Source organism: Serratia sp. JSRIV002, from assembly GCF_019968725.1.
Classification (GTDB): domain Bacteria; phylum Pseudomonadota; class Gammaproteobacteria; order Enterobacterales; family Enterobacteriaceae; genus Chania; species Chania fonticola_B.
The window spans coordinates 749,730-979,587 of sequence record NZ_CP074143.1 but is presented as its reverse complement, the minus strand read 5'-3'; the positions used below and the strand labels follow the sequence as shown (position 1 = coordinate 979,587).

The 229,858-nt window shown below is 54.5% G+C and carries 225 protein-coding genes, 3 tRNA genes, 1 pseudogene, 1 riboswitch and 1 other annotated feature (1 of these 231 running past the window's edge); of the genes and pseudogenes, 68 read left to right on the top strand and 161 right to left on the bottom strand.

Annotated elements, in window-relative coordinates; all coding sequences use genetic code 11:
* Positions 1-6: 6 nt before the first annotated feature.
* The 18 genes from KGP26_RS04505 to KGP26_RS04420 all read right to left on the bottom strand — a co-directional run bounded on the left by KGP26_RS04505 (position 7) and on the right by KGP26_RS04420 (position 19,823).
* Entirely contained in the window at positions 7-534 is a 528-nt protein-coding gene (locus KGP26_RS04505; RefSeq protein WP_209523349.1) for a fimbrial protein, read from the bottom strand.
* Positions 535-606: 72 nt separating this feature from the next.
* Complete coding sequence (locus tag KGP26_RS04500) at positions 607-1,638, bottom strand: fimbrial protein (RefSeq protein WP_209523348.1); 1,032 nt, start codon at positions 1,636-1,638, stop codon at positions 607-609.
* A gap of 6 nt (positions 1,639-1,644) precedes the next feature.
* Entirely contained in the window at positions 1,645-4,212 is a 2,568-nt protein-coding gene (locus tag KGP26_RS04495) for a fimbria/pilus outer membrane usher protein (RefSeq protein ID WP_209523347.1), read from the bottom strand.
* A gap of 83 nt (positions 4,213-4,295) precedes the next feature.
* Complete coding sequence (locus KGP26_RS04490; RefSeq protein ID WP_021179357.1) at positions 4,296-4,973, bottom strand: molecular chaperone; 678 nt, start codon at positions 4,971-4,973, stop codon at positions 4,296-4,298.
* 93 nt (positions 4,974-5,066) lie between these two features.
* Positions 5,067-5,600: a fimbrial protein gene (locus KGP26_RS04485; protein WP_059199759.1), complete on the bottom strand. Its 534-nt coding sequence runs from the start codon at positions 5,598-5,600 to the stop codon at positions 5,067-5,069.
* A 498-nt stretch (positions 5,601-6,098) separates the two neighbouring features.
* A complete protein-coding gene (locus tag KGP26_RS04480) occupies positions 6,099-6,647 on the bottom strand; it encodes a tyrosine-type DNA invertase (protein ID WP_039995509.1) in 549 nt (182 codons plus the stop codon).
* Between the two features lie 464 nt (positions 6,648-7,111).
* Entirely contained in the window at positions 7,112-7,672 is a 561-nt protein-coding gene (locus KGP26_RS04475) for a tyrosine-type DNA invertase (RefSeq protein WP_094982140.1), read from the bottom strand.
* A gap of 352 nt (positions 7,673-8,024) precedes the next feature.
* Positions 8,025-8,759, bottom strand: a complete 735-nt coding sequence (locus tag KGP26_RS04470; protein WP_094982141.1) for an SDR family NAD(P)-dependent oxidoreductase — start codon at positions 8,757-8,759, stop codon at positions 8,025-8,027.
* A 4-nt stretch (positions 8,760-8,763) separates the two neighbouring features.
* Positions 8,764-9,012, bottom strand: coding sequence for an acyl carrier protein (locus KGP26_RS04465; RefSeq protein ID WP_021179352.1), 249 nt, complete (start codon positions 9,010-9,012; stop codon positions 8,764-8,766).
* A gap of 16 nt (positions 9,013-9,028) precedes the next feature.
* Positions 9,029-9,838, bottom strand: a complete 810-nt coding sequence (locus KGP26_RS04460) for a MaoC/PaaZ C-terminal domain-containing protein (protein ID WP_071926038.1) — start codon at positions 9,836-9,838, stop codon at positions 9,029-9,031.
* On the bottom strand, positions 9,835-11,085 hold the full coding sequence (locus KGP26_RS04455; RefSeq protein WP_059199756.1) for a beta-ketoacyl-[acyl-carrier-protein] synthase family protein: 1,251 nt from the start codon (positions 11,083-11,085) through the stop codon (positions 9,835-9,837). The genes KGP26_RS04460 and KGP26_RS04455 overlap by 4 nt, the downstream gene beginning before the upstream one ends.
* A gap of 12 nt (positions 11,086-11,097) precedes the next feature.
* A complete protein-coding gene (locus tag KGP26_RS04450; RefSeq protein ID WP_371822175.1) occupies positions 11,098-12,393 on the bottom strand; it encodes an efflux transporter outer membrane subunit in 1,296 nt (431 codons plus the stop codon).
* Between the two features lie 86 nt (positions 12,394-12,479).
* Positions 12,480-14,435, bottom strand: a complete 1,956-nt coding sequence (locus KGP26_RS04445) for an ABC transporter permease (RefSeq protein WP_059199754.1) — start codon at positions 14,433-14,435, stop codon at positions 12,480-12,482.
* The gene (locus KGP26_RS04440) at positions 14,428-15,588 is read right to left on the bottom strand and encodes an efflux RND transporter periplasmic adaptor subunit (protein WP_223665080.1); all 1,161 of its coding nucleotides are present in this window, start codon (positions 15,586-15,588) and stop codon (positions 14,428-14,430) included. The genes KGP26_RS04445 and KGP26_RS04440 overlap by 8 nt, the downstream gene beginning before the upstream one ends.
* Positions 15,588-17,723, bottom strand: coding sequence for a peptidase domain-containing ABC transporter (locus KGP26_RS04435; protein ID WP_115159075.1), 2,136 nt, complete (start codon positions 17,721-17,723; stop codon positions 15,588-15,590). Before KGP26_RS04435 ends, KGP26_RS04440 begins: the two co-directional genes overlap by 1 nt.
* Before the next feature lie 24 nt (positions 17,724-17,747).
* Positions 17,748-18,695 carry a hypothetical protein gene (locus KGP26_RS04430; protein ID WP_059199751.1) on the bottom strand — a complete coding sequence of 316 codons (948 nt, stop codon included), beginning with the start codon at positions 18,693-18,695 and terminating at the stop codon, positions 17,748-17,750.
* Positions 18,695-19,369 carry a DsbA family protein gene (locus KGP26_RS04425; RefSeq protein ID WP_059199750.1) on the bottom strand — a complete coding sequence of 225 codons (675 nt, stop codon included), beginning with the start codon at positions 19,367-19,369 and terminating at the stop codon, positions 18,695-18,697. Before KGP26_RS04425 ends, KGP26_RS04430 begins: the two co-directional genes overlap by 1 nt.
* A gap of 265 nt (positions 19,370-19,634) precedes the next feature.
* Positions 19,635-19,823, bottom strand: a complete 189-nt coding sequence (locus KGP26_RS04420) for a DUF4762 family protein (RefSeq protein ID WP_071926037.1) — start codon at positions 19,821-19,823, stop codon at positions 19,635-19,637.
* 610 nt (positions 19,824-20,433) lie between these two features.
* On the opposite strand from KGP26_RS04420, the gene ppdD reads away from it, so the two are divergent.
* The 3 genes from ppdD to hofC are packed head-to-tail and all read left to right on the top strand — an operon-like array spanning position 20,434 to position 23,519.
* Positions 20,434-20,871, top strand: coding sequence for a prepilin peptidase-dependent pilin (ppdD, locus tag KGP26_RS04415; protein WP_059199749.1), 438 nt, complete (start codon positions 20,434-20,436; stop codon positions 20,869-20,871).
* A gap of 15 nt (positions 20,872-20,886) precedes the next feature.
* Positions 20,887-22,323, top strand: a complete 1,437-nt coding sequence (gene gspE, locus KGP26_RS04410; protein ID WP_059199748.1) for a type II secretion system protein GspE — start codon at positions 20,887-20,889, stop codon at positions 22,321-22,323.
* Positions 22,320-23,519 carry a protein transport protein HofC gene (hofC, locus tag KGP26_RS04405; protein WP_223665079.1) on the top strand — a complete coding sequence of 400 codons (1,200 nt, stop codon included), beginning with the start codon at positions 22,320-22,322 and terminating at the stop codon, positions 23,517-23,519. Before gspE ends, hofC begins: the two co-directional genes overlap by 4 nt.
* 65 nt (positions 23,520-23,584) lie before the next feature.
* Here hofC and KGP26_RS04400 read toward each other — a convergent pair whose 3' ends face one another.
* Positions 23,585-24,628, bottom strand: coding sequence for a GMP reductase (locus KGP26_RS04400; protein ID WP_021179338.1), 1,044 nt, complete (start codon positions 24,626-24,628; stop codon positions 23,585-23,587).
* Between the two features lie 318 nt (positions 24,629-24,946).
* Here KGP26_RS04400 and coaE point away from each other — a divergent pair, with 318 nt between their 5' ends.
* The 3 genes from coaE to yacG are packed head-to-tail and all read left to right on the top strand — an operon-like array spanning position 24,947 to position 26,553.
* Entirely contained in the window at positions 24,947-25,570 is a 624-nt protein-coding gene (gene coaE, locus KGP26_RS04395) for a dephospho-CoA kinase (protein WP_223665078.1), read from the top strand.
* Positions 25,567-26,319, top strand: a complete 753-nt coding sequence (zapD, locus tag KGP26_RS04390) for a cell division protein ZapD (RefSeq protein WP_059199745.1) — start codon at positions 25,567-25,569, stop codon at positions 26,317-26,319. The genes coaE and zapD overlap by 4 nt, the downstream gene beginning before the upstream one ends.
* A gap of 30 nt (positions 26,320-26,349) precedes the next feature.
* Positions 26,350-26,553 (top strand): DNA gyrase inhibitor YacG, encoded by a 204-nt coding sequence (gene yacG / locus KGP26_RS04385; RefSeq protein WP_223498881.1) that lies wholly within the window; start codon positions 26,350-26,352, stop codon positions 26,551-26,553.
* Positions 26,554-26,593: 40 nt separating this feature from the next.
* On the opposite strand, the gene mutT is transcribed toward yacG, so the two are convergent.
* The 3 genes from mutT to secM all read right to left on the bottom strand — a co-directional run bounded on the left by mutT (position 26,594) and on the right by secM (position 30,409).
* Positions 26,594-26,995 (bottom strand): 8-oxo-dGTP diphosphatase MutT, encoded by a 402-nt coding sequence (mutT, locus tag KGP26_RS04380; RefSeq protein WP_059199744.1) that lies wholly within the window; start codon positions 26,993-26,995, stop codon positions 26,594-26,596.
* Positions 26,996-27,074: 79 nt separating this feature from the next.
* On the bottom strand, positions 27,075-29,786 hold the full coding sequence (gene secA / locus KGP26_RS04375; RefSeq protein ID WP_021179333.1) for a preprotein translocase subunit SecA: 2,712 nt from the start codon (positions 29,784-29,786) through the stop codon (positions 27,075-27,077).
* Positions 29,787-29,875: 89 nt separating this feature from the next.
* Positions 29,876-30,409: a secA translation cis-regulator SecM gene (gene secM, locus KGP26_RS04370; protein ID WP_059199743.1), complete on the bottom strand. Its 534-nt coding sequence runs from the start codon at positions 30,407-30,409 to the stop codon at positions 29,876-29,878.
* Positions 30,410-30,435: 26 nt separating this feature from the next.
* Between secM and KGP26_RS04365 the strand changes: the two genes are divergently transcribed.
* Complete coding sequence (locus KGP26_RS04365; RefSeq protein WP_059199742.1) at positions 30,436-30,963, top strand: DUF721 domain-containing protein; 528 nt, start codon at positions 30,436-30,438, stop codon at positions 30,961-30,963.
* Between the two features lie 16 nt (positions 30,964-30,979).
* On the opposite strand, the gene lpxC is transcribed toward KGP26_RS04365, so the two are convergent.
* From lpxC to mraZ, 16 genes are all read right to left on the bottom strand, one after another.
* On the bottom strand, positions 30,980-31,897 hold the full coding sequence (lpxC, locus tag KGP26_RS04360; protein WP_021179330.1) for a UDP-3-O-acyl-N-acetylglucosamine deacetylase: 918 nt from the start codon (positions 31,895-31,897) through the stop codon (positions 30,980-30,982).
* A gap of 103 nt (positions 31,898-32,000) precedes the next feature.
* Positions 32,001-33,155 carry a cell division protein FtsZ gene (gene ftsZ / locus KGP26_RS04355; protein ID WP_024483522.1) on the bottom strand — a complete coding sequence of 385 codons (1,155 nt, stop codon included), beginning with the start codon at positions 33,153-33,155 and terminating at the stop codon, positions 32,001-32,003.
* 74 nt (positions 33,156-33,229) lie between these two features.
* Positions 33,230-34,486: a cell division protein FtsA gene (gene ftsA / locus KGP26_RS04350; protein ID WP_004950148.1), complete on the bottom strand. Its 1,257-nt coding sequence runs from the start codon at positions 34,484-34,486 to the stop codon at positions 33,230-33,232.
* Positions 34,483-35,337 (bottom strand): cell division protein FtsQ, encoded by an 855-nt coding sequence (ftsQ, locus tag KGP26_RS04345; RefSeq protein WP_059199741.1) that lies wholly within the window; start codon positions 35,335-35,337, stop codon positions 34,483-34,485. Before ftsQ ends, ftsA begins: the two co-directional genes overlap by 4 nt.
* A 1-nt stretch (position 35,338) precedes the next feature.
* The gene (locus KGP26_RS04340; protein ID WP_094982150.1) at positions 35,339-36,259 is read right to left on the bottom strand and encodes a D-alanine--D-alanine ligase; all 921 of its coding nucleotides are present in this window, start codon (positions 36,257-36,259) and stop codon (positions 35,339-35,341) included.
* The gene (gene murC, locus KGP26_RS04335; protein WP_024527168.1) at positions 36,252-37,727 is read right to left on the bottom strand and encodes a UDP-N-acetylmuramate--L-alanine ligase; all 1,476 of its coding nucleotides are present in this window, start codon (positions 37,725-37,727) and stop codon (positions 36,252-36,254) included. Before murC ends, KGP26_RS04340 begins: the two co-directional genes overlap by 8 nt.
* Before the next feature lie 54 nt (positions 37,728-37,781).
* Positions 37,782-38,846, bottom strand: a complete 1,065-nt coding sequence (murG, locus tag KGP26_RS04330; protein WP_059199739.1) for an undecaprenyldiphospho-muramoylpentapeptide beta-N-acetylglucosaminyltransferase — start codon at positions 38,844-38,846, stop codon at positions 37,782-37,784.
* Between the two features lie 3 nt (positions 38,847-38,849).
* Positions 38,850-40,052 carry a cell division protein FtsW gene (ftsW, locus tag KGP26_RS04325; protein ID WP_209523344.1) on the bottom strand — a complete coding sequence of 401 codons (1,203 nt, stop codon included), beginning with the start codon at positions 40,050-40,052 and terminating at the stop codon, positions 38,850-38,852.
* A complete protein-coding gene (gene murD, locus KGP26_RS04320) occupies positions 40,049-41,368 on the bottom strand; it encodes a UDP-N-acetylmuramoyl-L-alanine--D-glutamate ligase (protein WP_223665077.1) in 1,320 nt (439 codons plus the stop codon). The genes ftsW and murD overlap by 4 nt, the downstream gene beginning before the upstream one ends.
* A 2-nt stretch (positions 41,369-41,370) precedes the next feature.
* Positions 41,371-42,453 carry a phospho-N-acetylmuramoyl-pentapeptide-transferase gene (mraY, locus tag KGP26_RS04315; RefSeq protein WP_021179322.1) on the bottom strand — a complete coding sequence of 361 codons (1,083 nt, stop codon included), beginning with the start codon at positions 42,451-42,453 and terminating at the stop codon, positions 41,371-41,373.
* Positions 42,447-43,808, bottom strand: a complete 1,362-nt coding sequence (murF, locus tag KGP26_RS04310) for a UDP-N-acetylmuramoyl-tripeptide--D-alanyl-D-alanine ligase (protein WP_059199737.1) — start codon at positions 43,806-43,808, stop codon at positions 42,447-42,449. Before murF ends, mraY begins: the two co-directional genes overlap by 7 nt.
* The gene (murE, locus tag KGP26_RS04305) at positions 43,805-45,292 is read right to left on the bottom strand and encodes a UDP-N-acetylmuramoyl-L-alanyl-D-glutamate--2,6-diaminopimelate ligase (protein ID WP_059199736.1); all 1,488 of its coding nucleotides are present in this window, start codon (positions 45,290-45,292) and stop codon (positions 43,805-43,807) included. Before murE ends, murF begins: the two co-directional genes overlap by 4 nt.
* Positions 45,279-47,045: a peptidoglycan glycosyltransferase FtsI gene (locus KGP26_RS04300; protein ID WP_059199735.1), complete on the bottom strand. Its 1,767-nt coding sequence runs from the start codon at positions 47,043-47,045 to the stop codon at positions 45,279-45,281. The genes murE and KGP26_RS04300 overlap by 14 nt, the downstream gene beginning before the upstream one ends.
* Positions 47,046-47,087: 42 nt before the next feature.
* On the bottom strand, positions 47,088-47,408 hold the full coding sequence (gene ftsL / locus KGP26_RS04295; RefSeq protein ID WP_021179318.1) for a cell division protein FtsL: 321 nt from the start codon (positions 47,406-47,408) through the stop codon (positions 47,088-47,090).
* Positions 47,405-48,346, bottom strand: coding sequence for a 16S rRNA (cytosine(1402)-N(4))-methyltransferase RsmH (gene rsmH / locus KGP26_RS04290; RefSeq protein ID WP_021179317.1), 942 nt, complete (start codon positions 48,344-48,346; stop codon positions 47,405-47,407). The genes ftsL and rsmH overlap by 4 nt, the downstream gene beginning before the upstream one ends.
* Positions 48,347-48,348: 2 nt before the next feature.
* Positions 48,349-48,807, bottom strand: a complete 459-nt coding sequence (gene mraZ, locus KGP26_RS04285) for a division/cell wall cluster transcriptional repressor MraZ (protein ID WP_025120486.1) — start codon at positions 48,805-48,807, stop codon at positions 48,349-48,351.
* An 895-nt stretch (positions 48,808-49,702) separates the two neighbouring features.
* Here mraZ and KGP26_RS04280 point away from each other — a divergent pair.
* The gene (locus KGP26_RS04280; protein ID WP_021179315.1) at positions 49,703-50,143 is read left to right on the top strand and encodes an L-alanine exporter AlaE; all 441 of its coding nucleotides are present in this window, start codon (positions 49,703-49,705) and stop codon (positions 50,141-50,143) included.
* Positions 50,144-50,168: 25 nt separating this feature from the next.
* Here KGP26_RS04280 and cra read toward each other — a convergent pair whose 3' ends face one another.
* The 5 genes from cra to leuO form a co-directional block, all read right to left on the bottom strand.
* Complete coding sequence (gene cra / locus KGP26_RS04275; protein ID WP_021179314.1) at positions 50,169-51,173, bottom strand: catabolite repressor/activator; 1,005 nt, start codon at positions 51,171-51,173, stop codon at positions 50,169-50,171.
* 281 nt (positions 51,174-51,454) lie between these two features.
* Positions 51,455-51,949: an acetolactate synthase small subunit gene (ilvN, locus tag KGP26_RS04270; protein ID WP_021179312.1), complete on the bottom strand. Its 495-nt coding sequence runs from the start codon at positions 51,947-51,949 to the stop codon at positions 51,455-51,457.
* Positions 51,949-53,667 (bottom strand): acetolactate synthase 3 large subunit, encoded by a 1,719-nt coding sequence (gene ilvI, locus KGP26_RS04265; protein WP_039995484.1) that lies wholly within the window; start codon positions 53,665-53,667, stop codon positions 51,949-51,951. The genes ilvN (KGP26_RS04270) and ilvI overlap by 1 nt, the downstream gene beginning before the upstream one ends.
* Before the next feature lie 318 nt (positions 53,668-53,985).
* Complete coding sequence (locus tag KGP26_RS04260; protein WP_209528862.1) at positions 53,986-55,791, bottom strand: long-chain fatty acid--CoA ligase; 1,806 nt, start codon at positions 55,789-55,791, stop codon at positions 53,986-53,988.
* Between the two features lie 455 nt (positions 55,792-56,246).
* A complete protein-coding gene (gene leuO / locus KGP26_RS04255; RefSeq protein WP_223665076.1) occupies positions 56,247-57,194 on the bottom strand; it encodes a transcriptional regulator LeuO in 948 nt (315 codons plus the stop codon).
* 918 nt (positions 57,195-58,112) lie between these two features.
* Between leuO and leuA the strand changes: the two genes are divergently transcribed.
* The 4 genes from leuA to leuD are packed head-to-tail and all read left to right on the top strand — an operon-like array spanning position 58,113 to position 62,799.
* A complete protein-coding gene (gene leuA / locus KGP26_RS04250) occupies positions 58,113-59,687 on the top strand; it encodes a 2-isopropylmalate synthase (protein ID WP_021179308.1) in 1,575 nt (524 codons plus the stop codon).
* Positions 59,688-59,689: 2 nt separating this feature from the next.
* Positions 59,690-60,781 carry a 3-isopropylmalate dehydrogenase gene (gene leuB, locus KGP26_RS04245; protein WP_024483539.1) on the top strand — a complete coding sequence of 364 codons (1,092 nt, stop codon included), beginning with the start codon at positions 59,690-59,692 and terminating at the stop codon, positions 60,779-60,781.
* A 3-nt stretch (positions 60,782-60,784) separates the two neighbouring features.
* Positions 60,785-62,185 (top strand): 3-isopropylmalate dehydratase large subunit, encoded by a 1,401-nt coding sequence (leuC, locus tag KGP26_RS04240; RefSeq protein WP_021179306.1) that lies wholly within the window; start codon positions 60,785-60,787, stop codon positions 62,183-62,185.
* A gap of 11 nt (positions 62,186-62,196) precedes the next feature.
* Entirely contained in the window at positions 62,197-62,799 is a 603-nt protein-coding gene (leuD, locus tag KGP26_RS04235) for a 3-isopropylmalate dehydratase small subunit (RefSeq protein WP_024483541.1), read from the top strand.
* A 45-nt stretch (positions 62,800-62,844) separates the two neighbouring features.
* Here the strand turns inward: leuD and KGP26_RS04230 are convergent, their stop codons facing one another.
* The 3 genes from KGP26_RS04230 to sgrT form a co-directional block, all read right to left on the bottom strand.
* On the bottom strand, positions 62,845-64,317 hold the full coding sequence (locus tag KGP26_RS04230; RefSeq protein ID WP_094982153.1) for a DASS family sodium-coupled anion symporter: 1,473 nt from the start codon (positions 64,315-64,317) through the stop codon (positions 62,845-62,847).
* A gap of 143 nt (positions 64,318-64,460) precedes the next feature.
* Complete coding sequence (locus KGP26_RS04225) at positions 64,461-65,648, bottom strand: sugar efflux transporter (protein ID WP_059199730.1); 1,188 nt, start codon at positions 65,646-65,648, stop codon at positions 64,461-64,463.
* Between the two features lie 147 nt (positions 65,649-65,795).
* Positions 65,796-65,969 (bottom strand): glucose uptake inhibitor SgrT, encoded by a 174-nt coding sequence (sgrT, locus tag KGP26_RS04220; protein ID WP_071682170.1) that lies wholly within the window; start codon positions 65,967-65,969, stop codon positions 65,796-65,798.
* Between the two features lie 92 nt (positions 65,970-66,061).
* Here sgrT and sgrR point away from each other — a divergent pair, with 92 nt between their 5' ends.
* From sgrR to ilvN (KGP26_RS04185), 7 genes are all read left to right on the top strand, one after another.
* Positions 66,062-67,723, top strand: a complete 1,662-nt coding sequence (sgrR, locus tag KGP26_RS04215) for an HTH-type transcriptional regulator SgrR (RefSeq protein WP_094982155.1) — start codon at positions 66,062-66,064, stop codon at positions 67,721-67,723.
* A gap of 37 nt (positions 67,724-67,760) precedes the next feature.
* Positions 67,761-67,879: riboswitch (TPP riboswitch) on the top strand.
* A gap of 56 nt (positions 67,880-67,935) precedes the next feature.
* Positions 67,936-68,922, top strand: coding sequence for a thiamine ABC transporter substrate binding subunit (gene thiB / locus KGP26_RS04210; protein ID WP_223665075.1), 987 nt, complete (start codon positions 67,936-67,938; stop codon positions 68,920-68,922).
* Positions 68,898-70,505 (top strand): thiamine/thiamine pyrophosphate ABC transporter permease ThiP, encoded by a 1,608-nt coding sequence (gene thiP, locus KGP26_RS04205; RefSeq protein ID WP_115159062.1) that lies wholly within the window; start codon positions 68,898-68,900, stop codon positions 70,503-70,505. The genes thiB and thiP overlap by 25 nt, the downstream gene beginning before the upstream one ends.
* Entirely contained in the window at positions 70,492-71,196 is a 705-nt protein-coding gene (gene thiQ / locus KGP26_RS04200) for a thiamine ABC transporter ATP-binding protein ThiQ (protein ID WP_059199726.1), read from the top strand. The genes thiP and thiQ overlap by 14 nt, the downstream gene beginning before the upstream one ends.
* Before the next feature lie 88 nt (positions 71,197-71,284).
* On the top strand, positions 71,285-71,398 hold the full coding sequence (gene ivbL, locus KGP26_RS04195; RefSeq protein ID WP_193569011.1) for an ilvB operon leader peptide IvbL: 114 nt from the start codon (positions 71,285-71,287) through the stop codon (positions 71,396-71,398).
* A 113-nt stretch (positions 71,399-71,511) separates the two neighbouring features.
* Positions 71,512-73,206, top strand: a complete 1,695-nt coding sequence (gene ilvB, locus KGP26_RS04190; RefSeq protein WP_059199725.1) for an acetolactate synthase large subunit — start codon at positions 71,512-71,514, stop codon at positions 73,204-73,206.
* Between the two features lie 3 nt (positions 73,207-73,209).
* A complete protein-coding gene (ilvN, locus tag KGP26_RS04185; protein WP_021179286.1) occupies positions 73,210-73,503 on the top strand; it encodes an acetolactate synthase small subunit in 294 nt (97 codons plus the stop codon).
* Between the two features lie 66 nt (positions 73,504-73,569).
* Here ilvN (KGP26_RS04185) and dinQ (KGP26_RS04180) read toward each other — a convergent pair whose 3' ends face one another.
* From dinQ (KGP26_RS04180) to KGP26_RS04170, 3 genes are all read right to left on the bottom strand, one after another.
* On the bottom strand, positions 73,570-73,677 hold the full coding sequence (dinQ, locus tag KGP26_RS04180) for a damage-inducible type I toxin DinQ (protein WP_102026040.1): 108 nt from the start codon (positions 73,675-73,677) through the stop codon (positions 73,570-73,572).
* Between the two features lie 443 nt (positions 73,678-74,120).
* Positions 74,121-74,228 (bottom strand): damage-inducible type I toxin DinQ, encoded by a 108-nt coding sequence (gene dinQ, locus KGP26_RS04175; RefSeq protein WP_102026040.1) that lies wholly within the window; start codon positions 74,226-74,228, stop codon positions 74,121-74,123.
* Between the two features lie 367 nt (positions 74,229-74,595).
* Positions 74,596-75,363 carry a DedA family protein gene (locus KGP26_RS04170; protein WP_223665074.1) on the bottom strand — a complete coding sequence of 256 codons (768 nt, stop codon included), beginning with the start codon at positions 75,361-75,363 and terminating at the stop codon, positions 74,596-74,598.
* Between the two features lie 170 nt (positions 75,364-75,533).
* Between KGP26_RS04170 and KGP26_RS04165 the strand changes: the two genes are divergently transcribed.
* From KGP26_RS04165 to rluA, 3 genes are all read left to right on the top strand, one after another.
* A complete protein-coding gene (locus tag KGP26_RS04165) occupies positions 75,534-77,900 on the top strand; it encodes a DNA polymerase II (protein ID WP_094982157.1) in 2,367 nt (788 codons plus the stop codon).
* 356 nt (positions 77,901-78,256) lie between these two features.
* Positions 78,257-81,163, top strand: coding sequence for an RNA polymerase-associated protein RapA (gene rapA, locus KGP26_RS04160; protein WP_071682163.1), 2,907 nt, complete (start codon positions 78,257-78,259; stop codon positions 81,161-81,163).
* A gap of 54 nt (positions 81,164-81,217) precedes the next feature.
* A complete protein-coding gene (rluA, locus tag KGP26_RS04155) occupies positions 81,218-81,868 on the top strand; it encodes a bifunctional tRNA pseudouridine(32) synthase/23S rRNA pseudouridine(746) synthase RluA (RefSeq protein WP_059199722.1) in 651 nt (216 codons plus the stop codon).
* A gap of 38 nt (positions 81,869-81,906) precedes the next feature.
* Here the strand turns inward: rluA and djlA are convergent, their stop codons facing one another.
* A complete protein-coding gene (gene djlA, locus KGP26_RS04150; protein WP_021179279.1) occupies positions 81,907-82,740 on the bottom strand; it encodes a co-chaperone DjlA in 834 nt (277 codons plus the stop codon).
* Between the two features lie 230 nt (positions 82,741-82,970).
* Between djlA and lptD the strand changes: the two genes are divergently transcribed.
* The 6 genes from lptD to apaH all read left to right on the top strand — a co-directional run bounded on the left by lptD (position 82,971) and on the right by apaH (position 89,740).
* A complete protein-coding gene (gene lptD, locus KGP26_RS04145) occupies positions 82,971-85,337 on the top strand; it encodes an LPS assembly protein LptD (protein WP_059199721.1) in 2,367 nt (788 codons plus the stop codon).
* A gap of 67 nt (positions 85,338-85,404) precedes the next feature.
* A complete protein-coding gene (surA, locus tag KGP26_RS04140; protein ID WP_094982160.1) occupies positions 85,405-86,706 on the top strand; it encodes a peptidylprolyl isomerase SurA in 1,302 nt (433 codons plus the stop codon).
* Positions 86,693-87,685 carry a 4-hydroxythreonine-4-phosphate dehydrogenase PdxA gene (gene pdxA, locus KGP26_RS04135; RefSeq protein ID WP_115159102.1) on the top strand — a complete coding sequence of 331 codons (993 nt, stop codon included), beginning with the start codon at positions 86,693-86,695 and terminating at the stop codon, positions 87,683-87,685. Before surA ends, pdxA begins: the two co-directional genes overlap by 14 nt.
* Positions 87,678-88,496 (top strand): 16S rRNA (adenine(1518)-N(6)/adenine(1519)-N(6))-dimethyltransferase RsmA, encoded by an 819-nt coding sequence (rsmA, locus tag KGP26_RS04130; protein WP_021179275.1) that lies wholly within the window; start codon positions 87,678-87,680, stop codon positions 88,494-88,496. The genes pdxA and rsmA overlap by 8 nt, the downstream gene beginning before the upstream one ends.
* Positions 88,497-88,509: 13 nt before the next feature.
* Entirely contained in the window at positions 88,510-88,887 is a 378-nt protein-coding gene (apaG, locus tag KGP26_RS04125; protein ID WP_039995481.1) for a Co2+/Mg2+ efflux protein ApaG, read from the top strand.
* A 1-nt stretch (position 88,888) separates the two neighbouring features.
* On the top strand, positions 88,889-89,740 hold the full coding sequence (apaH, locus tag KGP26_RS04120; RefSeq protein WP_094982161.1) for a bis(5'-nucleosyl)-tetraphosphatase (symmetrical) ApaH: 852 nt from the start codon (positions 88,889-88,891) through the stop codon (positions 89,738-89,740).
* Positions 89,741-89,786: 46 nt separating this feature from the next.
* Here apaH and folA read toward each other — a convergent pair whose 3' ends face one another.
* From folA to KGP26_RS04105, 3 genes are all read right to left on the bottom strand, one after another.
* Positions 89,787-90,269 carry a type 3 dihydrofolate reductase gene (gene folA / locus KGP26_RS04115; protein ID WP_024483559.1) on the bottom strand — a complete coding sequence of 161 codons (483 nt, stop codon included), beginning with the start codon at positions 90,267-90,269 and terminating at the stop codon, positions 89,787-89,789.
* Positions 90,270-90,410: 141 nt separating this feature from the next.
* On the bottom strand, positions 90,411-90,875 hold the full coding sequence (locus tag KGP26_RS04110; protein WP_021179271.1) for a threonine/serine exporter: 465 nt from the start codon (positions 90,873-90,875) through the stop codon (positions 90,411-90,413).
* On the bottom strand, positions 90,872-91,672 hold the full coding sequence (locus tag KGP26_RS04105) for a threonine/serine exporter ThrE family protein (protein WP_071682156.1): 801 nt from the start codon (positions 91,670-91,672) through the stop codon (positions 90,872-90,874). The genes KGP26_RS04110 and KGP26_RS04105 overlap by 4 nt, the downstream gene beginning before the upstream one ends.
* 126 nt (positions 91,673-91,798) lie before the next feature.
* Between KGP26_RS04105 and KGP26_RS04100 the strand changes: the two genes are divergently transcribed.
* Complete coding sequence (locus tag KGP26_RS04100; protein ID WP_021179269.1) at positions 91,799-92,413, top strand: LysE family translocator; 615 nt, start codon at positions 91,799-91,801, stop codon at positions 92,411-92,413.
* Between the two features lie 33 nt (positions 92,414-92,446).
* Here KGP26_RS04100 and kefC read toward each other — a convergent pair whose 3' ends face one another.
* The 12 genes from kefC to ribF all read right to left on the bottom strand — a co-directional run bounded on the left by kefC (position 92,447) and on the right by ribF (position 108,847).
* On the bottom strand, positions 92,447-94,300 hold the full coding sequence (gene kefC, locus KGP26_RS04095) for a glutathione-regulated potassium-efflux system protein KefC (RefSeq protein WP_021179268.1): 1,854 nt from the start codon (positions 94,298-94,300) through the stop codon (positions 92,447-92,449).
* Positions 94,293-94,853: a glutathione-regulated potassium-efflux system oxidoreductase KefF gene (gene kefF, locus KGP26_RS04090; RefSeq protein WP_059201950.1), complete on the bottom strand. Its 561-nt coding sequence runs from the start codon at positions 94,851-94,853 to the stop codon at positions 94,293-94,295. Before kefF ends, kefC begins: the two co-directional genes overlap by 8 nt.
* Before the next feature lie 137 nt (positions 94,854-94,990).
* The gene (locus tag KGP26_RS04085; RefSeq protein ID WP_094982162.1) at positions 94,991-96,232 is read right to left on the bottom strand and encodes a cysteine desulfurase-like protein; all 1,242 of its coding nucleotides are present in this window, start codon (positions 96,230-96,232) and stop codon (positions 94,991-94,993) included.
* Positions 96,229-96,867 (bottom strand): 2OG-Fe dioxygenase family protein, encoded by a 639-nt coding sequence (locus tag KGP26_RS04080; RefSeq protein ID WP_059199714.1) that lies wholly within the window; start codon positions 96,865-96,867, stop codon positions 96,229-96,231. Before KGP26_RS04080 ends, KGP26_RS04085 begins: the two co-directional genes overlap by 4 nt.
* Before the next feature lie 216 nt (positions 96,868-97,083).
* Positions 97,084-100,305: a carbamoyl-phosphate synthase large subunit gene (carB, locus tag KGP26_RS04075; RefSeq protein ID WP_024527203.1), complete on the bottom strand. Its 3,222-nt coding sequence runs from the start codon at positions 100,303-100,305 to the stop codon at positions 97,084-97,086.
* 18 nt (positions 100,306-100,323) lie between these two features.
* Positions 100,324-101,472, bottom strand: a complete 1,149-nt coding sequence (gene carA / locus KGP26_RS04070; RefSeq protein WP_179249558.1) for a glutamine-hydrolyzing carbamoyl-phosphate synthase small subunit — start codon at positions 101,470-101,472, stop codon at positions 100,324-100,326.
* Positions 101,473-101,941: 469 nt separating this feature from the next.
* Positions 101,942-102,763 carry a 4-hydroxy-tetrahydrodipicolinate reductase gene (gene dapB / locus KGP26_RS04065; RefSeq protein WP_094982164.1) on the bottom strand — a complete coding sequence of 274 codons (822 nt, stop codon included), beginning with the start codon at positions 102,761-102,763 and terminating at the stop codon, positions 101,942-101,944.
* 372 nt (positions 102,764-103,135) lie between these two features.
* Positions 103,136-104,089 (bottom strand): 4-hydroxy-3-methylbut-2-enyl diphosphate reductase, encoded by a 954-nt coding sequence (ispH, locus tag KGP26_RS04060; RefSeq protein WP_021179261.1) that lies wholly within the window; start codon positions 104,087-104,089, stop codon positions 103,136-103,138.
* Entirely contained in the window at positions 104,070-104,540 is a 471-nt protein-coding gene (gene fkpB, locus KGP26_RS04055) for an FKBP-type peptidyl-prolyl cis-trans isomerase (RefSeq protein WP_094982165.1), read from the bottom strand. The genes ispH and fkpB overlap by 20 nt, the downstream gene beginning before the upstream one ends.
* A 1-nt stretch (position 104,541) precedes the next feature.
* Positions 104,542-105,048 carry a signal peptidase II gene (lspA, locus tag KGP26_RS04050; RefSeq protein WP_024527207.1) on the bottom strand — a complete coding sequence of 169 codons (507 nt, stop codon included), beginning with the start codon at positions 105,046-105,048 and terminating at the stop codon, positions 104,542-104,544.
* Between the two features lie 13 nt (positions 105,049-105,061).
* On the bottom strand, positions 105,062-107,878 hold the full coding sequence (gene ileS, locus KGP26_RS04045) for an isoleucine--tRNA ligase (protein WP_094982166.1): 2,817 nt from the start codon (positions 107,876-107,878) through the stop codon (positions 105,062-105,064).
* A gap of 30 nt (positions 107,879-107,908) precedes the next feature.
* Positions 107,909-108,847, bottom strand: coding sequence for a bifunctional riboflavin kinase/FAD synthetase (ribF, locus tag KGP26_RS04040; protein ID WP_223665073.1), 939 nt, complete (start codon positions 108,845-108,847; stop codon positions 107,909-107,911).
* Positions 108,848-109,282: 435 nt separating this feature from the next.
* Between ribF and rpsT the strand changes: the two genes are divergently transcribed.
* On the top strand, positions 109,283-109,546 hold the full coding sequence (gene rpsT / locus KGP26_RS04035) for a 30S ribosomal protein S20 (RefSeq protein ID WP_024527210.1): 264 nt from the start codon (positions 109,283-109,285) through the stop codon (positions 109,544-109,546).
* Between the two features lie 66 nt (positions 109,547-109,612).
* Here the strand turns inward: rpsT and nhaR are convergent, their stop codons facing one another.
* The 5 genes from nhaR to KGP26_RS04010 form a co-directional block, all read right to left on the bottom strand.
* Positions 109,613-110,512, bottom strand: coding sequence for a transcriptional activator NhaR (gene nhaR, locus KGP26_RS04030; protein ID WP_021179255.1), 900 nt, complete (start codon positions 110,510-110,512; stop codon positions 109,613-109,615).
* A gap of 179 nt (positions 110,513-110,691) precedes the next feature.
* Positions 110,692-111,858, bottom strand: coding sequence for a Na+/H+ antiporter NhaA (gene nhaA / locus KGP26_RS04025; protein WP_059199710.1), 1,167 nt, complete (start codon positions 111,856-111,858; stop codon positions 110,692-110,694).
* A gap of 280 nt (positions 111,859-112,138) precedes the next feature.
* Entirely contained in the window at positions 112,139-113,269 is a 1,131-nt protein-coding gene (dnaJ, locus tag KGP26_RS04020; protein WP_021179253.1) for a molecular chaperone DnaJ, read from the bottom strand.
* 105 nt (positions 113,270-113,374) lie between these two features.
* Positions 113,375-115,291, bottom strand: a complete 1,917-nt coding sequence (dnaK, locus tag KGP26_RS04015) for a molecular chaperone DnaK (RefSeq protein ID WP_021179252.1) — start codon at positions 115,289-115,291, stop codon at positions 113,375-113,377.
* A 91-nt stretch (positions 115,292-115,382) separates the two neighbouring features.
* Positions 115,383-115,553 (bottom strand): hypothetical protein, encoded by a 171-nt coding sequence (locus KGP26_RS04010; protein WP_166734064.1) that lies wholly within the window; start codon positions 115,551-115,553, stop codon positions 115,383-115,385.
* 61 nt (positions 115,554-115,614) lie between these two features.
* On the opposite strand from KGP26_RS04010, the gene satP reads away from it, so the two are divergent.
* Positions 115,615-116,214, top strand: coding sequence for an acetate uptake transporter (satP, locus tag KGP26_RS04005; RefSeq protein ID WP_039995478.1), 600 nt, complete (start codon positions 115,615-115,617; stop codon positions 116,212-116,214).
* A 71-nt stretch (positions 116,215-116,285) separates the two neighbouring features.
* Here satP and KGP26_RS04000 read toward each other — a convergent pair whose 3' ends face one another.
* From KGP26_RS04000 to tal, 3 genes are all read right to left on the bottom strand, one after another.
* Positions 116,286-117,578, bottom strand: coding sequence for an MFS transporter (locus tag KGP26_RS04000; RefSeq protein WP_179248457.1), 1,293 nt, complete (start codon positions 117,576-117,578; stop codon positions 116,286-116,288).
* Between the two features lie 128 nt (positions 117,579-117,706).
* Positions 117,707-118,294 carry a molybdopterin adenylyltransferase gene (mog, locus tag KGP26_RS03995; RefSeq protein ID WP_223665072.1) on the bottom strand — a complete coding sequence of 196 codons (588 nt, stop codon included), beginning with the start codon at positions 118,292-118,294 and terminating at the stop codon, positions 117,707-117,709.
* A gap of 137 nt (positions 118,295-118,431) precedes the next feature.
* Positions 118,432-119,385, bottom strand: a complete 954-nt coding sequence (gene tal / locus KGP26_RS03990) for a transaldolase (protein ID WP_024483582.1) — start codon at positions 119,383-119,385, stop codon at positions 118,432-118,434.
* Between the two features lie 377 nt (positions 119,386-119,762).
* Here tal and KGP26_RS03985 point away from each other — a divergent pair, with 377 nt between their 5' ends.
* Both KGP26_RS03985 and yaaA read left to right on the top strand, forming a co-directional pair.
* On the top strand, positions 119,763-121,196 hold the full coding sequence (locus KGP26_RS03985) for a sodium:alanine symporter family protein (RefSeq protein ID WP_223537405.1): 1,434 nt from the start codon (positions 119,763-119,765) through the stop codon (positions 121,194-121,196).
* Positions 121,197-121,297: 101 nt separating this feature from the next.
* The gene (yaaA, locus tag KGP26_RS03980; RefSeq protein ID WP_223665071.1) at positions 121,298-122,071 is read left to right on the top strand and encodes a peroxide stress protein YaaA; all 774 of its coding nucleotides are present in this window, start codon (positions 121,298-121,300) and stop codon (positions 122,069-122,071) included.
* Positions 122,072-122,114: 43 nt separating this feature from the next.
* Here the strand turns inward: yaaA and thrC are convergent, their stop codons facing one another.
* From thrC to KGP26_RS30380, 6 genes and pseudogenes are all read right to left on the bottom strand, one after another.
* Positions 122,115-123,404, bottom strand: coding sequence for a threonine synthase (gene thrC / locus KGP26_RS03975; RefSeq protein WP_094982169.1), 1,290 nt, complete (start codon positions 123,402-123,404; stop codon positions 122,115-122,117).
* Positions 123,405-123,407: 3 nt separating this feature from the next.
* Positions 123,408-124,337 (bottom strand): homoserine kinase, encoded by a 930-nt coding sequence (gene thrB / locus KGP26_RS03970; RefSeq protein ID WP_059199705.1) that lies wholly within the window; start codon positions 124,335-124,337, stop codon positions 123,408-123,410.
* Between the two features lies 1 nt (position 124,338).
* Positions 124,339-126,798 (bottom strand): bifunctional aspartate kinase/homoserine dehydrogenase I, encoded by a 2,460-nt coding sequence (thrA, locus tag KGP26_RS03965; protein ID WP_059199704.1) that lies wholly within the window; start codon positions 126,796-126,798, stop codon positions 124,339-124,341.
* Positions 126,799-126,823: 25 nt separating this feature from the next.
* Positions 126,824-126,942 (bottom strand) — a sequence feature (Thr leader region).
* Positions 126,881-126,949 (bottom strand): thr operon leader peptide, encoded by a 69-nt coding sequence (gene thrL, locus KGP26_RS03960; protein WP_071998276.1) that lies wholly within the window; start codon positions 126,947-126,949, stop codon positions 126,881-126,883. It overlaps the preceding feature by 62 nt.
* A 213-nt stretch (positions 126,950-127,162) precedes the next feature.
* Positions 127,163-127,849 (bottom strand): tRNA/rRNA methyltransferase, encoded by a 687-nt coding sequence (locus KGP26_RS03955; protein ID WP_115159048.1) that lies wholly within the window; start codon positions 127,847-127,849, stop codon positions 127,163-127,165.
* Positions 127,850-128,238: 389 nt separating this feature from the next.
* Positions 128,239-128,376, bottom strand: a pseudogene (locus KGP26_RS30380) (hypothetical protein); the annotation flags it as partial.
* A 108-nt stretch (positions 128,377-128,484) separates the two neighbouring features.
* Between KGP26_RS30380 and arcA the strand changes: the two are divergent.
* A complete protein-coding gene (gene arcA, locus KGP26_RS03950) occupies positions 128,485-129,201 on the top strand; it encodes a two-component system response regulator ArcA (protein WP_024483588.1) in 717 nt (238 codons plus the stop codon).
* Positions 129,202-129,324: 123 nt separating this feature from the next.
* Here arcA and creA read toward each other — a convergent pair whose 3' ends face one another.
* On the bottom strand, positions 129,325-129,804 hold the full coding sequence (gene creA / locus KGP26_RS03945) for a protein CreA (protein WP_094982171.1): 480 nt from the start codon (positions 129,802-129,804) through the stop codon (positions 129,325-129,327).
* A 342-nt stretch (positions 129,805-130,146) separates the two neighbouring features.
* On the opposite strand from creA, the gene robA reads away from it, so the two are divergent.
* Positions 130,147-131,016 (top strand): MDR efflux pump AcrAB transcriptional activator RobA, encoded by an 870-nt coding sequence (gene robA, locus KGP26_RS03940; protein WP_223665070.1) that lies wholly within the window; start codon positions 130,147-130,149, stop codon positions 131,014-131,016.
* Here the strand turns inward: robA and gpmB are convergent.
* Positions 131,013-131,660 carry a 2,3-diphosphoglycerate-dependent phosphoglycerate mutase GpmB gene (gene gpmB, locus KGP26_RS03935; protein WP_021179239.1) on the bottom strand — a complete coding sequence of 216 codons (648 nt, stop codon included), beginning with the start codon at positions 131,658-131,660 and terminating at the stop codon, positions 131,013-131,015. The genes robA and gpmB overlap by 4 nt on opposite strands.
* A 127-nt stretch (positions 131,661-131,787) precedes the next feature.
* Here gpmB and yjjX point away from each other — a divergent pair, with 127 nt between their 5' ends.
* Positions 131,788-132,333 (top strand): inosine/xanthosine triphosphatase, encoded by a 546-nt coding sequence (gene yjjX, locus KGP26_RS03930; RefSeq protein ID WP_021179238.1) that lies wholly within the window; start codon positions 131,788-131,790, stop codon positions 132,331-132,333.
* A gap of 18 nt (positions 132,334-132,351) precedes the next feature.
* On the opposite strand, the gene trpR is transcribed toward yjjX, so the two are convergent.
* Positions 132,352-132,672 carry a trp operon repressor gene (gene trpR / locus KGP26_RS03925; RefSeq protein ID WP_021179237.1) on the bottom strand — a complete coding sequence of 107 codons (321 nt, stop codon included), beginning with the start codon at positions 132,670-132,672 and terminating at the stop codon, positions 132,352-132,354.
* A 101-nt stretch (positions 132,673-132,773) separates the two neighbouring features.
* Positions 132,774-134,693 carry a murein transglycosylase gene (gene sltY / locus KGP26_RS03920; RefSeq protein ID WP_094982241.1) on the bottom strand — a complete coding sequence of 640 codons (1,920 nt, stop codon included), beginning with the start codon at positions 134,691-134,693 and terminating at the stop codon, positions 132,774-132,776.
* 650 nt (positions 134,694-135,343) lie between these two features.
* Between sltY and KGP26_RS03915 the strand changes: the two genes are divergently transcribed.
* From KGP26_RS03915 to KGP26_RS03900, 4 genes are all read left to right on the top strand, one after another.
* A complete protein-coding gene (locus tag KGP26_RS03915; protein ID WP_223665069.1) occupies positions 135,344-138,073 on the top strand; it encodes a cation-transporting P-type ATPase in 2,730 nt (909 codons plus the stop codon).
* 274 nt (positions 138,074-138,347) lie between these two features.
* Positions 138,348-138,950 (top strand): YfiR family protein, encoded by a 603-nt coding sequence (locus KGP26_RS03910; protein ID WP_059199699.1) that lies wholly within the window; start codon positions 138,348-138,350, stop codon positions 138,948-138,950.
* A complete protein-coding gene (locus KGP26_RS03905) occupies positions 138,947-140,194 on the top strand; it encodes a diguanylate cyclase domain-containing protein (protein ID WP_059199698.1) in 1,248 nt (415 codons plus the stop codon). The genes KGP26_RS03910 and KGP26_RS03905 overlap by 4 nt, the downstream gene beginning before the upstream one ends.
* A gap of 41 nt (positions 140,195-140,235) precedes the next feature.
* On the top strand, positions 140,236-140,733 hold the full coding sequence (locus KGP26_RS03900; protein ID WP_059199697.1) for an OmpA family protein: 498 nt from the start codon (positions 140,236-140,238) through the stop codon (positions 140,731-140,733).
* A gap of 338 nt (positions 140,734-141,071) precedes the next feature.
* Here the strand turns inward: KGP26_RS03900 and KGP26_RS03895 are convergent, their stop codons facing one another.
* The 44 genes from KGP26_RS03895 to KGP26_RS03680 all read right to left on the bottom strand — a co-directional run bounded on the left by KGP26_RS03895 (position 141,072) and on the right by KGP26_RS03680 (position 174,425).
* Positions 141,072-141,467 (bottom strand): hypothetical protein, encoded by a 396-nt coding sequence (locus KGP26_RS03895; RefSeq protein ID WP_223665068.1) that lies wholly within the window; start codon positions 141,465-141,467, stop codon positions 141,072-141,074.
* Positions 141,468-141,483: 16 nt separating this feature from the next.
* Positions 141,484-143,733 (bottom strand): hypothetical protein, encoded by a 2,250-nt coding sequence (locus tag KGP26_RS03890; RefSeq protein WP_223665067.1) that lies wholly within the window; start codon positions 143,731-143,733, stop codon positions 141,484-141,486.
* Between the two features lie 60 nt (positions 143,734-143,793).
* Positions 143,794-144,849 carry an acyltransferase gene (locus KGP26_RS03885; RefSeq protein WP_223665066.1) on the bottom strand — a complete coding sequence of 352 codons (1,056 nt, stop codon included), beginning with the start codon at positions 144,847-144,849 and terminating at the stop codon, positions 143,794-143,796.
* Between the two features lie 52 nt (positions 144,850-144,901).
* Positions 144,902-145,414, bottom strand: a complete 513-nt coding sequence (locus KGP26_RS03880) for a hypothetical protein (protein ID WP_223665065.1) — start codon at positions 145,412-145,414, stop codon at positions 144,902-144,904.
* A 43-nt stretch (positions 145,415-145,457) separates the two neighbouring features.
* Positions 145,458-146,132, bottom strand: a complete 675-nt coding sequence (locus KGP26_RS03875; protein WP_223665064.1) for a YmfQ family protein — start codon at positions 146,130-146,132, stop codon at positions 145,458-145,460.
* Complete coding sequence (locus KGP26_RS03870; RefSeq protein ID WP_223665063.1) at positions 146,129-147,277, bottom strand: baseplate J/gp47 family protein; 1,149 nt, start codon at positions 147,275-147,277, stop codon at positions 146,129-146,131. The genes KGP26_RS03875 and KGP26_RS03870 overlap by 4 nt, the downstream gene beginning before the upstream one ends.
* A 3-nt stretch (positions 147,278-147,280) precedes the next feature.
* Positions 147,281-147,718 (bottom strand): phage GP46 family protein, encoded by a 438-nt coding sequence (locus tag KGP26_RS03865; protein ID WP_223665062.1) that lies wholly within the window; start codon positions 147,716-147,718, stop codon positions 147,281-147,283.
* Entirely contained in the window at positions 147,718-148,311 is a 594-nt protein-coding gene (locus KGP26_RS03860) for a phage baseplate assembly protein (protein ID WP_209527042.1), read from the bottom strand. Before KGP26_RS03860 ends, KGP26_RS03865 begins: the two co-directional genes overlap by 1 nt.
* On the bottom strand, positions 148,311-149,378 hold the full coding sequence (locus tag KGP26_RS03855) for a phage baseplate assembly protein (RefSeq protein WP_209527040.1): 1,068 nt from the start codon (positions 149,376-149,378) through the stop codon (positions 148,311-148,313). The genes KGP26_RS03860 and KGP26_RS03855 overlap by 1 nt, the downstream gene beginning before the upstream one ends.
* Positions 149,375-150,778 carry a DNA circularization protein gene (locus tag KGP26_RS03850; RefSeq protein ID WP_223665061.1) on the bottom strand — a complete coding sequence of 468 codons (1,404 nt, stop codon included), beginning with the start codon at positions 150,776-150,778 and terminating at the stop codon, positions 149,375-149,377. Before KGP26_RS03850 ends, KGP26_RS03855 begins: the two co-directional genes overlap by 4 nt.
* A 33-nt stretch (positions 150,779-150,811) precedes the next feature.
* On the bottom strand, positions 150,812-152,731 hold the full coding sequence (locus KGP26_RS03845) for a hypothetical protein (protein WP_223665060.1): 1,920 nt from the start codon (positions 152,729-152,731) through the stop codon (positions 150,812-150,814).
* 120 nt (positions 152,732-152,851) lie between these two features.
* Positions 152,852-153,142, bottom strand: a complete 291-nt coding sequence (locus KGP26_RS03840; protein WP_223665059.1) for a phage tail assembly protein — start codon at positions 153,140-153,142, stop codon at positions 152,852-152,854.
* Between the two features lie 2 nt (positions 153,143-153,144).
* Complete coding sequence (locus KGP26_RS03835) at positions 153,145-153,513, bottom strand: phage tail tube protein (RefSeq protein WP_223665058.1); 369 nt, start codon at positions 153,511-153,513, stop codon at positions 153,145-153,147.
* Between the two features lie 9 nt (positions 153,514-153,522).
* Entirely contained in the window at positions 153,523-155,028 is a 1,506-nt protein-coding gene (locus KGP26_RS03830) for a phage tail sheath subtilisin-like domain-containing protein (RefSeq protein WP_223665057.1), read from the bottom strand.
* Positions 155,025-155,219 (bottom strand): DUF2635 domain-containing protein, encoded by a 195-nt coding sequence (locus KGP26_RS03825; protein ID WP_209527027.1) that lies wholly within the window; start codon positions 155,217-155,219, stop codon positions 155,025-155,027. The genes KGP26_RS03830 and KGP26_RS03825 overlap by 4 nt, the downstream gene beginning before the upstream one ends.
* A 4-nt stretch (positions 155,220-155,223) precedes the next feature.
* Positions 155,224-155,766 (bottom strand): ATP-binding protein, encoded by a 543-nt coding sequence (locus tag KGP26_RS03820; RefSeq protein ID WP_223665056.1) that lies wholly within the window; start codon positions 155,764-155,766, stop codon positions 155,224-155,226.
* Positions 155,763-156,110: a hypothetical protein gene (locus KGP26_RS03815; protein ID WP_223665623.1), complete on the bottom strand. Its 348-nt coding sequence runs from the start codon at positions 156,108-156,110 to the stop codon at positions 155,763-155,765. Before KGP26_RS03815 ends, KGP26_RS03820 begins: the two co-directional genes overlap by 4 nt.
* Positions 156,110-156,526: a hypothetical protein gene (locus KGP26_RS03810; protein WP_223665055.1), complete on the bottom strand. Its 417-nt coding sequence runs from the start codon at positions 156,524-156,526 to the stop codon at positions 156,110-156,112. The genes KGP26_RS03815 and KGP26_RS03810 overlap by 1 nt, the downstream gene beginning before the upstream one ends.
* A gap of 1 nt (position 156,527) precedes the next feature.
* Positions 156,528-157,577, bottom strand: coding sequence for a major capsid protein (locus KGP26_RS03805; RefSeq protein WP_223665054.1), 1,050 nt, complete (start codon positions 157,575-157,577; stop codon positions 156,528-156,530).
* 102 nt (positions 157,578-157,679) lie between these two features.
* The gene (locus KGP26_RS03800; RefSeq protein ID WP_209527019.1) at positions 157,680-158,081 is read right to left on the bottom strand and encodes a head decoration protein; all 402 of its coding nucleotides are present in this window, start codon (positions 158,079-158,081) and stop codon (positions 157,680-157,682) included.
* Positions 158,081-158,623, bottom strand: a complete 543-nt coding sequence (locus KGP26_RS03795) for a hypothetical protein (protein ID WP_223665053.1) — start codon at positions 158,621-158,623, stop codon at positions 158,081-158,083. The genes KGP26_RS03800 and KGP26_RS03795 overlap by 1 nt, the downstream gene beginning before the upstream one ends.
* A 3-nt stretch (positions 158,624-158,626) precedes the next feature.
* Entirely contained in the window at positions 158,627-159,487 is an 861-nt protein-coding gene (locus KGP26_RS03790; protein WP_223665052.1) for a S49 family peptidase, read from the bottom strand.
* Positions 159,484-161,130 carry a phage portal protein gene (locus KGP26_RS03785; RefSeq protein WP_127031117.1) on the bottom strand — a complete coding sequence of 549 codons (1,647 nt, stop codon included), beginning with the start codon at positions 161,128-161,130 and terminating at the stop codon, positions 159,484-159,486. The genes KGP26_RS03790 and KGP26_RS03785 overlap by 4 nt, the downstream gene beginning before the upstream one ends.
* Entirely contained in the window at positions 161,130-161,393 is a 264-nt protein-coding gene (gpW, locus tag KGP26_RS03780; protein ID WP_223665051.1) for a gpW family head-tail joining protein, read from the bottom strand. The genes KGP26_RS03785 and gpW overlap by 1 nt, the downstream gene beginning before the upstream one ends.
* A gap of 8 nt (positions 161,394-161,401) precedes the next feature.
* On the bottom strand, positions 161,402-163,381 hold the full coding sequence (locus KGP26_RS03775; protein WP_223665050.1) for a phage terminase large subunit family protein: 1,980 nt from the start codon (positions 163,379-163,381) through the stop codon (positions 161,402-161,404).
* Positions 163,353-163,952, bottom strand: coding sequence for an RNA polymerase subunit sigma-70 (locus KGP26_RS03770; protein WP_223665049.1), 600 nt, complete (start codon positions 163,950-163,952; stop codon positions 163,353-163,355). Before KGP26_RS03770 ends, KGP26_RS03775 begins: the two co-directional genes overlap by 29 nt.
* Positions 163,953-164,072: 120 nt before the next feature.
* Positions 164,073-164,387 carry a hypothetical protein gene (locus KGP26_RS03765; RefSeq protein WP_223665048.1) on the bottom strand — a complete coding sequence of 105 codons (315 nt, stop codon included), beginning with the start codon at positions 164,385-164,387 and terminating at the stop codon, positions 164,073-164,075.
* Between the two features lie 15 nt (positions 164,388-164,402).
* A complete protein-coding gene (locus KGP26_RS03760) occupies positions 164,403-165,047 on the bottom strand; it encodes a hypothetical protein (protein ID WP_223665047.1) in 645 nt (214 codons plus the stop codon).
* Between the two features lie 17 nt (positions 165,048-165,064).
* Positions 165,065-165,292 (bottom strand): hypothetical protein, encoded by a 228-nt coding sequence (locus KGP26_RS30375; RefSeq protein WP_371824946.1) that lies wholly within the window; start codon positions 165,290-165,292, stop codon positions 165,065-165,067.
* Positions 165,261-165,599 (bottom strand): DUF2570 family protein, encoded by a 339-nt coding sequence (locus tag KGP26_RS03750; protein ID WP_223665045.1) that lies wholly within the window; start codon positions 165,597-165,599, stop codon positions 165,261-165,263. The genes KGP26_RS30375 and KGP26_RS03750 overlap by 32 nt, the downstream gene beginning before the upstream one ends.
* Positions 165,596-166,126 (bottom strand): lysozyme, encoded by a 531-nt coding sequence (locus tag KGP26_RS03745; protein WP_059199676.1) that lies wholly within the window; start codon positions 166,124-166,126, stop codon positions 165,596-165,598. The genes KGP26_RS03750 and KGP26_RS03745 overlap by 4 nt, the downstream gene beginning before the upstream one ends.
* Positions 166,126-166,380 carry a phage holin gene (locus tag KGP26_RS03740; RefSeq protein ID WP_059199675.1) on the bottom strand — a complete coding sequence of 85 codons (255 nt, stop codon included), beginning with the start codon at positions 166,378-166,380 and terminating at the stop codon, positions 166,126-166,128. The genes KGP26_RS03745 and KGP26_RS03740 overlap by 1 nt, the downstream gene beginning before the upstream one ends.
* A 197-nt stretch (positions 166,381-166,577) precedes the next feature.
* Positions 166,578-167,096 carry a Rha family transcriptional regulator gene (locus KGP26_RS03735; protein WP_223665044.1) on the bottom strand — a complete coding sequence of 173 codons (519 nt, stop codon included), beginning with the start codon at positions 167,094-167,096 and terminating at the stop codon, positions 166,578-166,580.
* A gap of 626 nt (positions 167,097-167,722) precedes the next feature.
* A complete protein-coding gene (locus KGP26_RS03730) occupies positions 167,723-168,391 on the bottom strand; it encodes a bacteriophage antitermination protein Q (protein ID WP_223665043.1) in 669 nt (222 codons plus the stop codon).
* Positions 168,388-169,422 carry a DUF968 domain-containing protein gene (locus KGP26_RS03725; RefSeq protein WP_223665042.1) on the bottom strand — a complete coding sequence of 345 codons (1,035 nt, stop codon included), beginning with the start codon at positions 169,420-169,422 and terminating at the stop codon, positions 168,388-168,390. Before KGP26_RS03725 ends, KGP26_RS03730 begins: the two co-directional genes overlap by 4 nt.
* Positions 169,419-170,144: a phage antirepressor KilAC domain-containing protein gene (locus KGP26_RS03720; protein ID WP_371824933.1), complete on the bottom strand. Its 726-nt coding sequence runs from the start codon at positions 170,142-170,144 to the stop codon at positions 169,419-169,421. The genes KGP26_RS03725 and KGP26_RS03720 overlap by 4 nt, the downstream gene beginning before the upstream one ends.
* Before the next feature lie 142 nt (positions 170,145-170,286).
* On the bottom strand, positions 170,287-170,658 hold the full coding sequence (locus KGP26_RS03715; RefSeq protein ID WP_223665041.1) for a RusA family crossover junction endodeoxyribonuclease: 372 nt from the start codon (positions 170,656-170,658) through the stop codon (positions 170,287-170,289).
* Positions 170,655-171,878, bottom strand: coding sequence for a site-specific DNA-methyltransferase (locus KGP26_RS03710; RefSeq protein ID WP_223665040.1), 1,224 nt, complete (start codon positions 171,876-171,878; stop codon positions 170,655-170,657). The genes KGP26_RS03715 and KGP26_RS03710 overlap by 4 nt, the downstream gene beginning before the upstream one ends.
* Positions 171,875-172,117 carry a hypothetical protein gene (locus KGP26_RS03705; RefSeq protein ID WP_209526991.1) on the bottom strand — a complete coding sequence of 81 codons (243 nt, stop codon included), beginning with the start codon at positions 172,115-172,117 and terminating at the stop codon, positions 171,875-171,877. The genes KGP26_RS03710 and KGP26_RS03705 overlap by 4 nt, the downstream gene beginning before the upstream one ends.
* Positions 172,114-173,241 carry a conserved phage C-terminal domain-containing protein gene (locus KGP26_RS03700; protein WP_223665039.1) on the bottom strand — a complete coding sequence of 376 codons (1,128 nt, stop codon included), beginning with the start codon at positions 173,239-173,241 and terminating at the stop codon, positions 172,114-172,116. The genes KGP26_RS03705 and KGP26_RS03700 overlap by 4 nt, the downstream gene beginning before the upstream one ends.
* Positions 173,238-173,417 (bottom strand): DUF4222 domain-containing protein, encoded by a 180-nt coding sequence (locus tag KGP26_RS03695; protein ID WP_223665038.1) that lies wholly within the window; start codon positions 173,415-173,417, stop codon positions 173,238-173,240. The genes KGP26_RS03700 and KGP26_RS03695 overlap by 4 nt, the downstream gene beginning before the upstream one ends.
* Positions 173,417-173,605, bottom strand: coding sequence for a hypothetical protein (locus tag KGP26_RS03690; protein ID WP_059199667.1), 189 nt, complete (start codon positions 173,603-173,605; stop codon positions 173,417-173,419). The genes KGP26_RS03695 and KGP26_RS03690 overlap by 1 nt, the downstream gene beginning before the upstream one ends.
* A gap of 63 nt (positions 173,606-173,668) precedes the next feature.
* Positions 173,669-174,142 carry a YmfL family putative regulatory protein gene (locus tag KGP26_RS03685; RefSeq protein ID WP_223665037.1) on the bottom strand — a complete coding sequence of 158 codons (474 nt, stop codon included), beginning with the start codon at positions 174,140-174,142 and terminating at the stop codon, positions 173,669-173,671.
* A gap of 37 nt (positions 174,143-174,179) precedes the next feature.
* Entirely contained in the window at positions 174,180-174,425 is a 246-nt protein-coding gene (locus KGP26_RS03680) for a YdaS family helix-turn-helix protein (RefSeq protein WP_223665036.1), read from the bottom strand.
* 108 nt (positions 174,426-174,533) lie between these two features.
* Here KGP26_RS03680 and KGP26_RS03675 point away from each other — a divergent pair, with 108 nt between their 5' ends.
* The 15 genes from KGP26_RS03675 (at position 174,534) to ettA (ending at position 186,225) form a co-directional block, all read left to right on the top strand.
* Positions 174,534-175,217, top strand: coding sequence for a S24 family peptidase (locus KGP26_RS03675; protein ID WP_223665035.1), 684 nt, complete (start codon positions 174,534-174,536; stop codon positions 175,215-175,217).
* A gap of 241 nt (positions 175,218-175,458) precedes the next feature.
* On the top strand, positions 175,459-175,854 hold the full coding sequence (locus KGP26_RS03670) for a hypothetical protein (RefSeq protein WP_209526976.1): 396 nt from the start codon (positions 175,459-175,461) through the stop codon (positions 175,852-175,854).
* 952 nt (positions 175,855-176,806) lie between these two features.
* Positions 176,807-177,178 carry a hypothetical protein gene (locus KGP26_RS03665; RefSeq protein WP_223537310.1) on the top strand — a complete coding sequence of 124 codons (372 nt, stop codon included), beginning with the start codon at positions 176,807-176,809 and terminating at the stop codon, positions 177,176-177,178.
* A 43-nt stretch (positions 177,179-177,221) separates the two neighbouring features.
* Complete coding sequence (locus tag KGP26_RS03660) at positions 177,222-178,049, top strand: YfdQ family protein (RefSeq protein ID WP_223665034.1); 828 nt, start codon at positions 177,222-177,224, stop codon at positions 178,047-178,049.
* Between the two features lie 84 nt (positions 178,050-178,133).
* Positions 178,134-178,667: an HD family hydrolase gene (locus KGP26_RS03655; RefSeq protein WP_223665033.1), complete on the top strand. Its 534-nt coding sequence runs from the start codon at positions 178,134-178,136 to the stop codon at positions 178,665-178,667.
* Positions 178,667-178,858 carry a DUF1482 family protein gene (locus KGP26_RS03650; protein WP_223665032.1) on the top strand — a complete coding sequence of 64 codons (192 nt, stop codon included), beginning with the start codon at positions 178,667-178,669 and terminating at the stop codon, positions 178,856-178,858. The genes KGP26_RS03655 and KGP26_RS03650 overlap by 1 nt, the downstream gene beginning before the upstream one ends.
* Positions 178,855-179,538, top strand: a complete 684-nt coding sequence (locus tag KGP26_RS03645; RefSeq protein ID WP_223665031.1) for a hypothetical protein — start codon at positions 178,855-178,857, stop codon at positions 179,536-179,538. The genes KGP26_RS03650 and KGP26_RS03645 overlap by 4 nt, the downstream gene beginning before the upstream one ends.
* Positions 179,535-180,623: a DGQHR domain-containing protein gene (locus tag KGP26_RS03640; RefSeq protein ID WP_223665030.1), complete on the top strand. Its 1,089-nt coding sequence runs from the start codon at positions 179,535-179,537 to the stop codon at positions 180,621-180,623. The genes KGP26_RS03645 and KGP26_RS03640 overlap by 4 nt, the downstream gene beginning before the upstream one ends.
* The gene (locus tag KGP26_RS03635) at positions 180,620-181,138 is read left to right on the top strand and encodes a hypothetical protein (RefSeq protein ID WP_223665029.1); all 519 of its coding nucleotides are present in this window, start codon (positions 180,620-180,622) and stop codon (positions 181,136-181,138) included. Before KGP26_RS03640 ends, KGP26_RS03635 begins: the two co-directional genes overlap by 4 nt.
* On the top strand, positions 181,138-181,467 hold the full coding sequence (locus KGP26_RS03630) for a hypothetical protein (protein WP_223665028.1): 330 nt from the start codon (positions 181,138-181,140) through the stop codon (positions 181,465-181,467). Before KGP26_RS03635 ends, KGP26_RS03630 begins: the two co-directional genes overlap by 1 nt.
* Complete coding sequence (locus tag KGP26_RS03625; RefSeq protein WP_223665027.1) at positions 181,467-181,916, top strand: hypothetical protein; 450 nt, start codon at positions 181,467-181,469, stop codon at positions 181,914-181,916. The genes KGP26_RS03630 and KGP26_RS03625 overlap by 1 nt, the downstream gene beginning before the upstream one ends.
* Position 181,917: 1 nt before the next feature.
* On the top strand, positions 181,918-182,898 hold the full coding sequence (locus KGP26_RS03620; protein ID WP_223665026.1) for a hypothetical protein: 981 nt from the start codon (positions 181,918-181,920) through the stop codon (positions 182,896-182,898).
* A gap of 51 nt (positions 182,899-182,949) precedes the next feature.
* Entirely contained in the window at positions 182,950-183,222 is a 273-nt protein-coding gene (gene xisR, locus KGP26_RS03615; RefSeq protein ID WP_223665025.1) for an excisionase family protein, read from the top strand.
* A gap of 13 nt (positions 183,223-183,235) precedes the next feature.
* The gene (locus KGP26_RS03610; RefSeq protein ID WP_223665024.1) at positions 183,236-184,528 is read left to right on the top strand and encodes a site-specific integrase; all 1,293 of its coding nucleotides are present in this window, start codon (positions 183,236-183,238) and stop codon (positions 184,526-184,528) included.
* Positions 184,529-184,557: 29 nt separating this feature from the next.
* Positions 184,558-186,225, top strand: a complete 1,668-nt coding sequence (gene ettA, locus KGP26_RS03605; protein WP_021179229.1) for an energy-dependent translational throttle protein EttA — start codon at positions 184,558-184,560, stop codon at positions 186,223-186,225.
* Positions 186,226-186,275: 50 nt separating this feature from the next.
* Here ettA and KGP26_RS03600 read toward each other — a convergent pair whose 3' ends face one another.
* A complete protein-coding gene (locus tag KGP26_RS03600) occupies positions 186,276-187,184 on the bottom strand; it encodes a LysR family transcriptional regulator (RefSeq protein ID WP_059199652.1) in 909 nt (302 codons plus the stop codon).
* A gap of 100 nt (positions 187,185-187,284) precedes the next feature.
* On the opposite strand from KGP26_RS03600, the gene KGP26_RS03595 reads away from it, so the two are divergent.
* Positions 187,285-188,286, top strand: coding sequence for a zinc-binding alcohol dehydrogenase family protein (locus KGP26_RS03595; RefSeq protein WP_223498865.1), 1,002 nt, complete (start codon positions 187,285-187,287; stop codon positions 188,284-188,286).
* Between the two features lie 284 nt (positions 188,287-188,570).
* On the opposite strand, the gene nadR is transcribed toward KGP26_RS03595, so the two are convergent.
* From nadR to serB, 3 genes are read right to left on the bottom strand one after another with little or no spacing between them, the layout of a single operon-like run.
* Complete coding sequence (gene nadR, locus KGP26_RS03590; protein WP_037376678.1) at positions 188,571-189,821, bottom strand: multifunctional transcriptional regulator/nicotinamide-nucleotide adenylyltransferase/ribosylnicotinamide kinase NadR; 1,251 nt, start codon at positions 189,819-189,821, stop codon at positions 188,571-188,573.
* A 57-nt stretch (positions 189,822-189,878) separates the two neighbouring features.
* A complete protein-coding gene (radA, locus tag KGP26_RS03585; RefSeq protein ID WP_021808023.1) occupies positions 189,879-191,267 on the bottom strand; it encodes a DNA repair protein RadA in 1,389 nt (462 codons plus the stop codon).
* Positions 191,268-191,270: 3 nt separating this feature from the next.
* Positions 191,271-192,248: a phosphoserine phosphatase gene (gene serB, locus KGP26_RS03580; protein ID WP_179248451.1), complete on the bottom strand. Its 978-nt coding sequence runs from the start codon at positions 192,246-192,248 to the stop codon at positions 191,271-191,273.
* Between the two features lie 200 nt (positions 192,249-192,448).
* Between serB and KGP26_RS03575 the strand changes: the two genes are divergently transcribed.
* Positions 192,449-193,135 carry a YtjB family periplasmic protein gene (locus KGP26_RS03575; protein WP_021179224.1) on the top strand — a complete coding sequence of 229 codons (687 nt, stop codon included), beginning with the start codon at positions 192,449-192,451 and terminating at the stop codon, positions 193,133-193,135.
* Here the strand turns inward: KGP26_RS03575 and yjjJ are convergent.
* The 14 genes from yjjJ to KGP26_RS03505 all read right to left on the bottom strand — a co-directional run bounded on the left by yjjJ (position 193,132) and on the right by KGP26_RS03505 (position 206,920).
* The gene (gene yjjJ, locus KGP26_RS03570; RefSeq protein WP_094982176.1) at positions 193,132-194,475 is read right to left on the bottom strand and encodes a type II toxin-antitoxin system HipA family toxin YjjJ; all 1,344 of its coding nucleotides are present in this window, start codon (positions 194,473-194,475) and stop codon (positions 193,132-193,134) included. The genes KGP26_RS03575 and yjjJ overlap by 4 nt on opposite strands.
* Positions 194,476-194,611: 136 nt before the next feature.
* The gene (deoD, locus tag KGP26_RS03565) at positions 194,612-195,343 is read right to left on the bottom strand and encodes a purine-nucleoside phosphorylase (protein WP_021179222.1); all 732 of its coding nucleotides are present in this window, start codon (positions 195,341-195,343) and stop codon (positions 194,612-194,614) included.
* Between the two features lie 65 nt (positions 195,344-195,408).
* Positions 195,409-196,632, bottom strand: a complete 1,224-nt coding sequence (gene deoB / locus KGP26_RS03560) for a phosphopentomutase (protein WP_021179221.1) — start codon at positions 196,630-196,632, stop codon at positions 195,409-195,411.
* Positions 196,633-196,706: 74 nt separating this feature from the next.
* The gene (gene deoA / locus KGP26_RS03555) at positions 196,707-198,029 is read right to left on the bottom strand and encodes a thymidine phosphorylase (protein ID WP_094982177.1); all 1,323 of its coding nucleotides are present in this window, start codon (positions 198,027-198,029) and stop codon (positions 196,707-196,709) included.
* 101 nt (positions 198,030-198,130) lie between these two features.
* A complete protein-coding gene (gene deoC / locus KGP26_RS03550; RefSeq protein WP_037376682.1) occupies positions 198,131-198,910 on the bottom strand; it encodes a deoxyribose-phosphate aldolase in 780 nt (259 codons plus the stop codon).
* Between the two features lie 353 nt (positions 198,911-199,263).
* Entirely contained in the window at positions 199,264-200,541 is a 1,278-nt protein-coding gene (locus tag KGP26_RS03545; protein WP_059199644.1) for a NupC/NupG family nucleoside CNT transporter, read from the bottom strand.
* Between the two features lie 176 nt (positions 200,542-200,717).
* Positions 200,718-201,512 (bottom strand): TatD family hydrolase, encoded by a 795-nt coding sequence (locus KGP26_RS03540; protein WP_059199643.1) that lies wholly within the window; start codon positions 201,510-201,512, stop codon positions 200,718-200,720.
* Positions 201,509-202,606, bottom strand: a complete 1,098-nt coding sequence (locus tag KGP26_RS03535) for a patatin family protein (protein ID WP_223498863.1) — start codon at positions 202,604-202,606, stop codon at positions 201,509-201,511. The genes KGP26_RS03540 and KGP26_RS03535 overlap by 4 nt, the downstream gene beginning before the upstream one ends.
* Before the next feature lie 10 nt (positions 202,607-202,616).
* Complete coding sequence (locus tag KGP26_RS03530; RefSeq protein ID WP_024485503.1) at positions 202,617-202,802, bottom strand: CsbD family protein; 186 nt, start codon at positions 202,800-202,802, stop codon at positions 202,617-202,619.
* A gap of 57 nt (positions 202,803-202,859) precedes the next feature.
* Positions 202,860-203,021: a DUF1328 domain-containing protein gene (locus tag KGP26_RS03525; RefSeq protein WP_004933089.1), complete on the bottom strand. Its 162-nt coding sequence runs from the start codon at positions 203,019-203,021 to the stop codon at positions 202,860-202,862.
* Between the two features lie 140 nt (positions 203,022-203,161).
* Positions 203,162-203,776: a molecular chaperone OsmY gene (gene osmY, locus KGP26_RS03520; RefSeq protein ID WP_223665023.1), complete on the bottom strand. Its 615-nt coding sequence runs from the start codon at positions 203,774-203,776 to the stop codon at positions 203,162-203,164.
* Positions 203,777-204,312: 536 nt separating this feature from the next.
* Positions 204,313-205,902 carry a peptide chain release factor 3 gene (gene prfC, locus KGP26_RS03515; RefSeq protein ID WP_223665022.1) on the bottom strand — a complete coding sequence of 530 codons (1,590 nt, stop codon included), beginning with the start codon at positions 205,900-205,902 and terminating at the stop codon, positions 204,313-204,315.
* Positions 205,903-206,094: 192 nt separating this feature from the next.
* Positions 206,095-206,538, bottom strand: coding sequence for a ribosomal protein S18-alanine N-acetyltransferase (gene rimI / locus KGP26_RS03510; RefSeq protein WP_037376676.1), 444 nt, complete (start codon positions 206,536-206,538; stop codon positions 206,095-206,097).
* On the bottom strand, positions 206,483-206,920 hold the full coding sequence (locus KGP26_RS03505; RefSeq protein ID WP_115159041.1) for a DNA polymerase III subunit psi: 438 nt from the start codon (positions 206,918-206,920) through the stop codon (positions 206,483-206,485). Before KGP26_RS03505 ends, rimI begins: the two co-directional genes overlap by 56 nt.
* Before the next feature lie 143 nt (positions 206,921-207,063).
* Here KGP26_RS03505 and rsmC point away from each other — a divergent pair, with 143 nt between their 5' ends.
* Positions 207,064-208,107 (top strand): 16S rRNA (guanine(1207)-N(2))-methyltransferase RsmC, encoded by a 1,044-nt coding sequence (gene rsmC / locus KGP26_RS03500; protein WP_024527242.1) that lies wholly within the window; start codon positions 207,064-207,066, stop codon positions 208,105-208,107.
* A 64-nt stretch (positions 208,108-208,171) separates the two neighbouring features.
* Here rsmC and KGP26_RS03495 read toward each other — a convergent pair whose 3' ends face one another.
* On the bottom strand, positions 208,172-209,164 hold the full coding sequence (locus tag KGP26_RS03495) for an aldo/keto reductase (protein ID WP_218519898.1): 993 nt from the start codon (positions 209,162-209,164) through the stop codon (positions 208,172-208,174).
* Positions 209,165-209,281: 117 nt separating this feature from the next.
* On the opposite strand from KGP26_RS03495, the gene KGP26_RS03490 reads away from it, so the two are divergent.
* The 4 genes from KGP26_RS03490 (at position 209,282) to KGP26_RS03475 (ending at position 210,636) form a co-directional block, all read left to right on the top strand.
* Positions 209,282-210,232, top strand: coding sequence for a LysR family transcriptional regulator (locus tag KGP26_RS03490; RefSeq protein ID WP_223500836.1), 951 nt, complete (start codon positions 209,282-209,284; stop codon positions 210,230-210,232).
* Positions 210,233-210,297: 65 nt separating this feature from the next.
* A tRNA-Leu gene (locus KGP26_RS03485) sits at positions 210,298-210,384 on the top strand.
* 35 nt (positions 210,385-210,419) lie between these two features.
* Positions 210,420-210,506, top strand: a tRNA-Leu gene (locus KGP26_RS03480).
* Between the two features lie 43 nt (positions 210,507-210,549).
* Positions 210,550-210,636, top strand: a tRNA-Leu gene (locus KGP26_RS03475).
* Positions 210,637-210,715: 79 nt separating this feature from the next.
* Here KGP26_RS03475 and KGP26_RS03470 read toward each other — a convergent pair.
* The gene (locus tag KGP26_RS03470; RefSeq protein WP_021808011.1) at positions 210,716-211,000 is read right to left on the bottom strand and encodes a DUF1435 domain-containing protein; all 285 of its coding nucleotides are present in this window, start codon (positions 210,998-211,000) and stop codon (positions 210,716-210,718) included.
* A gap of 238 nt (positions 211,001-211,238) precedes the next feature.
* On the opposite strand from KGP26_RS03470, the gene KGP26_RS03465 reads away from it, so the two are divergent.
* Positions 211,239-212,309 (top strand): GGDEF domain-containing protein, encoded by a 1,071-nt coding sequence (locus KGP26_RS03465; protein WP_021808010.1) that lies wholly within the window; start codon positions 211,239-211,241, stop codon positions 212,307-212,309.
* A 141-nt stretch (positions 212,310-212,450) separates the two neighbouring features.
* Positions 212,451-213,593 carry a D-alanyl-D-alanine-carboxypeptidase/endopeptidase AmpH gene (gene ampH, locus KGP26_RS03460; protein ID WP_021808009.1) on the top strand — a complete coding sequence of 381 codons (1,143 nt, stop codon included), beginning with the start codon at positions 212,451-212,453 and terminating at the stop codon, positions 213,591-213,593.
* Between the two features lie 11 nt (positions 213,594-213,604).
* On the opposite strand, the gene hpaA is transcribed toward ampH, so the two are convergent.
* The 9 genes from hpaA to KGP26_RS03415 form a co-directional block, all read right to left on the bottom strand.
* Complete coding sequence (gene hpaA / locus KGP26_RS03455; protein WP_024485495.1) at positions 213,605-214,501, bottom strand: 4-hydroxyphenylacetate catabolism regulatory protein HpaA; 897 nt, start codon at positions 214,499-214,501, stop codon at positions 213,605-213,607.
* A 123-nt stretch (positions 214,502-214,624) separates the two neighbouring features.
* Positions 214,625-215,995, bottom strand: coding sequence for a 4-hydroxyphenylacetate permease (hpaX, locus tag KGP26_RS03450; RefSeq protein WP_059199638.1), 1,371 nt, complete (start codon positions 215,993-215,995; stop codon positions 214,625-214,627).
* Positions 215,996-216,006: 11 nt separating this feature from the next.
* Entirely contained in the window at positions 216,007-216,804 is a 798-nt protein-coding gene (gene hpaI, locus KGP26_RS03445; RefSeq protein WP_223665021.1) for a 4-hydroxy-2-oxoheptanedioate aldolase, read from the bottom strand.
* An 11-nt stretch (positions 216,805-216,815) separates the two neighbouring features.
* Positions 216,816-217,619, bottom strand: a complete 804-nt coding sequence (hpaH, locus tag KGP26_RS03440; protein ID WP_021808005.1) for a 2-oxo-hept-4-ene-1,7-dioate hydratase — start codon at positions 217,617-217,619, stop codon at positions 216,816-216,818.
* Positions 217,620-217,633: 14 nt separating this feature from the next.
* Positions 217,634-218,020 carry a 5-carboxymethyl-2-hydroxymuconate Delta-isomerase gene (locus KGP26_RS03435; protein ID WP_021179191.1) on the bottom strand — a complete coding sequence of 129 codons (387 nt, stop codon included), beginning with the start codon at positions 218,018-218,020 and terminating at the stop codon, positions 217,634-217,636.
* Between the two features lie 9 nt (positions 218,021-218,029).
* Positions 218,030-218,887, bottom strand: coding sequence for a 3,4-dihydroxyphenylacetate 2,3-dioxygenase (gene hpaD / locus KGP26_RS03430; protein WP_021808004.1), 858 nt, complete (start codon positions 218,885-218,887; stop codon positions 218,030-218,032).
* A 106-nt stretch (positions 218,888-218,993) separates the two neighbouring features.
* Entirely contained in the window at positions 218,994-220,448 is a 1,455-nt protein-coding gene (hpaE, locus tag KGP26_RS03425; protein WP_115159038.1) for a 5-carboxymethyl-2-hydroxymuconate semialdehyde dehydrogenase, read from the bottom strand.
* Complete coding sequence (locus KGP26_RS03420) at positions 220,445-221,209, bottom strand: fumarylacetoacetate hydrolase family protein (protein ID WP_021808002.1); 765 nt, start codon at positions 221,207-221,209, stop codon at positions 220,445-220,447. Before KGP26_RS03420 ends, hpaE begins: the two co-directional genes overlap by 4 nt.
* A 2-nt stretch (positions 221,210-221,211) precedes the next feature.
* Positions 221,212-221,838, bottom strand: a complete 627-nt coding sequence (locus KGP26_RS03415; RefSeq protein WP_071682480.1) for a fumarylacetoacetate hydrolase family protein — start codon at positions 221,836-221,838, stop codon at positions 221,212-221,214.
* 260 nt (positions 221,839-222,098) lie between these two features.
* On the opposite strand from KGP26_RS03415, the gene hpaR reads away from it, so the two are divergent.
* Positions 222,099-222,542: a homoprotocatechuate degradation operon regulator HpaR gene (gene hpaR / locus KGP26_RS03410; RefSeq protein WP_021808000.1), complete on the top strand. Its 444-nt coding sequence runs from the start codon at positions 222,099-222,101 to the stop codon at positions 222,540-222,542.
* Positions 222,543-222,582: 40 nt separating this feature from the next.
* Here hpaR and KGP26_RS03405 read toward each other — a convergent pair whose 3' ends face one another.
* The 5 genes from KGP26_RS03405 to KGP26_RS03385 are packed head-to-tail and all read right to left on the bottom strand — an operon-like array spanning position 222,583 to position 227,011.
* On the bottom strand, positions 222,583-223,374 hold the full coding sequence (locus tag KGP26_RS03405; protein WP_223665020.1) for an SDR family oxidoreductase: 792 nt from the start codon (positions 223,372-223,374) through the stop codon (positions 222,583-222,585).
* Positions 223,375-223,378: 4 nt separating this feature from the next.
* Positions 223,379-224,170, bottom strand: coding sequence for a MoaF C-terminal domain-containing protein (locus KGP26_RS03400; protein ID WP_179248441.1), 792 nt, complete (start codon positions 224,168-224,170; stop codon positions 223,379-223,381).
* A gap of 10 nt (positions 224,171-224,180) precedes the next feature.
* A complete protein-coding gene (locus KGP26_RS03395) occupies positions 224,181-224,963 on the bottom strand; it encodes an SDR family NAD(P)-dependent oxidoreductase (RefSeq protein WP_179248440.1) in 783 nt (260 codons plus the stop codon).
* Entirely contained in the window at positions 224,956-225,543 is a 588-nt protein-coding gene (locus tag KGP26_RS03390; protein ID WP_094982186.1) for a DUF3156 family protein, read from the bottom strand. Before KGP26_RS03390 ends, KGP26_RS03395 begins: the two co-directional genes overlap by 8 nt.
* On the bottom strand, positions 225,518-227,011 hold the full coding sequence (locus KGP26_RS03385; protein WP_021179181.1) for an APC family permease: 1,494 nt from the start codon (positions 227,009-227,011) through the stop codon (positions 225,518-225,520). Before KGP26_RS03385 ends, KGP26_RS03390 begins: the two co-directional genes overlap by 26 nt.
* A 428-nt stretch (positions 227,012-227,439) precedes the next feature.
* Here KGP26_RS03385 and KGP26_RS03380 point away from each other — a divergent pair, with 428 nt between their 5' ends.
* The 3 genes from KGP26_RS03380 to KGP26_RS03370 form a co-directional block, all read left to right on the top strand.
* A complete protein-coding gene (locus KGP26_RS03380; RefSeq protein WP_021179178.1) occupies positions 227,440-228,099 on the top strand; it encodes a LuxR family transcriptional regulator in 660 nt (219 codons plus the stop codon).
* A 106-nt stretch (positions 228,100-228,205) separates the two neighbouring features.
* Positions 228,206-229,396: an MFS transporter gene (locus tag KGP26_RS03375; RefSeq protein ID WP_021807994.1), complete on the top strand. Its 1,191-nt coding sequence runs from the start codon at positions 228,206-228,208 to the stop codon at positions 229,394-229,396.
* Positions 229,393-229,858 carry the 5' portion of a class II histone deacetylase gene (locus tag KGP26_RS03370; RefSeq protein WP_223665019.1) on the top strand. The gene runs 647 nt beyond the window's last position, so 466 of the gene's 1,113 nt are visible here — the first part of the coding sequence; its start codon is at positions 229,393-229,395; its stop codon lies beyond the right edge, outside the window. Before KGP26_RS03375 ends, KGP26_RS03370 begins: the two co-directional genes overlap by 4 nt.

Genomic DNA, 229,858 nt, shown 5'->3' with positions numbered 1-229,858 from the left:
GGCTCATCAGTTATAGGAAAAGTCGACTGACATTACCGAAGCAATATTACCCGGCGTAACCACCCCTTTAGCATAAGCACTGGCTCTCAATGCGAATGTTGCCGTGTTTCCTACCACTGTCGTTTCCATGGTAGACCCCGGGTTTTGCAAGGTATACGGGGACACATCTTGCGCCACTTCTACTGCCACGTTATCTGCCATCCCCGTACCGCTGGTCGTCGCGTAACGCCCGCCAGCCGCGGTATCCGCCGTACCGCTAAACGAGGCGGTAACCTTGGTGGTTGCAGTTGGACAGTCCTTCACTATCAGCTTGAATGGCACCGCCGTGGAGGTGTTTCCTGCCGTCGCCAGGTCCTTCGCCTGAATACTGGTCCCCAGATTGACGTTCAAATCTGAGTTGGTGGTATCTACCGTGCAGGGCGAAGCGACCACAACGCCGGTAATATTAACTTGAGTTGGAGCTGCCACTACCTGATTAACACCGCCCCCCAAAACCAATAAGGCCAGCAGCGTACGTTGAGTTTGTTTTTTCATGATGTTTCCTTACTGTTCCCGTCTATATTTCAGGCAGGGAATTCCTGCCTGATTTCCTTGAGTTAAAAAAACCTAGTTAATTTCGGCATTAATGGTGGCCACGGCATTAAACCGTCCCAGCGCCGGGGTATTACCCGTCACGTTCATTGGTGCCAGCGTCATAGAACTGGTACCAGTTTGTGATGAATAGTCGAAGGTGACGGGCAGATTTCCATTGACCGGCGACACGATATTACCGTTCGCGTCACGTATCCGAACCCCGATATCAGTATTATCGTAGGACTTCAATGCGGTTGGATCTCCACTCGCGGGCTCTCCGCTAAAGGATAAGCTGACGACAACACCGTTAGAAATATTGTTACAGGCCAGCGTCATATTAACGACTTTGGGGGTAAACCCATTGGCAATGTCACCCTTGGTTTTGATGTCATTTGACATGATATTATCGAAATTGACATTAATGACCTGCCCGGCATTAACTTCACAAGATTGTGGTACCGTTACCGATCCGCTCATATAGACAGACGACATCGGCATCCCGCCATAGGATCCACTGACTTTTGAACCATAAAGGTCCAGGATCTTAGTGCTTGGGATGACGACCTGCCCCACAAATGGCCGGGTAAAGTATAAAGACACAAAGCCATTAGCACCGGATATCCAGTTCGTTACACCCGAACAGGCGCTGACAAAATTATTGGGCTCATCCTGAAATGGGGTGGCTATGTTTTCTTTCCTATTCCCTCCAACCCATAATTCAGTAGCCACTTCCAGATATTTATTTAATGAATAAAAATGTAATCCATCAAAGTCCCGTGTAGCTGTCAGATTGCCAGGTACCACTGTCCTATAGTAGGTTATGGCCGGAGTGGTACAATCACAGTTGGCAGCGTAATTCGCCGCTAAACTCCACTCGTAGGTTCGATTAAAATACATGCCAGCCTTGTTGTCCGCTGGATTGTCGTACTGTTTGACAAAGGGGAAGTTATATATCTTCGTGCCGGCAACCGTGGTACACCACCCGGTTGCAGCAAAGCTTGATACGGAAGACAGGCACAGCAGGCCGCCCAATGTTAATTTAACTAACCTGATTAACTTCATCATCGTTCCTTACCGGCACTGCGCATTCAGCATCTGAATGCCAGCACTTTCCGTTGTCTGTTTTGTCAGTGAGTAACTCACCTGACACTGTTGGTCTGAACCGCTGCCCCACTTCACATTCAGGCTGCCGCTGTCTGCCATCCCGGTCAGATAAACCTGGCCACCGTCCCCGACGATAAAGCCCTGTGCTGTTTTCTGCGCCGGATCGCTAACCGTGGCACCGAATGGTACCGGTGCGCCGCCCTGGCGTAACAGCGTCATCAGTATTCGTTGACCCACACTGGCCTGGAAGTTGGCTCGAACCACCGCGCCACGGGTTGGCACCACGTTCTGAGAGGTCAACTCCACCTCAACGTCATCCGCCATAGTTTCGGTATTCAGTTGCACCTGATTCTTGCGATAAGGGCTGACGTACGGCACGATGGCATAGCCACGCCAGTCGGTTTTAACCCCGGTCTGGTTGTTAATGCCCGTGCCACCGGCTCCTGGCGCTTTCACCAGCGCAATGGTTTCCCCCAACGGCTGGCCGAAGGTCACCCCGTCCTGGTGCGCTATAATGCCGCCCTGCAGGCCGTAGTTCAGTCGTTGATTGTTGCGATCGTAGGCATAGCCCGCCAACACTTCCCCATAGGTACCGCGATAGTCGGCATTCAGGTTGCCGCCGTTGCCGATGCCTTTGTTGCCATAGCTTTGCTGTACGCCCCAACTCAGGTTGTTGTCCGCTAACGCCGTACCGTTCAGACCGACGGAGTTGTTGGTGGACCCCTTCTGGCTGGTGTTCAGGTTGTAGCTGGCATAAGTCCTGCTCAACCAACGATCCAGCGGCATGCTGACGTTAAGCGCAAAGATCTGATCGCGGTCATAAATGGCGCCACTGCTGTTGCCACTGGCCGTCGAGTTTTCGTTATAGCTGTAGCTCAACCCGTAGCTGATACCGTTCCAGCTGTTGTTATAGCCGACACCAATCGAGCGTAAGGTACGATCGCTGTTCCAGTAATCTTCGCTGACCCAGTTTAATGACAGGGTTCCCGCCGCATCTCCCAGGTTCTGGCTGATGGTCAACTCGCTGCGGTTGCGCTTGCGGTCGGTGAGCCGGTAACTACTACCGTCACGGTAGGTGTCCAATACTTCCTGCAAACTGTAGTAGCCCGCCGTTGAGTAACGGTATCCGGCAATCGAGAAGTTGGTACCCGTCTGTACCAGGTTCTTGCTGTAACGAACTCGCCATGATTGGCCATCGGTCTTAGGTTGGTCTTGCATCGTAGACCATGCCTGGGTCACGTCTGCCGATATGGCACCGATGTCACCCATGTTCTTGCCCAGCCCCAAGGCCACAGACTGGTACTTACTGGCAAACTGGCCACCGCCGTAGGCGGTAAAGCCATTGGGTAAACCATAAATCGCTGTACCCTGGCTAAACAGGGTCTTGTCTATGCTGTTGTCATAAGAACGGTACTGCCCGCTGGTGAGCGAGTACTTCAAACGACCTTGACGCTGCAGCACGGGCAGCGAGGCAAACGGCACCACCATCTGCTGTTGGCTACCGTCGGCTTCCTTAATGGTCACCAGCAGGTCACCACTGCCCCCGGTAGGGAACATATCGTTGATTTCAAACGCACCTGGCGCCACGTAGGTCTGGTAAATCACATAACCGTTCTGGCGGATAGTCACCTGCGCATTGGTTCGTGCAATACCCCGTACCATTGGCGCATAGCCCTTCAGGCTGTCCGGTATCATTTCGTCGTCCGAGGCCAACTGCCCACCACGGAACGGTACGCTGTCGAACACGTCCGAAGGCGAACTGCTATCCCCCAGCGTCATCTGACTTTTCAGCGCGATAATGTCACGCTGGGCATAGGTATAGATGGTATCCCATTTATCCTGGCCGTCACTGCTTCGGCTCCAGGTCGTGTAGTTACGCAACCGCCACGCCCCGAGGTTGACACCTGGCCGCAGGTTGACGAACTGGCTGTTGCTGTCTTGGTTATTCCCATTACGTGCATAAGTGTTGGCTCCGCTCATGCTGTAGTTGAGCAGCAATGCCGGGATACCTTGATCCCATTGGCTTTCAGGAACGTAACCGCGTGCTTTCTGTGAGAGGGCTGCCTGAGGAATACTGATCAGTAATTGCTGTTCGCTGAAACGGAACTTGGCGCTGGCCTGGGGAATGGCACTGATGTTGGCGCATTGTGACTTGGCATCACCGAGCCCTGGGAATAAATCGGTTTTCACCCCCAAGGCATTAAGTTGCTCTACGCTCAGACAAGGTTGCAGATGCTCTTTGCCATCATCCCCTTTTTGCATACTGAACGTCACATCTCGTGTGTCCTGCTGTTCGTTATTGAGATAGATATCGACCCGATAGGTGCCCGGTGCCTGACCTATGCCTTCTTCAAAAACCGTTAAATCTGTTGCGCCCTGGTTTGGGTTATCCATTTGCAGCAGTGCAGGGTTAAAATAGTCACGCGCCTGTACGCTAAAAGATAGGGTTCCCATCAATGCCAGCTGGGTAGCGATCAAATACGCCAACCGGCTGACGCGCGGCGAGTGCCCGGCCTGGCTTTTATAATTATTCATCCGTTTGACTCCATTGCCTACAGGGTGAAACTACCCCTGTGTCCTGTGCCCCACAGCCTGTGGGGATCCCTGCTCTCTGAAGGCTATAACGACGCGAGTTGCTCTTTGCTTACCGCCCCGTAATCATTGATAATTTTCCAACTGAGCGGGCCGCCGCTCACTCCGGTTGGCAGTGCAAAACTTGCCGTACTCATCGGAGCCACATAGGTCACATCGCTCAATTTCTTGCCTGCAACCTTCACCTCATAGAAGTTCATATAAAACGGCGTCGGGTTGTTCACCTGCAGGTGATTACCACTGCGTTGCCAGGTCAGTTTCTCTGTGACTTGCTCCGGCGTGCCTTTGATGCCCTCCGGGCGGTAAATCAGCTTGATGCGCGTCTTCACTGCAATTTGCAGCGTATTGCGGACTTCAGCTTTGCTGGCTGCGGGGATGGACTTGATGTTCATCCAATACAACGATTCTTTATCTGAGGGCAGATTGCCCCCGGCACGCACCACGCGCAGGACGTTTTTCTGGTCGCCATCCAGGCGGAACAGCGGTGGGGTCACCACAAAGGGGGCTTTCTCAGCGCCACCTGCGGTGGTCTCTACCCAGGTCTGGATGAGGTACGGCCCCTTGTCCGGGTTACTGACGCTCAGTGAAGACTCCTTTTTACCGCCTTCATAAATCAGGCGCGTACCGCCCACAACCACACCGGCCTGAGCAGCACAGCTCATCATCAGCAAGCTCGTCAGCACCGTGGCAGGAATAAATTTCATACAAACACCCCGTGAAATGAGACATAAAGGCCAGCTCAACTACCGCCGGCCTGAAATCAGAACAACTAATCTCTACGTCGAATTGGTAAAGTCTTAGTTGTAGTTAAGGGTGAAGCTAGCGGTGGAGTTCGCAACACCAGAAGTGATGGTGGCGGAGGTAGAGATATAGCGTGCAACGAAGTTCAGATCGTTGTTACCCACAACCAGTGGATATGATTTAGATGCGGTAAACAATGGAACCACAGCGTTAGCGTCATCGCTCAGCTGAATACCAACACCCGTTGCGCCACCAGCAGTCAGTGCCAGAACGGTGTTGTCACCAGATACAGCGATACCGTCAAATTTGACTGAAGCTTGAGTTGCCGCAGCCGGGCAACCTGTCAATTTGATGGTGAAATTGGTTGCAGAAGATTTAACACCCGCAGTCGGAACGCCACCCACGTTGAAGGAAGTGGTAGCGACTTCACCCAGATTCACCTGCAGTGGGCTGCTTGGGTTGTTAGTCACAACACAAGCGTCATCGGTGATTTTACCAACGAAATCGACTTGACCATCAGCAGCGGCAGCAGCGGTAACGGCAAACACAGAGGAGGCCAATACGGCAACAGCAATCAGATTCTTTTTCATACAACACTTTCCTTTAATGTAATGCACCCATGTGCATAGCAAAATTAATTGACATAGCCTTATGTCGTTCCCTGTTTATTTAGCTCCAAGCGAGAACCTCTCCCGTTAAATAACCCATCAAGCCGTTAAGCCTTATCGCACCGACGAGTCATTTTGAACTAAAGTGTACCGTCCAATTATTTATGCTAAATATCACACTTAAACAGCATTAAATTCCAATAGGTGATCAATTAATAAACAATAGTAAATAATTAAAGCTATGCTTGGTATCGAGGGGGGATTTTATAGAACCATCAGAAGTGGGCTTGAACAGCCACTATTGGGGAAGGTCAATAATGAATAACTGGCTAGAAATAAACACAAATCATTGATATGTATTGTTATTTTAAAATTAAGAATGTACCTACAACAAATTTGTTGACTCGCGAAAAGATAATCCCTAGAGTGCGTGACAGTTTAGTTCAAAGTGTACCGGGTGAATTAAATCATTACATTTGTTTACCAGACTTCTTTAAATCTCCGCGCGTTGCTGGCCGTATAAAGTACGGTGTGCTGAATATTCTTATGCCCAAGAAAATCCTGAATCAACCGAGTATCTATCCCGCGGTCGGCCAGCGCGAATCCACAACCATGTCGCAGCATGTGAGGATGGGCGTTAACCTCCAGACCAGCCAACTCACTGTAATTACGCATTAACCAATAGATACGCTGGCGGGATAGATGATTCCCTTTCTCGGAAAGGAATAACCAGTCGCTGTCGGCGCCTCGATAAGTACGTCTGACCTTTAACCAGGCGCGTAACGCTTTATGTTCTTGGGCATATAAAGGATGAATGGTGGAAAAGCCGTTTTTCAGGCGATGGATATAAATGCTTTTACCCTCCAAATCGATATCGGAAAGGCGCCAGCGGTTGATCTCACTGACGCGACATCCGTGGATAAAACACATCCAAATCAAACAGTAATCGCGTTCGGCATGTTTACCATGCTGAGTAGCTCCTAGCAGACGCGCAACTTCGGAAGGAGTCAGATGCTTGCGATTATTCATAGTGCCTCACTGTGACTTTACTAAAAAATGTGCAGGGCTATTCATCCTTTTACATACCTACAAGATTCATAGGATCGCTGATGCAAGGGTTGCTACAGCTTCAACCTATCCCAGAATCAGTATAGCGGAGAGGAAAAAAGACAACAGCCATGGAATTGCCAAGGATATCCGACAAAAAAAAAGAAAGGCCATAGAAAAGCCAATGATCTATGATTTAAAGGGTTATTCTTTCTTAAGTGTGAGATAAATCCGAAAAAACTCATTCTCAATGTAATGAAATGCTCTATCAATAATGAGTGCGGAAGCCAACGCTGGATTGATATATTATATCTTCATAACATTCTTATCCATGACTGCATAATAGGTTAGAGGTGGCTATATATACGATAGTAGACTCAACCTAGATTGGATGAGTCTAACTATTATAGATGAATTAAATAAACTGCTTTTCAAACAGATTTTAATTATATTCTGATCGAACGAAAACGCCCCGCGTTACTGGCTGTATAAATTACCGTATTCTGTATATTTTTATGGCCCAGATAATCCTGGATTAAGCGAGTATCGATGCCGCCATCAGCCAGCGCATAGCCACAGGCGTGGCGTAACATATGCGGATGCACGGGGACATTCAGTCCAGCAAGTTCACCATACTCGCGAAACAGGCGATGCATCTGCTGGCGAGAAAGCCGCCCCCCCTGGCGTGAAAGAAACAGAAAATCACTGTCTGCTTCAAGATATTGCGGGCGCAGGGCCAGCCAACTGACCAGAGCGGAGTGCTCACGCGGCTGGATCGGATGTTGGACAGAAAAGCCATTTTTCAGGCGATTAACGTACAATTTTTTGCTAAGTAGATCCAAATCTTGCAGGCGCAGATTACAGAGTTCGGAGACGCGCAATCCATGAATGAAGCAAACCAGCAACATACATTTATCGCGGACGGTATTCTTATGCTCAGGAATTGCATCAAGTAAACGCTGTACTTCATCCATGCTCAAAAACTTACGATTGGTGTTAGCCGACATGCGGTATTTCCCTATACACATTTTTCCAGATATTGGATTTAACGACATAAGAAAATTCTGGTCAAGCTACAACCTGATGCTCATCATAACTTTGTGGAATAAATCGAATTTCAGCGGGTTTAGTGCCATTAATTCATTTCACATCGTAGTAATAACGTGTGGGACAGTCTGTTTTTTCAACAGGCAATTCTAACATCGGTGCTTTATTTAACCACGCAAACCGTAAGCTAGACTCACCATTTGATAGAAGGAGGGGGTGATCGTAGATGCTCTGAAGTAAGGAAATAGGGAGTTATCGAAAACGCTTGGGGTATGCAGAGATACCCCAATAGAAGAGTTAATCAGGCTTACCTTAGACGGTCAAACCCCCGTCAAGGATCAGGCTTTGGCCTGTCATATAACGGCTATCATCTCCGATGAGAAACGCGGTGGTACGCGCTACTTCGCTGGCTTTGCCCAGGCGGCGTAGAGGGATTTGCTTGCGCAGCGCCTTCAGCGCCTCCGGCGGAATGGCCTGCGTCATCTCGCTTTCGATAATCCCGGGCAGCAGACAGTTCACCCGGATACCAAAACGGGCCACTTCCAGCGCCAGAGATTTCCCCAGGCCGATCATCGCCGCCTTACTGGCCCCATAGGCCGTTTGCCCGATGTTGCCCTTGATGCCCGTCACCGAAGACATCAGCACCATCGCCCCTTCCCCCTGCGCCATCATGGCGGGCAACAGGTGCCGATTCCAGTAGAAGATGGCGTTGAGGTTGGTGTCGATCACCTGCCGCCAGCGCTCCCCGGTTTGCTGGATATGCAAACCATCCTGCGTGATCCCGGCGTTATGGATCACCGCAAAAGGCGCGCCAAGGCGAGCCAGCAGTTGTGGAGCCACAACATCCACTGCCTGCTCATCGCTGCCGTCACAGACACAGCTCTCCACCAACCCCGGCAAACCCGCGCAAGCTTCTATAACTGCCGACTCCGCCTCAGAGCCACTACGGCAGGTGAACACCACGTTCCACTGCCTGGCCAACTCCTCCACCAACGCCCGACCAATCCCCCGGCTACCGCCAGTCACTAACACCCATTGTTTAGTCATAGGATCACTGTTGCGCGTCGACCAGGCTTTGACACAGTTCACCCAGCGTCATATTCGGCTTGTCGATGAACATTTCGGCAGTCAGCGTGGCCCCAAACTCACGTTTGGCCAACACCATCAACTCCACATAGTCCAGGCTGTCCAGCTTCAACTGATGCAGCGGCATCTCTGGCGACAGATCGCTCATTTCGAGATCTTTGGCATCGCAAATCATTTCAGTGACGGTGTCATAAACCTGTTGATACTTTTCCATGATGAAATCCCTGTAGTTAATTGTCGGCCAATGGCCATGTTTTTAAGGTCACCGAGGTGACGAGCAACGGATACTGCTGCGTTCTGGCCTCGATCACCGCACGTAGCACAAACCCGTTGCTTCTATCCCCAATAATCAGCATCGGCTGGATGTGGTAATACAACCGATCTTCGGATTCAAACAGCGCCGTGGGGGTAAACAAACGGGCGCTGAAGTGAGTTTCATGGTGCGTTTGCACCACCGGGATCTGGGCAAACACGTCGATCAACGTGGCGGCCCGGAGTTCAGGTAATGCGGTGGCTAGCGCCGCCAACGTTTCCGGAGACTTGACCAACAGTTGGAACAGCAGGGCATCGAAAAAACTCCACGCCTGCGTGGCTTCCAATGCCTGCCCCGGGAAGGGCTGGCAAAGCGCCATCACCTCGGCCACGGTCAGCGCATGTTCGTGATTGCAAGCCGCCAGTTCCAACGGGCGGCCCGCAGCCAGCTTGCTGTTGAAGCAGTTTTTCTGCGTCGCGCAATCCAACAACTCGCCGGTGATCTGTTTGCCGTTAGCCCCAATCAGCAAGTCATACGGCGTCTGGCACAGCACCGGCCGACGCATGCGGGTACTGAATACATAAAAGTCATGTTCCGGCGGGCTTGCAAGCAGCGCCGCACTCAACTGACGTTTCATATCCAGCATTGCCCGCATCCCGTGAACGCTCAATTGATCGGCCCCCATTTTGCGGACGTGTTGCAGATCAAAGTGGATCGGGTTGTAGTCACCGGAAAAGGCGGCCCACTCCTCGGCATCGCGCAGGGTGTAGTTGAGGATCATGCTCATGCCTGCCCAATGACCAGCGCCGCGTTGGCACCACCGAAGCCGAAGCTCAGATTCAGGATGTTCTGCAATTTGGCCGGGCGGTGCCCTTCACTGATGTAATCCAGATCGCACTCCGGATCGGCATTTTTCAGGTTACAGGTGGCTGGCATCAACTGATGCTGCAACGCCTGCAGGCAGATAATGGACTCAAAACTGCCCGCCGCCGCAATCAGGTGTCCAGAGTAAGACTTGGTGCTGGAAAGCGGCGTGCGGTAGGCCGCCTCGCCAAAGGCCAGCTTGATTGCCTGGGTCTCATTCAGATCGTTGAGCGGCGTGGACGTGCCATGGGCATTGATATAATCGATATCTTCCGCCGTCACCCCAGCCTGGTACAGCGCGTGCTGGATGGTTTTCACCCGGGCAATCTTGTCTTCCGCTGGCGCGGTAAAATCAAAGGCATCGGAGTAGTTGCCGTAGCCTTTGATCTCCCCAAAGATCGTTGCCCCACGCGCCAGTGCGGCTTCGCGCTCTTCAAGACACAGTACGGCAGCTCCCTCAGACAGCACAAAGCCGTTACGATCGAGGCTAAAGGGGCAGCAGGCCTTGCTAGCATCGTCCTGTTCACTTGCCAGGGCGCGCAGAATATCGATGTTCCACACGGCTGCATCGGTACGCAACGACTCACCGGCACCGGCCAACATCATCGACGCACGGCCGCTGCGGATCACCTCGGCCGCATCACCAATGGCGATCGTTCCGGTGGCGCAGGCGGCAATCGGGCTATTTTGATAACCACGCAGGCCCCAGAACAGGCTGCACGCTGCCGTAGCCGCATTCGGCATGGACAGGAAGCAGCCAAACGGTGAGCCCAACCCCGTACGCAGATAGCCTTCGTAGTTAAGATGGGTTTCATCCTGACCCGCCCAGCCGCTGCCGATGATAGTGCCGCAGTCCAGCAGATCGTAATACGCCGCCGGGCTCTCACCGTGGAAGGCCATCTCCATCGCTTCGCGGGCCGCCCCCAGCGCAAGACGGGCAAAACGTGGCAGACGACGGCGGATCGCCGCCGGGACGCCCTTCAGGCTGGGTTCATCGTCGATCACGCCGAAGAAACGTGACTGGATCCCCTTGGCAGACATATCGACATGGCGATAGCCCAGTTGATAATCCATGATCGCTGCCCAGCTTTGCTCGGCATTCATCCCTAATGGTGTGACCGCACCGAAACCTGTAACCACCACGCGACGTGGCAAAGCATCTTTATTCATGACTTCATCCTGTTATATCACCGTTTTTTCCACACCGCCGCCCAACGCCAGCCACAGTTTCATGGTGGCATTGAGGTAGTTGTACTGTAGATCTGACAAATTGGTTTCGATGGTCAGCAAATCGTCCTCGGCATCCAGCAAGCTCTGGAAAGAGACCGCCCCCGCCTGGTACTGGCTTCTAGCCAATACCAGCCGCTGCTGGCTAAGCTGCAGATTCTGTTGCTGATTGATTTTTTGCTGTTGATAGCTGAGCCGTTGCGACATGGCGTTATCCACGTCGGACAGCGCGCTATAAACCTTGCTGCGGAAGACGATCGCCGCCTGTTTGACGTCAAGATTGGATTTCTCAATGGTCAATTGCACCGTGTTCCACTGCACAAACGGCAGCGCAGCGTTGGCTCCCAGCGTCCTGACAGGATTGCTGAACCATTGAGAGAAAATGCTGCTGGCAGAGCCGAGTGACGCAGCCAGTGACAGCGATGGATAGAAGCTTAAACGCTCCACATCCGAACCGGCCAGGGCTGCTCGCAAACGCCCTTCCGCCGCCTTCACGTCTGGACGGCGGGCAATGACCTCAACCGGCAGCACTTTGGCAATTGGCACATCCTGATTGATGTCCAGCGAGCTGCGCTCTGCCTGGCGATCGGTGGGCGAACGGTTAAACAGGATCGCCAGCGCATTACGGTTCTCTTCCCGCTGCTGTTGCAACGTGCGATAGGTGTTCTCGCGATTAAGCAACGACTGTTTCGCCTGTAACAGATCGAGCTGTCCGGCAGCACCGGAAGCATAACGTGACTGCACCAGTGCCAGCGTCTGCTGGCTGATTTCCAGGCCCGCTTGCTGCTGTTTTATCTTCTGGTTAAGGTTGGCGATCTGCCAATAATACTGCGCCGTATTGCCGATCAGCGTTAGCGCGGTGTTTTGCCGATCCTGCTCCGTGGCTTCAGCCTGCCACTGCGCCTGTTCTCTGGCACGTGCCAATTTTCCCCACAGATCCAGCTCATAGCTCAGCGACAACGTCGTGCTGTAAGACTCCGTCGGGGTGGTATTGCTACGCAGGTTTTTACTGTTGTTGGCGTTACCCTTAACTGAAACATCAGGCGTTAAGTTGGTATCGGTTAACCCGGCCGCCAATCGGGCCTGCTGGAGCTGTATGCCCGCGATGGCCAGATCGTTGTTGCTGGTCAGCGCGCGTCCGATCAGCATCGAGAGCTGTGGATCCGCGAAGTTATCCCACCAGTGGTCAGTGTGTTGCAGATAGCCAGAACCGGTATCCTGCACTCGCCACTCGGCGGGCACCGACAACATTGGCCGCTGATAGTCGCTTTTCGTCAACGAGCCACAACCGCTCAGCAGCAGGGGCAACAGCATCACCAGAGAAAGTTTGTTGTTCGTCATTCGCGTGCCAGCGCCTCCGTGGGATGAAGACGTGCCGCATTGCGCGCCGGGAAGAAGCCAAAACCCAGGCCGATCAGTGCAGAGAACCCGCAGGCAAGTACCAACGGTGGCCAGGTAAAGATCATGGTGAACTCTTTGGTTACCCACGAGAAGATCATCCCGGCCAACCCGGAGCCAATAATGCCGATCAGCCCGCCAAGCGAGCAGATCACCATTGCCTCAATCAGGAACTGGCGCATAATGTCCGCTGGCCGCGCACCGACCGAAAGACGAATGCCAATCTCGTGGGTACGCTCGGTGACCGACACCAGCATGATGTTCATCACACCAACGCCTCCCACCAGCAGTGAAATCCCGGCAATAGCGGTGATCAACAGATTCATCGAATCCGACGCCTTGCGGATGGCCTGCGTCATCTGATCGTTGGTCTGGGTGTAAAAGTCACGCTGGCCATGAGCCTGTTCTACTAGTTTTTCCACGCGTCCCTGAACCTCATTCGGTGAAAGCCCGTCACGTACACGCAAGGTCATGGACTCGATCGGCATATCACCGGACATACGCTCCAGCAGCGCGGTATAGGGCATCCAGGCGCCCAGCATCATGCCGCTGAATTTGCCGCCTTTACGTTCGGCAACGCCGATCACCCGGTAAGGCGTACCGCCAAGCTGGATGATTTCCCCTTCTGGTGTTTCATCCGTTTCAAACAGCGTATCGCGTAATTCCGGATCAATAATTACCACCGGTTCCCGCTCGTCCAGATCGCGCTGGGTAAAACCGTTACCAGAGATAAAATGCAGGCCCTGCACGCGGAAATAGGCATTGCTGATGCCAGAAATCGCCACCGTAACCTCTTTGCCACCGCGCACCGCGGTAACCGCTGTGCTGACCACTGGCGATACACTGTCGACATAAGGCTGGCGAGCCAACAGTTCTACATCGGAAACCTTCAATGCGCGCGCAAAGTCAGGGCGCACTTTCCCTCTCCCTTCACCAGGGCGGATTTCCAACGTACTGTTGCCCAGTTGGCCGATCTCCCTGAGAATATTTTGCCTTGCACCCTCACCCACCGCCATCGACGACACCACGGAGGAGACGCCGATAATGATGCCCAGCATCGACAGGAAGGCTCTGGCACGGTGCCCCATCAGCGCACGCCAGGCCATCTTGATCGCCTCTTGCACGCTCTGCCAGAACGGGTTACGCCCAGTAGCAGCAACCACCGGCAATACGGGACGGGTTTCCAGTGGCGCAACCGCTTCATTGCGCCTATCGGCAATAATTTCACCGTCGCTGATTTCGATAATACGCTGCGCCTGATTGGCGACATCCCGATCGTGAGTGACGATAATGATGGTGTGCCCCGAGCGATGCAGAGAGTGCAGAATCTCCATTAACTCCTGCCCACTGGCGCGATCGAGCGCCCCCGTCGGTTCATCGGCCAGAATGATTTCGGCCCCGTTCATCAACGCTCGGGCAATACTGACGCGCTGCTGTTGCCCGCCGGAGAGCTGCGCCGGTTTGTAGTTCATCCGCTGTTGCAACCCAAGCCGGGTAAGCAGGTATTCAGCCCTCGTCTGACGCTCCGCCGCTGGCATGGCGGTATACAGGGCAGGAATGGCGACGTTTTCGCTGGCGCTCAGGTACGGCATCAGGTGATAGCGTTGGAAAATAAACCCGATGTACTGGCTGCGTAACTGGGCCAACTGCTCACTGCTGGCGAGTTGGGTGGAGATCCCCTTGATCTGCATCTCCCCCTCGGTTGGCTTATCCAGGCAGCCGATGATATTCATCAGCGTGGATTTCCCCGAGCCGGACGCCCCCACGATCGCCACCATCTCGCCAGGCTGGATGGATAGGGAGACATTTTTCAGCACCGCTACCGTCTGCAATCCGGAGACAAAATGACGTGAGATCCCGCTCAGTGAAATCAGCGCAGGGGTTGGCTTAACCATTGCTAGCGCTCCCCATCAACACCACGCGGTCGCCCTCTTTCAGTCCTTCTTTCACTTCGGCAAACTGGCGGTCGTTCAAGCCGATGCGAACCCATCGTGATTCAAGCTGTTTGCCGTTCATCACCTGCACCTGATAACGATCTTTACCCTGTTGTTCACCAAAGGCGGCCACCGGGACACGCAGGGCGTTCTTCGCCTGCTCGGTAATGATAAATACCTGAGCGGTCATAGAGGTACGCAGCAGACGTTTGCTGTTGGCAATGGCAAATACGCCACTGTAATACACCGCCGAGGCTTGCTGATTAGAGGAACTGGACGGGTTATCTTCCCGCAAAGCGTCGCTTGGCGCTTCCTGGATCGAGCCCATCACGCTTTCGTAACGCTGCTTGGGATCGGCCACCACGTAGAACCACAGCGGTTGCCCCACGCGTACCTTCAGGATATCGGTCTCTGAAATACGGGTGTGTACCGTCATGGTATCCACATCCGCCAGCACCAGAATGGTCGGGACGGTCTGTGACGACACGATGGTCTGCCCTTCCTTGGTGACGATCCCCAGCACTTCACCGTCGATCGGCGCAACGATACGGGTAAAGCCCAGATTGGCCTTGGCGGTTTCCAGCTCCATCTGCGCCTGGACGATCTGCGCATCGTTGACCTTCAACTGGGCAACCTGGGTTTGGAACTGCGCCTGCGCCTTTTCCAGATCGCTTTTAACGCCTGAACCATCACGATCCAGCTTTTGCTGACGCTTCAGCTCCTGTTGATACTGTTTGAGCGTTGCCTGGGTGACTTGTTTTTGTGCTTCGGCACTTTGCAGGGCTGCCTCAGATTTACGCAGTGCGTTTTGTTGCAAGGTCGGGTCGATTTCCGCCAGCAGTTGCCCGCGGGTGACACGATCGCCCTGCTTCACATACAGCTTTTGCAATTGTCCGTTAACCTGGGCACCCACGCTGACCTGCAGTGCAGGTTTAAGAATGCCGGTGGCAAGCACGGTTTTTTCGATATCGCCACGGGTGATCTCTTCGGTGTCATAGGTATGATCCTGCGCTGGTGTCGAGACGTACCAGACGATCGCGCCGATCAAGGCCACCAGGCACAGCAAGGCGAGCATTACCAGACGGCGAGCCTTGCCAAACATCTTCAGCTTCATCAGCACACCGCCGTAGTCAGTGTCGGAGATGTTTCGACGCTGGCCACATGGCCATTGCTCACGCGGAACACCCGATCAAACATCGGTAATACGCTCTCGCTGTGCGTCACGGTGATCAACGTTTTATGCCGTTCGCGACAATGCGCCAGCAAGGTGGCCATCACCTGATGCGCCGTTTCTTCATCCAGATTGGCCGTAGGTTCATCAAGCACCAGCACCGGGCGATCGCTGTACATGGCCCGAGCCAACAGTAGACGTTGGCGTTGCCCCTGAGACAGCCCAGCATGGCTTTCACGGATCAGGGCATTCAGGCCGCCCGGCAATTTCTCGATCACCGGGGCAAGATTCAGCCCCTCCAGCGAGCGCTCAATCTGCCGATGCTTTTGCTCATTAAAGTTCTCATCAAACAGCGTGATGTTTTCCAACACCGTGGCATTGAACAAGATGTCCTCCTGGCTTTGCAGGAAGAACAGCGCATGCACCTGCTGATAATCGAGCGGCTGACCATCCACCATGACGTCCCCTTGCTGTGGTGGCATCAGGCCGGTCATCACCTTCAGCAAGGTGCTTTTACCCGCGCCAGATTCACCGACAATGGCAATGCTTTGGCCCGGCGTGAGCGACAGCGAAAGATCGTGCAGCACCGGTTGCTGGGCGTCATAGGCAAAGGCGATATGGTGATAACGCAGCAGCGAGGTGAACGACGGGATGGGCGCAGGGACCGCATCATTGCCTGACTCCGGTGCAGAACGTGACGGAAACAGATCCCGCGCGCGGGTATCAATCACGTTCAGCTGATTCTTTTGCAGGATGGAATAGAAAATTTTGGTGATGTAAGAGGTGAAAATTTCACGCACAAAGCTATAGGCAAAGAACTCCCCGAGCGTGATAGTTTCGTTTTTCAACAACGGCAGCGCCAGGAACATAAACAGCACCATCTCCAGGCTGCCGATCAGCTGATACAGGCTGCTTTTGACCTGCTCGTACATTCTCTGTTGCTGGCGGCAGGTAAACAGCGCCAGGGCATATTTGGCAAACAGGCCCTTGCGTTGACTATCGAGCCCAGCAGACTTGATGGTGGCGAACCCTTGAATGCTCTCCAGGATAAAGTCGCTCTGATCGGCCGTTTTGACCTGCATTTGCTGGGTAAAATAGCGGTCACGATAGATGGCCCAGATGCTAACCAGCCCCATCAGGGTGACACTGATACCAGACACCATGGCCAGCAGTGGACTCATGTAGCACATCACCGCTAGCGCGATGGCACCGATGATCCAGTCGGTACGCAGGCCGTTATCCAGCTCGATTTTAATGCCCGAGGCCATCTGCCAACTGGCAAAGCGGCTAAACACGTCACCTGGTGCACGTTTATCAAAGAAGTTCAGCGAGTTACTCAGCAAGCGCGAGAAGCCCGCCACGCTGTTGACCACCACAAAGCGTTTAATAAATCGCTCGGTGATCCAGCGCACGCCGAAGGCCAACGTGGTCGAAACGACAAACGCCAGCAGGAAGTAAAAATAGGGGAAATCTGTTTTTCCCGCAGAGGAAAAGACCTGGTTGATGGCGCTACTGACCATCGTCGGCATGATAAACAGGGTTAACGAGATTAGAAACGCCAGTATCATCAACCGGTAAATGCCGGGGATACGTGCCGTTTCTTTCAGACTCATGGTGTCGAACATGCGAAAGCGTTTACTGCGCTGCACGTTGGCCAGCGCCTGCGGATCGGGCTGGGTTTCATTGTCCAGCACCAGCGCAAAACCGCTGATGTCCAGCTTTAACGCATCGATAGGCAGCAGTTGTTGGCCGATGCCCGGATTCATGACGCAGACATGGTTGCCTTTACGGTAGGCCAGCACCACGTAATGGCTGGCGCCATAATGCAAAATGGCGGGCAGCGGCAGTTCCGCCAGTTCGTCATGCTCAAAAGCCACGGGATAAGCGGGCATCGCCAATTCGCCCATGATATCGCACAGCCTGGCCAGCGAGGTGCCATGCTGCGAGGCCGGATAGCGTTCACGCAGGCTTTCCAGCGAGACATCAATCCCCTGGGTTTCCGCCATCATGGCGATGCAGGCCAGCCCACATTCGTTAGTTTCGCCTTGAAAGACCAGCGTCGGGATTATCTTTTCCATGATCTGACTTCTTCAATTTCCGGTTTATTCATTGATAAAAAATAACGAATGTGCGTGCCATAACAGCCAGTCCTCGGGGTGGCGGACGATCGAACTCTCAACAATTTCCGGCAGCCTGGCCTTCACACTGCGCGCCGGCATCGGCGGGTCAATGTGGATTTTTATCTCTTTGTCGTAATACAGGTAATAAAACACCACCTGCGCCGACAGCGCTCGGGCAATGCGGATCACGCCGCTGTGCAAATTGGCCGGGCGATCAAACAGACGACAACTGAGCTTTGCCGTTTGCGCCTTATTGGTATTGACGGTGTAATCCGGCGAGATATCCGGAAAAATCATGATATTGCGTTGATGATCGGCCGCTTCCATAATCGCTCCCATCAGATTGCCAGCAATTTCCCGGTTATCATCATGGATCGAGCAATAGGACAGGTTAACGCCCCCTAATTCCCGCGCCCTGGCGTGATACACCTCCACGCTCACGGAGACAATGGCCGTCGCCTTTCCCGGAAATACCCCCGCACCGACCATACCGGCCAGCACGTCAGAGAGCATATGCAGCGGTGCCAGCACCACTGGGTGCCCAGCCTGATGCAAAGGCTCGACGACCGCATTAAGTTCTGCCTGGCAGCGAGCCAGTTGAGCTGCGACCTGAGGGCTCTGACCGTAGGTTGCGGCCAGCTCCAGTAAACGGCGGCGCTGACTGGTGCGGGCAAAATTCCCTTGGTAGTCAGCCCCGAGCAGGGATTGCTTGTTCGCCTCGGCCACAAAGGCGCGCCGACGATCGCCTCGGTTACCTAATCGCAGCCAGCGGCCCAGTGCCGCCAGCCCAAGGAACCAACGGTAGCTGCCATGGCGCAGCAGCCAACAAACCGTCTTGCCGTATGCCCTGCGCAAGGGCAACAAACCGCGAGCAATGCCTGTGAGCGCCTCTCTCCACGTCAGATATATCCATACGGCAAATAAACGCATTATTTCTCCAGCGGTTTATCATTCTGCAACAATGACAGCAGATGATCGGCAAACTCAGGGAAATCGCGATCCTGCACGGCCATCCACTTTTTGTTGACGATAAACGTTGGGGTCGCCCTGATTTTGTAATGCCCGGATACTTTGGTCATATAGTCCAGTAGCTCTGCTACCTGCGGTGTCTGGCTTGCCTTGTTATAGGCATCAAGATCGATACCGTTTTTCGTTAACCATTTATCGCGATTGACCGGGTTACTTAAATCAATTTTACCTTTGATAATGGCGTTATAAGCGCTCTCACGGTGCTGTGGTTCAATGCCCATCACCGTCAGCGTGGCAAACAACGGGGCAAAGCTCGCCAGGCCATCATTGTTTTGGTTGGCGATATGCACACGGACCAGTTGAGTCCCGGCGGGCATCCGCGCTTCCATCTTGGCAACATTCTCTTCGTTCAAGGCGCAATAGTGGCAGCCGTAAGAGAAGATCTCGATAATCGTATTATCCGTGTTTATCGGGCTGGTTTTAACGTCGCTCTCGCTGACCATGGTCAGAGCCTGTTGTTCAGGACCGGCATTCTGATTCAGCACAAAATAGTGGAAATAAGCCGTGGTGATCAGCGAAGATATAATAATAACCAAAAGGGTATAGGCGAAAAGATAAAAGGGCTTCTTGAACATGAGCGCTACGTCCTAAATTACATATACCCAATATCTTTCAAGGTTGCGTGTGAATAATCACAAACCTTAATGTATAAGGGTAAATCGATTAGCACTTAATAACGGAGGGATATTGATTTTTTTAGTCAGGCAGGCTGCAATAATCCTTGCAGCAGTCACATCCCTGTCCATTAAAAATGCACGAGAATCAAACAGGCTGATGCGATAAACCTCACCGCACCAGCACTGGCATCAGTCCCTGTCAGACAGGGAACCAATGTTTACATTATGGCTGGGCAGGGCAGCTGCTCAGTGGAACTGGCTTGCTGTCAACGCTAACAACCTTGCCATCTTTGTCTACACAAGTGGTAACCGCATTACAAGTAGTTGGGGTAATGTTTACATACTCAACGCTACAGGTTTTGCAAGTGCCGCCAACGATTGTGCTAGCTTCAGAAACGTTTAATTTTTTCACAACATCATCCTTATATAAAAGTGAAATAAATAGCCCTAGTTATGTCTATCATCAACGATAGAACAAATCTACGCTCAATATAAAGGCACGATAACCCATGCCTTTATTAAAGCGCAGAATAGATGATATTTATTAACTTCTCTGTTACGGCGAGGGCAAAGATACCGTGATCTCCAAAGCAGATCAATGGTATTTTTATTGATAAATATTATATAAGAATTATATTACGGAATTATTGATAAAGGAGTGTTCTTAGAAAAAACAGGTGCCACACTCTAAAAAACAGGGTTAAACCCTATCATTATCGCATTAATTAAAAAAAGCCAAATACAGGATCATTCTTACCTCATAAGAATAATCATACCTTGTGAGTGGAAAATTTTAGATAAAAAACGGACGCTTTCCAGCTTAGTCAACGGCTCTGGCGGATGGGGTAATACGCAAACAGGCATCATTTCCTCCCGGTTGTGATGCACTACGCATTATTTTTCAACGCCGCGTAACACGGACGTATTGTGGTGGAACAGCCACGCATAATCCGCATTCCTCCCTCGCTACCTGCCGTTGGCCATTTTAACGTTGCCTCCTGATGACACGGAGGAAACAACAGATGGAAACACAACGCGGTTTTAGCCTAATCGAATTGATGGTGGTGATTGCCATCGTCGCCATCCTCAGCGCCATTGGCATCCCCGCCTATCAGCGCTATATCCAGAAGGCCGCCATGACCGATATGTTGCAGGCCATGGTGCCGTACAAAATGGCGGTTGAATTGTGCGCATTGGAAGGCGGTGGCCCGTCTGGCTGCGATGCTGGCAGCAAAGGGATCCCTGCAGGAGCGACAACACGTTACGTCAGCAGTATCAAAGTCACCGGGGGAACCATCAGCCTGGTCGGCACACAGAGCCTGCAAGGCCTGACGGTGACCCTGGCTCCCACAATGGACTCCACCGGCCCGATGCGCTGGACGCGCCAATGCAGCAGTAGTAACTCCAGCCTGCAGGAAACCTGCCAGGAAGTTTTCCGTTTTGATGATGCAGCGCAGTAGTAAAGGAGGGGCGGCATGGAAATCAGCGATGAAATCCACACGCTGTGCCAACGCTACCAGGCACTGGCACTCAGCGAAGACGAGCAGCGGCTGACTATCGCCCTGCATGGTGAAATCCCTGCGGCACTGGTGAGCGCTTTGCGTTTCGCCACCGGCAAAAGCGTGGGGATTGAGCAATGGCCCGTTGCGCGGCTGGAACAGGCACAGAATCAGCGGCAATCCCTCGCCCTGGTTCCACCGCCGGAAAATACCGAGGAGCGGCCCCCTTCGCTAAACGACGACAGCGACACGCCGGTGGTGCAATTTATTAACCAAACGCTGCGTAGCGCCATTCAACGGCGTGCCTCTGACGTGCATTTTGAACCTTATCAGCAGCGATTCCGCGTCAGACTCAGGATCGACGGTGTGCTACAGGCGATCGCCTCTCCGCCCTTTTCTCTGGCGGCCAGGATCACTGCCAGGCTGAAGATCATGGGGCAACTGGATATCGCCGAGCGCCGCCTGCCACAGGACGGCCAACTCAGCGTGCAGCTGGATAATGCCAGTTTCTCAATGCGGATCTCCACCTTACCCACGCTGTATGGCGAAAAGGTGGTACTGAGGATCCTGCAAACCGATCGCCAGGAGCTGCCGCTCGAGCAGCTTGGTATGAGTCTGGAAGCACTTGGGTGGTATGCCAATGCCCTCTGCAACCCGCAAGGCATGATCCTGGTAACCGGCCCGACTGGCAGCGGTAAAACCGTGACGCTGTACAGCGGGTTACGCCAGCTGAACGATGCGCAGAGCAACCTGTGCAGCGTTGAAGATCCCATCGAGATCCCGGTGTTCGGTATTAACCAGACGCAGATCAACAGCAAAACCGATCTGGACTTCGCTCGCGTGTTACGGGCCCTGCTGCGCCAGGATCCGGATGTCATCATGATCGGCGAGATCCGCGATAAAGAAACGGCAGAAATTGCCGTCAAGGCGGCACAAACCGGGCATTTGGTGCTATCGACCCTGCACACCAACTCCACCTGCGAAACGTTGACCCGCCTGACCCAAATGGGCATTCCCGGTTACCTGCTGGCGGCCTGCCTGAAACTGGTGATCGCCCAGCGCCTGGTGCGACGTTTGTGCCCCCATTGCCGCTATCCACAAGTTGAGATCCTGCACTTCCCGGCTACCCTTTGGCCGGAACCCCTGATCCCGTGGCGTGCAGCTGGCTGTGAGCATTGCTTTGGCGGTTATTACGGCCGGATCGGCGTTTACGAACTGCTGAAGATCACACCCGAAATCCAAAATGCCCTGATGCAAAATGCCTCGGTGATCCAGTTGGCCGATATAGCACAGCAGCAGGGCCAAACAACGCTGCTACAAGCGGGCCTGGAGCTGGTCGCCAAGGGAATAACCTCGCTGGAGGAACTGTACCGCGTAGTCGGGGTGAACACTCAAGGTGAGAGTACAGCATGAAAACTCGCCGTCTGTTTGTTTGGCAAGCCATCGATAGCCAAGGTGGAATTCGCAGTGGCGAACTGCTGGCGGAGGAGAAAAATCAGGTCTATCAGCATTTGCTGGAGCAAGGATTGCAGCCTTACCAGCTGGGGGCGGGGAAACGGGTCTCCGCACGTCAATGGCGTGGCGAGCCGATGATCCAATTCACCCGTCAGTTGGCAACTCTGCTGCAAGCCGGGTTACCGTTGGTCAATAGCCTACAGTTGCTGGCTCAGGAGCATCAGTCGGCGGCCTGGCGCTGTCTGTTGCTGGAAATCAGCAATAGCGTGGCGATGGGGCAACCCTTTTCCGAGGTGATCGCAGACCAACATCGCGTATTCCCGCTAATCTACCGCCAACTGATCGCCATCGGCGAATTGACGGGTAATCTGGATCGCTGCTGCCTACAGCTGGCACAGCAACAAGAAGCTCAGCAAAGGCTACAGAAAAAAGTGCTGAAGGCGCTGCGCTACCCACTGTTTATCTGCCTGGTGGCCATTTCAGTCACCATACTGATGTTGGTGATGGTGCTGCCAGAGTTTGCCGTGATTTATCAGTCATTTGACGCCCCGTTGCCCTGGTTTACTCAAAGGCTGCTGGCACTGTCCGGCGCATTGATTGCTACCGGGCCTTATCTGTTGCTCACGGTGGCTGGGCTGGCAGGATTTTATTGGCGTAGGTTGCATCCGTTAGCCGATTGGCAACAACGTGAGCAGGCAATGTTGCTACGCATTCCGTTGATTGCCTCGTTGGTCAAGGGCAATTGCCTGAGCCAGGTGTTCCGTATTCTGGCCATGACGCAGCAGGCCGGATTGACGCTGGTGGCAGGGCTAAGCGCCGCGAAACTTTCGGTGAATATTGTGTTTTATTGCCAAGCGCTGACGGCGATCGAACAGCAGCTCTCTCAAGGGTATCCTTTCCATAGCGCACTAGCTCAACAGCCGCTGTTTCCTTCGCTATGCCAGCAATTAGTGCGGGTGGGGGAAGAATCCGGCACGCTCGATGTCCTGTTGGACAAGCTGGCGCTTTGGCACGAACAACAGACCTATGAACTCGCCGATACGCTGGCGCAAACGCTGGAACCTTTGTTGATGATAGTGGTTGGCGGGATTGTAGGTACGTTGGTGATCGCGATGTATTTGCCGATATTCCAACTGGGGAATGTACTGGGGTAATGCTTTCAATTTTTGCCCTGTTTGTTACGGGCGCAGCATTGCTGCGCCCGTACCGGGTCAGGCAATTATTTGCTGCCGAAAACGCGGTTTTCCTGCTCCGCTACGCGGATAAAGGTGGTGCGTTTGGTCAGCTCTTTCAGACGTTCTGCGCCCACATAAGTACAGGCAGAACGCAGGCCACCGAGGATATCACGCACGGTAAACTCGACTTCACCACGCAGCGGCAGCTTGACGGTTTTGCCTTCCGCAGCACGGTAGCCAGCTACACCGCCCACATGGCGTTTCATGGCAGACTCTGAGCTCATACCGTAGAACAGCATAAACTTCTCACCGTTTTCTTCCACCACGGTGCCTTCACATTCGTCGTGCCCGGCCAACATCCCGCCCAGCATGACAAAGTCTGCGCCGCCGCCGAAGGCTTTCGCCACGTCACCCGGTACGGAACAACCGCCATCGCTGACAATCTGCCCACCCAGACCGTGCGCAGCATCGGCACATTCGATCACCGCGGAAAGCTGCGGATAGCCCACGCCGGTTTTCACACGGGTGGTACAGACCGAACCAGGACCAATCCCGACCTTGACGATGTCGGCACCGGACAGCACCAGCTCTTCCACCATTTCACCGGTAACCACGTTACCCGCGCAAATCACATGGCTAGGGCAAGCTTCACGGGCTTTTTTCAGGAAGGCAACAAAGTGTTCGGAATAGCCGTTGGCCACGTCGATGCAGATAAATTTCAAGGCTGGGGAAAGGGCCAGGATCTGCTTCATCTTGACGAAGTCGGCTTCAGAAGTGCCGGTAGACACCATCACATGACGCAACACGGAGTCGGAAGAGCGCTGAACAAACTCGGCCCATTGCTCAACGGTGTAGTGTTTATGAACGGCGGTGAGAACGTCGAAGGTTGCCAGGGCCTCGGCCATGCGGAAAGTGCCAACCGTATCCATATTGGCGGCAATAATCGGCACACCGGACCAGTTGTAACCTGAATGTTTGAAGGTAAACTGGCGCTCCAGTTCAACTTCCGAGCGGCTTTTCAGCGTGGAACGCTTTGGGCGGATCAACACATCTTTAAAGCCTAACTTCAAATCTTCTTCAATACGCATGACTTATGATTTCCTGGTTTTTGGCGACGGATCGCAAGGGGATTTCGAACCTAGTTATTGCCAGTTCCAGTGATGCTATCATACGCACTAATAATCGCTCGGCAAGACTGCGATTTCGCCTTTATTTACGGTACAATCCCACAAATTTACCTGCGACATCCCAATGTGATTGCCACCTCATTTTCCCAATGCCGCGGCTCAAATTACCCCTATCAAAACACCAGGCACAGGGCAAGTCACACGCACCCGCTTGCACTTCTGCGCGATCGCTTTATGATTCGTTTATAATTTTTGGTGAATATCAGGATCCCTTCGGCCATGTCCTACATTGTTGCATTAACCGGCGGTATCGGCAGCGGTAAGTCCACCGTTGCCAACGCCTTTGCACGTTTTGGCGTGGCCATTGTGGATGCGGATATCATTGCTCGCCAGGTTGTTGAGCCTGGAACCCCGGCATTGGATGCCATTGCGGCACATTTTGGTAATGAAATGTTGCTGAAGGACGGATCCCTCAACCGTGCGGCTTTGCGTCAGAGGATCTTCAGCGATCCCGACGAAAAGCGCTGGCTAAACCAGTTGCTGCACCCGCAGATACAGCGGGAAACGCAACGCCAACTAGCCAACGCCCAGAGTTGTTACGTACTATGGGTAGTCCCCTTGCTGGTAGAAAACGGCCTGCAGGATCGTGCCGACCGCGTTTTAGTGGTGGATGTCGACAGCGAAACACAATTAGCCAGAACCATGGCCCGCGACGGCATCAGCCGTCAGCAGGCGCTGAATATTCTGTCTGCACAGGCCACGCGCGAACAACGTCTGGCCATAGCGGATGACGTAATTGACAATAGCGGTAGCGCACAAGGAATTGAATCCCATGTCGCCGCATTGCATCAACACTATATTGAGCTGGCAACCTCAGCGACCCGACAGGATCACACCGAATGAGTGACGCTTCCCCGACTGTTCTCTTTGAACACCCGTTAAATGAAAAAATGCGCACCTGGCTGCGGATCGAGTTTTTATTACAACAACTGCATGGCCAAAGAGCACTGAGCGAAACCGCTATCGCCCTGACCTTTTTCCGTACCGTTGCGGACCTGCTGGACGTATTGGAACGTGGCGAAGTGCGCACCGAACTGCTCAAAGAGCTGGAACGCCAGCAGCAAAAATTACTGCAGTGGGCAGAATTGCCCGGTGTCGATATCTCGGTGGTCAATCAGCTACGCAGCCAGTTGAAAGGCTGTGCATCTGCACTGATGTCTGCTCCGCGTATGGGCCAGGCGCTGCGTGAAGACCGGCTGATTAGCCTGGTTCGCCAACGTCTGAGCATCCCCGGTGGCTGTTGCAGCTTTGATTTGCCTACACTGCATATGTGGATGCATGTGGCACAAAATGAGCGTGATGCCGACGTGGCAGAGTGGTTGCAAACCCTCGAACCCTTGAATCAGGCGCTGACCATCGTGTTGGATCTGGTGCGCCAGGCCGGGCCGTTCCGCAATCAGATCAGCCTCAACGGCTTCTTCCAGGATAACGCCGAAGGGGCCGATCTGTTACGCTTGCGTATTAATCTGGCTTACCAGCTTTACCCGCAGATTTCCGGCCACAAGACGCGCTATGCCATCCGTTTCCTGCCGCTAGACAGCGAAAACGGCACAGTGCCAGAGCGTCTTACCTTTGAGCTGGCCTGCTGTTAATCACCCCTTGGGTTTAAGAGGGAGAAAGGAATGAATATGACCGTAGTAAAATGTCCAACCTGTGGCAAAGGCGTGGTATGGGGTGAAGTGAGCCCATATCGTCCATTCTGCTGCAAGCGCTGCCAGCTGATCGATCTGGGTGAATGGGCCGATGAAGAGAAGCGCATTCCGAGCAACGAAGATCTGAACGAAAGTGAAGATTGGAGTGAAGACAGAGACAGCAACAACCATTAAAACGGTATTATTGGCCTGGCCTTGCCAGGCCGAAAATTAACTACACGGCACTGGCCTGCGCCACCAACAGCTTGATGATACTGACGTTGGCTTCGGGAAACTCTTCCTCACGCAGGTCGGCCTGCTTTACCCAACGCATCGGCTGGCCTTCACGGCCATAGGGCTCGCCCTTCCAATCCTCCACCAGATAGAAATTCAGCGTTACGATCCGATCGGTGAAGCGGTGTTCCAGCACCTCCAGTAACCGTGCCTGATTGGCGCGGATCCCGGTTTCTTCCAGCAATTCGCGGCCTAATGCCTGCTCCGGCGTTTCGCCCTGCTCAATCTTGCCGCCAGGGAATTCCCAAAAGCCAGCCATGTGCGAATCCGCAGCGCGGCGTGTGATGAAGATTTCCTGCTGTGGGTTACGGATAATCCCTACGGCGATGTTCAGGTGCTTCATCGCATCCTCCAGAAGTTACTACTTAAAAAAAGGGCTCAGCATGCTGAGCCCTTACCGTTAAGCGTTCACTGCACCCGGCTTACTTTTGCAGGCGGCCGTGGCACTGCTTGTATTTCTTACCGGAACCGCATGGGCAAGGATCGTTACGCCCTACTTTACGTTCGGCAACAGCAGGAGCGTTCGGATCGGTGACCGCCAGGGCATTTTCTTCCTGGTGGCTCAGCTGTTGCTGGCGTGCCAGACGCTCTGCTTCTTCGCGGCGTTGCAGCTCCAGAGCTTCAACCTCTTCCGGCATGCGTACCTGAACCTTGCTCAACACGCTGATCACTTCATATTTCAGCGATTCCAGCATGGTGGCAAACATGTTGAAGGACTCACGCTTATATTCCTGCTTCGGATCTTTTTGCGCATAGCCACGCAGGTGGATACCCTGACGCAGGTAATCCATTGCCGCCAGGTGCTCTTTCCACAGGGAATCCAGCGTCTGCAGCATCACGCCTTTTTCGAAGTTGCGCATCATTTCGGCGCCAACAACCTCTTCTTTGCGCAGGTAATCTTCCTTCGCCTTCGCCATGATACGTTCACGCAGCGTTTCTTCGTGCAGCTCAGGCTCTTTATCCAACCACTCGGCGATTGGCATATCCAGATCGAAGTCGTTTTTCAGGCGTTCTTCCAACCCTTTCACGTCCCACATCTCTTCCAGCGACTGCGGCGGAATGTAGCTGTCGATGGTGGTTTTGAACACGTCTTCACGGATACTGTTGATGGTTTCGCTCACGTCAGACACGTCGAGCAATTCGTTACGCTGGCTGTAGATCGCACGGCGCTGGTCGTTGGCCACGTCATCATATTCCAGCAGTTGCTTACGAATATCGAAGTTACGGCTTTCAACCTTGCGTTGCGCATTGGCAATGGCTTTGGTGACCCACGGGTGCTCGATGGCTTCGCCATCCTTCATACCCAGTTTACGCATCATGCCAGAAACACGATCCGAGGCGAAAATACGCATCAGCGCATCTTCCATTGACAGGTAGAAGCGGGAAGAACCGGCATCACCCTGACGGCCGGAACGGCCACGCAGCTGGTTGTCGATACGGCGTGATTCGTGACGTTCGGTACCGATAATGTGCAAGCCACCAGCGGCCAATACGGCGTCGTGGCGAATTTTCCAGGCCGCTTTGATTTCGGCAATCTGCTCTTCTGTCGGATCTTCCAGATGGGAGAGTTCGCTCTGCCAGCTGCCGCCCAACACGATATCGGTACCACGGCCGGCCATGTTGGTGGCGATAGTTACCGCAGCAGTCTGACCCGCATTGGCCACAATATCCGCTTCCATGGCGTGGAATTTGGCGTTCAGAACCTTGTGTTCGATCCCAGCTTTGGTCAGCTCACGGGAAACCACTTCGGATTTCTCGATCGAGATAGTCCCCACCAGCACCGGCTGGCCGTTGGCAGTACGCTCACGGATATCTTCAATGATCGCCGCGATCTTCTCTTTTTCGGTCATGTAGACCAGATCCGGCATATCTTTACGGATCATTGGGCGGTTGGTCGGCACCACGATGGTATCGAGCTTGTAGATGGAGCTGAATTCGAAGGCTTCAGTGTCCGCTGTACCGGTCATACCGGCCAGTTTCTCATAGAGACGGAAGTAGTTCTGGAAGGTGATCGAAGCCAGCGTCTGGTTTTCGTTCTGGATTTCTACGCCTTCTTTGGCTTCTACCGCCTGGTGCAGACCATCGGACCAGCGGCGGCCCTGCATGGTACGGCCAGTGTGTTCGTCAACGATAATGACTTCACCGTCTTTAACGATATAGTCAACGTCGCGGGTGAACAGCACGTGGGCACGCAGCGCGGCGGTGACGTGGTGCATCAGCATGATGTTGGTTGGTGAATACAGCGATTCGCCTTCATCCATGATGCCCGCTTCCATCAGCATCTCTTCGATCATGATCAGGCCGCGTTCGGTCAGGTGAACCTGACGCGCTTTTTCATCGACTGAGAAGTGCCCTTCACCCTGGAAGGTGTCGGAGTCTTCTTTTTCCTGGCGGATCAGCTGTGGGATCAGCTTATTAACACGCTTATACATTTCTGAGCTGTCTTCGGCCGGGCCGGAGATGATCAGCGGCGTACGCGCTTCGTCGATCAGGATGGAGTCAACCTCATCCACCAGCGCATAGTGCAGCTTACGCTGTACGCGCTCTTCCGGGCTGAACGCCATGTTGTCACGCAGGTAGTCAAAGCCGTATTCGTTGTTGGTACCGTAAGTGATATCTGCGGCATAGGCTTCACGCTTGGCCGGAGCAGGCATACCAGGCAGGTTGATACCCACGCTCAACCCCAGGAACTCGAACAGCGGACGGTTGTTTTCAGCGTCACGCTGGGCCAGGTAGTCGTTGACGGTAACCACGTGCACGCCACGGCCGCTCAGGGCGTTCAGATAGGCAGGCAGGGTTGCGGTCAGGGTTTTACCTTCACCGGTACGCATCTCGGCGATACAGCGGTCGTTGAGCACCATCCCGCCCAGCAGCTGTACGTCGAAGTGACGCATACCGAAGACTCGCTTACTGGCCTCACGCACTACGGCGAAGGCTTCCGGGATCAGGCTTTCCAGCACTTCACCCTTTTTCAGACGCGCGCGGAATTCATCGGTCTTGGCCTGCAGTTCGCTATCAGACAGTTTTTCCATGTCTGGTTCCATACGGTTGATCATCTCAACCGCTTTGCGCATGCGGCGCAGGGTACGATCGTTACTGCTACCAAAAACTTTGGTCAATAGTTTGATTAACATGATTCTTTATATCTCTTACGCGACGACACCATAATGGCCGTCAACAAGCTGTTGTGTTGTTTGTTTTTTTGCTGCCCTGAGGGCAAAGATTAGCCGAGGGCTGCAGGCCCGGCGCGAATACCTTGCACCTGAGCGAGCCACAGCCCGGCCTGATGCTGCGCCAAAGAAGGAACGATGGGGTGATGGGTATCACGAATGATAGTCGGTGGTTTTGGCTCGTGCGTCAGTAGCGCATTGAGCGTGGAGAGCAGGGCAAGCTGAGCCACCTGTAATGGCGGTTCAACCGCAACGGCCTCCGCTTCCTGCACTCGGGCATAGACGGCCTGAGGTGCCAGAGCAAAAGAGAGGTGACGAATGACGGTTCGAAGCGCATGCTGGTGCCAGTAATCAACGTTAAACGTTGGGCGACGATGCACTTCTTGCAGTAACGCCAGGCTGTTAAAGGCGTGACTGACGGAATTTTGCCGGTTAAGGCTGGACGAGGTGCTCGGTAATGCGCTTTGATCGACGGTGCCGGACAGATTTTGCGGTACGCCAAGCGTAGCCGCTACCATCCCCAACAGGAGATGAGGCCAGAAATAACGTCTGCCAAATTGTCGCCAACGATTTAGAATACCGATCACGTGTTTATTATCCGCCGGAGCCCATTATGCGCGATAGCCGTCCACAATTATTAGATATCCTGTTTGACGACGCGTCTGCAACAGAGAAAGGACCGCTGCATAACGTTCAGCAACGCGCTACCGCGCTACTGAAACTCAATCGTGCCGTGAAGGGGTTATTGCCCGCTCAGTTGCACCCTTGGTGCCGTGTCGCCAACTTCAGACAGGGTATTTTAGTGCTGGAAACCGCCAATGCCAGTTGGATGATGCGCTTACGCTATGAACAACCCAGCCTGCTATCCGCACTACGAGCGCAAATTCTACCATCTTTGTCTTCAATCGACATCAGGATTAATCCCTCGTTGATGGCAAAAGGCAGCAGCCAGGTACAAAACCACGGCAAAAGCACGGAAAATGGCCAGCAAGCAGAGGTGCCTATGCGTCATTTGAGCCTGGAAAGTGCGGATGCATTACGGGGATTGGCGGCGCAGAGCCCGGAAAAATTGCGCAAGATATTAGAACGACTGGCCGCGTTGGCAGGAGAGAGAGCCAACGAGACCGGTCGTAATAAGTAATTGACGTCTTGGCCGCTTAGGCCAGTACGGTTGACGGAGCCTTGAATGCCAACGGCATTTCGGCTTCATCCTGGAATGTCACGAATTCCCAAGCTTCCTGTTTCGCCAGCACGGCTTGCAGCAGCTTGTTGTTCAGCGCATGGCCTGATTTGTACGCGGTGAACGCGCCAATGATGTTATGGCCGCACATGAACAGATCGCCGATGGCATCCAGCATTTTGTGGCGCACGAATTCGTCTTCGAAGCGCAGGCCGTCTTCGTTGAGGACACGATAGTCATCCACCACAATCGCGCAATCGAAGCTGCCGCCCAGGGCCAAGCCACGGGACTGCAGATACTCGATATCACGCATGAAACCGAAGGTACGCGCACGGCTGATTTGGCGTACGAACGAATCGGCTGAGAAATCCAGACGATAGCGTTGGGTACTGGCATCAATCGCCGGGTGGTTGAAGTCGATGGTGAAGTCCAGACGGAACCCGTTATGCGGGGACAGCTCTGCCCACTTGTCGCCATCTTCAACACGTACGGTGTCTTTCAGACGCAGGAATTTCTTCGCCGAGTTCAGCTCTTCGATGCCGGCATCCAGCAACAGATAGACAAACGGGCTGGCACTACCGTCCATGATCGGGATTTCGGCAGCGTCAACTTCAATAATGATGTTGTCGATACCCAAGCCCGCCAACGCAGCATTAAGATGCTCAACGGTGGAAATACGCACGTCTGACTCATTCACCAGGCAAGTACAGAGCATGGTATCACGCACGGATTTTGCATCAGCCGGGAAATCAACCGGTGGATTCAAGTCAGTGCGACGATAGATGACCCCGGTATTAGCCGACGCTGGGCGCATTGTCAGCGTGACTTTCTTGCCGGTATGTAAACCGACACCCGTCGCCTGAACAATACGTTTTAATGTCCTTTGTTTGATCATCGTTTTATCTCGCAATGTTATCAATCCAACCAGCCCAGCATACAGCAAGGCCGGCGGGACAGTTTAGCACAAAGAGCGGAGATTCCAAATTATCAGCTTATTCCTAATCTGCCTGCTTGCGCAGGAAGGCCGGAATATCCAGATAATCAGGCTCTTTGTTTGGTTGCGCGCTCTGATCGTTCACCACCTTGGCGGCAGGTTTCACTTCCTGCTGCAGCGGTGACATACCATGCTGCTGGTAACGGTGATCCATCACTGGCTGGCTGGCCTGTTTATTGGTTACCAGGGTGATTTCAGGACGTTTGTCCATACCGATACCGGTCGCAACTACGGTCACGCGCAGTTCGTCGTTCATTTCCGGATCCAGCGAGGTACCGATTACCACGGTCGCATTGTCGGAAGCGAAAGCACGGATGGTGTTACCCACGGTTTCGAACTCATCCAGACGCAGGTCGAAGCCAGCGGTGATGTTGACCAGCACGCCACGGGCGCCGGACAGGTCGATATCTTCCAGCAGTGGGCTGGAGATCGCCATTTCCGCCGCTTCTTCGGCACGGTCTTCGCCACAGGCAACGCCAGAGCCCATCATCGCGTAGCCCATTTCGGACATCACGGTGCGCACGTCAGCAAAGTCGACGTTCATCAGGCCCGGACGGGTGATCAGTTCGGCAATACCCTGCACCGCGCCTTTCAGCACGTCGTTGGCCGCGCCGAACGCGTCCAGCAGAGAGATGCCACGGCCCAGAACTTTCAGCAACTTGTCGTTCGGGATGGTGATCAGCGAGTCCACGTGCTTGGACAGCTCGGCGATACCCTGCTCCGCGAATGCCATGCGCTTCTTGCCTTCAAAGTTGAAAGGCTTGGTCACCACGGCCACGGTCAGAATACCCAGATCTTTTGCGACTTCTGCCACCACTGGCGCAGCACCGGTACCGGTACCGCCACCCATGCCGGCCGCGATGAAGACCATGTCTGCACCTTCCAGGGCGGCGCGCAGGGCTTCACGGTCTTCTTCCGCTGAATTACGACCCACTTCCGGGTTCGCGCCTGCACCCAGACCTTTGGTAATACCGCTACCAATCTGGATGGTTTGGCCAACTGCCGTTTTACGTAGCGCCTGAGCGTCTGTATTAACGGCGAAGAATTCAACACCTTCGATGCGCTCGCGCACCATGTGTTCAACGGCATTGCCACCGCCACCGCCGACGCCGATGACTTTAATCACCGCGTCATTGGTTAGTTCCATTGGTTCAAACATAGTTTCTCTCCGTTTTGTGCCTGTCGCTGCGAGATCATAAAAAGATTACTCAGCATGATCTCTTTGTCTAAACATTAAAACTCTTTTCTCAGCCAGCTATTGATGCGTTTAAACCAATTGCCCACCGAGGCGCGTTTTTCTACTTCTGCCTCACCGCTCAGGTGAGACTCTTTTCCATAGTGCAGTAGCCCGACCGCTGTAGAATAGTAAGGCTCTTGCGCGTAATCCGTCAGACCCGTGATGTTCAAGGGTTGGCCGATGCGTACCTGGGTATGGAATACCCGTTGCGCACAGGCTGCCAGGCCATCAATCTGGGCGGCACCGCCGGTCAGCACAATACCCGCTGCCAGATGATGCTTCACCCCTTGCTGACGCAGTTGCTCCTGCAATTGCAATATTTCATCGTTAACCAGATTCAACAGTTCGGTGTAGCGCGGCTCAATCACTTCAGCCAATGTCTGTCTTTGCAGACTCCGAGGAGGCCTTCCCCCCACGCTAGGAACCTCAACACTTTCATCCTTGCTAACAATCGACCCAAGTGCACAACCGTGTCGAACTTTAATCGCTTCCGCGTCGGTCGGCGGCGTGCCGAAGGCGTAGGCGATATCGCTGGTGACCACGTTCCCGGCGTAAGGGATCACTTTGGTGTGGCGCAGAGCACCGCCGGTATACACCGCCATATCCATGGTGCCCCCGCCGATATCTACCACACAGACGCCGAGTTCGCGCTCATCTTCGGTCAGCACCGCATAGCTGGCAGCCAGACCGGCGAAAATCAGTTGGTCCACTTTCAGACCACAACGTTCCACTGCTTTGACAATGTTCTTGGCCATATCGTTATGGCAGGTGATCAGGTGGACCTTGGCCTGCATACGCACGCCGGATAACCCAACCGGGTTTTTGATGCCTTCCTGATAGTCGATGGCGTATTCCTGAGGGATAACGTGCAGGATGCGGTGTTCGTCGCGCACACGCACCGACTTGGCGGTATGCACTACGTTCTCCACGTCTTCCTGCGTCACTTCCTCTTCGGAGATCGGCACCATCCCGATCTCGTTCTGACAGCTGATATGCTTACCCGACAAGGCCAGGTAAACCGAAGAAATCTGACAATCCGCCATCAGTTCGGCCTGGTCAATAGCGCGCTGTACGCACTTGACTACCGATTCCAGATCGTTAACGCCACCCTTATCCATACCGCGAGACGGGCAACTGCCCACCCCGATAATGTTGACCATGCCATCGGGCAAAACTTCCCCTACCAATGCGGAGACTTTTGCGGTACCGATCTCCAGTCCAACTACCAGTTTTCTGTCCGTCGACTTGATCATTGTTGTTTTGCCTGTGCCTGATTCTGTTGCTGATTACTGTTTGGTCGATCGCCCATGGCTGCCTGCGGGTCGATAAACGCCGGAGCCCAGCCGACTGAGGCACCGGAGTCATAGCGTAAATCGACATAGCTGACGCGCTTGTTTTCCGCCTGCGCCTGCTGCAACAGCACCGGATAAAGCCCGATGAAGCGTTGCAAGCGACCCATGCGATCGTCACGTCCCAGTTCCAGCCGAACATCGTTATCCAAAGCCAACTGCCACGAATGGCGGGCCGTCATGGACGCCATCTTAAGCTGGTACTTGCTGGCTGCCAGCACGCCGTTCATCGCGCGGTAACCTTCCAGAACATCCTGTTCGCTGCCTTCCGGACCATAGAGCAACGGTAATTTCTGATTGCCCAAACGCTGTGCCGGAATGCTGAACGACTTGCCCTCGGCATCAACCATGTGCAAATCATTCCAATGCGCCACCGGGACATACTCCACCAGGTGGATTTTCAGCTCATCCGGCCACTGTTTACGTACGCTGGCCTGCTTGACCCACGGCAGACGCTCGATCTGCTGCTGGATGATGTCCACATCCTGCGTCATAAAGGTGCCCGGTGCTCCCAAAGCCAAGATCGCCTGGCGAACATCGTCGTTAGTGGTGAAATGGCGTTCACCGGTCAATACCAGCCTTGAGAGCGGCAGACGGCTGGCATCTTGCATCCAACCCACCACTACCCAGCCGCACCACAGGATGGTGCCTAGCACCATCAGCAGGAAAATCATCCCTGCCAGTTGGGTGCCATTGCTGCGGCGTGGGCCGTTATCCGCCTCGCGCTCGCGTGCATTCAGAGCCGCTTGCGACATCTCAGTCAGCCAACGCCAGAATGCCCGCAACCAACTGCGAGAAAGTTAATCCGGACTGCCGGGCCGCCATCGGGACCAGACTGTGGCTGGTCATGCCCGGCGAGGTATTCGCCTCCAGCAGGTAGAAGCTGCCATCACTGTCTTGCATGACATCAACACGCCCCCAGCCGCTGCAATCCAGCCCACGGTAAGCCCGCAGTGCCAGCGCAGCCATAGCGGCTTCCTGCTGTGCATCCAGGCCGCTCGGGCAAAAATACTGCGTGTCGTCGGAAATATATTTGGCCTGGTAATCGTAAAACACGCCAGCGGGCTGAATACGGATGGAAGGCAGCACCTGATCGCCCAGGATCGCCACGGTGTATTCCGGGCCGCTGAGCCATTTCTCTACCAGCACATCCTCATCATGACGGAAAGCCTCTTCCAGCGCCCCTTCCAGGGCTGCGCGTTCGGTCACTTTGCTCATGCCAACGCTGGAGCCTTCGCGGCTTGGCTTCACAATCAGTGGCAATCCCAAAGCTTCAATGGCGGCCAGCTGGCTTTGCCGATCGTCGCCCAGATACTGACGGCGGCTCAGCGCCACGTAAGGTGCCACCGGCAGCCCCATCGACTGCCATACCATTTTGCTGCGCCATTTATCCATGGTCAGCGCCGAGGCCATCACGCCGCTGCCGGTATAAGGCAACTGCAAAAACTCCAGCAGACCTTGCAATGTACCATCTTCACCGCCACGCCCGTGCAGCGCAATGAACACTTTGGTGAACCCCTGCGCTTTCAGCTCGGTGACAGGGAAGTCACGGGTATCGATGCCATGAGCATCAATGCCCGCTTCTCGCAACCCGGCCAGCACGGCCGCGCCAGATTGCAGTGAAACTTCACGTTCTGCGGAGGTACCACCCAGCAATACGGCGACTTTATCAGCCATGATGATCCTCCTCTTTGATCTGTGGTTGCAGTTTTAGTTCAGCCAGCCGGCGCGCGATTTTACCGACATTGCCAGCCCCTTGCACCAGCACCAGGTCGTCGCCTTGCAACAGCTGCGCCAACAGCGTTGGCACGGTATCCGCATCGGACACCAGGATCGGATCCAGTTTGCCGCGATTGCGAATGGTACGGCACAGGCTACGGCTATCAGCGCCAGGGATCGGAGCTTCACCCGCCGGATAGACATCCAGCATCAGCAACACGTCAACCTGCGACAATACGTTGGCGAAATCGTCATACAGATCGCGAGTACGGGTATAGCGGTGCGGCTGGAAGATCATCACCACCCGCTTGGTTGGCCAACCGGCACGCGCGGCCTTGATGGTCGCATCCACTTCCGTTGGGTGGTGGCCATAATCGTCCACCAACATGGCACTACCCTGTTTTTCGTTCACCGCCGCCAATGGGAACTCCCCCAGGAAATCGAAGCGACGCCCCGTTCCCTGGAAACCGGCCAGCGCACGCAGAATGGCTTCGTCGGCAATGCCTTCTTCCGTCGCCACGGCAACCGCCGCCGCCGCGTTCAAGGCGTTATGGCGGCCCGGTGCATTCAGGGTGACCGTCATCAACGGCTTATCCTGACGGCTCAGGGTAAAGTGCCCCTGCGGCCCGATCTGGCTATAGCTCTCGATACGCACATCCGCATCCTCGCTAAAGCCGTAAGTGGTGATATGGCGACCCACGCGCGGCAACAACTCACGCACGACCGGATCGTCAATGCACATTACCGCACGACCATAGAACGGCAGGTTATGCAGGAAGGTGATAAACGTCTGCTTCAAATTCTCGAAGTCGCCATGGTAAGTATCCATATGGTCGGCTTCGATGTTGGTGACAATCGCCACCATCGGTTGCAAATGCAGGAACGACGCGTCGCTCTCATCCGCTTCCGCAATCAGGTAACGGCTAGAGCCCAAACGCGCGTGGGTACCCGCCGCTTTCACCAGCCCACCGTTAACAAACGTTGGGTCAAGACCGGCTTCGGCGTAAATACTGGACACCATCGCCGTGGTAGTGGTTTTACCGTGCGTACCGGCGATGGCAATGCCATGGCGATAGCGCATCAACTCGGCCAGCATTTCTGCCCGCTGGATCACCGGAATGCGCGCCTCGCGGGCTGCGACGATCTCCGGGTTGTCTGCCGGGATAGCGGTCGAAACCACTACCACGCTGGCATCCAGCACGTTTTCTGGGCGGTGATGGAAGTAAATCGTTGCCCCAAGCTCACTCAACTGCTGGGTGACCGGGTTCGGCGCCAGGTCGGAACCGCTGATCTGATAACCCTCGTTGGCCAACACCTCGGCGATACCACCCATGCCGGCACCACCGATGCCAACAAAGTGAATGTGCCGGACGCGTCGCATCTCAGGCACGAAAGTACGTAGTTTCGCCAATTGTTGTGTATTCATCACTTCTCTATCTATCAGGTTCGATTTAGCTCAACAGGGGTAACCCCGACGGCCTTACAGGGCTGCACGAATAATTTCTGCCGCCACGCGTTCTGTTGCATCCGGGATCGCCACCGCACGGGCCTTTTCGGCCATCTTCAACAGTGTTGGGCGATCCCAGCTTGCCAGCAGTTCCGCCACGACATCGGCAGTAAACTGCGGTTGTTCGATAATTTTGGCCGCACCGGCCTCTTCCAGAGGACGCGCGTTCCAGTATTGCTGACGATCTTTATGCTGGAACGGCACAAAAATGGCCGGTAGTCCCGCCGCTGCCACTTCGCTGACGGTCAGCGCGCCAGAACGGCACACCACCACGTCCGCCCAGGCGTAGGCCTCTGCCATATCATCAATAAACTCGGTCACCTTGTGCCCGGTCTGCCCTACCCTCTCGTAGTCCTGCAGTACCGTTGGCAATGCGCCCTTACCTACCTGATGCCAGAGGACTATTCTATCGCCCAGCAGCGCGGCGACTTCAGGAACTGTCTGATTCAGCACGCGCGCACCTTGGCTACCGCCGATAATCAGCACACGGATTGGCCCTTCACGCCCGTTCAGACGCTCGGCAGGTAGCGGCAGCGCCAACACATCGGTACGTACCGGGTTACCCACGACGTCCGCATTCGGAAACGCCCCTGGGAACGCCTGTAACACTTTCTTGGCAATCCTTGAGAGCCAGCGGTTAGTCAGGCCCGCAATGCCGTTCTGCTCATGCAGCACCACCGGGATACCACACTGCCAGGCAGCCAAACCGCCAGGGCCGGAAACGTAACCGCCCATCCCCAGCACCACGTCCGGCTGATAACTACGCATGATCGCCTTAGCCTGACGCACCGCCTGCCAGATACGCACCGGTGCGGTCAACTGAGCCTTTAGGCCTTTGCCACGCAGCCCGGAGATGCGGATAAAATCAATCTCGATCCCGTGCTTCGGCACCAGATCGGCTTCCATTCGGTCTGCGGTGCCGAGCCAGCGAACCTGCCAGCCCTGCGCCATCAGATGATGCGCGACCGCCAGCCCCGGAAACACGTGCCCGCCGGTACCGCCTGCCATCACCATTAAACGCTTAGCTTTACCGCTCATCCGCTACCTCTTCACAAACGCCTGCGCTTTGGTCAGGCGCGTTTCATAATCAATTCGCAGCAACAGCACGATCGCCGTCGACATAATTAACAGGCTCGAGCCACCGTAACTTATCAGTGGCAAGGTCAAGCCTTTGGTTGGCAACATCCCCGCTGCCGCACCAACGTTCACCAATGCCTGGAAACTGAACCAGACACCGATCGAACATGCCAGAAAACCGGAAAATCGCTGGTCTATCTCCAACGCCCTGCGGCCGATCGACATGGCGCGAAAAGCGACGAAGAATACCATTAACAGGGCCAAAACCACACCGATATAGCCCAGTTCTTCGCCCAAAATGGAGAAGATAAAGTCAGTGTGCGCCTCGGGTAAATACTCGAGCTTCTGTACCGAGTTGCCCAGCCCTTGCCCCCAGAACTCGCCGCGGCCAAACGCCATCAGCGACTGGGTTAGCTGGTAACCACTGCCAAACGGATCGGCCCATGGGTTCCAGAACGAAGTCACACGGCGCATACGGTAAGGTTCCGCGATAATCAGCAGCCCCACGGCAAACACGCCCGATCCGATGATCGCCAGGAACTGCCACATCTTCGCCCCGGCCAGGAACAGCATCGCCAGCGTGGTGATAAACAGCACCACCACCGTCCCCAAATCCGGCTGGGCCAGCAGCAGCACCGCCAGCACTACCATCACACCCATTGGCTTACAGAAGCCCCAAAAGTTGCTGCGGACTTCCTCTACCTTGCGCACCAGATAGCTCGCCAGGTAGCAAAACAGCGACAACTTGGATAATTCAGCGGGCTGGATACGCAACGGACCCAGTGAAATCCAGCGTGAAGCCCCGTTTACCGAGCTACCAACCACCAGCACCACCAGCAACAAGACTATCGATAACAGCAGCATGACGTTGCTATAACGCTGCCAAACGGCCATCGGGATACGCAGTGTTACCAACGACAGGCCGAACGCCAGGCCAAGGTAAAGTGCATCACGCTTGGCAAACAGGAACGGATCCTCTGCCAGGCGCTGGCCGATAGGCATCGAGGCCGACGTCACCATCACAAAACCAACAATCGCCAGGCCAAAGGTCAGCCACAGCAGGGTGCGGTCATACAGCACCATGCTGCTCGTATCGCTTTCACGCGATCCCATCACCCAGTCTTTCAGCTTGTTGGTCAGGCCGAACGTCGGCACCCGTAGTCTCATCCGCCCAGCTCCTGTGCCAGACGGGCAAACTCGTTGCCACGCACTTCAAAATTACGGAACTGATCCAGGCTGGCACAGGCCGGTGACAACAGCACCATATCGCCTGATGTCACCTGGCGGGCAATGGCCTGCATCGCCTGCTCCATCGTTTCTGTCTGCGTGGCGACTTCCGGACGCAGCTGTGCCAGCTGTGCGCCATCGCGGCCAAAGCAGTACAAGCGCACGTTGTCACCTTGCAGATAGCGCGCCAGCGGCGAGAAGTCCGCAGACTTGCCATCACCGCCCAACAGCAGATGCAGCGTGCCCTTAACCTGCAGGCCGTTCAGTGCCGCCTCGGTGCTGCCGACGTTGGTGGCTTTGGAATCGTTAATCCAGCGCACACCGTTGTGTTCCCACACCAGTTGGAAACGGTGCTCCAGGCCGGTAAAGGTCGTCAGCGCTTTCAGGCTGGACGCACGCGGCAGCTTGACGGCATCGGCCAGGGCCAGGGCCGCCAACGCATTGGTAAAGTTATGGCGACCGGTGAGCTTCATCTCGCTGGTATTGAGGACTTTCTCACCATTCACCCGCAGCCAGATTTCGCCCTGCTGGCGGTTGAGGTGGTAGTCGCCTACGTCGGCACCAAAGCTGACACAGCGCTCATCAGCACCGCGCACAGGCATGGTCAGCGCGTCGTCCGCATTCACTACGCAGACGTGGGCATTTTCATAGACGCGCAATTTGGCGGCACGGTATTGCTGCAGGCCAAATGGATAGCGATCCATATGATCTTCGGTCACGTTCAAAATGGTTGCCGCTGCGGCATGCAGGCTGTGAGTGGTTTCCAATTGGAAGCTCGACAGCTCCAGCACGTACAGTTGGCACTCCTGACGCAGCAGGCTCAGCGCTGGCAGGCCGATATTGCCCCCAACGCCCACGGCCCAACCGGCGGCCTTGGCCATTTCGCCCACCAGCGTGGTGACGGTGCTCTTGCCGTTGGAACCGGTGATCGCCACAATTGGCGCCTGGGCTTCACGGCAGAACAGCTCAACGTCACCGACGATCTCAACCCCGGCATCGGCGGCAGCGCTCAAAGCCGGAGTCGCTAATGCCATGCCTGGGCTAGCCACAATCAAATCCGCAGACAACAACCATTCCTGGTTCAGAGAACCCAGATGACGTTCAACGCTCTCGGGCAGTTGATCCAGGCCCGGTGGCGAAATACGGGTATCCATAACCCGCGGCGTCACGCCACGGATCATAAAGAAATCAACGCAGGAAAGGCCGGTAAGGCCCAACCCGATGATGACCACTTTATTACCCTGATAATCCACCATAATCAGCGCACCTTCAGCGTCGCCAGGCCAATCAGCACCAGCATCAGCGAAATAATCCAGAAGCGCACGATCACCCGTGGTTCTGGCCAGCCTTTCAATTCATAGTGATGGTGGATCGGCGCCATGCGGAAAATACGTTGCCCGCGCAGCTTGAACGATCCCACCTGCAGGATCACCGACAGCGTTTCAACCACGAACACGCCGCCCATGATCAGCAACAAGAACTCCTGGCGCAGCAGCACGGCGATGGTACCCAACGCGCCGCCCAGTGCCAGTGAACCCACGTCACCCATAAACACCTGAGCCGGGTAGGTGTTAAACCATAAGAAACCTAAACCTGCCCCGACGATCGCGGTGCAGACGATGACCAACTCACCGGCATGACGCAGATACGGAATATGCAGGTAGTTGGCGAAGTTCATGTTACCGGTCGCCCAGGCCACCAGCGCAAAGCCCGCCGCTACAAACACGGTTGGCATGATCGCCAGGCCATCCAGCCCATCGGTCAGGTTGACCGCGTTGCTGGTGCCGACAATCACGAAGTAGGCCAACGCCACGTACAGCAAGCCCAACTGCGGCATGATGTCCTTAAAGAACGGCACAACCAGCTCGGTGGCTGGCGTGTCTTTTCCTACGGCATACATGGCAAAGGCCACGACCAGGGCAATCACCGACTGCCAGAAATATTTCCAGCGGGCAATCAACCCCCGAGTATCTTTGCGCACCACTTTGCGATAGTCATCGACAAAGCCGACGATGCCGTAACCCACCAGTACGAACAGCACGCACCACACGTAAGGGTTGGACGGATAGGCCCACATCAGCACCGAAATGGTGATGGAGGTCAGGATCATGATGCCGCCCATGGTCGGCGTGCCGCGCTTGCTAAAGTGCGATTCTGGCCCATCGTTACGCACTACCTGACCAAAGGACATTTCCTGCAGGCGTTTGATCACCTTCGGCCCCATCCACAGGGAAAGGAACAGCGCGGTCAGCAGGCTGACAATGGCCCGGAACGTCAGATAAGAAAAGACGTTGAAGCCTGAGTAATATTTGACCAAATGTTCGGCCAGCCAAACTAACATGGTGCTTTCTCCTGTAACGCGCGTACTACCTGCTCCATTGCGGCACTACGTGAACCTTTGATTAACACGGTAATTACCGCATGTGCTGAGAGTAGTTCCGCTACGCGCGCGGTCACTGCTGTTTTATCCTGATAATGTTCACCGTTACCGGCGGCAGAGCTCAATACCTGGCTCAGCCCACCCACGCTGATGACTTTATCAATACCGGCCAGACGGGCAGCTTCACCCACCTGGCGATGACACTCTTCGGCCTCTGCGCCCAACTCAGCCATATCGCCAACGACCATCACGCGATAACCTGGCATTTCTGCCAACACCTGCGCCGCTGCCGTCATGGAGCCGACGTTGGCGTTGTAGCTGTCATCGAGCAACAGCTTGCCTTGCGCCAAGGCGATCGGGAACAAGCGCCCAGGCACCGCCTGAAGCTGTTGCAAGCCTGCACTCACGGCGGCCAGCGTAGCGCCAACCGACATCGCCAGTGCTGCTGCCGCCAACGCATTCGCCACGTTATGGCGGCCCGGCAATGGCAACTCAATCGCCACCGTGCCGAACGGGCTGTGCAGGGTGAAGTGAGTCACGCTCCCTTTCACCTGGATATCGCTGGCAAAGAAATCCACAGATTCCGCAGCCTGGGGAGAGAAACGCCAGACTGTCTTGCCCTGTAACTGCGCCTGCCAATGCGGCCAGTCGTTGCTATCGGCGTTGAGGATCGCCACCCCATCCGCCGGCAAACCGGCAAAGATTTCGCCCTTGGCCTGCGCAACGCCTGCCAGTGAACCAAAACCTTCCAGATGGGCAGCGGCCAGATTATTCACCAGCGCGCTCTGCGGTTGCGCCAAGGCGGTGGTATAGGCAATCTCACCGATATGGTTGGCACCCAGCTCGACCACCGCAAAATCATGCTGCGGCTCTAAACGCAGCAACGTTAGCGGCACGCCGATCTCGTTATTGTAATTCCCGGCGGTATGCAGCACTTCGCCACATTCACGTAAAATGGCCGCGGTCATCTCTTTCACCGAGGTCTTGCCCGATGAACCGGTCAGCGCCACCACTTTGGCTGGCACCTGCTGACGTACCCAGGCGGCAAACTGCCCCAGTGCCAGACTGGTATCTTTCACCACCAGTTGCGGAGCCTCCACCAATAAGCGCTTACTTACCAGCAAAGCGCCTGCGCCAGCGGCGACAGCATCGGCGGCAAAGTCGTGAGCATCGAAACGCTCGCCTTTCAGGGCCACAAACAGGCAACCTGCAGTGACCTGACGAGTATCCCTCGTCACTTCGGTAATGATGCAGTCAGTGCCGATCAGCTCGGCATCCAATACCGCCGCCAGCGTCTGAAGCGAGACCGGGATCATGCCAGCACCCCCAGCAAACGTGCGACGGTGGTGCGATCGGAGTAATCCAGACGACGGTTACCCACCAGTTGGTAATCCTCGTGACCTTTACCCGCCACCAGTACCACATCCTGCTCTTTGGCTTGCATGATGGCGCTGGTCACGGCTTCGGCGCGCCCGTGGATCACCTGTACATGCCCGGCATCCAGCAGCCCGGCCAGAATATCCTTGATGATGGCCTGCGGTTCTTCGGTGCGCGGATTGTCATCCGTTATCACCACCCGATCGGCAAACTGTTCGGCAATGCCACCCATAAGTGGGCGCTTACCTCTATCACGGTCGCCACCGCAGCCAAACACGCACCACAGTTGCCCTTGGCAATGCAGGCGAGCGGCTTCCAGCGCTTTTTCCAGCGCATCCGGAGTGTGGGCATAATCCACCACCACCGTCGGCTTGCCTGGCGCATTGAAGACTTCCATCCGGCCACAGACCGGCTGCAGCTGATTGGCCGTGTTAACCAGTTTCTCAAACGGGTAACCGAGTGACAGCAGCGTTGCCAATGCCAGGATCAGGTTACTGACGTTGAAGGCCCCCATCAGGCGGCTTTCGATCTCGCCGTTGCCCCAGCTTGAGCTGAAGTGGATGGTGGCACCGTTATCGTGATACTCCACCGCGGTGGTTTTCAGCCAGCGGCCATGACAGCCAGGCTGCAAATTGTCCTGCATGGTGACGGCCACCGCGTCTGGCAGTTTGGCCAGCCAACGCTGCCCGACTTCATCGTCGGCGTTGATGATCGCCTGACCAACGTCGTGGCCAGCAAACAGTGACCATTTGGCCGCTTCGTAGCTGGCCATATCACCGTGGTAATCCAGGTGATCGCGGCTCAGGTTGGTGAATACGGCTGCGGCAAAGGGTAAAGCCGCCACGCGGTGTTGCACCAGGCCATGAGAGGAGACTTCCATCGCGGCCAAGGTGGCCCCTTGCTGCGCCAGATCGTTAAGCACGTGCTGCACATCGACCGCAGAACCGGTGGTATTTTCCGTTGGGCAAACCTGGCCTAACAAACCGTTGCCCACGGTGCCCATCACGGCGGCAGTTTCGCCCAACAGTTGGCTCCACTGGGCTAACAGTTGGGTGGTGGTAGTTTTACCGTTGGTCCCCGTCACGCCAATCAAGCGCAGACGTTCGGCAGGCTGATGATAGAAACGCCCGGCTAACGCCGACAGGCGCTGGCCAAGTTGGCTCAGGTAAATCACCGGCACGCCGTGCATTTCGCAAATTTTACCGTCTTCAGCTTCGCCTTCCGCTTCGGCGATAACGGCGGCAACCCCTTGGGCGATGGCTTGCGGAATATAGCGGCGTCCATCCGTTTGATGGCCAACTACGGCGACAAACAGATCCCCGGCAGCCGCAATACGGCTGTCTAATATCATTTCCCGCAGCGCGCGCTCGGGTGCCGTTGGCACCCACGGAGCGAGTAAATCGCGCAAATTACGATCGGCCACCTGAACCCTCTTTGTTATTAATCACTAATTCGCTTTTGTCACCGGTGGGCAACGCATCTGGCTGAACGTTCATGATCCGCAGCGCGCCCCCCATGATGGCACCAAACACCGGCGCGGAAATCGCACCACCGTAGTATTTCCCACCCTGTGGGTCGTTGATGACCACCACCAGAGCAAAACGAGGCTGGCTAGCTGGCGCCACCCCCGCGGTATAAGCGATATATCGGTTGACGTATTTACCATCCGGCCCGACCTTTTTGGCGGTACCGGTTTTAATGGCAATACGATAACCCTTGATGGCGGCTTTCACCCCACCACCGCCCGGCAAGGCGACGCTTTCCATCATGTGCACTACCGTACGCACGGTAGCCTCAGGGAAGACGCGTTCACCGGCAACCGGAGGGTCAACCTTGGTGATCGACAATGGGCGATAAACGCCCAGGCTGCCGATCGTGGCATAGACTCGCGCTAACTGTAACGGGGTTACCATTAGCCCGTAGCCGAAAGAGAAGGTGGCCCTCTCTATGTCAGACCACCGTTGTTTTTTTGGGTATAAGCCACTGCTTTCTCCGACCAGCCCCAAATTGGTCGCTTTTCCCAGCCCAAAACGTGAGTAAGTATCTACTAACGCTGAGGACGGCATCGCTAACGCCAGCTTTGAAACACCGACGTTACTCGACTTCTGCAAGATCCCGGTCATGGTCAGTTCCGAATAACGCGCCACATCTTTGATTTCATGGCCGTTAATGCGGTAAGGAATGGTATTGAGCACGCTATTTTCTTTCACTACGCCGCGCTGCAACGCCGTCATTACCACCATCGGTTTCACGGTAGAACCAGGTTCAAAAATATCGGTAATGGCACGGTTACGCATGGTGTCTTTCGGCGTATCGGCCATATTGTTCGGGTTGTACGATGGGCTGTTGGCCATCGCCAATACTTCGCCGGTGTTCACGTCCACCAGCACTGCGGTACCAGACTCCGCTTTGTTGAAGGCGACGGCGTTATTCAATTCACGGTAAACCAGCGCCTGCAGGCGTTCATCGATGCTCAATGCCAGATTGTGCGCCGCCTGGCTGTCTACCGAGGAGATGTCCTCGATCACTCGGCCATAGCGGTCTTTACGTACTGTTCTTTCGCCCGGTTGGCCGGTCAGCCAGCGATCAAAGCTCTTTTCGACTCCTTCGATCCCTTCGCCGTCAATGTTGGTCACGCCGATGATATGAGAAGTAACCTGGCCAGACGGGTAGTAGCGGCGCGATTCCTGGCGCAGGTAGATGCCAGGCAATTTCAGCTTGTGGATGTAATCACCAATCGCCGGGTTAACCTGCCGGGCCAGATAGACAAAACGCCCCTTCGGATTGGCATTGATACGATTGGAGAGCTGATCGAGCGGAATTTGCAACGCGTCGGACAGCGCTTTCCAGCGCGAATCCAGCGTAATACCCCCGCGTTCGTTCAACTCTTTCGGATCGGCCCACACGGCATTCACCGGCACGCTCACCGCCAGCGGTCGGCCATAGCGGTCGCTAATCATGCCGCGAGCGGTGGGAACCGACTGCACGCGTAACGAACGCATGTCGCCTTCTTTCACCAACCGATCCGGATTGATCACCTGCAAATAAGCCACACGCAGCATCAGCCCAACCAGCGCCAACAGAATACAGCCGCACAGCAACGCAAAACGCCAGCTGACAAAGCTGGCCTGATCTTCCTGGCGTTTCAACTTCTTACCGGGACGTACTGCTTTCATGCGTTAGCTAATTGCTCCGTATCGTGACTTCGGCTAAACCACTCATGGCTTGACAATAATAATTTCCTGCGATGGATCAACGTGTTGCATCTGCAGTTTTTCGGTGGCGATACGCTCTACGCGGCTGTGATCGCCAAGGGCATTCTCTTCCAGGATCAGGTTGCGCCATTCGATATCCAGCGCATCTCTCTCCAGCACCAACTGTTCGCGCTCGGCGGTCAGCAGGCGGGTACGGTGCGCGGTGGTCACCACAAACACGGCGGAAACCAGCGCGGCAATCATCAAAATCAGCGGGATCTTGGCGTTACGCAGCAGATCGCCTCCGATGACGCCAACTAAACCGTGGCGCTCATTACCAATCACGCAGGCATCCTCTCGGCAATACGCAGTACGGAACTGCGCGCCCGTGGGTTTTCCGCCACTTCAACATCACCTGGCTTCATTTTGCCCAAGGCTTTCAGCGTACGGCCGCCCATTTCACGCAACTGCGCTTCGGTTAGCGGAATTCCTGCCGGAACCTGGGCACCACGGCTGTGGTGGCGCATAAAGCTTTTGACGATACGGTCTTCCAACGAATGGAAGCTGATGATCGACAGGCGGCCTTCTGGTGCCAACACGGCTAATGCACCGTCCAGCGCACGCTCGATCTCTTCCAGCTCGCTGTTGATGTAGATACGGATCGCCTGGAAACTGCGGGTTGCCGGGTGTTTATGCTTATCACGGAACGGGCTGGCATGGGCGATCAGCTCGGCCAGTTCCTTGGTACGGGTCATCGGCTCTACGCGGTTTCTTTCTACGATGGCGCGGGCGATACGTTTGGCGAAGCGCTCTTCACCGAAGGTTTTCAGCACCCAGGCAATATCGTCGGCTTCCGCTTTCATCAACCATTCGGCGGCGGATTGGCCGCTTGAAGGGTCCATACGCATATCCAGCGGGCCGTCACGCATAAAGGAAAATCCGCGTTCTGCGTCATCCAACTGAGGGGAAGAAACACCCAAGTCGAGCAATACGCCGTCGATCTTGCCCACCAGTTCCCGTTGCTGCACATAGTCAGCCAAATCGGAAAACGGTCCGTGGATGATAGTAAAACGTGGGTCTGCAATAGATTGAGCTGCGGCAATTGCCTGCGGATCGCGATCGATAGCCAACAAGCGCCCTTCCGGCCCCAGTTGGGACAAGATCAGACGAGAATGACCACCGCGACCAAAAGTACCGTCGATGTAGATGCCGTTACTGCGAATATTGAGACCCTTCACGGCCTCATCCAGCAATACGGTCGTATGTTTATAATTTTCCAGCATGCTTATAGTGACAAGTCCTGTAGCCGCTCAGACAACGGTTCCTGAGTGGATTGTTCCGCGTCAATATCATCCTTGACTTGTTGATACCAGGTCTGTTCATCCCACAGTTCAAACTTGTTGAACTGCCCGACCAGCATCACTTCTTTAGTAAGCCCGGCATGTTGGCGTAGCGTATTGGCTAACAGCAACCGGCCGGCATTATCCATCTGACACTCGCTGGCATGGCCCAACAGCAAGCGCTGGACGCGGCGCTCGGCGGGATTCATGCTCGACAGACGGGACAACTTTTGCTCGATGATTTCCCATTGAGGTAATGGATAAAGCAGCAGGCAGGGCTGATGGAGGTCAATGGTGCAAACCATTTGGCCTTGCGATTCCTCATTCAGTAAATCCCGATAACGGGTTGGTACGGCGAGCCGTCCTTTACTGTCGAGGTTGACCAGCGTTGCCCCACGAAACATACCTGAGCTACCCCCTCGTGACCCTTTTCACCACTTTACACCACAAATTCCCACATAAGGGAGTTTACGGAGGGTATGAAAACCTTGTCAAGCCAGAGCAAGAGCGGTTTGGCAATATTTATAGGCATATTCTGGAGGCTGGCTCACGAAAGGAACGCTATTTATTGCATGAATATAAATTAACATCATGATTAAAGAGGAGAATTTTCTAAGCGGAAAGAGTGTGATTAAAATAAACACAAATTGACGATTAAATAACTCATTATGTCCTTCTGCAATCCAGGTCTCACTTTTCAACATCGCTCTCGGCGGGGACAACCCCACCGCATCCCGCATCGGTCAAGGCTTGGCCGCAAGCCGCCTGCCAGCAGGGAAATGCGATAAGCCCTTGAGTTAATAACACTCAGCGAGTATTTCGCTGCCAACGGCGCGCTATTTTACTTCAATTATTCCGTCAAAGAACAACCCAAAGATAAAATAAATGGCGAAGCACTGGCTCAAGCCGCTAATTATGATTCAAATCAAAATGGTAAGATTATTCTCAAAACACCTATTTACAATTCATCTGGATTTTTTTGCCACTTTAGGAATATACGTAAATTTAGTGAGCCTATCGCTAAATCAGCCGCAAAACCGTCATCTCACCGTCGCCACATAATCATAACGCACTGTTAATAATGATAATTTCTACAACTGCAATTTTAAATTCCTGCTTTACGCACTTTCCCTCCTGTTGTCAGGATAAAAATCACCCAAATGTTAAAAATAAAAATTTTAAGCCACTTATAACAATCAATACAGTCAAGTAGACTACTAAATAGCAGAAAGGCCAGTTAATAACACCTAATTAACATTAACAACCAACATATTAACCGATAAATTCAGGGATCGTGTCATGTCTAGAGCCGTTTCACCATGGCGCAGCGCTGCCGCCGATACTTTTGCGCTGGTGGTGTACTGTTTTATCGTCGGGATGGCGATTGAAATATTGATTTCGGGCATGAGCTTTAGCCAATCGCTCTCCTCCCGGGTGGTGTCGATCCCCGTCAATATCCTGATCGCCTGGCCCTATGGCCGCTACCGCGATTTCTTTATCGCCACCGCACGCCGCAGCCCCCGCGGGCAATTTTTGTTGCGGAACCTGGCCGATCTGTTGGCTTACGTCAGTTTTCAATCGCCGGTTTACGCTGCCATTCTGTGGAGCGTGGGTGCAGACGGCCAGCAGATCCTGGCCGCGGTGACCAGTAATGCGGTGATCTCAATGGCGATGGGCGTGGTGTACGGCTATTTTCTGGAGTATTGCCGCAGGCTGTTTCGCGTGGTGGGTTACGTTTAGGGGCCGAATGACGGCCCCTTGAAGATTACTTGCGGCTCAGGCTGCCACGGCGGAACAGGTTACGGCGAATGCGCGTCATACCCGGTTTGGGTTTGCGTGGTTCATCCAGGCTGGCAAGCACCAGCTCCAGCACCCGCTCGGCAACATCACGGTGGCGCTGGGCCACGGCAAGCACCGGGCACTCCAGGAAATCCAATAGCTCATGGTCACCAAAGGTGGCAATTGCCAGATCCGCCGGTAAACGCCCACGCTGTTTCAGCGTTACGTCCATCACTCCCTGCAACAGCGAGAATGAGGTGGTAAACAACGCCTGTGGCATCGGATGGGTTTTCAACCATTCAGCGAACAGTACGCCAGCTGCTTCACGTTCATAGCTGTTGGCATACAGATAATCCACCTGCCGCTCATCATCCTGCCAAGCCTGACGGAACCCCTGCTCACGCAAGAAGCTGACCGAAAGCTCAGGCAAAGCCCCCAGATACAACACCGACTTGGCGGGGAAAGTGCGTAACTCCTGCGCCAGGGCAAAGGCGTCTTCCTGATCGGCCCCCACCACGCTGATAAAGTGTTCACGATCCAGAGCGCGATCCAATGCAATAATCGGGAAAGGATCGTTAGCCCAGCGTTGATAGAAAGGATGCTCCGGCGGTAACGCCGTGGAGACGATGATCGCATCGACCTGGCGTTGCAGCAGGTGCTCAATACAGCGCATTTCATTATCCGGCTGATCTTCCGAGCAGGCGATCAACAGTTGATAACCGCGCTGACGCGCCTGGCGTTCCAGGTAGTTGGCGATGCGGGTATAGCTGGTATTTTCCAGATCCGGGATCACCAGGCCGATAGAACGAGTGCGGCCTGCACGCAGCCCTGCCGCTACGGCATTCGGGTGATAATTGTGCTCCCTGACCACGGCCATCACTTTTTCGACGGTTTTATCGCTGACACGATACTGCTTCGCCTTGCCGTTGATGACATAACTGGCCGTAGTGCGCGAAACGCCTGCGAGACGCGCGATTTCATCCAGTTTCACGTTAACCCCTTTAAATGACTCTCAAAATGACAATGGATCCTGTGGCGTTGTTTACCCCACGCTTTCAATGTACGGCTAAGCATGCAGCGAACCGAAAGCGGAAGGGTAATGAGTAACCATGATAGTCACTATGGTTATTCAACCCGTAATGGCGATCTAACAGCAGAAAACACGGCCGAGCAACCGCTTTCGCCCAAAGGTGCCAGCAAATGGGCAAAAAATTAAAAAGAAAGGGCGCAGCAAACCTGCCACGCCCCGGATACAGTGCAGAAAACCCGCTATCAGCGCATAATCTTGTCGCCGCGCGACACGCCAACAATCCCCGAGCGGGCCACTTCGACGATTTCCGCCACTTCACGTACGGCGTTGAGGAAGGCGTCCAGCTTGTCGCTGGTCCCCGCCAACTGCACGGTGTAAAGCGACGAGGTGACATCCACAATCTGGCCACGGAAGATATCCGTGCTGCGTTTCACCTCTTCACGACCGTAGCCGCTAGCCTGCAGCTTCACCAGCATGATTTCACGCTCAACGTGAGCCCCTTGCACCAGCTCACTGACGCGTAAAACGTCAACCAGCTTATGCAACTGCTTCTCTATCTGCTCCAGTACCTTTTCATCACCCACCGTCTGGATCGTCATGCGCGACAAGGTTGGATCATCGGTAGGAGCAACCGTCAGGCTTTCGATGTTGTAGCCACGCTGAGAGAACAGCCCGACGACGCGCGACAACGCACCGGATTCGTTTTCCAGTAATACCGATAAGATACGGCGCTTCATCAGGTTCTCTCCGTTTTGCTTAGCCACATTTCGTCCATGCTTCCACCGCGGATCTGCATTGGATAAACATGTTCAGTCTCGTCGACGGTCACATCGACAAACACCAGACGTTCTTTTTCAGCCAGCGCCTGCGCCAGCTTGCTTTCCAGCTCATCCGGGGTACGAATGGCGATGCCGACATGGCCATAGGCTTCTGCCAGCTTGACGAAGTCCGGCAAGGAATCCATATAGGACTGCGAATGGCGGCCAGAATAGATCATGTCCTGCCACTGCTTCACCATACCCAGGTAGCGGTTATTGAGGTTGACCACCACCACCGGCAGATTGTACTGCAGAGCCGTGGACAGCTCCTGGATATTCATCTGAATGCTGCCGTCACCGGTGACGCACACTACCGTTTCGTCTGGCAGTGCCAGTTTCACCCCAAGGGCGGCTGGTAAGCCAAAGCCCATAGTGCCCAGGCCACCAGAGTTGATCCAACGGCGCGGTTTATCGAACGGATAATAGAGTGCGGCAAACATCTGGTGCTGGCCAACGTCGGAGGTGACATAGGCATCGCCCTTGGTCAGGCGGTGCAGCGTTTCGATCACCGCCTGAGGTTTGATGGTGCCACTGTCTTTGTTGTAGCCCAGGCAATCGCGCGCGCGCCACTGCTCAATGGACTGCCACCAGTCACGCAGCGCATCGAAATCCTGCGCTTTGTCTTCATGCGCCAGCAGTTCCAGCATCTGCGTCAGCACCTGTTTGGCATCGCCAACGATAGGAATATCGGCATCCACCGTTTTGGAAATGGAGGTCGGGTCGATATCGATATGCAGCACCGTGGCATCCGGGCAGTATTTGGCCAGGTTGTTGGTAGTGCGATCGTCAAAGCGCACCCCAACGGCAAAAATCACGTCGGAATGATGCATGGTCTTGTTGGCTTCATAGGTGCCGTGCATGCCCAGCATACCGACGCTTTGGCGGTGAGTCCCTGGGAACGCCCCCAACCCCATCAGCGTACAGGTGACCGGCAGGTTCAGCTTTTCCGCCAGTTGCAGCAACTCTTCATGGCACTCCGAATTGATGGCACCGCCGCCCACGTACATGATCGGCTTTTTTGCCGCCAGAATGGTCTGTAGGGCGCGTTTGATCTGCCCGCGGTGGCCTTGCACCGTCGGGTTGTAGGAACGCATGCTGACGTCCTGCGGATACGCGTAAGGCATTCTTACCGCCGGGCCAACGATATCCTTCGGCAGATCGACCACCACAGGGCCAGGGCGGCCGGTAGAAGCCAGGTAAAACGCCTTTTTCAGCACGGAAGGTATGTCTTCGGTACGCTTGACCAGGAAGCTGTGTTTTACCACCGGGCGGGAGATGCCCACCATGTCGCACTCCTGGAAGGCATCATAGCCAATCAGCGAGCTCGGCACCTGGCCAGATAGCACCACCATCGGGATGGAATCCATATAGGCGGTGGCGATGCCGGTAATGGCGTTGGTGGCCCCAGGGCCGGAAGTGACCAGCACTACGCCCACTTCACCAGTCGCTCGTGCATAGCCATCGGCCATATGCACCGCCCCTTGCTCGTGGCGCACCAGAATATGATCGATGCCCCCCACCGTGTGCAGGGCATCATAGATATCGAGTACCGCCCCGCCCGGATAGCCGAATACATGCTTAACGCCCTGATCGATCAGCGATCGGACGACCATCTCGGCTCCTGACAATATTTCCATGGGTTTGCCTCCAGGCTTACATAGCTTGTTCTTGTCTGACGCCGGAACGTAGCGCCTGTCCTGTCTGGGGCATGGCCCCAAAAATCTTATGGACGTTTTGGACTCTTAACATAGCGTCAGAATATGGGGCAGGCAAACAGCAAAATGGCTTATCGTGGGCAAGGGTATTGCCATCAGGCTGGAGATGCGCGGCTTGGCAAAACTATGCACTAGCTGAGTGGTTATTCAGCTAGGCATTGTTTTGAGGGTTGAGGTAATTACAGAACTATATCAGGCAAGGGAGACTGCGGATTTTTCGTCCACCTGCGCTCCCTATCATCATTTTTCCTGATACATGGACTCAATTTCATGCTGGTAACGCTGTAGGATCACCTTGCGACGCAGCTTCAGCGTCGGGGTCAGCTCCCCCAATTCCATCGAGAAGGCCGCTGGCAGCAGGGTAAATTTTTTCACCTGTTCAAACAGGGCCAACTCTTTTTGCATCTCCCGCAGACGCTTTTCGAACATTTCGATGATATGGCTGTTGCGCAGCAGCTCAAGCCGATCCTGATATTTCAGATTGACCGATTTGGCATACTCTTCCAACGACTCGAAGCTCGGAACGATCAACGCCGAGACAAATTTGCGTGCATCGGCAACGATCGCGACCTGTTCAATAAAGCGGTCCTGCGCCAGGGTACCTTCCAGCATCTGTGGCGCAATGTATTTGCCGCCGGAGGTCTTCATCAGATCCTTCAGCCGCTCGGTAATAAACAGGTTGCCGCCATCGTCGATCATGCCGGCATCGCCGGTTTTCAGCCAGCCGTCAGCGGTAAAGCTATCGGCCGTCTCCAGCGGTTTATTGAAATAGCCGCGCATCACTATTGGCCCACGCACCTGAATTTCATTTTCATCGCCAATGCGCACTTCCACGCCGGGCAGTGGCTTGCCGATCGAACCAAAGCGGAAGTTGTTTTCTTCCCAGCAGGAGACCGTGGCACAGGTTTCCGTCATGCCATAGCCGTATTTGATGTTAATGCCCATCGCCTGGAAGAACAGAATGACGTTGTCATCAAGCTTGGCACCGGCCGCTGGCAAGAAGCGCACCCGCCCCCCCAGGATCCCCCGCAGCTTGCTTAACACCAGCTTGTCAGCCCAGCGGTGAGAGAGGTCGAACAGCTTGCCTAACGGTTTCCCTGCCCTTTCCTGAAGGAACTTGCGTTCACCACAGACGATGGCCCAGTGGAATAAGGCACGCCGCAACCAGGGCGCACGAGCGACCTTTTCATGCACCGCACTGAAGATTTTTTCATAAAAGCGTGGCACTGCGCACATCAGGGTCGGTTTGACATCGGCCATCGCTTCCCGCACCCAGTCGGTATTGGGCAGATAAACGTTCTGCGCGCCCGAATGCATGATAAAGAAGCTCCAGGCACGTTCAAACACGTGTGACAGTGGCAGGAAGCTGAGGGAAACGTCATCCGCCGTCACCGTCAGGCGATCGTCATGCAGCTGCAGCTGTGCGGCCATATTGCGGTAGTCAAGCATCACGCCTTTCGGCTCCCCGGTGGTGCCTGAGGTGTAGATAAGGGTGAACAAATCCTTCAAATCGCGCTCGGCAATTCTTTGCTGACGCAGGGCATCGAAACGCTCGATATCCGCAAGACGTTCGAAATGATGCAGGTGTTGGGCAATCTCACAGCCGCGCAAATCGGCTGAAGCATCAAAGACAATAATGTGGGTCAGTTGCGGGCATACGCCACGCAGCGCAATCGCGGCATCCAGCTGTGCTTGCTCGCCGACAAACAGAATGCGGATATCGGCATCGTTAATGATAAATGCCGCCTGAGCCGGGGTGTTGGTGGCATAAAGCGGCACGCTGACCGCCCGCAGTTCGAGGATCGCCAAATCGGCCAACGACCAGGCCATGCTGTTGTTGGCAAAAATCGCGATACGTTCCTGTACCTCAACGCCCAGTGCCAGCAAGGCGCAGCCAATATGTTGCATATGCGCCCCAACCTGCGCCCAGGTCAACCGTGTTTCTCCCTGAGGGGACCACTGACGGAAAGCCGTATGTTCTGCACGGTTAGCAATTTGATGCTGTATACGTTCAACCTGATGGTAATGCTGCAAGGTATTGGTCATAGCGCTCTATGCCTGAAATTTATCAACCAGTTAACCGCGACCGGAGCGGAAGCTCTCACATCTCAGCTTACACGTGTTTACTTTTTTTGCGCAGTCTACCTAGTCTCCGGCTGTGGGAAAAGGGATTTCAGCGTAGAAGTGTGAGCCAAAACGCGCTTGTACTCATTTCCCTTGATCTTGGACAAAAGGGAGTGCGAAAGGTTTACACCCAACAGACAAAGTGGGATCGACGACAAGAAGGGAGAAGTGACAGGTTAAAATAGTGGCAGTATCGCTTGGGGCAGAATAGCGTTTCAGTCACTCAAATTAATTAACCCTCGGGTAAATGATATTTCCTACGGAGTCATTACACGGAATAATCTTAGTTTCTCTTGAGCCTATTCTTAATTATTGTTTTGCGCTATCCATTATCAACCCGACGCACTCGAAAGCGCGCTGGGCCAATAAATCACTAATTAGCGCAATACACCCGCTTGGCTAAGAACGGACTTCATCCACTGATGGCCTTCATCACGCTCGGCGGACTCATGCCAGGAAAGATAACAGGTGGCGGTTTTTCTCTCCCAAGGCAGCGGAATTAATTTTAGCTGCAAGGCTTGTGCGTGCTGCTGGGCAAACCAACGAGGAGCGATTGCCACCATCTCGGTCATGGCGACCAGATTCAATACGCTGAACAGGTCGGTACATTGCTGGGTGACATTGCGTTGTAGGGTTTCGTCAAGATAGTAGGGTTTGCTAAAGGAACAAAAACGCTCTAATGCGATGACGGCATGCTGCTCCGCCAGCATCTGTTTCTGGCTAATGGTACCCACCAGGCGCGGGTGAGACTGTGCGGCAACCAGGGTCAATTCATCATCGAATAAGGCAATATCCTGGAACTCGGGATGTTCAAGGCGGCTATAGCCAATAACAAACTCGGTCTCCTGATAGCGTAACTGATGCTCAATGTTAGTGCTCATGTAAGACTTGGTCTGTATCTGCACGTTGGGAGCTATGCTCTTGACGTTGTTGATTATTTTGGCTGTCAGACGAATATCTAGCGGGCTGCAGATAGAAAGCACAAAGAGGCGTTCGCTGCTCAGGGCATCAAAGCCAGCGCCTGGCAGTTCATTTTGTACCAGCTGCAGTGCCTGGCGTACCGGGCCAAAAAGTTGGCGGGCGCGCATGGTAGGCTGAATGCCACGGCCGAAGCGGACAAACAGCTCGTCGTTGAACATGATCTTCAAACGCGACACGGCATTGCTGACCGCCGGCTGCGACATCCCTAAGGAATTTGCCGCCTTGGTAATATTCTGCATCTGCATAACTGCATCAAAAACAGTGAGTAAATTAAGATCCACACTGCGCAAATGAATATCACCGTTTTCTTTCCTCAAGACAGTTCCTGAATTATATTCGGACATATCCAAACTCCACTAAGTCCCATGTAGATAATCTCGCTAGCGCGCAGGGGAATAACGGGAAAAGGCACGCTACGTTATTCCCACACAGCGAAATTAGTTATCCCTTTTGACTACACTTGTCAGATAGCAATCGGGCATCATCCTATAAAAATATGTCACAGCGGTGCATATTAGGCATTGTTCGTCGTTAGGTAGCCTTGGCACATCGGTTCGCAACTCGCCGATGGCATACAAACAAAATTGGCAGGCAAAACACCTGAGTTATGGATACCTGTTTGGTACCCTCAACCTCTGGATCAGACCATAAAATGCGTTAATGGACAATCATGCCGTAGCAAAATAGGTCTCTTTAGCATCACTTAATTGATCGTAGCCGCTCAGTTCAGCGTTAAGAATACGAATTACGAATAGATCAACAACGAAAAATTGACACCATGAATATCAAGCCCGCAACATCAGCATCCCATCAAACCACGTTTGCTGGTTTTTTGCGCCAACGAAAAATTTTAACCTAGTAGTGTTGTTAATCAATGCGACAGTGCCACTTTCAAACCATTTATGCTAATAAACTCCCGATCACCTGCGGATTTAGCGCTGGCCCAGGAGGGTTTTACCGAGTTTCCAACTAGCACCATCCCCGCGGGTGCCACGCTTTTCAATACCCCTGATTTAATCAGGTGTTGACATGCCCCGGCCAATAAAGTATCAAATTAGGCAACGAAACAATTTTAGAGAAGCTGACCGCCATGATCCGTACCCACCGTCTACTAGGCCTACTACTAAACGCATCTTATGTGCGCGGTACGCTGGTGGACGGGGTTCAAAGCTGATTCAGCCCATCATCTGCAAAACCCGCGCTACTGCGCGGGTTTTTTTTTACCCGCTTAGCGTGAAACAAACACGACAAGGAACAACACGATGAGCCAACAAGTCATTATTTTCGATACCACATTGCGTGATGGTGAACAGGCGCTGCAGGCGAGCCTGAGCGTTAAAGAAAAAATCCAGATCGCCATGGCGCTGGAAAGAATGGGTGTCGATGTAATGGAAGTCGGCTTCCCAGTCTCCTCCCCTGGGGACTTCGAGTCGGTACAAACCATTGCCCGCCAGATCAAAAACAGCCGCGTTTGTGGTCTGGCACGCTGTGTTGATAACGACATTGACGTCGCTGCCGAAGCATTACGCGTGGCCGAGGCCTTCCGTATTCACGTCTTCCTGGCCACCTCCACCCTGCATATCGAATCCAAACTGAAGCGCTCTTTCGACCAGGTGCTGGAAATGGCGGTGCGCTCCGTGAAACGCGCCCGTAACTATACCGATGACGTAGAGTTCTCCTGTGAAGACGCTGGCCGAACCCCGATTGATAACCTGTGCCGCGTGGTAGAAGCCGCCATCAACGCCGGTGCCACTACCATTAATATCCCTGATACCGTTGGCTATACCACGCCAAACCAGTTCGGCGGCATCATCACTACGCTGTACGACCGCGTGCCAAATATTGATAAGGCGATTATCTCCGTCCACTGCCACGACGATTTGGGCATGGCCGTGGGTAACTCTATCGCTGCCGTCCAGGCCGGTGCCCGCCAGGTAGAAGGCACCTTGAACGGCATCGGCGAACGCGCCGGTAACTGTTCACTGGAAGAAGTGATCATGGCCATCAAGGTGCGCCAGGACTTTATGCAGGTGCATACCAATATCAATCATCAGGAAATCTACCGTACCAGCCAGTTGGTCAGCCAACTGTGCAATATGCCCATTCCAGCCAACAAGGCCATCGTCGGTTCCAACGCCTTCGCTCACTCCTCCGGTATCCACCAGGACGGCGTGCTGAAAAACCGCGAGAACTACGAAATCATGACCCCGCAGACCATCGGTCTGAAAGATGTCCAGTTGAACCTGACCTCTCGTTCCGGCCGCGCGGCGGTAAAACACCGCATGGAAGAGATGGGCTACAAGGAGCAGGATTACAATCTGGACGTGCTGTACGCAGCTTTCCTGAAGCTGGCCGACAAGAAAGGCCAGGTGTTCGACTACGATCTGGAAGCCCTGGCATTTATCAACAAGCAGCAGGAAGAGCCAGAGCATTTCAGCCTGGAATACTTCAGCGTACAGTCCGGCAGCAGCATTATGGCTACCGCCTCGGTGAAACTGAAATGTGGCGACGAAGAGAAGTCCGAAGCCGCTACGGGCAACGGCCCGGTCGATGCGGTTTACCAAGCCATCAACCGCATTACCGACTACCCGATTGAGCTGGTGAAATACCAACTGACCGCCAAAGGCCAGGGGCGCGACGCTCTGGGCCAGGTCGATATCGTGGTGTCTTACAATGGCCGCCGCTTCCATGGCGTGGGCCTGGCAACCGATATTGTGGAATCTTCTGCCAAGGCGATGATCCACGTATTGAATAATATCTGGCGCTCTCAGCAAGTAGAAAAAGAAAAGCAGCGCTTGCAGCAAACCAAACATCAAAATAATCAGGAAACGGTGTGAACATGACTAAGACTTACCACATTGCCGTCTTGCCCGGAGACGGGATCGGCCCGGAAGTAATGGCCCAGGCCCACAAAGTGTTGGATGCAGTGCGCCAACGCTTTGGTATCCGCATCACTACCAGTGAATATGACGTCGGTGGCATTGCCATCGATCGCCACAGTACCCCATTACCCGCAGCGACCGTTGCCGGCTGCGAGCAGGCCGATGCCATCCTGTTCGGTTCGGTGGGCGGCCCTAAATGGGAACACCTGCCACCGGCAGAGCAGCCGGAGCGCGGTGCGCTGCTGCCGCTGCGTAAGCACTTCAAACTGTTCAGCAACCTGCGCCCTGCCCGCCTGTACCAAGGTCTGGAAGATTTCTGCCCACTGCGTGCCGATATTGCCGCGCGTGGCTTCGACATTCTGTGCGTACGTGAGTTAACCGGCGGCATCTACTTCGGCCAACCCAAAGGCCGTGAAGGCCAGGGCATGCATGAGCGCGCCTTTGATACCGAGGTCTACCACCGCTTTGAGATCGAACGCATCGCCCGTATCGCCTTCGAGTCCGCCCGCAAGCGCCGCAACATCGTCACCTCGATTGATAAAGCCAACGTGTTGCAAAGCTCCATCCTGTGGCGTGAAGTCGTGACTCAGGTCGCCAAGGATTACCCAGATGTGTCGCTGTCGCACATGTATATCGACAACGCCACCATGCAGTTAATCAAAGATCCGTCCCAGTTCGACGTGCTGCTGTGCTCCAACCTGTTCGGCGACATCCTGTCGGACGAATGCGCCATGATCACCGGCTCGATGGGCATGCTGCCTTCTGCCAGCTTGAACGAACAGGGCTTTGGCCTGTACGAACCAGCCGGTGGTTCTGCACCTGACATCGCGGGCAAAAACATTGCCAATCCGATCGCGCAAATTCTGTCTGCCACCCTGCTGCTGCGTTACAGCCTGGGTGCCGATGAAGCTGCAGATGCGATCGAGCGCGCCATTAATCAGGCGTTGGAACAGGGCTACCGTACCGCCGATCTGGCCGGTGCTGGCAAAGCCATCGGCACCAATGAAATGGGCGATATCATTGCCCGCTTCGTGGCTGAGGGGGCGTAAATCATGGCCAAGACCTTATATCAGAAATTATACGATGCCCACGTGGTGCATGAAGCGCCAAACGAGACGCCGCTGCTGTATATCGATCGACATCTGGTGCATGAAGTGACCTCACCGCAGGCCTTCGACGGTCTGCGTGCCATGGGGCGCAAAGTGCGTCAGCCGGGCAAGACCTTTGCCACCATGGATCACAACGTTTCGACCCAGACCAAAGACATCAACGCCAGTGGCGAGATGGCCCGCATTCAGATGCAAGAGCTGATCAAGAACTGCGCAGAGTTCGGCGTCTCACTGTATGACCTGAACCACCCCTTCCAGGGTATTGTGCACGTGATCGGCCCTGAGCAAGGCATGACGCTGCCGGGCATGACCATCGTCTGTGGCGACTCCCATACCGCCACGCACGGTGCCTTTGGCTCGCTGGCGTTCGGTATCGGTACTTCGGAAGTGGAACACGTGCTGGCAACCCAAACCCTGAAGCAGGGCCGCGCCAAGACGATGAAGATTGAAGTCACCGGCGAGGCCGCAGAAGGTATCACCGCCAAAGATATCGTGCTGGCCGTGATCGGCAAAACCGGCAGCGCTGGCGGTACTGGCCACGTCGTTGAATTTTGTGGCAAAGCGATCGAAGCGTTGAGCATGGAAGGCCGCATGACGCTGTGCAACATGGCGATTGAGATGGGTGCCAAAGCTGGCCTGGTTGCGCCAGACGACACCACCTTCAATTACCTGAAAGGCCGCCAGTTCGCTCCTACCGGGGAAAACTGGGAGCAGGCCGTGGCCTACTGGCGCACCATGAAGTCCGACGCCGAAGCCAAATTCGATACCACCATCACCCTGCGGGCGGAAGATATCGCACCACAGGTGACCTGGGGCACCAACCCTGGGCAGGTTATCGCGGTCGATCAGGCGATCCCAACCCCCGATTCCTTTAGCGATCCGGTGGAACGTGCCTCAGCTGAAAAAGCGTTGGCTTATATGGATCTGAAACCCGGCATCAAGCTGACTGACGTCGCAATCGATAAAGTGTTTATCGGCTCTTGCACCAATTCACGCATCGAAGATCTGCGTGCCGCAGCCGCCATTGCCAAAGGCCGTAAAGTGGCCGCAGGCGTGCAGGCAATTGTGGTGCCTGGCTCCGGCCCGGTCAAAGCGCAGGCGGAAGAGGAAGGTCTGGACAAGATCTTTATCGAGGCTGGTTTCGAATGGCGTCTGCCAGGCTGCTCCATGTGCCTGGCGATGAACAACGACCGTCTGAACCCAGGCGAACGCTGTGCCTCAACCAGCAACCGTAACTTCGAAGGGCGTCAGGGCCGCGGTGGGCGTACCCATCTGGTCAGCCCGGCAATGGCTGCCGCTGCTGCCGTTACCGGCCATTTTGCCGACATCCGTGAATTGCATTAAGGAGCACCAGCGTGGCTAAATTTACTCAACATACCGGCTTAGTGGTGCCTCTGGACGCGGCCAACGTCGATACCGACGCCATTATCCCGAAGCAGTTTCTGCAGAAAGTCACCCGCACCGGTTTCGGCCAGCACCTGTTCAACGACTGGCGCTTCCTGGACGACGCGGGCCAGCAGCCAAACCCTGAGTTTGTGCTGAACCTTCCGCGCTATAAAGGGGCCAGCATCCTGTTAGCCCGGGAAAACTTTGGCTGTGGCTCATCCCGTGAGCACGCACCATGGGCACTGACCGATTACGGCTTCAAGGTGGTGATTGCACCAAGCTTTGCGGATATCTTCTACGGCAACTCGTTCAACAACCAGCTGCTGCCGGTCACGCTGAGCGAGCAGGATGTGGATACGCTGTTTAAGCTGGTTGCAGAGCACGAAGGCACGGAGTTCGTGGTCGATCTGGAAAACCAGACGGTGAATGCCGGAGGCAAAAGCTACCCGTTTGAGATCGACAGCTTCCGCCGCCACTGCATGATTAACGGCTTGGACAGCATTGGCCTGACGTTGCAGCACGAAGCGGAGATTTCCCGCTACGAGGCGCAGCAACCGGCGTTTCTGAACTAAACCTCAGCCTCACCTGCCGCCCGGCGGGTGAGGCTTTCATCAACATCACCAATAACCCAGCCACTTCCACCATACTCCCCCGATCAGTGCCCAGATCAGCAGGTTGACCACGCTCATGATAAAGCCGGTTTTCCACCATTCCCCCAGGGTGGCATAGCCCGACCCAAAGATGATCGGCGCGGTACCGGTGGCATAATGTGTTAACGACATCATCAGTGAAGACGAGAAGGCCAGGATCAGGCCAAGCAGAGCCGGTGGTGCACCAAGGGCAATACCTGCGGCAAAGAACGCGGCGAACATGGCGGTCACGTGCGCGGTGGTACTGGCAAAGAAGTAATGCGAATAGAGATAGACGAGCGTTAACAAAATGGTCCCCCCGACCCAGCTCATCCCCATATGATCGATACCCGAGCCTACCGTTTGTGACAGCCAGCCAATCAGACCCAGTTTGCCGAGATAGGTCGCCATCATCACCAAGGCGGCAAACCAGACAACGGTATCCCAGGCCCCTTTGTGCTTCAACACGTCGTCCCAACTGAGTACGCCGGTTGCCAGCAGGATCGCCAGACCAATTACCGCAGCCGTCGTCGGGTTAACTGCCAGTGCAGGGCCAAAAATCATCGCCGGAACCCCGGCCCACATCACCAGCAACAGAGCAAACACGCCCAGCGTGATCTTCTCTGGCAGGGTTATCCGCCCCAGAGTTTGCAGTTTATCCTGCGCAAACAGTGGCGCATCCGGGGTGCTCTTGATTTCCGGTGGATAAAGCCAATAAACCACCAGCGGCATGACGATCAGCGAACAGATTGCCGGTATCAGCGCCGCTACCGCCCACATGCCCCAGGTCAGTTCAAACTCGGAACCGGCCCCTTTGGCGATCAGATTGACAATCAGCGGGTTAGGCGCAGTTGCGGTGATAAACATCGCCGAGGTGATCGGGTTGATGTTGTAGTTCACCAGCGAGAGATAGCGGCCAATCTTGCCGGAGGTATTCAGCTCGGGCTTGGAGCCAAAACTGTCCGCTATCGATTTCATTATCGGGTGGATAATCCCGCCGCCACGGGCGGTATTGCTCGGCGTAACCGGGGCCAGCACGGTTTCCGCCAGGGTTAACGCATAAGCGATCCCCAGCGTTTTTTTGCCAAACAGCGAGATAAAGTAGTAGCCAATGCGCGATCCCAGGCCGGTTTTATTCAGGCTCAGAGAGATCATGATCGAGAAACCGATCAGCCAGATGAGTTGGTTGGAGAACCCACTCAGTGCATCGTCCAGCGCGGCCCCCGGCTTGCCAGGGTTGGTCACTCCGGTCACAGCCACCAGCGCAATGGCAATGATGGATACGGCGCCGATCGGCATCGCCTTGCCGATAATGGCAATGATGGTCCCGATAAACAGGGCCAGCAAATGCCAGGCATTCGGTGCCACCCCTTCTGGAACAGGGATCACAAACCAGATCAGCAAAGCGGCGATAACGGCACAGAGGGAGGGAACGGGTTTGAGCGGCGTTAGTTTATCCATAACATACCCACTTTTATCAACGGGATCGGCATCTTAATAGCAAGATGGATAAGAGCGTGAAGCTCACGCTCTGAGTCCGTTTATCTTAGTGAGAATGGAGCGGTTTTCTCAATGATATGTATCAACTAACCGGGTGTTACAGCTCACACTTCGCGAACTTTGGCACTCATCCACAGCGCCAGGATGGCAAGCAGAGTAATCAGGTAGTAAACCGCATAGTGCCCAAAGTTTTCTACCAGCGCGCCTTGCAGTACACCGGCCAGGATCACCCCGGTCGAAATGCTGTTGGTAAACATGGTGGTCGCGGCACCGGGCCGCCCCGGCATCAAATCCTGAAAATACAACATGCCGATCCCGGCAATAATGCCGATAAACACCGCGTTGAACAGCTGCAAGATCATCAGGGCCGACTGGAACTTGAACAACACCAGCCCGGCATAAAACAGCACGCCTGCCGCCACCGCAAACAGCATCATATTGCGTTTGCCAAAGCGTTTGACGTAATAACCCGCCAGCAGCATAGCCGGGATTTCCAGCCCGGCGGCGGTGCCCATCAGCCAACCTGCCAGCCGTTCAGGCAAGCCCAAATCGGCGGTGATGTACAGCGGCATGTCGATGATATACATGGTGTTGCAGGTCCACATCAGCATCGAAGCCACAAACAGCAGGCGCACATCGGGATCGCGCCAGGCGCTGATTGGCGCAATAGGCGGAGAATCTACGCTGATCTCAACGTCGGCACGGGGCACCGAAGGCAATATCAGCCACACCAGCAGCACGCTGACGGCAAAAATCAGCGCCGCAATCATAAACATCACGGTAAAGCCGTAGTTCAGTGCCAACATAAATGACAGCGGCGGGCCGATCACCCAGGCCAGTGAAAGCTGAGCACGCATCACCGAACTGAACATCACCACTTCACGTGCCGAGCTGTCCGCATACTCACGCGCCAAGGCAAAAATCTGCGGCATGGCGGTATTGGCAATCGCGGCCAGCAGCACGCCTACGGTGATCAACGTCAGATAATCACGGTTGAATGCAAACAACAGGCTATTGGCCAGCGCCATGGCACAGCACACCAGGATCAGCTTGCGCCGATCGCCACGGGTATCCGAACGCTTGGCCAACAGGAAGCTGACGATGATCCCGGCGATGGCATTCACGGTATAGAACATGCCTACCCATAGCGGCCGCACCTTTACCTCGGTGGTCAGAAACAGGCTTAGCGTGGGGGCTTGCAGCGCTCCAGCAATGCCGGTCAGGAAGGCTATTAGCAGGAAGGCGGCAAAAACGGGATTAAAACGGCGCGGTAACCAGCGTCTGAAACTCATAGCGATATCCCTATCCAGAAATAAAGAAGGCTATGCTACAGAAGGAAAATTGCCGAAGGAAGTAAAGACGGCAGATAAAAATGCCAGTGGGTAACCCCACTGGCTGGTGAAAAGCACCATTACTCAGAAACACTTTTGCGGTGAACGTCAGATACGCTCACGGTATTGCTTGTCGCTCAGCGTGGCGATGTCCCACTGGGTCAAGTGGGCCAGCATCTCCAGCCGCGCCTGTTCAGGGACCACCTGCAGCCAATCGGCCTGCTGGCGGCGGATGGCGGTGAAATAACGCTGATAAAACTGTTTAGTTAACAGAACCGTCATTTGTTATCCCTCCGCTGATTCAACTGCCCTCATTATCGGCGTAATATAGGGAAAGATAAATTGACGACTTGATGCCAGAGAGTTCCTCTTTTATGTCCACCTCACGCCTGCAACAACAGTTCATTCGCCTGTGGCAACGCTGCCATGGCCAAACCACCGAAACCACGCTGCAAGAGTTGGCAGAGGTACTCAGCTGTTCCCGCCGCCATGTTCGTTCGCTGCTGGGAGCCATGCAGCACGAGGGTTGGCTGACCTGGCAGGCCGAGTCCGGCCGGGGTAAACGTTCACAGCTCAGCTTTCACTACACCGGATTGGCACTGCAACAACAGCGCGCCGAGGAACTGCTGGAACAGGATCGCATCGACCAACTGGTTCAACTGGTGGGCGATAAAGACGTAGTACGCCAAATGCTGCTTTCCCAGCTGGGGCGCAGCTTCCGCCAGGGGAAACATATCCTGCGCGTGCTCTACTATCGTCAGCTTTACAACCTGTTACCCGGTTCGGCACTGCGTCGTTCAGAAACCCACCTGGCAAGACAGATTTTCAACGGCCTGACACGGGTAAATGAGGAAAACGGGGAACTTGAGCCCGATCTTTCACATCATTGGCAAACGCTCACCCCTTTACACTGGCGCTTTTATCTTCGCCCGGCGATCCATTTTCATCATGGCCGTGAGCTGGAAATGGAAGATGTTATCCATTCACTCAACCGCCTGATCCCACAACCGCTATTTTCACATATCGACAGGATCGTCTCACCTACGCCCTATGTCATCGATGTATATCTGCACACGCCGGACTATTGGCTGCCCTGGCTGCTGAGCAGCGTACATGCCATGATCCTGCCGCGCGAATGGCAGAACCTGCCGGATTTTGCCCGCCATCCGATTGGCACCGGCCCCTATCGGGTGATACACAACAACCAAAGCCAGATGAAAATTCATGCCTTTGACGACTACTTTGGCTATCGTGCCCTGATCGATGAGGTCAACATTTGGGTATTGCCGGAAATCACCGAAGAGCTGGCGCACTCCGGCGTCCAGTTACAAGGGGATGATACCGGCAGGAACGAGCTGGAAAGCCGCCTCGAAGAAGGCTGTTATTTTCTGTTGTTCGACCAGCGTTCGGCACTGGCGGCCGATCCGGCAATCCGCAGTTGGTTAAGCGAACTGATCAACCCTATCGCGCTGCTGAGCCACGCCGGGCCGCTCTACCAACGTTACTGGGCTCCGGCCTATGGCATTCTCCCGCGCTGGTTGCATAATCGTGTGCTGGGGCAGCAGCCCAAGCCTGCGGGCTTAACCGAATTGACCCTGACCTTCTATAACGAACACTCCGAGTTCCACGCAATCAAGCAGGCTATCGCCTCTCTACTAGCCGAACAGGGTATCAAACTCAATGTGCAGGCCGTGGATTATGAAGTCTGGCATAAGGGCAAGGCGCAAAGCGATCTGTGGTTAGGCAGCGCCAACTTCACCCTGCCGCTGGAGTTTTCTCTGTTTGCCACGCTGTACGAATTACCGCTGATACAACATTGTCTGACGGAGGATATCGCGCAGGATGCCGCTCAGTGGCGGGAAAATCGCCTGTCCATGGCCGAGTTTTGCCAGCGCCTGGTCAGCAGCCATCAGTTGCATCCGTTATTCCATCACTGGCTGCAACTGCATGGTCAACGCAGCATGCGCGGGGTACGGATGAATACTCTCGGTTGGTTCGATTTTAAATCTGCGTGGTTTGCGCCACCGGAAGCATAATCGCCTTTCACCCACGCCCCTAAGCCTCTACAATAGCGCCGACTCAACGGGGTGCGGAGAACAAGCCAATTTTTGGCCAACGGTTTTCCGCTGAGAGCACACCCGTCGAACCTGATCCGGTCAATACCGGCGGAGGGATTTGAGCATGGCGCGTTAGCCTTCGTTAACCCAGCCCTCAGATACCTTTGCCCCTTTACTATTAGGAGTGCAAAGTGGTCAAAAAATACCTGCCCTGTTTATTATTGCTAGCGGCGATGCCCGTCCTGGCCAAGCCAACGCTGACGGTCTACACCTACGACTCTTTCGCTGCCGACTGGGGCCCGGGCCCAGCGGTAAAAAAAGCCTTTGAGGCCGAATGTGACTGCGAATTGAAATTCGTGGCGCTGGAAGACGGCGTATCGTTACTCAACCGCCTGAGAATGGAAGGCAAGAACAGCGCCGCCGACGTGGTTTTGGGCCTGGACAACAACCTGCTGCAAGCCGCGCAGCAAACCGATCTGTTCACCGCCAGCCAAGTCGATACTAGCAAGCTCACCGTTCCCGGTGGCTGGCACAACCAGACCTTCGTTCCCTACGACTATGGCTACTTTGCTTTCGTCTACAACAAAGACAAGCTGAAGAACCCGCCGACCAGCCTGAAAGAGTTGGTGAGCAGCGACCGCCCCCTGAAGATCATCTATCAGGATCCGCGCACCAGCACACCTGGCCTTGGCCTGCTGCTCTGGATGCAGAAAGTGTATGGCGACGAAGCACCGCTCGCCTGGCAACAGTTGGCGAAGAAAACCGTCACCGTGACCAAAGGCTGGAGTGAAGCCTACGGCCTGTTCCTGAAAGGGGAAGGCGACATGGTACTGAGCTACACTACCTCCCCCGCCTACCATCTGATCGAAGAGAAAAAAGACCTTTATGCGGCGGCCAGCTTCAGTGAGGGGCACTACCTGCAAATCGAAGTCGCTGGCAAGCTAAAGGCCAGCAAACAGCCAGAACTGGCCGAGCGCTTCATGCAGTTTATGGTCTCCCCGGCCTTCCAGAACACCATTCCTACCGGAAACTGGATGTACCCGGTGATCAAGACGGAACTGCCTGCCGGTTTTGAACAGATGACCGTGCCGCAAACGGCATTACAATTCAGCTCCGAGGAAGTGGCACAACAGCGTGGTAACTGGATCCGGGCATGGCAAACCGCCGTCAGCCACTGATCCCCCGCTGGTTATGGCCGGGGCTGATGGCCGCCGGTCTGATCCTGCTGATCGCGTTGGCGGCCATGGGCTCGCTGTGGCGTCATGCGCCCGAAAGCGATTGGCGTAGCCTGTGGCAGGACAGCTACCTGTGGCACGTGGTGCGCTTTACCTTTTGGCAGGCGCTGCTCTCCGCCGTAATCTCGGTGGTGCCTGCCATCTGGCTGGCCCGGGCGCTGTACCGCAGACGTTTCCCTGGCCGCAACCTGCTGCTGCGCCTGTGCGCCATGACGCTGGTGCTGCCGGTGCTGGTGGCGGTGTTTGGCATGCTGAGCGTCTACGGCAGGCAAGGCTGGCTGGCAACGCTGTGTGGTTGGCTGGGCGTGAACTACAGTTTTTCGCCTTATGGTCTGCAAGGTATCCTGCTGGCGCATCTGTTCTTCAATATGCCGCTGGCCACTCGCCTGCTGCTACAGGCGCTGGAGAACATTCCCACCGAGCAGCGACAACTGGCCGCGCAGCTGGGGATGAACGGCTGGCAGCAGTTCCGCTTTGTGGAATGGCCTGCGTTACGCCGCCAGATCTTACCCAGCGGCGCACTGGTATTTATGCTGTGTTTTGCCAGCTTTGCAACCGTGCTGTCGTTGGGCGGCGGGCCGCAGGCTACCACCATAGAACTGGCGATCTATCAGGCCTTGAGTTACGACTACGATCTCAGCCGCGCTGCGCTGCTGGCGCTGATCCAACTGGCCTGCTGCCTGGGGCTGGTGGTGCTCAGCCAGCGTTTGAGCCAGGCTCTACCGGTTGGCCATACCCACGCCCAGCGCTGGCGCGATCCGCAGGACAGCCTGGGGCGGCGCATTAGCGATACGCTATTGATTGCCGCAGCGCTATTGTTGCTGTTGCCTCCGTTGCTGGCGGTGATCATCGACGGTGCCAACCAAACGCTGGTCACCGTGCTGCAACAGCCCATTCTCTGGCAGGCCCTGTTCACCTCACTGCGCATCGCACTTGGGGCGGGTATTTTATGTGTCGTATTGACCATGATGCTGCTGTGGAGCAGCCGTGAACTGAAGCTGCGGCAACGGGCCGCCTGGGGCCAAACGCTGGAACTGAGCGGCATGGTGATCCTGGCGATGCCGGGTATTGTGCTGGCTACCGGTTTCTTCCTGTTGCTAAGCGATACCACTGGGCTGCCGCAGTCGCCGTATGCGCTGGTGATCCTCACCAATGCGTTGATGGCGGTGCCCTACGCGCTGAAAGTGCTGGAAAATCCGATGCGCGATCTGGCCGAGCGTTATAATCCGCTCTGCTTATCGCTGGATATCCACGGCTGGCAGCGGCTGCGCTGGATCGAGCTGAAAGCGTTGCAACGCCCGCTGGCGCAGGCTCTGGCTTTTGCCTGTGTGCTGTCGATTGGCGATTTCGGCGTGGTAGCGCTGTTCGGCAACGAGCAGTTCCGTACTCTGCCTTTTTATCTCTATCAGCAGATTGGCGCATACCGTAGCAACGATGGGGCCGTGACCGCCCTGCTGCTGCTGTTGCTCTGTTTCCTGCTGTTTACCCTGATTGAACGTTTACCGGGCCGCCATGCTGACGCTTGAAAAACTGACCTATCTGTACGAACACCTGCCGATGCGTTTTGACCTGCGCATTCAGCCGGGAGAACATGTCGCGGTACTAGGCCCTAGCGGCGCAGGAAAAAGCACCTTGCTAAGCCTGATCGCGGGTTTCCTGCCAGCCGCCAGCGGCAAACTGTGGCTCAACGGAAGCGATCATACCGCTTCGCCACCGGCCAAACGCCCGGTATCGATGCTGTTTCAGGAAAACAATCTGTTTGCCCACCTGACGGTCAGGCAAAACATCGGCCTGGGGCTGGATCCTGGCCTGCACCTAACCGCCGCCCAGCAGGAACAACTGGCACAGATTGCCCAGCAGGTCGGGCTGGAAGAACATCTGCAACGCCTGCCGTCGCAGCTTTCCGGCGGGCAGCGGCAACGGGCAGCCTTGGCGCGTTGCCTGATCCGCCAGCAGCCGATCCTGCTGCTCGATGAGCCTTTCTCTGCACTCGATCCGGCACTACGCAGTGAGATGCTGCAACTGCTGCAAAACGTCTGCGACCAGCGCCAACTCACGCTGCTGATGGTGTCACACAATCTTGAGGATGCTGCCCGCATCGCGCCGCGTACCTTGCTGGTCGTGGATGGGCGGATTTATTACGACGGCCCGACCCAGGCGCTGGTCAGCGGCAGTGCACCGGAGGCCCAGGTGCTGGGTATTCTGGTTAAACCGTGATCTACCACGCGTTTTTTATGCTGAACCAATAAACCTGTTGTGCGAATTTTGCACCTGTGGTTTTATAAAATTCTGTTTTTTACTATTGATGATAAGGCTCCCTGTGATCGCATCCTCGCTGACCTCGACCCTACTAACAACCGCGCTACCAGCCGCGGTGGTCGTCGTGCGTGTGGTGGTGGTCGTCGGCAACGCGCCGTAGGGTCCGAATCAACGCATCGATTCCCAAACCCCGCCGGCGCAAACCGGGCGGGGTTTCTTCTTTTAGTCCCCCTGCCCAGAAAAGCTAACCGGCCCAGAGAAAAGGATAGGCACATGGCAACTTCGGGCACGCCACACCAAGGCCAACGTATTACCGGCGCACAGCTGATCGTGCATCTGCTGGAGCGTCAGGGTATCACCACTATTGCAGGCATTCCCGGTGGCGCAGCGCTGCCGCTGTACGATGCTCTGAGCCAAAGCACCGTCATCCAGCACGTGCTGGCCCGCCACGAGCAAGGGGCCGGTTTTATGGCGCAGGGCATGGCACGTACCAACGGCAAGGCGGCGGTCTGTATCGCTTCCAGTGGCCCGGGAGCCACCAATCTGGTGACCGCTATTGCCGACGCCAAGCTCGATTCAATCCCGCTGGTGTGTATCACCGGCCAGGTATCATCCTCAATGATCGGCACCGATGCCTTCCAGGAAGTCGATACCTACGGTATCTCTATCCCCATCACCAAATACAACCATCTGGTCCGCGATATCAGCGATCTGCCACAGGTGATCTGCGACGCGTTCCGCATTGCCGAATCCGGCCGTCCAGGCCCGGTGTGGATCGACATCCCGAAAGACGTGCAAACCGCCGAAATTGAGTGGGATTCATTACCGCCAATGGCCGTACCCGACGCCCCTCCGGCGTTTGACAGTAAGCTGGTTGAACAGGCTGCGGCCATGATCAATCAGGCCAAGCGGCCTATTCTGTATCTGGGTGGCGGCATTATCTGCGCAGAAGCCCATAAACCGGCGCTGGAAATGGCCGAGCGCTCCAACCTGCCAACCACCATGACGCTGATGGCATTGGGCGCAATGCCGGTAGAACACCCACTGTCATTAGGCATGTTGGGGATGCATGCCGCGCGCAGCACCAACTTTATACTGCAGGAAGCCGATCTGCTGATCGTGTTGGGCGCCCGTTTCGACGACCGGGCAATCGGTAAAACCGAGCAATTCTGCCCGAACGCCAAGATTATCCACGTGGACATCGACCGTGCCGAACTGGGCAAGGTAAAACAGGCCAATATTGCCATCCATGCCGACGTCGGCCAGGTGCTGCAACAGCTGTTACCGATGATTGAAGCACAGCCGCGTACCGAATGGATGAACACCGTTAACGATCTGAAGCGTGAATTCCCGATCAACATGCCAAATGTGGCAGACCCATTGAGCCATTACGGGCTGGTTAAGGCCGCGGCACGCTGCGTGGACGAAAGCGCCATTATCACCACCGATGTAGGCCAGCATCAGATGTGGGTAGCCCAGGCTTATCCACTGAGCCGCCCGCGCCAGTGGCTGACCTCCGGCGGTTTGGGCACCATGGGCTTTGGTTTGCCTGCTGCGATTGGTGCAGCCCTGGCAGAGCCTCAGCGCAAGGTGCTGTGTTTCTCCGGTGACGGCAGCCTGATGATGAATATTCAGGAGATGGCGACCGCCGTTGAGCATAATCTGGACGTGAAAATCATCCTGATGAACAACCAGGCCTTGGGGTTGGTACACCAGCAGCAGACGCTGTTCTATCAACAGCATATCTTTGCCGCCACCTATCCAAAGCGTACCGATTTCCTGAAAATTGCCGCCGGTTTTGGCTTGGACACCTGCGATTTGAATGCCGAGCCAGATCCACAGGCTGCGCTGCTGGCAGCGATCCAACGCCCTGGCCCTTGCCTGATCCACGCGCTGATCGATATCAACGAAAAAGTCTACCCAATGGTGCCACCAGGTGCCGCCAACATCGAAATGATTGGAGAATAAGCCATGCAATCACTACAAAAGAATCCACAGGTGATCCTGGAGTTGGCGGTACGGAACCATCCGGGCGTAATGACCCACGTTTGCGGCCTGTTTGCCCGCCGTGCCTTTAACGTGGAAGGTATTTTGTGTATGCCGCTGAAAGATGGGACCCAGAGCCGCATTTGGCTATTGGTGGCCGACGATCAGCGCCTGGTGCAGATGATCAGCCAGGTTGAAAAGCTGGAGGATGTATTACAGGTGAAACGCCATAACGAAGATATGCGGGTGTTTGAGCAGTTGGAGGCGTTCTTCCAATAAGCTTTGGCGGCTGAATGTTAAAGGCCGGGAAGTGGTTAGCCCCCGGCCTTAGCTACGTTTCCGTTATCAGTTCAGTAACTGAAGCACATAACGGATCAGTTCCAGTAACGCGATCAGCGCCCCAAGAACGATGATTGCCTTATCGATATCAATCACCCGTTTTCTCCATAACATGGAGTGAGCCACCGCCGCTTACCCTTACATTGCCTGTCACAGCGCAGCACTCAGTTGTTAGATGGGTGCAGTCTCACTCCGGCCAGAGCGCCGGATAACGGCACCATCCGTACACCCGACCAGGACTTGAATGTGTACATGCGCATACCGAAGTAAAGACAGCAGCAGAGCTAACCTGCTGATTATATCTTAACCAATTCAGGGCGCGACATAACAGATTTCCGATTTCTGCGTTTTTGACATTGAGGACGATCGACGATAAAATCAACTACGTTAGATGGGTGCTGTCTCATCCGGTCAGAGTGACCAACTCCAGCCCGGGAAATAAAAAAACCGACCTCACCAGTCGGTTTTTTTACGCCTGAAACCCGCCCGCCAGCACTTTCCATAAATGTTAAAGGCCGGGAAGTGGTTAGCCCCCGGCCTTAGCTACGTTTCCGTTATCAGTTCAGTAACTGAAGCACATAACGGATCAGTTCCAGCAACGCGATCAGCGCCCCAAGAACGATGATTGCCTTATCGATATCAATCACCCGTTTTCTCCATAACATGGAGTGAGCCACCGCCGCTTACCCTTACATTGCCTGTCACAGCGCAGCACTCAGTTGTTAGATAAATGCGGCTTCACTCCGGCCAGAGCATCGGATAACGGCACCACCCGTACACCCGACCAGGGCTTGAATAGGTACATGCGCACACCGAAGTAAAGACAGCAACAGCGCTAACCCGCTGATTGTATCTTAACCAGCCCAAGGCATGACATACTAGATATCCGATTTCTGAGCTTTTGACATTGGAGGGTATCAAAGATAAAATTGATCCGGTTAGATGAATGCGGCTTCAACCGGTCAGAGTCTCCATCTCTGAATCGGAAAATAAAAAAACCGACCTCACCAGTCGGTTTTTTTACGCCTGACATCAGCCCGCCAGCACTTTCCACAACAGGTGTCGATATACCGGCATCAACGCCTGCTGATACATGTAATAGAAACACACCAGCGCCCCTCCCCAGCTAGCAATACAGGCCAACCGCAGCCGCTTCGGCGTTAGCCAGCGCGTCAGCTTATCGGCACTGCGCTTTCCTTCACGCCACCAGCGCCAACTCAGCCAGGCCGCCAGCCAGACCAGCACCACCACGCCAAACAACAGCCATTTGAACAACGCGCTGTTGGCGCTAGCAGGAATATCGATCGCGACTCCCGCCAGAATACCAGGGAAGAAATAGACCGGTGGCCAGGTCAGGCAACCGATGATATTTGGCAGGGCAAATTTGTAGGGAGGAAGATCAAGCATGCCGGCCACCATCGGCACCAGCGGGCGCGTCGGGCCAACAAAGCGACCGATCAAAATGGTAACGATACTGTGCTGATGCAGCGCATGCTCGGTTTTATCCAGCATCGCCTTGTTCTTTTTCAGGAACGACCAGCGGTGCAGCGGCCCCTTGAAGGCCCGGCCGATAAAGTAGGAGATCCAATCCCCCAGCAGACAACCGACAATGCCCGCCCCCCAGGCCATATAAAAGTCCACCTGTCCGCTGCCGATCAATGCGCCAATACTGGCCATCATTACCGTGCCCGGCAATAACAAACCGACCAACGCCAGCGACTCCAGGAACGCCACCAACATGACCACCACCAGGGTGAAAGCCAATGACTGGGTGATCAACTGCTGTAAATAGGCTTCCATTAAACCTCTGTTGGTATGCTAAACATATGGGCGAAGGATTGTCCGGCGCGGGCCAGGGGGAGTCAATCGTTGAATTGTATGTAGATTTAGCCAATCCGGCCAGTGATAGACAATTACTGTATAAAAACCCATACTATAAACACCTATAGAACATCGATGATCAGGAACTAGTGACATCTCTACAGCAGGGTTTCTTACTCACTCGCCATTGGCGTGATACGCCCGCCGGTACCGAAGTTGAGTTCTGGCTGGCAACCGATAGCGGGCCACAACGGCTACGGCTGGCCCCACAGACCTCCGTGGCATTCATTCCCGCCGAACAGCGTCAGCGGGCCGAGTTGCTGCTGCGTGAAGAGCGTCATGTCGAGCTGAAACCCCTGCCGCTGCAGGATTTCCACTCCCGTCCGGTGATGGGCCTTTATTGCCGCCAGCATCGTCAGTTGATCAAGTTGGAAAAGCTGCTCAAAGAGGGCGGCGTCAACGTATTTGAGGCCGATATCCGCCCGCCAGAACGCTATCTGATGGAGCGCTTTATCACCGCTCCGGTGTGGTTCAACGGTCAACCCGACGGTCATGGCCTGTGGCTCAACGGCCAGATGAAGCCAGCCCCAGACTACCGCCCCACTCTAAAGCTGGTATCACTGGATATCGAAACCACCGCCCATGGCGAGCTTTACTCCATCGCGTTGGAAGGCTGTGGCCAGCGCCAAGTGTATATGCTCGGACCTGCCAACGGCGGCACTGAGGTGCTGGATTTCGAGCTGGAATATTGCAACAGCCGCCCACAGCTGCTGGAACGCCTGAACCAATGGCTGGAGCAGCACGATCCAGACGCCATTATCGGCTGGAACCTGGTGCAGTTCGATCTGCGGGTACTGCAAAAACACGCCGAGCGGTATCAGATCCCCCTGCGCTTTGGCCGTGGCGGTAACCTGTTGGAGTGGCGCGAGCACGGCTTTAAGCAAAACCACTTCTTCGCCTCGGCCTCCGGGCGATTGATTATCGACGGTATCGAGGCGCTGAAGTCGGCCACCTGGAACTTCCCGTCCTTCAGCCTGGAATATGTGGCGCAAACGCTGCTTGGGGAAGGGAAATCGATCGACAATCCTTACCAGCGGATGGCGGAAATAGACCGCCGTTTTGCCGAAGATAAACCCGCTCTGGCCCGCTATAACCTGAAAGACTGCGAGCTGGTGACGCGCATTTTCGCCAAAACCGAACTGTTGACCTTCCTGCTTGAGCGCGCCACCGTGACCGGCCTGGCGGCCGATCGCAGCGGCGGTTCGGTGGCGGCCTTCAACCACCTTTATATCCCGCGCATGCATCGTCAGGGCTATGTGGCCCCCAACCTTGGGGAGTTGCCGGAAGAGCACAGCCCCGGCGGCTTTGTGATGGATTCACAGCCCGGCCTGTATGATTCGGTGCTGGTACTGGATTACAAAAGCCTGTATCCGTCGATCATCCGCACCTTCCTGATCGATCCCGTCGGGCTGGTAGAAGGCATGCAGCACCCGGATGATGAAAACTCGGTGCCGGGTTTTCGCCAGGCTCGTTTCTCCCGCACCAAACACTGCCTTCCCGAGATTGTTCGCCAGATCTGGCAGGGGCGCGAAGCGGCCAAACGCCACAACAACAAGCCGCTGTCGCAGGCACTCAAGATCATCATGAATGCCTTCTACGGCGTGCTGGGATCGAGCGGCTGTCGCTTCTTCGATCCCCGGCTGGCTTCTTCGATCACCCTGCGCGGCCATGAGATCATGCGCCAGACGCGAGAGTTGATCGAAGCTAAAGGTTACCAGGTGATCTACGGCGATACGGACTCGACCTTTGTCTGGCTGAAAAAGGCCCACAGTGAACAGCAGGCCGCCGAGATTGGCCGCGAGCTGCTCGATCACGTCAATCAATGGTGGCATCAGCATCTACAACAGCAATATGGGCTGGAAAATGCGCTGGAGCTGGAGTTTGAAACCCACTACTCCCGCTTTTTAATGCCTACCATCCGCGGTGCCGAGCAGGGCAGCAAAAAACGCTACGCCGGGTTGATCAGCAAACCGGACGGCAGTGAAGAGATGGTGTATAAAGGGTTGGAAACGGTACGCACAGACTGGACCCCGCTGGCGCAGCAGTTTCAGCAGCAGCTCTATCAACGCATCTTCAAGCGCCAGCCCTATCAAGACTTTGTACGCGATTACGTGGCCAAAACGCTGAACGGCGAATTTGACGACCGGCTGGTGTACCGCAAACGCCTGCGGCGCAAGCTGGACGACTATCAACGCAATGTCCCGCCACACGCCCGAGCAGCCCGCCTGGCCGATGACTATAATCGTCAACAGGGGCGGCCGCTGCAATATCAGAACGGTGGCTGGATAAGCTATGTAATGACGCTAGCCGGGCCAGAGCCGTTGGAAACCCGGCAATCCGCGATCGATTACGACCATTATCTCGAACGCCAGCTGCAACCGGTGGCAGACGCTATACTTCCCTTCCTGTACGACGATTTTTCGGCGTTGGTAACCAGGCAGATAGGCCTGTTCTGAGCGGTCAAAGCTGGGGGTAATACCACCCCATGGGGAAACCCTTTCTTTTTACTGGTGTTAGTCGGCATTTGGGAAGATAAAATCATCGGGTTTTACAGGTGACGAATGCGCCGCCTTCCATTACCATAGCGCCCTTCCCAAATTCTGAACCACTATTCACAACATCGTTGTCGCCATGCCGTCACCAGACGTCTGGCGTAACAGGCTATTATCCGCTAAATGAAAATAAAGCTCGCCAACCGGTAACAACGCGGTGGCAGGCAAGATGCCGGGAATAGCAAGCAGTTGAAACAGGTTACCCAGGGCTTATCTGCCGGGTAGCAAGACTTACTTAATAAGAATCGAGCCGACAAACTATGCCTTTTACACTTGGTCAACGCTGGATCAGCGATACGGAAAGCGAATTGGGACTGGGAACCGTGGTAGCACTTGACGTGCGCATGGTCACCCTGCTTTTCCCCGCAACCGGTGAAAACCGCCTCTATGCCAGAAACGACTCGCCAATCACCCGCGTGATGTTTAACCCGGGCGACACCATCAGCAACCACGAAGGCTGGCAGTTGCAGGTGGAGGAAGTCAAAGAGGATAACGGCCTGTTGACCTATATCGGCACGCGTCTGGACACCCAGGAAAGCGGCGTCGCTATGCGTGAAGTGCTGCTGGACAGCAAGCTGACCTTCAGTAAACCGCAAGACCGCCTGTTTGCCGGTCAGATTGACCGCATGGATCGCTTTGCGCTGCGTTTCCGCGCCCGCAAATACCAGAGCGAGCAGTATCGCCTGCCGTTCGCTGGCCTGCGCGGCATGCGCGCCAGCCTGATCCCGCACCAATTGCATATCGCCTACGAGGTCGGCCAGCGCCATGCACCGCGCGTTCTGTTGGCCGATGAAGTGGGCCTGGGTAAAACCATCGAAGCCGGGATGATTATTCATCAGCAACTGCTGGCTGGCCGCGCCGAACGCGTGCTGATCGTGGTACCGGAAACCCTGCAACATCAGTGGCTGGTTGAAATGATGCGTCGCTTCAACCTCTATTTCTCACTGTTTGACGATAGCCGCTATTCCGAAGCGATGCTCGACAGCAGCAACCCGTTCGAAACCGAACAGTTAGTGATCTGCTCGCTGGATTTCGTGCGTCGCAACAAACAGCGCCTTGAGCAGTTGGCCGATGCCCACTGGGATCTGCTGGTGGTAGACGAAGCTCACCATCTGGCCTGGAGCGAAGAAGCGCCGAGCCGTGAATATCAGGTGATTGAACAGTTGGCGGAGCACATCCCGGGCGTACTGCTGCTGACGGCAACCCCGGAGCAGCTTGGCCAGCAAAGCCACTTTGCCCGCTTGCGCCTGCTGGATCCCAGCCGTTTCCATGACTACCAGGAGTTTGTCACCGATCAGCAGAAATACCGTCCGGTAGCCGATGCGGTGACGCTGCTGCTGAGCGGCGAGCGTCTGGCGGATGACAAGCTGAACCTGCTGGGCGAGCTGATCGACGAGCAGGACATTGAGCCACTGCTGAAAGCGGCCAACAGCGATACCGACAACAGCGAACAGGCGCGCCAGGAACTGGTCACCATGCTGATGGATCGCCACGGCACCAGCCGCGTGCTGTTCCGTAACACCCGTAACGGCGTAAAAGGCTTCCCACGCCGTCACCTGCACCAGATCAAACTGCCGTTGCCAACGCAATATCAGACGGCGATCAAGGTGTCCGGCATCATGAGCGCCAAGAAAACCGTCGAAGCCCGCGCCCGCGACATGCTCTACCCAGAACAGATTTATCAGGAGTTCGAAGGGGAGAATGCGACCTGGTGGAACTTCGATCCGCGCGTTGAGTGGCTGCTGGATTATCTGGTCGCCAACCGTCATGAGAAAGTGCTGGTGATTTGCGCCCAGGCCGCGACCGCTCTGCAACTGGAGCAGGTGCTGCGCGAGCGCGAAGCGATCCGCGCCGCCGTGTTCCACGAAGGGCTGAGCATTATCGAACGCGATCGCGCCGCCGCCTACTTCGCTTCACAGGAAGAAGGCGCGCAGGTACTACTGTGCTCCGAAATCGGTTCGGAAGGGCGTAACTTCCAGTTTGCCAGCCAGATGGTGATGTTCGATCTGCCGTTCAACCCGGATCTGCTGGAACAGCGTATTGGCCGTCTGGATCGTATTGGCCAGATGCACGATATCCAGATCATGGTGCCGTACCTGGAAAACACCGCTCAGGCCGTGCTGGGCCGCTGGTTCCATGAAGGGCTGGATGCCTTCGAGCACACCTGCCCTACCGGCCGACCGATTTATGACAGCTGCTACGAGCAACTGATTGGCTACCTGGCCGCCCCTACCGAGCAGGAAGGTCTGGACGAGTTTATCCATGCCTGTAACCAGCAGCACAAACAGTTGAAAACGCAGCTGGAACAGGGCCGTGACCGTCTGCTGGAAATGCACTCCAACGGCGGTGACAAAGCGCAGGCACTGGCGGAAGCCATTGCGGCGCAGGACAATGACGTTAACCTGGTGAGCTTTGCACTCAACCTGTTCGATATCGTCGGTATCAATCAGGAAGACCGCAGCGACAACCTGATCGTCCTGACCCCGTCCGACCATATGCTGGTACCGGACTTCCCTGGGCTACCGCAAGATGGCTGCACCGTGACGTTTGATCGCGAGCAGGCGCTGTCGCGTGAAGATGCCCAGTTTGTCAGTTGGGAACATCCAATTATCCGCAACGGGCTGGATCTGATCCTCTCCGGCGACACCGGGAGCTGTGCGGTTTCCCTGTTGAAAAACAAGGCACTGCCGGTGGGCACCCTGCTGGTCGAACTGGTGTATGTGGTTGAGGCCCAGGCCCCTAAACACCTGCAGTTGACCCGCTTCCTGCCGCCAACGCCGATCCGCATGTTGATGGATCGCAAGGGAACCAACCTGGCGGCACAGGTCGAGTTCGAAAGCTTTAACCGCCAACTGAACGCGGTCAATCGCCACACTTCCAGCAAGCTGGTCAATGCGGTGCAGCAAGAGGTACACGTGATGCTGCAACAGGCAGAAAGTCTGGTGGAAGAACAGGCGCGCGCCCTGATCGAACAGGCCAAGCAAGAGGCCGATGACAAGCTGAGCACCGAGCTGGCACGTCTGGAAGCCCTGAAAGCGGTTAACCCGAATATCCGTGATGACGAAGTCGAAGCGCTGGAGTTCAACCGCAAGCAGGTGCTGATTAACCTCAACGAAGCGGGATGGCGGCTGGATGCTATTCGCCTGGTAGTGGTGACGCACCAGTGATCCACACAGCGGGGAGCCAAGGCTCCCCGGTTTGCCCTTCTCAGCGGAGCTAACATGGAACCTTACAATCCCCCGCAAGATCCGATGCACGTACTGTATCAGGATGAGCACATCATCGTGGTCAACAAACCTAGCGGACTGCTTTCCGTGCCTGGCCGTGCTCCGGAGAACAAGGACAGCCTGATGACGCGTATCCAGGCAGACTTTCCGGCGGCAGAATCCGTGCATCGCCTGGATATGGCGACCAGCGGGGTGATCGTGGTGGCATTGAACAAGGCCGCCGAGCGTGAGCTAAAACGCCAGTTCCGCGAGCGCGAGCCGAAAAAATGCTATATCGCCCGCGTGTGGGGGCATATGGCACAGGATGAAGGGTTGGTGGATTTACCGCTGATTTGCGACTGGCCGAACCGGCCCTTGCAGAAAGTGTGTTTCGAAACCGGCAAGGCTGCGCAGACCGAATATGTGGTGCTTTCCCGGGACCCGGATGGCAGCACGCGGGTCAAGCTGCTGCCCATCACCGGGCGCTCACACCAATTGCGCGTGCATATGCTGGCATTGGGTCACCCCATTCTCGGCGATGGCTTCTACGCCCCGCCAGAGGCCAAGGCGATGGCACCGCGCCTGCAACTGCACGCACAAGAGTTGCGTATCACCCATCCCGCGTTCCAGACCCCGATGCATTTTCGCGTAGAACCGGATTTCTGAGTTTTTAAGGGCGCCGCACTCGGCGCCCTTAACGACAACTACTTGAAGCCCTTCTCACGTTTGATCAGGTCGTAGGCGGCCTGGATCTCCTGCGCTTTCTGTTTCGCCATCTCCATCATTTCCGGCGGCAATCCCTTGGCGACCAACTTATCCGGGTGATGCTCGCCCATCAGCTTACGATAGGCACGCTTGATGGTGGTGGCATCGTCGCTGCTGTTCACGCCCAGCACCTTGCAGGCATCTTCCAGCGTCGGGCCACGTTGCGCCTGCTGGTAGCCGCCCTGGGAGTATCCCCCTTGCTGCCCCTGCCAACTGCCGCCGCCAAACTGACGCCCTCCTTCGATCATACTGAGGAACTGATCGAACTGAGCGCGGGAAATACCCAGCTCTTCGGCGATCACATACAGCACCTGGCGTTCATTCGGATGCAATGAACCGTCGGCAAACGCGGCCTGGATTTGAATTTCCAGAAACATCCGAATCAGATCAAAGCGACCAAAACAGATGCTGCGCAACTGCTGCAAGGTTTCACGCAGCGGGAACTGGCTGTGCTTGCCTTCGCGGAACGCTTGCTGCGCCGCGGTACGGGCTTCGCCATGCAGCTGCAGGCGGTCCATAAACAGGCTGGCTATCTGGATATCGGCTTCGGTCACCCGCCCTTTCGATTTGGTCAGATGCCCCATAACCTGAAAGGTAGTGCGAAAAAATAACGTCTGCCGCGTTTGCTGGTCGGTAAAGAAGCCCCGGCTGCGCTTGTTATTACGTGCGGTGTCGATCATATGGCCAACGATCAACCCCAGCACGACACCCCAGAATCCGCCGCCAGCCCAAATGGCGACAATCACTCCGAGCAGTTTTCCCCAATACTGCATATACTCCCCAACTATCAAACCGTAATAAGCCGTGTATCCCTATCGGTACGAGCAAGGGTTAAGGCGATTTTTTCCAAGAATTCGATTATCATACCTGTCATTTATCTCTGCGCCTAACGACGACGCAATCGAACGGCAGGATTTAACACTAGCGCAACGCTGATGAGTGATATAGTCTCTGACCGTTTGCCGGACATGACGCCTCTGATGACGGAACACCAATACCGCGTATGAAAAAAAGTTTCCCAACACTGCTGGCCACGTTGATTTGGACGGCAATTTATAGTCAGCACGCGCTGGCAGATCTGGCCGAGCAATGTATGCTCGGCGTGCCTGTTTACGATAAACCGTTGATCAGCGGCGACCCCAACAGCCTGCCGGTCACCATCATTTCCGATGATTCAGAAGCCAACTATCCGAACAACGCACTGTTCACTGGCAACGTCAACGTCGAACAGGGCAACAGCACCCTGACGGCGAAGCAGGTTGAGCTGAAGCAGACGCAAAAAGATGGGCTACCGGATCCGATCCGTACCGTTACCGCCACCGGTGACGTGAACTACGCAGATAATCAGATCAAACTGAAAGGCCCTAAAGCCTGGTCAAACCTGAACACCAAAGATACCGACGTCTATCAGGGCGACTATCAAATGGTAGGTCGCCAAGGGCGTGGTGACGCCGACAAGATGAAGATGCGCGGCCAAAACCGCTACACCATCCTGGAAAACGGTACCTTCACCTCTTGCCTGCCTGGCGATAACAGTTGGAGCGTAGTGGGCTCCGAAGTGATCCTCGATCGCGAAGAAGAAGTGGCCGAAGTGTGGAACGCCCGCTTCAAGATTGGCAAGGTGCCGGTGTTCTACAGCCCCTATTTGCAGCTGCCAGTGGGCAATAAACGCCGCTCCGGCTTCCTGATCCCCAATGCCAAATATGGTAGTAATAACGGCTTCGAGTTCATGCTGCCGTATTACTGGAACATTGCGCCAAACTTTGATGCCACCATCACCCCGCATTACATGACGAATCGTGGCCTGCAGTGGCAGAACGAATTCCGTTATCTGCTGCAACCGGGTCTGGGCACCATGGCCTTCGACTGGCTGCCAAGCGATAGGCAGTTCGAAAAAGACCATGGGGATGTCGACGACAGTAAGCGTTGGCTGTTCTACTGGGGCCATAACGGCGTAATGAATCAGGTGTGGCGTTTCAACGTCGACTACACCAAGGTCAGCGACCCTTATTACTTCACCGATCTGGACTCCAAATACGGCTCCACCACCGATGGCTACGCCACGCAGAAATTCAGCGTCGGTTATGCCGATGAGAACTGGGATGCTACGTTGGCTTCCAAGCAGTTCCAGATCTTCAGCGGGGTGGGCAACCAAAACGCCTATCGTGCACAGCCACAGTTGGATCTCAACTACTATAAATCGGATATTGGCCCGTTTGATTTCCACACCTACGCCCAGGTTGCCAACTTTACCAGCGTCAACCCAAATAACCCGAAAGCCACTCGTTGGCATGTAGCACCGGCGATCAATCTGCCGTTGGCCAACAGTTGGGGTAGCCTGAATACCGAAGCCAAACTGATGGCGACGCATTTCCAGCAGACCATCCCGAACGGTTTTGCCGCCGACTATGCCAGCCGTAACCCGGGGAGCCCGGTTCCCGATCTGGAAGATTCGGTCAACCGCGTACTGCCGCAGTTCAAGACCGACGGCAAAGTGGTGTTCGAACGCCCAATGGATTGGTCAGAAGGTTTTACCCAAACCATTGAGCCGCGTATGCAGTACCTGTACGTGCCTTATCGCGACCAAAGCAACATCTATACCTATGACTCAACCCTGCTGCAAACCGACTACTCAGGCCTGTTCCGCGACCGTTCCTACAGCGGCCTTGATCGTGTCGCCTCGCAGAACCGCGTAGCAGCCGGTGTCACCTCGCGTATTTATGATGACGCACTGGTTGAACGTTTTAACGTATCCGTAGGTCAAATCTACTACCTCAGTCGCTCGCGGACCGGGGATCAAAGTAGCAACTTTGATAATAGCGATGATACCGGCAGCGTCGTCTGGGCTGGTGACACCTATTGGAAGATTGACGATCGCTGGGGCCTGCGTGGTGGTGTGCAATACGACACCCGTCTCGATAGCGTCGCGTTAGGCGACGCGGTTGTGGAATATCGTCAGGATCAGAATCGCATGGTGCAGTTGAACTATCGTTATGCCAGCCCGGAATATATTTCGGCAACCCTGCCGGATATCAGCAACCCGGGCTATCAGGACGGTATTTCACAGGTCGGTATGGTGGCCAGTTGGCCGATTGCCGATCGTTGGGCGGTGGTCGGGGCGTATTACTACGATACCCGTGCGAAACAAACCGCCAACCAATTGGTCGGCCTGCGTTATAACACCTGCTGCTGGGCGGTTAACGTGGGTTATGAGCGTAAGATCACCGATTGGGACAACGGCAATCAGGTCAGCAAGTACGATAACAAAGTTTCATTCAACGTCGAGCTGCGCGGCTTGAGCAGCGATCACAGCCTTGGCACCAATGAAATGCTGCGCTCGGGTATTCTGCCTTACCAGCGCGCATTCTGATATTGATTAACGAATTGAAAAAAAACAACTTTCACCCGCATTTGCGGAAACAGATAACGGGAAATGTATGAAGAACTGGAGAACGCTTCTTCTCGGATTGGTGGTTTGTGCCAATACCGCGTTCGCAGCACCGCAACAAATGGATAAAGTCGCCGCCGTCGTCGATAACGGCGTAGTCCTCGAGAGCGACGTGAACGGCCTGATGCAATCGGTGAAACTCAACGCACAGCAGGCTGGCCAGCAATTGCCAGACGACAATACGTTGCGTCACCAGATCCTTGAACGTCTGATTATGGATAACATCCTGCTGCAGATGGCGCAAAAAATGGGGATCACCGTCAGCGATGCCGATCTGGACAAGGCGATCGGCAACATCGCCGCCCAGAACAAGATGAGTCTGGATCAACTGCGTAGCCGCTTGGCGTATGAAGGTCTGAACTACAACACTTACCGTGCGCAGATCCGCAAGGAAATGCTGACCTCGGAAGTGCGTAACAACGAAGTGCGTCGCCGTGTCACCATCCTGCCACAGGAAGTTGACGCGTTGGCCAAACAGGTCGGCGCACAGAACGGCGGTGAAACCGACATCAACATCAGCCACATCCTGATCCCGCTGCCAGAAAACCCATCGCAGAAGCAGGTTGATGAAGCCGAAGCGCTGGCAAAACGTCTGGCGGGTGAAGCGACCGGCGGTGCCGATTTCGGCAAACTGGCGATCACCTACTCTGCCGACTCACAGGCGCTGAAAGGCGGCCAGATGGGTTGGGGTAAACTGCAGGAAATGCCAACGCTGTTTGCTGAACGTCTGTCCAGTGCCAAAAAAGGCGACGTGGTTGGCCCAATCCGCTCCGGCGTCGGCTTCCATATCCTGAAGGTCAACGATATCCGTGGCGGTACCCAGTCGATTTCCGTGACCGAAGTGCATGCCCGTCATATCCTGCTGAAACCTTCAGTGGTGATGACCGACGATCAGGCACGCGCCAAGCTGCAAGAAGTGGCAGCGGCCATCAAGAGCGGCAAAGCGAAGTTTGAAGACGAAGCCAAACAGCTGTCACAAGATCCAGGCTCTGCCCTGCAGGGCGGCGATCTGGGTTGGGCTTCGCCAGACATGTACGATCCTGCCTTCCGCGATGCGCTGCTGAAGCTGCAAAAAGGCCAGGTCAGCGAGCCGGTACACTCTTCCTTTGGCTGGCATCTGATCCAGTTGATGGATACCCGCCAGGTGGATAAAACCGATGCGGCGCAGAAAGATCGTGCCTACCGCATGCTGTTTAACCGCAAGTTCGCCGAAGAAGCGCAAACCTGGATGCAGGAACAACGTGCCGCTGCTTACGTGAAGATCCTCGATGGAAGCAATGCACCACAATAACCGTATCGTCATCACCCCCGGCGAGCCTGCCGGGGTTGGGCCGGATTTGGTCACCGTACTGGCACAACAGGATTGGCCTGTTGAGCTGGTGGTGTGCGCCGATCCGGCCTTGTTGCTTGAGCGCGCCCGCCAGTTGGCGTTACCGCTCACGCTGCGCGACTACCAGCCAGGCCAGGCTGCACAGCCCCAGCGTGCCGGGACATTAACGGTATTGCCCGTTGCAGCCCCGGAGGCCGTGGTCGCTGGTGAACTTAACGTCGCCAACAGCGCCTATGTGGTCGAGACTCTGGCACGCGCCTGTGACGGTTGCCTGAACGGTGAGTTCGCCGCGCTGGTTACTGGCCCGGTCAACAAAAGCATCATCAACGACGCTGGCGTCGCCTTTACCGGCCATACCGAGTTCTTTGCCGATCGCAGTCATTGTGAACGGGTGGTGATGATGCTGGCTACCGAGGAACTGCGCGTCGCTCTGGCAACGACCCATCTGCCGTTACTTGCAGTCCCGGGCGCCATTACCCAACAGAGCCTGTTCGAAGTGATCACCATTCTCGATCGGGATCTGAAAAACCAGTTTGGCATCCCACACCCGCTGATTTACGTCTGTGGGCTAAACCCACACGCGGGGGAAGGCGGCCATATGGGCCGTGAAGAGCTGGATGTGATTATTCCGGCTTTGGACGAGCTGCGCAGCCGCGGTATCCAACTGATTGGCCCGCTCCCGGCGGATACGCTGTTCCAGCCCAAATATCTGCAACATGCAGATGCGGTGCTGGCGATGTATCACGATCAGGGCTTGCCTGTACTAAAATACCAGGGGTTTGGTCGGGCGGTGAATATCACCCTCGGTTTGCCTTTTATCCGTACCTCGGTCGACCATGGTACCGCGTTGGAACTGGCTGGCAGCGGCACTGCCGATGCAGGCAGCTTCAAAACGGCCTTGGCTCTCGCCATTAAAATGATAATTAACAGCAATGAATAATAGAGTCCACCAAGGGCACTTTGCCCGCAAACGTTTTGGACAGAACTTTTTAACCGATCAGTTTGTCATCGATAGCATTGTCTCAGCCATTCACCCACAGCCGGGCGAAGCGGTAGTCGAAATCGGCCCAGGCCTGGGAGCCTTGACCGAGCCGGTTGGCGCACGGATGGACCGCATGACGGTCATTGAACTTGACCGCGATCTGGCGGCTCGCCTGGCCAATCACCCACAGCTAAAAGACAAGCTGACCATTCATCAGCAAGATGCCATGACGGTGAACTTCGCCGAGCTGGCAGCCGTAGAAGGCCAATCGTTGCGCGTGTTCGGCAACCTGCCGTATAACATCTCGACGCCGCTGATGTTCCACCTTTTCAGCTATACTTCCGCTATCCGCGACATGCATTTTATGCTGCAAAAAGAGGTGGTCAACCGTCTGGTTGCCGGCCCAAACAGCAAGGCATACGGGCGTTTGACCGTGATGGCGCAGTATTATTGTAACGTTATTCCGGTGTTGGAAGTGCCGCCGACAGCGTTCGCACCGCCGCCTAAAGTCGATTCTGCCGTGGTTCGTCTGGTACCACATCTGGTGATGCCCAATATTGTCGGCGATGTGCGCATGCTCAGCCGTGTGACCACCCAGGCATTTAACCAACGCAGAAAAACCATCCGCAACAGCCTGGGCGATCTTTTCACCCCGGAACAGTTGACGGAACTCGGCGTCGATCCGACGCTCAGAGCAGAGAATATTTCTGTAGCGCAGTACTGTAAGCTGGCTAACTGGCTTTCACAACAGCAGGCGCAGCAGCAATAAAGGAGCAGTTGTCATGATTGATTCGCCCCGTGTATGTGTGCAGGTACAGAGTGTGTATGTAGAATCACAATCGATTCCTGAGGAAGAACGTTACGTCTTCGCGTATACCGTTACCATCCGTAATCTGGGGCGCTTTGACGTGCAACTGCTGGGCCGTTACTGGCTGATCACCAACAGCAACGGCCGCCAAACCGAGGTTCAGGGCGAGGGGGTGATCGGTGAACAGCCCATTATCCGGCCCGGCAGCGAGTTCCAATATACCAGCGGTGCGATACTCGAAACCCCGCTGGGCACCATGGAAGGCCACTATGAAATGGTTGATCAGCAGGGTCAGCCATTCCGTACCGCCATTCCGGTGTTCCGTTTAGCCATCCCTACGCTGATCCACTAATATGTCGACATATCTTATCGGCGACGTTCATGGCTGTTTCGATGAACTGCAGTCGCTATTAGCTCAGGTTGATTTCGATCCCCTGCAAGACCAACTTTGGCTGACTGGCGACCTGGTCGCCCGTGGCCCTGGCTCGCTCGAAGTGCTGCGCTACCTCCGCTCTCTCGGCCCGGCATTGCGCATGGTTCTGGGTAACCATGACCTGCACCTGCTGGCGGTGTACGCCGGTATCAGCCGTAACAAACCCAAAGACCGCATTACCCCCTTGCTCGAAGCACCTGATGCTGACGAGTTGATCAACTGGCTGCGTCGCCAACCAGTGCTACAGGTGGATGATGAACGCAAACTGATCATGGGCCACGCCGGCATTACCCCACAGTGGGATATCGAGACCGCACAGATGTGTGCCCGTGAAGTGGAAGCGGTACTCAGCAGCGACAGTTATCCGTTATTTCTGGATGCGATGTACGGCGATATGCCCAACAACTGGAGCCCAGAGCTGAGTGGGCTTGCACGCCTACGCTTTAGCACCAATGCCTTGACCCGCATGCGCTATTGCTTCCCTAACGGCCAGTTGGACATGATCTGCAAAGATGCGCCGGGCACCGCTCCCGCTCCGCTGAAACCCTGGTTTGATCTGCCGCGTCTGGTCGATCCCGAGTACAGTATCATCTTCGGTCACTGGGCTTCACTGGAGGGCAAAGGCACGCCGGAAGGCATCATCGGTCTGGATACCGGCTGCTGTTGGGGTGGGGATTTGACCCTGCTACGTTGGGAAGACAAGCGCTACTTTACCCAGCCAAGCAACCGCCGTGATGCGATAGACGGCGCGGATACGCTGGCGGCTTCTTAAAACGACAATGGGCACCCAAGGGTGCCCATTTGATAGCTAACCCGCCTTAGCGGCGTTCCAGAATCTCAAAACAGTAGCCGTGCGAGTTCAGTGCGTCCGCATCGTGGAAGGCGCTGAATGAGGTTTCCCATTCGTCTGGCTCGTAATCCGGGAAGTAGGTATCTCCGCCTACTTCAGCATCGATATGCGTCAGATACATTCGGGAAGCCCGTGGCAGGAACTGGCTATAAATGCTGCCACCGCCCATCACCATCACTTCCTCCACCTCGCCAGCCGCAGCCAAAGCCTCCTCCAGCGAAGTTACCCAGGTCACGCCAGGTTCTTTACCCGGCTGGCTGCTTAATACGATATTATGACGGCCCGGCAAGGGACGGCCAATCGACTCAAAGGTCTTACGGCCCATAATCACCGGTTTATTTAACGTATTACGTTTAAACCACGCCAAATCCTCCGGCAGGTGCCACGGCATGGCATTTTCCATACCAATAACGCGATCCGCCGCCAAAGCAGCAATCAGGCTGATAATCATTGTTTAACCCTGTATAGGCAGCAAAATTGTTCACACTATACGTAAAGCCCCGGCCACCGTCGATAGACGAATCGAGCGATACTCATATATCGGACGGCTCTGAAGATAAACTCTAATAATCCCAGATCCTTAGAAAAATCCCTAAACGCCGGGACGTTTACGATACAGCCACAGACCCGGTACCGACAGGCCGATCGACAAGGCTCCCACGATAAAACAGGCTTTGAGGAAGTTAGAGATCATCACCGACATCAGGGCTTCGCTGTAGCCCAAATGCGAAATCTCCACCACGCTGATCATCGCGGTATAGGCTGAAATACCGGGGAACATCGGGATCACCGCCGCAACGGTGAACACCTTGGGATGCGCCAGCAGCCAGCGTGACCAATAAATGCCGATGATGCCGATCAGAATGGCGGCCAGGAACGAGCCCCACTCGATATTCATGCCAAAATGCATCAGCAGCATCCGCGATCCATGCCCCAGCGCCCCGAGCAAGGCACAATAGCGCAGCGCTCGTACCGGCACATTGAACACCATGGCAAAGCCGAGCGCGGGTACCGCCGCCAACAGCATGTCCTGTAACAGCGCCCACAGCAGGCTCATGACCACCCCCGCAAATCCCACAGCGACATCGCCATCACCACGCCGATGCAGGTTGCCAGCGTCAGCAGACTGGCCATCGCCCAGCGGGCCAGGCCGGTATTCACGTGGCCTTTAAACATATCGGCTACCGCGTTGATCAGCGGGAAACCGGGAACCAGCAACAGCACGCTGGCCGCCATCGCCACGCTGGAGGTTTGGTGGAAAAGCGGTACGCGTAACAGCAGGCCGGAGACCGACGTGGCCACAAAGGCCGTCAGGCAAAAGTTGATCAGTGGATTCATATGGCGAGCGGTCAGCATCTGGCGCACAAACATCGCCAGGCCGCTGGCCATAAAGGTAACCGCAAAAGCATCTGGCCCGCCGCCGTTGAGCATGCTGAAACAGCCACAGGACAACCCCACCATCAGCACCACCAGCCAACGCGGATAGCGCAACGGGCGGATCTTTTCAAAGCGCCGAGCTACGTCATGGACGTCGGCCAAATGGTGTTCCGCCAGGATCACAATGTGCTGTACCTCGGTCACCATTTGCATGTTGATCCCGCGATCGACGTTCTTCCGTGTGGTGGTCAAGCAGGCATCATTGCTGATGGTGGTCAGCACCACGGCGTTGGCCGAGATGGAGCTTTCTACGCTATCCATGCCAAGCGCCAGGCCCAAACGAGTCGAGAGTTGTTCCACCACCATACTTTCCGCCCCGTGCTGTAGCAGCAGCAACGCACACTGAATACACAGACGGGTGATTTCACGCTGTTGCTGGTTTACACCGGGTAGCTCTGCGGTTAATTCCTTTTTCATATCGCTCAATCACTTCCTCTTAATGAAGCCCCATCATATAACCAGAGATTAGTGTAATAGGTTGATGCACGTCAGGAGGAGTGGCGTTATTATCAGCAGAATTAGGCCTTTTTCAGAGACTCGCTCATGCTTGAAACCTCATTGTTTGTCGCCGGTATTGCCACACTCGGCATGCTTTCCCCCGGGCCAGACTTTTTTCTGGTGATTAAAAATGCGGCGCGCTATCCGCGCCTGGCAGCAATGATGACCGCGTTCGGCGTGATCTGCGGCGTGGCAACTCATATGTCTTACTGTGTCGCGGGCCTGGCGGTAGTCATCACCACCACGCCGTGGTTATTCAACGTGCTGAAATACGCTGGTGCGGTGTACCTGATTTGGGTCGGCATTCAGGCCCTGTTATCACGCGGGGGTAGCAAGATGAACGTCAGCAGCCTGCCTCAACAACAGGTCAGCCTGAAAAGCGCCTTTGTACAAGGTTACCTGTGTAATCTGCTCAACCCGAAAGCCACGCTGTTCTTCCTGGCGGTGTTTACCCAGGTACTGCAAATCAACTCCGGCCTGGGTGAAAAGCTGTGGTACGCCGGAATTATTTTCGGCCTTTCCGCCGTTTGGTGGCCGGTGCTGGTGTTTTTGATCCAAAGCGGGCCGGTGCGCCGTGGGCTGGAGAAAACACAGAAGGTGGTCGATAAGCTGTTGGGCGGGATGTTAATCGCCTTGGGTATCAAAGTCGCGCTGAGCTGAAAAACCGGCGAGGGTAAAACCCTCGCCAAGCTATTACCCTTTCGCCTCTACGACCTCTTCCTCCGGTGCTTTGCCATCAATACTGCCGCGCCAGCCGTTTTGCTGCACGTGAGATAGGCGCTTCTGATCTTGCTCGATGGCCGACGACAGCATTTCTTTAGCCCGTTGCAGGCTGGCGACACGGAACTCGGTATCTTCGTAGTTCTCTAGCGTATCCTCCAGCATCTTCAGGTTATAACGCCGGAAGGTATCCGCCTTTTCACGAGCTTCGTAGGCGTCCAGCCCCAGCAGCTCGAGAGTTTCTCTGCCGATCAGTAACGAGCTTTCAAAGGTTTCCCGTGCGGGTTTCTCCACCCCCAACTGCCGCAATTGATACCAGTGATCCACATCGCGGGCACGCGCCACCACTTTCAGGTGCGGGAAATGGCGTTTGACCAACGCCGTCAGTTGCAGGTTGGCTTCCACATCGTCGATGGCGTTAATCAGGATTTTGGCATGTTCTGCCCCCGCGGCTTCCAACAGATCGGCTCGCGTCGCATCGCCATAGAACACCTTGGTACCAAATTTGCGCAGCGTTTCGATATGGTCCGGATCGTGATCCAACACCACGGTATGCACGCCGTTAGCCAGCAGCATACGGCCGGCGATCTGGCCAAAACGGCCAAAACCGGCGATGATCACGCTGGCATTCTCTTCGTCGATCACGTCTGCCGGGCGTTCGTCCTGTGGGGCATTCTTGGCCAGGCGAGCGGCAACCACCAGCAGCAATGGCGTAGCGGCCATCGAAAGTGCAACGGCCAACGTCAGCGATTTAGCCCATTCGAGCGGTAATACACCGGCCATCTGCGCCGCAGCAAAGATCACAAAGGCAAACTCACTGCCCTGCCCCAGCAAAATGGCGAACAGCCCGCGCTGACGCTTGGGTACCCCAAGCATCGGCGCAACCAGCCACAGCAGTGCCGCCTTCAGCAGCATAAAGCCCAGCAACAGCGAGGCGATCAGCAACGGATGATGGAACAGCGTGCCAAAGTCGATCGACATCCCCACGCCGATAAAGAACAGCCCAAGCAGCAGGCCTTTAAATGGCTGAATATCGCTTTCCAGCGCATGGCGGTATTCGGAACTGGCCAGCAACACGCCAGCCAAAAAGGCTCCCATCGCCATCGATAGCCCAGCCATCTCCAGCAGAATGCCAAAGCCAAACACCAGGAACAGCGCCACGGCGCTAAAAACTTCACGCATGCCGGAACGCGCCACAAAGTGCAGCAAGGGCCGGGTCACATAGCGCCCCAGTAACACCACGACCGCCAGCGCCCCCACCACCTTGGCGGCAGAAAACACAAAGGCACCCAGCGTGGTAGCCGCACCGCTGCTGGCTAGCAGTGGGATCATCGCCACCAAGGGAATGGCAGCAATATCCTGGAACAACAGCACCGCAAACGAACTGCGGCCAATGGGTGAAGGCGTCAGGTTACGCTCACTCATCGCCTGCATGGCGATCGCCGTAGAGGAGAGAGCCAACGTCAAGCCAATCAGCAAGGCCACCTGCCAATTCAGGCCGAGGAAATAGCAGAAGGCGCTCAGCACCAGACCGCATCCCACCATCTGGATGCTCCCACCGCCAAAGACCGCTGCCCGCAGCGTCCACAACCGCCGGGGATCCAGCTCCAGCCCGATGATAAACAGCATCAATACCACGCCGATTTCGGCAAAGGTCAGTATCGACTCGGGATCGGAAACCAGTTTCAACCCCCAGGGGCCAATGACGCAGCCCGCAATCAGGTAGCCAAGTACCGATCCCAATCCCAGGCGTACGGCAATCGGCACCAACAGTCCGGCCGATCCCAGATAGATCAGCCCTTCAATCATCATCGAGTGGTTATCCATGCACGGACTCCTGCTCTGCTGCTGGATCACTGTGTTCCATCAGATACTGCACCAGCCGCTGGCGATAGGCTTCTCCAGCGGCGATCAAGGCCGGTTCGTTACAGGTAAAGGTGTTGTGCACGGCAAAATACGGTTGCCACTTCATACCGCAGTAAATCGCTGTGGCCTGCAGCGGCTGGCCCAGTGCGGCAAAGTTGGGGTAATCGCCCAACGCGAAATGCTGCTCATCTCCGCCGCTGGTGACCGCCCATAGGCAGTCTTTCCCCACCAGGGCGTTGCCCTCGTGGCCATAGGCCCAGCCATGCTCCAGCACTTTGTCGATCCACAGTTTCAGCAACGGCGGCAGGCTGTACCACTGCATCGGATGCTGTAAAACCACCATATCGGCCCGTTCCAACGCCCGCTGTTCGGCGTTGATATCGATATTAAAATCCGGATACAGTTCATACAGTGCACGAACTTCCACGCCGGGAATGTCTTTTACCGCCTGTAGCAACCGTTGGTTGGCATGAGAATGCCGAGGATAGGGATGGGCGTAAATAATCAGGATCATGCGCTTCTCGTTGTTGCGTTTCATACAACGAGTATATACCAGTCATAGTGTCGCCATTACTGGCATGAAAACTTGCTGGCTCACGATGCCCCCATCCCCTGATCGTCAGGATATGGGGGCGATATGGCATCACCGGCTTACGGCAGTGACTGATTCAACGTGTTGATAATCTCAAACAAACGGTCAATTTCCTGGTGGGTGTTGTAGTGCATTAATCCGATCCGCACGACACCGCCACGTTGCTCCAGACCCAGTTGGCGGACCAGCCCCAGCGCATAAAAATGCCCGTTGCCGACACAAATATTGTGTTCTCCCAACGCCTTGGCAACCTCTTCAGGCAGCCCGTACGCAAACGTCACGGCAAAAGTCGGGGTCCGGCGGTTGGCATCGGGCCGATCGATACCGTACAAGCGCGCCCCCTTCACTTGCCGTAGTTTTTCCAGGAAATAAGCGCTGAGCGCTTCTTCATGCTGGCTGAGTTGGCTAAAGCTGTCTTGCAAGCGCTGGCGCAACGGCGCACCGGGTTCTCCCCACTGAGCCAGGTATTCGATCGCAGCAGTCACTCCCGCAAGCCCTTCAAAACTCTGAGTTCCCGTCTCGAAACGCCCAGGGCCAAGATCGGTGGCCGGCTCGACCTTGTAAGGACGTAACGTTTGTAACCACGGCGTAGCCAGATAGGCAATCCCGACGTGTGGGCCAAAAAACTTATACGCGGAACACAGGAGTATGTCGCAACCCAACGCCTGAACATCAATCAGACGATGTGGAGCATAGTGCACAGCATCTACATAAACCAAAGCGCCTACCTGGTGCGCCGCCTCAACGATACGCTTTAAATCCACGATCGAACCTGTGGTATTTGACGCATAGGTAACAGCCACCAATCGGGTTTTGGCGTTAATAAGCGCACAAAGTTTATCGACGTCTAACGTACAATCCTGCTCATTAACCGGGGCCTGATGAACAACGACCTGTTTATCGGCAGCGGCCTGTTGCCAGCTCGAAACGTTCGCATAGTGATCCAGAGCGGTGACGATCACCTCGTCCCCGGCTTGCCAATCCCGGCTGATGGCGCGGCTCAGTTGAAAAGTCAGTGAGGTCATGTTGGCGCCAAAGACAATATTGTCGGCCGAGCTGGCATTCAACAACGCCCGAACAGACTCTCTGGCTTGTAACATCACTCGCTCAGTGGCTTTACTGGAAAAATAGTGTCCCCCCAAGTTGGCATTATGGTGGCCCAAATAATCGACCATCTTGTCTAACACCGTGCGCGGGACCTGTGAGCCACCGGGGCCATCAAAGAACACCACGCTTTTTCCTTGATACAGCTGACCCAGAGCGCTAAATTGCATCCGGCTTTGTTCAGGCGTAAATTTCATGCCACCCTCGCTGTCAGAACAAAAACATCCATATGCCCTTCTTTATCTGTCTCGACGGCACGGATTGGGCAGGCGTTATGCCACAACTTACTGTCTGCAATCATGGCAACTTCGCCATTTTCCAACACCTTACGGAAAAATGGCTCTTCGCGATTGCTGTTATAGAGCAGGATATCCCCGCCGACAATGTTATGCCTGTCGATACCGACTATCGCGATGTAATCAAAACCATCGCGATGGATACCTTCCGGTGCCACCTGAGTTTCAACATAGGTGGTGGTAATGCGGATTTGGTGGATCTCTATCTCCTGGTTGTCCGGTAGGTCATTGCTATTAACAAAGACCTCGCACATTTCGCGCATCCCCTCATTTTGCCAGGTCGTGGTCAAGAGCGGTTCGAATTGGCGGACGATATTGCCCTGAAAATGGTTGATATCCTCAGACTGTACAAACTCATGTTTGCCCGTCTCTACCACCAAGCCTTGCTGAAAACGCAGGACCGAATAACGCCGCAGGCGGTACTTGCCATCCGCATGCTGGGTGTGGGGAAGCGTGTTGAATGAAGGAGCCAGTTGAGCAATCCCTTCCTGGCTAAGATGGGTGATCTGCAGGATATTCTCGTGTTTGTTGAGCATGATGACACCTTATTGAACAGGCCTGTTTCACAACAGAAAATAACAGTAATCACCATTAAAAATAGATAAAGATAATGGGATATCAAATTTGTCATCCCAATAATATGACGCACCCCCACAAAATCAGCACAAGCCGCAAACCGCAACCTTTGGGTTGCTGCGGCAACAAAAAAGGCGCTGCAAAAGCAGCGCCTCAGTGGCAACCAAGTTATTAACTTACTTGGTGATACGTGCGTGTAGTTCCTGCACCGAAGTCACCTGCTCGGTTGGATCGGCCTTCATCGCCATCGAGGTGGCAAAACCACCGTTCATCGTGGTGTCGTAGTGCACTTTATACTGCAGCGCACTGCGGCGGATGAGCTTGGAGTCTTCAATCGCCTGACGCCCCGCAGTGGTATTCACGATGTAGGTATACTCGCCGTTCTTGATGCGATCCTGAATGTGCGGACGCCCCTCATGCACCTTGTTGACCAGGCGTGGGTTAATCCCCGCTTCGCCCAGCACCACTGCGGTGCCGTGGGTAGCATCCAGTTCAAAGCCCTGTTTGAGCAGGCTGGCAGCCAAATCCACTACGCGAGCCTTGTCCCCACTGCGTACCGACAGCAGCGCACGGCCTTTCTTCATGCCGGAGTTACTGCCCAACATCGCTTTGGAGAAGGCTTCGGCGAAGGTGCGGCCAACGCCCATCACTTCACCGGTCGAGCGCATTTCTGGCCCGAGGATCGGGTCAACGCCTGGGAACTTGTTGAACGGCAGCACCACTTCCTTGACCGAGTAGTACGGCGGGATAACCTCTTCGGTCACGCCCTGTTCGGCCAGTGATTTACCGGCCATCACGCGCGCCGCCACTTTCGCCAGCGCTACGCCGGTCGCCTTGGAAACGAACGGCACGGTACGTGCGGCACGTGGGTTCACTTCGATCAGGTAGACTTCGTTGTTCTTCACCGCAAACTGCACGTTCATCAGACCACGGACCTGCAGTTCAAACGCCAGTTTTTCTACCTGCTGGCGCATCACGTCCTGGATCTCTTTGCTCAGCGTGTAGGCTGGCAGTGAACAAGCGGAGTCACCGGAGTGAACGCCAGCCTGTTCGATATGCTCCATGATGCCACCAATCAGCACGCGCTCGCCGTCACAGATAGCATCCACATCCACTTCTACCGCATCGTCCAGGAAGCGGTCCAGCAGCACAGGCGCATCGTTGGACACGCTAACCGCATTCTGGAAGTAACGGCGCAGGTCGATGTCGTCATAAACGATCTCCATCGCGCGGCCACCCAGTACGTAGGATGGGCGAACCACCAACGGATAACCGATACCGGCCGCTTTCTCAACCGCCTGCTCGATGGTTGCCACGGTGGCGTTGGCCGGCTGCTTCAGGCCCAAGCGGTTAACCGCCTGCTGGAAGCGCTCACGGTCTTCGGCACGGTCAATCGCATCCGGGCTGGTGCCGATAATCGGCACGCCTGCCGCTTCCAGCTCACGCGCCAGTTTCAACGGGGTTTGCCCGCCGTACTGCACGATCACGCCTTTTGGCTTCTCGATGCGCACGATTTCCAGCACGTCTTCCAGCGTCACCGGCTCGAAGTACAAGCGATCCGAGGTGTCGTAGTCGGTAGAGACGGTTTCCGGGTTACAGTTGACCATGATGGTCTCGTAGCCGTCTTCGCGCAGCGCCAGCGAGGCGTGTACGCAGCAATAGTCGAACTCGATGCCCTGGCCGATACGGTTCGGGCCACCGCCCAGGATCATGATTTTCGGACGATCGTTGGTCGGGTTGGATTCACACTCGTCTTCGTAGGTGGAATACATGTAGGCGGTGTCGGTTGCAAACTCTGCCGCACAGGTATCCACACGCTTGTAGACCGGATGCATGTTGAAGCTGTGGCGCAGCTTGCGGATTTCGCTTTCCGCTACGCCAGCCAGCTTGGCCAGGCGCGCATCGGCAAAACCTTTACGCTTGAGCGTACGCAGGAAATCAGCGTTCAGGCCGTTGATGCCCGCTTCGGCAACCTGCTCTTCCAGACGCACCAGCTCTTCAATCTGCACCAGGAACCAGCGGTCGATGTTGGTCAGGTTGAACACACCATCGACGGACAGACCGGCGCGGAAAGCATCGGCGATATACCAGATGCGATCTGAACCGGCATCTTTCAGTTCACGGCGGATCTTGGTCAAGGCTTCCGGATCGTCCAGGCTCACTTTCGGATCGAACCCGGTCGCACCCACTTCCAGCCCACGCAGCGCTTTCTGCAACGACTCTTGCTGGGTGCGGCCAATTGCCATCACTTCGCCGACCGACTTCATCTGGGTGGTCAGGCGATCGTTGGCTCCGGCAAACTTCTCGAAGTTGAAGCGCGGGATTTTGGTGACGACGTAGTCAATGGAAGGTTCAAAGGAGGCTGGCGTACGGCCACCGGTGATGTCATTCATCAGCTCATCGAGGGTGTAACCCACCGCCAGCTTGGCGGCGATCTTGGCAATCGGGAAGCCGGTGGCTTTCGAGGCCAGCGCCGATGAACGGGATACGCGTGGGTTCATTTCAATCACGATCAGGCGGCCGGTTTTCGGGTTCACCGAGAACTGCACGTTGGAGCCGCCGGTTTCCACGCCGATCTCACGCAGTACCGCCATCGAGGCGTTACGCATGATTTGGTATTCTTTGTCGGTCAGCGTTTGCGCTGGAGCCACCGTGATGGAGTCACCGGTATGGATCCCCATCGCATCGATGTTTTCGATCGAGCAGACGATGATGCAGTTGTCATTCTTATCGCGCACCACCTCCATCTCATACTCTTTCCAGCCGATCAGCGATTCATCAATCAGCAGCTCTTTGGTCGGGGACAGATCCAGACCACGTTCGCAGATTTCTTCGAATTCTTCACGGTTATAGGCGATCCCGCCACCGGTGCCGCCCATGGTGAATGACGGGCGGATAATGCAAGGGAAGCCCACATCGGCGGCCACCGCCAACGCTTCTTCCATATTATGGGCGATGCCGGAACGCGCCGTGTCCAGGCCAATTTTCTTCATGGCGATATCGAAACGGCGGCGGTCTTCGGCTTTGTCGATGGCATCGGCGGTAGCGCCGATCATGGTGACGCCGAACTCGGCCAGTACGCCCTGACGTTCCAGCTCCAACGCACAGTTCAGTGCGGTTTGCCCACCCATGGTTGGCAGCACCGCATCCGGGCGCTCTTTCTCGATGATTTTACGCACCACTTCCCAGTGGATAGGCTCGATGTAAGTGGCGTCGGCCATTTCCGGGTCGGTCATGATGGTGGCCGGGTTCGAGTTAACCAGCACGACGCGGTAACCTTCTTCACGCAGCGCCTTACACGCCTGAGCACCAGAGTAGTCAAATTCACACGCCTGGCCGATAACGATCGGGCCAGCGCCGAGGATCAGGATGCTTTTTATATCTGTACGTTTTGGCATGGCTTTTCTGGCTCCTGATTATTTGGCGTTGGTACGGTAAGTCTCAATCAGTTCGATAAAGTGATCGAACAGCGGCGCGGCATCGTGCGGGCCTGGGCTGGCTTCTGGGTGCCCCTGGAAGCTGAACGCGGCTTTATCGGTACGATGGATGCCCTGCACCGTGTGGTCGAACAGGGATTTATGCGTGACCCGCAACGTGCTCGGCAGATTATTTTCATCAACGGCAAAGCCATGGTTCTGCGCGGTGATCATCACGGTGTTGTTATCCAGATCCTTCACCGGGTGGTTACCGCCGTGGTGGCCAAGCTTCATCTTCATGGTTTTGGCACCGCTGGCCAACGCCAACAGTTGGTGGCCCAGGCAGATACCAAATACCGGGATATCGGTTTCCAGGAAGCGTTTGATGGCGCTGATGGCGTAATCGCAAGGCTCTGGGTCACCAGGGCCGTTGGACAGGAAGATGCCGTCCGGAGCCATTTTCAGCACCACTTCCGCAGGGGTTTGCGCTGGCACCACGGTGAGGCGGCAGCCGCGATCCACCAGCATACGCAGGATGTTACGCTTGGCGCCGTAATCGTAGGCCACCACATGGTAAGGCAGTTCGCCCGCAGGTTTGGCCTCCGGCAAATCGCCTTCCAGCGTCCAGCTCCCCTGTTGCCAGGCGTAAGCCTCTTTGGTGGTGACCTCTTTCGCCAGGTCCATGCCTTTCAGGCCAGGGAAAGCTTTGGCTTTCTGCAGCGCCAGTTCGGCATCGGTGAGGTCGCCCGCGATGATACAGCCGTTCTGTGCGCCTTTCTCACGCAGCAGGCGGGTCAGCTTGCGGGTATCGATATCGGCAATCGCCACGATATTGTGACGCTTGAGGTAATCGGCCAGGCCCATTTCGTTGCGGTAGTTGCTGGCAATCAGTGGCAGGTCGCGGATGACAAGGCCTTGAGCATGAACAGCGGAGGATTCTGCGTCGGAATCATTGGTGCCGACATTGCCGATATGAGGATAAGTAAGAGTAACGATCTGGCGGGAGTAGGAAGGATCAGTGAGGATTTCTTGATAACCGGTCATCGAGGTATTGAAGACCACTTCCCCCACTGCCGTACCTTCTGCCCCGATGGCCCGACCGTGGAATTGGGTTCCGTCTTCCAGAACCAATAGCGCTGACTTAATCAAAACACCCTCCGAGGAATAATCAATCACAATATTTGCATATTAATTCAGATTTCACGCCCTAAATCAATGCAAAAACCGCCCTCAAGGCCAATTTTTGGCAAATTGGGCGCATTTTAATGATGAGCGTCCCGCTTGTCTAGATAAAGCGCCATTTTTTCCATTATTTTTGCTGACCTCAGGGTTTTAATGGGGTCACAGGCACAAAAACATCAGCAAACTAGGCCGAGTAAACGGTTGCGAGACACAGTGACAGAAAAAATAGCTTAAAACAGCTAAAATCGGTGTGGGGAGCAATAAAGACGACGGAAAAAACAGGATTAAGACTGGATAACGCCAACAAAAACAGATTACAGCATTAAAATTAATCGTAAGCCTCATTTTCAATGTTAAAAAAAAGGACAATAAAATTATTGTCCGATTATCATATCATTATGATCAACACAACCACATCACGATGGTGTTCAATAAATTATAACTGGTCTAAACCGAGCACGTCTCGCATATCAAACAGCCCATTATGCTGGTTTGAGATCCAGGATGCGGCACGGACCGCGCCATTGGCAAACGTCATCCGGCTTGAGGCTTTATGGGTGATCTCTACTCGCTCGCCAATATCGGCAAACATGGCGGTATGTTCACCCACTATATCCCCGGCACGAATGGTGGCAAAGCCGATGCTCTTTGGATCGCGCTCGCCGGTATAACCCACACGCTCGTAAACCGCACACTCTTTCAGATCGCGTCCCAAAGCACCGGCAATCGCCTCGCCCATGGCTAACGCCGTTCCTGAAGGAGCATCTACCTTGTGGCGGTGATGAGCTTCCACAATTTCGATATCGGTATAATCGCCCATCACCTTGGCCGCTTTTTCCAACAGCTTGAGCACCACGTTGACACCCACGCTGAAGTTGGCGGCAAACACGATACCAATCTGCTGCGCAGCGGCCTGAATAGCCGCTTTACCCGCATCATCAAAGCCGGTGGTACCGATCACCATGGCTTTGCCGTGGGCCACGCAAAACGCCAGATGGGCCAGAGTGCCTTCCGGGCGTGTGAAATCGATCAGGATATCGAAATCATTGACGACCTTTTCCAGGTTATCGCTGACGGTGACACCTACTGCGCCAACACCAGCCAGTTCGCCGGCATCTGTACCAACCAGGCTAGAACCCGGGCGCTCCAGTGCTGCACCCAATACCACGCCCTGTGCCTGCTGCACGGCCTGTATCAATTGGCGCCCCATGCGGCCACCGGAACCCGCAATCGCGATGCGGATGTGTGAATCAGTCATACTTCGCTCTCTTTTATGGTCAAAAGCCACTCCTCGGCTATGGGTTCAGGGTAACTTCCCCACCCTGTCACTACCAGAGGATTTGCTTACGGATTAGAAAATTATGATATGCCCGGTATGTTATCAGTAACGCTGTCAATTGATTAACAATTACCCGATAAGTGTCAACCGTCAGGTGCTACATAATCATGCACTATTTATGCATTGCGATGAATGGCGATAAAGTCGATTTTTGCTCATTCTGCACGCTAATGGGCGAGCTCAATACTGCGACACCTGAAACCTGATGCCGGTGGGAGCCATTAACTTCAGCTAGTTAAAACGCAAAACGGGAAGCCAAGGCTTCCCGTTACTTAATGATATTGGCAACGATCAGTCGATCTGCTTGATATCCATGCGCAGTTCTTTCGGCACTTCAAACACGATGTTCTCTTCACGGCCGCTAAGCTCATGCACATCCTTGCCGCCCAAGGCTTTCAAGCGACTGATGACGTCCTGAACCAGCACGTCCGGCGCAGAGGCTCCGGCGGTGACGCCAATGTTGCTGGCGTCTTTCAACCAGGATTCCTGAATGTCCGCCGCCGAGTCGATCAGATAGGCTGGTTTACCCACACGCTGGGCAAGTTCCGCCAAGCGGTTGGAGTTGGACGAGTTCTTCGACCCCACTACCAGCACCACGTCGGCATCACCTGCCAAGCTGCGCACCGCTTCCTGACGGTTGGTGGTGGCATAGCAGATATCGTCCTTACGCGGCCCGATAATATCCGGGAAGCGCTTACGCAACGCATCGATCACGTCAGAAGTATCGTCCACCGATAACGTGGTCTGGGTCATAAAGCACAGGTTATGTTCGTTCTTCACCTGCAATTGCCAGACATCTTCCGGCGACTCAACCAGGTACATGCCCCCCTCAGGGTTGCTGTACTGGCCCATGGTGCCTTCCACTTCCGGATGCCCGGCGTGGCCAATCAGGATTGCTTCGGTGCCCTTACGGCTGGCCCGAGCCACTTCCATATGCACCTTGGTCACCAACGGACAGGTAGCATCAAACAGCATGGTCAGATCGCGGGCTTTGGCCTCGGCCCGAACTGCCTGTGACACACCGTGGGCGGAGAAGATCAGGATCGAGCCATCCGGCACTTCCGCGATCTCTTCGATAAATACCGCACCGCGCTCACGCAGGCTTTCGACCACGTAGCGGTTATGTACCACTTCGTGACGGACGTAAATCGGCGCGCCATAAATCTCCAGCGCACGTTCTACGATGCTGATCGCACGATCAACCCCGGCGCAGAAGCCACGCGGGTTAGCCAGCAATATTTGCATGCGCTTCCTCCTGCTGCGGGTCGATCTCCAGCACTTCGATATCGAAGGTCACCGGATGCCCCGCCAACGGATGGTTGAAATCAACGGTGATCGAATCTTCCGCCACTTCGCGCACCACGCCAGGCATTTCACTGCCGTCGATGGCGGTAAACAGCATGATGGTACCGACATCCGGCACGCCGGTTTCGTTGAAGTCGCGGCGTGAGAAGAACTGGATGAGATCCGGGTTCTCCGCACCGAACGCGGCTTCCGGTTGCAGGGTAAACGCACATTTGTCCCCTACCCGCAAACCGATCAACTGCTGTTCCAACGGAGCAGACAGGCTGCCATCGCCCAGGCGGAACAGCGCTGGTTTGCCGTTGCCCTGGGTGGATTCCGCGGTCGTTCCATCTGCCAGTTTCAGCGTGAAATGCACCAGCACTGCGCTGTTGCCGTTAACCTGAGCCGTCATATCACTTACCTTCGCTGTTGACGCTTTTCTTCGCTGGCAAGAACCCTTCCAGCACGATCATGGCGGCACCGACGCAGATAAAGCTGTCCGCCAGATTGAAGGTCGGGTAATGCCAGTTGCCGATATAAAAGTCGATGAAATCGACCACAAAGCCATGCCACAGACGATCAAACAGGTTGCCGAGCGCACCGCCGATAATAAAGGCATAGGCGATATTATTCAGCTTCTGCTGGGCACTGCTGCGATACATCATCACCAGCAGCACCACCACGATGGCGACCGCAATACCGGCAAAGAACCAGCGCTGCCAGCCACCGTGATCCGCCAGGAAACTGAACGCCGCACCGTAGTTACGGGCGTAGTACAGGTTGATTGACGGGAACAACGGCTGGGTCTGGCCCAGCACGAAGTTACTCAGGATCCACTGTTTGCTGAAAAAATCCAGCGCCAGCACCACCACTACCAGCCATAGCCAGCGCAAGCCGGTCGAACTTATCGGTCTACTCATCAGGCGCTTGATCTCAGGCAAAGTTACGTTTTTCGCCGTCACCGGCTACGTTGGTCACACAGCGGCCGCAAAGTTCTGCGTGCTCCGCTACCTGGCCGACATCGGTGGTGTAATGCCAGCAGCGCGGGCACTTCTCACCATCCGCTTTGCTGAATGCAATTTTCAGCCCTTTCAACAGTTCACTTTGCTGCGCATCGGCAGGAGCATCGGCAAACGGTGCTACGCTGGCCGATGAGGTCAGCAACACAAAGCGCAGTTCGTCCTGCAGGCTGTTCAGGCGTGCTGCCAGATCGCTATCGGCATACAGCGTAACCGCCGCCTCCAACGAACCGCCAATGTGCTTGTCCGCACGTGCCTGTTCCAGCACCTTGTTCACTTCGCCACGCACTTTCAGCAGATCGGCCCAGAACGCATCGTTCATGCCTTCGCCTGCCGCCAGCCCGAACAGACCGTCATACCACTCTTCGGTAAACACGTACTGCGCGCGTTTGCCTGGCAGGAAGGCCCAGATTTCATCGGCGGTAAACGACATGATCGGCGCCATCCAACGTACCAGCGCTTCTGCAATGTGGAACAGAGCGGTCTGGCAGCTGCGGCGGGCAACGCTGTCGCTTTTCGCGGTGTACTGACGGTCTTTAATGATATCCAGATAGAAGGACCCCATTTCCACCGAGCAGAACTGCATCAGGCGCTGCACCACTTCGTGGAAATCGTAGTTGGCATAGGCCTGCTCGATATCCTGCTGTGCGGCCATTGCACGGCCTACAGCCCAGCGATCCAGTACCACCATCTCTTCCGGTGCCACGCAGTCAGTGCTTGGATCAAACCCGTTCAGGTTGGCCAGCAGGAAACGCGCGGTATTACGGATGCGGCGATAAGAATCGGCAGCACGCTTGAGGATTTCGTCGGAAACCGCAATCTCGCCGGTGTAGTCGGTAGAAGCAACCCACAGGCGCAGAATGTCGCCACCCAGCTTGTTCATCACGTCCTGCGGGCTGACGGTGTTGCCGATTGACTTGGACATTTTGCGGCCCTGACCATCGACGGTAAAGCCATGGGTCAGCACTTCTTTGTAAGGAGCCTTACCCTTCATGGCGGTCGAAATCATCAGCGATGACATGAACCAGCCACGATGTTGGTCAGAACCTTCCAGATACATGTCGGCAGAGTGGCCGTTGAATTCTGGACGCACGTCAACCACAGAAGAATGGGTTGAACCCGAGTCGAACCAAACGTCCAGCGTATCGGGCACTTTCACATAATCGGCCGCTTCGGCGCCGAGGATATCGGCAGCGTCCAGATCCCACCAGGCCTGGATCCCATCTTGCTCAACACGCTTGGCCACTTCTTCCATCAGCTCTACGCTGCGTGGGTGAAGCTGCTCGGTGTCTTTATGCACGAACAGGGACATTGGAACGCCCCAGGTACGCTGACGTGAGATACACCAGTCTGGACGGTTAGCCACCATGGTTTCGATACGCGCCTGGCCCCAATCCGGGATCCACTGCACGCCCTTGATCTCTTCCAGTGACTGCTTGCGCAGGCCCTTTTGATCCATGCTGATAAACCATTGCGGCGTGGCACGGAAAATGATCGGCGTTTTGTGGCGCCAGCAGCACGGGTAGCTGTGTTGCAGTTTTTCCACGTGCAGCAGAGCGCCTTTCTCACGCAGCAGCTCAACGATCAGATCGTTGGCCTTGAACACGAATTTACCATCCAGCGTTGGATAGGTGCCGGTCAGGTAGCAGCCGTTCGGACCAACCGGGTTGGCAACTTCCAGGCCGTATTTCTGGCCGATGATGAAGTCATCCGGGCCGTGACCAGGAGCGGTATGTACGGCACCGGTACCGGCATCCAGCGTAACGTGATCGCCCAGGATCGCCGGCACGTCAAAGCCCATAAACGGATGGGTAAAGCGCATCAGTTCCAGATCGCTGCCCTTGCAGCTGCCCAGCACTTCCCAATGGGTAATGCCTGCACGCTTCATCACGCTTTCTACCAGGTCCGCGGCCAGGATCAGGCATTGACCTTCAACCTGTACCAGATGGTAGCTGAACTCTGCATTCAGCGAGATCGCACGGTTGGCAGGCAGCGTCCACGGTGTGGTCGTCCAGATCACCAGTGACACCGGGCCATTCACGTTGGTTACACCAAACTTGCTGGCCACCGCCGCCGCATCAACCGCATGGAACGCGACGTCGATGGATGGCGAGGTTTTGTCGTAATATTCAACTTCTGCTTCCGCCAGGGAAGAACCGCAGTCCGTACACCAGTGCACCGGCTTGGCGCCTTTGAGCAGATGACCATTACTGATGATCTTGCCCAACGCACGGATGATGTTGGCTTCGGTTTTAAAATTCATGGTCAGGTACGGATGATCCCAGTCGCCCAGCACCCCCAGACGGATAAAGTCTTTCTTCTGGCCTTCTACCTGCTCGGCAGCATATTCACGGCATTTCTGGCGGAACTCTGCCGGTGTCAGTTTCTCACCCGGTTTGCCATACAGTTGCTCAACCTTCAGTTCGATAGGCAGACCGTGGCAGTCCCAGCCTGGAACATAAGGCGAATCAAAGCCAGCCATCCCTTTTGACTTGATAATAATGTCTTTGAGGATCTTGTTTACCGAGTGACCAATGTGAATGCTGCCATTCGCATACGGAGGGCCGTCATGCAGAATGAAGGATTTCTTGCCCTTTTTGGCGGCACGAATGATCCCGTACAGATCCTGTTCATACCAACGTGCGAGCATGCCAGGTTCACGCTTGGCGAGATCGCCACGCATCGGGAACCCTGTTTCCGGCAAGTTCAGGGTATTCTTGTAGTCACTCATTAGATTCTCGATCTCGTTTCGGTTCGTAGATTAAGCCGGTGTCTGTAGCCCGAAGAACGTCCGGGCCGTCACCACATCATTGGCGATTTGCTGCTTTAGCGCATCGAGCGAAGCAAAACGCTGTTCATTGCGCAATTTTGCGCGCAGCACCACATCAAGGTGGCGCCCGTAAAGATCCATGGTTACATCCAGCAGATGCACTTCCAACTGCTGACGTACACCTGCCACCGTTGGGCGAGTGCCAATATTGGCCACGCCCGGCAAAGGCTCGGGGCCCAGGCCATAAACATCGACGGCATATACCCCTTTCACCGGGGCAACCAGGCGTTTGAGCGGCAGGTTGGCGGTTGGGAAACCAATGGTTCGCCCCAGTTCATCGCCATGCACTACGCGCCCGGAAATACTGTAAGGATGCCCCAGCAGGGTTTCTGCCAGCGGCAAATCATCATCACGCAACGCATTGCGGATGGCGGTGCTGCTGATACGCAGATCGCCTTCACGGAAGCTTGGCGTGCTGACCACCTCAAAGCCGAATTCTTGCCCGGCAAGCTCTAACAGCGGGAAATTCCCCTGGCGACCAGCACCAAAGCGGAAATCATCCCCCACCATCAGGAATTTTACCCCCAGCTTTTCGACCAGCAGCTCGGCAACGAATGCCTGAGCGGTATGGGCGGCAAAGCGGGGATCAAACTTGACACACAACAGGTAATCAACCCCGGCCTGCGCCAGGTATTTGGCTTTGTCACGCAAGCGCGTGAGGCGGGCCGGAGCCTTATCCGCGGCAAACAGTTCCAGCGGCTGCGGCTCAAAGATCATGACGATGACCGGTAACCCCAGACGCCGTCCTTCCTGCTTCAACTGCCCCAATAGCGCCTTATGACCGCGATGGACGCCGTCAAAATTGCCGATGGTGAGCACACAGCCACGGTGGCGTGCCCGGATATTATGGATGCCGCGAATTAGCTGCATAGCTGGCCCAACACAGTGGAAATCGGCGGATTATACCTTGTACAGCGGTCAAGGTTAACCCGCGATTGGTTCCTTTGATGTAATAGTCATACCATACCGGAGGATAATCGCCTTAACCACCGTTTATCTGGCCCAATGCGTGCTATATTAGCGCGCTGATAGCGAGCTTGGCTTCTGGCCGACGCTTGAAAGACGGGGGATAACCCACCAGGACCAACAGCTTGCAGACTGTGATGCAAATCACATGGCGATTTTTCTCGTGAAACACTGTATTCCCATGGCTGAAGCTGGTAAAATCCTGCGCCATCACAACGTAGCAAGTGCCGCCCGTACAAACGGCGCTTATTTGCACAAATCCATTGACAAACGAAGGCTAAAAGGGCATATTCCTCGGCCTTTGAATTGTCCTCAATATATATATTTGGGAGTTGGACCTTGGCTAATATCAAATCAGCTAAGAAACGCGCCATACAGTCTGAGAAACGTCGCAAGCATAACGCTAGCCGTCGCTCAATGGTGCGTACCTTCATTAAGAAGGTTGACGCAGCTATCGCAGCTGGCGACAAAGACGCAGCACAAAAAGCATTCCTCGTAATGCAACCACTTGTGGATCGCCAGGCAGCTAAAGGCCTGATCCACAAAAACAAAGCAGCGCGTCATAAGTCAAACCTGACGGCGCGTATCAACGCAATGCAATAAGCATTACGTTGTGTGCTTGTTAAAAAAACCGGCTTCGGCCGGTTTTTTTACGCCTGGCGTTCAAGCCTACAGCGCGAACAGCGCCGAGAAGTCCTTGTTGCATACCCGCTGTACCGCCGGATGCTGGATCATTCGCTCGGCAAAAATGATGTAATACTCTTCCTGCACGCTATCGACACGGCCGATCTCCACCACGTCATCATCGCTATAGGTATCCAGCGCATACAGCGTTGGCGCCACGAAGATCGCATTGTGGTACAGGCCGAAAGCCTTCATCAGGGCTGCATCGTCAAACTCCCCCAGTATCTCAACCTTGATACCTTGCGTGTTGAACCAGTTAAGCAGCTTGCGCCCCAGCATTGAACGCCTTCCCGGGATCAACAAGCGGCGCTGTTCCAGACAGGCCGGAAACGGTAAATCGGGTATCGGCTGACGACAGAAGAAGCTGACCCCACACTCCCCCAGCTTAAGCGAAAACAAGCCTTCCTGCTGGCTGGAGTCGACCGGGCAATCCGACAGGATCATATCCAGTTTATGCTGGCTCAGTTGCTCAAGCAGCATCTCATGGGTTGATTCAAAACAGCGCAGGTGGATTTGCTCATTGTCCACTACCACCGCAGTTTCCAACACCTGGCTGACCAGACGTTTGGATAGCGCATCCGCTACGCCCACGTCAAACAGCAGGTTGGACTCCTTGCGGTAGTTGACGATATCCAGCATTTCCTGGCTGAGCATAAACATCTTGTCGGCATAGCGGAACACCAGTTGGCCTAGCTCGGAGGGGACCAGCCCACGCCCCTGGCGTTTGAACAGCTTACCGTTGAGCCGTTCTTCCAGTGCCTTGATTTGGCCAGTGATGGTCTGCGGCGTGAGGAACAGGGCTTCCGCCGCTCCCACGACCGACCCCTCCTTGCAGACCTGCCAGAAGTAATACAGATGGTTAAAGTTGATGTGAGACATTCTCAAAACGTTCTCTCCTTAGGTTTCTCATCGGCAAACGGTCTGCCGTGATGAGCGACAAACTCCCTATCGTTAATTTCGGACAACGCAAAGTTATCTTTAATCCCAAGTGCAGCGTGGCTGACGAAGCCACGCTGCCGCTACTATTGTAATAGCCCTTCAGCAACGAGGGGTAAACACAAAGGTCATCGGCTGCGGGGCAAACTCAAACGCAGCAGGCCGTAACCCACTACCGCAGCGCTGGTCGATCCCAATAGTATGCCTAATTTGGCATAGGTACTGAGAGCCACATCCGCCTCGGCGAAGGCCAATGAGGCAATAAAAATCGACATGGTGAAACCAATACCACAGAGCACGGCCACGGCAAACACTTGTTTAAAGCCGATATCCTGCGGCAAACGGGCAATCCCCAGTTTCACCGCCAGCCAGCAGAAGACGAAAATCCCCAGCGGCTTGCCGATAAACAGCCCGGCAGCAATCCCCAGCGGCAACAGTGAAGTCAACCCGCTCAAGGACACCCCTTGCAACGAGACACCCGCGTTGGCAAAGGCAAACAGCGGCAGGATCAGGAAGGCGACCCATGGGTGCAGCTCATGCTCCAGGGTTTCGGAGGGCGAAGGCTCACTCTTGGCGTTCAGCGGGATCATAAAGCCGACAATCACCCCTGCCAGCGTAGCGTGAACACCCGACTTGAGGATCGCAACCCACAGCACCAATCCGACCATCATATACAGCGAGGTTTTACCCACTCCCCGCCAGTTCATTAGCGCCAATACCACGATCGCCGCAGCCGCAACGCCCAGCGCCACCATCGAGACCTGATGGGTGTAGAACAACGCGATAATGATGATGACCCCAAGGTCATCGATAATCGCCAAGGCCAGCAAGAATACTTTCAGGCTGGTCGGCACCCGGTTGCCCAGTAAGGCCATCACGCCCAAGGCAAAGGCAATATCCGTTGCCGCCGGGATCGCCCAACCCTGGCGGGTTACTTCATCGGCACCGTTGAACAGCAGATAGATCAGCGCCGGAGCCAGCATGCCGCCTAACGCGGCAATCGCCGGGAAGATGGCCTTCTCACGCCCAGCCAGGGAACCTTGCAGCAGTTCACGTTTGACTTCAAGCCCCACCACCAGGAAGAAGATGGCCATTAAACCGTCGTTAATCCACAGCAGCAGCGGTTTGGCAATGTCCAGCGAGGCGATGCTGACCGCCACGGGTAAGTTAAGGAAGGCCTGATACAGCCCCTGTACGGGGGTATTAGCCATGATCAAAGCCACCACGGCGGCAGCGATCAGAATAATGCCCCCAGCGGCTTCTTGACGCAGAAATTGACGAATAATAGTAGTCACAGTAAGTCGCTCCAAAATGCCCGTCGTCTTTCAAGCTGCGACTCGAAATCCATAGGGCATAGATAATGGGGGCAAAGCGCCCCGGTTTCCAGACAATGAAACGAGTATAGTCGAGGAATCACCTCGAAAAAATCAGTTTATAAATGCAAAACAACTCGTAAAAACCGACTTATTCGCGCTATATATCACACTTTTAATAGGGACTTTCATACAGCAAAGATAAAAAAAACCCCGGTTTGCTTAAACCGGGGTTTGAGGGTTGATGCGTGGAAAACGTTGATTAACGAGTCAGGTCGTCAAAAAACTTTTTCACGCCGTCGAAGAAGCTTTTCGAACGCGGGCTGTTTTTATCCCCAGAAGGGCCACCCAGGCTCTCTTCCAACTCTTTGAGCAGTTGCTTCTGCTTCTCGTTCAGACTCACCGGCGTTTCTACCACCACGCGGCACAGCAGGTCACCCTGGCTGCCACCCCGTACCGATTTCACCCCTTTGCCACGCATGCGGAACAGTTTGCCGGTCTGAGTTTCCGCCGGGACTTTCAGCTTGACGCGGCCATCCAGCGTTGGCACTTCAATCTCGCCACCCAAGGCAGCCATAGCAAAGTTGATCGGCACTTCGCAGTAGAGATTATTGCCTTCACGTTCGAAGATCGGGTGAGCACTCACCTGAACCTGAACGTACAGATCGCCTGCTGGCGCGCCGTGTTCGCCAGCTTCACCTTCACCCGCCAGGCGGATGCGGTCGCCAGTATCTACGCCCGCCGGGATTTTCACCGACAGGGTTTTGGATTTCTCTACGCGACCATGGCCGTGACATTTGTTGCACGGATCCTTGATGATCTGACCACGCCCGTGGCAGTGCGGACAAGCCTGCTGCACGGTGAAGAACCCTTGGCGCATCTGCACCTGACCCTGACCATGACAGGTCGGACAGGTTGCCGGCGAACTGCCCGGCTTGGCACCGTTGCCATGGCAGACATCACACTCTTCCAGCGTTGGAATACGGATCTCTTTGGTCACGCCACGCACGGCTTCTTCGAGCGTCAGATCCATGTTGTAACGCAAATCGGATCCACGGCTGGCACGTTGACGGCGTCCGCCGCCAAAGATATCGCCAAACACGTCGCCAAAGATATCGCTGAAGTCGGCACCGCCGCCACCAAAGCCACCACCACCGCCCATACCACCTTGCTCAAAGGCCGCATGGCCGTATTGATCGTAGGCAGCACGTTTTTGATCGTCGGTCAGGACCTCGTAGGCTTCCTTGACCTCTTTAAACTGGCTTTCGGCGTCTTTTTCCTGATTACGATCAGGGTGATACTTCATCGCCAGGCGCTTATACGCCTTTTTGATTTCGCGCTCGTCTGCCGTCTTGGCAACGCCGAGCACCTCGTAATAATCTCTCTTCGCCATTATTTCTCTTACCCTTAACATGCGTGCACGGGCGTAGAGTTGCCTCGACGCCCGTGCTGGTTTCCGGTTACAGCCTGTGGCCGCACCGTGCCCGCTTAAGGGCGATTATTTTTTGTCTTTAACTTCTTCAAACTCGGCGTCAACCACGTCGTCATCTTTCTGCGCCGCGTTGTCTGCACCGGCATCAGCACCCTGTGCCTGCTGCGCTTGCGCCTGGGCCATTTCCATCAGCTTGCCGGAAACCTGCACCAGAGCCTGGGTTTTCGCTTCGATTTCGGCTTTATCTTCGCCTTTCACCGCAGCTTCCAGATCTTTCAGCGCGCTCTCGATAGCGGTTTTGTCTTCAGCTGGCAATTGCTCACCCGCTTCTTCCAACTGCTTACGGGTACCGTGGATCAGGTGATCCGCCTGGTTACGAGTTTGCACCAGTTCTTCGAACTTACGGTCAGCTTCAGCGTTCACTTCGGCATCGCGTACCATTTTCTGGATTTCTTCTTCGTTCAGACCAGAAGACGCCTTGATGGTGATCTTCTGCTCACGGCCGGTGTTCTTGTCTTTCGCAGACACGTGCAGAATACCGTCGGCATCGATATCGAAGGTGACTTCGATCTGTGCCATACCGCGTGGTGCCGGCTGGATGCCGTCCAGGTTGAACTGGCCCAGTGACTTGTTGTCATTGGCACGTTTACGCTCACCCTGCAGCACATGGATGGTCACCGCTGCCTGGTTGTCTTCGGCAGTAGAGAACACCTGGCTGTGCTTGGTCGGGATAGTGGTATTTTTGGTGATCAGCGGCGTCATCACGCTGCCCATGGTTTCGATACCCAGTGACAGTGGGGTAACGTCCAGCAGCAATACGTCTTTCACATCACCGGCCAACACACCGCCCTGAACCGCAGCACCAACGGCTACCGCTTCGTCCGGGTTAACGTCTTTACGTGGTTCTTTACCGAAGAAATCAGCAACTTTCTTCTGAACCATAGGCATACGGGTCTGGCCACCGACCAGGATCACGTCCTGAATGTCAGAAACCGACAGGCCTGCATCTTTCAGTGCCACTTTCAGCGGCTCGATAGAGCGAGCAACCAGATCTTCTACCAGCGACTCGAGTTTTGCACGGGTCACTTTGATGTTCATGTGTTTTGGACCGCTGCCATCTGCAGTGATGTACGGCAGGTTGACGTCGGTCTGCTGAGCGGAGGACAGCTCGATCTTGGCTTTTTCAGCGGCTTCTTTCAGACGCTGCATCGCCAACGGATCGTTGCGCAGATCCATGCCCTGCTCTTTCTTGAACTCTTCCACCAGATAGTTGATCAGGCGGCTGTCGAAGTCTTCACCACCCAGGTGGGTATCACCGTTGGTCGCCAGAACTTCGAAGGTTTTTTCACCGTCAACGTCGTCGATCTCAATGATTGAGATATCGAAAGTACCACCACCCAAGTCATAAACCGCGATGGTACGGTTGCCCACTTCTTTGTCCAGGCCATAAGCCAGGGCCGCAGCAGTAGGTTCGTTGATGATACGTTTCACTTCCAGACCTGCGATACGGCCAGCATCTTTGGTCGCCTGACGCTGAGCATCGTTGAAGTAGGCAGGAACGGTGATAACCGCTTCAGTTACCGGCTCACCCAGGTAATCTTCCGCCGTTTTCTTCATTTTCTTCAGGACTTCCGCAGAGATCTGCGGTGGTGCCATTCTCTGGCCCTTCACTTCCAGCCAGGCGTCACCGTTATCGGCAGCAACGATGCTGTAAGGCATGATAGCCTTGTCACGCTGTGCTTCTTCATCCTGGAAGCGACGGCCAATCAGGCGCTTGATCGCAAACAGGGTGTTCTGTGGGTTAGTAACAGCCTGACGCTTAGCAGGCTGGCCAACCAGAATTTCACCATCCTGGGTATATGCGATGATTGAAGGAGTGGTGCGATCGCCTTCGGCATTCTCCAGCACGCGCGCCTTGCCACCATCCATAATTGCTACACAAGAGTTGGTTGTACCCAGGTCGATACCAATAATTTTGCCCATCTAAACATCTCCACTAATAAATTCATAATCGGTCAGGTTGCTAACTATATGCGGGCGTTTTTTTGCTTTTCAACTGCCCGGCATCTCAGTGTTACCCGCGGTCAGCAACTGCGGTTGCCAATAAGATGGGGCCATCCACACCAGCATCAAGGGGCAGGGCAAAAAAAATTTCGTTTTTATCCGCAGCCAGATCATTGTTTCCTGGCGTGGGGATCATTATGATGCCGCGCGCTCTGATGGAAGTTATGGGTTTTTCGGCCATTCAGACCAATTATTAAATTACCTATCCATTTTCGTTACAATTCTGTTATCGCAGAGGACATATGCACTCCAACAAGTTGGCAAATCCCGGCCCCCTGGGTCTGATGGGCTTCGGGATGACTACCGTCTTGCTGAACCTGCACAACGCGGGCTTTTTCCCACTGACTTCCGTCATCATCAGTATGGGGATTTTCTTCGGTGGCATGGCTCAGATTTTTGCCGGTATTCTTGAGTTCAAGAAAGGCAACACCTTCGGCTTGACCGCCTTCACCTCTTACGGCTGCTTCTGGCTGAGCCTGGTAGGCATCCTGCTGCTGCCACGCATGGGCCTGGCAGAACCGACCGACGCGAACGTCCTCGGCATCTACCTTGCACTGTGGGGCGTCTTCACCCTGTTCATGTTCTTCGGCACGCTGCGTACCAACCGTGGGTTGCAGTTTGTGTTTGCCAGCCTGACCGTGCTGTTCGCACTGCTGGCCGTCGGCAACATTACCGGTAACCACGCGATCCTGACGTTCGCCGGTTACGAAGGCATTATCTGTGGTGCCAGCGCGATCTATCTGGCAATGGCAGAGGTGATCAACGAACAGTTGGGCCGCACCGTACTGCCAATCGGCCCGGTGGAAGCTCAGCAGGCAACACCCGCTGCTGTTACCGCATAAATCCGTACTAACGTGATATAAAAAAACCCTGCGGTGTTTAATCGCAGGGTTTTTTATTGGGCGAAAATCGCTTAGTTCAAGACTGTTTTTTCACTGTTCAGGTCGCGACGCAGGTAGATCCCGAGTAATAGGCCGAGCGTCGATAACGCCAGCATATAGTAAGCGGGCGCTAACGGGGTTAACTTCATGATCAGCGTGACAAATACCGGGGTTAAACCCCCAAAAATCGCGTATGCCACGTTGTAGGAGAACGAAATCCCGCTAAATCGCACTTCCGCCGGGAAAGCCCGCACCAACACGTAAGGCACCGCACCGACGATCCCCACACTGAAGCCAACCAGCGCGTAGGTGGCGAACAGCATTTCTGGATGTGTTGCCACCGACTGATAGAACAGCCAACTGCACCCTGCCAACAGCACACTGCCGACGATAAAGGTTTTGCTGGCGCCAAAGCGGTCCGCCGCCGAACCAGAGACGATACAGCCAGCAAACAGCATGATGATGGCGATGCTGTTGGCCTGCAATGACAGCGCCGGGGCTATGGCAAACTGTTTTTGCAGGTAGGTTGGCGTCATCAGGATCACCACCACAATGCCTGCCGACAACAGCCAGGTCAGCAGCATCGAGACCGCGATCTCTTTGCGATGATTCATCACCACCGATTTCAGCGGCAGCTCTTCTGCCAGCGCCTTACGCGCCTGCATCTCGATAAAGATTGGGGTTTCCTGCAACCAGCGGCGCAGATACATGGCGAACAGGCCAAAGATACCGCCCAGGAAGAACGGAATACGCCAGCCACCGTCATGAATGGCCTGTTGACTGAGCGTGGTATTGATGATGGTGGCCACCAGCGAGCCGAGCAGGATACCGGCCGTCAGGCCAGCGGTGAGCGTGCCACAGGCAAAACCAACGCGTTTGCGCGGCACATGCTCCGCCACAAATACCCAGGCACCAGGGACTTCACCCCCGATCGCCGCGCCTTGCAGAACCCGCATCAACAGCAGCAGCAACGGTGCGGCAATACCGATACTGGCGTAGGTGGGCAGCATCCCCATCGCCAGCGTCGGTAACGCCATCAGCAGGATGCTCAGGCTGAACATCTTTTTACGGCCCACCAGATCGCCAAAGTGCGCCATGATAATGCCGCCCAATGGCCGAGCCAGGTAGCCCGCAGCAAAGATACCAAAGGTCTGCACCTGGCGCAGCCACTCAGGCATATCCGCCGGGAAGAACAGGTCGCCCATTACCGCAGCAAAGAAAACAAAAATGATGAAGTCATAAAACTCCAACGCACCGCCCAGAGCAGCCAACGTCAGAGTTTTATAATCTTGCCGGTTGAGCCGGCGATTATTATCGTGATGCATAAGATACCGTTAGAGGAAACAGGAAAGACACAGAAAGCATAATGGCTAACTGTAAAAAGTTTCTTACTATAACGGCAAAATACTTTCACACCAGATGCGCTGAAGGTTATCCCGCAGATTGCTGAAATTTAGAGATTTATCTCGCGCCGCGCATTCTTGGGACGAAATGCTGCTACCACGGCCTCGTGGGTCTCTATATAGGGGCCTTCGAGCAGTTGGATGCAATAAGGCACGCTGGCAAAAATACCGTGCACCACCACCTTGCCTGCCTCGTCCTTCACCCCTTCCAGCGTTTCTTTAATCGATTTGGGTTGCCCCGGCAGGTTGATGATCAACGCCTGTTTACGGATCGCCCCAACCTGACGTGAAAGAATTGCCGTTGGCACATAGTGTAGGCTGATTTGGCGCATTTGCTCGCCAAAACCCGGCATGACCCGATCGGCAATTGCCAGGGTAGCATCGGGAGTCACGTCACGCCGGGACGGGCCGGTGCCGCCGGTAGTCAACACCAGATGGCAGCCCATTTCATCAACCAGCTCACACAGGGTATGCTCAATCAGCGTCTGCTCGTCGGGGATCAGCCGGGTTTCCAGGGTGAACGGCGTCGCCAAAGCGCTGCCCAGCCACTCTTCCAGCGCCGGGATCCCTTTATCCTGATAAACGCCCCCTGAAGCGCGGTCCGAAATAGAAACCAAACCAATGCGTAATGTATCCATGTTTTACCTCTGTTTTATGCCCCGGTTACCCAAGGGAGATTCATCACGGGAGTATAGGGTGTTTGCTCAATGAGGTGGATATTCAGGTATAAAAAAAGGTGGCCGAGGCCACCTTCTGCGCTGATTGATTGCCGCTGTTACAGCAGATCGGCGATCATTTTTTCCAGCTTGCCCTGGTCTACGGCAAACTTGCGGATACCGTCGGTCAGTTTCTCAACCGCCATTGGATCCTGGTTGTGCTGCCAGTAGAACTCAGGCTCGGTCAGCGGTGCCGGACGCGCTTTCACTTCGCCGGTATAAGACAGTTTACGCTCCAGTGCACCTTCGCTCTCTGCCAGCTCTTTCAGCAGTGCAGGTGCGATGGTCAGACGATCGCAGCCCGCCAGTTCGATGATTTCACCGACGTTACGGAAGCTGGCACCCATCACCACGGTTTCATAGCCGTGCTGCTTGTAATACTGATAAATTTCAGACACTGAAACCACGCCCGGATCTTCGTGCGGAGCGAACTCTTTCTTGTCGCCATTGGCTTTGTACCAGTCAAGAATACGGCCAACGAACGGCGAGATCAGGTACACGCCAGCTTCGGCGCAGGCACGCGCCTGAGCGAAGGAGAACAGCAGCGTCAGGTTACAGTTGATGCCTTCTTTTTCCAGGCGCTCGGCGGCACGGATGCCCTGCCAGGTGGAGGCCAGTTTGATCAGGATGCGATCGTTGCTGATGCCCGCTTCGTTATACAGTTTGATCAGGCGCTTGGCTTTGGCAACGCTGGCTTCGGTATCATAAGACAGACGCGCGTCCACTTCGGTGGAAATGCGGCCCGGGACCAGTTTCAGGATCTCCAGACCAATGTTGACGGCCAGCTTGTCTGCGGCATCGGCAACCTGCTGATCGCGATCGCTGCTCTGCTCACGTGCCCAGGCAATGGCTTCATCGATCAGTTTGCGGTATTCAGGAATTTGCGCTGCATTGAGGATCAGCGAAGGGTTGGTGGTGGCATCTTGAGGTTGATATAGCTTCATTGCAGCGATATCACCCGTATCCGCAACTACCGTAGTCAGCTGGCGTAGGGACGTTAATTTATCGGTCATGTTGGCATTATCTCATCGTTTGTGCATGAACTTTTGGCATCGTTCAACCATGCCTTGTCCTGATAATAACATGCACGTAGCCCGGCGCAAGGCAGGAAAATCACGCGCTGGCGGCGGTTGTTTTATCCTTGTGCGAGCAACCGGTTACGCACCGATAATTCGCCATTACCGAAGCAATGCCACGGCATTAACGCGCTATCCCCCCAGGAAATTATGTTAAATTCCCGCAGCTGTTTTATTCATCGAAAAACCCAAAAGAAGGCTGTAATTCCCGTCAATGGGATGATTTTAGCCAAGTTCTTGTCGAGAACTGACTCAAGTTTTCCGCACCGGAGTCGAAGAACCTGAGGAGCAGTAATCTTAACAAGGAGAAACATGTGACGGATCTGATTAACTTTATCAATAACATCTTGTGGGGTTCAGTACTGATCTATTTGCTGTTGGGTGCCGGCATCTACTTCACCTTGCGTACCCGCTTTATTCAAATTCGTCATTTCAGCCATATGTTTTCCGTGCTGAAGAACAGCACCAAAAGCGACGGTGCGGGCATTTCATCTTTCCAGGCGCTATGTACTTCACTTGCCGCTCGTGTCGGCACCAACAACCTTACCGGCGTGGCGATAGCGCTTACGGCTGGCGGCCCCGGTGCCATCTTCTGGATGTGGGTGATCGCGTTTATCGGCATGGCGACCTCTTTCATTGAGAGCACCCTGGCGCAGCTTTACAAAACCAAAGACGATAACGGCCACTACCGTGGCGGCCCGGCCTACTATATGGAAAAAGGCTTGGGAATGCGCTGGATGGGTGTGATGTTCTCCATTTTCCTGCTGATCGCTTTCGGTCTGGTGTTCAATGCGGTACAGGCCAACTCCATCGCCCTGGCCAGTGCCGTAGCCTTCAACATCGACCCCATGTACGCCGGCATAGTGTTGGTGGTCCTGAGTGCCATGGTGATCTTCGGCGGTATTCGTTCCATCGCCCGCGTCGCAGAAAAAATCGTGCCGTTTATGGCCTTGGCTTACCTGCTGCTGGCGCTGTGGATCATCGGCCTGAATATTGAGCATATGCCTGCCATCCTGGCGTTGATCTTCAAAAGCGCTTTTGGCCTGCAGGAAGTTGCTGCCGGCACCCTGGGCTACGGGATCTCCCAGGCCATGACGCAAGGTATACAACGCGGGCTGTTTTCTAACGAAGGCGGGATGGGGTCTGCCCCCAACGTGGCCGCTTCCGCGACTCCTTATCCGCCACACCCTGCCTCGCAGGGCTATGTGCAAATGCTTGGCGCATTTGTCGATACCATCGTCATTTGCAGCGCAACGGCGGCGATTATTTTGGCCTCTGGTGCACTGGATAATCCCCCGTCCGACATCAGCGGTATCGATCTGACCCAGCGGGCCATGGCCAGCGCCGTCGGTTCCTGGGGCGCGCCCTTTGTCGCGATCGCCGTTTTCCTGTTTGCCTTTACCTCTATCATTGCCAATTATGCCTATGCCGAGAACAACCTGATCTTCCTCAAGCACCACCATCCGACCAAGCTGACGATTTTCCGCTGCTTTGCCTTGGGCATGGTGATGTTTGGTTCGATGGCAGAATTATCCACGGTGTGGAAAATGGCGGACATCTCGATGGCACTGATGGCGATCACCAATCTGACCGCTATCTTGTTACTGTCCGACGTGGCCTTCACATTGGCCAAGGATTACAACCACCAGCGTTCACTCGGCAAGCTGCCCACCTTTGACATCAACCACTACCCGGAGCTGGGATCTCAACTCGAACCGGGGATCTGGAAGCCGACCAGGCAGCGTTAATCCTGCAGGGCGTGCGTAAAGTGCGCCCTATCACAGCCATACCTCCTGGTCTTGCGCGCTTTTTGCTACAGTAGCCACATGTTGATAAACAGGATGTGACCATGCTCATTATTATTTCACCTGCCAAAACCCTGGATTATGCAAGCCCGTTAGCCACCGAACGCTTTACCCAGCCCGAATTGTTGGATCAGTCGCAAAAGCTGATCAAACTCTGCCGTAAGCTGACCCCGGCGCAAATTTCCGGCCTGATGAGCATCAGCGATAAGCTCGCGGGCCTGAATGCCGCACGCTTTGGCGAATGGCAGCCTGACTTCACCCCGGACAATGCTCGTCAGGCGCTGCTGGCGTTTAAAGGCGACGTTTATACCGGCTTACAGGCGCAAGACTTCAGCGAAGAGGATTTCGACTTCGCACAGCAGCATCTGCGGATGCTCTCTGGCCTGTACGGGGTGCTGCGTCCGCTGGACCTGATGATGCCTTACCGGCTGGAGATGGGGATCAAGCTGGAGAACCCGAAGGGCAAAGACTTGTACAGCTTCTGGGGCGATCGGATCACCGAGAAACTGAATCAGGCCCTGGAGCAACAAGGCGATGATGTAGTGGTGAACCTGGCTTCGGATGAATACTTCAAATCGGTAAAACCGGCCAAGCTGCACGGTTCACTGATCAAACCGGTATTCCTGGACGAGAAAAACGGCAAGTACAAAGTCATCAGTTTCTACGCCAAGAAAGCGCGTGGGCTGATGAGCCGCTTTATCATCAAGAATCGTTTGAGTCGTAGAGAACAGCTGGTTGATTTCAATCTGGAAGGGTATGCCTTCGATGAAGCGGCTTCGGCGGGTAATGAGCTGGTATTCAAACGCCCTGAGCAATGAGCAATCCGTTCCCTCTCCCGACAAGGAGAGGGAACGGGTTTTGTCAGACTGGCAACGTCATCATGAATTGACGCAGCGCGGCAAAGTCCGCCGCCATGTTATGCGACAACAGCGGCAACTGTGCACGCACCGCCAAGGCCTGTGGCAGCGGTAACTCCTGGCCAAGGATCTCTTCGACGCTTTCCTTGAACTTGGCCGGATGTGCCGTGCCCAGGAACAGGCCAAACTCCCCTGCTTGCAGTTGATCACGTAGAACGCGGTAGGCGATCGCCGCATGAGGCTCTGAAAGGTAGCCCAAGGCAGCCAACTCTTTCATGGTTTCTTTGGTGGTTTCATCACTCACCGCGCCATGAGCCAACTCCTTCAACTGCCAGATTTTACGGCGGAACAACTCTTCCACACGCGGCCAGTTGTTAGGCTGGCTGACGTCCATCGCGTTGGATAACGTCGCCACGGTGGCGTTTGGCTGCCATTGGCCAGTAGTCAGGAAGCGTGGCACGGTGTCGTTAGCGTTGGTGGCGGCGATAAAGCGTTTCACCGGCAGCCCCAGGGATTTCGCCAACAGCCCGGCGGTCAGGTCGCCAAAGTTGCCGCTTGGCACGGAAATCACCAACTGATTGCGGGCTTCCTGCGGCAGTTGCGCCACCGCTTCAAAGTAGTAGCAGATTTGCGCCAGCAGGCGGCTGATATTGATCGAGTTGGCCGAGTTCAGGTGTACGGCCTCTTTCAGTTCCTGATCGTCAAACGCCTGCTTCACCAACGCCTGGCAAGCGTCAAAGTCGCCATCGATAGCAATGGTGTGGATATTGCCACCCAACGTGCAGAACAGCTTTTCCTGCAGCGAACTGATCTTGCCCTGTGGATAGAGGATCACCACGCGCACGTTTTTCAGGCCGTAGAAGGCATGGGCAACGGCAGCGCCGGTATCACCGGAGGTTGCAGTCAAGATGGTTACTGGCTGATCGCCCGCGACTTCCGCCAGCATCTGCGCCATAAAGCGGCCGCCGAAGTCTTTGAACGCCAGCGTCGGGCCGTGGAACAGCTCCAGACAGGCGACATCGCTCTCCACCTGCGCCACCGGGGCCGGGAACTCAAACGCGGCCTTCACCCGCTTGTACAGCGCTTCTTCGCCGATCTCGTCGCCAATAAAAGCGGACAGGATCTTGCTGCTGCGAGCGACAAAGTCCATCTCCAGCAGTTTATCAATCTCGGTCAGTTCGAATTCTGGCAGTTCCAGCGGGAAAAACAGCCCTTGCTGCTTACCCAGGCCCTGTTTGATAGCCTGCGCGAAGCTGACCTGTTCGTTATGATCTTTCAGATTGTACAGTTTCATGCGTTATCCCAATAGTCGAGCGCCAGCGGTATCCAGGCGGCAAATATGAACAAAACCTTCGTCGTTTTGCAGGTAATGGTTGGTCAGCCAATCGGCCATGCGTTGCGCCGTTGCGCCGTCATCACAGACCGCAAACAGCGTCGGGCCGGAGCCGGAAATGCCACAGGCCAAGGCACCGATCTCCTGTGAGGCTTTACGCGCTTCGGCGAAGCCTGGCAACAGGCGGGTGCGATAAGGCTCGGCAATCACATCCTGCATCAGCTTGGCCGCCAGACGCGGTTGCTGGGTGTGGCAAGCGTGAATAAAGCCCGCCAGATAGCGACCATGGCTGATACAGTCCTGGCGGCGGTATTGCGCGGGCAAAATGGCGCGCGCCTCGGCGGTGGACACTTTGATGCCCGGATAGGCCATCACCCACAGCCAGTCTTTAAAGCCAGGCACTTCCTGGCTGATGATCCCTTCTTCTTCCAGCATCAACTGCAAGCCGCCCAGATAGCACGGCGCAACGTTATCGTAATGCACGCTGCCGGAAATACGCCCTTCCAGTTCGCCCATCAGGGCCAGCAATTGCGTCTCGTTGAGCGGGCGATCGCAAAATTCGTTCATCGCCATCAGACCGGCCACCACCGAGCAAGCGCTGGAGCCCAGCCCGGAACCGATCGGCATGTTCTTCTCAAGCCGCATCGCTACTGGCACTTCACGACCAATCGCCTGGCAGAAACGCTCCCAACACTGGTAAACAATGTTCTCTTTAGGATCGCTCGGCAGCTTGCTGACAAAGCGCCCGCCATTTTCCAGGCTGAAGCGGCTGGCCGCTTCTACACTGACGCAATCCCCCAGCAGCGTGCCGTCGATAGGGGAAACTGCAGCTCCCAGCACATCGAACCCGACGCTGACGTTACCAATTGAGGCCGGTGCATACACCTTAACCATATTAGACTCCCAACTTCCATGACAGTGTGCGCAACAGATCGGCAAATACCCCGGCCGCCGTCACATCATTACCGGCACCATAACCGCGCAGCACCAGCGGCAATGGTTGATAGTAGCGGCTGTAGAAGGCCAGAGCGTTCTCACCGTTCTTCACTTTATACAACGGATCGTTGCCGTCTACCGCATCAATACGTACCAGACAGCGGCCTTCTTCGATAGCACCCACATAGCGCAACACTTTACCTTCAGCGGCAGCAGCGGCCACACGGCGGTTAAATTCGGCATCCAACTCCGGCAGGCGGGCAATAAAGTTCTCCACATCGCCGCTGGCATCAAACGACGGTGGTAACACCGATTCGACTTCAATATCGCTCAGTTCAAGCGCATAGCCTGCTTCACGCGCCAGGATCAGCAGCTTGCGAGCGACATCCATCCCCGAAAGATCGTCACGCGGATCTGGCTCGGTGTAACCCAAGGCCTTGGCCTGCAAGGTGGCCTCCGACAGCGACATCCCCTCATCCAGCTTACCGAAGATAAAGGACAGTGACCCCGACAGGATACCGGTGAAGCGCATCAGCTCATCGCCCGCATTGAGCAGGTTCTGCAGGTTTTCGATCACCGGCAAGCCCGCCCCCACGTTAGTGTCATACAGGAATTTGCGGCGAGAACCGGCTGCTGCGGTGCGCAGTTGCTGGTAATAATTCATCGACGAGGTGTTGGCCTTCTTGTTTGGCGTTACCACGTGGAAACCGTCGGCCAGGAAATCGGCATACTGATCGGCCACCGCCTGGCTGGAGGTACAGTCGACAATCACCGGATTGAGCAGGTGGCACTCTTTCACCAGGCGGATCAGGCGGCCCAGATTGAAAGGCTCTTTGGCTTCGGCCAGTTCGTCCCGCCAGCTTTCCAGCGAGATGCCGTGCACGTTGGTCAACATCGCCCTTGAGTTGGCAATGCCACAGATGCGCAGATCGATGTGTTTTTGCTTCAGCCAAGGTTGCTGACGATAAACCTGCTCGATGAGCGCCCCGCCAACGCCACCCACGCCAATCACAAACACTTCGATCACCTGATCGGTGTTGAACAGCATCTGATGGCTGACGCGAACTCCAGTGGTGGCGGAATCGTTATCGACCACCACGGAGATTGAACGTTCGGAAGAGCCTTGAGCGATCGCCACGATATTGATGTTGGCGCGCGCCAGAGCAGAGAAGAAGCGTGCAGAGATGCCACGCAGGGTGCGCATACCGTCGCCAACGACCGAGATAATTGCCAGGCGTTCCATCACGTCCAGCGGCTCCAGCACGCCGTCTTTCAACTCCAGGTAGAATTCGTCTTCCAGGGCACGACGAGCGCGTTGCAGCTCACTCTGCGGCACACAGAAGCTGATGCTGTACTCGGAAGAGGACTGGGTGATCAACACCACTGAGATCCCGGCGCGTGACATCACGGCAAACACACGGGCCGCCATGCCGACCATGCCTTTCATACCTGGGCCGGACACGTTGATCATCGCCATATTGTTTAGATTGGTGATGCCCTTTACCGGCGTATCATCGGCCACGCTTTCGCCACCGATCAAGGTGCCGGGAGCTTGCGGGTTGGCGGTGTTTTTAATCAGGCAAGGGATTTGGAACTGGGCAATCGGGGTGATGGTACGCGGGTGGAGAACTTTGGCGCCGAAGTAAGAGAGCTCCATCGCCTCCCGGTAGGACATCGACTTCAATAATCGGGCATCCGGTACGGTACGCGGGTCGCAGGTATAAACCCCGTCCACATCGGTCCAGATCTCGCAACAGTCTGCTCGCAGGCAAGCGGCCAGCACGGCGGCGGAATAATCGGAGCCGTTACGCCCCAGCACGACCAGTTCGCCTTTGTCGTTACCGGCAGTAAAGCCCGCCATCAGGATGATATGGTCTGAAGGAATGGCCGCAGCAGCGATACGCAGGGTGGACTCGGCAATATCGACGGTCGATTCCAGATAGTGGCCCTGAGCCAGCAGCTTCTCTACCGGGTTAATCACAGTAACCGGATAACCTTTGGCTTTGAAGACGCCTTCCATGATGGCAATAGAAAGCTTTTCACCCCGACAGATGATAGCCGCATTGACGCTATCCGGGCACTGCCCCAACAACGCCACGCCATGCAGTACCTGTTTGAGCTGCGCGAACTCCTGCTCGACCAGTGCCTTCAGGCGATCGTACTCAAAGCCTGGCAACGCCTTGGCCAAACCGCTGAGCAGGTCGGCAAAGATGCGCTCGGCGTCGCTCATGGTTGGCAGAATATCCTGGCCGGCTACCGTTTTGTCAATCATCGCCACCAGATGATTGGTGATCTTGGCCGGTGCGGACAATACCGTGGCTACCTGTCCTTGGCGTGCATTGTTCTCCACGATATCGGCAACGCGCAGAAAACGTTCCGCATTCGCTACCGAGGTTCCACCAAATTTAAGCACTCGCATTTCTGTTATCTCCTGAATTTATGCCGAAAAAAAAGCCCGCACTGGTTAGGTGCGGGCTTTTTTCTTCTGTTTCCTGTACGCGTCAGCCCGCCCCGTTACCTGTGGTATCGGTGGTGGTAATAATTGTCGTATTCAGGCTGATGTTTCGCATTTTGTCTGTCTGTCTCATTAGAATCTCTGTCCCCTCTATTGGTTAAAGCAATCGTCTGGCCAAGTCAAATTATTTCTTTGTTTTGCCTATTTACTGGCCACAGTGGGATCTGCGCGATGAAGCCGATAAAAAAACAGAATTGCAGAACAAAAAATCATAAGAAAGCCGATCAAACAGTGAATAACACCAGCCAAGCAACAGAAAACGCCTACATCACTTCGTCAGTTTTTTTTCAATATCATGCAGCAACCTGTGCAACATGACGGTATCGCGCTGCTGCAAGACCCCGAGCCGCTGGTGTAACCAATCGCGCAATTTTTGGTCGCCCGCCACGTCCAGCGCTTGTAACAGGCGATCTGCCCGTTGCCGCAACGCGTTGAGTTGCCCGGCATCGGCCAGGGGTTCCTGCTGCGTGCTGACTGACATTAACTGCGCCAGTTGATAGCAATACACCATCACCGCCTGGCCGAGGTTCAGCGAAGGATAATCAGCCACCATCGGGACGCCGGTCAGCAGATCGGCCAACTCCAGTTCTTCATTGGTCAGGCCCGAGTCTTCACGGCCAAACACCAGTGCAGCCTGATGCACCCATTGCTGACGTTCCGCCAACTGCTCCGTCAGTTGCTGAGGGGTACAGTAGTAATGGAAGCGTGCGCGGCTGCGAGCGGTAGTCGCAACGGTAAAGTCTACATCTTCCAATGCCTGCTCCAGGGTAGCAAACGTCTGCACCGCATCCAGAATATCGCCAGCACCGTGGGCGACCCAGCGGGCAGCGGGCTGCAGATGGGCCTCGCTGTCGACGATGCGCAACGAGGTGAAGCCCATGGTTTTCATCGCCCGCGCCGCTGCGCCAACATTTTCCGCCCGAGCGGGCGCGACTAACACGATATGAAGCTGCATCAAGACTCCAGAAAAATAATGAGAATAGTTCTTTGACTGTTGGGATTTGTCTGATTATATTTACAAACGATTAACATCGTAAATGATCGCTTGCTATAATATTATTAAATAGGCATTTCAACCTATAAATCGGACGAAACAATCATAAATGTAGGTTAAGTTTTAATTTTCATTAAAAACAAAGCGCTATATTTTCACCCCAAACAGTTAGCTTTCAATTGTAACGCATCAGCTCCAACAAAGCTGAATCGTTCACAGAATTTGACGATCTGTGACTTAACATGGCAGTTCTGTAAGTGTTTTTCACAAAACTGTTAACGTGCTACAATTGAATTTGATATATGTCAACAAAGCGTAGTTTTGTTAGGTGATGAATTCGGCACACACTGTTATATTGCTGTTAATAGGGTTAGGATATGCGCCGTTTTGGCATCATTCGGGGTGGTAAAAAATAGCCCCCCCACCCAGCTAGCGATCTTGTTGACATTGATGGAAAGCGCATCAAGAACGAGTTTACGTACTGTAGTCGTTTGGTAATTGAGGGAACGTGAGCGGTATCTCTGCCCTCCATGGAAGAACACCGAGACTGCTGTACTTCCTATTTTCTATTTTGTTGGCAATTTTAGGTAGCAAATATGCAGACCCCGCACATTCTGATTGTCGAAGACGAGTTAGTCACTCGTAACACCCTGAAGAGCATTTTCGAGGCGGAAGGCTACATTGTTCATGAAGCCAATGACGGTGCAGAAATGCACAACATCCTGTCCGAAAATGATATCAACCTGGTTATCATGGATATCAACCTGCCAGGCAAGAACGGCCTGCTGCTGGCGCGTGAACTACGCGAACAAGCCAGCGTCGCGCTGATGTTCCTGACCGGTCGTGATAATGAAGTCGATAAAATCCTTGGCCTGGAAATCGGCGCCGATGACTATATCACCAAACCGTTCAACCCACGCGAACTGACCATCCGTGCGCGCAACCTGCTGTCACGCACCATGAATCTGGGTAGCGTCGGCGAAGAGCGCAAGCTGGTCGAGAGCTACAAGTTCAACGGTTGGGAGCTGGACATCAACAGCCGCTCTCTGATCGGCCCTGCTGGCGAGCAGTACAAACTGCCACGCAGCGAATTCCGCGCCATGCTGCACTTCTGTGAAAACCCGGGCAAGATCCAGTCCCGTGGTGAATTGCTGAAGAAAATGACTGGCCGTGAGTTGAAACCGCATGACCGTACCGTAGACGTGACCATCCGTCGTATTCGTAAGCACTTCGAATCCACGCCGGACACGCCGGAAATCATTGCTACCATTCATGGTGAAGGTTACCGCTTCTGCGGCGATCTGGAAGAATAAGCCTGTCTTAACGTCACAGGTTAAAAAGGGTTCAGCTTGCTGAACCCTTTTTTGTTGAGGCCAGACGCGATGCCATCTGAACAGGCTACAACGTAGGAGCGCTGCATGCTGCGCCCGTCTGGATTATTTGGCTTCACCCCAAGGGATGATGGGCACCGCGCTCAGGGCATTTTTCGGTGAACCATCTACTACCCGATCGGAATAGCTCAGGTAGATCAGCGCATTGCGATTGGCATCATAAAAACGCACGACCTGCAGCTTTTTGAACACCAAAGAGGTGCGCTTCTGGAACACCACGGTTCCTTCAGCCTTGCCCTTCTTAATCTTGTCGCTCAGCTCAATCGGGCCTACCTGCTGGCAAGAAATGGCAGCATCCGAGGTATCCTCTGCCAGCCCTAACCCACCCTTTATGCCACCGGTTTTAGCCCGGCTGATATAACAAGTTACATTTTTAACATCGGGATCGTCGAACGCTTCCACCACAATTTTATGATCTGGACCAAACAGTTTGAATACCGTATCGACCGATCCTACCTGTTCCGCCTGCGCGCTATTAAACGTTGCGCAAACCAGACCGAACAAAAATATCCATCCTTTTTTCATTCACTTAACTCCAATAGAACAGCGTGTTAAATCACAGGGCTGCTAATAAGAACGCCGATGCTTCAGGTCATAGAAATGGGTTTTCCTCGGCCCAGTCAGCTCTTTTTAGCACAGAGAGCGAAAAAAATCTTTGGGAGTCGTGGAGGAAAAAAGTTGCTATTATGCGGCATCGTCATCGCTTAATGCCTGTTAACACCAGTTTTCCCCCGCTTCCCGCAACGCATATCGCAAAAGCGCCGTATGTAATGCAACTGATTGATCAATAAGTCAGTGGGCATCAGGTATCAGCATGACAAATCAAACAGTTCGGGTTCCGAACCTGAAGCTCTACGAGGAAGATCTATGGATCAAGCCGGTATCATTCGTGATCTGCTTAGCTGGCTGGAAAGCCATTTGGACCAACCTTTGTCACTGGATAACGTGGCGGCAAAAGCGGGTTACTCTAAATGGCATCTGCAACGGATGTTTAAGGATATCACTGGGAACGCCATCGGCGCCTATATTCGGGCAAGAAGGTTGTCCAAAGCCGCCGTCGCATTACGCCTCACCAGTCGGCCTATTCTGGATATTGCTTTGCAGTATCGTTTCGACTCACAGCAGACCTTCACTCGCGCATTCAAAAAACAGTTTGCGCAAACCCCGGCGCTGTATCGCCGTTCAGAAGACTGGAACGCCTTCGGCATGTGCCCGCCAATACGTCTGGGCGCCTTTACGCTGCCACATCCAGAGTTTGTCACGCTACCCGAGCTGGACCTGATCGGCCTGACGCAGAGCTACTCCTGTACGTTGGAGCAAATATCCAGCTTCCGCTCCGAGCTGCGTACCCAATTCTGGCAACAGTACCTGGGGCAGATAGACACCCTGCCACCGGTGCTTTACGGCCTGCACCACTCGCGGCCAAGCCAGGAAAAAGACGACGAGCAGGAAGTGCTGTATACCACGGCCCTGGAGGCGCAACATGTGCCGACCAAGGTGCTGGAAGGCCAGCCGATCACGCTGCAGGGCGGAGAATATGCCATGTTCAGCTATCAGGGGCCAGCCTCCGGCCTGCAGGACTTTATTCTGATACTGTACGGCACTTGCCTGCCAGCATTGGAACTGACCCGCCGCAAAGGGCACGATATTGAGCGCTTCTATCCGCAAGGTGACCGGCGTCCGCCTCAGCCACCCAGCGAGATCCGTTGCGACTATCTGATCCCGATCCGCCGTTAGCGCTGTAGCTCATCCAACGCGGGCATGTCCAGATGCGAGATATCGCCCGCGCTTTCCACAATCCAGCCTGGAGCCAACCAGGGGCTTTGTTGATAGTCGACGCGTGACAACGAGCAGTTGCGCAAACGCAGGCGGCGTTCGGCATAGGCAGGCAAACCTAATACCGTCCCGATCAGGCACCCCAACGCGATGCCGTGGCTGACAATCAACGGCTTGCTGCCCTGCGGCAGTTTCAGGCACTCGGTCAGCGCCGCATGCATCCGCGTGGCCAACTCCGTCATAGATTCACCTTGAGGGATACGGCCGTCAGCAGTACCATCGACCATCTGTTTACGCCACAGCTCTTCCTGCGGTGTCAGGCTGTCGATCAAACGTTCTTCCAGAACGCCCATATGCAGCTCACGCAGCCGGGCATCTACCATAACGTCGCAACCGCAAGCGTCCGCAATGATTTGCGCGGTCTGACGGGTGCGGCCCAGATCGCTGGAAATCACGTGCGTCACGCCCTCGCGGCTAACGCGTTTGCCAACCAGATGAGCCTGGTGAACGCCAGTGGCGGTTAATGGGCTGTCGGATTGGCCCTGAATGCGGCGTGCTGCGTTCCATTCCGTTTCGCCGTGGCGAACGAGGTATACCTGTAACATTATGCTTTTCCGTTATACTGCGTGAAACTTGAGTTTATCTGTGGCTCGTGCCTTGCACTACGCATAACTTGCCGCCATCAAAAATCATGGCAAGACACAGCCCCACTTTAAGGAAGCTAAAGCCGTTATGTATCATGTTATCGCTGCAACTACCAACCCGGCAAAGATCAGGGCTATTCAACTGGCTTTTGAAGATACCTTTGGCGCAGACCAATGCCGCATAGAATCGGTTGACGTCGCCAGCGGCGTTTCACTGCAACCCATTGGCAATACCGAAACCCGTACCGGCGCACGCCAGCGCGTGATGGAAGCGCGGCAGGTGCGGCCAGAAGCCGACTTTTGGGTCGGAGTAGAAGCCGGGATCGAAGAAAATATGACGTTCGCCTGGATGACGGTAGAAAATCCGACGACCCGTGGCGAATCGCGTTCTGCCAGCCTGATGCTGCCAGAATCAATTTTACAGGGTATTCGAGCCGGTCGCGAGTTAGGCGATGAAATGACCTTGATCACCGGCAATAGCGAAGTCAAACGTCAGGGGGGAGCGATCGGTATCTTTACCGATGGTCGGCTGAGCCGCACCAGCGTTTACCACCAGGCGTTGCTGCTGGCACTGGTGCCGTTCCACAATCCGATTTACCGCAGCCACAGCAGTAATAATACGCCGCAGCAATAAGCCACCGGGGTGATTGCTTCACCCCAGTAATTGCTGTTCCAGCCACTGTTTCAGCTCTGGCGTCGCCATCTTCAGGCTGTTTGATCCTCTGGTGATGGTTGCGATACCTGCCCCGAGCTCATTCTTCAGCTCGCGCTGGCTCATTTCGCCACGCATCAGTTCCTGAATAATACGCACCCGTGTCCCCAGCGCAGTACGCTCATCCGGCGTCAGTAGCAGTTGCATCAACTGTTGGTGCAAATCCTGATCGAACGAACTCTGCAGCAGTGCGACAAAGCGCAGCCAATCTTCATTGCCTTGTTCTGAAAGAGCGGGATCGTTTAGCGATAATTGCGTCATGCCAGCCACCATACTATTTAACTAGTACAGCAGCATAGCATACCGCGAGTAAGCGTCAAAATACCGGTAACAACGCTACAGCTTGAAAGACGACGGGGATATCAATAGCGTCTTTGCCACTCGGCATCCGTCAGCACCTTCGCTGGCCGATGCATGAAGTGACGATAAAACGCGTCATAGGCCAGCACGTTCTTCACGTAAGAACGGGTTTCCGAGAACGGAATGCTTTCCACAAACGCCACGGCATCTACCCGGCCATCGCTATTGCCTAACCAGGTATTCACCCGTGATGGGCCAGCGTTATAAGCCGCAGACGCAAGAATACGGTTACGACCAAATTGCTGGTACACCGACTCCAGATAGCTGGTGCCAATGGTGATATTGGTTTGCGGATCAAACAGCTGGCTCGGGCTGCTGTAGCCCGGGATACCGAACAGATCCACCGTATGTTTCGCGGTGCGCGGCATAACCTGCATCAAACCTGCGGCCCCGACCGGCGACTGCGCTTTCGGGTTCCAGGCGCTCTCCTGGCGGGCTATCGCCATGGCATAGCTCGGCGTAATGCCTTTATCTTCGGTAGCACGGCGGAATTCCTGTGGCCAGGCCATCGGGAAACGTTCTTCAAGATGATCCCACAGTTTGCCAACGATCGTTGCCTGTACGCTCAGATCGGCCCATTTCTGCTCAAAGGCATAGCGGGCCAGCGCTTCCTGCTCCGGGCGGCTGCGGCTGGCGACGAATGAGCTCCACTCACTGCGCGCCAGGTTATCCATATTCCAGTACATCAGTTCACGCACCCGGGCAATCTCCGGGCCACTCACCAGATCGGTACGCGGTTTTGCCGCCACGGCGACCATCACCGGATAAGGCACCTGCAGTTTTTGCGCCGCCACCATCGGGTAGAAGCCGCGTTCGTTCATCAGGCTACGCAGTATCGCTTCCCCTTCGCTGCGTTTACCTTCATCGATCATGACACTGGCACGCCAGTAGCGCCATTCATCCTTGTTCCGCGATTCTTCAGGCAGGCGTGCCAGCCAGGTTTTCAGCCCCTGACGATCGCCCACGCCCAGCGCCATACGCACGCGGCGCTCCAGCAAGGCTGGCTGTTGGCTGCGCAGGATCACCTGATCGCGCCATTGGGTCTGCTCAAAGGTGGCATCATTGCCCATCAACCGCCAGGCCACCTCTTCCTCCATTGCCAACTTCTCGCTTTCGCTCATTTTCTGTAGGCGGACCAGCGTTGGGATCATGGCTCGAGCATTTTCTACGTCCTGACGGGCAAGACGAGCGAATACGATGGTGGTAGCCGAACGGGTAAAATCTGTTGGGCCGACGCTACGGGCGAAGGCTTCCAGCGTGGCGGGATCGTTTTGCAACCGTACCAGCGCATCCCCCATGGTCTGATAATCGCTTGGGAGTTGGCGGTACAGGTAGTTCACCAGGCCGCTGTTGCCCTCTTTTAGCGCCAGCTTCATCCGTGCCAGCGTATTCAACGGCGTTTGCTTACCGGCAGCCTGCCAGACGCTGAACAGCTTATCGCAGGAGCCTGGCAGGGTTTTACCGCTCATCCAGATATCATCGGCACCAGCCCAAGCTGCCTGCTGATCGCCGGTGGCCCACTTGGCGTAATAGAAATTACAGCGCGCCGCAACAGGTTTAGGCTCTTGCGGGCTGAAGGCCAGCAGGGTAGTCCAATCTTGACGGCTAGCCAGCTCGTTCACAAAACGGGCAGAGAGCGATTTTGCGGGTGGCAACGTAGGATGCAACCGCAAAAACTGCTGGACCTGAGCCGCACTGGCGGTGCTGAGATCCTGCGTCAACTGGCGATATTCCAGATAAGGATACAGGGGGTAATCCTGCAGCGTTGGCATCAACTGCGCCACCACGTCCATCTGTTTACTGTCCCAGGCCTGCTTGATTTGCAGATAACGCTGGCGTTCGCCGTCCAGGGAGTCTGCCAATGTTGCACCAGAAAATGCCGTCAGGCACAGGCCTACAGCCCACAACCGCCATTTGTCCACCTTGACCATACTTACTCTTTCCTCGCTGGGTTAGCTTGCCAGAACCGATCCACCCCGCTGCCGCGCCGCGTCAGCAGCCAACGGGCCAGTAGATCCTGCTCTGCGAATATCTCACGCCCCACCGTGGGAAGCCACGCCGGGAACAAAACCGTGCCGCCACCATGGGCTGGCATCAGGTATTAATCATAGACAGCAAAAACGCGTATCCATTCATTACTTTATAACAAGTTTATCAACCCAGATGAAAACCACCCTGCCTGGCGCAATCGCCAGGCAGAACAACAAGACGACGTTTTGAAAAATCATGGGATTATGGGCAATTTTTTCATCACACAATAACCCCGGTGTTCTATAGTTTTCTATGCAGACACGAGTTTTCCTATACAAAAAATGACGTTAAAGAGACATTAATAGAGAAACATTTTCTCACTGATTAAAACAATTCCTATTACTTTGTTTTTATTATCTCAGATCAAAAACTCAAGTTTGCGATTATTTACTATCACGCGGCAGATAATTGGCCACCCACTAACTGAAAATGACTACCTTTAACGTCTGTGTGACAGAAAACAATGGAATATCAACCCGGCAAAAGGGCTGCCGACACAGATGGGGACTTAGATTCGAACGACTTTAAGGAGAGGCACTCCATGCCAAAACATTCCCCCACTGAATACCAAGCGCCACCCAAGCCGGAAAAAGCCTGGTATCAATACGATATTGAACAAACGCTTCAGCATTTAAACGTTCAGCAACAAGGCCTAAGCGAGCAGGAAGCCGCTGAACGGCTGAAGAAGTTTGGCCCCAACGCCCTGCCGGAGCAGGCAGGCAAAAGCGCCTTTATGCGCTTTATTGCCCACTTTAACGATGTGCTGATTTATATTCTGCTGGCCGCCGCCTTCCTCAAAGGCATTATGGGGCATTGGATCGATACGGTGGTTATTCTTTGCGTTGCCGTGATCAATGCCCTTATCGGCTTTGTGCAGGAAAACAGCGCAGAGAAATCGCTGAAAGGCATTAAGAATATGCTTTCCAGCCAGGCTATTGTGGTACGAGACGGAATTAACCACACCGTGAATGCGGAAGATTTGGTCCCGGGAGATATCGTGTTGTTACGCCCTGGCGATAAAATCCCCGCCGACCTGCGGTTACTGGAATCTCACAACCTTCAGGTTGAAGAGGCCATCTTGACCGGCGAATCTACCGTGGTCTCGAAACAAACCGACGCTATCCCTGATGAAGTGATGATTGGCGATCGCACCAACCTGTTGTTCTCCGGTACCACTATCAGCGCCGGGAATGCCAAGGGCGTGGTTATCGCAACTGGCGGCTATACCGAACTCGGCCACATCAGCGAGATGATCTCGACCGTTAAGACCCAGCGCACCCCGTTACTGCAACAGATGGATCGCTTGGGCAAAAACATCTTCATCCTGATCCTGGTGATGATGGTGTTGCTGTTCGCGTTTGCCTTCACGATGCGTGATATGCCGCTCGGTGAGCTGCTGGTGGCGCTGATCAGCCTGGCGGTGGCCTCGGTACCCGAAGGTCTGCCTGCCATCATTTCCATTATCTTGTCCCTGGGCGTGCAGTCGATGGCACGTAACCGCGCGATTATCCGCAAACTGCCTACGGTAGAAACCTTGGGCTCGATGACGGTGATCTGCTCGGACAAGACCGGCACGCTGACCATGAACGAAATGACGGCAAAAAACGTCATCATGGCTGACCATGCCTACCGTGTGGAAGGGGAAAGCTATGAACCGGTTGGCGGCATTTTCTTTGCCGACAGTAACAAACCAGCACAAGTTCAAGATATCCCACCGTTAGCGCAGTTCATTACCGCGATCACCCTGTGTAACGACAGCCAGGTCAAGCAGGATGACAGCGGCCGTTGGCTGGTCACCGGCAGCCCGACGGAAGGCGCATTGAAGGTGCTGGCGATGAAAGCTGGATTAGCGATTGGTGAAGCACGCCAACTGGCTAAAATCCCGTTCGACTCCAGTTACAAATACATGGCGGTACGTAGCCAGGTCGCAGGCAAAAATCAGGTGTTCCTTACCGGTGCGCCAGACGTGTTGTTCTCACTGTGCGAGTTCGAACTGACCGATTACGGCATCCAGCCCTTCCGCCTCGGCTACTGGGAAGCGGAGATGTCGCGCTTCGCCGAGCAAGGTTTACGCATGGTGGCCGCCGCCAGTAAAACGACGCCAGACGGCGAAGTGGAACTGGATCACGGCGATATCCGCCAGCAGATGGTGTTTATCGGTATCGCTGGTGTGATGGATCCACCACGTCCTGAAGCGGTCGCCGCCATCGCCGAATGTCAGCAAGCGGGGATCCGCGTGAAGATGATCACCGGCGATCACCAGAAAACGGCCATGGCCATCGGTGCCATGCTGGGAATTGGCAACAGCCAGGACTCTATCACCGGCTCCGAGCTGGAACATATGGATGACCAGGCGTTGGCAGAAGCCGCCGTGCACTACGATATCTTTGCCCGTACCAGCCCGGAACATAAGCTACGTCTGGTAAAAGCGCTGCAGGATAAAGGCGGCGTGGTAGGGATGACCGGCGACGGCGTCAACGATGCACCAGCGTTGAAACAGGCCGACGTGGGTATCGCCATGGGGATCAAAGGCACCGAGGTCACTAAAGAAGCCGCAGATATGGTGCTGACCGACGATAACTTCGCCACCATCGCCAGCGCGGTAAAAGAAGGCCGCCGTGTTTACGACAACCTGAAGAAAACCATCCTGTTCGTGCTGCCGACCAACCTGGCACAGGGCCTGCTGATCATCATCGCCATTCTGGCTGGTGCCATGCTGCCGCTGACGCCCATCCAGATCCTGTGGATGAACATGGCCACCTCCACTACCCTATCCTTTGGCCTGGCCTATGAGCCCGCCGAAAAAGGGCTGATGCACCGTAAACCAAGGATGCCGGGCAGCAACGTGTTGGATCTGCACGCTATCTGGCGCATCGGCTTCGTCGGCGTGCTGATCGCCATCAGCGCCTTCGCACTGGAAGCCTGGATGGCGCCACGCGGCTACAGCAGCGAGCTGATCCGCACCGTGCTGCTGCAAACCCTGGTCACCGCGCAGTGGGTTTACATGTTCAACTGCCGTACCGCAGACCGCTTCCCGCTCAACCGCCAATTGTTCCTCAATAAGGGCCTGTGGTTGGTCAGTGGCGTGTTGTTACTGCTACAGATGGCCATCATTTATCTGCCGTTTATGAACGCGCTGTTTGGCACCGCGCCGCTGCCGCTGTTCTATTGGGGCGTGACGCTGATGATAGCCATTGCGCTATTCCTGATCGTGGAAGTAGAAAAATGGGTGATTAACCGCATCAAAGCGAGCCGAAAAACGTTATTATAAGCACCTTAGGACTCGCAATTTTCACTAAAACGCCCGGCAAACCCTGCCGGGCGTTTTATAACGTTAAAAATACCTAGGAAAAATCTCATAAAACCGAGCATAAAGCGCACAACAAACTGCTCTTATAATACAATTCGCCCTCAAGACGGTCAGGTTATGCTTTTTTGGTAGTGCGATTGATGGTACGCGGCAAAGTTTTACCCTTTTCGACTAGGCTCAATTATTTAGTATCAGACTGCCGTGCCATCAAGCCGGCCGTAGGCAGGAATGGCAAATGAAGATGTCGATAAAGGCCAGGAAGTTGGCTGTCAGGACACTGGGTTTATGTAGCAACCCGGTCCGATCGCGTCGCATGTTACCGATCCTGCTGCTGGCTCTGTTGACGTTTCCCAGCTTGGCCGGGGCTGATACACAAGATCCCTACCAAAAACGCATTCATACCGTCACCACCGTGGTGGTGGGGATTATCAGCTATGCTCGCTGGCCCGCCAAACCTGATCCGATCCGCTTGTGCGTGACTGCGCCTGTCCAGTATGCCGAAGGTCTGTTCGACCCAGTGTTGCTGACAGCACCGCAGCCAATCAAAACCTTGCGGATCGAGATAGATAATCCGCAGTTGGCAACTAGCTGCGATGTAGTGTATTTGGGCGACGTTAATGACGCCCAGAAACAAGATTTCTTCCACCGGATTTCGGGTCACTCGATCCTCAGCATCAGCGAAAAGGATATGGAATGTGCTGTTGGCAGTGCCTTTTGTTTGCAAATCAGCAACGATCAGGCGGGTTTTAAAGTGAATCTGGACTCACTGGCGCGCAGTGGCGTGCGTGTTCACCCTAACGTGCTGCAGTTGGCGCGTAAAAAGGGGCCGCCGCAATGAAACTGTTAGGTCACAAAGGTTCGGCTACCTCTCGCCCTACGCTGGGCCAAGTGCTGCAACGGATGAACCTGAGTCTGGCGTTGATCGCCGTCGGTGCCGCAGGGATCTTCCTGACGTTGCTTGCGCTGTTTGCCCTTCGAGCCTATGCCAACCATAACCTGCATCTGATTGCCCGCTCGATCAGTTATACCGCTGAAGCCGCCGTGGTGTTTGAAGACCGCCCCGCCGCTCGCGAAGCGTTGATGCTGATCGCTTCCAACGAAGAAGTGTCAGAGGCTAAAATCCTGAATATGCAGGGTGTCGCTTTGGCCAGTTGGAGCCACCCAGCGGATAGCCCATTGCATGGGTTGGAACAGATGGTGGCCCGCTGGATCTTGCCGGAAGCGGTGGTTTTGCCCATTGCCCGTGAAGGCAAACAGATAGGCCTGGTCTGGCTGACCGGCAATGGCAGCAGTCTGCTGAAATTCTTGCTGCGCGGCATGGTAGGCATGATTGCCTGCCTGATGCTCAGTACATTGTGCGCCCTGATACTTTCCCGCAGAATGCTCAGAGGGATCGTGACCTCCTTGGACGATATCACCAATGTTGCCCATACGGTACGCCGCGATCGGACTTTCGAACTGCGGGTGCCTTCAGCACCGATTGCCGAACTGCACGAACTGAGCTGTGATTTTAACGGCCTGCTGGATGAAATCGAAGCCTGGCAACAGCACCTGCAACAAGAAAATGACGCATTAACCCACCAAGCCACCCACGACAGCCTGACCGGGTTGCCAAACCGGGCCTTCTTTGAAGCTCAGTTGGGCCGCGCGCTGTCAGAGCTCGAACCCGATGAAAAGCTGGCGGTACTGTTTATCGACGGCAATCGTTTCAAGGAGGTGAACGATAACCATGGCCATGCTGCCGGTGATACCGTCTTGATCACCATCGCAGAACGCCTGCGCAGCAGGTTGCGCAAGCACGATCTGGTCGCCCGGATGGGGGGCGATGAATTCGCCATCCTGCTGGCACCGCTCAAAGACACCAACGATGTGCTGCCGATTGCCGACATCATCATCGAGTGTATGCAACAACCCATTGTGTTGCCCAACAAGGAAAGAGTGATCGCCGCACTGAGTATCGGCATCGCATTTTACCCTGAACATGCCTCTACCACTCAGGAACTGCTGCACGAAGCGGATGACGCAATGTACCGGGCAAAACACCTGTCCCATGGAGGCTGGCGGTTAGCGATGCGCAAATAGCGTCAGCACCGGGTCTCAAACAACCAAAAAGAGAAAAATCAATGTTACAGCAAAATTTTAAACGGTCTTTTTCCCTCCTGGCATTAGTGTTTATCACCTTGCTCACGCTGGCAGGCTGCCAGAGCAAGCCACAAGGGCTGACGGCAGAACAGATCGCTTTACTGCAGGCACAGGGGTTCAAACTGACCGAAAACGGTTGGGAGTTTGGTTTTTCCGACAAGGTGCTGTTCGGTAACAACGTCGGTAAATTGAGCCCGCAAAGTACCGAGATTGTCGAGAAGATGGGCAAGGCGCTGAAGAGCGTAGACATCGTGCAATTCCGCCTGGACGGCCACACCGATAACTACGGTGAAGACAGCTACAACGACCAGCTTTCACTGCGCCGCGCCAACGCGGTGGCCGATGTCCTGGCTGGTGTCGGCATCCCGCGTGCCAATATAGAAACTCGCGGCATGGGTAAACGCCAACCGGTAGCCAGTAACGCCACCTCCAGCGGGCGTGCTGAAAACCGTCGCGTGGCGATCGTCGTCACCCCTTAAGAAACAGCAAAGTTCACCTAATGGTGAGCATTAGCGGTTATACTTGGCGATCGTCATAGGGGATCTGGGAACCGGTGCTGAAACGGGCTACACTCAGGCCGCCAGACATCCTATAAAAACTGATAGAGAGGCTCGGAGCAACGTGGCTCAATACGTCTATACAGTACTGAGCCTCTTTTTACCAAGTCTGCTTAAGCCTGCTTATCCTATGTTTTAACTGAATTTTTCTACCTTTCCGTTTCAACCTCGCCCGCTCAACTCTACCCATATTTGCAAAGTTTTTGCCCCATTTATGCCCCATAGCAACGTAGAGGCCGGGATTTCTCCCGGCGCTGCTATCACTCCTTAGGTTCTTCGACCGGTGCAGGTGTTTCACCTGGTGCCGGTTCTTCGCCGACTTCCGGTGCCGACCCATATTCCGGTTCATCACTGGCGGGCATCTCGATAAGGGGTTCGATCCTACCATCTGAGAACTGAGGCAACTCATCGATAATTTTTTCCACCTCAACAAAAATAGATGTGCTTTGAATTAAAAACGGAAATGACTGTGTAATCCCCTCGCTAACGCCATTAATACACAGAGAGAACTTTGCCATCCCATTACCATCTGCTGAGATTGTCACATCTGTTAATGTGTACAGCGCATTGACCTCCATATCCTTGCCGGGAATGGATAGATTGAAATCTGACGTGACTATAGCTGTAGATGTAGTTTTAATTACCCTGATTGGCATTTTAAACCTCTTATAATTAAGGTAGCTGACTAAATACTTGGAATCCTGTTGATGTGTAAACTCTGCCCACCACTTTTGAAGTGGAAGCGTTAGTGTCGAAAACTATATCACCGTCACCCCAGATATCAGTTCCGGAAATTGGGGTTCCTGGATAAGGGGTTACACCATCTATGTTTGTTTTAACAATATCTTTGGTCCCCTGCATACGGTTTTTCCCACTTGCAGGATTGTGCAGAACATTCGTCAAATCACTATCAATAATGTAATTTGTCCCTTTGTATATTGCAGGGGTTTGAGATGGATTTACTCGAATACCATAATCCAATCTCTCCAAAAAGCCCTCATAACCAGAAGTGCGAACAGATACTTTCGTGCGGCGGATCGGGGTGCTTTCTCCAGGGTTAGCAATATATTGCAAATGCCCCATGTCTCCAGTCCCCATCTGGGTCGGGTTAATACCAATGAAATCAACAGTGAAACCATCAGCCCAGCCGATGCTAACCCCGTCATGGTAGCGATCGGCATTAATTATAAATCGCGATGAGTACGTGTTGCGTAAGCCAAGCACAGGAGTGTAACCGAGCCAGGCAGCATGCTTACACCGACGTGTAGTTATATTGGCATCTACCCCAGTAGCGCCAACAACGTGCAACCCAACATAGTCGCCCGTGTATAGCGCAGTAGTCTTCGCGAAGCCTCTAACAAATACATCATTCACACCGTTAATGAGGACTACATCAGCGCGATTTCTTCCGATATCTGTCATTTCCACATCAACATTATCGAAGTGAACGTTTTTAACGCAGAACTCGCCAAAATCGCCGGTAGCTTGCTTACCTGCTATCGTAAGCCCTTGACTGCCCGCGCAAAGCGCACGATAGGATTTTACGGTGATGTTGTAGCACTTCTGGAAATAGTAGTTAGGCTCAATATCTAGGCCTCCAGGCTGGTAGACGCCGCCAACGATCCCACCATGCCGCAATGAAACCATGGTCGTAATGTTCAGGCCATTTACTGAAATGACGGATATTGCGTTACGTCCGTCGAACGTTTCGTTAATCGACTCGATAAAATCAATGTTCACATTTTCAGGGATCGCCGATTCAACGTTACCGTTGGACTGAGTAATGTAAAGCCCATCGCCGCGAGTGTTTTTGAACCGCAATTTTGACATGCTGATGTTTTTACCGCCAAACATACCTATCGAGTGGATTTGCTCGTTATCAAGCTTTGAAGCTGAGTTTCCATCAACTTGGAGAGATAATTCAGCATTGGATACGCCATTTACATAAATACAATAGTCAGCCCCAGTTACAATGTTACTTGGTTTGTTTTGCTGAGTTCCGCCGTTGCCGTAGAATTTAATCCACCCATCGCCATCAATGCGTATTCCATTATGCCTAGAGTCAATAACGATGCCGTGCGCTGAAAACGAAAAGCCAGAATCTATGACTAACTTGATTTTATTCAGTGCAACTGAATTTATAGCGCGCTGAATGATAGCTGTTTCATCAGAGTCATTACCGCGCCCTCCGAAATGTGTGACAAGAACAGAGTTCTCTACAACGCGACGCCACCCAGTTGATGAGTTAACACGGATAAAAATTCCGCCGTCATCAGAAGTTGTTGCATCATTTACCGATGTAAAAAAACCACCGCCAACTGCACCATTCTGTGTTGCTGCCCACCCTTCATAGTATGAAATCACATCGATCTTCTGGCTGGTAAACTCAGGGACTATAGTACGTAGGGTTGCGATATCAGGACACCGTCCGATGTATTTAAGGCCATCCCCCTTAGCCAGATCGCAGCGAACGCTTGCATCACCAATATTTACCCATAACCCAGATGGGTTATCTTTAGACCATATGCCTCCATCCTCTCCTGGTGAACCACCTGTTATGGTATGGGGTAATGCTCCGATAAATTTGTACCAAGCATTATCATGCCAAACTACTTGTTGACGGTTGATCAACGTTATGTTTACGACCCAATTACCAAGCTCCTGCCATCCAATCGCCGATATTGCATCATAAGCTTTACCTTTGAAATAGATAATAAGTGCATCGAAAACGGAGTTAAACCCATTCATCAACCTATCAAAATGACGCTCCATTCCAACCCATGTTCTCCTAACTCGATCAAATCGGTCTAAGGCATGGTCAGCGTCACTATTTATAAAATCATCATAAGCCAAGGCGTTATCGTTTAAGTCCTTCATGCTGTTTGAAGGGCGCGGGTTTCCGGTTTTGTATCTCTGGGACATAATTATTTCCATAAAAAAACCCGCACTTGGCGGGTTTGTTTAGACGATTTGACGTCACCGTCATGTTGTCAAAGCCTTAGTTATATCTCTAAATATTGACTTGCGGAATTTTTCTGATGGCACTTCGACTATAAAATACATAATCACACCAAAAGAAATAACAACAAAATATGACATTATAGCAAACGCTGGTGATACATCCCCCCTAGGCAATGCCCAGAATATATAATTATACAAGTAAATTGAGAATGAACACTTACCTATAAATGATATAACCTTTACAATCAGTCGGGGCTTATGTTTATGACTTCCAACAATGAATGACCACATCATAACACCTGCTAATGTGGAAACAATCAACTCATAAATTTTTATGTTATTATTGAATCCACTCCCTTTATAAAAAAGCATTAAAATAAAAGCGACAACAGAGAGTGTTTTTATGAAGTTCAAGAAGGCATTATTAATAGCGCAATCAGAGTATGAGAACAAAAACCAACCTAATATGAACAGATATAAGTATGAAGCTAGTGACCACGTCAACACCCTATCGTTTGAAGTCAGATTGATAAGCATTGAAATAGCAGCACAAGCAACAAGTAAAACTATTTTTTTATTAGGTGTTTTACAGAAATAAACAATAAAAGGGAGAAGTATGTAAAACTGCATTTCAACAGCTAGAGACCAATAAACACCACTTATACTGAACATTGTATTTTCATTTAAATTATGAAAAAACAAAGCATGAGAAAGTACATCATAAACGCCAGTGGGTTTAACCGCTATTCCGTAATTCTTTATTAAAATAACCCAAAACAAAATAGAAATGTAATATGGAATCGCAATCCTGAGAAAACGTTTTGAGAAATACACGGTATAACTTGACTTGCTAACACCATGAGAAAATGCACGATTTGTTGACATTCCCATGCAATAACCTGATATTACAAAAAAGATACCAACGCCAACCCATCCATTCCCAAAAGGTCCGTAGGTATCCCAATGTCCAGTTAAAGGTTTTCCATTCGATGATGACCAAAGGAATATATGGAATGAAGTTACCAATAGAACTGCAATTCCACGAAAAACATCTATGACATCGTTTCTATTTTTCATATGACATAACTCAATTTGCGATCTTTGAATTATACCACAGGAATATAGAACTTTACCAGCCGACAGCAATATAGCTAAAACTATCCACATTCCCTGCTGATCCGGAAATCCAACCAAACACGTCAAAACCTGTTTTGCTATGATTAGATGAAGATACATATCTATTAGTATCTGTTATTTTTGAAGGGATCACAGCTAAAACACCATTAGTAAAAGGCTTGGGAAAAATAACACTCCCAGAAGTCGAATTTACTTCCCCCTTCCCTGCCTGAATAATAATCACCACATCATTGGAAATTCCTTTTACTGTCAAGCATGTGCCTAGCGAATTACTTTCCACTGTAATACTATTCCCAAAGAAAAGTTTAAGCGCCTTAAAAACTTGACCATCATCATTAGGATTAAGCTGCATACCCACACTTTCGACAATATTTACTAGCTCTCGTTGATGTGTATTTAAAATGGCGGCATTGATAACTGTTGGTGACACGCCTTGTGCCACGTTTCCGTTAGTCCACTCGCCATTGGCATCTGCTGTATCTGTGGTGCTTCCAACTTTTTGCATAAAAATTCCTCACTCTGAGAGCGATATTAATTGAATTTATTGACTAGAGATGCCCAGAGGCTACGTCTACTATTTCGGCAAATTCCGGTGTTACGTCATAAACACCTTCATCGTTAAAACCAAAATAGATATAACCAAACTTAACAATCGTATGAGATGGGGATAGCGAACTCATAGTGCATTCCAATTGCTTGTTGCCCCAGGAACGTAACGGATCTCCACAATAACTTATTCCTGCTTGAGCAGTAGTGACTGACACACCTTCAGCTTCAACCATCCAGACAAAAGGCCAGTCATCACCATTTAGGCCATCGCCGCACACGGATAGCCCTGCACGCGCTTGCCGAAATTCTTTGATCGTTATGGTGTATCCCAGAGCCTTGGCTATACCGATAAAATAGGATTTGGACTGGCCTCCGGTACTGATAAGTTTCGAAACCACTGCTGCCTGGCGCTTAGCGATCGTATCAACCTCGCCGATAGAACAATCATCTGGCAAGCCAAGCGACTTTTCCCACTCAGGTAGTAAAATGGTTGCGGTTGATGGGAACCCGCCGTTTAAGAGAGAGATTGCGTCGCTATCACTACGCTGAAAACTGGTTGCCAGCGCGCGGATCACAGCAGCTTGAACGGCACCAGGCTCACGCGGCCAGGCTAACCCCAAGGGGATTAATGATTGCAGTGCCTGGCTGTAGCTTTCTGCAGGATACTGGCTCATGTATAGATCACCTCGCCGCGGACAGGAAGTTCTCCAACACCCAGGATAATGTTCACGCTAGGCGACTCCAGGATAAACCCTGCGGTTCCTTCTATATCACCAATGGCCCGGTTCAGGTCAGATATAAAAATCTTCCCTGTTCCATCCGGGTTTCCGTCCTCAAAGAAAACGTTATCGATCGCGGCATTTATGGCCGTTGTTACATCGCTACCAACATGACTGATCCCGCTGATTTCAAAATCGATGACCTTTCCAACTGGTGAGCAGAGGTACACAAGCGCCGTTACGGGTTGCAGCGGGTAAATATAGTCGGCTACTAGCCCCTGATCCCCTGTTGCTTTGGCTGCACCCCAATCATCAAGTTGGCTGATCCCATCAGTGCCCACAGGAAAACCGTGGTTTGTTTCATCGCTGCCGTCGCACATGATGTATACGCCAACAGTCCCTACTCCCATTAGCCTACGCTTTACCCAGCAGCGGGTAACTCCTGGAACAGCAAGTGCCCATTGCTTATAGTCAGTATCGCTGCCGCCCTGGGGAGGATTTTGATAGGCCAGCAGCATTCTAGCCCGGAAATTCTCCTGTGCCTCAATATCCGCCCCGCCGACCGCTGGATCCACCATCACGCCGCTGGACTCGATACCCGGTAACGCAACGTCAAGTGTAAGGATTGTGCCAGCATCAGCATTACCGGAGACGCCCCCGCCAGTCGAGTCCGACACAATATCCGGCAATATGGCTGTCAATGCGCCGACACCGGTCCCACCCGGGCCGATCGTTATCCCGGCATCCAGTCGATACTGGTACCCATCACCGCGATTAAGAACAACCCCCTTATCGACCGTTGCACCTGGTATGCCACTAAATTGGTATGACGCTGTTTGTGCAGCTTCAGCCGCATTCTGATAGACCGATTTCATCGCTGCCCACCCAGACAGCCATTCATCAGTAGCGGTGTAAGGTGTGGATTGTTGCGCTATATAATCGAGGTAGGCGTAATGCAGATGAGACAAGCCCGCGTCAGCATCCGCAAGGATGCGCATATTGGAGAAGCGGAGCAGGGAACCAGTCTTTCTTAACTCAGATTCGAGCTGTACACGGTTTCTATCGCGTAGCTCGGTTAATGTGGGCCTTTTGAATGGCATAAATCATTGCTCCCATACCCAAAAAAAACGCATGTCCGTGCTGTTGCTGTTACCTGGCCTGTAATAGCGGATCACGATATTTAGGCGGCGCGGGTGAACGATCTGGGTCGCCGTTTCGATTGACCCCGCAACGCCGTCAGAGATCAGCCAACTCACAGCATCACGGCAATGGTCTTCAGCTTTGAGCGCAACAGCAGGAGTCAACTTTTGCCGACGAAGGAGCCAGAGACGTGAACCGATCTCCGTTTCCGCCCCTGAGTCGCCCCACCAGCCGCGGCTATCATCACCATCAATATCGTCATCAGAACGAGCCACGCGATCCGTAAAAAGGCTAATAATAATGGCGGTCTGAAGATCATCACCTTCCAACAAGTCGCCGGGGCCCTCTCGCCAATCAGCCCTGAGCTGATCAACGTCCCACCAAGAGCTGATATCACTCATCACACTTGCTCCCCTGGTTTTTCGCTGGTTTTATCTTCATCCCCGCCCTGAACATTCCGCACTACATGATCATGGTCGTTATGGGCATCTCGAAGTTGTTTCAAGGTCGCGGTATTGCTTTCGCAGTTGTCGATGATGTCACCCGTAACCTTTACTGTCGGCGTATTCATCAACACCCCCTCGGTAGCATTGATGGTTACCTGCGTTGCATTGCTGACCGTCACGGGCTTGCTGTTGGCCTCTATTTCGATACCGTCTTCCGTCAACTTGATGAACATGCCCCACTGGTTATAAATCACCGTTTCACCGGAAAGCAGATCAGAGTGGCGGAACTGCTGATTGTTGCTGGCAATAATGACAGCACTGGAGCGATCACCACCGAGGAAACCGATCACGACATCCGTACCCACCGGCAAACCAGAGGAAAACCCAAATTCAGCCATGCGCGGCGTGCTGTCGCGTACCTCCAAGGGGGTTTGGTACTGTACTTTTTGCACCCCACCTGCATCACCATGCGCCGTAATTCGCCCGATCCCGAGCATCATTGAAACCCGGCGCCCTAATTGCCTCAGTTGCCCTGTAAAATCAGACATCAATTGACCTCCTGAAGCTGGCGGTAGAATGCGTAAGGCTGAACAGCAAACGCCGCCGGTGGCATCAAAACCATTCTGGCAGTTGTCCCCTGTTCGCCACGCATGAAGGTCACTTCCGCCAGGATCCAGAGCTCATCCTTCAGTCCAAATATTGGCAAACTGATAGGGATGAGTGTATTGGGTTCCCACAGCTTGCCGCTCTTATCGCGCCAACTATCAACGGTCACCTGCAATTGCCTCGATCGGCCAAAGCGCCGGTTCATTTCCCAATCAATGCAGTTCTGCGCCTGCTGGGTGGCGATCATGGTGCTTTCCACGATGATGACACGGTTACGATACCGCATCTTTGCAGCTTCTGGATCTCGTGCACGGGCCAGCGTTACCGCGTCATAACCCGCATTAGGGGAGAACTCAGCAACCGGGGTAGTGGACATCGAAACACCGATATAATCGGAAAAGCGTTCATCCATCGAGTCTGTGAATGAGGCATATTCGATGTTTTCCCCCTGCGCAACGCCGCTGGCCGCCTTCCGGGTGCCCACACGAGTTAGCAGAAGATTGCCATCTGGCGTGTCAAAATAGAGAAGCGCGGCCCACCGGCTGATCCTGTCGATCACCTCCTGCGAAGACTCACCCCAATTCAGGGTAAACTGCGGCACCGTAGCCATATCTTCGACATCCGAGGAAACATTGATGTCATAGGGCGCGGCCAGGCGCTGGGCAATTTGTAGCGCGTTAGCCTGGCTGATCACGTTGTTGGGCCATTCAGCTGAACAGTCCACCAGGTCCTGACATTTACCGCGACCCGTCGCCCTTATCTCATGCCGTGATTTCGACAATGCCGGGTTCCAGCGGTCGATATAACCGGTCATGACCAGGTCATCGCCCAACATGACCTGACACGGGTCCCCTTTTCTTACCAGTTCCTCCCCGTCAGAGCCGGGATAATGGTCCATCAGAGACAGATCAAAATCTGAAGGTAACCGCTCAATACCACGGGTAACCCGGATCTCACCCCATCCCTGAATGAGCTTATTGCCCACCTTCAACGTAAGTTCGTCGGTCATTTTCTCAACGCTCTAAAAGTTAGAGGCATAAAAGCGGGATGCCGCGGCTGCACAGTCTGGATCAACTCATCACCACGGGCCCCGTCCTGATAAAGTCGGTTGGCCAATGCCAATGCAGGCATCGATGTACTCATTGAAATTTGTGTCAACGCGCTCAGCTTTGCCCCCTTTAGTGTGAAGGCATCAACGAGAGAATTTCGCGTTTCTAGCAGATTGGTGTAGTCATCATCATTCCCAGCATCTGCGGCCAGCAGCAGAACGGTATCCATCGTGTCGCAGACGCGGTTTAACATAGCGATCGCATCGTCATAACTGGAAGGAGAATAGTCTGCAGCAACTGCTGCCATAGCTCCGGCTGAAAGCACGCACAACAATATGTTGGCACTGAGAGAAATAGCAGCGTCACTACCGGTGGCATAGAACGTGCTGCTCCGGTAGCCGGCCAATGTCTCCAGCATTCTGATTTTTTCTTCAACGCTACCGCTCACTGATACCACCGTCATGACGATCGCTGTGGCGCTTTGTGAAAAACCCTCGATGGAGGTGGCGTTTTGCAGTGCGGTTGTTTCAGACAGAAGCTGTGCGCGGCCCGTTACTGCCTCAGCCATTTTTTGCTTTACCAGCCCAGGGTAATCATCGGTGTCAGCTTCTCGGGTAATCGCCCCGGTGGCCCCCGATACGCTTCCGCCCACGGTCCCGCTGTTGTACCGCCCATAGCGAGAGCTGCCAAAAGTAGAACGCAATACATTGCTGAGGTTAGTTACCTCGTTCGTGGTACTTTTGACCATATTCCCCCAAAATGCGGCCGTGTTCTTCAGTGTCTTTATTGCCTGTGTAACGGTACGCAGCTCCCCTTTCACTGTGCCGATGAACTTTGCAGCTGCTGCAGATGCCGTTCGCAACCAGTTAGCCTGAACCAAAGAATTGGCTGGCGTGCTGCTGGTGATCGCAAAAACTTTCAGTCCAGACTCGATAACTGTCAGGGTAAATTCAAATGATCGCCCGGACTCCATCCCCTCCATCAGGCGCAGACCGCCATCTGGGATGCTAACTGTCAGTTCACCTAGCGTCGGGTGTACCAACGTCCCAGGCCCATCCATTTCACAGGCCGCAACAAGAGAATCACGCTGCGTCATCACATCAGGGGCGTCATATACCAGACTGCCCTGGACGATAAAACCACGAAGCGTAAATTTGCGCGTTCCACGCCCGAGATCTTCTACCCAGGCGGTATTTCTATAAGGGTATTCATGCACTGCTTGTCGGCGGCCATATACGCCTTCACCGCTGACTATGGCGAACGGGACGCCACGAAAAGAGGCTGGATAAATGTGCCCGCGCCAATCCCAATCCTGGCCAACGCCGAGAAGTGAAGACAATGCATCAGTGATCAGTGCCATTGGGCCCCCAAAATTAAAACCCGCTTAAGCGGGTCATGTTGGATATTGCATAGATAAGGAGACGCGACCGCCGCCATCAGTTTGGACTTTCCGCCGCTCCCCCGTCTGCGGGTTCACTAACGTCACTTCAAGTTGAAATTTGTTCTCCTCGATCGCTTTTGACATTGCATCACTGATCCGAGCTATTTCCTCTACGCTTTGCTCCTGTGGGGCAAACAGCGAGGTGCCCGCACCTGTTTTTTCCTGCTGTTTCGCCATTGGTACCGCACTTTCTTGCTTTTCCACAGGATCGAATAAACCAGACTGCCGCTGATCAAGAAGGTTGTTACGGTCCCTGAGACCACGCCAACGATCATCTGTCACTGATTCGTTGATGCCCTGCAAAATGTCGTCCCGGCTAAATGGCTGAGTGCCGTTCTCATGCTGGATAATAGCCGGGATCAACTTTTCAAGGACTTCCGGTGAATGAAGATTTAGGCGATCACCAGGACTAAACCCGGTTTGCTTAGCAACAGCATCTATATACGACTGGGTTTTGTTTTCGGAGCGCGGGGCGTAAGTATGAAGAATGCCATTAAGTGTATTGTTTCCACGATCCCCGTAAAGCTGGAGCTGCCGCGATAACGCAGATAGTCCATCCTGCGGCGTCGCAAAAGTAGAAAACCCACCATTCATACCTGTCGCATTTGGCGCTGCACGCAGGTTTCCTGGGTTATTATTACGCAAACCAAGCGCATTGTTTCCTGGCTGGACATAAGCTGCACCAGTAGGCGCTGTAACCGGTGCACTTGCCGCGGCCAAGTCAAGTTGAAGTTGGTTTACAGCCTCATTTGGCTTTTGCCAGGCTTGGTACTTTTCGCGATACCCGTCGGTCATATAGCCGTAATCAAGACCAACCTTATCCAACTCACCGAGTGTTTCGTAAAACTTGGGATTATTGTACCCCCAACGTAACTGATCGGCTTCATTACCCCGATTTAAACCAATCGCATGGCCGAGAGAAATACTGTCCAGTCCGTTAGAAAATACGTCCGTTATCCCTTTCAGCCCATCTTTAACGGAACCATCAGATAGCAACCATGAAAAAATATTATTTTTTGTGCGTTGCTTTAATCCTTCGTATGACGCGCCGAGCTCATTAATAGTCCGATCAAGTGCTGTCAACTCGCTGTTTAATTGCGGGTCAACTGTTAGACCAAACTTGTCTGATTGTGCCAAGAGAGCTTTTAGCCTAAGCCCCTCTCTCAACAAAGCCAGTCCTGCGGCATCCAAACCTATAGCGTCGGCCACCGTCTTTTGCTTTTCTGGAGAAAGCTTAGGAATGACCTGTGCCAGTCTTTCCATGGTTTTCAACACATCTGCCGTGCCGTCTTTATTTCTGACGATCTGAACACCAATCTGTGTCAGAACAGCTAGAGTCTCGTTATTTCGCCCCTGAAGCGCATCATTGAACGTAGCATATAGCCCTTCAACTGACTGATTGGCAGACGCAGCATCTACCCCCAAAATCTGCATGGCACCAGAAAGGCGGGTAAAATCATCAACCCGCATACCTGCATTCTTTGCAGCTACATCCAACTCGTAGGCGCTATGGCTGGCATCTTGCAAACTGCCCGCCATATAGGCAATACTCTTGCCGACGCCATAAGCTGCTGCGCCTGCCGCGCCAAACTTCAGCGCCCCGCCTAGTTTCCCTCCGAGCTCACCAACCATCTTCAGCGGCGGCACCATATCACCGATAAACTGCACGTTATCCCGAGCAAACGTTGATATTTTTGACAATCGATCGCTCAGAGAGTCCAGCCCATCAAGCGATTCCTGGCCTCCAAGCCTAAGATTATCAGTGGTTGCCTCCAATAATGGGTTTAGTCGAGTAACAACATCATCAATTCGCTGTATGGCAGCAGAAACCTGATCGTTGGCATGTATTTCAAAATCAAACGAGTTAGCCATTCTTACCCGCCTTAATATTATTTATTCGTTTAGCCTGTTCAACAAAAAAATCAAGGCGGGTTCGCGTAAGGGACCACGCATCATGCGGGCCCCACCCGTAATATTTCGTGACCTCTGCCGCTAACTGTTGCCACCATTTGAGGTTTTGTAGGTTAAAAAACCCAATAAATAATCCTCACACTCTTTATAATCAGTAAAATCCATATTACCAAGAGCTGATTCCGGCACGGTTGAAACCAGTGAAATCAACAATTTCATTGCAGCCATTGCGTTTTTATTACGCTGGCATTCATAAAATTGCTCAACTTGAACAAGAACGGGCTCTTTTAAATCCAGTGATTCATAGACTAGCGTTCCGTTAGCAAGTTCCAGTTTCTTAGAAAGCTTAATAGTTTTACTTTTTTCCAACATTGTTAATACTCCTTGACCGAACCGCCTTCCCAGCGCATGTCGAAAGTGGCTTCTTCACTGTCAACATCTTGCGTGTTAACAGACCACATATTTTCACCGATGATTGTTTTGCCGTTTGCCAGCTCAACAACCACAGTAACGTTTGTGGCGTCATTCAATCCCTCAAGAGAGGTTCCGCCACTGTCACGCCCTTGATAGCTAATAAACGGCGCCCTGGGCTTTTCCTTATACCCATGAACCCAATCCATCCCAGTCAACGTCGTGCGCTCAACCTTTGAAACGCTATATTTAAACTGGCCCGCAACCATCACCGTAATACCGTCAACAGTGACATAAGCGGTACCGGCCAAGCGGTTAGTTGTATCACCCATAAAACCTCCTTAGGCTGCGGTTTCAGCTCTGCGCCATTGGTTGAGTAGTGCGAAAATTTCCAACTGGTCGATCAGCGTGCCAGTCCAGAGCACATCCACACGTTTTGTATTGCTGCTGTTGCGCTCCACCAGCAGCGTCTTCGAAAACGCTGCGGCATCCTGCACATAACCGTTATATTCCAGCGTGCGGTATTGCGCGATCAGTTCTGCGCGGATCACATTCGGCGTCACGATGGCCGAGCCTGGCGCAAATCGCGTACCGTCGTTAGCCAATTTCATGCGCCCGAACTTCGAAGTGATCTGGGTACGCAGGAAACGGGTGACGAACATCAGCAGGAACAAGGTTTCAATGTTCAAGTAGCTGTCGTCAGCATCGCCAAACTTGTTCTTCTGGTAAGTGGTGATCGTCTTTTCAACCTGCACTGAGCCATCATCAGCCACCGTGAAGGTGGAAATGCCGCTGTACAACAGGTTATTGCGCTCGATAAGCATGAAGCGACTTTCCAGTGGTGGCGCCAGGACACCGCTGATGGTCAGCGTTTGCGTTGGTCGGCCAGGGTCGTTGCGTAGGCTCGGCGCAATAGCACCGGTTAACGCAGCTGCCCACAGGTAGGCAGGGGTCGGTGAACCGTTGATGCCCAACAGCGTTTCATGCTGGTTATTGCGCGCTGAACCTGCCGCTGACAACGAACCATACGTGCCCGCCAGCGCCCCGAAAGAATGCCCGTACAACTGCTGAGCATAGGACCATCGCCCGGTTGCATCGGACAGGAAGTCTTTCACGGTATCCAGTGAAGTGGTGTCCGTGTATGGGTTAACGATGAAGTCAAACGCCCGATCCTGCAGGTTGCCCAGTGCATCCGTCAAAACCGGAGCGCCAGAACCACCAGTCATCGCGGTGATCTTCAACGTCATTCCTTGTGGCGTTTCTTCCCCGCCGGCCACCCCTTGATAATTGAGGCGGATATCGATGCTGTTACCGTGGGCGCCTTTGTTTTTCGCCGTCAGATTGACGGTATCGGTAGCGGCGCCATCTACCGCAGCAGTAACAGGCAAACGGCTTTGGCCGTTGATCACCGCTGCGACCGCAGCAGCCACAGCAACTTTGTCGTCTGTGCTGACAACGGTCAGTTGTACACGCATCCCAGCAATATACAGGGACAGTACACCGGTCGCGGCGGCCGCACTCAAAATCTGAATTTTCCCGGTGGCCGCAACGGTCCCCGTGGTGCCATCAGACAGCGGGAGGATCCAGATTTCCGCCGAAATGTCATTAGCCAGGTACGCCGTCATCATGTTGTGCAGCATTGAGCCGCTGCCACAAATGCCTGCAACCGCTGAGTCAGAGGATACTTTCTGTGCGAGGCCAGGCGTTGCCGTGCCGGTTGACAGCATTTGCCCGATCAACAGCGTGCGCTGAATTGCAGTAGCCGTGTTGGCCATTGAGTTATCAAATTCAGCGTAGAAAAACGGTGCGCGCTGGTTTGACGGGATGCGATTAAATGGAACGGTCATTGATCATTCTCCTGGCCTTTCTTCCCAGCCGTCGGTTTTACCGCCGCGTTCGGGTCGAATGCTTCTACATCGCCGTCCTTTATGCGGCGCCCCCAAAAGATATTGTCAGGAACCTGTTCGCCGGATTCAGGCAAAAAAGTGCCCTTGACCGGATCGCGCACAACGCGCCCCGGTGCGGGTTTCACAAACATAGGGTTACTCCAGATCGATTTTTACGAGTGGTTCAGGGGTGCCGTCCGGCATGGAGATCACTACGTCTATCCCCTCGAGGGGTTCAGCGTCGATTTCATAGAATTCTTCCGGGCCCTGGTAATATTCAATATCCAGTTCCATCAGCAACTGCGCGGTATGCCCCTCCCCTCCAGCATCCACACCAATTGTCGATCTCACCTGCAGAAACTGCTGAATTTTTCGGGTCAGCTCATAGCTGTTGATCACTGCACGCTCTATCTGCTCGCGCAGTTGCTCCAGTGCCTCTTCTGCTTTTTCCGCCCCGTTGTCCTCTGCTTCATCGTCCAGCTCCTGCAAACGGCCGGTAATGCGCACAGTGGTCACAGTGGTGAACTGGGGAACATTGCGGCCCAGTGAGTTCTTCACATCGATCGGGGTCTGCACCAGGATCACCGGATACATATCCGCCGTAGTTGACCAGTCCCGCGGAGAATAAACCCGATCACCGGCATCGGTTTTGTTCTTCAACGCATCGATGACCAGCAGCCTTACCCCTTTGGCGTTCATACTTTCACCTTGTTGAGAATAAGCTTGGTCCCACCGTGGCTGTCCGGCTGTATATCGGCGATGGCAAACAGAGTGTTTACCGGCACACCACCGACAATGCCAATCAGCACACGATCACCGCGTTTCGGTGGTGCCTGGAACTGACTATCGCGCACACCAAGCACCGGCGATGTGGTGTTGATAGTGCTACCGTCATCCAGCGGCTCCACATCCTGCGTATAGGCGCGATCAAAGATGCCGCTGATGATGTAAGGCGTACCGCTACCACCAGGTCGGTACTCAACCGGGTCACCAAAAACACCATGCAGGGGTTCCAGTAAGTGCTGATCCCAGTTGATACCCATCATTCCCCCGACTGAACTGATACTGCAGGCGCAGCGCGGTTCAATGCCTGTTTGCGGAGTTGTTCAACATCTGCCACAACACCCAACCCGATCAGCCGCTGTGCGTCCTCAGTTGAAAGCGTCAACGTCCGGTTTTCGGTAAAATCTCGCCCGTCATGCCGTACCGTATTGCCCTTGATGACCACCACAGAAACCAGCCCATCACCCAGCGTTTTTTTATCCGGCTCCTGATCCGAATCATCACCATCAGTGTCGGTGTCGGTGTCGGTGTCGGTGTCGGTGTCGGTGTCGGTGTCGCCAGGATTATCCAGATGCAGATCGTCAACCTTCAACGATTTCCCTGCTTCCTGGCCATCAACCTGTAACTCGGGCGGCAAGCCGCCCAGTTCACTCTCCTGCCGTTTTGGTTGCTTCATATCACACCACCGTAGCGCAGAGTGCAGCGTTTACCCGGCTTGGAATGACCAGTGGTGCAGACTGAGTCATCAGCAGACGCTGGGCAGGGTCTTCTTTCACCCAGGTTTTAGGGGCATAGGCTAAAGGACCATAATTGAAAGCAGGATCCAGAATCACACCAAACGCGCGAGTACCCATCAGATCGGCACCCGACATAATTACTGCACCGTCTGGGATCATCGGCTTTTCAACGTTGTCCAGAGGGTCAATAAACCAGTCGTTGTACAGCCACAGGTCAAAGTTACCCCAACGCCCTTTATAGACAGCTCCTTTTTGAGCCTGTGGACCAGCATTGACCTGGTTACCAAACGGGCTCAGCGCCGGGAAGGTAATGGCGTTATCCTTGATGGTGGTGTCCAGTCGGAACGCTCTCCACGCCTTGCTGGTAAACACCAGGTCGGTCGGCACAGCACCAGAATTCTTAAGGATCAGCGTCTGCCACACCTCAATATCATCCGATGGCTGGGTGTTTGTTGCCCCGGCAGCCACTGTCAGTGGCCATTTGTCACTGCCGCTCAGAGTGATGGTCAAGTCAGATGAACGCCCAAAATCAACCACTTTGGTTTCGTAACCTTCGCCACTCACCGTGACTTTTCCAGATACCATAGCGCTACTCGCCATCCATTCGAGGCGACGGTTGATCATGTCAATCTGATCGGCCATCTCAAACTGCAGGTTCAGCATTTCACGCTCGGCCGCAGTAAACTCACCACCAATGCGTTCACCGATCTGCCGGCGGATGGGTTTGCGTAGGTCTGGAGCACGCTTGTCTTTGATATAAGCAGGCTTGAAGGTGTTGGTCTGGTATTTACGGCTTTCGACCAATTTACCTTCCATCAGCGGCGATACGAATGGCGCCATTCGACGCAGACCCACGTCTACATCGATAGCCACTTCTTCCGTCTCGTAAGTCACCACGTTCGGGAAGAAGCGATCCAGAAGCCAGTTCTGGCTGGTCTTCAGGTTAGGGACGACCTGCACCAGCACGCTGGTATCAAAAATGTTTTCCATATTCAGTCTCTTTATGATGCCAGCGACGTGGCTGGCCAGAATTCAGGACGAGTGAAACCCTGCCAAAGAATTGGCATCAGTTACGCTTTCGAAAAGGTTAAATCAGGAGATTGGCGCTTGGATGCCGTCGCGCAGGAAGATGGCCAATGGTCGTAAGGCAGCCTTCAAGCCAGCAATTGTCCAGGTAGCATCGAAAATGAGACGGTTTTGATTAAACTCGCCCATCAGATAAACGCCGCCCGTTTGTGCTGTTGTGGTGGTATCCACATTGTCGACCAAGATAGCCACCGGATTTTCGCTGCCGTCGGTCGCATCTTTTTTGCTCGGAATATACGAGCCGGACGCAGTGATCATACCGAGCACCGTGCCACGCTTAAGCACACCAGAAACCCCGATCGTTACCGAGTCGGTGACAAGCTGCAATGGCCCTGAAACAAGCTGATCAGGTACAAACACCGAACTCTTCATGCCGGGTGCAAATTGGTTTTGTCCAAACTGGTCCATTACTTGGTACCTCGTGCAGTGTCATAGAGGCTGGTCATTTTGGCCACCAGCGCATTTTTACCCGTTGCCGCTGTACCGCCAGCATCGGGCCCTAGTCGAACCTGTTCCGCCTGCATGCGCTCATCAAGAGACGATCGTTTTGTCGGCACAGCGGTAGCCGGTCCCATAGCAGCTAACGTGCTGATCGCCTCACGTGCGCTCATGCGGGTGTTGAACGCCAGGTGTGCAGCCATATCCGGACGACCTGCAGCATGCTTGCTGCCAAAAATAGCGGCACAACGCTTGCGCTCTGCCCGGCTGCCTTTCTTCACGTCAGTGCTATCGTCTTCTTCGGCGCCAGCATCGTCGTCTTCGGCATCAGGATCGCTATCATCGTCGTCTTCCATGTCCTTTTCGTCATCGTCCTCTTCAGCGTCTTCCTCATCACGCTCTTCTTCCGCGTGGCGGGATTTCGCCTTTTTACCTTTTTCTTTGTCGTCGTCCTCATCTTCAGAGGCTTTTTTCTTAAAACCCATCAGGTGGGCAAACTTTGAGTAAGACATACGTTAAGCTCCTGCTTCATTGTGTAATTTTCGGAATGCTGCGTCAGGGGGCATGACTGCATCAGCCAGCCCCAGTTTTACGCCATCAGCCGCCAGGAAACAGGCAGCCTGGGTATTGCGGATAGTTTTCTCAGTGATACCGCGATTGCGGGCTACCGTGCTGACGAAAAGCTTACCCATCGTATCCACATCATCCTGGATCGCGGCACGGGCCTGATCGGTCAGTTTGACGTAAGGATTGCTTTCGGCTTTGCGGTCGCCATAGGTGATGATGGTTACCGCCAGGCCATCTTCTTTAATTCGCTGTGACCAGTCACAGTGAATAACGATGACGCCAACAGACCCCACACCGCCAGTGCGCGGGACGTGTATGCGATCGGCAGCGCTGGCAATAGCATAAGCCGCTGAATAGGCATTTTCGGTCAGGATGGCGTGGATCGGTTTAGAACCCCGGGCGTAATAAATCTCGTCCACCAGGTCAAAACACCCGGCAACCTCACCACCAGGTGAATCAATATCCAGGCAAATACCATTCACCTCCTGATCATTCATGGCTGTGAGGAATGATTGCCGGATACCGTCATACCCTGTCATGCCACTGTATGGGCGCAAAGAACCCAGTTTTTGTACCAGAGTTCCCTGCACAGGAATGATCGCCACGCCATCCACCACGTCATAACCAGTATCCTGCTTTCGGGCCTTTCGTGTGAAGGTGTCATCATCGCCCATCCAATCCGATGCCAGGGTGTTGATGCGGGTTATGCCGAAACGGTCCATCATGGCAGCCATAACCACTTCGGCTTTTTGCGGGTGAAGCGCCAGCGGCGTATTAAACAGTCGCTGCGCCAGATGTGGTAAATTCACTCTGCCTCCGGATCTTTTATTGTTTCTGGGGCTAGCATTTCGGCCTGCGCCCAGCTTGGAAGTGGAAGCCCACGCTCTTTAAATGCGGCTATTTCGCGCTGCCGCTGATCCAACATTTCCTCCCAGTCTTCGCCTGCGTTTTCCGCTGCTTCCATTTCCAGCGTTGAAAGACCGGCATCCATCCCGAGGATCGCACCTTTCTTCTCTGCAACAGGATCCACCCAGCCACGCCCCGGCCCCATCCAGCGCGCACGACAATAAGCCGCCCTGGCGTCCAGAAAATGCGGCGCGCCGGCTGGCAGCGGTAAATCTTCCGTATCATGGATTTCTTCGATAAACGCGGATAGGATCGGTTGGGCAAACCCCGCAGAAAAGTCATCACGCCGACGAGTCAGCGTTTTCCATGCTTCCAGCATCGCCGAACGGGCTGAACTGTAGTTAACATCTGACCAGTCCTGCGTTACCTGCTGGGTAGAAAGCCCCGTTGCAGCTGCAATATTGCGTAAAGCAGCGCTTTCGAAAACTTCAAAGTTACTGTGTGGGCGTGCAGCGTTGACGGCTTTGACATCCTCACCGGGGTATAAAATCGGCATTCTTGCGCCGTTTTGCAGTGATATACGCCGATCTTTATGGAAATCAACACGACCATCTTGATAAGCACCAATACTGGTGTCGTCGAAGGCGTCCCCCATCGCTGCTTCAACCATCTGCGGATCGTACGGCGAGGTAATGTAGGCACCGAATACCGCGTTCAATATCGCTGCCTCCAGCTCCGTCTGGTCATACTTGATGAGCATTTTCAGACGCTGAACGACCGGTGTTAGCATGCCGTTACCCCGATGCTGAGCACCACGCTCATGATCATAATCGTGCACCACATGTGGCCGCCCCCAGTCAGTTTCCCTCGGGATACGCCGCCAGGTCATCGTTTTGGCTCCGCTCCACCAGTCACCGATATGTGCCTCACGGATGTGGTATGCCACCGGTGCACCATCACCATCAATTTCAACACCACCGCGGATGTTGGGCATATCAAAGTTTTGTTGCGGGTTGCTTAGGCGATCAGGGTCAACGATCTGCACTGTTGTTGCGTAGCGGCCTCGCCCGCGGCCAAGCCGATCGGGACGGTATTGCAGGATCGCCAACGCATCACCATCAATAAGCTTGTGACGGAAACCCAGCCGCAGCATTTGCGACACCGTTTGTTTGCGCTCAACATCACAAAAACGGCCTGGGTCATCCTGCGCCCATGACCGCCAGTGTGCCTCGATCACTTTGCCGTATTCATCCGCCCACGTGGCGTCGAATGCACTGTTTCCAGTCATCAACGCCAGCATGCGGTAATCAGGTTTCAGGATAGGGCGAAAGTTCGCGCCAACGGCGTTATCCAGTACCCTGGTGATACTGCCACTGGCCCAGCCGTCATTACGCGCCAAATCCCGCACACGGGAGACAATGCGATCGCGGTAGATATTGATCTCATTATCCGGCGACCACAGCGCCGGTTGCCAGTTTGCCAACTGGTCACTAAATGAATCTGCGGCATCGTAAGGTACTCGACTGCCGCCCACCAGCATGGACGCTTTTGAACGTGACGGTGCGAGTGGCTGCCCATTTGGGCCTAAAATCTTGATGTCACTCATCAGAATTTAAACCTCATAGGCCGACGTGGGCGGGGAACAATACCCAATTTAGCCTGAAGCAACTGGATCAGCGCCATCAAGTCAGCTATTGAGGATTGCTGGTAGGAAACAGAACGTGTGCCATCACCCTGCGTATAAGAAAACGACACACCACGGGATCCGGCAGCCAGGTCAATATATGCCTGCTGCGCCTTTGCCAATGCGGCCTGCAATTGTTCAGGCGTCATCGCACCGGCCAGCAGGCTAGTGTTAGGGTTAAACATAGGGATCCTTAAGATGGCAAAATTTGAGACAGGCGTTTGCGTTTTGGCTTATCAGGTTCTTCGATAATGACGCCAGGCAGACGTAGGTTGGGCTTTTCTTCCGGTTGTTCCGGTGCTGGCAACAACCGATCGGGATTGACAGAGATAATGTCTGCTAGCTTATTCAGTTTAAAGCCGAGATAGAACAACCCACACAACGCTGCATAGCTGTAAACCCGGCAGTCTAATGCCTCGTTAGCTCGCCCGGGTATTTGTTCCCAAACGCGATAACGCTGCCCACCGGACACCTTGAGCACCGAACGTTCCGCCAACAACTGACCAAAGTAGTTCAGATCCCGATCAGTAGGGAAATGCATATAGCTGGCGGCCGACTCTCCCGGTGCCGGAGCCTCAATATGCAGGCGCCCACGAATGGTATCTTTTGCCGCATTCACCCCAATAATGATCGGCTTGAAGCTGGCTTTGGATCTGGATGTTGGCTTTTTAGTTGGCCAAACCGGCGAACGTTTACCACCCCTCGCGGATTCACCCTTGATTGCCCAAATACGGCGCCCGAGACGCTCTTTGGCAAACTCGTATACCTTTTGAGTATGGTGCCCACCGGAGTCCATACATGCCGCCATGATCGTGAACCCCCGCCCATCAGCACGGCGCCAAATTTGTTTTAGATAGGCATCAAGGCGTTGCCATGGCTCATTGGTCTCCAAATCTCCTTCAATAACATCAAATGCAATGGACCAACTCTCTTCATTGCGGCCCCAACCGGTAACCTCAATTTCAAAGCGACCGTCCTGGGTATCGATGCCTGCAGTAAGCACAGCCACCCCATCAGGTACTTCAGCCGCATAAACCTCACAGCGCTCCAGCAGTCGTTTTTCACTCAGTGCCTTCTCACCACGATCTTCATATGGCTCGCCCAGCACCAGGTTAATGAAAGTCTGCCGCATGAGCGGGTCATTTTTGACTCTCAACCATTCGGCAACCAAATATTTCCAGGCTGCGTTGGGAAACAGGCTGTAGCCTGCCCAAATATGGAAACCAGCATGACCTTTAAACGGCTTACTTGCCCGCCACTCTCCACGCTTCACCATCACCGATTTTTCGTTATGATGGATCACGCAACCGTTATGGCGGCAGACGTAATAAGCAGTATCAGGAACACCTTCCCCATACTCGTCCTTGTCCCATTTGATACCATAGGGGGTGTCTGGCCCTCCCCACTCCAAAACCTGATATTCACCACAGTGAGGACACGGAACGTAATAGCGCCGCTGGTCGCTTTCCTCATACGCCTTTTCAATACGGCTGGTACCCTTCACCGTTGGCGTTGATCCCAGTGCTATCTTGCGATTCCAGAAGGTCTCCGAACGCTTGATGCCCAGCGCAATCTGATCCCCTTCCACACCAGCACCGCCAGCAGGATAACCATCCACCTCGTCAAACAAGATAATGCGGCAGGTGATACGGCGGAAGCCGCCAGGGCTGTTTGCCCCCACCAGCGTCAAATTGGCACCGTTGGCAAATGTCTTCTTGAGGATGGTCTGATTACTATCCTTCGCCTTTGGGTCACCGCAAATTTCCGCCAGAACAGGAGTATCGCGCAACATTGGCGCAATCTCGGTTTTACTGTAATCCTCAGCATCCTCAACACGCGGCTGAACAATAAGGATTGGCGATGGGTCATGCGCCAGGTAGTAACCGACAACGTGGTCAAGGATCTTGGTGTAGCCGACACGCGCCGATTTCATCACTGATACCTGTGTCACCGATGGGTCGGTGACCGCATCCATCATGCCGTCCTGATAAGCAAAGGACCGAAAGCGGCCAGTTTGGGCGCTGGTCTCTTTTGACAGAACTGCATATTTGTTAGCCCACTCGCTCAGTGAAAGTGGCTCTGGAGGGCGAACATCGGATCGACGCTGGCGCAGCTCTCCAGTGAAATTCTGCCAGGCTACCGCGTTACTTCTCTCCTCGGTTGTTATCTGCATCAAGGCTCAATTCCTCCATCGCCTCGTAAACCACCTCCTGCAGTGCCTGGACAAACTCCGCATCGTTGGTGGTAGAAGCCAGCACCCGCAACCGGGGGCCATGTTCAGGAGCAATCGCAATTAGACGGGTGCGCATTCGGGCGTATTCATTGCCTACCGCCTCAATCATTTCTTTGTATGGCAACACCTGACCGGATTTAATGTCGTACTCGAGCTGGGTAAGCAATGCGAGGAAGTTTTCTTTCATCTGCCGCGCTTCATCGAGCGTCATTGTTACGCCGTGTTCGGCTATCATCCGCTCGACGGTTTTCGTCGCAGACTCCGGACGATCCTTATCGTTTTTGTTACCCGACTTGTTACCTGATGGCCTGTTACCTGTTTTGTTACCCTGTTTGTTACCTGCGGCTTTTTTTTCCGGACGGGTAACAGTTTTGCGAAAGCGCTCAATGTTGGCGTTTGACGCTTCAACATCGATGTCATCTCCGGCCAGAACCAGCCAGCCGCGGGCCTTCCATGTCGTTACCGTCTTTCGGCTGACGCCGTGAAGTTTGGCAAAATCTGACTGGTTCATGTGTTACCTCAGGTGTTACCTGTTACCCAAATTTCAAAAGTTGATAGCTAGGCGCAGAACGCGGCGCGCAATGCCCGTGCTTTACAAAAGTGCTAGGAAGGACCCATTTTTTTCTGTGGCTTACGGTATCGACGTGACCGCATTGAACCCCTGAGTGATGATGGCATGTACCGCATCGTTGATAGCTTGAACGTTAAGATCTCGCGCAGAGCGACATTGATATAGCAATCTGGAAAATGGCGTTGTTGGAACCGGATGAATATCGCGCCTTCTAATCGGATCATTCAAGCTGATCATGTGACCAACCTTAAGGATATTTTTTCGCTCATCAACCGCTTCTGGCACAACACGAGATGAGATGACGCATACGCAGCCATTTTCTCCGCGCCTAACTGTAGTTTTAATCGGCTGTTCCGAAAGAAAAATTTCGAGCATGACTATTCCCCTTGTTTATTTTGCTGTTCGCATCGCCTCAGCCATTGCCCTGCTCAGCTCTGTCGGCATCAGTGCACTAGCCATAGCCTGCGCCCGATCGAAGTAACCAAGTGTCGGTTTGACCGGCAGCGTATCACCAAACTGGATCAGCAGCTTTGGCGCTGGCATCTTCATGCGTGGCTGCCTTGTGCCGTTGGCAGAGCGCTTGCGCCGCTTCTTACCCTTCTTGCCTTTCTTGACCTTGGTACGTTGCCACACGCCGTTTGCACCACCAACTGCCCCAACAAATACATCAGGCTTGGCTTTAAGCTGTGTCATCTTATTGCGCGTCAAATTGCCGTATTTGTTCAACTTAATGTTCTTGGGGTTTAGCAGCGCCTGGCTGTTCAGTTTGTGCTGGCCACCGAACTCGAATGGCTCCAAGTAGCTGGCAGCGGTATCCATCACGAACACCTTGGCCGTGAGGCTACTCTTTCGGGCGCCAAACGATCGAACAGAATTGACTGTGAAAGGCGTGGGATTATCAAGCTGTCGCTGAAATGCGGTTTTCTGGGCATCCGCTATCTTTCTAGCAACAGCAGTCAACGCCTGCGCAGTAGCAAAAGGCACCTGTTTTTTAATCTTCTGCAGTTGTGCAGACAGCTCTTTTAAACCTGCCATGAACCCTTCCTGTAATGCTACTTACTGGAGTTATCCCTCTGCCACTTAATCAGCCCATCCACACGGGATGCGCACACGTCCAACTCGTTCTGCGCCACCTGTAACGCAATGACAGCATCCCCAAACGTGGTGCCGGTGAACGGCGTTTTCTCGCAGACCTGCGTATATACAGCTGGTGGGTACACGTAAATCAACCGTGGGGCCGGTGCTGGCTTACCCCTCTCTGCGCAGGATACGGAGAGCATCATCAGGCAAGCGCTGGTTATTGCAGCCGCTATGCCCCAGCGCCTCGCGCAACGTTCCGTTTTCAGCATCGGCCTTGGCCCTCTTCTGCTGTTCAAGCTTTAACTGTTCTTCGGTAGCCCGCCGGTCAGCGCCAGCGGCATCCTTGAGCGCAGTGATTGTCCCGTCACGGTCATTCACCGTATCAGTTAGCGCTTTGTTGTCCTTCTGCGCAGCCTTCAAGTCGTCTGATAGCGAAGAGGCATACCAGCCAAGGGAGATCACTACCACAATGAACGCGGCCAGCATTGCCAAGATTGACTTTGTCACTTGTCTATCCCCCAACATGCTAGCTCGGCTTCCTGATCGCGCCGCAATACCTGACCGAAGCAGTTATTCGAACGGATCCGGCAATCCCGCCCACGGTCATATATCCAACGCCGGATTTCGCGGCAGGCGCCGATCCGGTCACCAGCATTCAATTTTTTATAGAACGTCGAGGTAAAACATTTGGCGGGGCCGATATTCCAGGGGCAAAAAGAGGCGATGCCCACTTTCTGCGGTTCGGTCAGCGTTATCTTGATGTTGCGATCTACCCAGTCGAGCGCTTTTTTCTGCTCTGCTGCGTCTATCTGCTTGCACTGTTCTGCCACGAGGCGCATGCCTTGAACAACTTTTTTACCGTTGACCGTCGTCACACCACCGCAGATCGTCCAGATGCCGACGCCGTCCTGGTAGGCAACCAGCCGCTGCCCTTCTTTCTCGTCTTGGAATTGCGCCATCATTACCGGGGCGGATACCCCACCGGCGATAAGCAGCAGCATGGCGGCACTGAGTTTGCTTTTTGTAGAAGGCATCAGTCACCCTCGATCAGATTTACATCGTGAGCAGAAATCCCCTTTGCGGAGCGGTCGATCAGGTACATTTTTAACAATTTCTCTCGGCGGCACTTAAACCAAACGCTTGTTATGCAGCCAATGACTGAGCAAAGGATGCCGACGATGATGCCGATCACCATCCACTCAGCGGGCGAGAAATGGTTAACAACTCCAAGTACGGCGCCGATGAGCCAACCAACATGCGTAGCGTTATCAGCTGTTTTTTCCAGCATGTTTCTCATCCTTCTCCCCTTGCCGGGGCTGGCCCGATCGGCGGGTGATAGATATGGATTAGCCGCCCGCCGTAGTCACTCAGGGAAAGTAATGTGTTTGCAATGGTTGACTGTTTTGGCGGGTTGCTAAATGGAAAAGCCCTGGATGCACCAGGGCCGATTTGGGGACATAAAAAAACCCGCTCATCGGCGGGCCTCTATTCGATTATTAATCGCGGTTGTGTAAGCGATAGAATTTGCTCGTATTCCAGATTAAGCACTCGTTTCTCCTTCTTCCGCTCATGCATCAGGCGGCTGCCAAAACGGCCTTTAACTTCAGAACGAGCTGCCTTGATAGCGTGGCGTTGCTGGGCCTCCTCTCCCATTGACTGCCAACGAGTAAGCTGCTCGGCCATCCAGTTGAAAGCGTTGATATAGCTTTCTTTCACCGCCGCAGCCGCTTCACCTGTAAATCCCATGATCAAGAAGATGCACCCATCCTTGGTCATATTGTACATTGGTTGGATTTCGCCATTTTTATCAATAAAATCAGCAGGCTCAAAATTGAGCCGCTTAAATTGTTCCGAACACTTCAACTCACGAATGGCACGAATCACGTTCTTGTGCCGCTTATTAAAGTGCTTTGCAACTAATACGGAGGTGGTGACCACCTTTCCATGGATTGCCATCACCATTTGCTTAAAGTCGAACTTGGGGATCACTGTTACTTGTTTCATGCGTGTTTCCTTTCAGAAATGAACCCTTGTCGCCCAGGAAACCAGCCCAAGAGGGTACGCCTACCACTACTGGCATCCTCAAAGGCTCATTTCTGAACAGGTTCTTGGCGGGGTTTAGCACCGGCGCGGTGCTGGATACAAAAAAGCCCCGACAGAAGTCGAGGCCTAAAATGCAAAAACCCGCACAATGGCGGGTTCGATTTGTAATGACCTATACAACTCAGGCCATTATGGAGAATTTACGTGCAATTATTAATTTTTTCAAGAGGCAATAAAAAACCTGCGCTTTGGCAGGTCATCAGATTGAAACTTCTCTACAGCATAAAGCCTTTTACTACTTTCATTTCCCATTTTCAAGATTTTTTTCAAAACTGCCTGTGGGGATCAAAAGTAAGCACTAATATCACACTACAACACTTTTTGCGGACGCACTAACGATTTAAGCACGTTACTACACTTATTTCGGGCCGAGGTAGCAATTTCGCACACATGGAATACACCACCACTATGTGTACATCCCTATAAGCAAAAAGACCTGCCGAAGCGAGGTCTTTGCACCAATTGCAATATTGGCAAAATATCAAAATCACACTAAATATGACCTGTTTTGTTCGGTTTTGCAAGTATCACGATGCTAAATGTTTTGATCGTGATTTGATCCTCTTGTCTGCCGTCCACTTTAACGATCCCGCATCCAATGCTTCTACAAGGGATAGCAAGGTATTCCAGTGCGCGCCGTAGGTTTCCGACCATGTTGATTTGCTCACCCCTGATAGCTCCGCCAACTTGGTATGGCTATATTCCTTTGGATATCCTTTTATCTCACTGGCCACGACCTGCACGGCCAATAGCGTCAGGCTCTGCAACCGCAGCTTTACCTTCTTGCTGACCTTGGCCGGGCATTGGGCTGAAAATTGCGCCCAAATGTAGGGCACCACCAATAGCTGATTATGGTGATAGCTATAGTCGCCATAGCAATAGCGGATCCATGCTTCCTGGTGCGTTTCAAGAACGGAAATCGCCCGGCGCCATGAGCTGGTGCAATATGTCAGCTCTTCAATCGGCGGGAAGGGTTTCGCCCGGGTGCGGGTCTCCGGGCAATGAATAGGATCGGTCTCCGGGCACACCTTGCGGTTGCCAACTACCACAGTACGGTGGCGCTGGCGTTTGAACCGCGTGGTGTGCGCCAGTGCCGCACCCTCGAATGCTGCCAGTTGTCCTTTGGTCATCCCATGGATATCGGCCAGGGCCAACGATACAGCGCCGCGAACATACTCCAGATATTGCTGATTCATTTTTTTGCCCCGCGCTTGTTTGCTGTGACGATTGCCCCGATGCCGTACGCCCGATCTAGCGTTCTGGCCAAGTGATAGAGTTGGCTGCCGTGTTCTGCTTCCCATGCGGCCACATTGTCATGCAACTTGTTGTGACACTCCCTGGTGAGAGGGATGGCGAATATGTCGTGTGGCTTGGTGCCCGTGCCGCCGAAGCCATGATCGATGATGTGGTGCGGGTCATCTGCCGGACGCCCGCAGCCGCAACAGCACACTTGCGATTTAACCCACTGGGTGTACTTCTCGCACTCCCAGCGCTTCATCTTCGGTCGCAGCATAAATCCCGCTGGTGGCTCGGGATCGACATCTACCGCCAACACCGGCTTAATCTGCTCGACGTAGTCATTGATGATTTCCGTGGGTGCCCGTTCCCAGACAATATCAGCCTCTTTTCGGGTGCCGGTAGGTACCTCCGCAGGTGGCAGGCGCAAAGAGAGCCTGGCCACGGATTCCGGCAACAGATCGGAGACTTGCACCATCACAGCCCACCAGCACAACTCCGGAAGACTTAGCTGGTGGTTTTCGTCAAAACGGAAGTGCGTTCTGGCTCGGTAAAGGACAAAATCCGCTACGTTCCTGGCCGCCAACGCATCAAGGGTCGGTAGCGTCTGATCTGCAATGGTGTGCTCATGATGCCAACACAGGCGAACAGCGCCGACGCAGTAGCGCAACGTGCTCATGTTCCGATCGTGATAATCGTCAGCGTCAGCATGCCACTGGCACTCATTCGACCGGTCTAGCCAATCCACCAGCGCATTAATGCCACCAGCAGCAGAAAGCACCCGCTCATTGGAGAAGAAAGAAGAAAGGCGCGGATCAGTAGCCAGGTGTTGGTTATCCACTGGCAGCGCGCCAGATGGCAGCGCCTTGAATTCGTGCGGCTCGGTCGATATCAGGATTCGCCCGCCGAACATAGGCAGCAGATCCTTGCCTGGGCGCAATATCACCTGGTTTAGCTCACGAACAACAACCGGCTTTAGTAGCACCCTCATGCAGCACTTGCCTTAGCCAAATGTTCGGCCCATAACCCGGCGATCCACTTAATGCCTTTCGCAGTAAACCGTGATTGAGTAAAGGCATGGTTATTGATCTGATTGGTGCCGGTTTTCACCTCAAACCGGCCTGCGTCTATGTGCTGCTGGTAAGGGGTAAATGTTCCGGAGAGGCGGTACATGATATGTTTTTCATACAGGAACAAGCGGAAGTCCGGCTCTTTGGCTTTCAGCAGCTTGCACACTTGGCGGAATGTCTGTGAACCAGTAGCCTCAACATACCGATCAACAAACTCTACCTTTGGGGCTGCTACAGCAAGCTGACTTTTGAGCCTTTGCTTTTCATCCTCCAGATCAGCGGCAAGGCGCAATGCCTCGGAGAATGTTTGGGGGGTACGCCCCCTCCCTTCCAGCTCCCGCCAGCGATCGACCAGGCGGGCGGTAAATTCAGGGGAAAGTTGGGCAACAACGATAATGCTGTCACGCTTGCCCTTCTCACCTTGGAAAACGTAGTAGCTTACAGGGCGGCCAGCGGTAGGCTTTTCCTCAGTCTGAGGGAAAGCAATTACCCCCTTACTGACAAGGCTCTCTATGGTCCGCTTTACATTATCGTGACGAGACTCTACCAACTCGGCGATCTCCAAGCTGGTCATGGCTAATTCGAGGGTAATAACGGTAGATTGGTATGCGCAAGCGCCACCAATCAGATTAGACTGATTCATGTTCTTTTCTCCACACAAGCTGTTGTACGGTCCCGCCCCGCTATCTGCAAATAGACGGGACCAACCAGCGCATCTCTTACCCCTGCAAGGGTGGATGCGCACGGATCACTATATTGCTTATTTTTCATGATGTCACCTGCCCTCACGTAGCCACCTCGCAGATGCTCAGCTCAACCTTGCCGCCCTTGGTTACCGGCCCCCACTCAGCAGCGATCCGCTTCACCTGCTTGTCATCTACCCATACACCAGCGTGGGTCATCGCATCGAACAGAGCCTTGAAGTAGTTATCCAGATCCCGAGGCGCCTTGTTCGGAGGGCAGAACACCACAGTAACGGCAATATCAGCGGTGATCGGCTTAGGCTGACGGCGCAGTTGCTCCAGCACGCGGGCAATAGCCTCTGTCCGGAACTTGCGGCCTTTTTCGCTGATCAGGTGACGCCCCTTGAGCGCCCCTTTGTTCGGTGATCGCCAGTAGCTGTTCATGCTTGGCGGGAATGGGAGGGTTAAGATCATGCGTCCACCTCCCCAGTAGAAATAATTTCTGGAATATTTTGGGGTTCTGGTTGTTGTTCTTCTGGCTGGAAGTCCTCATAAGTATCTGAATCGGTCTCACCGAGAACTTTAAGCGAGTGGCCAATACGTGCTGCTGCAGTAGTTAAGTGGTCGGGATCCAGCTCAATTCCAATGAAACCAAGCCCCTCTAGCAGCGCTGCTTTGCCGGTACTGCCGGAACCCATGAACGGATCCAGCACTACACCACCAGCAGGGGTGACCAGGCGGCATAGGTAGCGCATGAGATCGACAGGTTTAACCGTTGGGTGGTTGTTTCTAGCGCCACCGGTGCGCCCGGCGCCAGCTCGGGGGTTGTTAATCCCTGCGCTGTCTTCTTTGCGGCCTCCGGTCATTTCGCTTGCTGAGAACGGCACGAACCTTTCCATGCCCTCGTCACGCTCGGATTTGCTGACCTTGGCGCAGTAGAAGAAACGAGCCGCGCTGCCTTGATCACCATGGTGGTAACCCTGCACGCGGTTAATCATGCCGCCGAACTTAACCGGACCGCTGAAACCGTTTTTGGTTGGCTCGGTCCCTTTTACTGGTGCTCTGGCTCCGGCGTTCTTCGGGAACTCGGCGATCACCTCTTCACTTCCATCGTGCAGGACATTCGCAGGCCAGCGGCCAAGCTGATCGGCTTTCCACTCTTCAGCATCTGGGGCTTTTTCATCCCGTACATGCGACAGAAGGCCACCGGCGCCACCGGTTAATGCTTCTTCAGTCGGCACACGGCACAGATCGATATTCAGGGCGCCTGTACCGTATTGGTCAACGTTACCCTCCACTGTCCCTGCCAGCGGCTTACGCGCCATTACGATCGGCTCATGGGCTGGTTTCAGCGCTGTACCCTTCCCTGCATGCTCATCGGTGAGGTTTTTCGACTTTGGGAACCCGCTGCCGTAGATCCACATAAGCTGATCACGGATTTCGAAACCAGCGTCCTCGATGTTCACCACCAGGCGGTGATAGGTGCGTGATCCGCCGAAGGCCAGCAGATGGCCACCAGGCTTCAGAACGCGCAGGCACTCTACCCATTGGGCTACGGTCGGAACCTGGTAATCCCACTTGTTACCCATGAACTTCAGGCCATATGGTGGATCGGTGACGATAGAGTCAACAGAGTTATCAGCCATACCGCGCAACACTTCTTCACAGCGGCCTGCATTGAGTTGATAGATCACAGATGCCCCCTTTCTTTCCCTGCACGGGCATACAGCTTGATTAACCGATACCGGCTTTCGGTGTTCATCCATTCGAGATTGCTAACCCATCCACGTTTCTTGCAGATTTTTCGATAGCTCATGTCCTCCCACCACAACCGCTTCAACTCGCGGATCTTCCACCAACGGCGGGCCTGTTGCAGCATGGCGATCAGCGGGTAAACGTTAACGCCTAAAATCTTCTGTGTTGCTGGTTTCATGCTGCTTTTCCTCCGTTGATCCGCTGCTCACAGTCAGCCCAGATACGGTTCCACGCATTCACGGAGTAACTAGGTTGCATGCCTCGCACTCCCGCATTGCTGGCCTCTGTCCGTACCAGTTGTTCAAGCTCACCAGGGTTCTGTAGGGGCAGACTGCTGCCGATAAACCGGCGATAGGCTGCATCGCGATCGGTGTTGTTTGCCGGGGTGCGGCCCTGTTCTGGCTTTCGGCCCCCGTCATGCCATGCAGTGGCTGCAAGCAAATTACCGGGGAATTTACTTGGCCTGAACATAGTTTCAGGATTCAAGTATTTAGCCCACTCGGTACCCAACCAACGATCAACCAGGTACTCAACCACCAGTTTCAGTTCATCCAGTGAATGGCCATCAACCAGCCGGGCCCGCATGTTCTCCAAGGTGGACTTGGCGGTGGTGTACTTGGCACCGGTCAGAAGGTTCAGATGCTTCAAGACCAAAATGGCTTGGTCAGTGATGTGAATCTCTTCAGAAATACCCTCATCCTGGGCTGCCGCCGCAGGCGGTTGCCCAATAGTGTTTTTATCCTGTGTACTCTCCTGGGTATTCTCTGTGTAATCTCCTGTAGGAAAGTTTGCGGGATCACCTCCGGCTTGTTCGTTGGAGTCGCCCATTCTTGTTTGCTGGCTTTCAGCATTCTTGTTTGCGGCATCACCGCATTCTTGTTTGCGGGATTGCACCAATCCAGATTGCGGGGTTTCCACATTCTGGCAATTCCGCGATCTGGTTTTTTCCTTCGACGTTTTTTTCTGAGGCTTCGTTGTTTCTGTCAGCAGAACCTCTAGGCGGGCAGTATTGATGCGGTAATGCATAGTGGCAGGCACGCCGCGCAGTTCCTCATCCATCACACCTAACGCTACCAGACGTTTACGGGCGGTTTCCTGCTCATCACGAGTTAGCGATGTCTCGGAAGCTATGTCAGCCTGGGTTTTGTACATCCAGCCACCATCCATACGGTTATGCCAGTAAACCAATTGAGAAAGAAAAATGGCTGCGACCGGGCCAGATCTTATCTTCCCTGTCCGCAACTTGGCGAAGGCCGGGTTATAGGCTATTGGCCTGTCAAGCAGCTGTATTAGTGCACTCATAATGAAAACCCGATAAAGCGTGAACGGAAGATGATCATTGCGGTGGTGATCTCCCACGAGTAACCGACCGGGCTGTAGGTAACGGTCTGGTTTTCCTGATCAACCTCGTGGACAAAGACCACAACGTGGTTATTGTCTCGGTAATATGATTCGGCCTGAATGGCTAAAGTCGTCATCAACCGCCCTCCCGCTCACGAGCCAGCCACTTGCCGCTATCTACCACCCAGCGCGCAAACTGGTAGTTGCTGGCGATCCACTGACCAAGTACATTGACCTCATACCGGAACGGCATCGCAGAATTACCGCCAGTCATTGCCCGACAGCGCATTTGCGGTACTGTTGAATTTCTGGTTACAATGCTCATGCGATTATTTCTCCACACACGATTTATTCGCACCCGACGCCCAGAGGCTGCAACCTTTGGGCGTCAACCTTTCTGGCCCTTGGCTTTTTTGCCAAACAGCTCCAAAATCGCTCTAACCTCGGCGTCACGCGCTTGCAGATGCTTGCGGTGATAGCGCATGATTTCATCTGCTTCTTTCTCATCAATAACCCCATCAGAAAGCGACTCCTGGATAATTTGATCCACATGGCCGCGACGTGCCGCCGTGCGAATGCTTTTGCTGAACAGTTCCACCTGGTCCAGTTCTTCGAACACAGGGATCTCGACCACCAGCAACCCACGGCGCCGGGCAAAATATTCCGTAAGCAGGTTAGTGCCCGAAATATCTTCCATGGCTTCCAGCTCGCTGATCTCGAAGAAGCGGCAACCGTTCTTCTCATACAGGTTGTTGGTGAAGGTGGTGTCCGTCATGCCCAACGCACCGGCCATAGCCGAACGGCCACCAGCTACTGCCTTGCACATGCCCTTCACTACGTCTTTCAAGTTTTGCTCTACCATGTTGTTTTCCTTTTGGTAGTTACTATTTTTCGACTGCTCAACTAACCTTTTTGGATGGCAGCCCATCTTTAGGATTGGGGTAAATGTCGGGCCTCAACTGATGAGGCGTAAAACGCCATCCCCCCAATGAGCAAAGATGAATAACTCGCTCAGAGGGAACCTGCTGGTTGATGATCCAATTCGCTACGGACTGCGGTGATTTGAAGCCAAACTGCCGCGCCACCTCCGAAAGAGATGGTCCCGCAGCCTTAACAGCTTGTTCAGTGATATTGAGGGTTGTCATTTGGGGCTCCTGTAATTGACTCACAGGAATAATGCTACTTTAAGTAGAGTAAATCAACTACTCAAAATAGAAATGACTACTGAGTGTATGAGTTGTAATCTTCTACCTATGGTAGAAAATCAGAAATACAAAGGTTTCTCTGAGCGCTTGTCTTCCTTGATGAAGGGGAAGAACATCGGCGTAACTGAGCTATCCAAAAAGGCTGGCGTGACATATGAAATGGCGCGACGGTACACAATGGGCACGGCAAAGCCGCGTACCGCTGTTATGGATAAGTTAGCCAAGGCTCTTGATAGCACAGCCCCCTATCTGGAGTACGGTGCATCAGAACAAATGCCTGATCAATCATCGAGGAACCAGGTGAGATTGACCCAATTAGAAGTATTCGCTTCAGCTGGAACTGGCTACATCAACAATGAATTTCCAGCAATAGTTAGCTCGATTGAATTTCCAGAGGATAGGGTTTACGAAATCTTTGGTAGAAAGTCCCTTGAAGGCGTACAGCTCATAAACGTTGATGGTGATAGCATGATGCCCACCCTTTGCCCTAAGGATCTGTTGTTCATCGACACCAAGATCGACCATTTTAATGGTGATGGGGTGTACGTTTTTAACTTTGAGGATTCGACTTTTGTTAAGCGATTACAAAAGGTTAAAGGGCGAAAGCTTGCGGTTTTGTCCGATAATGACAAATATCCGCCGTTTTATATTGAGCACAACGAAATGAACGAACTTTATATTTTTGGTAAATTAATCAAACATCTACCACTTAAGTTTAACGATTTCGCTTAGCCTACCTTCACTTCAGAAACCGACTTTTGTCGGTTTTTTTTCGCCTAAAATTCAGCAACATACCTCCATTGCTACTATTCACATTAATTATTTCTACTTTTGGTAGTTGATTTATTCTACTTAAAGTAGCATAGTTTATCCCATCAACAACGAACAGGCAGGACGCCCACGAAGTAGCCGCCCGAGGCATAGAAGGTCGGGATGATTCGCTAAATGGTGGTACTCAGTAAGGAGCTTGGGGATGGATAAGATCGACGCAATTATTGATGGCTTGGCAGCAGAACGCGATAAGCACCTCGCTGATTTGCAGTACCTGGTAATGACCAGCGCAGCATGGGGCATTAAGAAGGTTGATGTGGATGTTATTGCTGCCTCTGGGATGGTTAAGCTGTCTGAAAAATTACTTCGCAGCCAAATCGCATTGCAGGACGCTATGACACAACGTGCCGTTATCCTCTCAGTTCTTGATCCAAGCGTGCAGGGTTACCGGATGCCGGAGAAAAGCGAAACCGCCGAAGCGATCTCGCTACAGCTGAAAGATAAATTTATTTCAGCGTTTGCTCCCGAGCAGCAGAAAGAATCTCCTGTGCTATTTCCAGGGATGAGCGTCGGTTGTCAGGAGAAAGCCGAGCCTTAACTTCATTTTCGATTTCCCAGATAAATTTATTTGGGCTTTCAGCTTGCCGGGCTAGAACGGTGATCAGGGAAATCAGTACAGCTTCAGCGGCAACGTCGTAATTTGCTGAAGGGGTACCCAGGGCAGTTTTAGTTTCAAATGATGACATTAGATTTCCTTCTTGGTTGATTAAGCACCACCAAGATACCACCGCCGCCTGAGGTGGAGAAGTATCCAGGCCCATAACGGCCTGCTCACTCGCCCTTTTCATTAATTTTGGAAGCGGTGGGGGTAGCACTCATGAGTGAGCAGACCGTTGTGGTGAAGCGTTGGAGAGTCGTTTGTATGCGGATTCAAGCGGGAGGCCGTTCGCAGTCGGAAGACTCGACCCCCGTTCGGCAATAGGACGTAGGTACCAGCCACTACGGTGAGCCCAGCACCACAAATCTCCTTGCCGGGGAGTTCAACCGGCATGACAGCTCGGAAGAGACGAGCACACAACGATAAGAGCTCTGCACCGGATATGTGGCAAGCACCTGTGTAACTCCCGCTGGCGGCGTGGTAGTGAGGTCGCAGAGCCGACGTTACGGGAAACGCGGCGCAAGGTGGTCAAAGGCAGTGCTCTTTTCGTTGTGATGTGTACAAGCGTAATGCAGCGCCGGCCGACGCAAAGACCCGAGAATCGGCTGGGCCACAGCAACTGGTGGCCAATACCAAAACTGAGCGGCGGGAAGTAAGCAGGGGTAGCGCCCTGGTGTCACAACTCAATGCTGTGTGTAGCTTTGGCGGTCAGTCGAACTTCTTCTAACAGAGAGGTGACGACAATGTTCATAGGCTGGCCGCCCTTTTTACACATCAGGTGGCGTACTGTCCGGACCCTTAAACCTGGATAGTCTAAGAAAAACCGGAACGGTGCGCCACCTGGTGTGTGGAGATGACCGCGGCGATCGCCGCATCGTATGAGGGTATTTCAATGAGTGAAGACCGCAAAACTAACGTCCCTGATTTTCTCGGGGAACTGGATGCCGGTGTATTTGAAAACAAAATCTCAGCAGCTTTAAACGCTACCGCGCTGGGCGTTCTCAATAATGGTGGAAAGGGGAAAGTCGTTCTTGAATTTGATCTTGACCGCCTCAGTAATTCGGTTGAGGAAAAACGCGTCAGCATTAAGCATAAACTGAAATTTGTCACCCCTACCCCTCGAGGGAAAGTTTCAGAAGAAGATACTACTGAAACGCCTATGTATGTCGGCAAGGGTGGCAAGCTGACTATTCTTCAAGAAGATCAAGGCCAATTATTTACGGTTGCTGGTCACCCTGACGGAAAATTAAAAGTCGCGCAGTAATAAAGCGCATTTATCAATCTAGTATTAATAAGGATTATTTATTATGTCTCAATTAGATGGAACCGCAATTCAGCAAGTTAAAGACTTGGTTATTTCTGGATATCATCTTCGCGATATTGATAGCCTTGCTTGCCCTACTGCAATTCTTCCTGAAGGTGTTGGCATTGAAAGTCTGGAGCGCTTTAAGCTTGAGCGTTTCCGCTTCCGTGGCTGCATGGAAACAACCAGCATTGATGACTTCGTGCGTTACTCAGCTGGCTACGCCAATGCTGATGAGCCTGCCCGCTGTTTTATCGACGCGGATAACATGAGCGCCCGCGCTGTGTTCAACATCGGCACCCTTGAAGCCCCAGGGCACGCAGATAACGCTGCTGAGATCCAACTCAAAAAAACTGCACCATTCCGCGCGCTGCTGGCGATCGATGGCAAGCGCCTTAACCAGAAGCAGATTGCAGAGTGGTTGGAAGACTGGAGCGAGTTCCTTACCGCGTTTAGTGCTGACGGCCAGACTTTGACGATGGCGCAGGCCGCTAGCGCAGTTCGTCGCGTCAGTATTAAACAGATGCAGGAAGCGGATCATGAAGATGGTGATTTCAGCGGTAAAAAATCACTGATGCAAAGTGTTGAGGCTACCAGCAAAGAGGTCATGCCGGTTGCATTTGAATTTAAATGCGTCCCCTATGAAGGTCTGAGTGAGCGCCCGTTCAGCCTTCGCAATAGCCTTCTTAAAAGTGATGAGCCGTGCTTCACCCTTCGCATCGTTCAACTTGAAGCACAGGAAGAAGCTATCGCCAATGAATTCCGCAATCTGCTGATCGGTAAATTCGAAGGTAAACCAGTTGATACCTTTATTGGTAATTTTAAAGCCTGATTTTTAATTAAGTAATGCAGCCTCAAATACCCCAGTAATGGGGTATTTGGTGAAGTGTTGCCTAAACCGTGTGGAGAAGTATATATGTCATGGATTCAAACATTCACCGGGAAGCATTTTAATTATGCCAACCCAAAAGTTGATAGTATCTGCATTGAAGATATTGCGCAGGCTTTATCGCATGAATGCCGCTTTGCCGGTCACCTGCCTGAATTCTATAGCGTGGCACAGCATTGCATTTTAGTCAGCCAGATCGTACCTGCTGAATTCGCACTGGAAGCCTTATTGCATGATGCCCATGAAGCCTATTGCAAAGATATTCCATCACCACTGAAAAAGCTTATTCCAGATTACCGCGGGATTGAAAACAGTATTGATTTCGTGATCCGCCATAAGTTCGGGCTACCTCCGACCCAGAGCGCAGCAGTTAAGCATGCCGATCTGGTCCTGCTGGCGACCGAGCGCCGGGATCTTGATATCGATGACGCCGAGCCATGGCCGATGCTTGCAGGCATCGCACCTTCGGACGTGATCCTGGTATGCCCTGTTAATCCGCTACAGGCCCGTACCATGTTTATGCAGCGGTTCCTGCAGCTCTCCGGCGTAAGGGGGTCCTGATGTTCGGTCTATTCCTCCTCGTCTGCTACACCTACCAGCCTTGCGATTATGTCCCCCAGGGCTGGGTGTACCCGGACCGCTCCAACTGCCTGGCGGATATCCACCAGCAGCAGTTGCCACCCCAGTATGAATGCCTGCCGGTTGATGCCGTAATTCCAGTCGCCAAGCAGGATCAGGGAGAAAGGGAATGAAAGAAGAAAAAGTTCTGGAGCGCTTCAAGCGTGATACCCGTAACCACTCAATGAGCATTGAGAAAGATAACGGCGTTTTCCGCCACTTGCACTTCTCTCATGGCGGTAGCAGTTGTTACCACTTCACGCTGACCACTTGGCCTGGCCATCTGTGTATTGGCGGTGACATGGGTACCTACGTTTTCCGCCGCCTGCATGACATGTTCGATTTCTTCCGCATGGATCACCGCGATTACGAGCGCCACGGTGATGATCCTGCCATCAACGCAGGCTACTGGGCCGAAAAGCTCCAGATGGGTTCCGGTCACTGCCGTGAAGTTTACACCGAATGGTCTTCTACAGCCTTTGAGGCTCGTGCCCAGGAGTTTTACGACGATTGGCTGGATGGTATAGAAGACAGTGACGGCATAACCGACAAAATTAAGGCAGATGTCCTTGCAGATATCAACGAATTGAAACGCGGTTCGTACAGCGAATGGGAGGCTTGCACTGCTTACCAAGAGTTCACCTCTGATTATATCGACCTTAGCGACTTTTGGGAGGACAGCTGCCGAAGGGTTACCAGCGGGTTTATTTGGTGTCTGTTCGCGATTGTCTGGGGCATCCAACAGTATGACCGTCGCAACCTGGTCAACGGTGCTATGGGTAAATTCTTTGTCTATCAACTGGAGGCAGCATGAGCAAGGCTCCGACCAAAAGCAGCATGACACACTTTTTTGAGTTCCCTGCATCGTACGGCTTTCAGGGTGATACTCAGATCCTGCTGATGAGTGTTCCCGGCAGAACGCTTACCCGCGTCTTGGCATCGGATAACTTTGGGCATGCTCTCGAGCGTTCTCAGCGGGAAATTAACAAGGCCCGGGTGAAGAAGTTCTACAACTACCTGGTCGAATCTACTGAGAAAGGCTTGCCTTTCATCATTCCTCCGCTCGTTGGCAACTGCGATAGCGATATTGAGTTTGAACCCTTCGGGAATACTAACGTGGGTGTTGTGCGCTTCCCTATGGATGCCGAGATCCTACTGTTCGATGGTCAGCATAGAGCTGCTGGTATAGAAGAGTTCTGCCATAGCTATAGCTCGTTATTAGCTGTGCCCTTGATGCTTACGCAGAAGTTACCGCTGAAAATCAGGCAGCAATTCTTCTCTGATATCAACAACAACGTTTCAAAGCCGGCGGCCGCGATCAACATGGTCTACGACGGTCGCGACGACGTAGCGCAAATGATGGTGTCGTTCCTCCGTAAGAATGACACGTTTGCTCTCATCACTGACTTTGAGCATAACGTTGTTCCTTCCAAAAGTTCTTACTGGGTCAGCTTTAAAGCGCTGTGTGATGCCACATCCAAGTTTATTGGTGAGGGTGACAAAAAGCTGGCGGCTGAAGATATCGAATCTATCTGGCAATCATGGGTAAACCTGACCGCGATCGATGACGTTCGTGTGGGCACAAACCAGAGCGATTACAAAAAGGATTATCTACAGTTCCACGCTGTAATGATCAACGCTTTCGGCTTCGCGGTGCAGCGCCTTCTGCAGGACCGTTCTGTCAGCGACATTACCCAGCTGATGGATAACCTTTCAATCACCACAGATACCGCCGACAGAGAGGATTTCTTCCTGATCAAGAACTGGGGCGGTATTTGCGCGAATGTTGATAAAGAGCGCCCTACCGTCATGGCCAGTGTCGTAGCCCAGAAAGCAGCTGCCGATCGTCTCGTTGAAGTCATTAAAGGCCAGTCATTACCGCAAGGGGAAAAAGCATGATCACTTTAATTACAGCAATGGAGCCGCAGCGCGATCAGCACGGCTTTTGGACTCACCCCAATTTCTTCGAACCGGCTAACGGCATGGAATGCGCCGCACCAGGTGAGTTTGAAGCCTGGCTGGATGCTAATCGTGTTGTTGGCCACCTGCAGTGGATGGAAAGCGATGTCACTGATGAACAGTTGGAAGCCCTGGAAGCTGGCGACGGCGATATTAGCAAGTGGATCCCTACTCCACCAGCAGGTGAAGGCTGGTTTATCGGCTCTATCCACGATACCGAGGACGGCCCGGTATGTCACTGGCTCTGCCCCGTTGAGGGTGAGCCAACTGCCCTGGCAGACCTTATCAGCAGATGCCACGTTGAGGCGCTGAAAATCGAGTTACTCCGCCTGCACCGGGAATGCACAAAGGCAGCTCACGCTTATTTCTGCGCCTGCGATCTGGGTGAGGAACGTGTAGCAGCTGGTGAAATGTATCAGCAGATCAGGTTGGCAACGCGGCGGGGAGGTTACTGATGGGCAAAACACTGAGATTTTTCGGCGCAAGCGATGACTTGTTCGAAGTCACTGGCGCTATCACGGAAGAGATTGGCTGTTTTAGTACGCCGGGAACATATCACCTGAAATCCGCCGATGGTGAGTTGCTCGTCATTGCCCTGTACGGCGTGGGCAACATTGCCTGCTGGACGATCGGGGTATGCCAAGTTGATGAAGGCGTACCGATTCCAAAGTGGCCGGTCATGTACTCCATGCATGACAGTGGCTATAGCCCATTGCTGACAATGGAAGTGCCGGACGATACACGGCTGGTTATGAGCGGCGACGACGATGAGGATGAGGGCTGATGACAGATAAATTAGAAGCGCTGCGGCTTGAAGCCGAAACGTTATCCGGCCTGATGATGCAACTTGCTGAAAACGAAATTGACAGCGATAGCTTTGCTGTTATGTCCGATTTGGGTGAGAACGGCCAAGAACATGACTGTGACTTGCCAATCACTGAAACAGCCTTGCGCGTTTCCGCAGTTATCGATCAGTTGCTGGCAGCGCTGGAAGAGAAAGAACGGATTATTGACGCTCTGGCCGTTTTATCGAGAGAATTTACTGAGGCCAATACGCGCAATTTTCTACGCGCGGTGGCAGCAGAGCAGCGACTACAGCAGCCTATCAAGTTGCGGAAATGCGATATCGGCATAGCCTGTGAGTTTATTAGCGAACACGTAGTGGTGAGCCTTGCGGCAGTGATGGTAGAAGCTGCAACGGCAGGCTTTAAGGTTGAGGTCGAGGGGGAGTGATATGTCAGAGCTAGATGAAAAAATAACGAACGCAGAACTGCGCCAGATTATCGACAGTCACGAAAAAGGCCATTGCATGGTTATTCGCACAAACGCCGATTATCGGATGGCTAAAGAGCTGCTGGCTGTGCGGGAGGCAAATGGGGAACCAGTTGCGCAGATTGAAGTCATCAGCGGCGTACTCGTTAATGATCGCTGGATGCATCAACGCCTACCGAATGGGTGGCATGACTTATTCGCCGCCCCGCCTGCGCCTGCAGTGCCTACACCAGTAACTTTCTGTGAGAGTGCCGACGCTGATAAGTGCCGCACCTTGGCATGGGAGCGTGTGCAGGAAATGGTTACTACCGATGGTTGGCAACTTGGGGACAAAGAGAACTATTTCGGCTTCTTCTGCTGGGGCTGGGATATGCGCAGGCAGTACAACGAACAGCGAGCGCCAGCGGTTCCGGATGAAGTGGCTGCGGCTCTTGACTGGATTGATGACTTTATCGCTCGTTGCAATGGCGATGACAGAGGCTCTAACGCGTCCGTTAACTTGCTGCGCGCCGCAATGCTACAACCTGTTAGCCAGGGTTACACGTTGAACTCTCCGGTAATTCCGGATGGTTGCAGTGCCAAGTCCCCTTACGCTGCAGCAGCGGTACCAACAGATCAATTGATCAACATAGCGAACCATATAGCGGGTTCGGCTGGTGCTCTCCCTGACGAGTGGCAAGACTGGGCCTCAGAGTTGGTTTCAGACTTGCGGCGACTGGCAGCATCAAAAGTTGATCCGGTAGTGCCTGGTGATGCTGAGTTTAATGCCTGGGTACATGGTGATTACAACCGTGGAGTAACCCTAAGCTGTCCCGTAAACCTTGGTATCGCTAGGTCAGCATGGAAAGGCTGCTGCGCCGCAATGTTGGCAACAGTACCGGATGAGATCGACATATTTGTAGACCAGGTGTGTGGCAATTTACCAGCCGGCCACCAGCAGTAATCTTTGTGGCCCGTTGCAGCGGGCCTAATATAGGACGTGTGGAGAAATACTATGGCAGCTCTCGAGTTATCAGCCTTACAAAGCATGAGCGCAATAATCGTCCAGCCTAACGACTGGATAACCAAAGAGCATCTGATGCTGGTTACCGGTCTTACGGATGGGAAAATACGTGCTTTCCGTCGTAAAGGTGCCTGGCGGCAAGGGAAGGAATGGATCCTGGTATCAACCGATGGCTGTAACAAGCCCAACAGTGACACCATGTACCACCTCCCCACGATCAATGCCTGGTTCACAAGCCAGTGTGGCCACCAGCCGACGGAATGAATAAGGCTATGTCATGGAGAAGAAAAAAACTTATCCCACCGGGGTGGAAAGCCACGGTGGTTTCCTTCGCATTTGGTTTATTTTTAATGGGAAGCGCCGGCGGGAATCACTGGGGATCCCTGACACCCCAAGGAACCGGAAAGCGGCAGGGGAAATGCGCCAGGCTGTTTGCTTCGCGATCCGTTCAGGGACCTTTGATTACGCCAAACAGTTCCCTCAATCAGCGGCGGTTTCAGAAGGCAAAGGCGCAAGCAAAGATCTGACGGTCGCCGAACTCTTCTCCCGTTACCTCTCAATCAAAGTGCCTGAGCTGTCCCTCAATACTCACCGCAGGTACCAGGTTAAGCTGGAAACATGCAGCCAGATTATCGGGAAGAACCGACTGGCCAGGACGCTCACGCAAGAGGATTTGTTGCTGCTGAGAAACGAGCTGCTGACCGGTTTGCAAAGGCCGCGGCGTAATCGTAAAACAGTAACCAAAGGCCGCAGCGTGGCCACGGTCAACGACTACCTGACCTGTACCAAAGGCGCGATCAAGTTTGGGTATGACAATGGCTATATTGATGCGGACCCCGGGATCGCCGTCAACAAGTTGAAACGTTCGAAGGTTCGACCTGATCCACTATCGCAGGATGAATTTGCCAGGCTAATCGCCGCTTGCCGTAATGAGCAATCAGTGAACCTGTGGACTTTGGCAGTCTATACGGGGCTGCGCCACGGCGAAATAGCTGCACTGGCGTGGGAGGATATCGATCTGCAGGCAGGAACGCTGACCGTGCGCCGCAACTGGACTTCGGTTAAGCAATACACCTTACCGAAAACTCAAGCCGGTACCGACCGTGTGATATTCCTCATGCAGCCGGTGCTGGATGCACTGAAAAGGCAACAGGCGTTAACCAGACTGATGCCGCAGATCACCGTAGACGTGATGCTAAGGGAAGTGGGGAAGAGGCGGGAGGACGCATGCACCTTCGTTTTCAAGCCGGGAATAAACTCCCACGGCATTGTCGGAGATCGCTATACGGTCACATCGATCAGTGATAACTGGGATAAAGCTTTGAAACGGGCTAAACTTCGGCATCGTAAAGCGTACCAGTCGCGCCACACTTTTGCGTGCTGGTCATTGTCCGCCGGGGCGAATCCTGCGTTTATTGCAACGCAGATGGGGCATACCTCGGCGCAGATGCTGTTTAACGTGTACGGCGACTGGATACCAGATCACAATACTGACCAGCTGGCACTGTTAAATTCAAAGTTAAGCAAAAATGCCCCATACATGCCCCATGACAAGAGTGGGACATCATAAACACTAGTAACCAAGAGGCTTAGAGCAACGTGGCTCAATACGTCTATACCATGCACCGCGTCGGCAAAGTAGTTCCGCCGAAGCGTCATATTCTGAAAAACATTTCCCTGAGTTTCTTCCCTGGGGCCAAAATTGGCGTACTGGGCCTGAACGGTTCCGGTAAGTCTACCCTGCTGCGCATTATGGCCGGCATCGATACCGATATCGAAGGGGAAGCTCGCCCGCAGCCGGGCATCAAGATCGGCTATCTGCCGCAGGAACCGCAGCTCAATATGGAGCACAGCGTCCGCGAGTCGGTTGAAGAAGCGATGGCAGAAGTGGTCGGTGCCCTCAAGCGCCTTGATGAAGTGTACGCCCTGTACGCTGAAGAAGGGGCCGACTTCGACAAGCTGGCCGCTGAGCAGGGCCGCCTGGAAGAGATCATTCAGGCTCACGATGGTCACAACCTCAACACCCAGCTGGAGCGCGCCGCCGATGCACTGCGCCTGCCGGAGTGGGACGCAAAAATCGCCAACCTGTCCGGTGGTGAGCGCCGCCGCGTAGCGCTGTGCCGCCTGCTGCTGGAAAAACCAGACATGCTGCTGCTGGACGAACCGACCAACCACCTGGATGCCGAATCCGTGGCCTGGCTGGAACGCTTCCTGCACGACTTCGAAGGCACCGTAGTGGCGATCACCCACGACCGTTACTTCCTCGATAACGTGGCTGGCTGGATCCTGGAGCTGGACCGTGGCGAAGGTATTCCGTGGGAAGGTAACTACTCTTCCTGGCTGGAGCAGAAAGACGCTCGTCTGGCGCAAGAAGCCTCAACCGAAGCCGCTCGCCGCAAGTCGATCGAGAAAGAGCTGGAGTGGGTGCGTCAAGGTGCCAAAGGCCGTCAGTCCAAGGGCAAGGCCCGCCTGGCACGTTTTGAAGAACTTAACAGCACCGAATATCAGAAACGTAACGAAACCAACGAACTGTTTATCCCACCTGGCACCCGCCTGGGCGATAAAGTGGTTGAAGTTAACAATCTGCGTAAATCCTACGGCGACCGCCTGCTGATCGAAGATCTCACCTTCGCGGTCCCTAAGGGTGCCATCGTTGGCATCATCGGCCCGAACGGCGCGGGTAAATCCACACTGTTCCGTATGATGTCCGGCCAGGAACAACCTGATTCCGGCAGCATCGTGCTGGGCGATACCGTCAAGCTGGCCTCGGTCGATCAGTTCCGCGACAGCATGGATAACTCCAAAACCGTGTGGGAAGAAGTTTCCGGCGGCCAGGACATCATGCGCGTGGGCAACACCGAAATGCCAAGCCGTGCCTACGTTGGCCGCTTTAACTTCAAGGGCGTCGATCAAGGCAAACGCGTGGGCGAACTGTCTGGCGGTGAACGTGGCCGTCTGCATCTGGCCAAGCTGCTGCAGGTTGGCGGCAACGTACTGCTGCTCGACGAACCCACCAACGACCTGGATATCGAAACCCTGCGCGCGCTAGAAAACGCCCTGCTGGAGTTCCCGGGCTGTGCGATGGTGATCTCGCACGACCGTTGGTTCCTCGACCGTATTGCCACCCACATTCTGGACTATCAGGATGAAGGCAAGGTAGAGTTCTTCGAAGGCAACTTTACCGAATACGAAGAGTACAAAAAACGTACTCTGGGTGCCGATGCACTGGAACCTCGCCGTATCAAGTACAAGAAAGTCACCAAGTAACATCCGGTTGGCTATCTATGCTCTCAAGCCCGCATTTTGCGGGCTTTTTGTTATCCCCAATCCAGCGCCTGCGCATAATCCACAAAGACCGGATGCTGGATCACGACATCGATAAAACAGGCTAGCGCCGGGGAATTAAGCTTACGGCTCGGGTAAACCAGATACAGTTCATTCCCTTCGGCCTGCCACTGCGGCAACACTTCCACCAACTGCTTTTGCGCGACCACTTCGCGGCTGAGAAACGCGGGCAACAGTGTAATGCCCGCCCCCAAAATGGCACATTCGCGCGCATATAACAGATTATCGGTGGTATGCCGCAGCGGCAATTGCCAACGGTAGTACTCCTCACCCCGGCGCAATATCCAGGCGGGCCAGGCGCGGTGAGCGATGCAAAGATGCTGCTGCAACTGCTGCGGATGCAGCAATGGCGGATGTTGGGCCAGATACTCCGGTGCAGCCAACAAATAACGGGGAGCATGCCCCAGACGGCGGCCAATCAACGAGGAATCCTGCGGCCTGCCGGTACGCAATGCCGCATCAAAGCCCTCCTGCACCATATCCACCATGGCATCCGACACTGACACTTCCAACGAGACATCCGGATATTGGCGCTGAAAATCTGCCGCCAGACGCGGAAGCAACGTCGCCCCCAGCCCGGCAGGCGTGGAGATGCGTAGACGGCCACTGGGGTTATCGCGTAAGCGCTGCAAGGCCAGATCGGCCCGTTCGGCAGCAGAGAGCATCTCCTGACAATGTTCAAGATAGCGCTCACCGGCAAAGGTCAAATTTAACTGCCGGGTGGTGCGGTTGAGCAAGCGCAGACCGAGCTTTTGTTCCAACTGGCTGACACGCTGGCTAACGCTGGATTTAGGCAGCCCGGCCCGTTTGGCTGCCGCCGTAAAACTGCCGCACTCCGCCACCAGCGCAAACAACGCCATATCCTGCAACTGCTTGAACATAATTGTTCACCTCAGACGAACACTTAGTTAGTTATTGTCCATCTTATCACTCTACTCCTCAGGGTCTACACTGGAACTATTCATGCGAAGGAGCACAATTATGTTAATCAAAGCCATTGCCGTCGATCCGAAAAATCCAGCCGGTTTTATCGAGATCGCTCCAGAAAAACCCGCACCGGGTCAATACGATCTGCTGGTGGAAGTGAAAGCCGTTTCCGTTAACCCGGTCGATACCAAGGTTCATGCAGGCCTGCAAAAGAAGGGTTTGCAGCAGCCACGTATTCTAGGCTGGGATGCCAGCGGCGTGGTGCTCGAAGTGGGCAGCAGCGTTAGCGGGTTCAAACCCGGCGATGAGGTGTGGTATGCCGGGGATATTACCCGTCCGGGCAGCAACAGCACCCATCAGCTGATTGACTCACGTATCGTGGCACATAAACCGGCCAGCCTGGACTGGGCGCAAGCCGCCGCGATGCCGCTGACCGCGCTTACCGCGTGGGAAGCCCTGTTTGAACACCTGAATATTCAGCATGCGGCTGCCGGTAAAACGCTGCTGATCATCGGCGGAGCCGGTGGCGTCGGCTCGCTGGCGATCCCCTTGGCGGCACAGCGTAGCAAGGTGAAAGTCATCGCTACGGCCTCTCGCCCGGAATCGGCCGCCTGGTGCCGCGAACGGGGTGCTGAACTGGTGGTGGATTACCGCGACCTGAAAGGCAACCTGGCCAAGGAAGGGATTGAGAGCGTGGATTATATCCTGTGCTTGAACGATACCGACGGCCACTGGCAAGCCATCAGCGATCTGGTCGCCCCGCTCGGCCATATCTGCACCATCGTCGAGAACAGCCAACCGCTGGATCAAAATGCGCTGAAACTGAAAAGCGCAGCGCTGCATTGGGAATTCATGTTTACCCGCAGCATGTTCACCACGCCGGATATTGCCCAGCAAGGGGAGATCCTCAAACAGGTGGCGCAATTGCTCGATGAGGGTAAATTGACCACCACGCTGAGCGAAACGCTACAGGGGCTGACGGTGGATACGTTGACCGCCGCGCATGCCAAGCTGTTGGATGGGCATATGCAGGGCAAGCTGGTGATAACTTACTAAGTTAGTGGAAAGGTCGATTTATCAGGTATTAATAAATTGCTATATACATGATATTTAAGCGATGGCCCCCTCACCCCAACCCTCTCCCACAGGGAGAGGGAGCTGATAGCCTCTGCTCGTTTGGAAGTGAAGAGAACATCTTGGCAAACTCGATCGCCTCCCCATTAAAGGTGAGTCACGACAATTTCAAACACACTCGATCGGTTCCCTCTCCCTGTGGGAGAGGGTTAGGGTGAGGGGCACTACATCGCCACTACATCGACATTTACCAGCCTAAAACGTCCCTAAAACTTCACCAAGCGGCTGGCATCCGCCGCCAGCAGTTGCTGCACCAGCTCGACACAGCGCAAGAAACGCTCCTCGTAATCGCTCGACTCTACGTGAGCATATTCGATGTTATTGGCGTGCAGCATCTCTTCCAACAAATATTGAAACGCCTTGCGATCGACCGGGCTACCCAGGCTGCGCAAGCCGTCGGCCACCCAAGGGGTATTGTTCTCCAGCAGGATCACCAGATCGAAACGGTATTCGTCGATCAACGCCTGAACGAACGGGTGCTCCCGCCCTTCATACTTTTTACAGAACGCCTGCGTGGTGACAAAGTCGGTGTCGATAAACGCCACTTTATTGGCGTATTTCACCGCAAAATCCACGTACTGGGCCTGCCCAAGCGCGATCTTGTCATAGTCGGAATACTGCAACGCCATCTCGTCACCCCCGAGGTGGGAGAAGACGTAGTCACGGCCATATTCCCAGGCGCTGGTGGTGTTGAAGATGTTCGCCAGTTTGTTGACCAGCGTTGACTTACCGCTGGATTCGCCGCCCAGGATCGCCACCGTGCGCACAAAGAACGGCTTCACTTCGGTCGGGATATAGTCCCAATAGCGGAATGGATCCTGTCGGATCTGGCTACCGCTGATGTTCATAAAGGACCGTTCGGGATCCACCAGGATGGTTTCAATCCCAAGATGTTCGCGGTAACGAGGGGCATCCAGCTCTTCGCTGGAATAGATAAAGCTCGGGACGATGCCCTTTTGCTCCATAAAGCTCTTCACGCCGTTGCTCCACACGTCCCAGCCGTGCGGGTAAGGTTCGATGCCCTTTTCGTCGAAAGAGTGAATATGGATATTTTTCTGGTATTTAAAGGTCTGCAACAGCCAGCGCAGACGATCGCTGACCGTCGGCTGCTGTGACATGGAGCTGTTCTCGAACAGCAACAGATCGCGCGGTTCATCGTGGCACAGGATCACATGCAGCTCGTCAACCTGGCTACAGGCGCGCTGGATCAGATAGATATGGCCGGTATGCAGCGGGTAAAATTTACCAAACACCACGCCGACTTTCTTCTCCCGACGCGGGAATTCCAGCCCCAGGAAACGGTGCAGGGCCTCCAGCTTCTGCGCGCTCGGGCTTTTGATTTTGTCATTCAACAGCTGGCTGAGGTAGCCTTTAGTCATGCTACTGGCATCAGCTACCTGCTGTAAGGTACATCCCTGTTGCTTAATCGCTGCCTTGAGGTAATCGAACTGCCGCATAAACCCTCCCGTTTATTATGCTAAACAAAATAGCATATTCCGCGCAGCGGGCGGCAATTAATAAAACTGTTCCAGCACGTCCAGCGCATCCGCCAGCTTCTTGACGCCGAATACCTGCATATTGGCCGGTGGTTTCTTCGGCACGTTGGCATGTGGCACGATCGCCCGCTTGAAACCGTGTTTGGCCGCTTCGGAAATACGCTCCTGGCCGCTAGGCACCGGGCGGATTTCCCCTGCCAGCCCCACTTCGCCAAACACCACCAGATCGTTAGGCAATGGGCGGTCGCGCAGGCTGGAGACCAACGCCAACAGCAATGCCAGATCGGCACTGGTTTCGCTAACCTTGACGCCGCCTACCACGTTGACAAAAACGTCTTGGTCGGACATCTGCAAGCCACCGTGGCGGTGCAACACCGCCAGCAAGATTGCCAAACGGTTCTGTTCCAGGCCCACGGCAACGCGGCGCGGGTTAGACATCATCGAGTGATCGACCAGCGCCTGGATCTCAACCAGCAGTGGCCTGGTACCTTCCCAGACCACCATCACCGAACTGCCAGAGGTCACTTCATCACCCCGGCTGAGGAAGATCGCGGAAGGGTTACTCACCTCACGCAGCCCCTGCTCGGTCATGGCGAACACGCCCAGCTCGTTGACCGCACCAAAACGGTTTTTATGGCTGCGCAGCGTACGGAAACGGGAATCGGCATCGCCATCCAACAACACCGAACAGTCGATACAGTGTTCGAGGACTTTCGGCCCGGCCAGCGAGCCATCTTTGGTGACGTGACCAACCATCACGATCGCCACGCCGCGAGTTTTAGCAAAGCGGGTGAGATAGGCCGCCGTTTCGCGCACCTGCGCCACGCTGCCTGGCGATGACTGGATATCCGCCATATGCATGACCTGGATCGAGTCGATCACCATCAGCCGTGGTTGCTCCTGCTCGGCGATCAGGCAGATCTGCTCGATACTGGTTTCCGACAGCATGTTAAGGCCGCCGGTGGGCAACCCAAGACGATGGGCACGCATCGCGACCTGTTGCAGCGACTCTTCACCGGTGACGTACAGGGTTTTCATCTGCTCGGCGAGTTTGCACAGCACCTGCAACAGCAGCGTACTTTTCCCCGCGCCGGGGTTACCGCCGATCAGGATCGCACTGCCCGGCACCACGCCGCCGCCCAGTACGCGGTCAAATTCCAGAAAGCCGGTAGAGAAACGCGGCAGCTCTTGCAGACTGATGTCCGAAAGCTTCTGCACCTTGCTGATACCGGCATCGCCCGCATAGCCGCTTAAACGCTCGCTACGAGCAGCGGAAGAGGAGACTGAAGCCAGGCGCACTTCTGTAATGGTGTTCCAGGCCTGACAGGCACTGCATTGCCCCTGCCAGCGCGGATAATCAGCGCCGCATTCATTACAGACAAATGCCCGCTTTACTGCTTTTGCCACAGCTTACCTCACATCGTGTTTCAAACTGCCGCAGAGCACACAGAGCACTCCCAGCAGATCGGCATGGCGGATCGAGACCTGCGCCTTCTCATAGACCTTAGGCTTCGCGTGATAGGCAATACCCAGCCCGGCCACCTGCAGCATTTTCAAATCGTTGGCACCGTCGCCGATCGCTACGGTTTGCTGCGGTGGGATCCCCAGCTTCTCTGCCAGCGCCACCAAAGTATCTGCCTTGAACTGCGCATCCACGATCGGCCCCAGCACCTCGCCGGTCAGCTTACCGTCGCGGATCTCCAGTTCATTGGCGGCTACGGCCACCAGCTTGAGCTTGTCACGCAGGTACTCGGCATAATAGGTAAAGCCGCCGGAGGCAATGGCGACGTGCCAGTCGAGCGCCTGCAGCTTGCGCACCAGGCTGGTCAACCCAGGCATCAACGGCAATTCATCACGCACCTGCTTGAGGATATTGGCATCAGCCCCTTTCAACGTACCCACGCGTTGGCGCAGGCTAGCGGTGAAATCGAGTTCGCCACGCATCGCGCGTTCGGTCACTTCACTGACCTGCTCACCCACCCCGGCCAACTTGGCGATTTCGTCGATGCACTCAATCTGGATCGCCGTCGAGTCCATATCCATCACCAACAGGCCCGGCTTGCGCAGGTTAGGGATTTTGCCCAGTGGAGCAACGTCTAACCCGCTTTCGTTCGCCAACAGTTTGGCGCGCGCAGTTAGCGTGCCCGCCAGGCGAACCACCTGATAATCTTCCACCGCCCAGGCCGTCACGATCACCATCGCGGCACCCAGCTTGCGCTGGAACTGAGTAATACGCTCTTTATCCAGTTCTCTGCCATATAGTAGCCAACCGGTGTGGCCCGCCCGATAGTCCAGCGGCATGACTTCGTCACCGCTCAACGAAAGAGGCAACCCCGGCCATTGAGAGATCTCAGCGGGGAGATCGCAATAGGTCAGACTATTTGGCATCCTTAACTCCTGAATAACACTGCATGATAAAACGACGCATCAAGCTATCCTATCGCCATTGCTTCTGGCAACATATTACCCTATGAATCTCTAGTTGGCCGCTCTAGCGCATCGCTGCGCTCGCGGTATTGGTACATCCCGGTACCGCACAGCCAGGTGGTCAATCGTGACTCCCGGATGACCGCCCTAAAGGAAGCCTAATGGCTAAAGCTAAACTGAAATTCCGCCTGCATCGCACCGCGATTATCCTGATTTGCCTGGCGTTGCTGGTGCTGTTGATGCAAGGTGCCTCCTATTTTAGCCTGAGCCACCAAATGGCGCGATCGGAACAGGTCGAAGAATTGGCACAAACCTTGACCAAGCAGGTGGCTTTTAGCCTGACTCCGCTGATGGATGGCGACAGCGACATAGACAATCAGCAGGTTGAGCGCATTCTCACGCAGTTGACCGATCACAGCCGTATTCTGGACGCCAGCGTCTATCAATTGGACGGCACCCTGATCGCCCATTCCGGCGAGCAGATTAGCGTGCGCGATCGCCTGGCGCTGGATGGCAAACGCGCGGGTAGCTACTTCAACCACCAGCTTGTCGAGTCAATCCAGGGCAAAGATGGCCCGCTGGGCTTTATCCGCGTAACGCTGGATACTCACGTGCTGGCCACCGAATCCAAACAGGTGGATAACACCACCAACCTGCTGCGCCTGATGATCCTGCTGGCGCTGGCCATCGGCATTATTTTGGCCCGTACCCTGTTGCAAGGCCGCCGCAGCCGCTGGCAGCAGTCGCCATACCTGCTAACCGCCAACACGCCGCTGGCAGAAGGTAACACGGTAGATGATGGTGATGACGAGAAACCGGCAGAGCAGGAAGAGACAAAGAAAGATTAAGCCAAGCGCTGAATACGATCGTTCAGCGTCTGAAGCTGTACCCGCATTTGAGCAGCAATGGCCCGGAACGATTCGCTGATCTGCGGATGTTGTGCCGTACGCTGCCAGAATTCAACCGCCATCAACTCGGCCTGCCGCCAAATGGGGCCGTTGACCTCATTGCCCAATCTGATTTCCACCGCTGTTTTTCGCATATTACCGCTATTGGCAGGGGCAAACGCCATCGGCAACATGTCATACAACGGAGCCAATACCATCGGCCACTGCTCCGTACGCAGGAACGATAGATTCCCCTGGTGCATATCGCTATTGGCGATCAGCCTGCCAAATGCCCAATATAGACCGATTGTTTTCCAGGTTTGATGATCGATGATCCCCTGCTGCAATAGCTTTTCCGCTGCGGTGACCCAGTTAGCCCCGCCGCTGCCGCTAAACTCGGCATCCAACGCTTCCAGTGAAACCAGAGCGACTCTCCCATGTTCACCAATACGATCAAATCGTTCGATCTCCAAAAAACACTGTTGGTTATCGCCAAACAGCACCTTTGTCGGTGCGGAACACAACCCGGCCTCTGCAACCACTTGCAATGCCAATGACTCTGCGATTAGCAAATCGCTCCAGCGTTGCGCAATGGCGTTGTCCGGTACCGTACTGAACTTCACCAACACATGACTTCGGCGACCTCCCGACAGTTCGGCATAGGCACTAAACTTGGGCTGCTCGCCACCGGCAGAAGAACCAATCAGTTCCCCCGCTAATGCGCGTGTAGACAGCGTAGCGTAATGCTTGGCCTTGCCCGCCATCGGTACCGGGATTTCAGCCGCACGCGTTAACCAACGCTGATAACTCTCTGCGCCTGGCAACAGATCGCCACTCATATCCTCACCATAATGACAAAGCGCTACCAGGCGCTGTTCTTCATTCCATTGCAGAACGTCTTCCGGCAACTTTAGCTGCCGTGCAACGGCTTTCCCCCAGGCGCGGCCAAGAAAACCTACCGGGCGCAAATCGTTCAGATACCAAGGCAAACCATCATACAACTGCCACTTACCGCTTTGTTCATCGAACACCGCGCAGCTGTCTGCCGGATAGAGGGAATAGAGCGTGGCAAACAGATGCGCCTTACCCAGCTTATCGATTTGATACAGTGGGAAATTCGACTCACCAGCCACCTCCCGCCTGAGCGCATAACGCGTGGATCTGCCTTTGTCGATGACCAGAACCGATCTTGCCAAATCGCGGATACGGCGCGACAGCGTGGGTTGGCTGATCCCCAATGCGGCAGTCAGTTCCCGGGAAGAAGCGGGTCCATTACGCAGAATTTTTTCGACTGTGCTCATCGCTGAATAGATTAGTGAATAGATAGATGAATAGAGTAATAGCGCTAATTAGCGGAAAGGTAAAGAATTAGCTAGAAAGGTTGGTATAAGGGTGAATAGATAAAATGGGGCGCAGCGTGCTGCGCCCGCGAGGTCATTACGCTTTGTCGCCCAGCAGGACAGATTCCAGCGCGATAACGATCATCTCGTTAAAGGTGGTCTGACGCTCGGCAGCAGTGGTCTGCTCGTGACGCAGGATATGGTCGGAAACGGTGCAGATGGTCAACGCCGTGCTACCAAACTCTTCATACAGCTCTGCGGCCACGCCGTAGATGCCTGCCGCTTCCATCTCTACGCCCAGGATGCCGTACTTCTTCATCACCTGGAACATATCCGGATCTGGCGTGTAGAACAGATCGGCGGAGAAGATATTACCCACGCGTGCAGGGATGCCCTGAGCAGCCGCAGCGTCTACCGCATTACGCACCATGTCGAAATCCGCAATGGCCGCATAGTCGTGGCCTTTGAAGCGCATACGGTTAACCTGGGAATCGGTACAAGCCCCCATGCCGATCACCACATCACGCAGTTTGACGTCATCACGCACGGCGCCACAAGAGCCGACACGGATGATTTTCTTCACGCCAAACTCGGCAATCAGTTCACGCGCATAGATAGAGCAGGATGGGATGCCCATGCCGTGGCCCATTACCGAGATTTTACGACCTTTGTAGGTGCCGGTGAAACCCAACATACCACGCACGTTGTTCACTTCCACTGCGCCTTCCAGGAAGGTTTCTGCGATATATTTTGCCCGCAGCGGATCCCCCGGCATCAGCACTACATCAGCGAAATCACCCATCTCAGCATTAATATGTGGCGTTGCCATAATCACTTCCCTCAATTCATTGAAATAAAGACGCTGGCATCAAGGCCAGCGTCATTAAAGCGATATTAAAACATGGATTTGCCGTAATCCATCGGCGATACGCCAAAATAGCTGGCGACGGTCTGGCCGATATCGGCGAAGGTTTCGCGATGCCCCAGCGAACCTGGTTTGACTTTCGGGCCATAGACCAGAACCGGGATGTGCTCACGGGTGTGGTCGGTGCCTGGCCAGGTCGGGTCGCAGCCGTGGTCAGCGGTGAAGATGATGATGTCATCCCCTTTCACCAGCTTCAGCAGCTCTGGCAGACGGCGGTCGAACAGCTCCAGCGCGGCAGCATAGCCAGCCACGTCACGGCGGTGGCCGTAGGAGGAGTCGAAATCAACAAAGTTGGTGAACACGATGGTGTTGTCACCGGCTTTTTCCATCTCGATCAAGGTGGCGTCGAACAGGGCGTCGATCCCGGTAGCTTTCACCTTCTTGGTGATCCCTACGTTGGCATAGATATCGGCAATCTTACCGATGGAAACCACTTCGCCACCCTTCTCATCTACCAGCTTTTTCAGCACGGTTGGAGCCGGGGGTTCCACGGCCAGATCGTGACGGTTACCGGTACGCTGGAACTCACCTGGCTTATTCCCCAGGAACGGACGGGCAATCACACGGCCGATGTTGTAGCCACCTTCGGTCAACTCTTCACGAGCGATCTCACACAGCTCGTACAGGCGATCCAGGCCGAAAGTCTCTTCATGGCAGGCAATCTGGAACACCGAGTCCGCAGAGGTGTAGAAAATCGGCTTGCCGGTTTTCATATGCTCTTCGCCCAGTTGATCCAGGATCACGGTACCGGATGAATGGCAGTTACCGAGGTAGCCTGGCAGGTTGGCACGCGCCACCAGCTTGTCCAGCAGTTCCTGCGGGAAGCTGTTGTGCTCGTCCGAGAAGTAGCCCCAGTCGAACAAGACTGGCACACCGGCAATTTCCCAGTGACCTGATGGCGTATCTTTACCGGAGGAAAGCTCGCTGGCATGGCCGTAAGCACCGATGATTTCAGCGTCTTTATCCAACCCTTCCGGGAACTTGCCGGTCGATTCTTCCGCCGCTTTGCCCAAGCCCAAACGGCTCAGGTTTGGCAGGGTCAGCGGGCCGCTACGGCCCACGTTGGCTTCGCCGCGCGCACAGGCAGCAGCGATATGGCCAAGGGTATCGGAACCTTCATCACCAAAGCTTTTGGCATCTTCACTCGCGCCAATGCCGAATGAGTCTAATACCATAATAAATGTACGTTTCATCATACTCTCCTGCGTATTCACGCTGAGGGCGACAGCGAAAAGGCCGCTGCCACTCCTGATTCTTTAGACAGAGGTTATTCGGTGATGCGTTTGTAAACCACCGGCGTGACTTCTGGCGCTTTGTCGCCCAGAACCATCGCGCTGCGTACCGCATCTGCCGCCTGCTGCCAGCTTTCTTCGTCGTTGGCATGGATAACCGCCAATGGACGCTGCGTATCGACAGTGTCGCCCAGGCGGGCCACATCGGTCAGGCCCACGCTGTAGTCGATGCTGTCGGTCGCACGACGACGGCCACCGCCCAGTGACACCACCGCCATACCCAGAGCACGGGTATCCATCGCGTTAATGATACCTGGTTTCTCGGCATAAACCGGCTTGGTTAACGTCGCGGCTGGCAGATAGCTGTCGTAACGCTCGATAAAATCGCTTGGGCCTTTCTGTGCCGCCACCATGCGGCCAAAGATTTCCGCCGCTTTGCCGTTATCCAGCACCGCCTGCAGTTTGGCACGAGCGTCAGCATCGTCGGTAGCCAGGCCGCCAGACAGCAGCATTTCCACGCTCAACGCCATGGTCACTTCCAGCAGACGCGGATTGCGATACTCCCCGGTCAGGAAGCGTACCGCTTCACGCACTTCGACCGCATTACCGGCGCTGGAAGCCAGCACCTGGTTCATATCGGTCAACAGCGCGGTCGTCTTGCAACCGGCACCGTTCGCAACGCCCACGATCGCCTGGGCCAAATCGTCAGAAAGCTGGTAGGTCGGCATAAAGGCTCCGCTGCCAACCTTCACGTCCATCACCAACGCATCCAGCCCTTCGGCCAGTTTCTTAGCCAGAATAGAGCCGGTGATCAGCGGAATGGAGTCGACGGTAGCGGTGATATCGCGCGTCGCGTAGAAACGCTTGTCTGCCGGAGCCAGTGAACTGGTCTGGCCGATAATCGCCACGCCAACGTCTTTGATGATCTTACGGAACGCGTTGTCATCCGGGAAAATATCAAAACCTGGGATCGCTTCCAGTTTGTCCAGCGTACCGCCAGTGTGGCCCAGACCACGGCCTGAAATCATCGGTACGTAGCCGCCACAGGCTGCCACCATCGGGCCAAGCATCAGCGAAGTCACGTCGCCCACGCCGCCGGTAGAGTGTTTATCCACAATCGGGCCGTTCAGCGACAGGCTTTTCCAGTCCAGCACCGTGCCGGAATCACGCATTGCCATGGTCAGCGCCACACGCTCTGGCATGGTCATGTCGTGGAAATAGATGGTCATCGCCAGCGCAGCAATCTGCCCTTCTGACACCACGTTATCGCGAATGCCGTTAATGAAGAAGCGGATCTCAGCTTCGCTCAACGGTTGCCCGTCACGTTTTTTACGGATTATTTCTTGTGCCAAGAACAAAGTAGCCCCCTGTTTTAGCTAAATAGAGTCATTCGATACGCCTGCGCGCTGCGTTAACGGGGCCGCTTGGCAGCCCCAACACAACAAGACGTGAGAGAAAATCAGTAACCGTTACCAGCGGCTTGGGTGCTATGCCCCAGCGTGGTCAGCAGGCTGGCTAACAGGCTCGAAGCACCAAAGCGGAAGTGGCGCGCGTCGGCCCAGTCTTCTCCCAGCAGACGCCCGGCAAGTTGCAGATACTGTTGAGCATCTTCAGCGGTACGCACGCCACCGGCTGGCTTGAAGCCAACGGTTTTGCCTACGCCCATATCACGGATCACGGTCATCATCAGCTCAGCGCTTTCCAGCGTGGCGTTGACCGGCACCTTACCGGTAGAAGTCTTGATAAAATCAGCACCAGCCTTGATAGAGATCTCGGAGGCTTTACGGATCAGTTCCGCCTGCTTCAGCTCACCGGTTTCGATGATCACTTTCAGCAGCACGTTGGCAGCGGCGCAGGCCTGCTTGCACTGTTTGACCAGCTCAAACCCGACTTCCTCGTTACCGGCCATCAGGGCACGGTAAGGGAATACCACGTCAACTTCATCGGCACCGTAGGCGATGGCCGCACGGGTTTCTGCCACGGCGATGTCGATATCATCATTGCCATGGGGGAAGTTGGTGACGGTGGCGATACGGATATCTGGCGTCCCCTGCTCACGCAGCGTTTTGCGGGCAATCGGGATAAAACGCGGATAGATGCAGATGGCGGCAGTATGGCCTGCCGGGCTGTTCGCCTGACGACACAACGCGATCACTTTCTCGTCGGTGTCATCTTCGTTCAGCGTGGTTAAATCCATCAGGTTCAGCGCGCGTTGCGCTGCTGCGGTTAATTCGGTCATAAAACTCTCCAACTGAGCATTCTGATGTTGGCGAGCGGACTTGGTTCCTTGAAGATAGCGCGCGGGATAGTCTTCCCACGCCAGCAACTGAGATCCTTCTCACCGCACATAGCCCTTCGATTTTCGCATAGCCAGCAATCGCCATTTGAACACGATCACTCTGGCATATTTGTGCTCTGATTCACACTACACAGGATAGCACTGTAACAGGACTGAATTATATGTGAAGATCATCACAAAATAACGCGATATTGTTCACAAATTCACTAAAGAGACGGCGGTCATCAGGCGAATGCCCTGTTGGCAGGCAACCAGGCCCCTTCAGGAGCCTGGTTGTTGATACCAAGTATAGCTTACAACGCCAGGAAGAATCCGGCGATGGTGGCACTCATCAGGTTGGATAAGGTACCGGCTGCCACCGCTTTCAACCCGAAACGAGCAATGTCGTGACGACGGCCTGGTGCCATGCTGCCTAGACCACCCAGCAGGATCGCTACGGAAGACAGGTTGGCAAACCCACACAGCGCGAAGGAGATGATCGCCTTGGTGTGCTGTGACAACACCTGTAGACCCTCAGCAGCCACCACGTCATCTGGACGCAGGTAGGCACCAAAGTTCATGTAGGCCACGAATTCGTTAACGATCACCTTCTGCCCGATAAACGAACCGGCCACCATCGCTTCACTCCAAGGCACACCAATCAGGAACGCGATTGGCGAGAACACCCAGCCCAGGATCAGCTCCAGCGACAGCTGTGGGAAATCGAACCAGCCACCAATACCGCCAAGAATACCGTTAAGCAACGCGATCAGAGCGATAAATGCCAACAGCATCGCCCCCACGTTCAGCGCCAACTGCATACCGGATGCCGCACCCGAGGCAGCAGCGTCGATGACGTTGGCCGGGCGGTCATCTTCGGCGATCAGCTTCATCGCATCGGCTCGGTCTTGGGTATTTTCGGTTTCCGGCACCATCAGTTTGGCAAACAACAGCCCACCCGGCGCGGCCATAAAGGAAGCGGCGATCAGGTATTCCAACGGTACCCCCATCTGGGCATAGCCCGCCAGCACGGAACCGGCTACCGAAGCCAGGCCGCCGCACATCACGGCAAACAGTTCCGACTGGGTCATGGTGGCGATATAAGGGCGCACCACCAGCGGCGCTTCGGTCTGCCCCACAAAAATATTGGCCGTGGCTGACAGCGATTCCGTCCGCGAAGTACCCAACAGCTTATGTAAACCACCGCCGAGGAGCTTGATCACCACCTGCATGATGCCCAGGTAATAGAGCACCGCAATCAGCGAGGAGAAGAACACAATCACCGGTAACACGCGCAGGGCGAACACGAAGCCGCCACCGCCGAACACTTCAAACATTTTGTCGGAAACCAGGCCACCAAAGATAAAAGAGATGCCCTCGTTACCGTAAGCGATGACGTTTGCCACCCCTTCCGACATGCCACCAAGAATACGTCGCCCGATCGGGACATAGAGCACTAGCGCGCCAATGCCAACCTGAATGATAAACGCGCCGAGTACGGTACGCAGTTTAATAGCGCGCCGGTTGCTGGAAAGCAGCACCGCAATGGCGATCAAGACCACCATACCGACCAGGCTCATGAAGAGTTGCATACGAATATGTCCCTGTTGCGAAGAAGAAATGCCCCGACCCGCAGGATAAAACGGGTTGCCCAAGGGCGATAATGGGACGCAATTATACTGAGCGAGGCGGGATGAGACTCGTTTTATGTCACAAATATATACAAGTGGAAGTAACTGAAAATCACACAACGTGATTCAAATCACATTTAAAGTGAGAGGTACGGATCTAATGCAAACAGGGATTGGCTATTTTGTTGTAGCTGTTCGGCAATGTCGTCGGCAGATTCAGGCCGCAGTTGGCAGAGTACCTGAAATACCTCCGCAGCCCGTTCAGGTCGGTTCGGCTGCCCTTGATAACCCGCCAACGGCATGTCCGGCGCATCGGTTTCCAGCAACAGCGAGGTCAACGGCAACTGCGCCATCACCTGGCGGGTTTTCTGCGCCCGCTCGTAGCTGATCGTGCCGCCTACACCAATGTAATAACCGAGGCGAATAAAGGCCTGCGCCTGAGCCAGACTGCCAGCAAAGCCATGCACCACACCACGGCGCGGCACCTCGGTACGACGCAATGCGGCAGCTAACTGATCGTGGCTACGGCGAGAGTGCAGGATCACCGGCAGATCATACTGCTTTGCCAGCTTCAGCTGTGCCTTGAGCAACGCCTGTTGGCGTTCAAACTGCGGCTCGGCCATATACAGATCCAACCCTATCTCCCCCACCGCGACCAGCTTCTGCGGCTTACTGGCCAGAAAACCTGCCAGTTGTTCGAGCTGCTCATCATGGTGTTGGGCGATATACAGTGGGTGTAACCCCAGCGCGGCAAACAACGGAGTATGTTCGCGCGCCAGTTTGAGAATACGCACAAAGCGATCGGCCGTTACCGCTGGCACAATAATTTGCTGCACCCCAGCTTGCGCGGACAGTGCCAGGCTCGCTTGCTCATCCCCGCTAAAAGGCGGGAAATCAAAGTGGCAATGGGTATCCGTAAAGGCGTAACTCACAGCACATCTCCGTCACCTGGCAGGATGATTTTTGGTGGCAGTTCAGGTTGCACGGCATGGCCCTGCGGGTTGAGCACATCGGTAATAATCGGCGAAGGCATCCGCACGGTTTCCGGCTGGATCAGACGACGCGAGAGCGACTTTTTCACCTTCATACCATCCATCTTTTCCTGCTCCAGCAGCCAGTGGCCAACCGTAGCCAGGAAATAGCGCCCACAACGGCGGCCCAGATGGTAATCGCGATTAAGCGCGGGCAAACGGCTGCCGAGCGCATTGCTCGCCAGCGGCTTAGGCGGGAATATTTCGAAGATGCGCAGTTTACCGGGAGGTTTTTCAATAAATTGCTGGATGCGCAAATAGCTCTGCTCATGATGCTGCAACACCCGCACCATTTGCTGCAGGCTGCTTTCACCCAGCCATTGCTCCATGCGTTTCATCCACTTCGGCGTATAAACCATCTGTGAAGGTACGGTGCGGATCACCACGATGGTATCCGCCCCACGGCGATAGGCCTCTTCCACGGGGATAGCATCGCTGATGCCGCCATCCTGATAGCTGATGCCATCCAGCTCTACGCCCATACGATAAAAACCGGGAATGGCGCTGGAGGCCTTGATTGCCGGTAACCAGCTATCCCGTGCCGCAGGGAGATAAACCGGCGTAAAGTCATCGCTGCGGCAGGCACACATCAAAAATTCACGGCCATCGCCCAACTGTTGCTCCGCCACGTCAAAGGCCAGTGGCAACTGTTGCGAGGTGATGTCCAACAACCAATCGAGATCGATAAGATGCCCACCACGTACAAAGCGCAGCGGGTTGAAGAAATTGGCAGAGGTGGTGTAGCGGGTGATCACCCGCCGTGCGTAGCCCATCTGGCCACAAATAAATGCCGACAGGTTCTGCGCGCCGGCAGAGGTGCCAATCATCAGCTCAAAAGGGTTGAAGCGGGCGCGCTGGAATTCATCCAGTACGCCGGCGGTAAAGATACCGCGCTGTCCGCCGCCCTCACACACCAGCGCCATTTTACCGGGCCGGTATGGTTTATACGCCAGGGGTTCTATATTACCGAGCGTGATGGGTATTCTGTATCCCAACCCCGTATCCTCAATGTGGCCGTTTTCCCGAGGATACCTCTTCTTGCTCTCTTCCGTAATCTTCTTGTAATACGCCAGAGAGGCAGTCATTGCTCCCTGCCAGCCACAGGCCGTCATTGCCGGAAAACTCCGCCCATGCCTGCCAAACCTGGCCTTTCAGCTGTTTCCAACGGCCAACAATGATGTCGCTATTCATGACCTGCCTCCTGGCGCCGAGAAAAAGAATCAAGCTTTGTTACAGTTTAGAGAGACGCTAAGGGCGCCGACGGCCGGTAAACAGGCTGACCAGGAACAGAATGATCCCTACCACGAACACGACTTTGGCGGCCCAGGCAGCAGTACCTGCCAACGAACCAAAACCCAGTGCTGCGGCGATCAATGCAATCACTAAAAATATAATGCCCCATCGAAACATAAGCCTCTCCTTACCATGGTGATAAAAATTTCGCGTTTGGCTCGCCCCTGCTGGGTGCGGCTTAAAACTGCGGATTATTCTATTTCTGGTAGTACATCCCAGGCGTTAGCCTGGGAGTTGTTGCTTACTGTTACTGACGATTAAGGTTTTACCGCCAGATCGTTCTTGACGCTTTTCACGCCATCAATGGCTTTGGCAATACTTTCTGCACGGTCAGACTGCGCCTGGGTTTTCACCTCACCGGAAAGCTGCACCACACCATCGGTGGTTTCTACTTTCACGTTGCGTGAAGGCACGATGTCATCGGCCAGCAGTTTAGCTTTCAGCTCGCTGGTAGTTGCGGTGTCACCGGCATAGGATTTCACCGACTGGGTCGCTTGATCTTTCACGTGCAGCTTATCGCTGACGGATTTGACCCCTTCCACCCGGCCTGCAACGCTAACCGCTTGCTCAGCCTGAGCCTGAGTGGCGACAAAGCCGCTCAACGTCACCACACCTTTTTCGGTTTTCACCGAGATGTCGGTGCTTTTAATGGCTTTCTCGTCAACCAACGCAGTTTTAACTTTAGCCGTTATGCCGCTGTCATCCATATAGTTGTCGACTTTTTTCATGGAGCTATCGATTTTGGCACCAGTACTATCAACGACGCCTGATGCTTTGTTCATCATGGTCTCTTCAGCCAAGGCCGAACCACTAACCAGTACCGAACCCAAAACGACTGCCATCAGCGAATGTGCAAACTTGGTATTTTTCATCGATCTCTTCCTTCTTGTTGTAGAACCCCAAACTGCTGTGGGCTCTGGTGCCGCCAGAGTGCGGCTAACTCAAATGAATACTTCACGATCTCTATACAATCAAACGTTCACGACCGGACTATTGCTCTACGGTAAACATACCTGCAATGCCCGTGCCAAGTTAAAAACGCCGTTAAAAATCAACAACAACAAAACAAATGAGCAACAATTAAGCGTAAAACTGTCGTCTATTGGAGACATATAGCAGTTGATTTGAGACCCACATCACTATCTTATTGATATTGCTAAGATAGGACTGTCTCCTATCGGCAACACTACCGAATAACTCTCTAAAATATGTGGGTACAATAGTATTTTACGCTCAGATGTCGCTATGCACCCTGATAAATATAGACCATCAGCGAAAATTTGCCGCCAGATCGCGGAAAATCCTGTTCAGTTTAGACAAAATGATTAGTGAGAAGGGTTTAATAATTAGCAGGATGGGGGCTGAAGAAGGAAAACACAGGGCGCTTAGAAGCGCCCTGTTGACGAGATTAATGCTCGCGAGTTTTGCGGAACACCACTTCTGGGTAACGTTCCTGAGTCAGATTGAGGTTAACCATGGTTGGTGCGATATACGACAGGTTGTTGCCGCCGTCCAGCGCCAGGTTCAGCTCGTTCTTACGCTTGAACTCTTCGAATTTCTTCACGTCGTCGCACTCGACCCAACGGGCTGTGGAGACGTTAACCGATTCATACAGCGCTTCCACGTTGTATTCGCTTTTCAGACGGGCAACCACCACGCCAAACTGCAGCACACCTACCGCACCCACGATCAGATCGTTGTTGGCGATTGGGCGGAATACCTGCACCGCCCCCTCTTCCGACAGCTGGACCAGCCCCTTCAGCAGTTGTTTCTGCTTGAGCGGATCGCGCAGGCGGATACGGCGGAACAGTTCAGGCGCAAAGTTCGGAATACCGGTGAACTTCATATCCTCACCCTGGGTGAAGGTGTCGCCGATCTGAATGGTGCCGTGGTTATGCAAGCCAATGATGTCGCCTGGGTAGGCTTCTTCAACGTGCGAGCGGTCACCGGCCATAAAGGTCAGCGCATCGGAGATCACCACGTCTTTGCCGGTACGAACCTGGCGCAACTTCATGCCTTTCTCATAGCGGCCAGACACCACGCGCATAAACGCCACACGGTCGCGGTGTTTAGGATCCATGTTCGCCTGGATCTTGAACACGAAGCCGGTGAATTTCTCTTCAGCGGCGACCACTTCACGGGTATCGGTTTTACGCGGCATTGGCGCAGGCGCCCAGGCCACCAGCCCATCAAGCATATGATCGACACCGAAGTTGCCCAAAGCGGTACCGAAGAACACCGGGGTCAGTTCGCCTGCCAGGAAGGCTTCCTGCTCAAACTCATGGGAGGCCCCTTGCACCAGTTCCAGCTCATCACGCAGCTGGGCGGCCAGATCTTCGCCTACGGCAGCATCGAGCTCCGGGTTGTTCAACCCTTTAACGATGCGCACTTCCTGAATGGTGTGGCCTTTACCGGTCTGGTACAGATAGGTTTCATCTTTATAGAGATGGTAAACCCCTTTGAACAGCTTGCCGCAGCCGATCGGCCAGGTGATCGGCGAGCAGGCGATTTTCAGTTCGCGCTCAACTTCGTCCATCACTTCCATCGGATCGCGGATGTCACGGTCAAGTTTGTTCATGAAGGTCAGGATCGGCGTATCACGCAGGCGGGTAACTTCCATCAGCTTGCGGGTACGATCTTCAACGCCTTTTGCGGCGTCGATTACCATCAGGCAGCAGTCCACCGCCGTCAGGGTACGGTAGGTATCTTCGGAGAAGTCTTCGTGCCCAGGGGTATCGAGCAGGTTGACCAAGCAGTCGCGGTACGGGAACTGCATCACCGAGGTGGTGATTGAAATACCACGTTGTTTTTCCATCTCCATCCAGTCGGATTTGGCATGCTGGCTGGAGCCACGGCCCTTTACCGTACCGGCGGTCTGGATAGCGTGTCCGAATAACAGCACCTTCTCGGTGATGGTGGTTTTACCCGCATCGGGGTGCGAGATAATGGCGAAAGTTCTTCTTTTCGCAACTTCGCGGGCGAATTCACTAGGAGACATGTTTTTCACGTTTCTATGGTTAGTCCGCCCTGCTCATCATCACAACGCGCCAATCGCGGCGCCAGGCAAAGCGGTAATAAAAAGATAGTAGCCGAGTATTTTCGCTGATTTACCAACCGGTGACAATCAATGGTTTCTTCGGTACAAGATAATGGCAGGCCAAACTGGCTGCACAAGGGGAACTATAAGTCGCTACCCCAGCGGCAGCGCCATAACGATCGCGTCTTCGCGGCCACTGGCTGCGGGGTAATAGTTGCGGCGCACCGTCACTTCATTGAAGCCAAGGTCTTCGTAGAGTGCTATCGCTCCGCGGTTGGAGGCTCGAACCTCCAGCCATAGAGTGACCACACCGCGCGCTGCCAATTGCTCGATCACGGCAGTCAGCAAAGTGCGGCCAAAGCCCCGGCGCTGCCAGCTTGGATGGATGGCAATATTAAACAGCGTGGCTTCGTCCAGCACGATTTGGGTAATGGCAAAACCCGCCATTTGCCCTTCAGCTTCCAGTTTCAGGTTAAGGTAACGTTCACCCTGATTGCTGGCTAGCGTCGCCTCGGTCCAGGGAAACGCATGGCTGGCTTGTTCAATCTTGAAGGCTGTGGCCAGATCGGCCGCTGTCAGGGTAGAAATGCTGTTCATGATGACAAATCTGCTGCCAGAGCGCGCGTTTCGCACTCGCATCTTGAGAAAGCTCGGCCAGCGCCGGGCTATGTAGTTGCGCGCCGGCCACCGCTAACGGCTCCGTGACGCCCAACCGCCAACTGTTGCACTCGGTATCTTGTGGCAGCATCGCTACCTGATCCGGTGTCAGGCCATAGGTTTGTGCCGCCGTCAGCCCCAGGCTGCGCAGCACGTCACAAAACAGCGGGTCGTGCTGGTCTGGCAATGCCTGCGCCACCACCAGCAGGCGCACGTGTGGGGGCACGCTTACCGCCACCTCCCCCTGCAACACTCCAGGGCGGCGTAATGTCCACTGCGTAATCCCCAGCTGTTGTAACAACCAGTCGCGTTTTGATGCCATGCCGATCCCCGTGTGTGACGCACCCTACCTGCCCTATGCCGCGCTATGCTAACAAACCCGCGCAGCCTGCGCCAACAAACCCGTCGAACATCTGGCCACAAAGCTCTATAATCTCCGGCTAAATCTTGAGGAGCCGAAAACTGATGTCTGCATTAACCCCCGCCAGTGAAGTCATGCTGCGCCACAGTGATGAATTTATGGAACGTCGCGTGCTGTTTGCCGGCGATCTGCAGGATACCCTGCCGGCCCAATTCGAGGCCGCGGATGTGCGTGTCCACACCCAGCAATACCATCACTGGCAGTTACTGAACCGGACGATGGGAGAGCATGCACAGTTCGGCCTGACGATCGATCCTGCCTTCGTCGCCGAGTGCGATACGCTGGTGTATTACTGGCCAAAGAGCAAGCAGGAAGCGCAGTTCCAACTGTGCAATATCCTGGCCCTACTGCCGGTTGGCGCAGAAATTTTTGTCGTCGGTGAAAACCGCAGCGGCGTGCGCAGTGCGGAACAAACCCTGGAAGGCCATGCCACGCTTGCCAAGATCGACAGCGCTCGCCGCTGTGGGTTGTATCATGGCCGCATCGATGTGCAGACCCAGTTTGATCTGGCCGACTGGTGGGAAAGCTATCAGCTGCACGATCTGGAAGTGAAGACGCTGCCTGGCGTGTTCAGCCGTGACGGCCTGGACGTTGGCAGTTCACTGCTGCTCTCCACGCTGGAAAAACACATGAAAGGCAAAGTGCTGGACGTGGGTTGTGGCGCTGGCGTAATGGCTTCGGTGCTGTCTAAACTGTCGCCGAAAATGAAGCTGACCCTCAGCGACGTCAACGCCGCAGCCGTAGAATCCAGCCGGGCGACACTGGCTGCCAACGGTATTGAAGGGGAAGTGATCGTCAGTAACGTCTACTCCGACATTACCGGCCGCTTTGACCTGATCATCTCCAACCCACCGTTCCATGACGGCCTGGCCACCAGCCTGACCGCCGCAGAAACGCTGATCCGCGGGGCGTTAAAACACCTGCCAATCGGTGGCCAACTGCGTATCGTCGCCAACGCCTTCCTGCCTTACCCGGATATTCTGGATGCCACCTTCGGCAGCCATGAAGTGTTGGCGCAGAATGGCCGCTTCAAGGTGTACAAAGCCACCGTGGCCCGCCAGCCACGCGATGCGAAGAAGAAAAGGTAGTAGGTCAGGATTCCCCCTTACCACTCTGGTTAGGGGGAAATATCCTCACTGTAGCCCCCTGCCATCAGCCGTTAACCAACTCCATACCTACCGTTGTATAGCGTGCACCTGCCACGCCTGCCAGTGGGAATACCGCCTCAATCGCCGCCAGTTCCTGCTCGCTTAGCGTGATCTCCGCAGCCGCTACGTTCTCTTCCAGATAGCGCCGACGTTTGGTGCCAGGGATTGGGACAATATTTTCCCCCTGCGCCATCACCCAGGCCAACGCCAGTTGCGACGGGGTCACGCCTTTCTGCCTGGCCAGTTCACTGACCTTGGTGACCAGCTCCAGATTGCGAGCAAAGTTTTCCCCTTGAAAACGTGGATTGTCGCGGCGGAAATCGTCTGCAGCCAAGTCTTCAATACTCTGGATCGCCCCGGTCAGGAAGCCACGCCCAAGCGGGCTATAGGCGACAAAGCCAATGCCCAAACGTTGGCAAGCGGCCAGTTGCCCCTGCTCGGCATCCCTGCTCCACAAGGAATATTCAGTCTGCAACGCGGTGATCGGATGCACCTGGTGAGCGCGTTCCAACGTGGCAACCGAGGCTTCACTCAGGCCAATATGACGGATCTTGCCTTCTTTGATCAGATCCGCCAGGGTGCCAACCACCTCTTCGATCGGTACCGTAGGGTCGACCCGATGCTGGTAGTAAAGATCGATGGTTTCTACCCCCAGCCGCTGCAAGCTGCCTTCTACCGAGCGACGGATATAGTCCGGTTTACTGCTCACGCCCCGCGCTGTGGGATCTGCCGGATCGCGCACAATACCGAACTTGGTGGCCAGAAATACCTGGTCGCGTTTGCCTTTGATCGCCTTGCCGATCAGTTGTTCATTGGTGTGCGGGCCGTACATATCTGCGGTGTCCAGCAGCGTCACCCCCAGTTCCAGAGCCCGATGTAGCGTGGCGATCGCTTCCTGCTCGTCATAGCCGGTGAAGTAAAAATCGCTCATCCCCATGCAACCTAAACCCAGGGCAGAGACGAGGGGGCCGTTAGTACCTAATTTGCGCTGTTGCATTGTGTGGTCCTTGTTGAACATGGATGTCGAAACAAAGTCTGGTTGTTTATGCCACAAAGATAAATAATGCAGATTGCACATCACTGTTCATAAATCACCAACAATGCGGGCGGAAAAATGGATCAGGTTCAGGCTATGCGCATCTTTATCCGGATCGTGGAACTAGGCAGCTTCAGCCGCGCGGCCGAACGGTTGCAACTGCCGCGAGCCACGGTAAGCAACGTGCTCAAACGCCTGGAGCAACGGCTTGGCGTCAGATTATTGGTGCGCACCACGCGCCAGGTTCAGGTCACCGCCGAGGGGACGCTGTACTACCAACGTTGTCTGCACCTGCTGGACGCCCTGGAAGAAGCAGATACCCTGTTCAGCCACCACAAGCTGCAACCTACCGGCAAGGTGCGGATCGATATGCCCCATTCGCTGGCGCGGGAAATCGTTATCCCGGCGCTCGATGAGTTCTATCAACGCTATCCAGAAATAGAAATTGCGCTGGGAGCCAACGACACCCACGTTGATCTGCTGCGCGAAGGTGTGGACTGCGTGCTGCGGGCTTGGGAAACCGCAGACGATACGCTGGTTGCCCGGCGGATTGCCCAACTGCCGCAGCTCACCTGCGCCTCCCCCGATTATCTAAAAGCGTTTGGTACCCCACAATCGATCGACGAGCTGCAACATCATCGGGCGGTGGGCTATTTCTCTTTGGTGAATAACCGCAACTACCCGCTGGAATTTTGTCGTGATGGTCACCTTGAGCTTCGCGAATTGCCAAGCAGATTGAGCGTTAGCGGAGCCGATGCCTACACCAGTGCCTGCCGTGCCGGATTGGGCCTCATCCAAGGGGCGCGTTATACGCTCTCTCCCTGGTTGCAAAGTGGTGAAATGGTGGAAGTGCTGGCCGATACGCCACCACCGCCGATGCCGATCTACATCATGTATCCGCCTGGCCGTTTCCTTGCCCCTCGTGTCAGGGTATTGATTGATTGGCTGATTACTTTGTTCGAGGGCCATAAAAGCGCTGATATGCCGTTTTTTACAGCAAACGCCGCTAATCCAGGAAATAACTATTGACGTCCCCGCCAAAATCTCTAGAATTCGCCTCCGTGGTAGCGTTACTCCGGTAACGTATCTGGTATGCGAAGGTGGCGGAATTGGTAGACGCGCTAGCTTCAGGTGTTAGTGTCCTTACGGACGTGAGGGTTCAAGTCCCTCTCTTCGCACCAAATAACCACATGATTTATATTGCACAGCATCGTATGCGAAGGTGGCGGAATTGGTAGACGCGCTAGCTTCAGGTGTTAGTGTTCTTACGGACGTGAGGGTTCAAGTCCCTCTCTTCGCACCAAGCTGGTGATATAAATCGACATCAAAGCAACACATCAAACTGTGCGAAGGTGGCGGAATTGGTAGACGCGCTAGCTTCAGGTGTTAGTGTTCTTACGGACGTGAGGGTTCAAGTCCCTCTCTTCGCACCACTTGATGGGTTCTCTTCTAGCTGTTTCTGCATTAAAACTCACTGAAAAAACCAACACGCTCAGGCGTGGTTTTGTCGTTTCAGTTAAAGCTGAAATGCAGGCTGATTGCGGCCAGTCCTCCGGCTAGAGCCATGCAGGAAGGGAGCAGCAGGTAATGACGCCAGCGGCTGTTAAACAGCATCACCAGCGTGGCCAGCATAGCAACCACGATCAGAGTACGTAGTTGCATCATATCCAGGTCGATCAACGCCAGAAACGGCATCAGAGCACAGGGCAGCAACACGCCCCAGGCGCTGGCAAGCCGATTCCCCAGGCACCAACTGATGCCCCACAATCCACAAGCGGTAACCATGGCTGCTAACATGATAACCCCACCCTTTAAGTGATAATGATAACCAATATCATATAACACTTTTTTTGGGCCCGCACTCTTTTCAAGATCCGGCTGAACGCGGATGACAGCCTGCGCGAAAAATGTTAGTTTCATATAAGAAAATTCTTAACATTTATAGTCTGTTAATAATAACCAATTGGAATTATTCAGCAGGCATTGTCCAACATTTTTCCTTCGACCGGCCCCATTGGTAAAGAGTGATCCCCGTATGAACTCGCGTTCTTATCAGCAACTGCAAACCAGCAAACAGCGCTTATCCCTGTTTCTTTTCTTGTTGATGAATGCAGCCTCTGCCATTTTTACTTTATTCGTGCCCTTTAAAGAAATCCCGGCATTCACGCTGCCGCTATTGTGCATTCCAGCAATTTGCCTGGCGGCCATGCTATTTACGCTGTATTCACCGCGCCACTATGTCCAAAGGCTCAACCTGCTCGCCATCACCCTTGGGTTGCTATGGGCAGCGCACATCTATAGCAAGAGCCAACTTATCGCCAGTGACAACCACAGCTTTTTGCTGATCAGCCTGTTCAGTATTTTCTTTATCAGCGCGATCTCGCTGACGGATAACCTGCTGGCCTTCTGTCTGCATGCCGTTCCCTCGGCGCTGATAATCCTGTGGCTGGACGGCATGCATAACACCATGCGTATTCTGTTCACCACCCTGCTGCCAATCGTCGCCTTCTCGGTGCATCATTTGCTGTTGAAGCGCAGCGAAATGTTTACCCAACATCTGGTGGCCAACCTGTATCACGAACGGGATAAATTCAGCGATCTGAGCATGATCGATCCGCTAACCGGCCTGTATAACCGCCGTGGGCTGGAGAGTAAACTGGATCAGTTGCTCTCGCCGACCTCGGGCAACCACTTTGTGCTGCTACTCGATATCGACCACTTCAAGGTCTACAACGATCGCTACGGTCACACCCTGGGCGATCAAGCTTTAGTCCAGGTGGCAACGACCATCCGCGATGCGGTGCGCTCACGGGATATCGTGGTGCGTTACGGCGGAGAAGAGTTTTTGGTTCTGCTGACCAACGTCGGTGAAGATTACGCGGCCTATCTGGCGGAAAAGGTGCGCCAATGCGTGCAGGAATTGACCATCACCCATCGTTTCCACGCGCAGGAGACAACCAGGGTGACGTTAAGCGCCGGGATTTCTGCGCTGGATAAGCTGGACATCGACTCTGCGATCTGTGCCGCCGACGCCGCGCTGTACCGGGCCAAAAACAGTGGCCGCAACAATATTCAGCTAGCCCCCCACCCACAGCCAGTCGCCTGATCTTTTCCCCTTCGCCGGAAGGGGAAAGGTGAAAAACTTTTACCTGTCGCCACTTTTACCACATGCCAATCGCGCCGTAGCGCATTACACTAGCTGACAACTTACGCCTTCCCTGCCACATTTTTATATGGAACACGACCGTTGAAGACCTCACTCTCCACGTTATTGCTGGCGCTTGGCCTGTGTGCCACCCCCTTGGCCAGTCAGGCGACCGACGCGCAGCTCACCTCACAGATTGTCGATCGGTATGCTGAACATATCTTCTATAACAGCGGCGCAACCGGTATGGCGCTGGTGGTGATCGATAACAATCAGGTGGTTAACCGCAGTTTTGGCGATACCAAACCGGGCAACGATCTGCGTCCACGGCCAGATTCCCTGATCCGCATCGCCTCCATCACCAAACTGATGACCAGCGAAGTGATGGTCAAAATGGCGGCGGAAGGTAAGGTTAAACTCACCGATCCACTGCGCAAATATGCTCCCAAAGGGGCCGTCGTTCCTGCCTACAATTCTCGCCAGCCGATTACCTTGCTGAACCTGGCAACGCACACCAGCGCCCTGCCGCGTGAGCAACCCGGCAAGAAACCGCCAAAAACGCCGGTGTTTACCTGGCCCACCAAGTCACAGCGCTGGCAGTGGTTGTCTCATGCCACCATTACCGTGCCACCGGGCGTGCGGGCGGCCTACTCCAACCTGGCCTACGACCTATTGGCCGATGCGTTGTCACGTGCCGCTGGCAAGCCTTATAACGTCTTGTTGCGCGAGAAAGTCACTGGTCCACTGGGAATGGTTGATACCACGCTGACGCCAAGTGCAGAGCAGTGCTCACGCCTGATGGTGGCTGCCTCTGGGCCAAGCGCCTGCCGCGATACCACAGCCGCCAGTGGCAGCGGTGGCGTTTACTCGACGCCGCGCGATATGCAGCGCTGGATGCAGCAGTTCCTCTCCTCCAACGTAAGCGGCTCGCGCAAGCCAACGGCTTTAACCGAACAAACCATGTATTTCCAGCGCAAAGATCTGACGTCACTGAAAGGCATGGACGTACCGGGTGAAGCCTCTGCTTTAGGGCTGGGCTGGGTCTATATGGCGCCGAAAGACGGTCTGCCAGGGATCATCCAGAAAACCGGCGGCGGCGGCGGCTTCATCACCTATATGGCGATGGTGCCGCAGCAAAATATCGGTGTGTTTGTGGTTGTTACCCGCTCGGAGTTGACCAAGTTCACCAATATGAGCGATCCGGTCAACCGGCTAGTCGCGGATTTGGTGGCCAACAAAGGCTGACCCGCTCCTGGTTATGACAGCACGTGTTGTGTAGCGCGATAGGCGGAAGGCGAACAGCCTTCCAGCCGATTGAAGAAGCGTGCGAAGTAGGCGGGATCTTTGAACCCCAGGCTGTAAGCCGTTTCATGTACCGTGCAGGCGCTGAACAGCAGCAGCCGTTTGGCTTCACGCAGCAGGCGATCGAAGATTAACCGCTTGGGTGGCCGATTGGCAAAACGGCGGCACAGGTCGTTGAGGCGTGATTCCGTCACTCCCAGCGACTGGGCATATTCCGGCACCGACAGGTGATCGCGAAAACGCTCGTCCACCATCTTGTTAAAACGCTGGAACAGCTTCAGTTCGCCGCGCACGCCGCTAGCGGCCTTGTCATCCAATGAGGTATTGCGCAGCATCAACGTGAAGACCGCTTGGGCCAGCAATGCCAGCGTCTGCTCGCGCCCGGCCATCTTTTGGCTGAACTCGCGGGCGATCAGTTCCCAATAATGCCCAAGCGCCGCCAACTCTTGCGGTACTGCGGCCAGCGAAAGGCAAATTCCCGGCATATCCAGCGCCAGATTACTGCCCGGATACAGGCGTTCCAGCAACGGCCAGATCAGTTCCTGCCGCACCGTTAACACGTGACCATCACTGTCTGGTTCGGTGAAAAAGGCGTGTGGTACTGAGGGTGGGGTGAGGATAAACAGCGGAGCCTGCACCGAATAGTGCTGATCGTCGAGCTGTAGCTCTATCCTGCCAGTGGCCAGATAATGCAACTGGAAGAAGCGGTCGTGCCAGTGCACCTGCATATCCCGGCCAAAAAATGCCGCCAGCCCGGCAAAAGTTTCGTAGTGCACCTCATCAGCGGCGTAACGCGCGTCATACTCTTTGCCAATATCGATATTGGCGATAAAGCCGGTACTTTTCTGCACGTTATCCTCCGGTGAAAATAAGAGAAGGAATGGGTGAAAAGGAAAATATTACCGATTCAATTTCCCCTCACCCCGACCCTCTCCCAAAGGGAGAGGGGGCGTATCCTCAAGCACTATCAAAGTTTATGGTGTGGCCCGCGGTCGTGAATCCTTCATTGGGATTCGCCATACCAGCACGGCTCCGATTATCAGCAACGCCGAGACAAAATAGAGCCCGGAGTTAAAGCTGCCGGTCACATCTTTGAACCAGCCGATCAACAGCGGGCTGACCGCCGAGCCGATGTTACCGGTGGCGTTGATCACCGCGATCCCCACCGCTCGGGCTTCAAAGCTGATTGACTGATCCGGCGTGGTCCAGAAGATCGCCATCGCGGTAAACGAGCCGACCGACGCCATCACGATCCCTAATAGCTGAACCATGCTGTGGTTGGTCGCCGAAGCCAACAGCCAACCTGCCGCCGCAAACAGATATGGCAGCGCGGTGTGGAACTTGCGCTCCTGCAAGCGATCCGAACGTTTACTCCACCAGATCATACCGGCGATGGTACAGATTTGCGGGATCGCCGCCAGAAAACCGATCATGATGTTACTGCTGCTCTGGTTGAAGCTCTGCAAGATCTGCGGCGTCCAGATATTAATGGCGCTCAGGGTATTGGTGAGGCAGAAATAGGCCAGCGTATACATCAACACCACCGGCGTCAGCACCTCACGCCACAGGCTGCGCTGTTGCAACGCCCGGTGGCTGCTTGGCCCTTCCGGCTGCACCAGTTGCAATTTGTCGGCTTCCATCATCGCTTTTAGGCTGGCCTTCTCTTCACTAGTCAGCCACTTGGCTTTGGCCGGTGTGTCGTCCAGGTAGAACCACACCACCACGCCAAGGATCACCGAAGGGATCCCTTCCAGCAGGAACAGCCATTGCCAGCCTTTCAGGTTCATCATGCCATCCAGCGCCAGAATATAACCGGACACCAGCGACCCCAATGCCATCGTGACCGGCATGGCAATCATAAACAGCGCGTTAGCCCGAGCACGGTAAAACGCCGGGAACCAGTAGGTGAGATACACCAGGATCCCTGGCAGGAAGCCCGCCTCGGTAATACCGACGATCATCCGCAGCACGTACAGACTGGTTGGCCCAGTGGCAAACATGGTGCAGGTAGAAGCAATGCCCCACAGCACCATGATGGTGGCGATCCAACGCCGTGCCCCCACCCTGCTCAGCATCATGTTGCTGGGGATGCCGAAGATCACGTAGGTGACGTAAAACAGCGTTGCGGCCAGGCCGAACATGGTGGAGCTAAGACCGAGGTCCTGCTTCATGGTCAAACCGGCAAACCCGATGTTGATACGGTCAAGGAACGAGAAAACAAACAACACAAATAAGAAAATAATCAGGCGCCGAAATAACTTTTTAATCACCGACTGCTCGGTGGCGGTTAACGCTTTATGTTGCTCTGCCGGGTTCAGTGGCTTGAGCGAATCGACGTTGCTCATGATGACTCCGATTAGTAAACGCCCTGGGATGATTGCTCCGCCGGTTTATCCTGTTTGAAACTGCTGAGCAGGGAGTCTGCCGCCCGTACCAGCAGAGTGGTATCCACGCCAACGGCAACAAACAACGCGCCAGATGCCAGATAGTGCTGTGCCAGTTCCTGCTGTGCCATCAGGATGCCCGGTGCCTTGCCTGCGGCACGGATGCGGGCAATGGCATCGTCGATAGTGCGTTGCACTTCGGGATGCTGTGGATTACCGGCAAAACCCATGTCGGCACTCAGATCCGCCGGGCCGATAAAGACGCCGTCCACCCCTTCTACTTCCAGGATGGCATCCAGATTTTTTACCGCCTCTCGGGTTTCTATCTGCACCAGCACGCACATCTGGCTGTCGGCTAGATGCAGGTAATTCGGCACCCGGTTCCAGCGCGAGGCCCGAGCCAGCGCACTGCCAACCCCGCGAATACCGTTTGGTGGATAACGGGTAGCCCGCACCGCCTCCTGCGCCTGTTCGGCGTTTTGGATCATCGGGATCAACAGGGTTTGCGCACCGACGTCCAGCAGCTGTTTGATCAGCACCGGATCGTTCCAGGCCGGGCGCACCACCGGATGGCTGGCATAAGGCGCAATCGCCTGCAACTGGCCCAATATCGTTTGCACATTGTTGGGCGCATGCTCGCCGTCGATCAGTAGCCAGTCGAACCCGGTTCCGGCCAGCAGTTCAGCGCTGTAGCTGCTGCACAGCCCCAGCCACAGGCCGATCTGCGGGCGTTTTTCCTGCAGGGCCTGTTTGAAATGGTTAGTTAGCATGGTGTTTCTCCTTAGACAAACCGGCAACTGATGCAGCCCATAGGGCCATAGTCGGCATGGAAGGTATCGCCGCGCCGCGCCGCCACCGGGCGGGTGAAAGAACCGCCAAGAATGATCTGCCCGGCTTCCAGTTCCACGTCATACGGGGACAGCTTGTTAGCCAACCAGGCCACGCCGTTGGCTGGGTGATTGAGCACCGCCGCCGCCACGCCAGACTCTTCAATCACGCCATTGCGATACAGCAAGGCACTGATCCAGCGTAGGTCCAGCGCGTCCGGCTTGATCGGCCTGCCCCCCATCACCACACCCGCGTTGGCAGCATTGTCGGAAATGGTGTCGAACACCTTGCGTGGCCGCTGGGTTTGCGGATCGACGTTATGACTGCGAGCATCGATGATCTCCAACGCCGGGATCACATAATCGGTAGCGTTATAGACATCAAACAGCGTGCAGTTCGGCCCGCGCAGCGGCTTCGCCAGCACAAACGCCAGCTCCACTTCGACGCGTGGCACGATAAAGCGATCGATCGGAATGTCGCTGCCATCGTTAAAGAACATGTCGTCCAGCAGCGCGCCGTAGTCCGGCTCGGTGATCTGCGAGCTGACCTGCATGGCGCGCGAGGTCAGCCCGATCTTATGCCCCTTCAGAGTGCGCCCTTCGGCGATCTTCAGCTCAACCCACTGGCGCTGGATAGCATAGGCATCTTCAATAGTGATCTCCGGGTGATCCAGCGATAGCGCGCGGATCTGTTCCCGGCTCTGCTCGGCCTGATGCAGGCGCTGCACGGCTCGGCTCAGTACGTCTTTATCCAGCATTTACCACTCCTTGTTCAGTCCTTGCTAAACAGCGCATGGACGTTGTTCTGCTTATAGTTGAGCACCGGATCCAGCTCTTCGATGGTGAAGGAGAGCGCCAGATAACGGTTAGCCATCAGCGCGGCGAAGTGATCCTTGATCAGGATGAACAGCATTTCGCCCACCTGCTGGCGGCTCTCCAGGCTGCGGCCGTGGCCAATCTTCAGCGTCATATGCACAAAGGCATAGTTCTGCTTGCCGTCGGCCATCTGCCAGGTATCCAGCCAGATGGCGCGGCTACGGATGCCCGCCAGCGGGAAGATGCCGGTTTCCGCCAGCGCGTGATTAACCTTGTCGAACAGCGCGGGTAAATCCGCCTCCCGGCGGATGTTGTCGGTACATTCAGCGTAAAAATGGGGCATTGGGTATCCTCAGGCTTCAGCAGGAAGAGGGAATATGCCGTTGACCTGGCCGGTTCCGGAACTGGCAAACAGCGGGGTAACAAACTCCACCTTGCCCTGATACTTGTCCCAGCCCAACAGGCCCAGCAACATCACGGTGTCGTGCATATTGCCTTCGCCATAGCAGTAGTCAGCGTACTCCGGCAGCATTTCGCAGAACTCGCGGAAGCGCCCTTCTTCCCACAGTTTCACTACCCGTTCGTCCATCTGCTGGTCGAACTGGCGGGTGTAGCTGTTCATGCCCTGCTCGGCACGTTGATCGTCGATAAAGCGATGCGACAGCGAGCCGCTGGCCAATACCGCCACGGTGCCGTCGTATTTCTCAATCGCGGTTTTAATCGCTTCACCCAGGCGGCGGCTATCGGCAAAATCATGCACGGTGCAGAAGGCAGAAATGGAGATCACCTTGAAGTGGCGGTCGCTGTTCATGTAGCGCATTGGCACCAGCGTGCCGTATTCCAGCTCCAGGCTTGGGATCTCGTGCGCCTTGGCACGTACGCCAAGCTTGCGAGCTTCCTCGGCAATCATCTGGCCCAGCTCCGGGTTGCCGTCATATTCGTAAGTCATGTCACGAATGAAGTGCGGCAGCTCGTTGCTGGTGTAAAGCCCTTTGAAATGCGAGTTGCAGTTGATGTGGTAGGCGCTGTTCACCAGCCAGTGGGTATCAAACACGATAATGGTGTCGACGCCCATTTCGCGACAGCGGGCACTGATTTCTTTGTGACCATCAATGGCGGCTTGACGGCAGCCATGGTGTTCTCCTGGCAATTCAGACAGGTACATCGAAGGAACGTGTGTAATCTTTGCGGCTAATGCTAATTTACCCATATGTCCTCCTATTCCCTTTATCTTTCAGCCTGCGGCACGGCTGGCCGCAGGCTGATGTCTATCGGGTCTAGTCCTTGGTTGTTGTTTTAAAGGGCACGGAGCTATCTCACACTCCCCAACGTGGGATCGGGTGATCCCCCATGGAGATACAAACGTTTTTCATCTCGGCAAATACTTCGAAGCTGTACTCACCACCTTCCCGGCCGGTGCCAGAGGATTTCACCCCGCCAAACGGCTGGCGCAGATCGCGTACGTTCTGGGTGTTGACGAAAACCATACCCGCTTCAATATTGCGGGCCAGACGCAGTACTTTGCTCACATCCTGCGTCCAGATGTACGACGCCAGACCGTACTCCACATCGTTGGCCATGCGCAGGCCGTCTTCTTCTGATTTGAACGGCAGGAGGCAGGCCACCGGCCCGAAGATCTCTTCCTGCGCGACACGCATATTGTTGTTAACATCGGCCAGCACCGTTGGGCGCAGGAAGTTGCCGTGGGTCAAACCGGCCGGTTTATCCGGGCCGCCAGCCAGCAAAGTGGCCCCCTCTTCGATACCCAGGCGGATATAACCGGAGACTTTTTCCCAATGCTGCTGGCTGATCAACGCTCCAACCTGAGTATTTGGATCGGTTGGATCCCCCACGCGGAGGCGGTTGGCACGCTCGGCAAAGCGTTTAACGAATTCCGGATAAATGCTTTCTTGAATGAAGATGCGTGAACCCGCAGTGCAACGCTCACCGTTGATCGAGAAGATGGTGAACAGCGCCGCATCCAGCGCCCGTTCTATATCGGCATCCTCAAAGATTAGCACCGGCGACTTGCCGCCCAGCTCCATCGAGAACTTCTTCAGCCCGGCGCTTTCAATAATGCGACGGCCGGTTGAGGTACCACCGGTGAAGGACACCGCACGCACGTCTTTATGGCGCACCAAAGCATCGCCCGCCGTCGCGCCATAACCTTGCACCACGTTCAGCACCCCGGCAGGAATACCGGCTTCCAGCGCCAGTTCACCCAGGCGATCCGCCGTCAGTGGCGAAAGCTCGGACATTTTCAGCACCGCCGTGTTACCCAGCGCCAGGCAAGGCGCGGTCTTCCAGGTGGCAGTCATGAACGGCACGTTCCACGGCGATACCAGCGCACACACGCCCACCGGCTGGATCAGCGTGTAGTTGAGCATCTTGTCGTCCACCGGGTAGGTGCGGCCATTCATCTGCTGGCAGATCTCGGCAAAGAACTCAAAGTTGTGCGAGGCGCGTGGGATCAGCACGTTTTTGGTCTGGTGGATCGGCAACCCGGTGTCCGCGGTCTCCATCTCGGCAATCTGAGGCACGTTCTGGTCGATCAGTTCACCCAGGCGACGCATCAGGCGCGCACGCTCTTTCATCGGCGTATTGGCCCATTTCGGGAAGGCTTCTTTGGCTGCGGCTACTGCCTGGTCGATTTCGAGCTGGCCACCGGACGCCACTTCCGCCAGCACCTCGCCGTTAGCCGGGTTGGTGGTGGTGAAATACTCTTTGCTGGCGACGTTCTTGCCGTTGATCCAATGGTTGATGGTTTTCATCCCTTGCTCTCCTCGTAATCTTTTTCACTGATGATGTGGTTAACCAAGCGGCCAATGCCTTCGATCTCCACCACAATTTCATCCCCAGGCTGCACGTCGGCCAGCCCTTTCGGCGTGCCGGTGGCGATCATGTCGCCAGGCTGCAACGTCATAAATTCACTCAGGTATTCGATCAGGAACGGGATGTCGAAAATCATGTCGGCAGTGGTGCCGCGCTGGCGCAGTTCACCGTTAACATAGGTGCTGAGCGTCAGGTTATGCGGATCCGCGACATCGTCACGATCGACAATGTAGGGGCCGATAGGCGTCAAGGTGTCGCGGCTTTTCACCCGCAGGTTGGGGCGGTAGTAGTTTTCCAGGTAGTCGCGGATGGCGTAGTCGTTACACAGGGTGTAACCGGCCACGTAATCCATCGCCTGCTCGCGGCTGACGTTGCGCGCGGTTTTACCGATCACCGCCACCAGCTCCGCTTCGTAGTGCATGTATTCCACCTGCGCCGGTCGCACGGAAACCTGGCGGTGGCCGGTCAGGCTGTTTGGCCCTTTGAGGAACACCAAAGGCTCTTCCGGCGCTTTAAACTCCAGCTCACTGGCGTGATCGGCATAGTTCAGGCCGAGGGCAAATATCGTGCCCTGCGCCGGTGGCAGCCATTCCACATCGTACTCATCGAGCTTACTGCCATCGGGTAGGGTAACGCTTAGCTGGTCGTCTACGGTGACGTTAACAATCTGGCCATGATGGCGGATACGAGCATGTCTCATGGTTATTCTCCTGCCTGCGTCACTGGGTTGGTAAGGGTTGGCAAACCTGAGGCCCGCACCGTCACTTGGTCACCTGGCTTGATCTCAACCCGCTGGTGTGGCGTGCCAATCAGCACCGCATCCCCCGGTTGCAGGGTAATAAAATCGCTGATGGCGGCGATCAGTTCCGGCACCGAACGCACCAGATCGGCCGTTGACCAGCGATCCTGCTCCACGCCATTGATTTCGGTGATGATTTCCAGGCCGCTGGTGCTAGCCAGTGGAGCAACCTCTCCCAACGGGCAGAAACCGTCACGGCATTTGGCTTTGATTGCCGGGCGATAGAAGCTGGTTTCCGGCAGGCTGACGTCGTTTGCCAAGGCGTAACCGGCCACATAATCGGCCACCTTATCCGCTGGCACCTTGCGGGCGGTGCGACCAATCACTACTGCCAGCGTTGCGCCACTTTGTACGGTTTCACCAGCCGGGAACGGGATGCTGCCACCGTTGGCAAGATGGGTATTGCGCGGTTTGATGAACCACACCGGCGTCTTGGGCGGCGTTTGGTAAGGGGCGGCGCGAAACGCCTGATCCCAGGCATCAAGCTGGCTGCGGTGGTTAAGTGCTACGGAAAATACGGTGCCTTTCATGCAGACTCCTTCTACGGAACGCCAATCATTAATATGTTAATGAATACTTTTATACGCTGTTCAGCATTTACGCAACGTTGTTAATTTAATTTGTGATCGTGATAACGAAATATTCACAAATTATGCACATTAGCGTTATTAATCAGCAAATTAACCTTTTTTGCAGGATTTTTACGTGACGGATCGCGTTTTACCGTTCTCCGCCGGTCAAAAATTGGCTACTATTAAGTTGTTAATAAAATTAAGCCAAGGCCATCGACATGCATGAATCGTTAACCATCGCCCTGTTGCAGGCGCGTGAAACCGCCATGGGGTTCTTCCGCCCGATCCTGAAAAGCCACAACCTGACAGAGCAGCAATGGCGCATCATTCGCGTATTGGCCGATAACCGTTCCATTGAGTTTCACGAATTGGCCGCAGAGACCTGCATCCTGCGCCCCAGCCTGACCGGCATCCTGTCGCGCATGGAGCGGGATAAGCTGATCTTTCGCCTCAAGCCGGTTAACGATCAGCGCAAGCTGTACGTGTCCTTGACCCAGCAAGGCCAGGAGCTGTATGAACTGGCACGCCACCAGGTGGAACAGGGATATGGGGAAATAGAAGCAGCATTCTCGAAGCAGAAGATGGATCAGTTGATGACGTTGCTCGATGAGCTGATCCGCTTAGGGGATCAACAGGCTAACAACGTGGTTGCTCACAAATAGGAGCGCTGCTCGCAGCCCCCATCAGCACCTAGAGGGTTCCTCAATTAATGACAGGTTGGGCTTCCGGCAATAGCGCACCGCCATCCACCACCAGCGTCTGGCCGGTGATATAACTCGCAGCCGGCGAGGCCAAAAAGACCATCGCTGCCGCAATATCCTCCGGCTCCCCCAACCTGCCCAGCGGCACCGCAGCGGCTATCGCCTGATTCAGCGCTTCCCCGCCCAGATTTGCCATCGCGGGCGTGCGGATCATCCCCGGCTCCACGCCATTTACCGTGATCCCTTCACATGCCAGTTCCAACGCGGCAGCGCGAATAAAACCATTTACCCCCGCCTTGGAAGCCGCATAGTGCGCCAGCCCTGGGTAGGCTACCCTTGGCCCAGTGACCGACGAGGTCACCAGAATACGTCCGCCCCCCTGGCGCTTCATCCACGGCAACGCCGCCTGCGCCAGAAAGAACGGGGCCATCAAATTGACGCTCAAGGTGCGTTGCAACAGTTCGGCATCAATCTGGTTAAACGGCCTCAGCGGAAAATAAGCGGCGTTGTGGATCACCACGTCCAGCCGTTGATGCCGCTGCGCTGTCTGTGTGACCAGCTCGGCAATCTGCCCTGCATCGTCCATATCACAGGCGGTCGCCTCCACGTTACAACCCCGTTGGCACAGGCTTTCAGCCGCCTCCAGTGCCTTTTGCAGTTGTAAGTCCGCCATCACCACCTTGGCCCCCAAACGTGCAAAGGCGCTGACGATCGCCAGCCCAATGCCCTGTGCACCGCCGGTCACCAGCACCACCTGCCCGGCAAACGCATCACTGGCATAAATCGCCGTCATCGGCTCAGGCCTTAGGGTAATGCGTGGTGTTCAGGATCTGCGCGTGAGCGCCTACGGCAAAGTTGCTCAGGCTGCTGAAATCGCTGCCCTGATAACCGAGGATCTTGCCATCGGTGCGCATCTCTTGCAGGTCGATCATCACTACGCCAAGCGTCGGAATGATCTTCTCGCGCCAGACGAACAGATACAGCTTCTCCGCCACTTTGACGTAATGGCAGCGATCGACATCCGCCAGCCCTTTCTCGACCCCGTCCAAGCACTGCCAAGCGTAGAAATTATTGTTCAGATAAATATGCTCATAGCGCTCCGTCGGGCTGTAGGTATACAGATTACGCATCCCGATCAATTCGTCGGTAAACTGCGGCAATGCTGCATCGCTGCTATCCAGTCGGCCAAAGCGGAATTCGGCATTCACCGCCGTGAGCGGCAACCCCTGCTCTACCCGGCTAAAAGCATCCAGCCGCGCCTGTGATTCCTCCGGCAACTGACCATAGACGGCGGTAAAGTTACCCTGCTGACGATCGCACACCAGCGTAACGCTGCCGTTGGGCCGCTGCGGATCGAGGAAATCGATAAACAGGATCCCCGGGCGAATGCCGGTTGCCCGGTAATCAACCCGTTGCTCTCCCCACTGCAGTGTTTGATCGTCGTTAAAGCTGCACTGCACCGTTTCCCCTTCGGCAAAATGGAACGCCAACGAAGTACCGGCCAAATCCTGCTGCTCCAGCGTATGGCTGTGAGGGGCGAAACCTTCCGCCAGTGCGCCAACCTGAATAAATACCGCTTCTGAACTCATGACAATCTCCTTACAGGGAAGTGAAAGCTAAGGTCGGCACATCGACAATGGTGGAACCGCCATCGGCCACCAGCGTTGCGCCAGTAATAATTGACGCCTGCGTTGAGCAGAGAAAACGACACACCTGGGCGATCTCTTGCGCACTGGCCGGGCGGCGCAGCGGCACATCGCGACAGACATGTTGATAGGCCTGCTCGAGCGTTAAGTTATGTGCCGCCATCAACGGCTGCATCTCTTCATCGGCCATCGGCGTGGTCACCCAGCCGGGGCAAACCGCGTTGGCACGCACGCCCTTTGGGCCATAGTCACGGGCGATGGAACGCATCAGGCCGATTAGCGCGTGTTTGGCGGTGACATACCCACACACCTCCGGCCCGGCGGCCAACGAGGCGATAGAAGCGACAAACAGCAGATTGCCGCCGTGCTTCACCAGCTCCGGCAAACAGGCCCGGGCGCTGGCAAACGCACTATTGAGATTGCTGTCCAACGCCTGTTGCCATTGGACATCGGTGACGTCGGTGATACGACCCAACCCCATCCCGCCAGCGCTGGCAATCAGGCAGTCGATACGTCCGGCCCGCTGTAAAATGGCTGGCAGGATGTCGGTTTGCCAACTGGCTCCGCTGGCGGCGTCTCCAACTACGGCATACGCCCCAATCTCCGCAGCCAAGGCGTTCAGCGGTTCACGGCGACGTCCGACGATAAATACCCGGTCCCCCTCCTGCACCAGCAGACGAGCACAGGCAGCCCCAATGCCGGTTCCGCCGCCGGTGATCACAACCACTCTACTCATCGCATTGCTCCATCAACTGGCTGACCATCAGGAAACTGCTCAGCAGCAAGCGCCGCTGCTCGGCTTCCAACCGCAGATAGCGACGGCTGGCGGGAAGGCGGCTGACCACTTCGGAAGCGGCAAAATGCTCAATATCCAACTGCCAGTTGCCCTCTGTTATCGTGAGCGTGGCGCGGCGGAAATCGAGCTTGGCTAACGTGTCGCCGATTTGTGGGTATTGCCGCAACGCGGCAATCAACTGCTGGGCACCATCATGTTTGGCCTTGGTGCGATAAACCACGCCATTACGACGCAGCCAACCACCAGTGATGATGTTGAGCACCAGCGGCTCGGTAAAACGTGCGTTGCCCTGCAAGCGGAAACGGTGAGTGACGATGTGCGCCAAAAACAGCGACTGCACCTGCTCTGCCACCTCTATTACCGGCCCCTGTGGCAGCGTGAGCCGTAACTGATTAACGGCAACGCGCTCACAGGCGTAAGGCTGCAGGTTCGCCGTCAACCGGGTGAGCGTGGCCCCTGCCTGATAACCTGGAGGGTCACGCCGCCAATAACGATTAAGTGAGGGAAGTAAGCCGATCAAATTCCACCTCCGCAGCTTCTGCCTTGTTGAAGGCGCTCTCCAGCACCTCTTCCACCGGCACCGGTTTAAACGGATTCACCTTCTGTACGCACAGGGTCCAGAACAGCGCATAGGCGGAGGTCAGGCCGATCATGATGCCAAAGGGAATGTAGACATCGCGTGGGTTCATGCCCGGCGGCGTGATGTAAAAAATCGCCAGCACGATCCCGATGCTGGAGACAATCTGCGGCAGCGGGAACCAAGGCGATTTATAGGCGCGTGGCAGATCTGGACGGCGGATACGCAGGATCACCACCGAGCAGGTCACCAGCAGGTAAGCCACGCCCCAGGCACAGACTGCTGCCAGCACCATCGGCATGATGCGGTCCAGATTGCCCTGAATGGCGAAAGCGTGAACGCAGGGGATCAACACCGCAGCGGCAATCGCCACCACAGGGGTTTTAAAGCGCGGGTGCAGATAAGCGAAGATACGTGGCATAGCGCCATCCAGCACCATGCCGTAGATAATGCGTGGCACCGCCGCCATCAGGGTGTTAATGGTGGCCGCCCCAGCTAACAGCAGCCCAACACCCAGCCAGTATTTACCGAAGTTGCCCATGATCTGGCCAGCAAATGCCGGGATAGCCATCGGCGTATCCAACAGATGTACGTTATTGGCAGCATCTACTACCACGTTCTCCACTTGATGGCTAAGTGCTGCTCCGTATAACGCCATACACAACGCTACACCGCATAGTCCCAAGGACATGGCACGCGGGATCACGCGGTGAGAACGTTTGATCTCCGGCGCCATCGGCGTCACCAACTCGCAGCCGACGAACATAAACATCGCCATACCCACCAGGCTGAACACCGCCAGGGGATCGCCGACATCCAGCGTGGTGCCAAACCAACCTTCTAGCGGTACAGCATGCGGTAAAAGCAACCCGGCGATCGAAAAGATCATCAAGGTGCTCCACATGCAGAACGTCAGCACGACCTCAGCCTTACCGAAGGCTTCAATGCCAAACGCATTCAGAATACCGAAAATGATCACCAAGCCCACGCCGATCATCCACGAGCTGTTGTTGCTTTCCATCAGGGTATTGAGGTGCTCAAAGTTCACCAGCGCCATGATGCCGGAAAGAATGGTTTCGGCGGTACCGGCAAAGATATGCACGATCAGATAGGCAGACAGGGTGCCGGTAATGGCAAAAAATCGCCCCATGCCGCAGGAGATATAGTCATACACCGAGCCGGTGGTGGGCAGGATCGCCGCCGCTTCCGAGAAGGTGGTGAGCTGGGCTTGCATCATGATAAAGGCGATCAGCATCGCCAGCGCGAAGGTGTCGCCACCGATACCAAAACCGCTGGTAACGGTGAGGATCACCGGGCTGGCCATGATCACCCCAACCGAACTGGCTAACGTGGTGGGGAACCCGACCTTGCCCCGTTCTAGCTGGGCACTGAGCCGCGACGACAGGTTCATGGTTACTTCCTCTTATAGTAGTTTTACCCGGTGTTGTAGCCGCCAAGGGCGGTAATCTCACTATAGGAAGGAAAGCGAAAGGCTGGCTATCGTCCTTAAGGACGAGAGACGTAAAGGGAGTAAGGGGGAGTTGAGCTACTGGGCAAAAAGCACCATTAGCGAGAAATTACTTTAAATTCAATAGTAACCGCTCGGCAATTTTTATTAATGTGTTAATGAAAAAGCCACTTCCTGTCAGAAAGACACCCCGTCAATCAGCATGGGGATGTTGTTATTAATGTATTTTATTGCAATCCGGCTCACGTTGTTAATATGTTTTCGTTGTGTTGCATAATTGCTACACCTATGCTGGTATCGTTCACATATTGTCCAGATACCTTTGCAGGTGTCCTTCAGGGTACTGAGCGATCAACGGAGGAAAATGCATTATGACAACCACATCATCCTTCATGCGTAACGATGCTTTTATCTCGAGCTGTCTGAATACCATTGCGCATCTGATCCCAGTTTCTGCCGGGGTTTTTTATCTGGTGGACCCGGACCTGCGGCCAGATCACTATATTCTTCATGGTATTAGCGCTGATACTCATCAGCAATATCTCGACCATTTTCAACAGTTGGACCCGTTAAAACCGGCCAACTTCCACCAGCAAGACATCCAGATGGTGAACATGACGCCAGCGGCGATCGCCAATAACCGCCACTATTATCACGACTTTATGCTACCCAATCGCATGCGTGACATGACGGAGATTTTTATCCGCCAGCGTAAGCGGATCATTGCCGGGGTTTCTCTGATCCGCGATACGCCGTTCACCGAATTGGAGCGCAGCCGCTTACGTGCGGTGCTGCCGTTGATCGAGTTGGCCACCCGCGATCTACTGCCAGATAGTGAAGCCCAGTTGCTCACCGCCAAAGAGCAGGAGATCGTCAATATGGTGCGTGAAGGGGCCAGCAATAAGCGCATTGCCTTGCAGCTCGGTATCTCTCTATCGACGGTGAAAACCCATATGCGCAACATCTTTGCCAAAACCGCCGTGGTTAATCGCACCGAACTGGTCTCCAGCGGTTTTATTGCCTACGGCTGATCCTGACTAAAGCAGTAACAATCAACCATACGCCAATGCTGGCGCGGCCTCCCCATGCTTAAAAAGCGTGGAGGGTAATGATTGACGAAACTCAAGGATAATGACGATGTCCAGTGATGCAGTTTCTGTGCCTTCTGCCGGGGCCTTGCTCCCCTGCCCACCCAGGCTGTTAACGGCGATTATCGTGTTTGCCGCCATCGCACCGGGGATCCTGATGACCGCCCCCGCCGTCGCTGCCCAGTTAGCTAGCCAGTGGCACCTCACGCCAGGCCAGATCGGCCATCTGTTTTCCACCGAACTGGGAGCCATGAGCATCGCCACGCTGCCTGCCTGGTGGTGGATCAGCCGGATCAACTGGCGCAAAATCGCCACGCTGGCGGCTATCGTCTTCCTGATCGGCAATCTGGCCTCGGCGATGGCCACCGATTTCAGCCTGCTATTGGCCTTGCGATTTATTGCTTCACTAGCCGGTGGCACGCTGATGATCCTCTGCATTTCCTGCGCGGCGGGCACCGCCAACCCCAGCCGGGTCTATGCCTTTTGGGTGCTGGGCCAACTGCTGCTAGGCGTGTTCGGCTTGCTGGCATTACCCCCGCTGTTTGCTCATTTCGGCCTGATGGCCGTTTATCTGATCCTGGCGGCGATCATGCTGTGTTGCCTGCCGTTACTGGGCGCATTCCCTAGCGGCTTTCGCCATAGCCACAGCGCGGCCAGTCAGATGCCTCCAAGCCCCCCCATCTACAAGCTGTTTGCCGTGCTGGCGGTATTGGCCTTTTACATCAGCCTGAGCGCGGTCTGGACCTTTATCGGCACTATCGCCGAGGCCGCAGGCCTTTCACCGGTGCACAGCGGGCAGGTGCTGGCCGCCGCCACCCTGTTTGGCATCATCGGGGCTGGTGGGGCGGCACTAGTTGGCGCAAGACGCAGCCACAAACCGCTGCTGTGGATCGGCTACGGCCTGCTGATTGCCAGCGTCCTGCTGCTGAGCCGCAACCCGCTACTCATTCGCTTCACCCTCGCCGCTGTGATGTTCAAGTTTACCTGGACCTTTGTGCTGCCATTTATTCTGGCGCGCGTCTCGGTGCTGGATAACAACGGCAAGCTGATGAACAGCATCAATCTGGTGATTGGCGGCGGCATGGCCATTGGCCCCACGCTGGCAGGTTACCTGATCGAATCTTCCGGCGGGATCAACGCATTGCTGATCGGCGCATTGAGCTGTGCGCTACTGTCACTGCTGCTGATCTCGCTGGCTTCACCGCGCGCGCCGCGCCGTTTAACAGGAGTCATAAGGTGAAAAGAACAACCGGTTTTTTCTTCGATGAACGCTGTTTCTGGCATAGCACCGGCCTACATGCCACCACGCTGCCGGTGGGCGGCTGGGTGCAGCCGCCTTCGGGGGCTGGGCATGCCGAATCGCCGGAAACCAAGCGGCGGATGAAAAACCTGATGGACGTTTCCGGCCTGTCGCGCCAGCTCAAGCTGCTGAGTGCCGAGCTGGCCGATGAGGAAGATTTACTGCGTATCCATCCGGCACATTACCTGCAACGATTCAAACAGCTGAGTGATAACGGCGGCGGTATGTTGGGAGAAGAGGCACCTTTGGGTCCAGGCAGCTATGAGATTGCCAAACTCTCCGCCGGGCTGGCCTGCGCTGCGGTCGAGGCGGTGCTGAAAGGTGAACTGGACAATGCCTATTCCCTGTCGCGCCCACCGGGCCATCACTGCCTGCCGGATCAATCGATGGGGTTCTGCTTCC

Bases quoted from the DNA above. Each gene is read 5' to 3' on its own strand.
- leuC (WP_021179306.1), top strand. From the start codon at position 60,785: ATGGCCAAGACCTTATATCAGAAATTATACGATGCCCACGTGGTGCAT.
- KGP26_RS03900 (WP_059199697.1), top strand. From the start codon at position 140,236: ATGTTACAGCAAAATTTTAAACGGTCTTTTTCCCTCCTGGCATTAGTG.
- KGP26_RS03795 (WP_223665053.1), bottom strand. From the start codon at position 158,623: ATGTCTTACTCAAAGTTTGCCCACCTGATGGGTTTTAAGAAAAAAGCC.
- KGP26_RS03375 (WP_021807994.1), top strand. From the start codon at position 228,206: ATGTCCAGTGATGCAGTTTCTGTGCCTTCTGCCGGGGCCTTGCTCCCC.
- kefC (WP_021179268.1), bottom strand. From the start codon at position 94,300: ATGGATAACCACTCGATGATGATTGAAGGGCTGATCTATCTGGGATCG.
- KGP26_RS03680 (WP_223665036.1), bottom strand. From the start codon at position 174,425: ATGACAACCCTCAATATCACTGAACAAGCTGTTAAGGCTGCGGGACCA.
- KGP26_RS03625 (WP_223665027.1), top strand. From the start codon at position 181,467: ATGACAGATAAATTAGAAGCGCTGCGGCTTGAAGCCGAAACGTTATCC.
- hpaE (WP_115159038.1), bottom strand. From the start codon at position 220,448: ATGAAAACCATCAACCATTGGATCAACGGCAAGAACGTCGCCAGCAAA.
- KGP26_RS03815 (WP_223665623.1), bottom strand. From the start codon at position 156,110: ATGGGTATCAACTGGGATCAGCACTTACTGGAACCCCTGCATGGTGTT.
- murD (WP_223665077.1), bottom strand. From the start codon at position 41,368: ATGGTGGATTATCAGGGTAATAAAGTGGTCATCATCGGGTTGGGCCTT.
- yjjX (WP_021179238.1), top strand. From the start codon at position 131,788: ATGTATCATGTTATCGCTGCAACTACCAACCCGGCAAAGATCAGGGCT.
- robA (WP_223665070.1), top strand. From the start codon at position 130,147: ATGGATCAAGCCGGTATCATTCGTGATCTGCTTAGCTGGCTGGAAAGC.
- KGP26_RS04460 (WP_071926038.1), bottom strand. From the start codon at position 9,838: ATGAGCATGATCCTCAACTACACCCTGCGCGATGCCGAGGAGTGGGCC.
- KGP26_RS03880 (WP_223665065.1), bottom strand. From the start codon at position 145,414: ATGCAAAAAGTTGGAAGCACCACAGATACAGCAGATGCCAATGGCGAG.
- KGP26_RS03760 (WP_223665047.1), bottom strand. From the start codon at position 165,047: ATGGCAGGTTTAAAAGAGCTGTCTGCACAACTGCAGAAGATTAAAAAA.
- KGP26_RS03800 (WP_209527019.1), bottom strand. From the start codon at position 158,081: ATGGACCAGTTTGGACAAAACCAATTTGCACCCGGCATGAAGAGTTCG.
- hpaR (WP_021808000.1), top strand. From the start codon at position 222,099: ATGCATGAATCGTTAACCATCGCCCTGTTGCAGGCGCGTGAAACCGCC.
- ppdD (WP_059199749.1), top strand. From the start codon at position 20,434: ATGGAAACACAACGCGGTTTTAGCCTAATCGAATTGATGGTGGTGATT.
- ribF (WP_223665073.1), bottom strand. From the start codon at position 108,847: ATGCAGCTAATTCGCGGCATCCATAATATCCGGGCACGCCACCGTGGC.
- KGP26_RS03655 (WP_223665033.1), top strand. From the start codon at position 178,134: ATGTCATGGATTCAAACATTCACCGGGAAGCATTTTAATTATGCCAAC.
- KGP26_RS03885 (WP_223665066.1), bottom strand. From the start codon at position 144,849: ATGAAAAATAGAAACGATGTCATAGATGTTTTTCGTGGAATTGCAGTT.
- KGP26_RS03720 (WP_371824933.1), bottom strand. From the start codon at position 170,144: ATGAATCAGTCTAATCTGATTGGTGGCGCTTGCGCATACCAATCTACC.
- carB (WP_024527203.1), bottom strand. From the start codon at position 100,305: ATGCCAAAACGTACAGATATAAAAAGCATCCTGATCCTCGGCGCTGGC.
- lspA (WP_024527207.1), bottom strand. From the start codon at position 105,048: ATGAGTAGACCGATAAGTTCGACCGGCTTGCGCTGGCTATGGCTGGTA.
- KGP26_RS03775 (WP_223665050.1), bottom strand. From the start codon at position 163,381: ATGCAGATAACAACCGAGGAGAGAAGTAACGCGGTAGCCTGGCAGAAT.
- dapB (WP_094982164.1), bottom strand. From the start codon at position 102,763: ATGACTGATTCACACATCCGCATCGCGATTGCGGGTTCCGGTGGCCGC.
- murG (WP_059199739.1), bottom strand. From the start codon at position 38,846: ATGAGCGGTAAAGCTAAGCGTTTAATGGTGATGGCAGGCGGTACCGGC.
- dnaJ (WP_021179253.1), bottom strand. From the start codon at position 113,269: ATGGCGAAGAGAGATTATTACGAGGTGCTCGGCGTTGCCAAGACGGCA.
- KGP26_RS04495 (WP_209523347.1), bottom strand. From the start codon at position 4,212: ATGAATAATTATAAAAGCCAGGCCGGGCACTCGCCGCGCGTCAGCCGG.
- rimI (WP_037376676.1), bottom strand. From the start codon at position 206,538: ATGAACAGCATTTCTACCCTGACAGCGGCCGATCTGGCCACAGCCTTC.
- KGP26_RS03635 (WP_223665029.1), top strand. From the start codon at position 180,620: ATGATCACTTTAATTACAGCAATGGAGCCGCAGCGCGATCAGCACGGC.
- mraY (WP_021179322.1), bottom strand. From the start codon at position 42,453: ATGTTAGTTTGGCTGGCCGAACATTTGGTCAAATATTACTCAGGCTTC.
- yjjJ (WP_094982176.1), bottom strand. From the start codon at position 194,475: ATGAGCACAGTCGAAAAAATTCTGCGTAATGGACCCGCTTCTTCCCGG.
- rluA (WP_059199722.1), top strand. From the start codon at position 81,218: ATGGAACCTTACAATCCCCCGCAAGATCCGATGCACGTACTGTATCAG.
- KGP26_RS03405 (WP_223665020.1), bottom strand. From the start codon at position 223,374: ATGACGGCGATTTATGCCAGTGATGCGTTTGCCGGGCAGGTGGTGCTG.
- ftsW (WP_209523344.1), bottom strand. From the start codon at position 40,052: ATGAGACTACGGGTGCCGACGTTCGGCCTGACCAACAAGCTGAAAGAC.
- KGP26_RS04440 (WP_223665080.1), bottom strand. From the start codon at position 15,588: ATGAAGCTGAAGATGTTTGGCAAGGCTCGCCGTCTGGTAATGCTCGCC.
- ftsA (WP_004950148.1), bottom strand. From the start codon at position 34,486: ATGATCAAGTCGACGGACAGAAAACTGGTAGTTGGACTGGAGATCGGT.
- KGP26_RS03705 (WP_209526991.1), bottom strand. From the start codon at position 172,117: ATGAAACCAGCAACACAGAAGATTTTAGGCGTTAACGTTTACCCGCTG.
- folA (WP_024483559.1), bottom strand. From the start codon at position 90,269: ATGATTATCAGCCTGATTGCTGCTTTGGCGGCGGATCGCGTTATTGGT.
- yaaA (WP_223665071.1), top strand. From the start codon at position 121,298: ATGCTCATTATTATTTCACCTGCCAAAACCCTGGATTATGCAAGCCCG.
- KGP26_RS04100 (WP_021179269.1), top strand. From the start codon at position 91,799: ATGCTTGAAACCTCATTGTTTGTCGCCGGTATTGCCACACTCGGCATG.
- osmY (WP_223665023.1), bottom strand. From the start codon at position 203,776: ATGAAAAATACCAAGTTTGCACATTCGCTGATGGCAGTCGTTTTGGGT.
- KGP26_RS04470 (WP_094982141.1), bottom strand. From the start codon at position 8,759: ATGACTAAACAATGGGTGTTAGTGACTGGCGGTAGCCGGGGGATTGGT.
- KGP26_RS04105 (WP_071682156.1), bottom strand. From the start codon at position 91,672: ATGAAAAAGGAATTAACCGCAGAGCTACCCGGTGTAAACCAGCAACAG.
- KGP26_RS03660 (WP_223665034.1), top strand. From the start codon at position 177,222: ATGTCTCAATTAGATGGAACCGCAATTCAGCAAGTTAAAGACTTGGTT.
- KGP26_RS03910 (WP_059199699.1), top strand. From the start codon at position 138,348: ATGAAGATGTCGATAAAGGCCAGGAAGTTGGCTGTCAGGACACTGGGT.
- KGP26_RS04365 (WP_059199742.1), top strand. From the start codon at position 30,436: ATGCGCGATAGCCGTCCACAATTATTAGATATCCTGTTTGACGACGCG.
- KGP26_RS03690 (WP_059199667.1), bottom strand. From the start codon at position 173,605: ATGAGCATTGTAACCAGAAATTCAACAGTACCGCAAATGCGCTGTCGG.
- KGP26_RS03415 (WP_071682480.1), bottom strand. From the start codon at position 221,838: ATGAAAGGCACCGTATTTTCCGTAGCACTTAACCACCGCAGCCAGCTT.
- tal (WP_024483582.1), bottom strand. From the start codon at position 119,385: ATGACCGATAAATTAACGTCCCTACGCCAGCTGACTACGGTAGTTGCG.
- KGP26_RS03620 (WP_223665026.1), top strand. From the start codon at position 181,918: ATGTCAGAGCTAGATGAAAAAATAACGAACGCAGAACTGCGCCAGATT.
- nadR (WP_037376678.1), bottom strand. From the start codon at position 189,821: ATGCGGCAGTTCGATTACCTCAAGGCAGCGATTAAGCAACAGGGATGT.
- KGP26_RS04085 (WP_094982162.1), bottom strand. From the start codon at position 96,232: ATGAAATTTACGCCTGAACAAAGCCGGATGCAATTTAGCGCTCTGGGT.
- KGP26_RS03955 (WP_115159048.1), bottom strand. From the start codon at position 127,849: ATGCAGCTTCATATCGTGTTAGTCGCGCCCGCTCGGGCGGAAAATGTT.
- gpmB (WP_021179239.1), bottom strand. From the start codon at position 131,660: ATGTTACAGGTATACCTCGTTCGCCACGGCGAAACGGAATGGAACGCA.
- KGP26_RS04445 (WP_059199754.1), bottom strand. From the start codon at position 14,435: ATGGTTAAGCCAACCCCTGCGCTGATTTCACTGAGCGGGATCTCACGT.
- rsmC (WP_024527242.1), top strand. From the start codon at position 207,064: ATGTCTGCATTAACCCCCGCCAGTGAAGTCATGCTGCGCCACAGTGAT.
- KGP26_RS04450 (WP_371822175.1), bottom strand. From the start codon at position 12,393: ATGTTGTCGGTGCCCGCCGAGTGGCGAGTGCAGGATACCGGTTCTGGC.
- KGP26_RS03850 (WP_223665061.1), bottom strand. From the start codon at position 150,778: ATGGCACTGATCACTGATGCATTGTCTTCACTTCTCGGCGTTGGCCAG.
- creA (WP_094982171.1), bottom strand. From the start codon at position 129,804: ATGAAAAAAGGATGGATATTTTTGTTCGGTCTGGTTTGCGCAACGTTT.
- KGP26_RS04080 (WP_059199714.1), bottom strand. From the start codon at position 96,867: ATGCTCAACAAACACGAGAATATCCTGCAGATCACCCATCTTAGCCAG.
- KGP26_RS04010 (WP_166734064.1), bottom strand. From the start codon at position 115,553: ATGGCCGAAAAACCCATAACTTCCATCAGAGCGCGCGGCATCATAATG.
- KGP26_RS04430 (WP_059199751.1), bottom strand. From the start codon at position 18,695: ATGCGTTTATTTGCCGTATGGATATATCTGACGTGGAGAGAGGCGCTC.
- KGP26_RS04225 (WP_059199730.1), bottom strand. From the start codon at position 65,648: ATGAGTTTCAGACGCTGGTTACCGCGCCGTTTTAATCCCGTTTTTGCC.
- leuA (WP_021179308.1), top strand. From the start codon at position 58,113: ATGAGCCAACAAGTCATTATTTTCGATACCACATTGCGTGATGGTGAA.
- pdxA (WP_115159102.1), top strand. From the start codon at position 86,693: ATGCACCACAATAACCGTATCGTCATCACCCCCGGCGAGCCTGCCGGG.
- KGP26_RS03670 (WP_209526976.1), top strand. From the start codon at position 175,459: ATGGATAAGATCGACGCAATTATTGATGGCTTGGCAGCAGAACGCGAT.
- KGP26_RS04425 (WP_059199750.1), bottom strand. From the start codon at position 19,369: ATGTTCAAGAAGCCCTTTTATCTTTTCGCCTATACCCTTTTGGTTATT.
- dinQ (WP_102026040.1), bottom strand. From the start codon at position 73,677: ATGTTATGGAGAAAACGGGTGATTGATATCGATAAGGCAATCATCGTT.
- thiP (WP_115159062.1), top strand. From the start codon at position 68,898: ATGGCAAACCGCCGTCAGCCACTGATCCCCCGCTGGTTATGGCCGGGG.
- KGP26_RS03610 (WP_223665024.1), top strand. From the start codon at position 183,236: ATGGAGAAGAAAAAAACTTATCCCACCGGGGTGGAAAGCCACGGTGGT.
- KGP26_RS03650 (WP_223665032.1), top strand. From the start codon at position 178,667: ATGTTCGGTCTATTCCTCCTCGTCTGCTACACCTACCAGCCTTGCGAT.
- lptD (WP_059199721.1), top strand. From the start codon at position 82,971: ATGAAAAAAAGTTTCCCAACACTGCTGGCCACGTTGATTTGGACGGCA.
- hpaH (WP_021808005.1), bottom strand. From the start codon at position 217,619: ATGCTGGATAAAGACGTACTGAGCCGAGCCGTGCAGCGCCTGCATCAG.
- KGP26_RS04505 (WP_209523349.1), bottom strand. From the start codon at position 534: ATGAAAAAACAAACTCAACGTACGCTGCTGGCCTTATTGGTTTTGGGG.
- KGP26_RS03505 (WP_115159041.1), bottom strand. From the start codon at position 206,920: ATGGCATCAAAACGCGACTGGTTGTTACAACAGCTGGGGATTACGCAG.
- ilvN (WP_021179286.1), top strand. From the start codon at position 73,210: ATGCAATCACTACAAAAGAATCCACAGGTGATCCTGGAGTTGGCGGTA.
- KGP26_RS03530 (WP_024485503.1), bottom strand. From the start codon at position 202,802: ATGAATAGCGACATCATTGTTGGCCGTTGGAAACAGCTGAAAGGCCAG.
- rsmH (WP_021179317.1), bottom strand. From the start codon at position 48,346: ATGCTGGAAAATTATAAACATACGACCGTATTGCTGGATGAGGCCGTG.
- hpaX (WP_059199638.1), bottom strand. From the start codon at position 215,995: ATGAGCAACGTCGATTCGCTCAAGCCACTGAACCCGGCAGAGCAACAT.
- coaE (WP_223665078.1), top strand. From the start codon at position 24,947: ATGTCCTACATTGTTGCATTAACCGGCGGTATCGGCAGCGGTAAGTCC.
- djlA (WP_021179279.1), bottom strand. From the start codon at position 82,740: ATGCAGTATTGGGGAAAACTGCTCGGAGTGATTGTCGCCATTTGGGCT.
- KGP26_RS03770 (WP_223665049.1), bottom strand. From the start codon at position 163,952: ATGAACCAGTCAGATTTTGCCAAACTTCACGGCGTCAGCCGAAAGACG.
- thrA (WP_059199704.1), bottom strand. From the start codon at position 126,798: ATGCGAGTGCTTAAATTTGGTGGAACCTCGGTAGCGAATGCGGAACGT.
- murF (WP_059199737.1), bottom strand. From the start codon at position 43,808: ATGATCCCGGTCTCGCTTCAGACGCTGGCGGCGGTATTGGATGCCGAG.
- hpaI (WP_223665021.1), bottom strand. From the start codon at position 216,804: ATGCTAACTAACCATTTCAAACAGGCCCTGCAGGAAAAACGCCCGCAG.
- ilvI (WP_039995484.1), bottom strand. From the start codon at position 53,667: ATGGAAATATTGTCAGGAGCCGAGATGGTCGTCCGATCGCTGATCGAT.
- KGP26_RS04465 (WP_021179352.1), bottom strand. From the start codon at position 9,012: ATGGAAAAGTATCAACAGGTTTATGACACCGTCACTGAAATGATTTGC.
- deoB (WP_021179221.1), bottom strand. From the start codon at position 196,632: ATGAAACGTACATTTATTATGGTATTAGACTCATTCGGCATTGGCGCG.
- KGP26_RS03865 (WP_223665062.1), bottom strand. From the start codon at position 147,718: ATGAGTGATATCAGCTCTTGGTGGGACGTTGATCAGCTCAGGGCTGAT.
- rapA (WP_071682163.1), top strand. From the start codon at position 78,257: ATGCCTTTTACACTTGGTCAACGCTGGATCAGCGATACGGAAAGCGAA.
- fkpB (WP_094982165.1), bottom strand. From the start codon at position 104,540: ATGACGGCTCAGGTTAACGGCAACAGCGCAGTGCTGGTGCATTTCACG.
- KGP26_RS04475 (WP_094982140.1), bottom strand. From the start codon at position 7,672: ATGTCGGCTAACACCAATCGTAAGTTTTTGAGCATGGATGAAGTACAG.
- KGP26_RS03835 (WP_223665058.1), bottom strand. From the start codon at position 153,513: ATGGGTGATACAACTAACCGCTTGGCCGGTACCGCTTATGTCACTGTT.
- ivbL (WP_193569011.1), top strand. From the start codon at position 71,285: ATGATAAGGCTCCCTGTGATCGCATCCTCGCTGACCTCGACCCTACTA.
- KGP26_RS03400 (WP_179248441.1), bottom strand. From the start codon at position 224,170: ATGAGTTCAGAAGCGGTATTTATTCAGGTTGGCGCACTGGCGGAAGGT.
- hpaD (WP_021808004.1), bottom strand. From the start codon at position 218,887: ATGGGTAAATTAGCATTAGCCGCAAAGATTACACACGTTCCTTCGATG.
- prfC (WP_223665022.1), bottom strand. From the start codon at position 205,902: ATGTCTCCTAGTGAATTCGCCCGCGAAGTTGCGAAAAGAAGAACTTTC.
- yacG (WP_223498881.1), top strand. From the start codon at position 26,350: ATGAATATGACCGTAGTAAAATGTCCAACCTGTGGCAAAGGCGTGGTA.
- lpxC (WP_021179330.1), bottom strand. From the start codon at position 31,897: ATGATCAAACAAAGGACATTAAAACGTATTGTTCAGGCGACGGGTGTC.
- KGP26_RS03765 (WP_223665048.1), bottom strand. From the start codon at position 164,387: ATGCTCGAAATTTTTCTTTCGGAACAGCCGATTAAAACTACAGTTAGG.
- dnaK (WP_021179252.1), bottom strand. From the start codon at position 115,291: ATGGGCAAAATTATTGGTATCGACCTGGGTACAACCAACTCTTGTGTA.
- KGP26_RS03645 (WP_223665031.1), top strand. From the start codon at position 178,855: ATGAAAGAAGAAAAAGTTCTGGAGCGCTTCAAGCGTGATACCCGTAAC.
- ispH (WP_021179261.1), bottom strand. From the start codon at position 104,089: ATGCAAATATTGCTGGCTAACCCGCGTGGCTTCTGCGCCGGGGTTGAT.
- KGP26_RS03495 (WP_218519898.1), bottom strand. From the start codon at position 209,164: ATGCAACAGCGCAAATTAGGTACTAACGGCCCCCTCGTCTCTGCCCTG.
- sgrT (WP_071682170.1), bottom strand. From the start codon at position 65,969: ATGACGGTTCTGTTAACTAAACAGTTTTATCAGCGTTATTTCACCGCC.
- KGP26_RS03740 (WP_059199675.1), bottom strand. From the start codon at position 166,380: ATGCTGGAAAAAACAGCTGATAACGCTACGCATGTTGGTTGGCTCATC.
- secA (WP_021179333.1), bottom strand. From the start codon at position 29,786: ATGTTAATCAAACTATTGACCAAAGTTTTTGGTAGCAGTAACGATCGT.
- KGP26_RS04435 (WP_115159075.1), bottom strand. From the start codon at position 17,723: ATGGAAAAGATAATCCCGACGCTGGTCTTTCAAGGCGAAACTAACGAA.
- ftsQ (WP_059199741.1), bottom strand. From the start codon at position 35,337: ATGTCGCAAGCGGCTCTGAATGCACGCGAGCGCGAGGCGGATAACGGC.
- KGP26_RS03840 (WP_223665059.1), bottom strand. From the start codon at position 153,142: ATGTTGGAAAAAAGTAAAACTATTAAGCTTTCTAAGAAACTGGAACTT.
- deoD (WP_021179222.1), bottom strand. From the start codon at position 195,343: ATGGCAACGCCACATATTAATGCTGAGATGGGTGATTTCGCTGATGTA.
- surA (WP_094982160.1), top strand. From the start codon at position 85,405: ATGAAGAACTGGAGAACGCTTCTTCTCGGATTGGTGGTTTGTGCCAAT.
- arcA (WP_024483588.1), top strand. From the start codon at position 128,485: ATGCAGACCCCGCACATTCTGATTGTCGAAGACGAGTTAGTCACTCGT.
- KGP26_RS03465 (WP_021808010.1), top strand. From the start codon at position 211,239: ATGAACTCGCGTTCTTATCAGCAACTGCAAACCAGCAAACAGCGCTTA.
- KGP26_RS03385 (WP_021179181.1), bottom strand. From the start codon at position 227,011: ATGAACCTGTCGTCGCGGCTCAGTGCCCAGCTAGAACGGGGCAAGGTC.
- KGP26_RS03525 (WP_004933089.1), bottom strand. From the start codon at position 203,021: ATGTTTCGATGGGGCATTATATTTTTAGTGATTGCATTGATCGCCGCA.
- KGP26_RS03745 (WP_059199676.1), bottom strand. From the start codon at position 166,126: ATGCCTTCTACAAAAAGCAAACTCAGTGCCGCCATGCTGCTGCTTATC.
- KGP26_RS03805 (WP_223665054.1), bottom strand. From the start codon at position 157,577: ATGGAAAACATTTTTGATACCAGCGTGCTGGTGCAGGTCGTCCCTAAC.
- kefF (WP_059201950.1), bottom strand. From the start codon at position 94,853: ATGATCCTGATTATTTACGCCCATCCCTATCCTCGGCATTCTCATGCC.
- mutT (WP_059199744.1), bottom strand. From the start codon at position 26,995: ATGAAGCACCTGAACATCGCCGTAGGGATTATCCGTAACCCACAGCAG.
- deoC (WP_037376682.1), bottom strand. From the start codon at position 198,910: ATGACCGAATTAACCGCAGCAGCGCAACGCGCGCTGAACCTGATGGAT.
- apaG (WP_039995481.1), top strand. From the start codon at position 88,510: ATGATTGATTCGCCCCGTGTATGTGTGCAGGTACAGAGTGTGTATGTA.
- leuO (WP_223665076.1), bottom strand. From the start codon at position 57,194: ATGTCCGAATATAATTCAGGAACTGTCTTGAGGAAAGAAAACGGTGAT.
- KGP26_RS03855 (WP_209527040.1), bottom strand. From the start codon at position 149,378: ATGACCGACGAACTTACGTTGAAGGTGGGCAATAAGCTCATTCAGGGA.
- KGP26_RS03575 (WP_021179224.1), top strand. From the start codon at position 192,449: ATGGCTAAAGCTAAACTGAAATTCCGCCTGCATCGCACCGCGATTATC.
- ftsZ (WP_024483522.1), bottom strand. From the start codon at position 33,155: ATGTTTGAACCAATGGAACTAACCAATGACGCGGTGATTAAAGTCATC.
- KGP26_RS03725 (WP_223665042.1), bottom strand. From the start codon at position 169,422: ATGAGGGTGCTACTAAAGCCGGTTGTTGTTCGTGAGCTAAACCAGGTG.
- leuB (WP_024483539.1), top strand. From the start codon at position 59,690: ATGACTAAGACTTACCACATTGCCGTCTTGCCCGGAGACGGGATCGGC.
- KGP26_RS03895 (WP_223665068.1), bottom strand. From the start codon at position 141,467: ATGCCAATCAGGGTAATTAAAACTACATCTACAGCTATAGTCACGTCA.
- KGP26_RS03905 (WP_059199698.1), top strand. From the start codon at position 138,947: ATGAAACTGTTAGGTCACAAAGGTTCGGCTACCTCTCGCCCTACGCTG.
- KGP26_RS30375 (WP_371824946.1), bottom strand. From the start codon at position 165,292: ATGCTCTCCGTATCCTGCGCAGAGAGGGGTAAGCCAGCACCGGCCCCA.
- KGP26_RS04300 (WP_059199735.1), bottom strand. From the start codon at position 47,045: ATGAAAGCAGTACGTCCCGGTAAGAAGTTGAAACGCCAGGAAGATCAG.
- KGP26_RS03640 (WP_223665030.1), top strand. From the start codon at position 179,535: ATGAGCAAGGCTCCGACCAAAAGCAGCATGACACACTTTTTTGAGTTC.
- KGP26_RS04480 (WP_039995509.1), bottom strand. From the start codon at position 6,647: ATGAATAATCGCAAGCATCTGACTCCTTCCGAAGTTGCGCGTCTGCTA.
- KGP26_RS03600 (WP_059199652.1), bottom strand. From the start codon at position 187,184: ATGTTCAAGCAGTTGCAGGATATGGCGTTGTTTGCGCTGGTGGCGGAG.
- serB (WP_179248451.1), bottom strand. From the start codon at position 192,248: ATGCCAAATAGTCTGACCTATTGCGATCTCCCCGCTGAGATCTCTCAA.
- mraZ (WP_025120486.1), bottom strand. From the start codon at position 48,807: ATGTTTCGTGGGGCAACGCTGGTCAACCTCGACAGTAAAGGACGGCTC.
- KGP26_RS03630 (WP_223665028.1), top strand. From the start codon at position 181,138: ATGGGCAAAACACTGAGATTTTTCGGCGCAAGCGATGACTTGTTCGAA.
- murC (WP_024527168.1), bottom strand. From the start codon at position 37,727: ATGAATACACAACAATTGGCGAAACTACGTACTTTCGTGCCTGAGATG.
- KGP26_RS03860 (WP_209527042.1), bottom strand. From the start codon at position 148,311: ATGTCTGATTTTACAGGGCAACTGAGGCAATTAGGGCGCCGGGTTTCA.
- KGP26_RS03470 (WP_021808011.1), bottom strand. From the start codon at position 211,000: ATGTTAGCAGCCATGGTTACCGCTTGTGGATTGTGGGGCATCAGTTGG.
- KGP26_RS03730 (WP_223665043.1), bottom strand. From the start codon at position 168,391: ATGAATCAGCAATATCTGGAGTATGTTCGCGGCGCTGTATCGTTGGCC.
- KGP26_RS04110 (WP_021179271.1), bottom strand. From the start codon at position 90,875: ATGAGCCTGCTGTGGGCGCTGTTACAGGACATGCTGTTGGCGGCGGTA.
- KGP26_RS03870 (WP_223665063.1), bottom strand. From the start codon at position 147,277: ATGCCATTCAAAAGGCCCACATTAACCGAGCTACGCGATAGAAACCGT.
- rsmA (WP_021179275.1), top strand. From the start codon at position 87,678: ATGAATAATAGAGTCCACCAAGGGCACTTTGCCCGCAAACGTTTTGGA.
- ileS (WP_094982166.1), bottom strand. From the start codon at position 107,878: ATGAGTGACTACAAGAATACCCTGAACTTGCCGGAAACAGGGTTCCCG.
- KGP26_RS03545 (WP_059199644.1), bottom strand. From the start codon at position 200,541: ATGCAACTCTTCATGAGCCTGGTCGGTATGGTGGTCTTGATCGCCATT.
- KGP26_RS04490 (WP_021179357.1), bottom strand. From the start codon at position 4,973: ATGAAATTTATTCCTGCCACGGTGCTGACGAGCTTGCTGATGATGAGC.
- KGP26_RS03830 (WP_223665057.1), bottom strand. From the start codon at position 155,028: ATGACCGTTCCATTTAATCGCATCCCGTCAAACCAGCGCGCACCGTTT.
- KGP26_RS04000 (WP_179248457.1), bottom strand. From the start codon at position 117,578: ATGCATCACGATAATAATCGCCGGCTCAACCGGCAAGATTATAAAACT.
- KGP26_RS03810 (WP_223665055.1), bottom strand. From the start codon at position 156,526: ATGAAGCAACCAAAACGGCAGGAGAGTGAACTGGGCGGCTTGCCGCCC.
- trpR (WP_021179237.1), bottom strand. From the start codon at position 132,672: ATGACGCAATTATCGCTAAACGATCCCGCTCTTTCAGAACAAGGCAAT.
- KGP26_RS03420 (WP_021808002.1), bottom strand. From the start codon at position 221,209: ATGAGACATGCTCGTATCCGCCATCATGGCCAGATTGTTAACGTCACC.
- mog (WP_223665072.1), bottom strand. From the start codon at position 118,294: ATGGATACATTACGCATTGGTTTGGTTTCTATTTCGGACCGCGCTTCA.
- gpW (WP_223665051.1), bottom strand. From the start codon at position 161,393: ATGTTTAACCCTAACACTAGCCTGCTGGCCGGTGCGATGACGCCTGAA.
- hofC (WP_223665079.1), top strand. From the start codon at position 22,320: ATGAAAACTCGCCGTCTGTTTGTTTGGCAAGCCATCGATAGCCAAGGT.
- KGP26_RS03695 (WP_223665038.1), bottom strand. From the start codon at position 173,417: ATGACGACTTTAGCCATTCAGGCCGAATCATATTACCGAGACAATAAC.
- KGP26_RS04455 (WP_059199756.1), bottom strand. From the start codon at position 11,085: ATGAATAAAGATGCTTTGCCACGTCGCGTGGTGGTTACAGGTTTCGGT.
- KGP26_RS04170 (WP_223665074.1), bottom strand. From the start codon at position 75,363: ATGGAAGCCTATTTACAGCAGTTGATCACCCAGTCATTGGCTTTCACC.
- KGP26_RS04500 (WP_209523348.1), bottom strand. From the start codon at position 1,638: ATGATGAAGTTAATCAGGTTAGTTAAATTAACATTGGGCGGCCTGCTG.
- KGP26_RS03700 (WP_223665039.1), bottom strand. From the start codon at position 173,241: ATGAGTGCACTAATACAGCTGCTTGACAGGCCAATAGCCTATAACCCG.
- KGP26_RS03875 (WP_223665064.1), bottom strand. From the start codon at position 146,132: ATGAGCCAGTATCCTGCAGAAAGCTACAGCCAGGCACTGCAATCATTA.
- gspE (WP_059199748.1), top strand. From the start codon at position 20,887: ATGGAAATCAGCGATGAAATCCACACGCTGTGCCAACGCTACCAGGCA.
- KGP26_RS03380 (WP_021179178.1), top strand. From the start codon at position 227,440: ATGACAACCACATCATCCTTCATGCGTAACGATGCTTTTATCTCGAGC.
- sgrR (WP_094982155.1), top strand. From the start codon at position 66,062: ATGTCCACCTCACGCCTGCAACAACAGTTCATTCGCCTGTGGCAACGC.
- dinQ (WP_102026040.1), bottom strand. From the start codon at position 74,228: ATGTTATGGAGAAAACGGGTGATTGATATCGATAAGGCAATCATCGTT.
- KGP26_RS04340 (WP_094982150.1), bottom strand. From the start codon at position 36,259: ATGGCTGATAAAGTCGCCGTATTGCTGGGTGGTACCTCCGCAGAACGT.
- KGP26_RS03785 (WP_127031117.1), bottom strand. From the start codon at position 161,130: ATGAGTGACATCAAGATTTTAGGCCCAAATGGGCAGCCACTCGCACCG.
- KGP26_RS04260 (WP_209528862.1), bottom strand. From the start codon at position 55,791: ATGACCAATACCTTGCAGCATTACCATCAGGTTGAACGTATACAGCAT.
- KGP26_RS03435 (WP_021179191.1), bottom strand. From the start codon at position 218,020: ATGCCCCATTTTTACGCTGAATGTACCGACAACATCCGCCGGGAGGCG.
- KGP26_RS03845 (WP_223665060.1), bottom strand. From the start codon at position 152,731: ATGGCTAACTCGTTTGATTTTGAAATACATGCCAACGATCAGGTTTCT.
- KGP26_RS03825 (WP_209527027.1), bottom strand. From the start codon at position 155,219: ATGTTTGTGAAACCCGCACCGGGGCGCGTTGTGCGCGATCCGGTCAAG.
- KGP26_RS03675 (WP_223665035.1), top strand. From the start codon at position 174,534: ATGGTAGAAAATCAGAAATACAAAGGTTTCTCTGAGCGCTTGTCTTCC.
- KGP26_RS04485 (WP_059199759.1), bottom strand. From the start codon at position 5,600: ATGAAAAAGAATCTGATTGCTGTTGCCGTATTGGCCTCCTCTGTGTTT.
- KGP26_RS03685 (WP_223665037.1), bottom strand. From the start codon at position 174,142: ATGGTAGAGCAAAACTTGAAAGACGTAGTGAAGGGCATGTGCAAGGCA.
- KGP26_RS03595 (WP_223498865.1), top strand. From the start codon at position 187,285: ATGTTAATCAAAGCCATTGCCGTCGATCCGAAAAATCCAGCCGGTTTT.
- apaH (WP_094982161.1), top strand. From the start codon at position 88,889: ATGTCGACATATCTTATCGGCGACGTTCATGGCTGTTTCGATGAACTG.
- KGP26_RS03890 (WP_223665067.1), bottom strand. From the start codon at position 143,733: ATGTCCCAGAGATACAAAACCGGAAACCCGCGCCCTTCAAACAGCATG.
- thiQ (WP_059199726.1), top strand. From the start codon at position 70,492: ATGCTGACGCTTGAAAAACTGACCTATCTGTACGAACACCTGCCGATG.
- KGP26_RS04230 (WP_094982153.1), bottom strand. From the start codon at position 64,317: ATGGATAAACTAACGCCGCTCAAACCCGTTCCCTCCCTCTGTGCCGTT.
- KGP26_RS03820 (WP_223665056.1), bottom strand. From the start codon at position 155,766: ATGAACGCCAAAGGGGTAAGGCTGCTGGTCATCGATGCGTTGAAGAAC.
- KGP26_RS03735 (WP_223665044.1), bottom strand. From the start codon at position 167,096: ATGAAACAAGTAACAGTGATCCCCAAGTTCGACTTTAAGCAAATGGTG.
- KGP26_RS04400 (WP_021179338.1), bottom strand. From the start codon at position 24,628: ATGCGTATTGAAGAAGATTTGAAGTTAGGCTTTAAAGATGTGTTGATC.
- ilvB (WP_059199725.1), top strand. From the start codon at position 71,512: ATGGCAACTTCGGGCACGCCACACCAAGGCCAACGTATTACCGGCGCA.
- satP (WP_039995478.1), top strand. From the start codon at position 115,615: ATGCACTCCAACAAGTTGGCAAATCCCGGCCCCCTGGGTCTGATGGGC.
- KGP26_RS03665 (WP_223537310.1), top strand. From the start codon at position 176,807: ATGAGTGAAGACCGCAAAACTAACGTCCCTGATTTTCTCGGGGAACTG.
- xisR (WP_223665025.1), top strand. From the start codon at position 182,950: ATGGCAGCTCTCGAGTTATCAGCCTTACAAAGCATGAGCGCAATAATC.
- KGP26_RS03490 (WP_223500836.1), top strand. From the start codon at position 209,282: ATGGATCAGGTTCAGGCTATGCGCATCTTTATCCGGATCGTGGAACTA.
- zapD (WP_059199745.1), top strand. From the start codon at position 25,567: ATGAGTGACGCTTCCCCGACTGTTCTCTTTGAACACCCGTTAAATGAA.
- KGP26_RS04280 (WP_021179315.1), top strand. From the start codon at position 49,703: ATGTCTAGAGCCGTTTCACCATGGCGCAGCGCTGCCGCCGATACTTTT.
- thrB (WP_059199705.1), bottom strand. From the start codon at position 124,337: ATGGTTAAGGTGTATGCACCGGCCTCAATTGGTAACGTCAGCGTCGGG.
- ilvN (WP_021179312.1), bottom strand. From the start codon at position 51,949: ATGAAGCGCCGTATCTTATCGGTATTACTGGAAAACGAATCCGGTGCG.
- thrC (WP_094982169.1), bottom strand. From the start codon at position 123,404: ATGAAACTGTACAATCTGAAAGATCATAACGAACAGGTCAGCTTCGCG.
- KGP26_RS03715 (WP_223665041.1), bottom strand. From the start codon at position 170,658: ATGATCTTAACCCTCCCATTCCCGCCAAGCATGAACAGCTACTGGCGA.
- KGP26_RS03915 (WP_223665069.1), top strand. From the start codon at position 135,344: ATGCCAAAACATTCCCCCACTGAATACCAAGCGCCACCCAAGCCGGAA.
- KGP26_RS03395 (WP_179248440.1), bottom strand. From the start codon at position 224,963: ATGAGTAGAGTGGTTGTGATCACCGGCGGCGGAACCGGCATTGGGGCT.